Origin of the sequence: Paenibacillus sp. DP01 (assembly GCF_044784315.1) — a bacterium.
In the GTDB taxonomy this organism is placed as follows: Bacteria; Bacillota; Bacilli; order Paenibacillales; family Paenibacillaceae; genus Paenibacillus; species Paenibacillus polymyxa.
Genome location: NZ_CP173059.1, coordinates 5,473,872 through 5,704,557, shown reverse-complemented (window position 1 = coordinate 5,704,557; position 230,686 = coordinate 5,473,872). Strand labels below are relative to the sequence as shown.

Annotated in this window: 210 protein-coding genes, 2 pseudogenes and 2 riboswitches (2 of these 214 only partly in view); of the genes and pseudogenes, 123 read left to right on the top strand and 89 right to left on the bottom strand. The window is 45.2% G+C overall.

Going from position 1 to position 230,686, the window contains the following annotated elements; translation table 11 throughout:
• The 4 genes from ACH59B_RS25205 to ACH59B_RS25190 all read left to right on the top strand — a co-directional run.
• Window positions 1–1,802, top strand: the 3' portion of a protein-coding gene (locus tag ACH59B_RS25205) for a translation factor GTPase family protein (RefSeq protein ID WP_123797851.1). Its footprint begins 163 nt before the window's first position; 1,802 of the gene's 1,965 nt are visible here — the last part of the coding sequence; its start codon lies beyond the left edge, outside the window; its stop codon occupies window positions 1,800–1,802.
• A 105-nt stretch (window positions 1,803–1,907) separates the two neighbouring features.
• The gene (locus tag ACH59B_RS25200) at window positions 1,908–2,468 is read left to right on the top strand and encodes a DUF4303 domain-containing protein (RefSeq protein ID WP_025366240.1); all 561 of its coding nucleotides are present in this window, start codon (window positions 1,908–1,910) and stop codon (window positions 2,466–2,468) included.
• Between the two features lie 33 nt (window positions 2,469–2,501).
• Window positions 2,502–3,143, top strand: coding sequence for a hypothetical protein (locus tag ACH59B_RS25195; protein WP_123797850.1), 642 nt, complete (start codon window positions 2,502–2,504; stop codon window positions 3,141–3,143).
• Between the two features lie 121 nt (window positions 3,144–3,264).
• Complete coding sequence (locus tag ACH59B_RS25190) at window positions 3,265–3,792, top strand: hypothetical protein (RefSeq protein ID WP_318300802.1); 528 nt, start codon at window positions 3,265–3,267, stop codon at window positions 3,790–3,792.
• Window positions 3,793–3,865: 73 nt separating this feature from the next.
• Here ACH59B_RS25190 and ACH59B_RS25185 read toward each other — a convergent pair whose 3' ends face one another.
• Window positions 3,866–4,246 (bottom strand): hypothetical protein, encoded by a 381-nt coding sequence (locus ACH59B_RS25185; protein WP_318300801.1) that lies wholly within the window; start codon window positions 4,244–4,246, stop codon window positions 3,866–3,868.
• 275 nt (window positions 4,247–4,521) lie between these two features.
• On the opposite strand from ACH59B_RS25185, the gene ACH59B_RS25180 reads away from it, so the two are divergent.
• The 3 genes and pseudogenes from ACH59B_RS25180 (at window position 4,522) to ACH59B_RS25170 (ending at window position 7,526) form a co-directional block, all read left to right on the top strand.
• Window positions 4,522–5,856 (top strand): SMI1/KNR4 family protein, encoded by a 1,335-nt coding sequence (locus tag ACH59B_RS25180; RefSeq protein ID WP_404302999.1) that lies wholly within the window; start codon window positions 4,522–4,524, stop codon window positions 5,854–5,856.
• A 156-nt stretch (window positions 5,857–6,012) separates the two neighbouring features.
• Window positions 6,013–6,567, top strand: a pseudogene (locus ACH59B_RS25175) (GNAT family N-acetyltransferase).
• 425 nt (window positions 6,568–6,992) lie between these two features.
• Window positions 6,993–7,526 carry a YceI family protein gene (locus ACH59B_RS25170; protein ID WP_257126508.1) on the top strand — a complete coding sequence of 178 codons (534 nt, stop codon included), beginning with the start codon at window positions 6,993–6,995 and terminating at the stop codon, window positions 7,524–7,526.
• Window positions 7,527–7,564: 38 nt separating this feature from the next.
• On the opposite strand, the gene ACH59B_RS25165 is transcribed toward ACH59B_RS25170, so the two are convergent.
• The 3 genes from ACH59B_RS25165 to ACH59B_RS25155 all read right to left on the bottom strand — a co-directional run bounded on the left by ACH59B_RS25165 (window position 7,565) and on the right by ACH59B_RS25155 (window position 10,845).
• On the bottom strand, window positions 7,565–8,986 hold the full coding sequence (locus ACH59B_RS25165; RefSeq protein ID WP_257126507.1) for an MDR family MFS transporter: 1,422 nt from the start codon (window positions 8,984–8,986) through the stop codon (window positions 7,565–7,567).
• Between the two features lie 315 nt (window positions 8,987–9,301).
• Entirely contained in the window at window positions 9,302–9,541 is a 240-nt protein-coding gene (locus tag ACH59B_RS25160) for a hypothetical protein (RefSeq protein WP_016822494.1), read from the bottom strand.
• 215 nt (window positions 9,542–9,756) lie between these two features.
• Window positions 9,757–10,845, bottom strand: coding sequence for a GntR family transcriptional regulator (locus tag ACH59B_RS25155; RefSeq protein ID WP_016822495.1), 1,089 nt, complete (start codon window positions 10,843–10,845; stop codon window positions 9,757–9,759).
• A gap of 290 nt (window positions 10,846–11,135) precedes the next feature.
• Between ACH59B_RS25155 and ACH59B_RS25150 the strand changes: the two genes are divergently transcribed.
• The 5 genes from ACH59B_RS25150 (at window position 11,136) to ACH59B_RS25130 (ending at window position 17,526) form a co-directional block, all read left to right on the top strand.
• Window positions 11,136–12,749 (top strand): xylulokinase, encoded by a 1,614-nt coding sequence (locus tag ACH59B_RS25150; RefSeq protein ID WP_404302996.1) that lies wholly within the window; start codon window positions 11,136–11,138, stop codon window positions 12,747–12,749.
• A 1-nt stretch (window position 12,750) separates the two neighbouring features.
• Window positions 12,751–13,446, top strand: coding sequence for an L-ribulose-5-phosphate 4-epimerase (locus ACH59B_RS25145; protein ID WP_017426027.1), 696 nt, complete (start codon window positions 12,751–12,753; stop codon window positions 13,444–13,446).
• Between the two features lie 40 nt (window positions 13,447–13,486).
• A complete protein-coding gene (gene araA / locus ACH59B_RS25140; RefSeq protein WP_016822498.1) occupies window positions 13,487–14,911 on the top strand; it encodes an L-arabinose isomerase in 1,425 nt (474 codons plus the stop codon).
• 95 nt (window positions 14,912–15,006) lie between these two features.
• A complete protein-coding gene (locus ACH59B_RS25135; RefSeq protein WP_126666308.1) occupies window positions 15,007–15,870 on the top strand; it encodes a hypothetical protein in 864 nt (287 codons plus the stop codon).
• A 93-nt stretch (window positions 15,871–15,963) separates the two neighbouring features.
• Window positions 15,964–17,526, top strand: coding sequence for a sigma-70 family RNA polymerase sigma factor (locus ACH59B_RS25130; protein WP_404302993.1), 1,563 nt, complete (start codon window positions 15,964–15,966; stop codon window positions 17,524–17,526).
• 137 nt (window positions 17,527–17,663) lie between these two features.
• On the opposite strand, the gene ACH59B_RS25125 is transcribed toward ACH59B_RS25130, so the two are convergent.
• Window positions 17,664–18,020 (bottom strand): hypothetical protein, encoded by a 357-nt coding sequence (locus tag ACH59B_RS25125; protein ID WP_016822501.1) that lies wholly within the window; start codon window positions 18,018–18,020, stop codon window positions 17,664–17,666.
• A 543-nt stretch (window positions 18,021–18,563) separates the two neighbouring features.
• Between ACH59B_RS25125 and ACH59B_RS25120 the strand changes: the two genes are divergently transcribed.
• The 4 genes from ACH59B_RS25120 (at window position 18,564) to ACH59B_RS25105 (ending at window position 22,546) form a co-directional block, all read left to right on the top strand.
• Window positions 18,564–20,063: a malate:quinone oxidoreductase gene (locus ACH59B_RS25120; RefSeq protein WP_016822503.1), complete on the top strand. Its 1,500-nt coding sequence runs from the start codon at window positions 18,564–18,566 to the stop codon at window positions 20,061–20,063.
• Window positions 20,064–20,428: 365 nt separating this feature from the next.
• Window positions 20,429–21,007, top strand: a complete 579-nt coding sequence (locus tag ACH59B_RS25115; RefSeq protein WP_016822504.1) for a TetR/AcrR family transcriptional regulator — start codon at window positions 20,429–20,431, stop codon at window positions 21,005–21,007.
• A gap of 79 nt (window positions 21,008–21,086) precedes the next feature.
• Entirely contained in the window at window positions 21,087–21,797 is a 711-nt protein-coding gene (locus ACH59B_RS25110) for an SDR family oxidoreductase (protein WP_113050663.1), read from the top strand.
• Window positions 21,798–21,970: 173 nt separating this feature from the next.
• A complete protein-coding gene (locus tag ACH59B_RS25105) occupies window positions 21,971–22,546 on the top strand; it encodes a histidine phosphatase family protein (protein ID WP_107733658.1) in 576 nt (191 codons plus the stop codon).
• An 89-nt stretch (window positions 22,547–22,635) separates the two neighbouring features.
• Here ACH59B_RS25105 and ACH59B_RS25100 read toward each other — a convergent pair whose 3' ends face one another.
• Both ACH59B_RS25100 and ACH59B_RS25095 read right to left on the bottom strand, forming a co-directional pair.
• The gene (locus ACH59B_RS25100) at window positions 22,636–23,703 is read right to left on the bottom strand and encodes a DUF4367 domain-containing protein (RefSeq protein ID WP_113050662.1); all 1,068 of its coding nucleotides are present in this window, start codon (window positions 23,701–23,703) and stop codon (window positions 22,636–22,638) included.
• On the bottom strand, window positions 23,664–24,254 hold the full coding sequence (locus ACH59B_RS25095; protein ID WP_113050661.1) for an RNA polymerase sigma factor: 591 nt from the start codon (window positions 24,252–24,254) through the stop codon (window positions 23,664–23,666). Before ACH59B_RS25095 ends, ACH59B_RS25100 begins: the two co-directional genes overlap by 40 nt.
• A 240-nt stretch (window positions 24,255–24,494) precedes the next feature.
• Here ACH59B_RS25095 and ACH59B_RS25090 point away from each other — a divergent pair, with 240 nt between their 5' ends.
• Complete coding sequence (locus ACH59B_RS25090; protein ID WP_235332593.1) at window positions 24,495–25,574, top strand: elongation factor G; 1,080 nt, start codon at window positions 24,495–24,497, stop codon at window positions 25,572–25,574.
• A gap of 62 nt (window positions 25,575–25,636) precedes the next feature.
• On the opposite strand, the gene ACH59B_RS25085 is transcribed toward ACH59B_RS25090, so the two are convergent.
• Window positions 25,637–27,082, bottom strand: a complete 1,446-nt coding sequence (locus tag ACH59B_RS25085; protein WP_126666310.1) for a DEAD/DEAH box helicase — start codon at window positions 27,080–27,082, stop codon at window positions 25,637–25,639.
• Between the two features lie 285 nt (window positions 27,083–27,367).
• On the opposite strand from ACH59B_RS25085, the gene ACH59B_RS25080 reads away from it, so the two are divergent.
• Complete coding sequence (locus ACH59B_RS25080) at window positions 27,368–27,778, top strand: YjdF family protein (protein WP_016822512.1); 411 nt, start codon at window positions 27,368–27,370, stop codon at window positions 27,776–27,778.
• Between the two features lie 146 nt (window positions 27,779–27,924).
• Here the strand turns inward: ACH59B_RS25080 and ACH59B_RS25075 are convergent, their stop codons facing one another.
• Complete coding sequence (locus ACH59B_RS25075; protein ID WP_016822513.1) at window positions 27,925–28,506, bottom strand: TetR/AcrR family transcriptional regulator; 582 nt, start codon at window positions 28,504–28,506, stop codon at window positions 27,925–27,927.
• A gap of 321 nt (window positions 28,507–28,827) precedes the next feature.
• Here ACH59B_RS25075 and ACH59B_RS25070 point away from each other — a divergent pair, with 321 nt between their 5' ends.
• The 5 genes from ACH59B_RS25070 to ACH59B_RS25050 all read left to right on the top strand — a co-directional run bounded on the left by ACH59B_RS25070 (window position 28,828) and on the right by ACH59B_RS25050 (window position 33,216).
• Complete coding sequence (locus ACH59B_RS25070) at window positions 28,828–29,889, top strand: LLM class flavin-dependent oxidoreductase (protein ID WP_016822515.1); 1,062 nt, start codon at window positions 28,828–28,830, stop codon at window positions 29,887–29,889.
• Between the two features lie 26 nt (window positions 29,890–29,915).
• Window positions 29,916–30,854 (top strand): alpha/beta hydrolase, encoded by a 939-nt coding sequence (locus ACH59B_RS25065; RefSeq protein ID WP_126666311.1) that lies wholly within the window; start codon window positions 29,916–29,918, stop codon window positions 30,852–30,854.
• 294 nt (window positions 30,855–31,148) lie between these two features.
• Complete coding sequence (locus tag ACH59B_RS25060; RefSeq protein ID WP_126666312.1) at window positions 31,149–32,105, top strand: endo-1,4-beta-xylanase; 957 nt, start codon at window positions 31,149–31,151, stop codon at window positions 32,103–32,105.
• Between the two features lie 188 nt (window positions 32,106–32,293).
• On the top strand, window positions 32,294–32,845 hold the full coding sequence (locus tag ACH59B_RS25055) for a TetR/AcrR family transcriptional regulator (RefSeq protein ID WP_090889164.1): 552 nt from the start codon (window positions 32,294–32,296) through the stop codon (window positions 32,843–32,845).
• The gene (locus tag ACH59B_RS25050) at window positions 32,845–33,216 is read left to right on the top strand and encodes a multidrug efflux SMR transporter (protein WP_016822518.1); all 372 of its coding nucleotides are present in this window, start codon (window positions 32,845–32,847) and stop codon (window positions 33,214–33,216) included. Before ACH59B_RS25055 ends, ACH59B_RS25050 begins: the two co-directional genes overlap by 1 nt.
• Before the next feature lie 108 nt (window positions 33,217–33,324).
• Here the strand turns inward: ACH59B_RS25050 and ACH59B_RS25045 are convergent, their stop codons facing one another.
• The 3 genes from ACH59B_RS25045 to ACH59B_RS25035 are packed head-to-tail and all read right to left on the bottom strand — an operon-like array spanning window position 33,325 to window position 36,960.
• The gene (locus ACH59B_RS25045; RefSeq protein ID WP_031462501.1) at window positions 33,325–34,671 is read right to left on the bottom strand and encodes a GntP family permease; all 1,347 of its coding nucleotides are present in this window, start codon (window positions 34,669–34,671) and stop codon (window positions 33,325–33,327) included.
• Between the two features lie 26 nt (window positions 34,672–34,697).
• Window positions 34,698–36,236 (bottom strand): gluconokinase, encoded by a 1,539-nt coding sequence (gene gntK / locus ACH59B_RS25040; RefSeq protein WP_113050658.1) that lies wholly within the window; start codon window positions 36,234–36,236, stop codon window positions 34,698–34,700.
• Window positions 36,229–36,960 carry a GntR family transcriptional regulator gene (locus tag ACH59B_RS25035; protein ID WP_404302986.1) on the bottom strand — a complete coding sequence of 244 codons (732 nt, stop codon included), beginning with the start codon at window positions 36,958–36,960 and terminating at the stop codon, window positions 36,229–36,231. Before ACH59B_RS25035 ends, gntK begins: the two co-directional genes overlap by 8 nt.
• 214 nt (window positions 36,961–37,174) lie before the next feature.
• Here ACH59B_RS25035 and ACH59B_RS25030 point away from each other — a divergent pair, with 214 nt between their 5' ends.
• Together ACH59B_RS25030 and ACH59B_RS25025 are read left to right on the top strand one after the other, a co-directional pair.
• Window positions 37,175–38,470, top strand: a complete 1,296-nt coding sequence (locus ACH59B_RS25030) for a GntP family permease (protein ID WP_013373826.1) — start codon at window positions 37,175–37,177, stop codon at window positions 38,468–38,470.
• A gap of 21 nt (window positions 38,471–38,491) precedes the next feature.
• On the top strand, window positions 38,492–39,637 hold the full coding sequence (locus ACH59B_RS25025; protein WP_019689034.1) for a glycerate kinase: 1,146 nt from the start codon (window positions 38,492–38,494) through the stop codon (window positions 39,635–39,637).
• 172 nt (window positions 39,638–39,809) lie between these two features.
• Here the strand turns inward: ACH59B_RS25025 and ACH59B_RS25020 are convergent, their stop codons facing one another.
• Together ACH59B_RS25020 and ACH59B_RS25015 are read right to left on the bottom strand one after the other, a co-directional pair.
• On the bottom strand, window positions 39,810–40,805 hold the full coding sequence (locus tag ACH59B_RS25020) for a sugar diacid recognition domain-containing protein (RefSeq protein ID WP_019689033.1): 996 nt from the start codon (window positions 40,803–40,805) through the stop codon (window positions 39,810–39,812).
• Window positions 40,806–41,082: 277 nt separating this feature from the next.
• Complete coding sequence (locus ACH59B_RS25015; RefSeq protein ID WP_404302983.1) at window positions 41,083–42,201, bottom strand: RDD family protein; 1,119 nt, start codon at window positions 42,199–42,201, stop codon at window positions 41,083–41,085.
• A gap of 247 nt (window positions 42,202–42,448) precedes the next feature.
• Between ACH59B_RS25015 and ACH59B_RS25010 the strand changes: the two genes are divergently transcribed.
• Entirely contained in the window at window positions 42,449–43,006 is a 558-nt protein-coding gene (locus ACH59B_RS25010) for a GNAT family N-acetyltransferase (protein ID WP_090889300.1), read from the top strand.
• Here the strand turns inward: ACH59B_RS25010 and ACH59B_RS25005 are convergent.
• Complete coding sequence (locus ACH59B_RS25005; protein WP_404302981.1) at window positions 42,987–43,871, bottom strand: GNAT family N-acetyltransferase; 885 nt, start codon at window positions 43,869–43,871, stop codon at window positions 42,987–42,989. The genes ACH59B_RS25010 and ACH59B_RS25005 overlap by 20 nt on opposite strands.
• Window positions 43,872–44,033: 162 nt before the next feature.
• Between ACH59B_RS25005 and ACH59B_RS25000 the strand changes: the two genes are divergently transcribed.
• Together ACH59B_RS25000 and ACH59B_RS24995 are read left to right on the top strand one after the other, a co-directional pair.
• Complete coding sequence (locus ACH59B_RS25000) at window positions 44,034–45,986, top strand: BglG family transcription antiterminator (protein WP_045244766.1); 1,953 nt, start codon at window positions 44,034–44,036, stop codon at window positions 45,984–45,986.
• A 169-nt stretch (window positions 45,987–46,155) separates the two neighbouring features.
• Entirely contained in the window at window positions 46,156–48,153 is a 1,998-nt protein-coding gene (locus ACH59B_RS24995) for a fructose-specific PTS transporter subunit EIIC (protein ID WP_404302978.1), read from the top strand.
• A 139-nt stretch (window positions 48,154–48,292) separates the two neighbouring features.
• On the opposite strand, the gene ACH59B_RS24990 is transcribed toward ACH59B_RS24995, so the two are convergent.
• Together ACH59B_RS24990 and ACH59B_RS24985 are read right to left on the bottom strand one after the other, a co-directional pair.
• Complete coding sequence (locus tag ACH59B_RS24990) at window positions 48,293–48,634, bottom strand: DUF3243 domain-containing protein (RefSeq protein ID WP_013373818.1); 342 nt, start codon at window positions 48,632–48,634, stop codon at window positions 48,293–48,295.
• A gap of 115 nt (window positions 48,635–48,749) precedes the next feature.
• Window positions 48,750–49,664 carry a phosphatidate cytidylyltransferase gene (locus tag ACH59B_RS24985; RefSeq protein WP_242211444.1) on the bottom strand — a complete coding sequence of 305 codons (915 nt, stop codon included), beginning with the start codon at window positions 49,662–49,664 and terminating at the stop codon, window positions 48,750–48,752.
• Window positions 49,665–49,761: 97 nt separating this feature from the next.
• Here ACH59B_RS24985 and ACH59B_RS24980 point away from each other — a divergent pair, with 97 nt between their 5' ends.
• Window positions 49,762–50,304, top strand: coding sequence for a hypothetical protein (locus ACH59B_RS24980; protein ID WP_016822532.1), 543 nt, complete (start codon window positions 49,762–49,764; stop codon window positions 50,302–50,304).
• Window positions 50,305–50,318: 14 nt separating this feature from the next.
• Here the strand turns inward: ACH59B_RS24980 and ACH59B_RS24975 are convergent, their stop codons facing one another.
• On the bottom strand, window positions 50,319–51,212 hold the full coding sequence (locus ACH59B_RS24975; protein ID WP_404302975.1) for a diacylglycerol/lipid kinase family protein: 894 nt from the start codon (window positions 51,210–51,212) through the stop codon (window positions 50,319–50,321).
• A gap of 148 nt (window positions 51,213–51,360) precedes the next feature.
• Here ACH59B_RS24975 and ACH59B_RS24970 point away from each other — a divergent pair, with 148 nt between their 5' ends.
• The gene (locus ACH59B_RS24970; protein ID WP_404302973.1) at window positions 51,361–52,227 is read left to right on the top strand and encodes an SDR family oxidoreductase; all 867 of its coding nucleotides are present in this window, start codon (window positions 51,361–51,363) and stop codon (window positions 52,225–52,227) included.
• Between the two features lie 155 nt (window positions 52,228–52,382).
• Window positions 52,383–52,724 carry a zinc ribbon domain-containing protein YjdM gene (locus tag ACH59B_RS24965; RefSeq protein WP_019689024.1) on the top strand — a complete coding sequence of 114 codons (342 nt, stop codon included), beginning with the start codon at window positions 52,383–52,385 and terminating at the stop codon, window positions 52,722–52,724.
• A 120-nt stretch (window positions 52,725–52,844) separates the two neighbouring features.
• On the opposite strand, the gene ACH59B_RS24960 is transcribed toward ACH59B_RS24965, so the two are convergent.
• The gene (locus tag ACH59B_RS24960) at window positions 52,845–53,600 is read right to left on the bottom strand and encodes an AIM24 family protein (protein WP_016822536.1); all 756 of its coding nucleotides are present in this window, start codon (window positions 53,598–53,600) and stop codon (window positions 52,845–52,847) included.
• 250 nt (window positions 53,601–53,850) lie between these two features.
• Between ACH59B_RS24960 and ACH59B_RS24955 the strand changes: the two genes are divergently transcribed.
• Entirely contained in the window at window positions 53,851–54,903 is a 1,053-nt protein-coding gene (locus tag ACH59B_RS24955; RefSeq protein WP_404302970.1) for an LLM class flavin-dependent oxidoreductase, read from the top strand.
• 171 nt (window positions 54,904–55,074) lie between these two features.
• Here ACH59B_RS24955 and ACH59B_RS24950 read toward each other — a convergent pair whose 3' ends face one another.
• The 3 genes from ACH59B_RS24950 to ACH59B_RS24940 form a co-directional block, all read right to left on the bottom strand.
• Window positions 55,075–55,521, bottom strand: a complete 447-nt coding sequence (locus ACH59B_RS24950) for a DUF1036 domain-containing protein (RefSeq protein ID WP_404302968.1) — start codon at window positions 55,519–55,521, stop codon at window positions 55,075–55,077.
• A gap of 81 nt (window positions 55,522–55,602) precedes the next feature.
• Window positions 55,603–57,111, bottom strand: coding sequence for an aminotransferase class V-fold PLP-dependent enzyme (locus tag ACH59B_RS24945; protein ID WP_153794189.1), 1,509 nt, complete (start codon window positions 57,109–57,111; stop codon window positions 55,603–55,605).
• A gap of 135 nt (window positions 57,112–57,246) precedes the next feature.
• Window positions 57,247–57,723, bottom strand: coding sequence for a DsrE/DsrF/DrsH-like family protein (locus tag ACH59B_RS24940; protein ID WP_016822540.1), 477 nt, complete (start codon window positions 57,721–57,723; stop codon window positions 57,247–57,249).
• 199 nt (window positions 57,724–57,922) lie between these two features.
• Between ACH59B_RS24940 and ACH59B_RS24935 the strand changes: the two genes are divergently transcribed.
• The 3 genes from ACH59B_RS24935 (at window position 57,923) to ACH59B_RS24925 (ending at window position 60,860) form a co-directional block, all read left to right on the top strand.
• Window positions 57,923–58,660, top strand: coding sequence for a hypothetical protein (locus tag ACH59B_RS24935; RefSeq protein WP_123797832.1), 738 nt, complete (start codon window positions 57,923–57,925; stop codon window positions 58,658–58,660).
• 99 nt (window positions 58,661–58,759) lie between these two features.
• Complete coding sequence (locus ACH59B_RS24930; RefSeq protein ID WP_123797831.1) at window positions 58,760–59,722, top strand: radical SAM protein; 963 nt, start codon at window positions 58,760–58,762, stop codon at window positions 59,720–59,722.
• 163 nt (window positions 59,723–59,885) lie between these two features.
• A complete protein-coding gene (locus tag ACH59B_RS24925; protein ID WP_123797830.1) occupies window positions 59,886–60,860 on the top strand; it encodes an aldo/keto reductase family protein in 975 nt (324 codons plus the stop codon).
• 84 nt (window positions 60,861–60,944) lie between these two features.
• On the opposite strand, the gene ACH59B_RS24920 is transcribed toward ACH59B_RS24925, so the two are convergent.
• The 5 genes from ACH59B_RS24920 to ACH59B_RS24900 form a co-directional block, all read right to left on the bottom strand.
• A complete protein-coding gene (locus ACH59B_RS24920; protein WP_243537486.1) occupies window positions 60,945–61,328 on the bottom strand; it encodes a hypothetical protein in 384 nt (127 codons plus the stop codon).
• Between the two features lie 203 nt (window positions 61,329–61,531).
• A complete protein-coding gene (locus ACH59B_RS24915; RefSeq protein ID WP_045244758.1) occupies window positions 61,532–63,472 on the bottom strand; it encodes an ABC transporter permease in 1,941 nt (646 codons plus the stop codon).
• Window positions 63,462–64,223, bottom strand: a complete 762-nt coding sequence (locus ACH59B_RS24910; RefSeq protein WP_025366200.1) for an ABC transporter ATP-binding protein — start codon at window positions 64,221–64,223, stop codon at window positions 63,462–63,464. Before ACH59B_RS24910 ends, ACH59B_RS24915 begins: the two co-directional genes overlap by 11 nt.
• Window positions 64,224–64,325: 102 nt before the next feature.
• Entirely contained in the window at window positions 64,326–65,330 is a 1,005-nt protein-coding gene (locus tag ACH59B_RS24905) for a sensor histidine kinase (protein ID WP_102997398.1), read from the bottom strand.
• On the bottom strand, window positions 65,323–66,018 hold the full coding sequence (locus tag ACH59B_RS24900; RefSeq protein WP_044786679.1) for a response regulator transcription factor: 696 nt from the start codon (window positions 66,016–66,018) through the stop codon (window positions 65,323–65,325). The genes ACH59B_RS24905 and ACH59B_RS24900 overlap by 8 nt, the downstream gene beginning before the upstream one ends.
• A gap of 164 nt (window positions 66,019–66,182) precedes the next feature.
• On the opposite strand from ACH59B_RS24900, the gene ACH59B_RS24895 reads away from it, so the two are divergent.
• From ACH59B_RS24895 to ACH59B_RS24885, 3 genes are all read left to right on the top strand, one after another.
• On the top strand, window positions 66,183–66,812 hold the full coding sequence (locus ACH59B_RS24895) for a YfbR-like 5'-deoxynucleotidase (protein ID WP_019689016.1): 630 nt from the start codon (window positions 66,183–66,185) through the stop codon (window positions 66,810–66,812).
• Between the two features lie 183 nt (window positions 66,813–66,995).
• Window positions 66,996–67,505, top strand: a complete 510-nt coding sequence (locus ACH59B_RS24890) for a hypothetical protein (RefSeq protein WP_404302963.1) — start codon at window positions 66,996–66,998, stop codon at window positions 67,503–67,505.
• 914 nt (window positions 67,506–68,419) lie between these two features.
• Window positions 68,420–69,406 carry an aldo/keto reductase gene (locus tag ACH59B_RS24885; protein ID WP_117288889.1) on the top strand — a complete coding sequence of 329 codons (987 nt, stop codon included), beginning with the start codon at window positions 68,420–68,422 and terminating at the stop codon, window positions 69,404–69,406.
• Between the two features lie 115 nt (window positions 69,407–69,521).
• Here ACH59B_RS24885 and ACH59B_RS24880 read toward each other — a convergent pair whose 3' ends face one another.
• The 6 genes from ACH59B_RS24880 to ACH59B_RS24855 form a co-directional block, all read right to left on the bottom strand.
• Window positions 69,522–69,821: a spore coat protein gene (locus ACH59B_RS24880; RefSeq protein WP_404302961.1), complete on the bottom strand. Its 300-nt coding sequence runs from the start codon at window positions 69,819–69,821 to the stop codon at window positions 69,522–69,524.
• Window positions 69,818–70,030, bottom strand: coding sequence for a hypothetical protein (locus ACH59B_RS24875; protein WP_013373789.1), 213 nt, complete (start codon window positions 70,028–70,030; stop codon window positions 69,818–69,820). The genes ACH59B_RS24880 and ACH59B_RS24875 overlap by 4 nt, the downstream gene beginning before the upstream one ends.
• 29 nt (window positions 70,031–70,059) lie before the next feature.
• Window positions 70,060–71,196: a zinc-dependent alcohol dehydrogenase gene (locus ACH59B_RS24870; RefSeq protein WP_250248000.1), complete on the bottom strand. Its 1,137-nt coding sequence runs from the start codon at window positions 71,194–71,196 to the stop codon at window positions 70,060–70,062.
• Window positions 71,193–71,573, bottom strand: coding sequence for a spore coat protein (locus ACH59B_RS24865; protein ID WP_117288937.1), 381 nt, complete (start codon window positions 71,571–71,573; stop codon window positions 71,193–71,195). Before ACH59B_RS24865 ends, ACH59B_RS24870 begins: the two co-directional genes overlap by 4 nt.
• Before the next feature lie 40 nt (window positions 71,574–71,613).
• Complete coding sequence (locus ACH59B_RS24860; RefSeq protein ID WP_016324904.1) at window positions 71,614–71,865, bottom strand: hypothetical protein; 252 nt, start codon at window positions 71,863–71,865, stop codon at window positions 71,614–71,616.
• A gap of 73 nt (window positions 71,866–71,938) precedes the next feature.
• Window positions 71,939–73,477 (bottom strand): FAD-dependent oxidoreductase, encoded by a 1,539-nt coding sequence (locus tag ACH59B_RS24855; RefSeq protein ID WP_404302958.1) that lies wholly within the window; start codon window positions 73,475–73,477, stop codon window positions 71,939–71,941.
• A gap of 157 nt (window positions 73,478–73,634) precedes the next feature.
• Between ACH59B_RS24855 and ACH59B_RS24850 the strand changes: the two genes are divergently transcribed.
• A complete protein-coding gene (locus ACH59B_RS24850; protein ID WP_123797821.1) occupies window positions 73,635–74,303 on the top strand; it encodes a hypothetical protein in 669 nt (222 codons plus the stop codon).
• A gap of 209 nt (window positions 74,304–74,512) precedes the next feature.
• On the opposite strand, the gene ACH59B_RS24845 is transcribed toward ACH59B_RS24850, so the two are convergent.
• From ACH59B_RS24845 to ACH59B_RS24835, 3 genes are all read right to left on the bottom strand, one after another.
• Entirely contained in the window at window positions 74,513–74,806 is a 294-nt protein-coding gene (locus tag ACH59B_RS24845) for a DUF1330 domain-containing protein (protein WP_016822569.1), read from the bottom strand.
• Window positions 74,807–74,951: 145 nt separating this feature from the next.
• Window positions 74,952–75,326: a helix-turn-helix domain-containing protein gene (locus ACH59B_RS24840; RefSeq protein WP_085980133.1), complete on the bottom strand. Its 375-nt coding sequence runs from the start codon at window positions 75,324–75,326 to the stop codon at window positions 74,952–74,954.
• 198 nt (window positions 75,327–75,524) lie between these two features.
• A complete protein-coding gene (locus ACH59B_RS24835; protein WP_016822572.1) occupies window positions 75,525–76,148 on the bottom strand; it encodes an acetate uptake transporter in 624 nt (207 codons plus the stop codon).
• 216 nt (window positions 76,149–76,364) lie between these two features.
• Here ACH59B_RS24835 and ACH59B_RS24830 point away from each other — a divergent pair, with 216 nt between their 5' ends.
• The 3 genes from ACH59B_RS24830 to ACH59B_RS24820 all read left to right on the top strand — a co-directional run bounded on the left by ACH59B_RS24830 (window position 76,365) and on the right by ACH59B_RS24820 (window position 78,361).
• Window positions 76,365–76,721: a nucleotide excision repair endonuclease gene (locus ACH59B_RS24830; RefSeq protein WP_016822573.1), complete on the top strand. Its 357-nt coding sequence runs from the start codon at window positions 76,365–76,367 to the stop codon at window positions 76,719–76,721.
• 109 nt (window positions 76,722–76,830) lie between these two features.
• Window positions 76,831–77,775 (top strand): YafY family protein, encoded by a 945-nt coding sequence (locus ACH59B_RS24825; protein WP_017426071.1) that lies wholly within the window; start codon window positions 76,831–76,833, stop codon window positions 77,773–77,775.
• A gap of 64 nt (window positions 77,776–77,839) precedes the next feature.
• Complete coding sequence (locus tag ACH59B_RS24820; RefSeq protein WP_016822575.1) at window positions 77,840–78,361, top strand: DinB family protein; 522 nt, start codon at window positions 77,840–77,842, stop codon at window positions 78,359–78,361.
• On the opposite strand, the gene ACH59B_RS24815 is transcribed toward ACH59B_RS24820, so the two are convergent.
• The 4 genes from ACH59B_RS24815 to ACH59B_RS24800 form a co-directional block, all read right to left on the bottom strand.
• A complete protein-coding gene (locus tag ACH59B_RS24815; RefSeq protein WP_045244754.1) occupies window positions 78,294–78,830 on the bottom strand; it encodes a Crp/Fnr family transcriptional regulator in 537 nt (178 codons plus the stop codon). The genes ACH59B_RS24820 and ACH59B_RS24815 overlap by 68 nt on opposite strands.
• 36 nt (window positions 78,831–78,866) lie before the next feature.
• Complete coding sequence (locus ACH59B_RS24810) at window positions 78,867–79,607, bottom strand: SDR family oxidoreductase (RefSeq protein ID WP_016822577.1); 741 nt, start codon at window positions 79,605–79,607, stop codon at window positions 78,867–78,869.
• Between the two features lie 27 nt (window positions 79,608–79,634).
• Window positions 79,635–80,213 (bottom strand): TetR/AcrR family transcriptional regulator, encoded by a 579-nt coding sequence (locus ACH59B_RS24805; protein ID WP_016822578.1) that lies wholly within the window; start codon window positions 80,211–80,213, stop codon window positions 79,635–79,637.
• A 132-nt stretch (window positions 80,214–80,345) separates the two neighbouring features.
• A complete protein-coding gene (locus ACH59B_RS24800) occupies window positions 80,346–80,891 on the bottom strand; it encodes a glutathione peroxidase (protein WP_016822579.1) in 546 nt (181 codons plus the stop codon).
• Between the two features lie 283 nt (window positions 80,892–81,174).
• On the opposite strand from ACH59B_RS24800, the gene ACH59B_RS24795 reads away from it, so the two are divergent.
• Entirely contained in the window at window positions 81,175–81,906 is a 732-nt protein-coding gene (locus ACH59B_RS24795) for a YheC/YheD family protein (protein ID WP_025366187.1), read from the top strand.
• A gap of 148 nt (window positions 81,907–82,054) precedes the next feature.
• Here ACH59B_RS24795 and ACH59B_RS24790 read toward each other — a convergent pair whose 3' ends face one another.
• Window positions 82,055–82,795, bottom strand: a complete 741-nt coding sequence (locus tag ACH59B_RS24790) for an SDR family NAD(P)-dependent oxidoreductase (protein WP_016822581.1) — start codon at window positions 82,793–82,795, stop codon at window positions 82,055–82,057.
• 157 nt (window positions 82,796–82,952) lie between these two features.
• Here ACH59B_RS24790 and ACH59B_RS24785 point away from each other — a divergent pair, with 157 nt between their 5' ends.
• A complete protein-coding gene (locus ACH59B_RS24785; RefSeq protein WP_039276479.1) occupies window positions 82,953–83,840 on the top strand; it encodes a LysR family transcriptional regulator in 888 nt (295 codons plus the stop codon).
• A gap of 45 nt (window positions 83,841–83,885) precedes the next feature.
• On the opposite strand, the gene ACH59B_RS24780 is transcribed toward ACH59B_RS24785, so the two are convergent.
• Window positions 83,886–84,755 (bottom strand): AraC family transcriptional regulator, encoded by an 870-nt coding sequence (locus tag ACH59B_RS24780; RefSeq protein WP_016822583.1) that lies wholly within the window; start codon window positions 84,753–84,755, stop codon window positions 83,886–83,888.
• The gene (locus tag ACH59B_RS24775) at window positions 84,700–84,834 is read right to left on the bottom strand and encodes a hypothetical protein (protein WP_256620833.1); all 135 of its coding nucleotides are present in this window, start codon (window positions 84,832–84,834) and stop codon (window positions 84,700–84,702) included. Before ACH59B_RS24775 ends, ACH59B_RS24780 begins: the two co-directional genes overlap by 56 nt.
• Window positions 84,835–85,004: 170 nt before the next feature.
• On the opposite strand from ACH59B_RS24775, the gene rlmN reads away from it, so the two are divergent.
• From rlmN to ACH59B_RS24760, 3 genes are all read left to right on the top strand, one after another.
• Window positions 85,005–86,102, top strand: coding sequence for a 23S rRNA (adenine(2503)-C(2))-methyltransferase RlmN (gene rlmN, locus ACH59B_RS24770; protein WP_016822584.1), 1,098 nt, complete (start codon window positions 85,005–85,007; stop codon window positions 86,100–86,102).
• A gap of 140 nt (window positions 86,103–86,242) precedes the next feature.
• Window positions 86,243–86,944, top strand: coding sequence for a dihydroorotate dehydrogenase electron transfer subunit (locus ACH59B_RS24765; protein ID WP_290404947.1), 702 nt, complete (start codon window positions 86,243–86,245; stop codon window positions 86,942–86,944).
• Complete coding sequence (locus tag ACH59B_RS24760) at window positions 86,925–87,857, top strand: dihydroorotate dehydrogenase (protein WP_017426080.1); 933 nt, start codon at window positions 86,925–86,927, stop codon at window positions 87,855–87,857. Before ACH59B_RS24765 ends, ACH59B_RS24760 begins: the two co-directional genes overlap by 20 nt.
• 101 nt (window positions 87,858–87,958) lie before the next feature.
• Here ACH59B_RS24760 and ACH59B_RS24755 read toward each other — a convergent pair whose 3' ends face one another.
• A complete protein-coding gene (locus ACH59B_RS24755) occupies window positions 87,959–88,141 on the bottom strand; it encodes a hypothetical protein (protein ID WP_016822587.1) in 183 nt (60 codons plus the stop codon).
• 249 nt (window positions 88,142–88,390) lie between these two features.
• Between ACH59B_RS24755 and ACH59B_RS24750 the strand changes: the two genes are divergently transcribed.
• Both ACH59B_RS24750 and ACH59B_RS24745 read left to right on the top strand, forming a co-directional pair.
• Window positions 88,391–90,016 (top strand): ATP-binding protein, encoded by a 1,626-nt coding sequence (locus ACH59B_RS24750; RefSeq protein ID WP_404302949.1) that lies wholly within the window; start codon window positions 88,391–88,393, stop codon window positions 90,014–90,016.
• Complete coding sequence (locus ACH59B_RS24745; RefSeq protein WP_404302947.1) at window positions 90,013–90,750, top strand: response regulator; 738 nt, start codon at window positions 90,013–90,015, stop codon at window positions 90,748–90,750. The genes ACH59B_RS24750 and ACH59B_RS24745 overlap by 4 nt, the downstream gene beginning before the upstream one ends.
• Window positions 90,751–90,801: 51 nt before the next feature.
• Here the strand turns inward: ACH59B_RS24745 and ACH59B_RS24740 are convergent, their stop codons facing one another.
• Together ACH59B_RS24740 and ACH59B_RS24735 are read right to left on the bottom strand one after the other, a co-directional pair.
• Window positions 90,802–91,821, bottom strand: coding sequence for a 2-hydroxyacid dehydrogenase (locus ACH59B_RS24740; RefSeq protein WP_404302945.1), 1,020 nt, complete (start codon window positions 91,819–91,821; stop codon window positions 90,802–90,804).
• Between the two features lie 17 nt (window positions 91,822–91,838).
• Window positions 91,839–92,894, bottom strand: coding sequence for an AEC family transporter (locus ACH59B_RS24735; protein WP_017426083.1), 1,056 nt, complete (start codon window positions 92,892–92,894; stop codon window positions 91,839–91,841).
• Window positions 92,895–93,185: 291 nt separating this feature from the next.
• On the opposite strand from ACH59B_RS24735, the gene mmuM reads away from it, so the two are divergent.
• Window positions 93,186–94,133 carry a homocysteine S-methyltransferase gene (gene mmuM, locus ACH59B_RS24730; RefSeq protein ID WP_016822592.1) on the top strand — a complete coding sequence of 316 codons (948 nt, stop codon included), beginning with the start codon at window positions 93,186–93,188 and terminating at the stop codon, window positions 94,131–94,133.
• A 191-nt stretch (window positions 94,134–94,324) separates the two neighbouring features.
• On the opposite strand, the gene ACH59B_RS24725 is transcribed toward mmuM, so the two are convergent.
• From ACH59B_RS24725 to rhaB, 5 genes are all read right to left on the bottom strand, one after another.
• Entirely contained in the window at window positions 94,325–96,613 is a 2,289-nt protein-coding gene (locus tag ACH59B_RS24725) for a GDYXXLXY domain-containing protein (RefSeq protein ID WP_404304019.1), read from the bottom strand.
• Between the two features lie 143 nt (window positions 96,614–96,756).
• Window positions 96,757–97,653 (bottom strand): AraC family transcriptional regulator, encoded by an 897-nt coding sequence (locus ACH59B_RS24720; RefSeq protein WP_017426086.1) that lies wholly within the window; start codon window positions 97,651–97,653, stop codon window positions 96,757–96,759.
• A 182-nt stretch (window positions 97,654–97,835) separates the two neighbouring features.
• A complete protein-coding gene (rhaD, locus tag ACH59B_RS24715) occupies window positions 97,836–98,681 on the bottom strand; it encodes a rhamnulose-1-phosphate aldolase (RefSeq protein WP_019689000.1) in 846 nt (281 codons plus the stop codon).
• A gap of 51 nt (window positions 98,682–98,732) precedes the next feature.
• Window positions 98,733–99,989 (bottom strand): L-rhamnose isomerase, encoded by a 1,257-nt coding sequence (gene rhaA, locus ACH59B_RS24710; protein ID WP_123797806.1) that lies wholly within the window; start codon window positions 99,987–99,989, stop codon window positions 98,733–98,735.
• A gap of 12 nt (window positions 99,990–100,001) precedes the next feature.
• Window positions 100,002–101,483, bottom strand: coding sequence for a rhamnulokinase (gene rhaB, locus ACH59B_RS24705; protein WP_404302942.1), 1,482 nt, complete (start codon window positions 101,481–101,483; stop codon window positions 100,002–100,004).
• 328 nt (window positions 101,484–101,811) lie between these two features.
• A riboswitch (purine riboswitch) is annotated at window positions 101,812–101,915 on the top strand.
• 156 nt (window positions 101,916–102,071) lie between these two features.
• Between rhaB and ACH59B_RS24700 the strand changes: the two genes are divergently transcribed.
• The 16 genes from ACH59B_RS24700 (at window position 102,072) to ACH59B_RS24625 (ending at window position 117,972) form a co-directional block, all read left to right on the top strand.
• Window positions 102,072–102,689 (top strand): xanthine phosphoribosyltransferase, encoded by a 618-nt coding sequence (locus ACH59B_RS24700; protein WP_016822598.1) that lies wholly within the window; start codon window positions 102,072–102,074, stop codon window positions 102,687–102,689.
• Window positions 102,683–103,990 carry a nucleobase:cation symporter-2 family protein gene (locus ACH59B_RS24695; protein WP_016822599.1) on the top strand — a complete coding sequence of 436 codons (1,308 nt, stop codon included), beginning with the start codon at window positions 102,683–102,685 and terminating at the stop codon, window positions 103,988–103,990. The genes ACH59B_RS24700 and ACH59B_RS24695 overlap by 7 nt, the downstream gene beginning before the upstream one ends.
• Window positions 103,991–104,242: 252 nt before the next feature.
• Entirely contained in the window at window positions 104,243–104,374 is a 132-nt protein-coding gene (locus tag ACH59B_RS24690; RefSeq protein ID WP_016822600.1) for a hypothetical protein, read from the top strand.
• A gap of 382 nt (window positions 104,375–104,756) precedes the next feature.
• Window positions 104,757–104,962: riboswitch (cobalamin riboswitch) on the top strand.
• Between the two features lie 215 nt (window positions 104,963–105,177).
• On the top strand, window positions 105,178–106,761 hold the full coding sequence (locus ACH59B_RS24685) for an ABC transporter substrate-binding protein (protein ID WP_126666325.1): 1,584 nt from the start codon (window positions 105,178–105,180) through the stop codon (window positions 106,759–106,761).
• A 15-nt stretch (window positions 106,762–106,776) separates the two neighbouring features.
• The gene (nikB, locus tag ACH59B_RS24680) at window positions 106,777–107,706 is read left to right on the top strand and encodes a nickel ABC transporter permease (protein ID WP_031462490.1); all 930 of its coding nucleotides are present in this window, start codon (window positions 106,777–106,779) and stop codon (window positions 107,704–107,706) included.
• A gap of 14 nt (window positions 107,707–107,720) precedes the next feature.
• A complete protein-coding gene (nikC, locus tag ACH59B_RS24675) occupies window positions 107,721–108,536 on the top strand; it encodes a nickel transporter permease (protein WP_016822603.1) in 816 nt (271 codons plus the stop codon).
• Window positions 108,536–109,459 carry an ATP-binding cassette domain-containing protein gene (locus ACH59B_RS24670; RefSeq protein WP_404302937.1) on the top strand — a complete coding sequence of 308 codons (924 nt, stop codon included), beginning with the start codon at window positions 108,536–108,538 and terminating at the stop codon, window positions 109,457–109,459. The genes nikC (ACH59B_RS24675) and ACH59B_RS24670 overlap by 1 nt, the downstream gene beginning before the upstream one ends.
• Complete coding sequence (locus tag ACH59B_RS24665) at window positions 109,456–110,232, top strand: ABC transporter ATP-binding protein (protein ID WP_045244751.1); 777 nt, start codon at window positions 109,456–109,458, stop codon at window positions 110,230–110,232. Before ACH59B_RS24670 ends, ACH59B_RS24665 begins: the two co-directional genes overlap by 4 nt.
• A gap of 142 nt (window positions 110,233–110,374) precedes the next feature.
• A complete protein-coding gene (gene nikA / locus ACH59B_RS24660; protein ID WP_045244750.1) occupies window positions 110,375–112,000 on the top strand; it encodes a nickel ABC transporter substrate-binding protein in 1,626 nt (541 codons plus the stop codon).
• 45 nt (window positions 112,001–112,045) lie between these two features.
• Entirely contained in the window at window positions 112,046–112,990 is a 945-nt protein-coding gene (gene nikB / locus ACH59B_RS24655; protein ID WP_017426097.1) for a nickel ABC transporter permease subunit NikB, read from the top strand.
• Window positions 112,990–113,820 carry a nickel ABC transporter permease subunit NikC gene (nikC, locus tag ACH59B_RS24650; protein ID WP_404304017.1) on the top strand — a complete coding sequence of 277 codons (831 nt, stop codon included), beginning with the start codon at window positions 112,990–112,992 and terminating at the stop codon, window positions 113,818–113,820. Before nikB (ACH59B_RS24655) ends, nikC (ACH59B_RS24650) begins: the two co-directional genes overlap by 1 nt.
• A gap of 19 nt (window positions 113,821–113,839) precedes the next feature.
• Window positions 113,840–114,661 (top strand): nickel import ATP-binding protein NikD, encoded by an 822-nt coding sequence (gene nikD, locus ACH59B_RS24645; protein ID WP_126666366.1) that lies wholly within the window; start codon window positions 113,840–113,842, stop codon window positions 114,659–114,661.
• A gap of 41 nt (window positions 114,662–114,702) precedes the next feature.
• The gene (gene nikE / locus ACH59B_RS24640) at window positions 114,703–115,512 is read left to right on the top strand and encodes a nickel import ATP-binding protein NikE (protein WP_126666330.1); all 810 of its coding nucleotides are present in this window, start codon (window positions 114,703–114,705) and stop codon (window positions 115,510–115,512) included.
• Window positions 115,513–115,652: 140 nt separating this feature from the next.
• Window positions 115,653–116,462: a transporter substrate-binding domain-containing protein gene (locus ACH59B_RS24635; protein ID WP_016822611.1), complete on the top strand. Its 810-nt coding sequence runs from the start codon at window positions 115,653–115,655 to the stop codon at window positions 116,460–116,462.
• Window positions 116,463–116,492: 30 nt separating this feature from the next.
• Window positions 116,493–117,209, top strand: a complete 717-nt coding sequence (locus ACH59B_RS24630) for an amino acid ABC transporter permease (protein WP_016822612.1) — start codon at window positions 116,493–116,495, stop codon at window positions 117,207–117,209.
• A 4-nt stretch (window positions 117,210–117,213) separates the two neighbouring features.
• Window positions 117,214–117,972, top strand: coding sequence for an amino acid ABC transporter ATP-binding protein (locus ACH59B_RS24625; protein WP_404302933.1), 759 nt, complete (start codon window positions 117,214–117,216; stop codon window positions 117,970–117,972).
• Between the two features lie 193 nt (window positions 117,973–118,165).
• On the opposite strand, the gene ACH59B_RS24620 is transcribed toward ACH59B_RS24625, so the two are convergent.
• From ACH59B_RS24620 to ACH59B_RS24605, 4 genes are all read right to left on the bottom strand, one after another.
• Window positions 118,166–119,149 carry an iron ABC transporter permease gene (locus tag ACH59B_RS24620; RefSeq protein WP_045244745.1) on the bottom strand — a complete coding sequence of 328 codons (984 nt, stop codon included), beginning with the start codon at window positions 119,147–119,149 and terminating at the stop codon, window positions 118,166–118,168.
• Window positions 119,146–120,168 carry a FecCD family ABC transporter permease gene (locus ACH59B_RS24615; RefSeq protein ID WP_404302930.1) on the bottom strand — a complete coding sequence of 341 codons (1,023 nt, stop codon included), beginning with the start codon at window positions 120,166–120,168 and terminating at the stop codon, window positions 119,146–119,148. The genes ACH59B_RS24620 and ACH59B_RS24615 overlap by 4 nt, the downstream gene beginning before the upstream one ends.
• Window position 120,169: 1 nt before the next feature.
• On the bottom strand, window positions 120,170–121,147 hold the full coding sequence (locus ACH59B_RS24610) for an ABC transporter substrate-binding protein (RefSeq protein ID WP_404302928.1): 978 nt from the start codon (window positions 121,145–121,147) through the stop codon (window positions 120,170–120,172).
• Between the two features lie 99 nt (window positions 121,148–121,246).
• Window positions 121,247–122,044: a helix-turn-helix domain-containing protein gene (locus ACH59B_RS24605; RefSeq protein WP_404302926.1), complete on the bottom strand. Its 798-nt coding sequence runs from the start codon at window positions 122,042–122,044 to the stop codon at window positions 121,247–121,249.
• A 114-nt stretch (window positions 122,045–122,158) separates the two neighbouring features.
• Between ACH59B_RS24605 and ACH59B_RS24600 the strand changes: the two genes are divergently transcribed.
• Window positions 122,159–123,172, top strand: a complete 1,014-nt coding sequence (locus tag ACH59B_RS24600; RefSeq protein WP_404302924.1) for an asparaginase — start codon at window positions 122,159–122,161, stop codon at window positions 123,170–123,172.
• A gap of 38 nt (window positions 123,173–123,210) precedes the next feature.
• Here the strand turns inward: ACH59B_RS24600 and ACH59B_RS24595 are convergent, their stop codons facing one another.
• On the bottom strand, window positions 123,211–124,158 hold the full coding sequence (locus tag ACH59B_RS24595) for a Gfo/Idh/MocA family protein (RefSeq protein ID WP_404302922.1): 948 nt from the start codon (window positions 124,156–124,158) through the stop codon (window positions 123,211–123,213).
• A gap of 112 nt (window positions 124,159–124,270) precedes the next feature.
• Between ACH59B_RS24595 and ACH59B_RS24590 the strand changes: the two genes are divergently transcribed.
• A complete protein-coding gene (locus ACH59B_RS24590) occupies window positions 124,271–125,230 on the top strand; it encodes a YafY family protein (protein ID WP_029514460.1) in 960 nt (319 codons plus the stop codon).
• Between the two features lie 42 nt (window positions 125,231–125,272).
• On the opposite strand, the gene ACH59B_RS24585 is transcribed toward ACH59B_RS24590, so the two are convergent.
• Entirely contained in the window at window positions 125,273–125,518 is a 246-nt protein-coding gene (locus ACH59B_RS24585; RefSeq protein ID WP_013373729.1) for a DUF6953 family protein, read from the bottom strand.
• 211 nt (window positions 125,519–125,729) lie between these two features.
• Between ACH59B_RS24585 and ACH59B_RS24580 the strand changes: the two genes are divergently transcribed.
• The gene (locus ACH59B_RS24580) at window positions 125,730–127,130 is read left to right on the top strand and encodes a helix-turn-helix transcriptional regulator (RefSeq protein WP_016822621.1); all 1,401 of its coding nucleotides are present in this window, start codon (window positions 125,730–125,732) and stop codon (window positions 127,128–127,130) included.
• Between the two features lie 210 nt (window positions 127,131–127,340).
• Here the strand turns inward: ACH59B_RS24580 and ACH59B_RS24575 are convergent, their stop codons facing one another.
• Window positions 127,341–129,083, bottom strand: coding sequence for an ABC transporter substrate-binding protein (locus tag ACH59B_RS24575; protein ID WP_126666334.1), 1,743 nt, complete (start codon window positions 129,081–129,083; stop codon window positions 127,341–127,343).
• Between the two features lie 147 nt (window positions 129,084–129,230).
• Here ACH59B_RS24575 and ACH59B_RS24570 point away from each other — a divergent pair, with 147 nt between their 5' ends.
• The 4 genes from ACH59B_RS24570 to ACH59B_RS24555 all read left to right on the top strand — a co-directional run bounded on the left by ACH59B_RS24570 (window position 129,231) and on the right by ACH59B_RS24555 (window position 132,167).
• A complete protein-coding gene (locus tag ACH59B_RS24570; protein ID WP_090889061.1) occupies window positions 129,231–130,745 on the top strand; it encodes a DUF4153 domain-containing protein in 1,515 nt (504 codons plus the stop codon).
• Between the two features lie 13 nt (window positions 130,746–130,758).
• A complete protein-coding gene (locus ACH59B_RS24565) occupies window positions 130,759–131,325 on the top strand; it encodes a hypothetical protein (RefSeq protein WP_019688980.1) in 567 nt (188 codons plus the stop codon).
• 9 nt (window positions 131,326–131,334) lie between these two features.
• On the top strand, window positions 131,335–131,493 hold the full coding sequence (locus ACH59B_RS24560; RefSeq protein ID WP_180361564.1) for a hypothetical protein: 159 nt from the start codon (window positions 131,335–131,337) through the stop codon (window positions 131,491–131,493).
• Window positions 131,494–131,729: 236 nt separating this feature from the next.
• Window positions 131,730–132,167, top strand: coding sequence for a hypothetical protein (locus tag ACH59B_RS24555; protein WP_016822626.1), 438 nt, complete (start codon window positions 131,730–131,732; stop codon window positions 132,165–132,167).
• A gap of 73 nt (window positions 132,168–132,240) precedes the next feature.
• Here ACH59B_RS24555 and ACH59B_RS24550 read toward each other — a convergent pair whose 3' ends face one another.
• Window positions 132,241–133,356: a WG repeat-containing protein gene (locus ACH59B_RS24550; RefSeq protein WP_107733711.1), complete on the bottom strand. Its 1,116-nt coding sequence runs from the start codon at window positions 133,354–133,356 to the stop codon at window positions 132,241–132,243.
• A 501-nt stretch (window positions 133,357–133,857) separates the two neighbouring features.
• Between ACH59B_RS24550 and ACH59B_RS24545 the strand changes: the two genes are divergently transcribed.
• The 5 genes from ACH59B_RS24545 to ACH59B_RS24525 all read left to right on the top strand — a co-directional run bounded on the left by ACH59B_RS24545 (window position 133,858) and on the right by ACH59B_RS24525 (window position 138,321).
• Window positions 133,858–134,175, top strand: coding sequence for a PTS sugar transporter subunit IIB (locus ACH59B_RS24545; RefSeq protein WP_013312603.1), 318 nt, complete (start codon window positions 133,858–133,860; stop codon window positions 134,173–134,175).
• A complete protein-coding gene (locus tag ACH59B_RS24540; RefSeq protein WP_016822628.1) occupies window positions 134,168–134,500 on the top strand; it encodes a PTS lactose/cellobiose transporter subunit IIA in 333 nt (110 codons plus the stop codon). The genes ACH59B_RS24545 and ACH59B_RS24540 overlap by 8 nt, the downstream gene beginning before the upstream one ends.
• Before the next feature lie 84 nt (window positions 134,501–134,584).
• Complete coding sequence (gene celB / locus ACH59B_RS24535) at window positions 134,585–135,913, top strand: PTS cellobiose transporter subunit IIC (protein ID WP_016822629.1); 1,329 nt, start codon at window positions 134,585–134,587, stop codon at window positions 135,911–135,913.
• Window positions 135,914–135,987: 74 nt separating this feature from the next.
• Window positions 135,988–137,397, top strand: a complete 1,410-nt coding sequence (locus ACH59B_RS24530; RefSeq protein ID WP_031462474.1) for a glycoside hydrolase family 1 protein — start codon at window positions 135,988–135,990, stop codon at window positions 137,395–137,397.
• Between the two features lie 213 nt (window positions 137,398–137,610).
• Complete coding sequence (locus ACH59B_RS24525; protein WP_016822631.1) at window positions 137,611–138,321, top strand: GntR family transcriptional regulator; 711 nt, start codon at window positions 137,611–137,613, stop codon at window positions 138,319–138,321.
• A gap of 98 nt (window positions 138,322–138,419) precedes the next feature.
• On the opposite strand, the gene ACH59B_RS24520 is transcribed toward ACH59B_RS24525, so the two are convergent.
• The gene (locus ACH59B_RS24520) at window positions 138,420–139,961 is read right to left on the bottom strand and encodes a family 43 glycosylhydrolase (RefSeq protein WP_404302916.1); all 1,542 of its coding nucleotides are present in this window, start codon (window positions 139,959–139,961) and stop codon (window positions 138,420–138,422) included.
• Window positions 139,962–140,366: 405 nt separating this feature from the next.
• Here ACH59B_RS24520 and hmpA point away from each other — a divergent pair, with 405 nt between their 5' ends.
• Window positions 140,367–141,596, top strand: a complete 1,230-nt coding sequence (gene hmpA / locus ACH59B_RS24515; protein WP_404302914.1) for an NO-inducible flavohemoprotein — start codon at window positions 140,367–140,369, stop codon at window positions 141,594–141,596.
• Between the two features lie 108 nt (window positions 141,597–141,704).
• Here the strand turns inward: hmpA and serS are convergent, their stop codons facing one another.
• Entirely contained in the window at window positions 141,705–142,994 is a 1,290-nt protein-coding gene (gene serS, locus ACH59B_RS24510; protein ID WP_019688976.1) for a serine--tRNA ligase, read from the bottom strand.
• Window positions 142,995–143,711: 717 nt separating this feature from the next.
• On the opposite strand from serS, the gene ACH59B_RS24505 reads away from it, so the two are divergent.
• The 4 genes from ACH59B_RS24505 (at window position 143,712) to ACH59B_RS24490 (ending at window position 151,155) form a co-directional block, all read left to right on the top strand.
• Window positions 143,712–146,264, top strand: coding sequence for a DUF2339 domain-containing protein (locus tag ACH59B_RS24505; RefSeq protein ID WP_019688975.1), 2,553 nt, complete (start codon window positions 143,712–143,714; stop codon window positions 146,262–146,264).
• A gap of 162 nt (window positions 146,265–146,426) precedes the next feature.
• Window positions 146,427–147,776 (top strand): sodium-dependent transporter, encoded by a 1,350-nt coding sequence (locus ACH59B_RS24500; protein ID WP_016822637.1) that lies wholly within the window; start codon window positions 146,427–146,429, stop codon window positions 147,774–147,776.
• Window positions 147,777–147,942: 166 nt separating this feature from the next.
• Window positions 147,943–149,997 carry an acyltransferase family protein gene (locus tag ACH59B_RS24495; RefSeq protein WP_263560938.1) on the top strand — a complete coding sequence of 685 codons (2,055 nt, stop codon included), beginning with the start codon at window positions 147,943–147,945 and terminating at the stop codon, window positions 149,995–149,997.
• A gap of 201 nt (window positions 149,998–150,198) precedes the next feature.
• On the top strand, window positions 150,199–151,155 hold the full coding sequence (locus ACH59B_RS24490; protein ID WP_016822639.1) for a polysaccharide deacetylase family protein: 957 nt from the start codon (window positions 150,199–150,201) through the stop codon (window positions 151,153–151,155).
• A 74-nt stretch (window positions 151,156–151,229) separates the two neighbouring features.
• Here the strand turns inward: ACH59B_RS24490 and ACH59B_RS24485 are convergent, their stop codons facing one another.
• The 3 genes from ACH59B_RS24485 to ACH59B_RS24475 form a co-directional block, all read right to left on the bottom strand.
• Entirely contained in the window at window positions 151,230–152,357 is a 1,128-nt protein-coding gene (locus ACH59B_RS24485; RefSeq protein WP_107733716.1) for a glycoside hydrolase family 105 protein, read from the bottom strand.
• A 46-nt stretch (window positions 152,358–152,403) separates the two neighbouring features.
• Window positions 152,404–153,936, bottom strand: coding sequence for an MFS transporter (locus ACH59B_RS24480; RefSeq protein ID WP_123797797.1), 1,533 nt, complete (start codon window positions 153,934–153,936; stop codon window positions 152,404–152,406).
• A gap of 111 nt (window positions 153,937–154,047) precedes the next feature.
• Window positions 154,048–155,397, bottom strand: a complete 1,350-nt coding sequence (locus tag ACH59B_RS24475; protein WP_123797796.1) for a right-handed parallel beta-helix repeat-containing protein — start codon at window positions 155,395–155,397, stop codon at window positions 154,048–154,050.
• Between the two features lie 332 nt (window positions 155,398–155,729).
• On the opposite strand from ACH59B_RS24475, the gene lepB reads away from it, so the two are divergent.
• On the top strand, window positions 155,730–156,350 hold the full coding sequence (lepB, locus tag ACH59B_RS24470) for a signal peptidase I (RefSeq protein ID WP_016822643.1): 621 nt from the start codon (window positions 155,730–155,732) through the stop codon (window positions 156,348–156,350).
• Between the two features lie 57 nt (window positions 156,351–156,407).
• Here the strand turns inward: lepB and ACH59B_RS24465 are convergent, their stop codons facing one another.
• From ACH59B_RS24465 to ACH59B_RS24455, 3 genes are all read right to left on the bottom strand, one after another.
• Window positions 156,408–157,598: a GTP-binding protein gene (locus ACH59B_RS24465; protein WP_167440905.1), complete on the bottom strand. Its 1,191-nt coding sequence runs from the start codon at window positions 157,596–157,598 to the stop codon at window positions 156,408–156,410.
• Window positions 157,599–157,851: 253 nt separating this feature from the next.
• Complete coding sequence (locus ACH59B_RS24460) at window positions 157,852–158,682, bottom strand: carbohydrate ABC transporter permease (protein ID WP_013373701.1); 831 nt, start codon at window positions 158,680–158,682, stop codon at window positions 157,852–157,854.
• On the bottom strand, window positions 158,682–159,578 hold the full coding sequence (locus ACH59B_RS24455) for a carbohydrate ABC transporter permease (protein ID WP_016822645.1): 897 nt from the start codon (window positions 159,576–159,578) through the stop codon (window positions 158,682–158,684). The genes ACH59B_RS24460 and ACH59B_RS24455 overlap by 1 nt, the downstream gene beginning before the upstream one ends.
• 122 nt (window positions 159,579–159,700) lie before the next feature.
• Between ACH59B_RS24455 and ACH59B_RS24450 the strand changes: the two genes are divergently transcribed.
• From ACH59B_RS24450 to ACH59B_RS24415, 8 genes are all read left to right on the top strand, one after another.
• On the top strand, window positions 159,701–161,560 hold the full coding sequence (locus ACH59B_RS24450) for a sensor histidine kinase (protein WP_045244737.1): 1,860 nt from the start codon (window positions 159,701–159,703) through the stop codon (window positions 161,558–161,560).
• Window positions 161,553–163,199: a response regulator gene (locus ACH59B_RS24445; protein ID WP_045244736.1), complete on the top strand. Its 1,647-nt coding sequence runs from the start codon at window positions 161,553–161,555 to the stop codon at window positions 163,197–163,199. The genes ACH59B_RS24450 and ACH59B_RS24445 overlap by 8 nt, the downstream gene beginning before the upstream one ends.
• Window positions 163,200–163,305: 106 nt before the next feature.
• On the top strand, window positions 163,306–164,610 hold the full coding sequence (locus ACH59B_RS24440; RefSeq protein ID WP_404302909.1) for an extracellular solute-binding protein: 1,305 nt from the start codon (window positions 163,306–163,308) through the stop codon (window positions 164,608–164,610).
• 320 nt (window positions 164,611–164,930) lie between these two features.
• Complete coding sequence (locus ACH59B_RS24435) at window positions 164,931–165,959, top strand: NADH:flavin oxidoreductase/NADH oxidase (RefSeq protein WP_016822649.1); 1,029 nt, start codon at window positions 164,931–164,933, stop codon at window positions 165,957–165,959.
• Between the two features lie 188 nt (window positions 165,960–166,147).
• On the top strand, window positions 166,148–167,074 hold the full coding sequence (locus ACH59B_RS24430) for an ABC transporter ATP-binding protein (protein WP_404302906.1): 927 nt from the start codon (window positions 166,148–166,150) through the stop codon (window positions 167,072–167,074).
• Entirely contained in the window at window positions 167,067–167,777 is a 711-nt protein-coding gene (locus ACH59B_RS24425; protein ID WP_123797791.1) for an ABC transporter permease, read from the top strand. The genes ACH59B_RS24430 and ACH59B_RS24425 overlap by 8 nt, the downstream gene beginning before the upstream one ends.
• A 28-nt stretch (window positions 167,778–167,805) precedes the next feature.
• Window positions 167,806–168,372, top strand: a complete 567-nt coding sequence (locus ACH59B_RS24420; protein ID WP_318300785.1) for an ABC transporter permease — start codon at window positions 167,806–167,808, stop codon at window positions 168,370–168,372.
• Between the two features lie 334 nt (window positions 168,373–168,706).
• Window positions 168,707–168,820, top strand: a complete 114-nt coding sequence (locus tag ACH59B_RS24415; RefSeq protein ID WP_221191701.1) for a putative holin-like toxin — start codon at window positions 168,707–168,709, stop codon at window positions 168,818–168,820.
• A gap of 179 nt (window positions 168,821–168,999) precedes the next feature.
• Here the strand turns inward: ACH59B_RS24415 and ACH59B_RS24410 are convergent, their stop codons facing one another.
• The 3 genes from ACH59B_RS24410 to ACH59B_RS24400 all read right to left on the bottom strand — a co-directional run bounded on the left by ACH59B_RS24410 (window position 169,000) and on the right by ACH59B_RS24400 (window position 177,371).
• On the bottom strand, window positions 169,000–172,590 hold the full coding sequence (locus ACH59B_RS24410) for a family 14 glycosylhydrolase (RefSeq protein WP_404302904.1): 3,591 nt from the start codon (window positions 172,588–172,590) through the stop codon (window positions 169,000–169,002).
• 282 nt (window positions 172,591–172,872) lie between these two features.
• Window positions 172,873–175,131: an alpha-glucuronidase family glycosyl hydrolase gene (locus ACH59B_RS24405; protein ID WP_404302902.1), complete on the bottom strand. Its 2,259-nt coding sequence runs from the start codon at window positions 175,129–175,131 to the stop codon at window positions 172,873–172,875.
• 41 nt (window positions 175,132–175,172) lie between these two features.
• The gene (locus ACH59B_RS24400; RefSeq protein ID WP_263560933.1) at window positions 175,173–177,371 is read right to left on the bottom strand and encodes a glycoside hydrolase family 52 protein; all 2,199 of its coding nucleotides are present in this window, start codon (window positions 177,369–177,371) and stop codon (window positions 175,173–175,175) included.
• 166 nt (window positions 177,372–177,537) lie between these two features.
• Here ACH59B_RS24400 and ACH59B_RS24395 point away from each other — a divergent pair, with 166 nt between their 5' ends.
• From ACH59B_RS24395 to ACH59B_RS24360, 8 genes and pseudogenes are all read left to right on the top strand, one after another.
• Entirely contained in the window at window positions 177,538–178,482 is a 945-nt protein-coding gene (locus ACH59B_RS24395) for an AraC family transcriptional regulator (RefSeq protein WP_016822655.1), read from the top strand.
• An 85-nt stretch (window positions 178,483–178,567) separates the two neighbouring features.
• Window positions 178,568–179,101 (top strand): annotated as a pseudogene (locus tag ACH59B_RS24390) (SDR family oxidoreductase); the annotation flags it as partial.
• Between the two features lie 1,102 nt (window positions 179,102–180,203).
• Window positions 180,204–180,377 (top strand): sublancin family glycopeptide, encoded by a 174-nt coding sequence (locus tag ACH59B_RS24385; protein ID WP_113050120.1) that lies wholly within the window; start codon window positions 180,204–180,206, stop codon window positions 180,375–180,377.
• Between the two features lie 409 nt (window positions 180,378–180,786).
• Window positions 180,787–182,910, top strand: a complete 2,124-nt coding sequence (locus ACH59B_RS24380; RefSeq protein ID WP_164964383.1) for a peptidase domain-containing ABC transporter — start codon at window positions 180,787–180,789, stop codon at window positions 182,908–182,910.
• A complete protein-coding gene (locus ACH59B_RS24375; RefSeq protein ID WP_404302898.1) occupies window positions 182,907–183,329 on the top strand; it encodes a thioredoxin family protein in 423 nt (140 codons plus the stop codon). Before ACH59B_RS24380 ends, ACH59B_RS24375 begins: the two co-directional genes overlap by 4 nt.
• The gene (locus ACH59B_RS24370) at window positions 183,329–184,606 is read left to right on the top strand and encodes a SunS family peptide S-glycosyltransferase (protein ID WP_164964385.1); all 1,278 of its coding nucleotides are present in this window, start codon (window positions 183,329–183,331) and stop codon (window positions 184,604–184,606) included. The genes ACH59B_RS24375 and ACH59B_RS24370 overlap by 1 nt, the downstream gene beginning before the upstream one ends.
• A gap of 249 nt (window positions 184,607–184,855) precedes the next feature.
• On the top strand, window positions 184,856–185,263 hold the full coding sequence (locus ACH59B_RS24365; protein WP_113050073.1) for a disulfide bond formation protein B: 408 nt from the start codon (window positions 184,856–184,858) through the stop codon (window positions 185,261–185,263).
• Between the two features lie 381 nt (window positions 185,264–185,644).
• Window positions 185,645–185,902, top strand: coding sequence for a hypothetical protein (locus ACH59B_RS24360; protein ID WP_025715709.1), 258 nt, complete (start codon window positions 185,645–185,647; stop codon window positions 185,900–185,902).
• Between the two features lie 471 nt (window positions 185,903–186,373).
• On the opposite strand, the gene ACH59B_RS24355 is transcribed toward ACH59B_RS24360, so the two are convergent.
• The 4 genes from ACH59B_RS24355 to ACH59B_RS24340 all read right to left on the bottom strand — a co-directional run bounded on the left by ACH59B_RS24355 (window position 186,374) and on the right by ACH59B_RS24340 (window position 189,819).
• Window positions 186,374–187,276, bottom strand: coding sequence for an AraC family transcriptional regulator (locus ACH59B_RS24355; protein WP_113050071.1), 903 nt, complete (start codon window positions 187,274–187,276; stop codon window positions 186,374–186,376).
• A gap of 561 nt (window positions 187,277–187,837) precedes the next feature.
• The gene (locus tag ACH59B_RS24350) at window positions 187,838–188,185 is read right to left on the bottom strand and encodes a KGG domain-containing protein (RefSeq protein ID WP_164964386.1); all 348 of its coding nucleotides are present in this window, start codon (window positions 188,183–188,185) and stop codon (window positions 187,838–187,840) included.
• 135 nt (window positions 188,186–188,320) lie between these two features.
• Complete coding sequence (locus ACH59B_RS24345; RefSeq protein WP_058711032.1) at window positions 188,321–189,082, bottom strand: ABC transporter permease; 762 nt, start codon at window positions 189,080–189,082, stop codon at window positions 188,321–188,323.
• A complete protein-coding gene (locus ACH59B_RS24340) occupies window positions 189,079–189,819 on the bottom strand; it encodes an ATP-binding cassette domain-containing protein (RefSeq protein ID WP_164964387.1) in 741 nt (246 codons plus the stop codon). Before ACH59B_RS24340 ends, ACH59B_RS24345 begins: the two co-directional genes overlap by 4 nt.
• A gap of 241 nt (window positions 189,820–190,060) precedes the next feature.
• Here ACH59B_RS24340 and ACH59B_RS24335 point away from each other — a divergent pair, with 241 nt between their 5' ends.
• The 4 genes from ACH59B_RS24335 (at window position 190,061) to ACH59B_RS24320 (ending at window position 194,334) form a co-directional block, all read left to right on the top strand.
• The gene (locus ACH59B_RS24335) at window positions 190,061–190,663 is read left to right on the top strand and encodes a TetR/AcrR family transcriptional regulator (RefSeq protein WP_044786969.1); all 603 of its coding nucleotides are present in this window, start codon (window positions 190,061–190,063) and stop codon (window positions 190,661–190,663) included.
• A gap of 100 nt (window positions 190,664–190,763) precedes the next feature.
• Window positions 190,764–191,402, top strand: coding sequence for an SDR family oxidoreductase (locus ACH59B_RS24330; protein WP_044786968.1), 639 nt, complete (start codon window positions 190,764–190,766; stop codon window positions 191,400–191,402).
• A 225-nt stretch (window positions 191,403–191,627) separates the two neighbouring features.
• A complete protein-coding gene (locus ACH59B_RS24325) occupies window positions 191,628–192,338 on the top strand; it encodes an MBL fold metallo-hydrolase (RefSeq protein ID WP_113050069.1) in 711 nt (236 codons plus the stop codon).
• Between the two features lie 271 nt (window positions 192,339–192,609).
• Entirely contained in the window at window positions 192,610–194,334 is a 1,725-nt protein-coding gene (locus tag ACH59B_RS24320; RefSeq protein WP_113050068.1) for a glycosyltransferase 87 family protein, read from the top strand.
• Between the two features lie 98 nt (window positions 194,335–194,432).
• Here the strand turns inward: ACH59B_RS24320 and ACH59B_RS24315 are convergent, their stop codons facing one another.
• The 4 genes from ACH59B_RS24315 to ACH59B_RS24300 all read right to left on the bottom strand — a co-directional run bounded on the left by ACH59B_RS24315 (window position 194,433) and on the right by ACH59B_RS24300 (window position 197,834).
• On the bottom strand, window positions 194,433–195,137 hold the full coding sequence (locus ACH59B_RS24315; RefSeq protein ID WP_044786998.1) for a Crp/Fnr family transcriptional regulator: 705 nt from the start codon (window positions 195,135–195,137) through the stop codon (window positions 194,433–194,435).
• A 61-nt stretch (window positions 195,138–195,198) separates the two neighbouring features.
• Window positions 195,199–195,369 (bottom strand): rubredoxin, encoded by a 171-nt coding sequence (gene rd, locus ACH59B_RS24310; RefSeq protein WP_016822672.1) that lies wholly within the window; start codon window positions 195,367–195,369, stop codon window positions 195,199–195,201.
• A 2-nt stretch (window positions 195,370–195,371) separates the two neighbouring features.
• On the bottom strand, window positions 195,372–196,565 hold the full coding sequence (locus tag ACH59B_RS24305; protein ID WP_017426136.1) for an NAD(P)/FAD-dependent oxidoreductase: 1,194 nt from the start codon (window positions 196,563–196,565) through the stop codon (window positions 195,372–195,374).
• A gap of 33 nt (window positions 196,566–196,598) precedes the next feature.
• Entirely contained in the window at window positions 196,599–197,834 is a 1,236-nt protein-coding gene (locus ACH59B_RS24300) for an FprA family A-type flavoprotein (protein ID WP_016822674.1), read from the bottom strand.
• Between the two features lie 215 nt (window positions 197,835–198,049).
• Here ACH59B_RS24300 and ACH59B_RS24295 point away from each other — a divergent pair, with 215 nt between their 5' ends.
• The 8 genes from ACH59B_RS24295 to ACH59B_RS24260 all read left to right on the top strand — a co-directional run bounded on the left by ACH59B_RS24295 (window position 198,050) and on the right by ACH59B_RS24260 (window position 208,566).
• Window positions 198,050–198,391: a cupin domain-containing protein gene (locus tag ACH59B_RS24295; protein ID WP_016822675.1), complete on the top strand. Its 342-nt coding sequence runs from the start codon at window positions 198,050–198,052 to the stop codon at window positions 198,389–198,391.
• Window positions 198,392–198,571: 180 nt separating this feature from the next.
• Window positions 198,572–198,727: a hypothetical protein gene (locus tag ACH59B_RS24290; RefSeq protein ID WP_013373670.1), complete on the top strand. Its 156-nt coding sequence runs from the start codon at window positions 198,572–198,574 to the stop codon at window positions 198,725–198,727.
• A gap of 45 nt (window positions 198,728–198,772) precedes the next feature.
• Window positions 198,773–200,404, top strand: coding sequence for a response regulator (locus tag ACH59B_RS24285; protein ID WP_404302891.1), 1,632 nt, complete (start codon window positions 198,773–198,775; stop codon window positions 200,402–200,404).
• Window positions 200,401–202,167, top strand: coding sequence for a sensor histidine kinase (locus ACH59B_RS24280; RefSeq protein ID WP_250247984.1), 1,767 nt, complete (start codon window positions 200,401–200,403; stop codon window positions 202,165–202,167). Before ACH59B_RS24285 ends, ACH59B_RS24280 begins: the two co-directional genes overlap by 4 nt.
• 124 nt (window positions 202,168–202,291) lie before the next feature.
• Window positions 202,292–203,959 (top strand): ABC transporter substrate-binding protein, encoded by a 1,668-nt coding sequence (locus tag ACH59B_RS24275; RefSeq protein ID WP_404302889.1) that lies wholly within the window; start codon window positions 202,292–202,294, stop codon window positions 203,957–203,959.
• A 14-nt stretch (window positions 203,960–203,973) separates the two neighbouring features.
• Window positions 203,974–204,954, top strand: a complete 981-nt coding sequence (locus ACH59B_RS24270) for a sugar ABC transporter permease (RefSeq protein WP_016822679.1) — start codon at window positions 203,974–203,976, stop codon at window positions 204,952–204,954.
• A gap of 460 nt (window positions 204,955–205,414) precedes the next feature.
• Window positions 205,415–206,338: a carbohydrate ABC transporter permease gene (locus tag ACH59B_RS24265; RefSeq protein ID WP_102997450.1), complete on the top strand. Its 924-nt coding sequence runs from the start codon at window positions 205,415–205,417 to the stop codon at window positions 206,336–206,338.
• A gap of 104 nt (window positions 206,339–206,442) precedes the next feature.
• Window positions 206,443–208,566, top strand: a complete 2,124-nt coding sequence (locus tag ACH59B_RS24260) for an endo-1,4-beta-xylanase (RefSeq protein WP_404302886.1) — start codon at window positions 206,443–206,445, stop codon at window positions 208,564–208,566.
• Window positions 208,567–208,690: 124 nt separating this feature from the next.
• On the opposite strand, the gene hxlB is transcribed toward ACH59B_RS24260, so the two are convergent.
• Both hxlB and hxlA read right to left on the bottom strand, forming a co-directional pair.
• Window positions 208,691–209,248 carry a 6-phospho-3-hexuloisomerase gene (gene hxlB, locus ACH59B_RS24255; protein WP_016822682.1) on the bottom strand — a complete coding sequence of 186 codons (558 nt, stop codon included), beginning with the start codon at window positions 209,246–209,248 and terminating at the stop codon, window positions 208,691–208,693.
• 5 nt (window positions 209,249–209,253) lie between these two features.
• Window positions 209,254–209,889 (bottom strand): 3-hexulose-6-phosphate synthase, encoded by a 636-nt coding sequence (hxlA, locus tag ACH59B_RS24250; RefSeq protein WP_013312540.1) that lies wholly within the window; start codon window positions 209,887–209,889, stop codon window positions 209,254–209,256.
• A gap of 441 nt (window positions 209,890–210,330) precedes the next feature.
• On the opposite strand from hxlA, the gene ACH59B_RS24245 reads away from it, so the two are divergent.
• Window positions 210,331–211,206 (top strand): hypothetical protein, encoded by an 876-nt coding sequence (locus ACH59B_RS24245; RefSeq protein ID WP_017426141.1) that lies wholly within the window; start codon window positions 210,331–210,333, stop codon window positions 211,204–211,206.
• Between the two features lie 198 nt (window positions 211,207–211,404).
• On the opposite strand, the gene ACH59B_RS24240 is transcribed toward ACH59B_RS24245, so the two are convergent.
• A complete protein-coding gene (locus ACH59B_RS24240; protein WP_016822685.1) occupies window positions 211,405–212,241 on the bottom strand; it encodes a methyl-accepting chemotaxis protein in 837 nt (278 codons plus the stop codon).
• 199 nt (window positions 212,242–212,440) lie between these two features.
• A complete protein-coding gene (gene pepT / locus ACH59B_RS24235) occupies window positions 212,441–213,676 on the bottom strand; it encodes a peptidase T (protein ID WP_016822686.1) in 1,236 nt (411 codons plus the stop codon).
• Between the two features lie 266 nt (window positions 213,677–213,942).
• On the opposite strand from pepT, the gene ACH59B_RS24230 reads away from it, so the two are divergent.
• The 3 genes from ACH59B_RS24230 to gpmA all read left to right on the top strand — a co-directional run bounded on the left by ACH59B_RS24230 (window position 213,943) and on the right by gpmA (window position 216,031).
• Window positions 213,943–214,230 carry a hypothetical protein gene (locus ACH59B_RS24230; protein ID WP_013312533.1) on the top strand — a complete coding sequence of 96 codons (288 nt, stop codon included), beginning with the start codon at window positions 213,943–213,945 and terminating at the stop codon, window positions 214,228–214,230.
• Window positions 214,231–214,379: 149 nt separating this feature from the next.
• Window positions 214,380–215,120 carry a Bax inhibitor-1/YccA family protein gene (locus tag ACH59B_RS24225; protein ID WP_019688938.1) on the top strand — a complete coding sequence of 247 codons (741 nt, stop codon included), beginning with the start codon at window positions 214,380–214,382 and terminating at the stop codon, window positions 215,118–215,120.
• Window positions 215,121–215,281: 161 nt separating this feature from the next.
• On the top strand, window positions 215,282–216,031 hold the full coding sequence (gene gpmA / locus ACH59B_RS24220) for a 2,3-diphosphoglycerate-dependent phosphoglycerate mutase (RefSeq protein WP_016822688.1): 750 nt from the start codon (window positions 215,282–215,284) through the stop codon (window positions 216,029–216,031).
• A 63-nt stretch (window positions 216,032–216,094) separates the two neighbouring features.
• On the opposite strand, the gene ACH59B_RS24215 is transcribed toward gpmA, so the two are convergent.
• On the bottom strand, window positions 216,095–217,588 hold the full coding sequence (locus ACH59B_RS24215) for an alpha-amylase (RefSeq protein WP_017426143.1): 1,494 nt from the start codon (window positions 217,586–217,588) through the stop codon (window positions 216,095–216,097).
• A gap of 261 nt (window positions 217,589–217,849) precedes the next feature.
• Between ACH59B_RS24215 and ACH59B_RS24210 the strand changes: the two genes are divergently transcribed.
• On the top strand, window positions 217,850–218,683 hold the full coding sequence (locus ACH59B_RS24210) for an HNH endonuclease (RefSeq protein ID WP_263560930.1): 834 nt from the start codon (window positions 217,850–217,852) through the stop codon (window positions 218,681–218,683).
• Between the two features lie 31 nt (window positions 218,684–218,714).
• On the opposite strand, the gene ACH59B_RS24205 is transcribed toward ACH59B_RS24210, so the two are convergent.
• A complete protein-coding gene (locus ACH59B_RS24205; protein WP_017426145.1) occupies window positions 218,715–219,110 on the bottom strand; it encodes a rhodanese-like domain-containing protein in 396 nt (131 codons plus the stop codon).
• A gap of 500 nt (window positions 219,111–219,610) precedes the next feature.
• Between ACH59B_RS24205 and ACH59B_RS24200 the strand changes: the two genes are divergently transcribed.
• Entirely contained in the window at window positions 219,611–220,042 is a 432-nt protein-coding gene (locus tag ACH59B_RS24200; RefSeq protein ID WP_017426146.1) for a DUF1641 domain-containing protein, read from the top strand.
• Window positions 220,043–220,069: 27 nt separating this feature from the next.
• Window positions 220,070–221,251, top strand: a complete 1,182-nt coding sequence (locus tag ACH59B_RS24195; protein ID WP_013373647.1) for an NAD(P)/FAD-dependent oxidoreductase — start codon at window positions 220,070–220,072, stop codon at window positions 221,249–221,251.
• Between the two features lie 98 nt (window positions 221,252–221,349).
• On the opposite strand, the gene ACH59B_RS24190 is transcribed toward ACH59B_RS24195, so the two are convergent.
• A complete protein-coding gene (locus tag ACH59B_RS24190; RefSeq protein ID WP_404302880.1) occupies window positions 221,350–223,896 on the bottom strand; it encodes a LamG-like jellyroll fold domain-containing protein in 2,547 nt (848 codons plus the stop codon).
• Between the two features lie 350 nt (window positions 223,897–224,246).
• Between ACH59B_RS24190 and ACH59B_RS24185 the strand changes: the two genes are divergently transcribed.
• Both ACH59B_RS24185 and ACH59B_RS24180 read left to right on the top strand, forming a co-directional pair.
• Window positions 224,247–225,359 (top strand): hypothetical protein, encoded by a 1,113-nt coding sequence (locus ACH59B_RS24185; protein WP_031462446.1) that lies wholly within the window; start codon window positions 224,247–224,249, stop codon window positions 225,357–225,359.
• Window positions 225,360–225,541: 182 nt separating this feature from the next.
• Entirely contained in the window at window positions 225,542–226,339 is a 798-nt protein-coding gene (locus ACH59B_RS24180) for a copper amine oxidase N-terminal domain-containing protein (RefSeq protein WP_031462445.1), read from the top strand.
• Between the two features lie 73 nt (window positions 226,340–226,412).
• Here ACH59B_RS24180 and ACH59B_RS24175 read toward each other — a convergent pair whose 3' ends face one another.
• Together ACH59B_RS24175 and ACH59B_RS24170 are read right to left on the bottom strand one after the other, a co-directional pair.
• Window positions 226,413–227,459, bottom strand: coding sequence for a stalk domain-containing protein (locus ACH59B_RS24175; protein WP_031462444.1), 1,047 nt, complete (start codon window positions 227,457–227,459; stop codon window positions 226,413–226,415).
• Between the two features lie 256 nt (window positions 227,460–227,715).
• On the bottom strand, window positions 227,716–227,892 hold the full coding sequence (locus ACH59B_RS24170; protein WP_013373642.1) for a CsbD family protein: 177 nt from the start codon (window positions 227,890–227,892) through the stop codon (window positions 227,716–227,718).
• A gap of 156 nt (window positions 227,893–228,048) precedes the next feature.
• Between ACH59B_RS24170 and ACH59B_RS24165 the strand changes: the two genes are divergently transcribed.
• Window positions 228,049–228,564 (top strand): DUF2179 domain-containing protein, encoded by a 516-nt coding sequence (locus tag ACH59B_RS24165; protein ID WP_013373641.1) that lies wholly within the window; start codon window positions 228,049–228,051, stop codon window positions 228,562–228,564.
• 120 nt (window positions 228,565–228,684) lie between these two features.
• The gene (locus tag ACH59B_RS24160; protein ID WP_016822696.1) at window positions 228,685–228,897 is read left to right on the top strand and encodes a cold-shock protein; all 213 of its coding nucleotides are present in this window, start codon (window positions 228,685–228,687) and stop codon (window positions 228,895–228,897) included.
• 98 nt (window positions 228,898–228,995) lie between these two features.
• Here ACH59B_RS24160 and ACH59B_RS24155 read toward each other — a convergent pair whose 3' ends face one another.
• Together ACH59B_RS24155 and ACH59B_RS24150 are read right to left on the bottom strand one after the other, a co-directional pair.
• Entirely contained in the window at window positions 228,996–230,042 is a 1,047-nt protein-coding gene (locus ACH59B_RS24155) for a substrate-binding domain-containing protein (protein ID WP_404302876.1), read from the bottom strand.
• A 212-nt stretch (window positions 230,043–230,254) separates the two neighbouring features.
• Window positions 230,255–230,686 carry the final stretch of a glycosidase gene (locus tag ACH59B_RS24150; protein WP_017426153.1) on the bottom strand. It continues 768 nt past the right edge of the window, so 432 of the gene's 1,200 nt are visible here — the last part of the coding sequence; its start codon lies beyond the right edge, outside the window; the stop codon is at window positions 230,255–230,257.

Here is a 230,686-nt window from a genome sequence, read left to right as displayed (position 1 = left end):
CGGTGTTCGCAGATCAGGCGGTAATGGAATATAAAGGAGACAGTTATTATTTAATAGACACGCCCGGACACGTCGATTTCTCTCCAGAGATGGAGCGGGCGATTCAGGTCATTGACTATGCCATCCTGATTGTAAGCGCAGTTGAAGGTGTCCAGGGCCATACGGAGACGGTCTGGCAGCTGCTACGCAAACATCGGATTCCGACGTTCTTCTTTATCAACAAAACGGATCGGATCGGCGCGGATGTAGGCAGAACCGAGGCAGATATCCGACAGCAGTTAACGGGGGAAGTATGTTGCATTACACAGAGCTTGGCTGACGGCATAGTCGGCGAGCCGCTGCGGGAGGCCATGGCGGAGCGAGACGAAGCATTGCTGGAAGCATTCCTGGAGGGGAGAGAGGATTCCGGCTTCTGGCTGGAGGCCTTGCAGAGGATGATAGCGGCGGGTCTTCTCTTCCCCTGTGCTTACGGCTCTGCGCTTCAGGATACAGGCGTCGTTGAATTTCTGGATCAGCTGCATCTGCTGACGACAACCACTTATGAGGAGAATGCTTCGTTCCAGGGGCGGGTTTATAAAATTCGGCACGATGCAGGCGGAGCGAGACTCACGTTCATTAAGGCGCTGGGTGGTCGGCTGAAGGTGAGGGAACAGCTTAGTTACGAGAGCGGCGGCGTTCAATATGACGAAAAAGTTACGCGGATCTCCTTGTTTAACGGACTTAAATCGCAGCCAGTGGAACAAGTGGAGGCCGGCGATTTGTTTGCGGTTGCCGGATTGTCCGCCGCCGAGGCCGGACAAGGTCTGGGGTCGATATCGGACAAGTTAGCTTACGATTCGGAGCCGACATTACAATCGAAGGTATTATTCGACAATTCGATACATGTACAGAAGGTGCTCGGTGCTTTTCGCACACTGGAGGCGGAGGAGCCGTCTCTAAACGTCGTTTGGGATGAAAAATTGCAGGAGATTTCTATCCGCGTCATGGGATTGATTCAACTGGAAGTGCTGGTGCAGCTTGTTAGAGAGCGGTTTGGCTTTGCTATCTCTTTTGGACAACCGGAAATCTTGTATAAGGAAACGATTCAATCGGCTGTGAAAGGGTACGGCCACTTCGAACCGCTCAGGCATTATGCGGAAGTGCATCTGCTGATTGAACCGGGAGAAAGGGGCAGCGGCATTATGTTCGATAGCAGATGTCATGCCGATGATCTGAATGTCAGCTATCAGAATCTGATTCGGAATCATCTCTATGAACGGGAGCATCACGGACTGCTGACCGGCATGCCGGTTACCGACGTGAACATTACGCTGCTGAGGGGGCGCGCGCATAAAGAACATACCCATGGTGGCGATTTTCGTGAGGCTGCTTTTCGAGCACTACGGCAGGGGCTGGAGAAGGCGGACAATCTGCTGCTGGAGCCCTATTACGATTTCAAAATCAAGGTCGCTATCGATGAAATGGGCAGGGTGCTGTCCGATATTCAGCGTGCTTCGGGTATTTTTAATCCACCGCAGACAACCGGAACGCAAGCGGTGGTCACGGGCAGGGTGCCCGTGTCGACTTTCATGAACTACAGTACCGAATTTGCATCCTTTACGCATGGACGAGGCAGTATCCGTTGCGTGTTCAGCGGCTACGATCGCTGTCATAATACGGAGGAAGTCATAGAACGGATGGGCTACCGCAAAGGGGCAGACCCACTGTATACATCCTCCTCTATCTTTTGCGCCAAAGGGGCGGGTTACTCAGTGCCATGGGATGAGGCGGAAGCCAAGATGCACCTCGAATTAGAACCTTAATCGTACACATTTCCAGGATTCAGGCGAAAAGTAGGTAGATTTAGGACGAACAATTTTTATAATGGAAATAAGATATATATTTTATAGGGCTAAGGGGCGATTGTCATGGAACCGACGCATGAAATACAGGCGCTGGCGGCAGAAATTGCTGATGTGGCTAGGACGTCCTTTCGCACTCTTTTTGAAAATGGTGAACGTTACTATTACTGCACGCTATTTACTACTGGAGAGGGACATGCGCCAAGCATCTCCGCCTGGTCATGGGAGGCCTTGGAGAGGGAAGCGGCCAGGCAAGGAGAAGAAAGTGACACGCCGGGGTCAACGATTGCGGAACTCATCAAATGGTCTTATGCCGATTCACCCTATTGTTGCTACGAGGATGAGGACTTCGATGATGTTAAACAATTATTTATGGAACGTCCTTCCATTGCGGAGCTTGAAGCTGATGAATGGAATCGTGAATTTGATTCGAGGCTGAAGGCCATGGAGCTGGCGATGAAAATGCTCGATGATGAAGGCGTGTTTGCCTTGAATCAACCGCGAGAGTCTGTATGTGTCCTCGTCGAGAACATGCCGCCAGATGAGATCAATACCGAAATCGCCCTGCGTTTGAATCGGGCAGAGTCTCCAGCTATGCAAGCATGGCTGGCGGAAGCGGCGGAGTAAGGGGTTTCTCATTTCTTGAGGGAGAGTTGTAAAATGCCTAATGAATATCAAATGAATATTTTAGCTGAGAGAACGGAATGTATTCTTTATTATGCGGGGTCAATCCTATCGAACGAGCATAGTGCGGGCTGGATCGGCGGGAATGCGCCCGAATTTTTTGATAATCAATCGGACCTCATCCACGAAGATAACCAAAAATATGTTTTTTACTTGAGCCTCGTCCATCCCTTTAAACCGGAGAGCATGATTTCGATCTTCATCCCTGAAGACTATGAGGAGTATTTAGAAAACAACATTTATCCTAATTGCTCGGTCAAGGTGATTGAGCATCCCACTTCAACTGAAAGTGTCAAAGATATGTTTACTAACCCAGGGCTTGTAAAGCATGCAATTTCAGATGGGGAATTAAGCCATGACAAAAAATCGATGGATCAGCCTTTTTTGATCAAAGTAGGCGGAAACCCGAGACTTATTCAAAATGAAGACTATTATTTTACGAAGCTGAAAGAGGAGTCCTTTTCCTTTTTATTGCAGGTAGATGAAGATGGTTACCCCGAAACGTTACTTCAGGAGGATTACAATTATCCTTTTGGTTTTGGATCACTATATATTTTCGCCAACGTGGGAGCGACTGAGATACACCATCCAGTAGCAGGTTTTTGGCAATTCTCTTGATTTGGCGTGGGGCTAACGAGCACGTCAGGCGATTTTTGGCGTGCGTATGCCCCATTCGCACAAGCAGGAAGCCCGCCCCTGGCGTAAACTGAATTATAATCAGTGAGCGAGGTGAACTTCCATGGCACAATCGAAGGAGATGCGTGCACGGGCTAAGAAGTTTCAAGGCCGTCCGGTCTGTGTCACCCTGCACAGCGGAGAGACTTATGTCGGCTACATCACCGACGTTAATCGCGGCGGGTTGGTACTTTCCAGTGCTGGGGCTCCCCTGCGTGCTCCTTCCAGGAAACAAGACTCCCGACCTCTCAAACGCAGAGCCAGTTCGCATGCCCCGGGCGTCCGTCTCGGCAACCGGAAAAGCGGTGCACGTAAACCGTCTAGCCGTTCGCGCTCTCGCAAGCCGGACGCCAAGGTGTCGGCATTCCTGCCGATGATGGGCTCGCTGTTAGGCGGCCTTGGCGGCTCCACTGCAGGCGCAGGAGGGCTTGGCGGTATGCTCGGCGGCGGCTTGCGACTGTTCGGCATGATCCAGAAATTTGTCCCGGTTGTGAAGATGGGCTACGGCATGATCAAGTCTATTCGCCCGTTTCTCGGCGCTGTTAAAGGCTTGATGCCCTCGGCTAGTCCGACTACGCCGAATAACGAATAATCGTACCCCTGTGGACTTTAAGCCCCCTTTGAGTGGTCAGGTCAAAGGGGGCTAGCCCACAAGCCATTTAGGACTACCACTGTCTAATCCAAATTGGATTTAGTTCGGAATAGCCCATCTCCTTTAATAAATCCCAGGCATTATCCAGAACCAGAGGTTTCCCCTGGGTCCAAAGCTCTTGTCGTTTTGCCATCAAGTAAGAGATAATTTCAGCGATATGCTTGGGTTTACCCAGATGGAGGACAGTTTCCATGTTATTATTTTGTGCTGAAATATCATAAAAGGCCCAATAAGTACGAGGCTCTTCATCGGGAGGATCTGCCTGGAAGATGAGCGTGACTTTGATGTTTTTATTCTCTTTGGGAGATAGGTTTAAGACGAAGCGGGACCCGCCTGAATACCAATAAACGAATGCATAACCGTCGACCGTAATATTTCTTAATTGGCTTTTCATTATTTTCTCCCTCACTCTATGTTGTTTAAAATGAACTGCGTTTAATGAGTTTAATTAAATAATTATGTCGTTAATTTCCGAGAAATGAGGAGTGGCTTACATGAATAACAAGGTGATTATAGTCTAATCCACATATAGATTCCATTCATATGGATTTTTCCTGTGGTACTCTAGATACATATCATTTTAAAGAGGTACGACCCATAGAAAAAACAATAAAATTGCTGGATAAGCAAACAAGGAAACCTGGCTATGGTCAACAGGAGAGTTCAAATATGTGGTTTAGGAAGAAAGAAACGCAACTGGATCGAATAAAAAACAAACTGAGTCAAGCCATGCGCAAAGACGCGGACTTCTCGGTGTTTGGAGCATCCTCACATCAATATAGGGTTAAAGAGAAGCTTACAGCAAAAGAGCTAGAGGACTGGCAAACCCTCAATCAGGTCACACTTCCTGAGCCTTACGCGCTGTTTTTAATGAAAATCGGCAACGGAGGCGCCGGACCCTACTATGGAATTTATTCACTTGGAAAGGCAACTTCCTACACCGAGCGCCAGGTGCTCCTTGCAAAATCCGTTCTGCATCCCGGGATGACCAAAGAGGAATGGAACCATCTGATTGAGCCCCTGACCAGGGACGAGGACATTCCCGATGAGGAATATGACGACACCTGTAATAAGGTGTTGGGCGGCATGTTGTGCATAGGTACCCAAGGCTGCGAATACGACATGTATCTCGTACTTGAAGGGAAATATAGGGGGAGAATTGTGTACACCTCCGATTTTCATCTCGATCATCCTTTTTTCTTTGTCTATGAAGGCAGCTTTCTGGATTGGTATGAGCGCTGGCTGGATGAAATTATTCTGGATTATGATATCGGGTGGTTTGGCAGTCGAATGCCGGGTGATGAGAATGCACTGATCCAGATTTATCAGAGCGCTCCAAACGAAGAAATCCAAGCCAAAGCGCTTGATGGATTGTTCAAGTTTAAGAATGTCTCTCAGCTAACCCTTTCTTTTTTGAAAAATATTGCGGAACAAAGCCCCAAAAATCGGACCACAGCCATTAGGCTCATCTGCAAAACTTCCTTTGACACGGGTAGAAAATATCTTCTGGAGCTGTTGCAATCGGATGAACATGAGGATTTTCTTCAAGCTTTACAGATTCTGCACGCTTCCAGTAAAACTGAGGATTTAACGGAGTTTATTCCAGTGATCTTGCAAAGGCTTGACAGGGTTCACGACCCGGAAACGTTGCGTTATGCAGGGTATATTTTGGAGAATTACGGTGCGATTACGCTTCAGAACTTTGTGCCTTTCTTGTGTCATGCCGACCTGAAAATGCAAACCACTGCCATCTATGCCGCACGCAGTTGCGAAAACAAGCTGCAAAGCTGGCAGATCATTGAACAGATGCTGATGGGGGGCGGCCCACAGGTTCTGAATAACTTGATTTTATACTGGGGCATTATTCCACATGAGAAGTTGCTACCTTACTATAAGGCGGTATGGCCGGAATATAAAAGCAATCCGAATTTCAAAGGAGAATTTATCAGCTGTTTGCGAGAACTGCATTTGCCAAATGATTATTTCGACAAAGACGAATCGTGAGGAAGGCGTGTATAAATTATCCATAAAATGTTGACGGATAAGTTTAGAGTATCAGCCTTCAATTGATTGGCACCTGCAAGCTCACCTTCGTGATGTTTCATTAATGTCTCGTACACAACTTTATTGGCCGTTTAAATAACAACTGGAGGTATATCCATGCAAATACTTGAAACCAACCGATTGATCCTGCGGAATTTTGCCGCAACCGACGCTGCCGGATTGTTAGAGTATACAGCTAATCCAAGAGTTAACTGCTTTATGGATCACCAGATTTCGACGTTGGAGGAAGCTACAGAGGAGGTCGAAAAAAGAAGCAGTGACGACTCCCATATCGCGGTATGCCTGAAAGACAGCAACGAACTGATCGGGGAACTATTTGGTATGAAGGAAGAACGAGATTCGGATACGTATGGTATTGGATGGAATTTTAATGCCAGATTTGAAGGGAAAGGGTACGCAAGTGAGAGCGCCAACGCCTTCATAGAATATCTCTTTACGCAACAAGAAGTAAGGAGACTGTACGCCTATGTTGAGGACGATAACTTCCGTTCCCAGAAGCTGTGTGATAAACTGGGCTTTCGCTAGGAAGGCTGCTTCATGGAATTCGTTTCATTTGTTAAATACGAAGACGGCACGCCGAAATACGAGAATACGTATCAATATGCATTACTGAAAAAAGAATGGCTCTCTCAACGTGCTAATCAGAAATAAAAAACAAGAGATTAAACTCATTTTTAAAACTAAGAAACGTTACATAACAAATACGGCGACTTCTCTTTAGTGGATTGCAGAGAAAAGTCCGTTTGCTTTTAAGTTTCGATATAGGGTCTGGTTTAGCTACCCCAAAACGGCTTTGCAATCTGCTGACCTTGATCGATCTTCGTCCTTATTCAGTTTCACAGGTTGTTTCCGCAAGCTTCCAGTCACTCACAAGTTACTATAAGTTAGAACACAACTTTATTGTTTAGTACATAACTTTATTGACTATAGACAACGAGGAAGCCAAAAAAATGCTAAAACGCTACTGACATCCCGTTGTCAGTAGCGTTTTTGTATATTAGGAGTATGCGAATATCGCAGTGCCTTGAGAGGGAGCGACCCTTCTCAAAATCTTATTATAGAGGTGGGACTTATTCATGGAAAATATCAAGTGGGAAGTTGATCCGGACCACAGCTCCGTTGAGTTTTCGGTAACGCATTTAATGATTAATAGAATCAAAGGAGTATTCGAGCATTTCCAAGCGATCTTGAGTTTTGATCCTAATGATTTAGCAACCATGGGTATTCAGGCCTCCATAGATGCAAATAGTATCACAACTCGCCAATCGCAACGAGATGAGCACCTGAAGAGCGACGACTTCCTTCATGCAGCCAAGTATCCAACCATTACGTTTGAAAGCACCAGCTGCGTCCTTGCTGGCGAAAGGCAATATGAACTTACGGGCAATCTAACTCTGCATGGAGTAACAAAACCCATCACTTTTCATACCGTTTTTGAAGGACTTAACAAAGACCCTCGCGGCCGGGAACGTGTAGGATTTCATTCTACAGCCAGTATTGAACGCAATGAATTTGGCTTGATATTTAACTCGTATCTGGAAAAAGGCGGGATTGTTGTCGCGAATGAAGTGAGAATTGAACTTTATATCGAGGCAATTAAAATAGAGTAGTGATCCTATACATGATTTAATCTGTGCCTAGTAATGAATTAATTATGTTCAGGTAGCTTTTTTATAAACCAACCCAGCACTATAATAAGTATTGCAAGAATAAATTCAATCCAAAAAACTGTTTGTAGACCGGAAACCATGCTTTGTGTCTTCTCATGCATTGCAGTGGGATTGAGCGAATGATGAAGATAACGATTGGCTCCAGACGACATGATGCCGACGAACAATGCGATGCCAATTCCACCTGTAATCTGTTGGAGCGTATTGTATATGGCTGTGCCATGAGGAACCAGGTGACGTGGAAGTTGATTCAATCCTGTTGTCTGAGCCGGCATGACGACGAATGACATGCCTAAGAATAAGAGGATATGATTGAACAGAACGGAACCTTGTGTTGTATCACTGTCGATGCCGGTAAACAGCCACAACGATATGGCGATCAGGAATAGTCCGGGCACAATGACGGGTCTCGGCCCAAATTTATCGAGTAACTTACCCGATACCGGCATCAGCATCCCGTTCAAAATGCTACCTGGCATTAGAAGTAAGCCTGTCGCAAATGCTGTCAACTTCATCACATCCTGCATATAGAACGGCAGCAATGTTGTTGTGGCGAATAGAACCATCATCAGAATTACAATCAATACCGCAACCAGAGAAAAAGTGTAATGCCGGAATACGGAAAGATCGATCAACGGCTCTTTGATCTTAAGCTGGCGCCATACAAGCAAGAGCAAGAAAAGGCTGCCTATTGCAATCGATCCGTAACCTTCAGGCTCAAGTGAGGCACTTGTTTGGCTGAAGCCATAGGTGACGCAGCCGAAACCGACGGTTGACATCACAATGGATACAAGATCGACCCTTGGCTTGGTCAGTTCTGTCACATTCTTTAAGTACACGAATGCATAAATCATCGAAAACAGTGCGATAGGAAGCACCATGTAGAACAGCCATCGCCATTGAAAGGTATCGATAATCAAGCCAGACAAAGCTGGCCCGATGACAGGGGCGACCATGATGACCAGCCCCATGAGACCCATGGCGGCACCCCGGCGTTCTGGAGGATAGAGGGCGAGAATCGTATTCATCATCAACGGAATCAATAATCCTGTTCCGCAAGCCTGAACAACCCTGCCCATCAGCAAGATTCCGAATCCCGGGGATACTGCACACAAGCAGGTACCGGCCAAAAATAACGCCATCGCAGACATAAACATCTGGCGAGTCGTGAACCATTGCTGTAGTAATGCGGTCACCGGCACCAGTACGCCGATCACGAGCATATAACCGGTCGATAACCATTGTATGGTCGAAGCAGCAACGTTAAATTCTCTCATCAATGCAGGAAACGCATTGGTAAGTAAATTTTCGTTAAGAAATGCGACAAATGTACCGATGAGTAGAGCGGTTAATATTGCCCCTCTCTTCATTTCTCTTGCATCTTGAGCCTGATTGGCCATCTTCTACCTCCCGATTGTTCATGACGTTCCGTCTATTGTTTGTATATCGCTTATCCCGCAACGCCTGAAAATCATTTTACGTGGAGTGGGATGAATTGGAAAAAGCGAAATTGCTCATCATACTCGGAAATTCATTCATATTTCGAAAGCAAAAGGGGGGTCCGCCACGGTGTCGCTCATTCGCACATTATTTCTTGACAAGATGAGGTTAGGGGATTATGATAACGTGCCGGTCAACTCTATAAGGCAAATAAAATCAAAAAGGCTGATTTTTCGTAGTGCCTTGGCACCGGAATCGTCAGCCTATCGTGCAGATTATCCTACACCATCACTTTCTAACAAAGAATAAAAATTATCACGGTCTTGGTCATCAAATTTGCCAAGTGTCCTTACCCTAACAAATTCATGTCCGCCATACATGTCTATTTCCTCACCGTACCTATTGTAGAGCGCGATCATATTGCCATCCTGATTCAACTCCAAGTACCCGTAATATTTTGCTTCAGGCACTTCACCGTAAAAAAGCGTAAATCTGATCTTGATCACTCTGTGCACGCAGATCCTCCTCTATTGCCTTTCATATTGGCTTTGAATATATACAGTATTCCCCACAAAATGTCAACAGATTTAGTTTTCGGGTGATAATGGTGGATAAGTTATTTCGCTTCGCATCTGGCAAGGAATCCAAAAAAGGCCATAACGCTACTGACATTCCGTTGTCAGTAGCGTTTTGTATATTACGAGTATGTGAATATCACAAATTTCCCCCTTCACTTCAATTTCTTCTTTACCGTCTCTCCTTCAATTAACACGGGCTGATAATAGGTTTGGTTGCTTAGATCCTTCTTCCCTTGTAGTTTCTTAATAACCCAGTCGGCGGCATCACGGCCCATTTGTTCCTGTGGGTGTGTCAATGTTGTTAGTTTGATGTTTGCATTTTTGGAAATATAGGAATTGTCTTGGCCAATAATGGACAAATCTTCGGGAACGGATATACCAAGTTGTCTGCATACATGTACAACTTCTAGTCCGACCTCGTCGTTATAGCAGACAATTGCGGTTAAATCGTCTCTTTGTTCGGTCAAGAATTTCTTCAAATTGGTGGACAGATCCTGCTTCGTTTCTGTATAGAATGAGAGCACTTGCTCGGGGTGAAAGCGTAATTTGGCTTCTCCAAGCGCTTTGATATAACCCTTCATTCGATACTTCCCTTGTAAATCGTCCATTTTGGCAATGATGCCAATCTGTGTGTGTCCGTTAGCGATCAATTCTTTGGTTGCCAGATAGCTGGATTGTACGTCATCGAGACAGAAGTAGGGAACCTCCAACTCTTCATAATAGGCATTAATCATGATGAATGGAACATCCTGTTCCTTGAACGTCAGATAGTAAGCGATATTGGGATTATATAGATTGCTCTTCGTAGGCTCAATGATCAAACCATCGACACCAAAGGACAGCATCATCTCCAAAGCTTTCTTTTCCTGTGCGACATCATTATTGGTACTGGCTAATAGTAATGAATAATTATCTTCGTTCAATCTGGCTTCAATCCCGCGAATAATAGAGGGAAAGATGTAATCAGAGATGTAGGTTGTGATGACTCCTATGGTTTTATTGCTGGAATTGCCACCGGTTTTTGACCGAAATTGGTTGCTGACATAGGTGCCAGATCCTTTTTCACTTCTTAAAAAACCTTCGTTAGATAGTTCCAAAATAGCCTTTCGAACCGTCTGGCGACTAACTTTATACTTATCCTGCAAAGCGAATTCCGTTGGAATTTGTTCTCCTACGCTGTATGCCCCTGAAAGAATGTTGCTTTTTATATCCTCAAGGATGACCTGATACTTTGGTTTCACTTTATTCCTTCTTTCCAAGTTGTTCTAATACTAATTAATGTATCTATAATATTTGTATGTACATATTTTAGCATAATTATGAGTTTATTATAATCTATTGTCCTATCTGTATAAATACTAAAGTTAAAGTAGAAAAACACTCGGTTCGTCAAAGTATTTGTAAGTATAACTATGGTTTTGTGTTGACAAATGTACGCACAAAAAATATACTAAGGCTGTAAACAAAAGAAAGCGCCTTCTTTCAATTATTGCGATTATAACAGTTGTTCAGAGAGAGGAGTAACGTGAGCATGGATCAAGACATTAAACAAGCGATTACTAAGGGAGAAACTTCACTTGGTATCGAATTTGGATCCACACGTATCAAGGCAGTGCTGATTGATCATCGTTTTGAAACAATCGCATCTGGAAGCTATGAGTGGGAAAACCTCTTGGTAGATGGATATTGGACGTACAACTTAGAGAGCATTATTACAGGTCTACAAGAGGCTTATCGTGAAATGAAACAAGAGGTTGAACAAAAATACGGAATCACCCTTCATACGGTTGGTTCTATAGGATTCTCTGCAATGATGCACGGCTATATGGCTTTTGACAGCAAGGGCGAGTTGCTTGTTCCGTTCCGTACTTGGCGGAATGCGACAACCGGTGCTGCAGCAAAAGCTTTAACTGATAAATTCCAATTCAACATTCCTGAGCGATGGAGTATTGCTCACTTGTATCAAGCGATATTGAACGAAGAACAACATGTTCCTCATATTGATTTTATTACGACGTTGGCTGGATACATTCACTGGCTGCTGACTGGCAACAAAGCCATTGGCATCGGGGACGCTTCGGGGATCTTCCCAATTGATGAGACTACACATGATTATAACGAGCCGATGGTTAAGCAGTTTGATGAACTCATTGCAGCCAAAGGCTACGATTGGAAGTTACAAGACATTATTCCTAAAGTTCATATCTCAGGCGAGCAGGCAGGTGTACTAACCGCAGCGGGAGCCAAAATCTTAGATAAATCCGGAGATTTGCAATCAGGTATTCCGCTTTGTCCTCCAGAAGGTGATGCGGGAACAGGAATGGTCGCTACGAATAGTGTGAGAAAACGTACTGGCAACGTGTCTGTGGGAACCTCAGTTTTTGCCATGATCGTATTAGAGAAGGATCTTTCGGCGGTATATCCGGAAATTGATCTGGTGACCACACCGAATGGTAATCCGGTCGGAATGGTTCATGCCAACAACTGCTCAAGTGATCTCAATGCTTGGCTGGGCTTGTTCCGTGAGTTCTATGAGGCCATGGGGCAAAAGGCGGACCCGAATCAATTATTCAGCGTGTTGCTGAATAAGGCCCTGGAAGCAGATCCAGATGGCGGCGGCTTACTTAGCTACGGCTATTTGTCAGGAGAAAACATCACCGGAATAGAGAAAGGCCGGCCATTGTTTGTCCGCTCCCCTGAGAGCCGTTTCAATTTGGCCAATTTCATGCGCACTCATCTGTTCACTGCATTTGCTGCTTTGAAAATCGGGATGGATATTTTGACGAAGAGAGAAAATGTCGCAATTGACAGCATTCTGGCTCACGGCGGTTTATTCAAAACTCCTATTGTCGGACAAAAAATTGTCGCGGCAGCTATGGATGTTCCGGTGTCCGTGATGGCAACAGCTGGAGAAGGCGGAGCGTGGGGTATGGCTATTCTGGCTTCTTACATGATGAACAAGGATCAGCAAGAAAGTCTGGAAGACTTCCTCGACCAAAAAGTATTCAGAGATGTTGAGGGACAAGAAATTCATCCCGACGGTTCCGATGTTAAGGGATTCGAAACATTCTTGGAACGCTACACACAAGGCCTGGCGATTGAGCAGGCTGCTGTAGATAATCTAGTGGAAAACTGGAGGAATTGACGTGTTAGAGCAGCTGAAAGAAGAAGTATTTCAAGCCAATCTGGATTTGCCTAAACATGGACTCGTGAAATACACCTGGGGTAACGTAAGTGCTGTTGATCGTGAGCGCAGCTTATTCGTTATCAAACCGAGTGGTGTTAGCTATGACACGATGAAACCTAGCGATATGGTAGTTGTTGATTTTGACGGCAATGTTGTTGAAGGAGAGATGAGACCTTCATCGGATACACCGACTCATGCCGTACTTTACAAGCACTATGCAGAAATCGGCGGTATTGTGCACACGCATTCGACCTGGGCGACCGTTTGGGCTCAAGCCGGCCTGGACGTACCTGTAATGGGGACTACTCATGCAGACACCTTCTATGGTTCTGTTCCTTGTGCCCGTTTCTTGACACAAGACGAGATTGATCGTGGTTACGAAGCCGAAACAGGCCGTGTCATCATCGAAACTTTTGAGCAGCGTGGGCTGGATATTTTAGCAATGCCAGGTGTCCTGCTTAAAGGTCATGCTCCCTTCACTTGGGGAAAAGATGCGAAATCCGCAGTTATGAATAGCGTCGTGTTGGAAGAAGTTTCGAAAATGAACCTATTCGCACGGGAATTGAATCATTTTGCTGAAGAATTGCCGCAGCGTATTCTAGATAAACACTATTTGCGCAAACATGGGAAAGACGCTTACTACGGGCAAAAATAAGACAACTATACTAACAAACGAAGAAAAGAGGATGAATGTTATGTCAACAGTAGGTACAAAACAGTTCTGGTTTGTCGTAGGTTCACAACATCTGTATGGGGAAGAAGCATTAGCAGAAGTGAAAGCACACGCACAAGAAATGACCGATGCCTTAAATAAAAGCGGTGTGTTGCCTTATCCGCTCGTATTGCAGGATCTGGCAGTTAGTGCAGACAAAATCACCAGCCTCATGAAAGAAGTCAACTATCGTGACGAGGTTGCTGGTGTCATCACTTGGATGCATACTTTCTCACCTGCAAAAATGTGGATTCGCGGTACTAAATTGTTGCAAAAACCGCTGCTTCATTTGGCTACTCAGTATAATGAAAGCATTCCTTGGGCTACAATTGACATGGACTTTATGAACCTCAACCAGGCAGCTCATGGTGACCGTGAATATGGATTTATCAATGCCCGTCTGAAGAAACAGAATAAAGTGGTTGTAGGATATTGGGAACGTGCGGAAGTGCAAAAGCAAATCGCAGAATGGATGGATGTAGCGGTTGCTTATAACGAAAGCTTCAATATCAAAGTTGCCCGTTTTGGCGACAACATGCGTAACGTTGGTGTTACGGAAGGGGATAAAGTCGAGGCCCAAATCCAATTTGGATGGACCGTTGACTACTTCGGAATTGGCGACCTTGTTCAGTACGTCAATGCTGTGAAGGAAGAAGAAATTGATGCTTTGTTCGCAGAATACTCCGAACTCTATGAATTTGATTATGGTACTTACAGCAAGGAAGCTTGGGAATCCAGCGTAAGAGTGCAAGCAAGCTATGAAATTGCTATTAAACGATTCCTGGATGATGGTGGTTATACTGCCTTCACTACAAACTTTGAAGATCTCTACGGTATGAAACAGCTTCCTGGTCTTGCCGTTCAACGTTTGATGGCACAAGGATATGGCTTCGCTGGTGAAGGAGATTGGAAGACTGCAGCGCTGGACCGTCTGCTTAAAGTCATGAGCCATAACCAATCCACTGGCTTTATGGAAGACTACACCTATGAATTAGCAGCTGGTCAGGAATCGATCCTTCAATCGCATATGCTTGAAGTTGATCCAACGTTGGCAAGCAACAAGCCTAAAATTATCGTTTCTCCGTTAGGTATCGGCGATCGTGAAGACCCAGCCCGTCTGGTGTTTGACGGTAAGGCAGGAGACGGTGTGGTTGTTTCCATGGCTGACTTTGGCACACATTATAAACTGCTGATCAATGAGGTTACTGCATTTGAACCAACAGTTCCTGCTCCCAAACTTCCAGTGGCCCGTGTACTGTGGAACGTGAAGCCAAACTTCCAAGATGGAGTTAAAGCATGGATTGAGAACGGCGGCGGTCACCATACTGTAGTTTCCTTGAATCTAACTACAGACCAAATTGTTGCTTATGCAAAACTGGTTAACCTGGAATACGTAATTATTAAATAATTATAGATCATCTATAACAGCATTGGGTCAGTCCTCAGGACCCAATGCTTTTTATCGTTTCTCAGAGGATTTTTAATTCATGAGGATGTGATACTATGGCGAATTTACCATCTGCGGCAACAAAATTGGTTATGGTTGAAGGGATACCTGGCTCTGGAAAATCTACATTATCCCAATATATACAGGACACCTTAAACACGCATCGAATAGAATCGGAGCTATTTTTAGAAGGGAACTTACGACATCCCGCTGATTATGAATCGGTTGCATGTGTGCCGAATGAGGAACTTGATAGGCTCCGGTCTAGCTATGCCGATGTATTTCATGATATTGATCCATTTGTATCGCTAAGCGGTAACGACTCATTAATCGCATACGCGCTTGCGCAGCAATCAGCTCAAAATGAAATTCCTTCTAGTTTGTATGAGGAAATCCGGCGCTATGAAATCTACGATGGAATACCTGTAGAAAAATATTGCGAGTTGATGGTTCAACGTTGGAGTTCTTTTGCTAAGAATCAGCGAGAAAAGGATAAGCTGGTCATACTCGAATGCTGTTTTTTACAGAATCCAGGGTGTGCATTACTCGCTCGACATGATGCTGGAAATGATCGATTTGTTCAGCACGTATTACAGATTGCGGAGCAAATTCAGGACCTTAATCCAATTTTGTTTTATTTGAAGCAACCTAGTGTCCGTGAGACGATTGAGCGAGTGAAAACGATGAGGCCTCAAGAGTGGCTAGATTTTGTGATTTGGTACCATACGGAGCAGGATTATGGAAAGAATAAGGGGTTGCACGGGTACGATGGATATATACAGTTCCTTGAACATCGACGAGAGCTAGAATTGCACATTATTGAGCAGCTTCCTTTTCAAACTTTTATAATGGATAACTCCGATTATGATTGGGAAAATCAACAGCGGACTGTTTCGCACATCATGATGAAGTATTTATAATCTCGGGAAACGATAGTTTAATTAGACAAAGTAACCATTTGCAGCCTTACCGGCACTTATATATAGAATTTACATACAGAGGAGGTGCAAGAGGTGCAGCGATGGATTGAGGAAGCTCGGCTAGGCGACCAAATCGCATGGGAGCAGATCGTGCAGCATTTTAGTGGGATGGCCTTTTCAGTAGCATTTACCAAGCTGGGTGACTGGAGCATAGTTGAGGATGCAGTTCAGGAAGCGTTCACTGAGGCTTTTGCCAATCTCCATAAGTTACAGGAAGCAGAGGCGTTCCCTGGATGGTTCAAGATCATTGTCGAACGCCAATGTCATCGCCTTCTGCGCCGGAAGAAGCACACGATGATGCCGTTGGACGAAACTATAGTCATGGATGTAGAGAAATATGATGTGGAGCTTATCGCAGAGAGAAGGGAATGGCATCAGAAGCTTCATCAATCCGTCGAGGGTTTATCTGACAAGTTAAAACTGGCAGTTCAGCTGTACTATTTTCAAGGGTATTCAATCGGTGAAATATCAAGCTATCTATGTGTATCTCCATCCGTGCTGAAAAAACGATTGTTCGATGCCCGCAATAATCTGAGAGCTTCGCTGCTTGTCAGCGACTTTGTATCCATGTTTAACGATATTTACGAAGGAGGAGAATCGGTGCTACATATAGTCAACGGTGACCATGTTGGTGACAAGCTGAGGAAAGGGAACATTCGCGGAGATATCCTGGTCTGGAGAGAAGTGTATCCGGTAGGTCCGGTGTTCCTTGAAATGGGCGAGCCCTCATCTAGAGCAGCTAGAGTGGAATATTTGGAGAGAACTCTCGGGATTCCGGCAGAAGACTATGTATCCAATTGCAAGGCTCAGGAGCAGACTCTGCATAACTTTCATAAGTACGACGAAGTCGTGCTATGGTTTGAGCACGATTTGTTCGACCAGCTGATGCTAAGTTACTTGTTGTACTGGTTTTCAATGCAAACCCTAGGCCAAACCAAACTGAGCTTGCTGTGTATCGGCAACTACCCAGGTATTGAACCGTTTAGGGGCTTGGGACAGCTTACAACGAAGCAGTTAGAAAAATTGTCAGGCACGTGGCAGCAGATTGGCCAGCAGGAGCTTGAGATGGGCAAAAGAATCTGGGAAGCATATGCCTCCCCGGATATAACGCGGTATATTGATATTTTGCACGAAGACACATCTGCCCTGCCTTTTGCTCATGCGGCACTTGAACTGCACCTATCTCGTCTACCTTCTACCGCCAATGGGTTGGGCATCGTAGAGCAGACAACTTTGGAACTCATCCAGCAAGGAGTAAATACTCCACATGAATTGTTTAAGCAGATCGGGAACCGAATAAGTGGTTTGGGCCTGGGTGATTTGGAATTTTGGTACCGTTTGAGGAATATGTCGGAGCAACCACATGCACTATTGGAGATTCAAGGTCGCCACTCATTTCCTGATCATCAAAAGAAAACAACTCCATTCTTTGACCAATGCGTTGTTGCATTAACGGAAGTAGGGAGGAATACAGTGGCGGGAGTACATGACTGGGTGAAGATAAAGGGAATAGACGAGTGCTATGGTGGTTTATGGCTACAAGGTGATTTGGCATGGCGTTGGGATTCAGAGGGAAAGCAGTTGGTGTATACGTAACTTATCCTAAATAACAGCAAGTTCTCTATAAAGTGACTAAGAGTGAGGCATGAAAAATGAGGTGTCTTTCCATAACAAATAGGCCATTCCTTCGGGGAAGGCCTTTTGCTTGATTTAGAATGTGGAACAGGCTTAGTTCATATCAAAAGTCCAGTCACATCCTGATACCCCATACTAACCAACAATTCATTACCATTTAGCTCATGCACTTTCTTCACTGTCACATCTAACTCCATATCAAGTATATACTGCAACACTTCAGCAACATACTTAGGTTGGTTCAGATTAATAGAATATTGTTTACCCTCTTTCATCACACGTAATCCCTCATTCAAAGGGCTACCAGTGACAATTGTATCTTTAGTAGTAAACTGAATTATAAATTTTATATCTTTATTTTCAGAAATAATAGTCAACTTGGATCTACAGTAAATATCTCTGACTGTTTTATAACTCCACAAGTACGTATTCCCACTAACTACTATTTTCCTCATAGCACTCTAGTCCCCATTCCTACAAGGTTTACAGAATCATTACAGATTCTGCTTCTTCAGCATTTCAGTCCGAAAACCGTTCTTCCCTGACAAAAGAAAATATTCCAACAATAGCCCAGGTCATGGGGGATCTTCGCCTTATGTCCCTTATTTTACTTGATTTCTATGCATTGTACAGTTTGCGTACAGTCCCAAGATGGATCGCGCATTAATTCTTGAAATCCTACATAACAATTCCTGGTTATTCATATACATAAACTGTTGATTTAATTATTGGGAAGCTGTATTCCACGAGAGTAACAAAATCAGCTATGTTTCTTATAAAAAGCTGAATTCAATTTTTATTTTCGCAAGAAAATTCTCACTTTTTAGCAGAAATGATTTATAATTATCAGATAAAAGTAGATATAATTTTTAAATGATTATATTTAAGTTATAATGGAGATAGAAAAGGTATGTTCCTGAGTGGAGCCTTGCTTCTTGAGTCAGTTAAGCAGGAGGGCCTGCTCTTTTTTGCAAATATAAGAGATAAGGAAGGTTTTTATGAATAGTATTCAGAAAAATACAGACGTTATCTTAATTGGTGCCGGAGTCATGAGCGCGACTCTGGGATCATTGCTGAAAGAGTTAGCACCGGAATGGGAAATTAAAGTGTTTGAGAAACTGGCAAGTGCAGGAGAAGAAAGCTCTAACGAATGGAATAATGCAGGCACGGGTCATGCTGCACTGTGCGAGCTGAACTACACATCCGAAAAAGCGGACGGATCTGTAGATATTCGTAAAGCGGTTAATATCAACGAACAGTTTCAGCTCTCAAGACAGTTTTGGTCTTTTCTTGTCAACAGTAATTTGATTCGTAATCCACAGGACTTTATCAGGCCCATACCCCATATGAGTTTGGTAATGGGTGAAAAAAACGTATCTTTTTTAAAAAAGCGCTTTAAAGCGCTTTCAAGTGTTTCGCTATTTCAAGGCATGGAATTTTCCGATGACCCTGAAAAGCTGAAGGAATGGATTCCGCTAATTATGGAAGGTCGTACATTGAATGAACCGATTGCGGCAACCAAAATCGACTCTGGAACAGATGTCAACTTTGGTGCTTTAACACGCATGTTGTTTGACCATTTAAAAAGCAAAAACGTCGAGATTAAATACAAGCATAGTGTAAAGGATATTAAACGTGCGAGCGATGGCTCGTGGAAAGTCAAAGTGCATAATCTGGATAACGGAAAAATCGAATATCATACTGCCAAATTCGTTTTTATCGGTGGTGGGGGCGGAAGTCTACCTTTACTCCAAAGAACTGGCATTCCTGAGTCCAAATATATCGGGGGATTCCCGGTAAGTGGACTATTTATGGTATGTAACAATTCTAAAGTGGTCGCCCAGCATCATGCAAAAGTATACGGTAAAGCGAAGGTCGGTGCTCCTCCTATGTCTGTCCCGCATCTGGATACTAGATACATCGGTAACCAAAAAGCGCTGCTGTTTGGACCGTTTGCCGGCTTCTCACCAAAGTTCCTGAAAACGGGTTCAAATCTGGACCTGATTGGTTCCGTAAAACCCAATAACCTCATCACGATGTTGGCGGCAGGGGCAAAAGAGATGGCATTGACCAAATACCTGATCCAGCAAGTGATGTTATCGAATGAAAAGCGCCTGGAGGAATTACGCGAGTTTATTCCCAACGCCAAAATTGAGGACTGGGATATCGTGGTAGCAGGTCAGCGTGTGCAGGTGATCAAAGATACAGAGGGCGGTAAAGGAACCCTTCAATTTGGTACGGAAGTGGTTAGTTCCGCTGACGGCTCGGTGGCTGCATTGCTCGGTGCTTCTCCGGGGGCTTCTACTGCTGTTCACGTTATGCTGGAGGTATTAGAGAAATGCTTCCCACAACATATGGAAAAATGGGAACCAAAAATAAAAGAGATGATTCCTTCTTATGGATTGTCGTTAGCGGAAAACTCAGAGCTTTACCAACAGATCCACAATACCACTACAGAGGTGCTGGGTCTGGGCGAAAAAGAACCGCTGCATCGTTAATTTTACATGGCTAGTAACTCGATCATCCAAATATTTTAATAAAATACAAAGTAATCTTACAATACGTATTCAGTCGCATAAGCAACAACGTGAAGCGGTGGGGAGTTCCCACCGCTAAAATGCTTGCTTACGAGTGCGAAACTTTGTAATCCTTCTGTGTTTATTGGTGTTTGCTATAGTGATTACAGTAATCATGGAGCGGGCTATAAAGGAGGAAAAGTAATTCTTTACCGATCGTTCCCGATATGTTAGGATAAAGCCAGACAGAGAAGAAAGACATATCAGCGACCAATGTAGAACGATCGTTTCCAAAAGGTCATGCAAATTAATCCAAACCTATTCTAAGTGGTCAGGGGGTAGCTACGATGGCCAGGAGCAAAGAATTTGAGGAAAACGTTGTTCTGGAAAAAGCTATGAAGCTGTTCTGGGAGCAGGGGTATGAGAAAACCTCGATGAATGATCTTGTCGAGCACATGGGGATCCATCGAAGAAGTATCTATGATACTTTTACCGACAAGCACACCCTGTTTCTTAAAGTGATGGACCGATTCGGAGAGCGAGTTAGTGGTAGATGGTCGGCAGGGATCAAGCAATCCCAGACGGCTAAGCAGGCACTTCAGTTCATTTTCGACTTTATCATTAATGGTGAAGAGGACGTACCGCCCGGTTGCATGTTCGTGAATTCGGCTGTCGAATTAGCAGCTCGGGATGAGGAGATTGATGCGATAGCGACGAAGGCCTTTGCAAAATCGGAGGAGCTGCTTGCAGAAATCGTAACGTGGGGACAGCAAAACGGCGAATTCACACAGCAGTACGAAGCGAAGGAATTGGCTGAGTATCTGCAAAATGCCTTAGCGGGACTGAGGGTGATGGTGCGGACTTCCGTTCCGAAAGAAAAGCTGCAACGGATAGCCGAGTTAAATCTACGTATTTTAGAGACATAGACGATACACGAAAACAAATTTTTTTCATGTTATTAGAACGATCATTCTCAATTTTATAAAAATGAGGAGGAAATAAATCATGACAAACAAAATCGCGTTAATTACCGGAGCAAGCAAAGGAATCGGACTGGAGATTGCCAGACAATTGGGGCGGCAAGGCATAACGGTATTGGTTGCTGCGCGCACGAAAACAGCAGCAGATGAAGCAGCGGCCGGGCTATTGCAAGATGGCATTCAGGCAGTCGGCGTGAAGCTGGAGGTTACGAATTCTGCACATATCGCGGAATTGGCGCAATTCATTGAGAAGACTTACGGTCGGCTGGACATTTTGGTCAACAATGCAGGCATTTTGGCAGAAAAAGCGGGTTATGACGGGGATGCTTTCAGAGATACTTTTGAGGTGAACACGTTCGCACCCTATTTGATTACAGAAGCACTGTTGCCATTACTGTTAAAGAGCGAAGCAGGCAGAATCGTCAACCAAAGCAGCGCTATAGGCTCGATTCAGTTCCAACTTTCCAATAAACGGGTGCAGCGGCTTGCTACCCCGGCTTATGCAGCTTCCAAAGCAGCTTTGAATATGCTGACGGCCTACTGGGCACAAAAAAACAGTGGGACGCATCTGAAGGTTAACTCCGTACACCCCGGCTTGGTCAAAACGCAGATGGGTGGGGAAAAGGCGGAACTGTCGGTGGAGGATGGAGCAAAAACGGCGGTCCGACTGGCGACCCTGCCAGAGGATGGTCCAACAGGCGGATTCTATTACATGGATGATCAGCTTCCGTGGTAAAGCGTTATGCATGAAAGAAAAAGATAATATATGACATTGTAACAGCAATTATCAGTTCGTGTATGGTGAGTGCAGACTGGATTGGTCATACCGAAGGATTTGCTCTAAAATTATAACCAATGGGCGGTTTCAGGAATCACGAGAGCAAAACGATATCCTTTAAGGAGGCTATTTTGGAAACTTTCATTTACATGGTGAGACATGGCGAATCACCGAAGACGGAAGGAAATGAAAGAACTAGAGGGTTGACGGATAAAGGGAAGTCAGATGCCTATCGAATAACGGAATTACTGAAAGGAGAGGGGATCGGGGTCTTCGTTTCAAGTCCATATCAACGAGCAATCCTAACCATCCAAGAATTAGCCCGATGTTCAGGACAAGAAGTTTTGGTATTCGAGGATCTTAAAGAAAGGATCTTTTTGAATGAAGACCACCGAATGCCCGATGAGGAATTATTCCCTTTATTAGATAAGTCATTTTCTGATCCAAACTTTGCCTTACAGGGAGGAGAGTCTAATACGATTTGTCAGAACCGAAGTATAGCAGTTCTAAAAGAATTGTTAAAAACCTATCGAGGACAGAAAGTTGCATTAGGCACTCATGGGGCAGTTATGACTTTAATGATGGGGTATTATGACAAGCAGTACGACTTGGATTTTCTACTACACACATCCAAACCAGATGTATACAGAATGAAGTTCAACGATCAGGAGTTAGTCGAGGTAAAAAGATTATGGTGTATGCGGTAGTGGTTTGTGAGGAAAGGTATAGGGACTATTCTTTAAAAAGAGACTACCCTTGGCGAAGGGCAGTCTCTTTTTAAATCTTACCGTTGCAGCTATTGTGGTGAACCATTAAGCAAATCTTCGGCTATTTTAACCAAATCTTCTTTGGTCAGCGGGCTGTCTTGGTTATCGGATATGTTGTAGTGTAAATGTCTTTTTTCATCGAGCCATCCCAGTCGGTTTTTTCCTGCTTCCAAGGGCTTGCTTGCTTCACTTGCCCTGATGTAATAGACCTTGGTTCCTTTGATTGTCACTTGCTCAGCCGAATCCTGTTCATTTTGCATGATGGTCGTCTTCGTGACTTCAGGAGTGTATTTGGTGACGGTAATGTTTACATAGTCGTTTCCTTTCGCATACCGGGCAAAGGAGGAGTCTGACTTGTCCCAGCTTAGCTTTTGAATAAACAGATTTTCACCCTCCGGTGCAGCTTTGGCCTGTTGCATCAGTTGATCGGTTAAAGCGCGATATTCCTTTTTATCCATCATTCCAGGATATGCAGCGACTGGATAGACGTATCCAAATTCAAACTTGTAGCCATCCGGTAGATGAGTGGGATTGCTGAGTAATGGAGCCTCAGTCCGCTTGATTTCATCTTGTAAGCTGTTGAAACTTGAGAGTTCAGCCGGTTTGTACGCAAACAGGGCCGGATTAGATAGGTTTTTTTGATTCATAGAATCGTCCTTGACGTAATAGGCAGCATACTCTCCTGGCTGCAAACGGCCTTTCACCTCTTTGTCCCACTGTGCGTAGGTCGAGGTATATGCTTTGGAGGCGTCCGTTTCGGTAGGGGGTTTGGCGGTATTTAATACAACGGCGCCCTTACTGTTGCGGAACTCAAGATATTGTGAAGCTGCGTATCCGGTCACAGAGGCCCCTACTACAAAAAGCAAAATCATGATGGGGACAGTCAAGCGAGGCTGAAAATGGATTTTTCCGATATTTCCTTTTTTGGGCATCGCCTTTTGGTAGACCTGTTCCATCACTTTGTCAGAGACGTCAAAAGCCTGAATTTTCAAAGCGTTCTCTGGCTCGGTTAGCTTGTCCATGTTTTTTAATCCCCTGTCTTGCAGATCGGTGTATTTCAGGCTTTGTTTTTGAATTCTGTCTTGTAACTCACGCATTTTTGGTCCTCCTTTAGGGGCTCCATTATTTTTTTGAGCTTTGTTTTTGTCCTGCCGTATTTTTTCTTGATAGCATCCTCGCTTTTGTTCATGATTTCCCCGATTTCTCCAAACGTTTTTTCTTCAAAAATGCGCAGCACCAGCAGGTTACGCTCCTCCGCGTTCAGTTGGTCCAACGCTCGGCTCAGCGGTTCACTGAAAAGCTGACGTTCCATAACCTGCGCTGCACTGTCTGAAGTCATGTCAGCTGAGGTGAACAGGGTAAGTTTAAATTTGCGTTGTAGATTCTTCCTGCGAATCAGGTTCAGGCAGTGATGATAGGCCATTTTATACAGCCAGGAGGAGAAGCCCACTGTCGGCTTGTACTTGCTGATTTTCTCAAAAGCATTGACGAAAATATCCTGCACAGCCTCTTCCGCCTCCTGCTCACTTCCTAATAGCCTCCAGCAGTACACAAAAATCTGACGCTGGTACTCTTTTACAATGTAGGCGTAGTCCTGGATCTCGCCAGCTTGAACTCGTTTGATTCTGTATTCGATGTCCTCATTCAAAGATTTAGGCACCCCCTCTGATCAAAAAGAAAACTATATCTGTATAACAATTGAAGATGACCGAAAGGGACACCTTGTCTAAAATTTTTTAAGTGTGCTATCAACTCTTTAAGAGAATACGATAAAGCAGATCAATTATCACCCACGTAATTAGTTTTATAGAGTTAGAGGTATATTGTGGAAGTGAGGGAATGGTAAAATGAAATTAGATATTGATAAGAAGGAGGTCTACAGTTTCTAATGAATGAAAGTGCTAGGAAATATAATTTTGATCATGTGTTGCTTTACCTTCATAATCAAATGAAGCTGCTGCCTAACCTAGAATCAAAATACATTGGATTAACCATGCCATTTCCTTCACAAGCTGCACTACGGAATAGGATGATTGAGAGTATTGAGACATTGATAGCACATGATGAGGACGTTTGTATTGCTGTTCATTTTAATCAATCTGATGCTGGGGCTATTGAATATGAGAAAATAATTTTTTTAGGAACGGATTACTTGCACCTCAAGAGAATCGCTGATTTTATGAAAAGACAAGATATTAACCTGAATATCAAAGACACCTGTATACTTTATAGAGAATGTACTGCTGACTTAAACATAAATTTAAAAGGCAATCATTCCAGAATAACAAGTTTGAATGACTTATTTGCAGGAGTCGAAATTCATATTGATCGTTTAGAGGCTGGAATGGGATATCGATATGAAAATACACAAGTGAATGAAGATATTATTCATTATTGCTGTCATAAAGATGATGAGGAAGGTAAGGAGCTTGGATACCAATTATTCGTAAAATCGTTAGATTACTTTTCCAAGAAATTGTTAGCTGAAGGATTTGTATTAGGGTATCCTGCTGTAGATTCTAAAATTAAAATAATGAAGGCCTCTTGTTCAATGTGTTTTTATCGAGATTATTATTACATTAGTGGAGCACATATATCACTCAAAACCGCCATGCAGCAAGCAGATTGGCAAATATGCGAACCATTGATGCAGGCCCATATGATCTGTAACAAGCTATATTTTGAAGAGAACTCCTTTTTTAGAGGGGTAGAAAATCTATGTATACTCGAGGGCGAAGATGATTATAAGTTATCGTTTAAATCTAGACTTTCCACAATCATTGATATTCTAGAAGAGATGTATAACCATAAAAAAGATATTTCGGACTTCCATCTACAATTGGACAGCTATGTGCCAGTTGAAGGTGTTACTCAGTTAAAAGAGAAATTCAAAGTCATTTATAATATCGCTAAATGGAAAGATGAATTAGAGGAGCAAGAGATGAACTCGGCCATCCCGCCTGTATAGCTTACAAAAACTTTCGGCTGTTCTGGACGGGATGGCCTCACTCTTTTTATGCAGCGTACCTTCTACTTATGCCCTTTGCGTACCTTTAACAGCTTGCCCTTTACGGTCGTATTCTTCATAATTTCAAGCACTAGTGGGCCCTTGCCATTCAGAATCTCAACATCTGTCACATTATCCAGAATCGTAATGATGCCGATATCATCTGCTGTTACCCCGTCAAGCTTAGCGATGGTACCCACAAAGTCGACAGCTCTAAGTTTTTTCTTCTTACCGCCGTTAAAATTGAGCTTCATAATCTGTTGGTTTAATTGCTCGCGCTTGTCGTTTTTGAGCACAGTTTTTACATGTAGGTTCCGCTCGAAATCTTCTCTGCGGAGATCTACAGCCTCTTCTGAGGGGGCTTTTACTTGCGGAATTGCAAATCCAATATATGCTTCAATATCAGCTAATCGGTTGCTGTCTTTAGGAGTGATTAGAGTAATGGCTTTCCCCGTTTTGCCAGCACGTCCTGTACGGCCTGTACGATGAACATAGCTTTCCTTTTCAAGGGGAATATCGTAGTTGATGACATGGGTGATATTTGTGATATCAATCCCTCTGGCGGCTACATCCGTTGCGATCAAGTAACGGAATTGTCCCCTTCTGAATGCGTTCATTACCTCAAATCGCTCATCCTGCTCCATGCCGCCATGAATGCGATCACATGGATATTCGAGGTCAGCCAATGCTCTGAATAGTGTATCTACACGCTCTTGCGTACGGCAGAAAATGATGCAGCTGTCAGGGTTCTCAACAATGAGCAGATCCTGGAGCAGAGCCAGTTTGTCCGCCTCTCGCACCTGAATAAGAGAGTGATCAATTGTAGCAGTCGTTACACCTGTTGCCTTAATCTCAATTTCCACAGGATCTTTCATATATTTACGTGATAATTTGGCTACATCTTCGGGATAAGTAGCGGAAAACAACATCGTAACCCGGTCACTAGGCAACGCCTGAATAATCGACTGAACCTGCTCGATAAAGCCCATATTCAGCATCTCATCAGCTTCATCAATCACGAGATAGGCAATTCGATTTAAGGATAGCGTGCCTCGTTCAATGTGATCCAGTACACGTCCAGGCGTACCTACAGCCACATGTGTTCTTTGTTTTAGCTCGGCCTTTTGTATATGAAAAGGATGTTTCCCATAAAGGGGCGTTGCTTTTATCCGCTTAAAGCGTCCAATATTCGTGATGTCTTCAGTAACTTGTAATGAGAGTTCACGAGTTGGTGTCAGGATTAAAGCTTGGGGCTTATTCTCATTCCAATCTACTAGCTCACAAAGTGGAATACCATATGCTGCTGTTTTGCCGCTGCCTGTTTGCGATTTGGCCACAAGATCCTTCTTCGCAAGCGCAACGGGAATAACCTCCGTTTGAATCTCTGTTGGCGTCTCATAGCCCAAGCTATTCAGAGCCCTCACAATTTCTTCACTTAATGGATAATCTGCAAAATGCTTCTGACTCATTCTCAACCTCTTCTGCGCTGTATTTAAGTACCATTACATATATCATGTCATCGTGTACCGAACTTATACTCATCTAGTATACTCTATATCTAGGTTCACTCTAATACATATCAGCGATTAACTTGCTGTTTTCCAGTAGGGCAACTATACTTTTTCTGAGACGAAAAAACACAGTCTGGTTGGTAGTCCAGACGCATGGACGACTCTATATTAGCAAGAGTGCCATGTCAGTAACCTTCCCCCTCGGGATGTCCATCGTTTCGATTTAAAATGAGGGGGATTCAAATGAAGCTTACGATTTATCATGATGGACAGTATTGGGTTGGAGTCGTGGAGGAGCAGGACCAAGGGAAATTGAAGGCAGCCAGGTACATTTTTGGTACAGAGCCTAAAGACGAAGAAATTCTCCATTTTATCCGAGAGGAAATGTGTGAACTTGTTAGTCGGCTGTCACAAGAGGTGGCTGTAAAGGGGTCTGAAACGAAGAAGATCAATCCAAAGCGGCTAGCAAGGCAGGCAGCGTATGAATTAAGGCGAAAGGGAGTCTCCTCCAACGCACAAGAGGCCTTAAAGTTAGAGTATGAGAAGCGTAAGTTGGAGAAACGTACTTACTCCAAACAACAAAAGGAATCTATGAAGGCACGGATAAGGGAATTAAAGGAGAAAAAAGCGAAAGAAAAACATCGTGGACATTAATAAAACCTCCATCCTTATACGCAATTGTAACGCATTGTTTTATATCAACATATGTGAAAATATGTGTTACGCACAAAGGGCACCCGACTGGGTGCCCTTTAAACTGTCTTATAGAGATTGTTATCCGCTAAAAGAATCCATTCAACTTACTTAAGCAGTGTCAGTGTTACCTCTATTGTATTATCAATAAATGATCGTTCTGGACGAGACTTTATCATGACGGTCAGACCAATTAACGATACAACTAGTGCCTGTGATACAGCCTTCGCATCTAGTTCGATCTCAAGCTCACCTAATTGTATACCTCGTTCAATGGTTTCTTGAAAAATGACCGCTAGGTACATTTGATGCTCCCTTGTAAGAATTTCAAACTTCTCATCATGGGGCGCAAGTTCAACCATTGTATTAATGCAAAAGCATCCTTTTCTAGGATTTTCCGCATACTCCTCTTCAACTACACCCTCAAAAAAAGTACGAAATGCTTCTTTTACAGATGGAATACTTTGAAGTTTGGTTCGGATCAGAGAAGCACGGGACATCGTGTATTTGCGTAGCGCGGCTTCGAACAATTCTTTTTTGCCCCCAAAAGTGGAATATATACTGGGGCGTTGAATTTCCATTCTTGAAGTTAAATCACTTAATGAGGTGGCTTCATATCCCTTTTCCCAAAATATTTGCATAGCTGCATCTAAAACTTTCTCTTCGTCAAATTCGCGGGTTCGTCCCATAACAATACCTCTCGTTACTCATGATTTTATTCTTAATGGCTCCATGTATCTGATTATAATGTTCAGTGACATTCATTTTATTACCAATTGGTACGTTATTATCTTATAATTAGTCCTTAAAATTGTCAAATGAAGGTTGGTCTTTCCCGAAAAGAGGAGGTGAATATGAAAGAATAATCAAAGTGGATTTACTATGATTGTTGACAGTATTCTTTTTTGTGAGTTATATTTACTGGGAAAAATAACTTACCGATTGGTACGATATTTTATTGTTATTCAATTGGCACACAAAGAAAGCTATTAGAACGGGAGAGATGGACCATGGAGATAGGTATTACCTCGTTTGTAGAGACAAAGCCTGATGTTCAGACAGGCGAAGTGATAAGTCACGCACAGCGGTTGCGTGAAGTTGTCGAGGAAATTATCCTTGCTGATCAAGTGGGACTTGATGTGTTTGGTATAGGTGAGCATCATCGAAAGGATTATTCGGCATCTTCACCAGCAATGGTGCTGTCCGCGGCTGCAGCGCAGACGCAACGGATTCGGCTAACCAGTGCAGTGACGGTGCTTTCTTCAGCTGATCCGGTGCGCGTTTTTCAAGACTTTGCTACGCTGGATGGTATTTCAAATGGACGTGCCGAGATTATGGCGGGTCGGGGTTCTTTTATTGAATCTTTTCCTCTGTTCGGCTATGACTTGGATGACTATGATGAGCTGTTTGAACAACATTTGGAACTTCTCCTTAAAATACGGGAGTCCGAAAAGGTAATCTGGAAGGGCGGTCATCGGCCAGCCATTAACAATTTGGGCGTGTATCCACGGCCAGTTCAGAACCCTTTACCAATATGGGTAGGCAGCGGGGGAAGGCAGGATTCTGCTATTCGTGCAGGTCTGTTAGGACTGCCCTTGATGCTGGCGATCATTGGAGGAAACCCGATAAATTTTGCACCGCTTGTCCAGCTTTATAAGAAAGCAGCAGCGCACGCTGGTCATGATGAATCGCAGCTTAGGGTTGGGTCGCACTCGATAGGATTTGTCGGAGAGAATAATGAGCAAGCGGCAGATACATATTTCCCTTCTACGATGGCAGGTATGAATAGATTGGGTAGGGAGCGAGGCTGGGCGCATTATGATCGTTCCAGCTACGATGCCGCGCGCAGCTTTGAAGGTGCGCTGTATGTTGGCGATCCCGAGACGGTTGCCCAGAAGATCATTCATCTTCGCAAGCATGTAGGTGTTACACGCTTTATGCTGTATGTTCCGTTAAGCACGATGCCGCATGCCGAGGTGATGAGAGCCATTGAGCTACTTGGAACAGAGGTAGCACCCCGAGTGCGGAAGGAAATAGCCAAGTGGGAAGCGGAGACGGAAAAAAGACTATAAAATAACCTAACATAGGAGTGATTCGCATGGATTTTGAAAATCGTTTATTACCAGAACTAAGGTCAGTAATTGCACAATTTCCCGGTTTTCAACTGGAGGAGAATTTAGAACTGAGCAGAAGTTATTTGTCGAGTCCGCCTATTGAGCAGTCGGAACACGTACGCACGACAAGCCGGATGATTCCGAGCGTTGCAGGCGAGATATTAGTCAAAATCTACGAACCTGCCCAGCGAACTGATGTTAAGCTTCCGGCCATGCTGTGGATTCACGGGGGAGGCTATGTAATGGGGCATCCTGATATGGACGATGCTTTGTGCGAACGCTTCGTGCAGGCGGCTAATTGCGTCGTCGTATCGGTCGATTATCGACTTGCTCCCGAGCACCCCTACCCAGCTGCCATCGATGACTGTTATGCCGCTTTGACGTGGATGACCGATGAAGCTGAGCTGCTGGGCATCGACTTGGACCGGGTCGCAATTGCTGGTGCAAGCGGGGGTGGCGGTCTAACCGCAGCACTTGCTTTAATGGCTCGTGACAAAGGCGGACCAGCCCTTATCTTCCAAATGCCGCTATATCCGATGATCGACGACCGCAATGTTACGGCATCAAGTCATGAAATTACGGCCGATAATGCACCATGGAGCCGGAAGAACAACTTGACGGCCTGGAACATGTACTTGAGTAATCGTACCGAAGATAGCGAGGTTTCCCCATATGCGGTGCCGTCGAGAGCAGAAAGCTTGGCTGGTCTGCCGCCGACCTACACGTGCGTAGGGCAGCTCGATCTATTCCGAGATGAGACGATCGAATATGTGGCACGCCTTGCCCAAGCGGGCGTTGACGTCGAATTTCATCTGTATCCCGGCACATTCCACAATTTTGAAGGGATGGTTCCTCAAGCAGAAGTAAGTCAACGCGCCAGCCAAAGTTATGTAGACGCGATTGCAAGAGCGCTTAATCCTTAAATAATTAAGGAGCGGTCTTCAGGTGATATGCTCCCAAGAAGATAGACAGGTTGAATAATAAAACCTACTACTGTGAAGGGAGTATATCACTTTTCGCAGCAGCCTTTTGTTATCGTTTCAGAGTTGTTTGGGATTCGTGTTGTGGCTGTTCTGCAATGATGTAAGATTTTTCGGGTTAATTCTATACTTTCACATGTAGCAGAAAACGACTATTCATTCTTATAATTGGAAATGTAAGCGCTTAAATATTAAGGGATGAGTATTATCAAACTATATGTGTGAGGAGGAGATTTTATGTTAAGAACTAAAGTGGGCAAGCTGGTGAGCAGTTTGGCGTTGGCGGGTGTGTTGTTATCATCTGTTCTGGTCAACCAGGCTGATGCTGGCCTGGCAAATGGAAGCAACTTTCTGGGGAATATCATTGCGGGCAGTGTCCCTCCTAGTTACGGGACATACTGGAATCAAGTGACGCCGGAGAACTCGACTAAGTGGGAATCGGTTGAAGGCAGTCGTAACAACATGAACTGGTCGCAGGCGGATACCGCCTACAATTATGCCCGTAGCAATGGTTTCCCGTTCAAGTTCCATACGTTGGTATGGGGTGCCCAGGAGCCAGGATGGGTTAAAGGACTGTCGGCTGCTGATCAGAAAGCGGAAGTGACTCAGTGGATTAAAGCAGCAGGTCAGCGCTATCCGAATGCGGCGTTTGTAGATGTGGTGAATGAGCCGTTGCATCAGAAGCCGTCCTACCGCAATGCCATTGGTGGTGACGGGTCGACCGGATGGGATTGGGTCATATGGTCGTTTCAACAGGCTAGACAAGCTTTCCCGAATGCCAAACTGCATATAAATGATTATGGTATTATCAACGACCCTTCTTTAGCCGACCAATATGTCAATATTATTAATCAGCTCAAGAGTAGAGGCCTGATTGACGGTATTGGCATTCAATGCCACCATTTCAGTATGGACAACGTCTCAGTCAACACGATGAATACTGTACTAAATAAGCTGTCGGCGACCGGGTTACCGATCTATGTGTCGGAACTGGATATAACTGGGGATGATAACACCCAACTTGCCAGATACAAAGAGAAGTTTCCAGTCCTTTGGCAAAACCCCTCAGTGAAGGGAGTTACGCTTTGGGGGTATATCCAAGGACAAACTTGGAAAGATGGTACACATCTGCTGAACTCGAACGGCACGGAACGCCCTGCGCTCCAATGGCTGAGACAGTATCTGAAGAGATAAGCTATAGGTGGCACTTAAAACCCAACAGATGCGGACTTTTGCTAAATACCCGGGCTGGGTAGTTGTTTGTTTGAAGAAGTCTTGGCTGAAATGTTACACGCCCAAGGCTTCTTTTTATTTAGCTTAAACGTATCTTTTACTTGAAATAAAACCGTCCGGACGGTATAGTTAAATGGGCGGTGATCAGAATGAACACAACTAAAAAAACATTAAAAATAGAATTAATACTTAAAGCGGCTTCTATGATTGTGCAAGAAGAAGGAGTAGAAAAATTAACGTTAGAAGCGGTGGCTAAGAAAGCGGGAGTAAGTAAGGGAGGATTGCTTTACCATTTTCCGAATAAAGATGAATTGATTCTGGGAATGGTTGAACAGCTATCGACTAGCTTTATCGCCGAATTTAATGAAAGGGCAGAAAACGATACACATTCCCAAGGTAGATGGACTCGCGCTTATATGAATACGTCATTTTCCGGGGATCAGGATGCAAGTGACCTGTATACCGCTCTCTCGGCAGCACAATTTACGAACCCTCACATGCTCAAGCTGCTTCAGGATGAGTATGCGAATATCCAAAATAAAATCGAAAACGACGAATTGGACCCAGTCCGTTCTACGATCGTCCGATTAGCTATAGACGGTTTGTGGTTTGCCGAAATGTTCGGACTCGCTCTTCCCAATGAAGAATTGAAGCAAAAAATTATAGAAGAATTAAAGACATATATAAAGGAGAATGAATGATGGCTTATTTTTTCTTGGCAATCTCTATTGCTAGTGAGCTTATTGGTACTTCAATGCTAAAAGCTTCAGAAGGTTTTACGAGACTGTATCCGACTCTATTCACGATTGTCGCGTTTGTAATCTCTTTCTTCTTTATTTCACTAACCCTCAAGACACTTCCTCTTAATATGACCTATGCCATCTGGTCAGGGGTGGGGGCTGTTGCTACAACGGTGATTTCAGTATTGATCTGGAAGGAGAAAATCAACACAGGAAGTATCGTAGGGATTGCTTTAATTGTTATTGGCGTGGTGGTATTGAACCTATTTGGTGCAGGACATGGTGAGGCAAAAGGAACAACAGAAGCAACCAGTTCAATCGTTCAAAAGTGAAATAAGGTGATATCACTCCAGTTCGTAAATAGGCGGTAGTTCCTCACTTATCGACTTAGAAGATTCTAAGAATGATAAGTGGGAAATCTACCGCCCGGAAATCATGGTTTATACGAATAAACTTAGTATTAAGATGAATCCTAATCCGGCTACAGAAATGATGGTTTCAAGCAATGTCCATGTGGCAAAGGTTTCTTTCATGCTTAAACCAAAATACTCTTTAAACATCCAGAACCCGGCATCGTTAACATGGGAAGCTATTAAGCTACCCGCTCCCGTGGCAAGCACGACTAAAGCAAGATTAACGTCGGATTGTCCTAACATCGGAATCACTAAACCAGCGGTTGTTAAAGCTGCAACAGTTGCAGAACCCAGGGAAATACGTAAGATTGCAGCGATGATCCAGGCTAGCAGAATTGGTGATAATGTAGTTCCATTGAATAAATCGGCTACATAGTCACCTACGCCGCCATTAATCAGTACTTGTTTGAAGGCACCGCCTCCCCCAATGATCAAGAGCATCATTCCAATATGAGTAATAGCCGTTGTACAAGATGCCATTACATCTTTGATTGGAATTTTTCTTGCGATTCCCATGGTGTAGACGGCAACCAGTAAGGAAATCAACATGGAAGTGGATGCATCACCAATAAATCGGATCGCGGCCAGTAAACTATTATCTTCAAACCCCATTGTTTTTTGAAGCAAAGTAATAATCGTAGCAATCGACATTAAGATGACAGGAAGCATTGCCGTAAATACACTGATTCCGAATCCAGGAGTTTCCTCAGACTTAAATACTTTTTGTTCTCCTAAAGAGGCAATATTACCGGTTTTCGTAAATGAGGCAGGTACGAGTTTTTTGGCAAGCTTCGTAAATACAGGGCCAGCCAAAATAACAGTTGGAACAGCAATAATGAAGCCATAGAGTAAAACCTCACCCAGATTCGCGCCATATTCACCAGCAATAACAGTCGGTCCCGGATGTGGAGGTAAGAAACCGTGTGTTACGGATAAAGCAGCGACCATCGGAATACCGAGATATAAGATAGAAACCTTTAATTCTTTTGAAATGGCAAATACAATTGGGATTAATAATACTAACCCTACTTCAAAAAATAACGCAATTCCGATAATGAATGAAGCAGCTACGACCGCCCATTGAATATTTTTTTCACCAAATTTGTCAACGAGGGTCATGGCAATTCTTTGGGCACCACCAGAATCCGCGATCAACTTCCCTAACATCGCTCCGAGTCCAAAGATTAACGCTAAGTGACCCAATGTTCCGCCCAATCCAGCTTCAATGGTTTTAACAATTTCCTCTAATGGCATTCCAAGGGCTAAGGCTACACCGAACGATACAATGATTAAGGAAATGAAGGTGTTTAATTTGAAGCCCATGATTAAAACGAGTAATGCTAAAATTCCAATCCCTACAACGACTAATGGCATTGTAATTACCCCCTGTATTTATCCTTTTAGTGTTTAATTAAGCCTCTTTGGTAATGAGCAATCCGTGTATAATCTTCTTCCAATACTCTGGATAGGTTAATGAAAATCGGTAGCAACTTCCTATATTCCTTGGTTGCTTCTTCTTTGGGTGCATGTTTGTTGGTACTGCCAATCATTTCAGAAACCACTTCAAATGATTGGATTTTTCCAGTGGCATACAAGCCTAAAATACAAGCTCCTAGACAAGAACTTTCGTAGCTTTCTGGAACGACGACTTCAGATGCGAATATATCAGACATCATTTGCCGCCAAACATCTGACCTTGCAAAGCCTCCTGTAGCTTGGATTCGGGTCACGGGACCATCCATGCATTCGGTTAAGGCCAAAAATACGGTGTATAAATTGTAAATGACTCCTTCTAAGGCTGCGCGAATCATATGTTCTTTCTTATGCGACATCGTTAAACCGAAGAATGAGCCACGTACGTCTGGATTCCATAAGGGAGCACGTTCACCAGCTAGGTAGGGATGGAATAACAATCCATCAGACCCTGGCCTTACGCGTTCAGCAATTTTGGTTAACACATCATATGGATCAATTCCTAGTCGTTTCGCTGTTTCTACTTCTGATGAGGCAAGCTCGTCACGAATCCAGCGAAGAACCATCCCGCCATTGTTTACCGGTCCGCCAATGACCCAGTGCTTTTCCGTTAAGGCATAACAAAATATTCTTCCCTTTTCATCTGTTTGCGGCTTGTCTATGATGGTTCGAATGGCACCGCTTGTCCCAATAGTGACGGCAACTTCGCCTTTTCGTATCGCATTGACACCTAGATTAGAGAGAACTCCATCGCTGGCCCCAATGACAAATGGTGTTTGTGGATCGATCCCCATCTTTTTTGCTAAATCTGAATTACAGTCGGTAAATATTTTGGTTGTGGACACGAGCTCAGATAGCTGAGAAGGGGTTATACCCGCAATTTTTAATGCTTCTTCATCCCAATCCAGCTTTTCAAGATTCATCATGCCCATGGCTGAAGCCAGAGAATAATCAACAACATATAAATCAAAGAGTTTTTTGAAAATATATTCTTTAATTCCGATATATTTTTTAACTTTGATAGCGATTTCAGGAAGGTCATTCACAATCCAAGCTATTTTAGTTAAGGGTGACATGGGATGGATGGGTGTTCCTGTTCGTCTGTAGACCTCTTGGCCGTTCAACTCCTCTTTTATTTGATGTGCCCACGCTTCACTGCGATTATCTGCCCAAGTGATACAAGGCGTAAGTGGTTGATCATGTTCATCCATGGCAATGACACTATGCATGGCACTGCTAAATGAAACAAACGATAGTTTTTTTTGTGAGTGATGCTTCATGATATTCGAAGTCGCTTGTAGGACTGCTTGAAAAATCTCCTCAGGATTTTGTTCAGCTGTCGCTATATCTGGTGTATAAAGCGGGTACCCGATATTTTCTTGTTGGATAACTTCGCCTTTTTCACTGAATAAAACGGCTTTCGTACTGGTGGTTCCGATATCTATACCTAACATGTAGTTAGTCATTTTGTGGCACGACTCCTTTGGACAGCAGTTGTTGGGACATCCATAAGTCTTCTACTTTACCTTGAACATCATCAAAGTTTTCATGTAAAGACTTAATCATAAGTTCTCTATCTTTTGCCTGGATTGCTTCAATATAAAGTTCATGATTTGATACAATCCGTGTAAAGTCTTCATACTTTTCATTGAAACGCATACGCATCGACAACAGAATGAGGCTTTCCATCACGGGCTTTAGGTTATTCCAGATCATCAGAATGTATGAATGATTAACTGCACGAATAATCGTTTCATGGAACAAGACATCTTGATATGAAAACTCATCGGCATCACTATATTTGACTGCGACTTTCATCATTTCGAGTATTTTACTAAGTTCCCTTGCTAAATCATGAGTGTCCATCTTTATAAGACGTTCAAATACGAAGGATTCTATAAGTAGACGAACATCATAAATTTCTTCTATTTCTTTCTCTGATAGACCAATAACGACCGCACCCATTCTTTCGAGTCGGATGATATTTTCAGAAGCCAATATTTTTAACGCTTCACGAATGGGTGAGCGACTTACAGCAAAATCAGCAGCTAATTTATTTTCAGATAGTATGGTACCGCTTTCAATTGAGCCGGAAATAATACGCATTCTAAGCTCGGATGTTACACGGTCTCCAGCAGAGGCTTTGAGAAGCCATTTGGAGGGATATAGGAATTCACTGGACAGAACCATAAATTCACCTTCTCATTAATCAAGTATACTTGTATACAAGTATTATAATCTAAAATTTTAAATTTGCAAGCGTATTCATTAAATTGATTTTGTAAGCCTGTTCGAGTCTTTTTGTGCAAATGCACAATCAATTTCGTCTGTTCTTCAATATAATTCACACGCTGCAATCGATATAATGAAAGCGTAATCAAAAATTGCCCGGGGGGTTAGGCAGATGGAAGGGTTAACGATCAGTTGGATAGGAGCTCTAGCAGGGCTGGCTATTGCAATTATTTTGATATTAAGAAAGCTGAATCCGGTTTACGCTTTATTTTTGGGAGCTATTGTAGGCGCTTTATTGGGCGGAGCCAATCTGGAGCAGACGATCAGCGTGCTAATTAGTGGTACGCAGAGCGTGATGGGGACGGTCATTCGTGTGCTCGCGGCAGGTGTATTGGCAGGCGTGATGATGGAGTCTGGGGCAGCGGAGACAATTGCACAGGCTATTGTAAAGAAGTTTGGCGGCAGTAAAGCGATCCTTGCACTAGCGTTAGCGACGATGATTATTACAGCTGTAGGCGTATTTATTCCCGTAGCCGTGCTCATTGTGGCACCTATTGCCTTGTCGGTTGGGAACAAAATGGGGATTTCCAAGCTGGCTCTTCTGCTGGCCTTGTCTGGAGGCGGAAAGGCGGGGAACATTATTTCTCCGAATCCCAATACGATTGCGGCGGCGCGTGGGTTTAATCTGGATTTAAGCCACGTTATGTTGGCGGGTGTGGTGCCTGCGATATGCGGATTAATTATGACTGTTCTGGTGGCGTCTATGTTGAAAAACAAGGGCGTGAAGGTATCCGAACAGGATATTATGGATAGTGATGTCGATACGTCGAAGTACCCAGCATTGGGACGGGCAATTGTAGCCCCGGTGGTAGCCGTTATTTTGCTGATGATTAACCCGATTGGTTCCATCTCTGGCATTGAAGCACTGTCGAACTTCAAGGTCGACGCGATGTACATTTTGCCGATCGCCGGGATTGTAGGTATGCTGGCCATGGGACAAGGGCGCAATATACTGAAATATTCGGCTTCCGGTTTGAATAAAATGACGGCAACCGTGCTCATCTTGATCGGTGCAGGTGGGATTGCGGGTCTGATTTCTGCGTCTAATTTATCTGCTCAGGTAGTTGGCTTGATTGAAGCTTCGGGAGTTTCTGGCACATTTTTGGCACCGCTTGCAGGGATTCTGATGGCGGCCGCCACAGCATCGACTTCAACTGGCGTTATTTTGGCGACTGGCTCGTTTGGGGAAGCCATTCTGAACATGGGGACAGCCCCGTTAGCTGCTGCTGTGATGGTGCATACAGGAGCTACCGTCATTGATTCCTTACCACAGGGAAACTATTTCCACGTTACGGCAGACAGCATGAAAATGAGCATTAAGCAACGGATGGGATTAATCCCTTATGAAGCTATTGTGGGCGGAACTATGGCGATTGTAGCAACAATCATATATGGATTTATACTTTAATATTCACGATGGGGTGACAAAATGAGAGAGAAAACATTTGTACTGGCACCGGACTCTTTTAAAGAAAGCATGACGGCAAAGGAAGTGTGCATCGCAATGGAGAAAGGGCTGCGCAAGGTCTATCCGACAGCCCATTATGTCCACGTTCCGATGGCAGACGGTGGTGAAGGAACAGTGCAGTCACTGGTGGATGCGACAGGCGGGCAGCTTCGTTACATGGAGGTGACAGGACCGCTTGGAGAACCTGTAAAAGCGGCATATGGCTTGCTGGGAGACGGCACCACTGCGGCAATCGAAATGGCATCTGCCAGTGGAATCCATCTGGTTAATAAGGACAATAAAAACCCGTTAAAGACAACAACCTATGGTACGGGTGAGTTAATACGTGAGTGTCTGAACCAGGGAATTCGAAAAATTATCATCGGCATTGGCGGAAGTGCGACGAATGATGGCGGTACAGGTATGGCGGAAGCGCTGGGGGCTAGATTTCTGGATGCGGCAGGCAATACTCTTCCACGCGGCGGCGGCAGTTTGGGCGAGCTGGACAGTATTGATATTTCATCACTGGATGACCGCTTGCAGCAGGTGCAATTGATTGTAGCCTGTGATGTGACAAATCCGTTATGTGGGGAGCATGGGGCATCTCGTGTATTCGGCCCACAAAAAGGGGCAACCCCGGAAATGGTGCAGCAATTGGATGCTAATCTTGCCCATTATGCGGATGTGGTGAAGCAGCAGCTGGGCAAGGATGTGCGCGATCTTCCAGGCGCGGGTGCAGCAGGCGGATTGGGTGCTGGTTTATTGATTTTTACTCAGGCGGCGCTACAAAAGGGCATTGAAATCGTGATTGAATACACTGGCTTAAAGCAGAAGCTAGCCACGGCCGATATCGTATTGACGGGAGAAGGCGGCATTGATTTTCAGACCAAATTCGGTAAAACTCCGTATGGAGTAGCTCAGGCAGCCAAACAATCCGGCAAAAAGGTCATTGCGGTCGCAGGTTATATCGGGGAAGGGATCGACACGCTATACAAGGAAGGAATAGATGCGGTGTTTGGCATCGTGCCGGGAGCCTCGGAGCTGGGTAAGCTGCTGGCCGAAGGGCCACAAAACGTAGAGCGTACGTGCGAGAATATCGCGAGAGTACTTCAAATCAGTGAGAAATGATCGGATTGATAGGCGAGGAACATAAAACGGCATAATATAATTACAATGGAATACGAGCGCTCGCCTGTAATCCCGGTTTTCATTAGCCAATGGAGATTGGCAGAAAAATTCGGGAGTGACGGCGAGCGAAAATAGGATATAATCGCAGCATGATCTGGCGTGATACAGCAGTTCATTGATGCAGCGCCAATAAGCCGTGCGTAAGTTCAATAAGCTGAAGGAGATTCCGGGGATCTTTGCCAGTTAAGGTATGGATGCGCTTCAAGCGGTATTGCAGTGTATTTCGGTGAATGTTTAATTCATCTGCGGTAAAGGAGACACTGCCGTTATGATTAATAAAGCTTCGCAGCGTATCCAGCAAATCCACGGTATCTTCCAGCTTGCTGACCAGGTGGATTGTGTTAGTCAGGTTGGTTTGGCTTAATTTGACCAAGAATTCGACTTCTGCAAAAGAGACAATCTGCACAGGTGGACGCAGAGCTAGTACAACATTCATAGCGGACTTGGCTTGCATATAAACATCGGCAATGCTGTGCTCTTGTCTGCTGATGGCAATCAGCACATCAGGATGGCTGCGTACAAGTGGTTCCAGTAGCTTGGTCGTTGGTTCCTGATTTTGCATCAGGATGAGATAACTGTCTTCCTCCATCCGAAAGGATGGATGCTGCATGAATATATTGGATAATTCGGCGAAATGAGCAGGATCGGAAGGAAGATGCTTTACATATACGGCCGAAGTTTTGAGAAGCAAATCAATGTGATATTGAGCAGCTTCTTTTTTTATTTTTTGGGTATAGGCTCCCTGATGATTTAACAGCATTTCCAGTACAGATTTTTTGCGGTTGGCCTCATGGGCCAAGTGCTCCAAGGAAATACGCTGTTCAATCAGGAGAGACACCGTAGTTTTAACAATGTTGCAAAAAGGACGAACTTCGTCAGGATTGCCTGAAATACCAATGACACCAACTAGCTCATGATGAATGACAATCGGTTCATTGGTTCCTTTTTTCTCGTAATGTCCGTCCTGCCACACTTCAATCATTTTCCCGGTTTCGAGCGCCTGAACAGCCCCTTGGTGAATGGTTCCGATTCGTTCACTCTCGCCGCTGCCAATGATGATGCCTCGTTCATTCATAATATTGATATTGTATGGGATATCCTTCATCATTTTGTCTACGATGTCTTGGGCTTGTCTTTCGGAGAGCGGAAACAGATCAGGATTCCTCCTTTATCTAGTGATGTAAGGTGTTTTACTGTATCACATTAATTGAAAGGGCTTTCAATTTGTTGTGCATCTGAACAATATAATAAAACAGGGCGCCGAACATGTCAGCCTATTTTATCATAGATATCAAGAATAGTTGTATGCGAAAAAACAGGGCTCCAAGGAGCACCTGTCTTTTGCGTCTTATTCTTTCATTATTCGTCCTGGTCCGTCACGATGTCTAAGGTCGAACCTCACGAAAGCTATAGGTAATATCATGAATTTCTTTCTTTAAACGGCTATATTTTGATGCAGGCGTATACCCGATGATCTGGTAGAAATTATTTTCAGTCTCAATAATGGCTACATGGGTGACATAATGGTTTATATCTTTCTGTCCTTTAATCGTGAACTGAGTGGCTGGATATCCTTGAATCGTGGTGTTGGATGAAGGTCCTACTGTAGAGAGATTAAACTCTTTGGTCATGTTGTTTTGAATTTTCTTTGTGTAGTACTGGCGCGTTACATTACCCAATTTCTCTTTCGAATTGGATCGTACGATAACAGACTTTTCAATGTAGGGATTGAATATTGCAATATCTGCTTTTCCTTCCCGGTCCGGGTCTGTCGACCAGTCTAGTGGGGCAGAAATCTGAAAATGTCCATCTCTACTTACAAAGCTCTGCTCCTGCTTGCTTACCGGAGCTTCATTGGACTTGTAACTGTTTGCCAGTACAAAAATAGCATTTACAAACGAGGCTCCCAAGATCACCATTGCGGTAAAAAATATGAAGAGCGACCGTCTCATTGTCTTTTTGCTAATCGGCTCCAAGTCCCGCACCTTTACCACATATGTACCTGCAGCTAAATCACCAATTCGTTGTCTAGAGGCAGTTACTAACACGCTGATACCAGCAGGTAGTGAACCCATTAGCAATGGATTGGTGTCTATTAACCTGAGCAGCGTACGAATGAGTGATTTAAGAAAACCAGGAGGTCTTCCTTCTCCGTTAACCACCTTAATACGAAAAACGAATTTGCCAAGCGTATAGCCTGTGTAACCCTCCAAGAGCAAATAATAGCAGAAGAAAGCTATAATCAGAATGCAACGGGAAGCAATCGCTAAGGGCAACAACCATCTGTCTGTTATCTGAATGACCGAGATAAAGAAACAAATATACCCGATTATAAAAAATATAAAATCAAAAAGGGTTGCTCCCCAACGTCTAAACAAAATAGACGAACCGTAGGTTTTTGATATTTCGGCCATTCTGTTTGTTTCCCCATAGTTTTGCCCATGCCGAATGTACTTCTCTCTTACTGCTACTTGTGAATTCTGTGGTATGTGCTGGTCTTCCAAATCGTACACCTCATTTTAATAATCCATAATTTAAAAACACACTCCTTATATAACGGTCTTTTTATCATCCATGATTAGGAAAACATTCTATAAACAAAGAACTAATTATAAATATTCCTTTAGAGGTATTCTTTCATTTACTTTATAATTGGAAGAAGCAAGTAATGATCATCGAATATTGAACTTAGCGGCATAGGTATGCAAGGAAAAGCTTGCGAAAGTGAACAACGGAGAAGGCGGTGAGAATATGAAACGTGAGTTTCCGGTTATAACAACCGAACGTCTTGTATTACGAAAAATGGTAGCGACGGACAGCAAGGATATGTTGGAATACTTTTCAGATGAGCAGGTGATGAAGTTTTACGGGCTGAGCCCATTTGAGTCTGAACAGGAGGCACTGGATGAGATCCGTTGGTATGATCGGATTTTGGAGACAGATCAGGGAATCCGCTGGGCTCTTCAAACGAAGGAAGGTAAAATCATCGGTTCTTGCGGATTTCATAACTGGGATCAACGTCATCACCGAGCAGAAATGGGTTATGAATTGTCCAGAGCCTATTGGGGCAAAGGGTTAATGTCAGAGGTACTTGCAGCTGTAATCGACTATGGATTTCATACCCTACCGTTGAACCGCATTCAGGCGCTAGTAGAGCCGGAGAATACACAATCCTTGCGTTTGCTTGAAAAAGCAGGCTTTCGGCAGGAAGGAATCCTGTCCCAGTATGAATTTACGTCCGGGAAATATGATGATCTTTGCATGTGCGCACTCGTTAAATCAGAATATATCAATCGTTCTCAGAAATGAGAGAAGTAGTTGGATCAAGGGGTATACACATTTCATATTGCTCAATAGGGTCCTTCGAGAAGCCTGTTTTTTGGATAAAGCCTTCAAGAGAGTGATTGTCGGACAGGCAGATATATACCTTCTCGATCTTTTGGGTTTCTGCCGCTTTATGAAGTAGGGTACGTCCAAGGCCTTGGTTTCGATGTTTGGGATCGACCCAAAGAAAGTTGATTTTACCTTGAGCACTCATAGCAATCATACCGACTCGGGTTTGATTCACCGCATAGATGCCGAGAAAAACTTCCTGTGTGCTGTTAGCGTAATAAGGTGTGTCACTTTGCCAATGGATGTGACAGTCGGTGAGGATTTTACGAAAAGCTGCAATATCATCAAGTGTTAGTTTCTTAAACATGTACGGTGATGAGGGAGCGGGAGAGATTGATGGGACAGTACCGTTGTAGTATTTTAGCGTATAGCGTACCTCATAGCCGTGCTTTTTATAGAACTGGACAGCCCGATCATTATCCGTAATGACTTCGAGCCATAGCTGCTGACAGTTCTCGGAGATGGCCGTTTGTTTATGCAATTCGAGCAACCTGTTGCTAATACCCTGGCCACGGTAAGCTGGACCGATGCATAGCGTGCCGCAACGCATGGTCTTATACCCGTCAAACTGCCGGATACCGCCTAGAATCAAGCCAATTGGCTGATCTTCATCCATGGCAAGGAAAGAGTGGCTCCGTGAATTACCCTCCGGACCGAAAAAACGTGCCGCGAAATCGTCTTGTTCCATGGTCAGGCGAATGGAATAGTCTGAGAATCCGAGCGAAAATGCCTGGAAAATGTGCTCCATGCTGACTTCATTGCATCTCAAATAGGTGATCACTGTTCTTCCTCCTGAAAATCCAGTATATTGGGATTGTCTTATTATACACTCCGTATGTTGCTGTAGGGTTACAATGAGTATATCGATAAGCTAATATAAGGCTAACAAAATATAACCCGGTATGCCTGGACATTCTTTATTGTTGGAAGATAGGAGATTGGAATGAACAAAAGGCAAGTAGAAATTTTCCGCAAGTTGTTAACTGAATCGAACCGACTGTGGTTAGTGCAGGATCTGGCCGATCAAACGGATTGCTCAGAAAAGACGATTCGAAACGATCTAAAAGTAATTGAAGAATATCTAGTCAAGCACTCCAATGCCAATCTGGTGAGAAGACCGGGACGTGGCATTTATTTGGAGATCAGTGAAGCGGAGCAGGCTGATTTATTTCACCGGCTGTATGCAGGCGATAGTACAGCCCAGCATGAATCGGATGAGGAGAGGGTGCTGCATCTCGCCTATCGGCTCTTGATGGATGCCAAGCCTGTAACGATACAAGATCTGGCCTCTCAGTATTATGTGAACAAGACGGTGATCCGTAGAGATATGGAAAAGATTGATGACTGGCTGCACAGCTTTGATCTTGCCTTGATTACCAAGCAGCGCGTAGGCTTGACCATTCAAGGCACTGAGAAAAACAAGCGGATCGCTTTGGCGCGGATGAATCAGCTGATTGATAGTCCTGAGTTGACGGGACAGATGATGCGCAAGCAGTTTGAGCCACACGAGATTGCCACCATCCATCATGAATTAAAAGTATTTCAAAAGCATCATGAACTCAGCTTTACGGATGAAGCCTTTGAGGGTCTCATGCTCCATATTCTCTTAATGGTCAAACGAACCAAGCTGGGACAGCCCATTTCTCTCTCCGAACAAGACATTGCCTTTTTGCAGGAGAAGGTTGAGTTTACATGGGCTACTGCGTTTTTACGGCAGCTGCAAAAGCTGTTCTCCGTACCTTTTTCCAAGGAAGAAACGGCCTATCTAACCCTGCATTTGTTGGGTGGAAAGTTTCGTTATCAGCAGGAGGATAGCAAGGGGAAACACAGCGATCTGGCAGACAGCCATCCGCTTTTGCCTAAACTGATTGAGCAGTTAGTCCGGCGGATGTCGGAGCTGAATATGATTGACTTTTCCAAGGATAAGATGTTGCTGAAAGGGTTGAAAGTCCATTTATATACGACCCTGAATCGGCTTCAATATGGGTTGACGGTGTCTAATCCTATGCTGACTGAGATCAAGAAGATGTACCCTTACATGTTCGACCGGGTTATTATTACGCTGGAAGAGGTAGGGAATTTGGTTCGGTTATCGTTCCCCGAGGAGGAAGCGGCGTATTTAACGCTACATTTTCAGGCTTCTGTGGAGCGACTTCACCAGAAAGAAAGTCATCCTCAGAGGGCCATTATCGTGTGTCACATGGGCATTGGTATGTCCCAGCTATTGCGCACAAAGGTGGAACGTAAGTTTCCGGCTGTACATGTGGAGACAACTCTTTCGAAGGCAGAAGTCCAGGACTATCTGGCAACCCGGGAGTTGGATCTGATCATTACAACCGTGGATCTTCCAGAGCTTAGTGTTCCGCATATTCTCGTCTCTCCATTGCTAGATGCCAAGGATGAGCGTCAACTGGAGCAAGTGATCAGACGAATGGATGAGCCGGAACCTAGAGTCGCAGATGAATCTGTATTTTTTAAGTACACAACACCTTTTTTAGTCTTTCCCCAGCAAGAAGTGCAGCGTCCCGAACAATTGATTTCCAAGCTGGCGCAAATACTGGAGGACAAAGGATATGTGGAAACAGGTTATGTGGACAGTGTATTGGCGCGAGAGAAAATGTCGGCTACGACGATCGGGGGAGGCATAGCCATCCCGCATGGCGGCTCAGAGTGGATAAGGCAGTCAGCCATTGTAGTCGCTACTTTAAAGAAGCCACTTACTTGGGGAACCGAGAAAGTGGAGCTTGTGTTCTTGCTTGCGGTAAAACAGGATGGGCGGGAAGAAATGCGGCAGTTATTTAAGGAGTTGTCCCTAATCAGTGAGCAGCCAGCTCTAGTTCATGCTTTATCCAAGGAGACCGATGCGATGAGACTATTAGGGAAGCTAAAGGGATAAACTAAATTAAAAGCCATGCTTTGGAACAGGACTTATAGATAAGTCCTGTTTTTTTGTCCGTATTATTCTATTTTTCCGAAAGTTCCGGTAAAAAGTTCGCCCGATAACAGCAAAAAAGGCGGTTATACTATCAATGTAAGCGGAAACATCAGAGAGAAGGGGAATGACTATGAAGATATTAGCGATTACCTCATGTCCTAACGGAATTGCACATACGTATATGGCAGCTGAGAATCTGCAAAAGGCAGCAGCCAAGCTGGGTATCGAGATGAAGGTCGAGACACAAGGCTCCATTGGAGTAGAAAATCAACTAACGGAGCAGGAGATCCGTGAAGCGGATGGCATTATTATTGCAGCGGATAAGACGGTGGTCAAAGACCGCTTCGTCGGCAAGAAATTGCTGGTCGTTGGAGTACAAGATGGGATTCGCCGTCCGGAAGAATTGATCCAGCGGGTGATGAAGGGGAATGTGCCTGTGTACCAGGCAGAGTCACGTGCCTCCGAAGCTAGCTCACAGGAGAATAAACCGAAGCAAAATCCTATCTACCGCCACTTGATGAATGGTGTATCCTATATGGTGCCCTTTATCGTCATTGGGGGATTGCTCATTGCCATTGCATTGACGATTGGTGGTGAGAAGACACCAGGCGGTCTGGTTATACCGGACGGTTCATTTTGGAAGACGGTTCAGGATATCGGTTCGGCTTCGTTTACCTTTATGATACCCATCCTCGCTGGATTCATCGCGATGAGTATTGCGGATAGACCGGGGCTTGCACCGGGTATGGTTGGCGGATTCATTGCTGCGAACGGCAGTTTTTATGGAAGTGAGGCGGGAGCCGGATTTATCGGCGGAATTATCGCTGGTTTCCTGGCGGGTTATGTTGCACTGGGTATTCGGAAAATGAAGGTTGGGCGAGCGTTACAGCCGATCATGCCTATTATTATTATCCCTGTGTTGTCATCTTTAATTGTAGGATTAATCTTTGTCTTTATCATCGGTTCTCCAGTCGCACAATTGTTTGAAGCTTTAACGGGTTGGCTTGCAGGTATGCAAGGTACAAGTTCAATTTTATTGGCACTGATTTTAGGTGCTATGATCTCCTTCGATATGGGTGGTCCAGTCAATAAAGTAGCATTTTTATTCGGCTCGGCCATGATTGGTGAAGGAAATTACGAAATTATGGGACCGATCGCCGTTGCGATTTGTATTCCACCGATTGGAATGGGACTTGCAGCAATGATCAACAAGCGTAAATTTGCACCAGCAGAACGCGAAGCTGGGAAAGCGACATTCACGATGGGATTATTCGGTATTACTGAAGGAGCGATTCCCTTCGCTGCACAAGATCCATTGCGTGTTATTCCTAGTATCATGGCAGGATCTATGGTCGGTTCAGTCATTGCGATGTTGGGAAATGTAGGAGATAAGGTAGCTCATGGTGGACCGATTGTAGCCATTCTTGGTGCAGTGGACAATGTATTGATGTTCTTCATTGCCGTTATTGTCGGCGCAGCTGTGTCGGTCATCCTGGTGAGTCTGCTGAAAAGGGATATTGCAACTGCAAATCCGGCTGTTGCTGGAGAAGAGACATCTGGAAATTCTGCCGCAGTAACGGAACAATCTACGATGACTACGACTGCCGCCGAGTCATCAGCTTCAGCGATTGCATATAACGAGCCCGAGGTATCTTCGCAAGCCATTCACATTGAGAAGTTGACAGATATTGTAACGATGGATCTGATTGATCTGGATCTGGAAGGAACGACACAGGATGCCGTGATTGATGAAATGATCGGAACACTTGAGAGAAATGGAGCCGTAAGTTCTGCCAGTGGTTTTAAACAGGCCATATTGGACCGAGAGAAGGAAAGCTCCACAGGCATTGGAATGAATATTGCCATCCCTCACGGTAAATCGGAAGCTGTACTGAAGCCAAGCGTGGTCTTTGGATTGAAGCGGAGCGGAGTGGACTGGAAAAGCTTGGACGGCAGTGAAGCGAAACTAATCTTCATGATTGCTGTTCCGCGTAATAGCAAGGACAATGCACATCTGAAGGTGCTGCAAATGCTGTCTCGTAAGCTGATGGACGATCATTTCAGAGAAGCACTTCTGGCGGTTACTACCAAGGAAGATGCATATGAATTGTTGTCCCAGGTACATTAATTCCATACGCTAAGCAGAACATATTGTAATCCCTAACGGAACGCGCTGCAACGATAGTAAACGCAAAAGCAGTCTATCCTCATTTAAGGATAGACTGCTCTTTTATAGTAAAATATTATTCTTCATCAATTAAATATTTCTACGAGGATTGAGCCACGCGTACGAGCATATGAGCAAGCGCGTGCTGCTGCTCTTTGTCCCCTACCTTCCACAATTCCTGAAGAAGCTTCTCCTCGCTATTGCGCGGTTCTTCCTTGGCTGCCAGATAGCCTGCGATCTTCTCAGCTGCTTTTGCCATCACTTCTTCATTCAAGCCGATTTTTTGAGCCATTTCAATTTTGTCGCTCAAATAACTTTTGAATGAATCAAAGCTGCCCAAAATGTCATCCTTTTTGCTGTCGTCTATCCGATTTAACGCGTCATCTACTTTGTTCAGTGCCACTTCGCCTTCCTTATTTACAACATGATTGTGCTCTGCCATTTCTAACGCCTCCTCAAGATTGTTTTCTAGGATAAGGACTGCTTGCGGTACAGTAGTACTTACCCCGGCTCACTAAAATGAAAACGGTGAGAAGCGGAGTGCAGGGAGACAATTGCTACATAAAGTCGAAAAAATAACGAATTACGTGAAAAAAGACGGGCGAGGTGTAGGTCAAGCTATCCACCCGGCTTAAGTAGCTTTTTTTCAAAGCATCGAACTTATCATCATCACCGATTAATAAATCTCGCTTCAGCACGGAAACCGTTAAGCTCCCGAAGAAACCGCTCAAGCTAATCAACATGCCGAAAATAATCCCAAATTTCAGATCAAACGGCGTCAGGTACGGATGGATTAGATAGGAAGCCGCTATGGTTACGGGAAAAGCGAATGCAAAGCCTTCCCAAGTGATATTGGGATTGGATGTCGGGACGATTTTCCGCTTGCCGAAATAGAGCGATGCCAGATAATGTGCGACATCATTGAGTTGTGTCAGTACCACTAGAAAAAGTACAAGTTTCGCTCCGTATTGCGGCGTAGCAAACTGAAAATATGCCAGGTGACTCAGTCCAAAAACCATCAGCATGAGTCCCCATTGAGTCGAGCTGACACTGCGCAAGAAACCAACGGTTCCTTTATTGATCAATCGAGGGAGCGGCAGCAGCAAGAATACATAGATAGGGATAAAGACAATAAACATTCCATACCACCCGATATAAATCCAATAAAACTGTACAGGAATCGCCAAGTATGCCCATAAAAATAACCTGCGGTCAGCTTTTCTAGATCTAATCATGGAGAAGTATTCTTTTAACGCAAAGAAAGTAAGCACCATCAAGGAAAGCAGTGAAACGATCGGATTGAAAAGTGTTGCCAGGCAAAAGATAAAGAACATGCCCCACCAGGTCTTAATGCGAAGCCCAATAGCTGCATAGTCTTTGTTTGGCTGTGTTTTGGCTACCACTATATAAATCAGATGGATGATTAATAAGGCTATACAAATGAGGGTTAACGTGAATAACGAGCTGTCCATTGCGACTCACCAACTTATAGCAAAATAGGATTCCATGAAGGGGGTCCTATGTTATTATGAAGGAATAATTCAAACTTGATAAGGGGAAATTTCGTAAATGGTAGCTGATCAGTCCGTTTTTATCTTGCTTACGAATACGGGAACGTTTCTTACGAGAGTTATTAAAAGCTATACAAGAGCGCCATACAATCACGCCTCCATTTCCTTCGACCGAGAACTTTCGGAGTTATACAGCTTCGGGAGAAAGACCCCCAGTAACCCTCTGGATGGTGGTTTCGTGAAAGAGGATATTAAAACAGGTACATACAGCAGATTTCCGAATACAACATGTGTTATCTACGAGCTTCAAGTAACCAATCGCGAAGTCGAAAAAATGAAGAGAGTTCTACACGTTTTTATCCGAAGCCGACAAAAATATATGTATAACTTACTGGGCTTGATTGGCGTTGCACTCAAAGAACCAGTCGAGTTCAGTAATTCTTATTTTTGTTCGCAATTCGTCGCGGAAATTTTACAGCGATCCGGCATAAAAATATGGAACAAGTTGCCTGCCCTTATCACACCAGACGATTTTCGGCAAAGTGACCGATTCCATTTGATCTACGAAGGAAAATTGAGCGAGTATGAGCCTCAAGCCTGAGGATAAGCACCGTATTACTCAGACTCCTCAGGCACAATCACCTCGATATGACGCGGTAGAATACGAACCTCAATAGGCAAAGACGGTCCTTCCTCACCATCTACATTCGTACTGACCGATTCTGCGGAGCTGACACTTACATGCTTTGCGGTAAAGTAAACGACGTCTTTATGATCCTTCAAGTTGCCTAAAAATAAGGATATACTGGCTGTCACCGTATTCAATATATTGAGGTTTTTGAAAATAAAGCAGTGAAGCAGGCCATCATCAACTGCTGCCCCGGGCACCAGTTTCTCAAATCCGCCAACTGAGTTGGTTAAAGCAGCAAGAAAGAGTGGGGATTCGCCTTCCCAAGTCTTGTCATCATAGCGAACGATTAGCGGATGGGCAGGATGGTTGATCAGTTCTTTCATACCTTCTTTAATGTAGGCAAATGTGCCAAACATGGATTTATCGTCTGACGACACAGCGGATAGCGATTCGGCAAGCGAGCCAGTGGCAACAACATTTGCAAACACTCGACCGTTTAAGAGGCCCATATCTACGGCTTTCACGCGAGCAGAAGTGAGTGTACGGATCGCCAGTTCGGGACTTAGCGGAATTTGTAAGGCACGGGCAAAATCATTGACCGTCCCAAGAGGGATGACCCCCAGTTTTGGACGATGGTCTTGATCCATGAAACCATTAATGGTTTCGTGGAGCGTGCCATCTCCACCGAGGGAAACGACTAGATCATAAGTTTCCTGACAAGCAGTGACGCAAAAACGGGTGGCATCAAGTTCTCGTGCCGTCTCTTCGACTGTAACAGCGTATCCTTGCTCACGTAGAATTTCTTCTACGTTTCTGACATGTTGGAGGGACTCCTCTTTGCCGGAAGAGGGATTTACAATGACCATAGCTTTCTTCATACACATATTCCTCTCTTTGTGGAAGGTCTGGGTTACCAGGGTTACCAACCCTTACCCGTAAAGCATACCTTTAGACTCTAAATTAGACATGTATAATATTTTTAGTTACTATATAAAAGTAAATAAAAATATGAATGGAGGATTTCGTATGAAAATCGCATTAACAGGAGCAACGGGGCAGCTGGGGGCCATTGTGGTAGATACATTGCTTGCATCCGTCCCGGCAAAAGACCTTATTGTTAGCGTAAGAAATCCGGAAAAAGCAGAGGGGTTACGTAATCGTGGCGTTGACGTTCGTCATGGCGATTTTGACAAGCCAGAAACGCTGGATCAGGCATTTGCTGGTGTAGATCGATTGTTGATTATATCCGCAGACGGGGATAATGACACTAGAATTCGTCAGCATAAAGCGGCTGTTGATGCTGCTGTGCGTGCGGGAGTAGGCTTCATCGCGTATACCAGTGCGGCCAATGCCGCTGACAGCACTCTATTCCTTGCACCTGTACATCGTATTACGGAGGAGTTCATACGTGAGTCGGGTATTCCTTATTCCTTCTTGCGTAATAATTGGTATCTTGAGAATGAAGCAGGCACGATCCAATCCGTACTCGCGGGAGCTCCATGGTTAACCTCGGCAGGGTCCGGTAAAGTAGGTTGGGCAACCCGTGCTGATTACGCGGAAGCGGCTGCAGCCGTGTTGTCTGGCGAAGGGCATGAGAATACCATATACGAGCTCTCCGGTAAGCCGATAACCCAAGAAGAGTTTGCGACTATACTTGCTGAGGTCCTGGGTAAGGACGTTCCTGTACAGCAGGTGGACGATGCTGCGTATGCCGAGATTATGCTCGGTGCGGGAGTACCGGAAGGTGCCATCCCTATTGTGGTAGGCATTCAACAGGCGATTCGCGAAGGAGCCTTGGATGTCGCAAGCAACGACTTAGAGAAGCTGTTGAATCGTTCCCTTACACCGCTTAACCAAGGGATTAGTGAACTAGTCAAGCAAATTCAAGCATAATAACCGTACTGTCAAAAACGGATGCTACCTAGGAAGGTTAGCATCTGTTTAGTTACATTCATAAGTGGAACCGCGACTGATTATCCAATATACTTGTAGGGAACTCCAAGGTAGGCTTGGAATAGAAATAATATATGAATGGAGTACATAATACCATGTCTAATTTGCCAAACTGTCCTGAGTGTAATTCAGAGTACACCTATGAGGACCGCAGTCTGTTCATTTGCCCGGAATGCGCTCATGAGTGGTCTGCCGAGTCAGAATCCGTAAGCAGTGAAGATGTAAAAGTCGTCAAAGATGCGAATGGTAACATTCTAAAGGATGGTGACTCTGTAACGGTCATTAAAGACCTTAAAGTGAAGGGAAGCTCTTCCGTCTTGAAAATCGGCACCAAAGTAAAAAACATCCGTTTGGTGGAAGGCGATCACGATATTGATTGCAAAATCGATGGTTTTGGAGCAATGAAGCTAAAATCGGAGTTTGTCAAAAAGAATTAAAGTGTACAGCAGAGGAACTATTCAGTTCCATGAGGATTAAAAAAAGGAGAAGCCGAGGCTTCTCCTTTTTTACTAGCATTTGGCATGATTGGGCTTCCAATGCTCATGCCCACATAGATGTCATAGTGGTGCTAGCCATACAGTTCCGGTTCCCCTGTATACATTAACCAGCCCTTCGCCGGAAGCGGCCGAGCCCATTTTGGTTTTTCCCGATTTTTCGACGGTGAACTGTAGGGTGTTGGACCACATAAGGGCAAAGTTGCCATCCACCTTGAGCACATCATTTTGCAATTCTATAACGACCGCTTCATCAGAAGGGATCGGCGCTTGAAGTGCCAGCACTCCTTTTCCACGGGCGCTTAAATTAAATAACCCTTCTCCGCCCAGTGCAGCAGAAGAAAGATTACTGCGTGCAACGACGGATATGTCCAGCGTGGTGTCGCAAGCTAAAAACAATCCGTCTTCGATGGCAATGTCATCATTATCCACATCAATGAGCCAAATATATTGGTAGGTAGGCTCCAGCATAATGGTCCCCGTGCCTTTATAATGCGGTTTAATAGCACCTGTCCCCGTTACAGCACCGGATACCAAGTTTCGCATTAAGCCTCCGACGCCTTTTACACCGGTAGTCATTTCCATGCTGCCTACAGTATATTGCATGGCACCTGCCCTCATCATAATCTCACTATTATTGATTTCGATCATGAGCTGCTTGCGGCGCATGTTACTTTTGCTCATATAGTAATTGTCTTTTGCAGCTGCAACCGAGGTGCAACTCAAATCTGTTATGTATTCCAGTACCGTAAATCCACCTAATTGGTCAGTGATGGCAACATTGCTGTTATCCTTTAAATTATTAATGACAAAAGCCATAATGTATGTGCCTCCTTGTTGTTTTCATGGTGTGGGGATGGAAATCTTATTTATTCCATACCATAAATTCGACAAAGAGACTGCTTTTCCTGCGTAGATCTCGGCACTTCTCTCGCCTGATTTTCAGACTTAGAAAAGGAGAGCTTGAAAAAGATGTGAAAAAGGTTCAATATAAAGATATCGGTTTTTAAAATGATTTACTTTGGAAGCAGCCGAATAAAAGTGAAACATACAATAGGGGGTAGCATAAGTGGAGATAGGTATAAGCACGTTTGTAGAAACAACACCGGATCCCCAAACCGGTGAGGTCATCAGTCACGCACAACGGATACGTGAAGTGGTCGAGGAAATTGTACTTGCTGATCAGGTAGGACTGGATGTGTACGGCGTGGGAGAGCATCATCGTAAAGATTATGCAGCATCTGCTCCGGCTGTTATACTGGCTGCTGCTGCGGCACAAACCCAACGAATTCGCCTAACCAGTGCGGTTACGGTGCTTTCATCGGATGATCCGGTGCGTGTGTTTCAGGACTTTGCTACGCTGGACGGTATTTCGAATGGACGAGCTGAGATTATGGCAGGCCGAGGTTCTTTTATCGAATCGTTCCCATTGTTTGGATATGACCTGGATAACTACGATGAGTTGTTTGATGAAAAGCTGGAGCTGTTATTGAAAATACGTGAATCCGAAAAAGTGACCTGGAAAGGTGGACATCGGCCCGCAATCAACAATTTGGGTGTGTACCCGCGTCCGGTGCAAAATCCTTTGCCTGTATGGATTGGGAGTGGAGGCAATCAGGAATCAGTGGTTCGTGCGGGCTTGCTTGGATTGCCGTTGGTGCTTGCCATTATTGGAGGCAGCCCTATGCAGTTTGCACCATTGGTGGAGTTGTACAAAAAGGCAGCTAAACATGCAGGTCATGATGCATCGCTGCTTCCAGTTGCATCCCACTCGCATGGTTTTATCGCGGAGACTACCGAGCTTGCAGCGGATAAGTTTTTCCCTTCCACTCAGCAGAGCATGAATGTGCTTGGGCGTGAACGTGGTTGGGGTCCTTATACTCGTTCCAGCTTCGATGCCGCGCGCAGCTTTGAAGGAGCATTATATGTGGGCGATCCTGATACGGTAGCCAAGAAAATCATTCACCTCCGTAAACAGGTAGGCATTACACGGTTTCTATTGCATGTGCCCGTCGGCACGATGCCGCATGATGATGTCATGAGAGCTATTGAATTATTGGGAACAGAGGTAGCGCCACGGGTGCGTGAAGAGATATCCAAGTGGGAATCCGAGAACAAATAGGCGGATTGACCTCAGTATCGAGAAAGATAAAGGAGCAGACCATGTGAGGAGGTCGCTCCTTTTTGGTTCTAAATAATCTGTACAGGTGGGGCCGATCAGATCATTGTTTATTTGGTCCGTTTTTTATGCGTGATGCGTCTTTGCAGGAGAGGCTTTCCTTGTTTTAGTCTCTTAGGTTTTGCAGGAACTCTGCGCAAGATAGGTTTCTCTTGAGTTGCTTTGGAAGGCAGCGTCATGCGGAGTGTGGTTGATGCAGGTTTTCTTTGACTGCTGCTTGTTATAAAGTCGATAGTTATAGTTCAAGACGAACGGGCTAACCGCAATTCTCCGCAGTCCCACGTTTCTACAAGTGGTACAGCCTGTATCCCAGCACCAATCGAAGGCATTTTCAGGAACTTGAGTGAAGTATGAACCTCGCCATGTACGTCCAAAGTCATCCTCGGCATAATAGAAAAACGTATTACCTCCGGCGAAGCCGCTCCATACTTGAATCGTTTGACCGGGGTTCACACGAAACCAGCCTGCTTTAGAGTAGTTAACAGGAGTACAGCTGAAGTCCGGATAGGAAAAAACTAGAAAGATAGCCGCATTGGTGCTGTTGCGAAAATTGACACCCATTGTCGCCCCTTCTTTCCTCATATAGTAATCTTACAGTGTAGCTTATGAGTATTTTGAAAGAAGGAAACGGACAAGAGTCTTTTAATTGCTAAAGTTGAACCATTTGCTGATGTCTATTTTGTGATGTTCATTCATAGATCGCCATTCGTTTGATTCCGGTTGATAGGTATAATCTTTTTGCCAGGTTATGATGTTTTCCACGATAGCCCGTATGGAAGAGACAATATAGGAGACTTCCTGATTGGTCATCATGGGATGAAGCGACAGACGCACCCAGCCCGGCTTTCGAGATAAGTCTCCCTCATGAATCAGGTCTGTCATTTGCTTAGATGCTTGCTGGTCGATGCCCAGCAAATAATGTCCATAGGGGCCTGCACATGAACAGCCGCCTCGGACCTGAATGCCAAATCGATCATTTAGTAGTTTTACAATCAGGTTATAGTGAATATGACCGACAACGAAAGAAACGATTCCCAGCCGATCTTGGCTGCTTCCTCCCAAAATATGCAGACCTGGTATGGTGCCCAAGCCTTTTAGCAATAATGAGGTCAGCTCCTTTTTACGCTCCAACATGCGGCTGTATCCCATTTGTTCCTTCAGCTGAATACAGTGCGCGGTTCGAACAGCCTGTAGAAAAGGAGGGGTCCCTCCATCCTCGCGTGCTTCAATACTATCCTTATACTCGTATCCACCCCAAGGATTGGTCCAACTCACCGTACCGCCCCCGGGTTGATCGGGAGCACAATGGAGGCACAGCCGCGAATCCATAATGAGAACGCCGCTTGTACCGGGGCCACCAAGGAATTTGTGAGGGGAAAATACAATTCCGTCCAGTTTCTCAAGGGGATCTGTAGGGTGCATGTCGATCTCCGCATAAGGTGCGCTTGCCGAAAAATCAACGAAACATACGCCGCCATGTTCATGCATTTTGCGGGATAACTGGTGAATCGGCACTTCAAACCCTGTAACATTGGAGCAGGCGGTGAAAGCGCCAATCTTGATCGGGCGATGCTGAAATTGAAGCAGCAGTCGTTCGAGATGAGCTGGATCGACCATTCCTCCAGGACCTGGAGGAAGACACACAACGTCTCCAATGGTTTCTGCCCAGGAAATATGGTTGGAATGATGCTCCATGTGTGTAACAAAAATAACGGGACGGTCTTTTTCAGCGATGGGGTAGAGGTGCTTTAATTTTTCATGTATTTTCAATCCTAATAGTCGCTGAAGTTTATTCACCGCACCTGTCATCCCGGACCCGGCGAATAGAATGATATCATGTTCATTGGCATGAACGTGGTTCTTAATGATTTGTTTTGCTTTTTCATAGGCTTGGGTCATTAGAGTACCTGTCAAATTAGACTCCGTATGCGTGTTCGCCACAAATGGACCTAATTCATGAACTATTTTCGACTCGATGGGGCCATACAAACGACCGCTGGCTGCCCAATCCGCATAAATCAGCTTTTTAAGCCCATATGGAGATTCAAAGGTCTGGTGATAACCGATTGTATTTTCGCGATACTTTTGGAAATAAGCCTCGTTAGAAGGCTGATACCTACAGTTACTACTTCCGATTCGAGCCATGAGCATACGGCGCCTCCCAAGTCGTTCTATCTTCTTAGGGTACGTAGGGAGGCTGGAATAGGTTAAAAAAAATAGGCGAATGTCATCATTTAGTCAAAATAAAAAGCCTCATCCAATAGCAGGATAAGGCATGAGGATATATTAGATAAAAAGCTGCATATCCGACTCAAGCGCATCTTTTAGATACGTTTTTGCCTCGATAATTTCCAGTTCAGGGATGAATTCTTCCGGTTTAAAACCCATAATATCCACCGATAGCTTGCAGGCATAAAATTTGACGTTTTTCTTCCGGGCTCCTTTCAGGAAATGGATCAGCTTCGGTGCCTCATTGTCTTCCAGCATTTCCGTCAGCATCAGCTTGCCCAGACCGCTAAAATTCATATGGGATAGCGGTAAAGCTTCAGGCCCCTTGGGAGTCACCAGATCCATAAGTTTCTCGTAAATGGTCTTGTCCTCAAGCGTCATTTTATCGGGATCACGAACCAATGATAATCCCCAGAATGCAAAAAACATCGTAACCTCGACATCCAGCTCCCGAGCTGTATTGGCCAAAATCAGTCCAGCCATAGCTTTATCATAATCGCCGCTGAACATAAGCAGATTCATCCTTTTGTCCACGATCTTCCGCCTCCATTACCAACAGATATATTCAGTATGGATTTGGAAAGGAGAACTATGCCCAGTTCACATATTGATCACAATTGTAGGAGATGTGTCGGATTCAAGAGCACTATTCAATATATGTTATTATTATCTATGGAAATTACATAGCACCATTGTTTATGGAATATAAGAACAAATGAGGAAGGAACGGGTTTTGAAATTTATGAGAAAAACATCGTCTATAATGTTTTTGTTTTTATTGCTGATTGTGACAGCATGTGGAACCCATCAAGAGAAGAATACGGATTCATTTTCAAAAGCCTCAATCTCCAAAAATATGTCCTCCGAGCAACCGATAAATTCTGAAGAGAAGAAGGAAGATGCAACTGATGCAGGCCAATCTATGAAAGTGGTCGTATCTAAAGAAAAAGCTATAATACGTTCAGAAGAGGGAAATTCGTTAGTTCATGCAGATTGGACGTCAGGCCAACCTGATGTGGAGTTACCCCTTCAAATGGGGGCAACTAAGGCTGAACTCGTATTAGGGATGGATCATCCTAACGGAGTGAAAACATTGGTGGTATTCCCTTCCGAGTCTACAGGTTGGCCACTCGACTTGTCTTCAACTGGAGAATCGGAAGCCTTTGACGAGTTTGGTGAATTGAAAGCAGGCTATAGGTTTCAAGCGAGCGTTTACGATTTTGATCATGATGGAACCAACGAATTAGTCATTGCAGCGGGTGACTTAGCTACGAATGCTGAGATATGGGTTTTTTCATTTACAAATGTAGAAAACATTAAAAAGATAGATCCCTTTCATCAGGAGTTAGCTGTAACAGGGCAATCCTATATTACTTTAAATGGACATGAATTAGATGTGCCTTATGGCTCTCAAGGTTTATTTGAGACTTATAAGTATATAGATAAAGAATTTCTTACTCCGGTAAAGTAAGCTCACCGTTACCAATGTCATATCTACAAACCGCTCCCATTCTGTATAATCTCAAGGGAATTCAAGACACAAGCCTGAGATCGGGAGGACAATAAGAAAGTGAGTATAGAGAATAAATATAAAGCACTTGAGCTGGAGAAGCCGGGCATTTATGAGCTAGAGGGACTGGAAGTCGGGGTCACCTCTAATTGCAACTTCAAGTGTGATTACTGCTGCGCATATCAGCGGAACGACGGACAATGCATTAGCAGTAAAGAGGTCAAAAGTATCATTGATGATATTCCAACGTTAAAACGTGTGCGACTGTCCGGGGGAGAAGTGACCTTGAAGTATGAGGACTGTCTGGATATTGTGGCTCACTGTTCGAGCAAAGGAATCGCTACCCAGCTCAATACCAATGCCAGCTTGCTCAGCCCTGAACGAATTGAGAAGCTGCGTGACGCGGGGCTTTCCAACATTCATATCTCCTTCAACTTTACGGATGCCGATAAATATGCACAGTATTATCATGTTCACCCTCGCATGTATGAGAAAATCGTTCAAAATATTCGGTTGTGTACCGAAGCCAAGTTGGAAACGGTGCTGGAAACTTTGCTATTTGCAGAGACACAGAACAATATGCCAGCAATCAGTGAAAAAGTATACGAACTCGGTGTGCGCATCCACGAAATCCAAAACAGCATTGTGATGGATCATACGAATTGGAACGCGATCTCCACCAAGGAAGCACTTGTCCGTTCCGTTCATGACCTGATCGCTCATAAAAAAGACGATACCGTGCTGTATTTCACCTGTATGGACCGTTTTGCTCAGGAGCTGGGCTTCAAGGAAGAGCCAGGTGTATATTTTTCCAACTGTGTTGATGGTAAGAAGCAGCTTCATCTTCACGGGAACGGGGATATTCTAATCTGTGAACTTTGTCATCCTGTGGTCATCGGTAATATTTATAACGGAACGTCCCTAAAGGATATTTACAAAAATAAACCGAAGCAGCTTCAGGAGTTTCTCGACAAACTGCCTTGTCCTGCATATGATGCGCTTTTTCCTGTAGGAAGCAAGTAGACATGATTTGAGATTATGAGACTACGGTATCTACCACCCTAGCAGTCAGGGTGGTAGATGTCCTTCATGTAACTCCATGAGTCCTTTATTATTTGTTTTAATGAAAGGGTTTACATGCTAAAATATATAAAAATGCGAGCTTCTTAGGAAAGAAGGAGTAGATATGAGATATAGAAATGTAGGTAATAGCGGTCTTAAAATTAGCGAAATTGGACTGGGAAGCTGGTTAACGTACGGTACAGCCGCCGAACAGGAAGCAGCTCATACCTGTATTGCCAAAGCCTTTGAACTTGGAATCAATTTCTTTGATACCGCGAACGCGTATAACCATGGAGAAGGCGAGAAGGCTATGGGAGCCGCTTTGAAGCCTTATCGAAGAGAGAGCTATGTGCTTTCGACCAAGGTATTCTTTCCTATGGATTCTGGTCCCAATGACAGAGGACTGTCACGCAAGCACATTATGGAGCAATGTGAGGCGAGTTTGAAGCGCCTCGGCACAGATTATATCGACATGTACTTCTGCCATCGTTATGATCCAGACACTCCGTTGGAAGAGACACTGCGGGCGCTTGATGATCTTCAAGCTCAAGGCAAGATCCTGTATGCTGCGGTTAGTGAATGGAGTGCTGCCCAGCTCACGGATGCCTATGGTATTGGAAAACGGCTGAATCTGCGCCCGCTGATTGCCAATCAGCCGATCTATAATATGTTCGAGCGTTATATCGAGCATGAGGTACTTCCCGTATCCGGTCAGGTAGGCATCGGCCAAATTGTATTTTCACCTCTGGCCCAAGGCGTCCTCACAGGTAAATACAAGCCGGGACAGCCTATACCGACGGGTAGCCGCGGGGCTGATGCCTCTGTCAATAATGTCATCAGCAGTTATATGAACGATACTGTTCTCAACTGCGTTCAGGAGCTGGATCAGCTGGCGAAGGACTTGGGTATCACCTTGTCACAACTCGCGCTTGCCTGGATTCTGAGAGAACCGGGGATCAGCGCTGCACTGATTGGGGCTACTAAACCGGCACAGATCGAGGAAAATGTGAAGGCAGTCGAGGTGACTTTGCAACCGGAGACCTGCGCGGAAATTGAGCAGATTCTGAAGCAAGCAGAGGGTTTTGAGCCTTTGCGCTAAGCATTCACACGAGCCTCTATTGAGGGAAGCCATCAATAACAAAGTCTCGCTCTTCCTGTCCGTAACAGAGAAGGGCGAGACTTTTTAACTGGCATCAAGCATGGCATAGATGCCTGAAACCACACTAAATGCAATTCCGCTCACTAAAACAAGGATTTGCTTCTTGCTGAGATCCAGGGGATCAAAAAAGATGGGCAACAGCCATTTTAGGGTGATAACAGCCCATAAGCCCTCCAGTAACCCTAGTATCAACACCTTTTGCCCCCACTGAAGCTTCATTTGCGGTGTTAGCGGACCTTCAAGAAACAGGTCACCTGAAGTATGAATATTCCAAGAAACAATAACTACGAATATAAGAAGAGTTAATAGTGTTGACATAATATAGGCGACATCTTTTTTGGCCTTTTTCGTAAGTTTTGGCGATTTTTTAAACTCAGGCAAGCCAATCAGAAAAAAAACGATTCCCATAAAAATAGCCACGCCTATAAAGGAACCCAGTATAATATTCGCTATGATGCCGATGCCATTGATGATTAATAATAAAATAAGCTCCCCCCCCCCTTGGGGTTACGATGATAGTTATTTTATTGTACACGCAGGAACAAAAATGCTCAAATATTTGGAAAAGTCCCCGGCACCTGTGCTGAGGGCATTTTTTGATTTTTTGCCAGTTATAATGCTGATTTAATGACCTTTTTATAATACAGAATGGATAGCACTCCAAAGATGGAATATAAGGCTGTGTACAGTACCATCACGATGATCATAGGCATCCAAACTTCGGTCCCAAACAAGAACCAGCCGGATTGGACGGCGAAATAGCTGTGTGATAGGCCGATCACTAACGGAATGCCGAAGTTAAAGAGTTGTTTTATTTTAATGCCTCGCAGCAGGTCACTTTGGGTGAAGCCTAACTTTCTCAATACAGTATAATTGGCCTTTTCGTCTTCGCTCTCATCCATTTGCTTAAAATAAAGGATGCAGCCTGATGTAATGAGAAAGGTGAGTCCCAAAAAGCCAACGACAAACATGATCACTCCCATATTTCTCTTCTGATTACTGCTCATTTCAAGCTGTGATGTTTGTTGATCATTAAAATTGGCAGCTGCAAAGAGGCGATCGGCTTCTTCAATCTGCGCTGAGTTTAGCATATCAATTCCAATATATAAGGATGACTTCTTTTGGATCTCTGGATTTACATCTTTCTTTAACCGCTCAAAAATGGTTTCGTCTACAATGACAGTGGGTACTCCCCCAGCTGCAAAATAGTAGGGAATCACATAATCCTTTTTTAGACCCACATATTGTTGAGGTATGACTTCTGTTTTCCCCTTCAAATCCAAGGGTCCAAAGTCTTTCAAGGACATGAATTTCTGTAACATATCATTATAGCCCGTTAAAACCGTTTGGCCTGGAGATACATCCGTATCCTCCACAGATCGGTCGCTTACGACAGGCAGTGTCGTGAAATCCGCACCCTTATTTAATTGTTCCATAGGAGTCTCCATAATTTGCGCTGTCTTCACACTGACTTGAATCACTTCAATTTTCTTTTCTCGATACTGTATATCATGCTCATGAAGTAACGCTTTGAATTTCTCCGCATCCGGCACATTCGTCATGGCAAAATGGGAAGGTACATTATCCTCAGCTGCTTGATCCGCAGAATAATAGGCGATATAGCTTAAGGATAGTAAACCGATAGCAAGTGCCGATACTGTCGTAATAATGGTTAACAACAAAGCATTGGATTTCATGCGGAACATAATGGATGAGAGGGACAGCACCTCATGAATGTTTAAGTAGCCGCCTTTACTTTTTCTGATGATATTGGAAATAAAGCGGATGGACCCTTTATAAAAGAGAAATGTTCCGATGATGACAGAGCCCAAAATAAACACCATTGCCATAAATAGCTCATTTAGGGATGTAAAGTCTCCACCAAATAATCTGGAGGAAACATAGTAACCTAACGCGATGAGTGAGACGCCAATGATCCCGATAATCATCTCAAAGGTCGTTATTTTCTTGATTTTCCCTTCGGTGGTTGAGGTCACTCGGAACAAAGACAAAATACTTTGTCTTTTGATAAAAGAGTAATTCATGACCATAATCAGCAAGTAGATGACAACAAAAACGATGAGTGTTTGAGTCAGTGCTTGGTTCGAGAAATATAGAGTGGCAATAGCCTCGACGCCCGTCGTCTTAAATAAAATCATGATCACTAATTTGGAAAAAGAAAATCCAACCCCAATTCCAACGAAAAGAGAACCGAAGTATAAAATTAAGTTTTCAGCACTTAGAATGCGAAAAATTTTACTTTTTGTCATTCCGATCAGTTGAAATAGGCCAATTTCTTTACTGCGTCTTTTTATAAAAATATTATTAGCATACAAAAGGAAAATGCATACAATAGCGACCAGTAAGACGGATGCTGCCCGTATAGAAGCTGCGCCTTTAACAGAGCCCTTCACTTCGTCCATGGAGGGATCGTATTGTAATGTGACAAAGGCGAAATAGAGCGCAACACTGAAAATGAGAGCAAAAACATAGAGGTAATAATTTTTCAGGTTTTTTTTCAAATTCTTTAGAATGAGCAGATTAATGTTCATATTGGACCCCGCCTAAGACTGCTTGGGTTTTCATGATATCCTGGAAGAAGCTTTGCCTTTCCTGCACGCCTTTATGAAGCTGCGTATACATTTGCCCATCCTTCATAAAAATGACTCGGCTGCAATGGCTGGCTGCAACAGGATCATGCGTGACCATAATAATAGTTGCTTTGCGCTTTTGGTTCAGCTGACCCAGCTTGTTTAATAGATCAGAAGCCGACTTCGAATCAAGCGCACCCGTAGGTTCATCGGCAAAAATAATCGTAGGCTCATGAATAAACGCTCTAGCCGCAGATGTACGCTGTTTCTGTCCACCCGAAATTTCATTGGGATACTTGTCCTTGAGCTCATAAATCCCCAGTTCTGTAGCCACCTCCTGAAATCTTCGGTTGGCCTCTTTTTTAGGCGTTTTGGTGATAGATAGGGGCAAAAGGATATTCTCCTTCACGGTGAGCGTATCCAGCAGATTATACTCTTGAAAAATAAAGCCTAAATGCTGTTTGCGGAATTCAGCCAGTTGCTTTTCTTTCATTTTCGTCATTTCGATATCATTGATCTTAATGGAACCGTGGCTTACTTTATCAATGGAGGAAAGGACATTTAGCAGAGTGGTTTTACCTGAACCGGAGGCTCCCATAATACTGACAAATTCACCTTCCTCAATAACGATATCTATTCCCTTCAAAACCTCCTGCATATTTAGCTTATTACCATAGCTTTTGTGAATCTTATGGGCTTCTAAAATATTCACTTCGATGCACTCCTTATTGTTCTTGTAGCCTTATTATAAAAATCGTGCCGATGCTTTTCCCTTGATTGGGCGAACAATACATAAAAGCATGTGACATCTCTGTCACATGCTCATCATACTTACGAAATCATTTCGTTTGGGGAAAATTAAAGTGAAGGTAGTACCCGTGTTCGGTTTGGAGTGCACATCTATATGTATGAGCAAGGACTGCGCTGCCTTTTTCGTTAAATATAACCCCATGCCTGTTGAAGTATGATCGGAATGTTGGGTCGTGGATGTAAAACCTTTCTCGAAAATACGAGGTATATCCCTCGGATCAATCCCACGCCCAAAGTCTTGAACCTCAAGCTGTATTCGATCCTTATGTTCATAGCTGTGAATGATAATATCACTGGCATCGCTATATTTGATGGCATTGGTTAAGAGCTGTCTGATGATAAAAGCTAGCCATTTGGCATCACTTAGCACTTCCATTTGCTCAAGTCGGATGTCAAAACCGATCCCTTTTTGGATGCACCATGACTGTAATGCTTTGATCTCTTTAAAAACCAGAGATTTTAAATCTACTTGCTCGACGTACAAATCGTTTTCAATAAAAGATATGCGCTTCTGATGCAACCGTTGGTCCAGCAGTAAATGAATTCGCAGCCATTCATAAGTTAGCTGAGCCTTAAGAGATTTGTCATCCAGTCGCTCAATCATCAAATGCATGGCGGTTAAAGGTGTTTTCACCTCATGAATCCATGATAACAGCTCATCCTTTTCGTGTTCCAGAGTCAATTGATTTTGCGAGATCATCTGTTGTAGTCGTTCGGTCTGATGGACAATTTTGTGTTCAATGATTCGCTCAAATGGACTTTCAGGTTCGCCCATTCCGGTTAATTGGAGAGGCCCCTCCCATTCTTCCAAGACCCTATAGAACTTGGTTTCCTTGGGATAGCGAACGATTAAAAAAACCAGGAAAACCAACATAGATAAGAAAACGACATACAGGATCGGTATCAACGGGATGGCCGTATCCACATAAGCAATGAGAAGGATCAGCATTTGTTGGCATACAAAAAGTAGAATCCAGCTCCGCCTCTCTGTAAGGTATTTTTTAATCATAGGCAGGTGCCTCTTCTGTAGCCATGTAGCCTTGCCCCACTTTTGTTTCAATGAAACAGCCCAAATCCAGCTCGTCCAATTTTTTACGCAGGCGGTTCAAGTTGACGGTTAGGGTATTGTCACTGACAAAACGTTCATCATCCCAGAGGCTTTTAATTAATTCCTCTCGTGCGACAATTTTATTTTTTTGTTCAATCAGCAGCTTCAAAATAAAAATCTCGTTCTTGGTTAATTCGATGGAGCCAGCCTCATTGGCTACTACATTTTTTTCATAATCGACCGTCGCTCCACGCCATGTTTTCAGGGAAACAGGTTCTGTATTGTAATTATATACACGGCGAAGTGTCGCTTGTAATTTTGCAATCAGTACATCAAAATGGAAGGGTTTTTGGATAAAATCATCTGCTCCAAGCTGCATTGACATTACTATATCCGTAGGGTGATCCCGCGATGATAAGAAGATAATCGGGACGTTAGAGTGGGATCGAATCATTCGACACCAATGAAAACCATCAAATTTCGGCAATTGAATATCAATCACGACCAGATCGGGCTTTATCGTTGTGAATTCTTGAATGACTTTACTAAAATCCCGGATGCCGTACACATCATAGGCCCATTGAGTTAACCTGTCCTTTATTTCATGGAACAAAGTTTCATCATCTTCAATCAGCAAGATTTTAAACAACGATTTCACCACTTTTACTTTTTTATATAAAGTGTATAGCAAAATTTGTTTATGTGCTATATGTGAAAGAGTCAACTTGATATTGCGATAATCTGCTGTTAATAGTTGAGGTTTATAGTTGGTTTATATCTACTATTTCATACCGTTAAAGGATGGATGTATTGATGGGAATTCACACCTATTTTCGATCCCTAAATGAGTTGGAAAGAATTATTCGTTGTCCAGGCAAGTTTAAATTCGAGGAACATAGTGTATCGGCTCATTCCTGGAAAGTCGTGCAATATGCCAAAACCCTGGCTGATATCGAAGAGAGGAACGGCCTCAATATTGATTGGAAAAAGCTATACGAGATTACCAGCAGTCACGATTACGGCGAGATTTTTATTGGAGACATTAAAACGCCTGTTAAGCATTCCTCCAAGGAACTACGGTTATTAATCCAGCAAGTTGAAGAGGGTATGATTGAGTATTTTATAGAAGAGAATATTCCCGAGGATTTTAAAGCAATTTTCCGCAAGCAGCTAAGAGAAGGTAAAGATGATTCTGTTGAAGGCTTAATTTTAGAAGTAGCGGATAAAATGGATCAGGTGTATGAAGCGTTTGCCGAGCTTCAGCGGGGGAATACCGAAAAGGAATTTATTGTGATGTATCGCAATGCGCTTGTAAAAATCAAAAATATTAATTTGAAATGCGTTGAGTATTTTTTGGAAAATATCCTGCCGGATATGGTTAAGGAAGAAACGCCTTCATCCATTGATATTAAAAAGATCACGGAAGAGGCTTTAGCTCTGTAAATGAATTTTCTCGCCGTCTTTCAGAAGCCGCGAAGCGCTTCTGTTCATACATAACAATAGTTTTTTATAATAAAGCAGGTCGTTTTTTACATAATTTAAAAAATAGAGTAAATTATTATAAAAGTATTTTAACTTTCTTCATTTGTATTCGTCAAAGAACGAGAAAGGATGTGTACATTTAACATGAATAAACCTGCTCGAATTATTTCTATTCTTATACTTGTTGCAAGTGTAGGTGTGTTTGCTGGTTGTGGAAAACAGGAAGCAACAAGTCCATCCACCAATGAAACGATACTGCCAGCAACCTCAGAATCGGCAGTAAAAGAAGAACCCGGTCAATCAGCTGTCCAGCATAGCTTGGACGAGATCAAATGGAATGAAGTTAAAGATCCTCTGATTGAGGATGGCATGATAACCAAACTCAAAGCGGCTATAGCCGCCTTTGTATCAAACGATTTGAATCAATTTCATGCTGCGCTTGCTCCAGACATTGGAACAGGTCACGATTATCTCTTAGAGCATCCAGTGAAGTTTACAGGGATTGCCGAAGCTATAAAAGAAAAGGATCGGGTATTGGTACCCGTAGTAGGCAAACGGCTTACTAAAGAAGAAGGTTCTTCACCTAATGTACAGTATACCTTTTATTTTGAAAAAGATAAGGGTGGATCATGGCAAATTGTTTCGATAGACTGATTCATATCTCATTCCAACCCAAGAGAAGACGTTAGAAGACGTTCTGATAAAATCAGAACGTCTTCTTTTCTTTCTCTACATATTATTTGAGCAATACTGACCAATTAGGATCTTTGTATCGTTTATCCACCACTTCCCTTACCAGGATAAGATCATCTGGAATCTGATCTAGCTTTGTAATCCGGAATCATAAGTCTGCTTTGCCCTACGATCGCTCTATAGCAAGTACGTTATACTGCTTACCTACTGCATCATATGCTCTCCACTCCTCATGCATTATTTCATTATCCATCTTCCCGTAGAATGAGATGACAGTTTCATATGCCCCTTTGTCGGCTTGCGATTCCTTAAGTGAAGCCCTAACCAACTCCAGGCTATCATCCATCATTTTAAAAAATTTGGGCTCAGTCAGCTCAGATGGTCTAAAAGGAAATCTTGCTTCCGTCCATTTCTGTATACTTTCATCTTTAGCGAGTATATTAACCCTTAGCAGCCCCTGCCACGAACTATTTGATCCGATTTGAACAGTCTGTTCAATTTGCCAACGGAATACCTGAAAATGTTGATCCTACGGAAAAACCTATCCAATCGGTCTATATATCTATTTCAATCTCTTTCAGCTCCTTGAGCCATACTTCTTCCTTATTCTTCAGTGACAGACTACCGCCGCTAATAATGGAATTGTACTTAATTGCCGTTCCCATTTGTTTTTTGAGATCCGTTACACTTAAAGTACGGGTAATGGCAATTTACAGCTGCCCCTTACAACCTATCATCAAATTTTATTGAAAAAAATGAAATACTGCGTACGAAACAATGCTTGACTTCAAGTTAACTTTAAGTAGTAACATACGGAATGTAACGTATGGATTAGGACAGGCGATGGCTATTCTGACAAATTGGGAGTGATAAAATTGAAAAAGAAACAACTGGGTAACAGTGACCTTCAAGTATCTGCTCTGGGTCTGGGCTGCATGGGAATGTCCGAGTATTATGGTGAGTTGGATGATCAGGAATCGATCAAAACGCTTCATCGTGCGTTGGAGTTGGGGATCAACTTCTGGGATACAGCCGATGTGTACGGTGTGGGGAAAAATGAAAAACTGATCAGTCAAGTCCTGCGCAGCCACCGGGATGAGGTAGTGTTGGCTACCAAATTCTCCATTATGCGCGGAGAGGATGGGGGATTCCTGGGTGTCAGCGGCCGTCCTGAATATGTAAAACAGGCATGTGATCGTAGCCTGCAAAGATTGGGTGTAGATGTGATTGATTTGTACTATCAGCACCGTGTTGACCCGAATGTGCCTATTGAAGAAACAGTAGGGGCGATGAGTGATCTGGTTCAAGCGGGAAAAGTCCGCTATCTGGGGCTATCCGAAGCGTCTCCTGCACTGATCAGACGTGCTCACAAGGTACACCCGATTACAGCGTTGCAAACAGAATACTCCTTATGGAGCCGGGAAGCGGAAGATGAGGTTATACCCACATGTAAGGAGCTGGGCATCGAATTTGTGGCCTACAGTCCACTGGGCCGCGGCTTTTTGAGTGGGCAAATTCAGAAGTTTGATGATTTCGCAGAAGATGATTTCCGTCGCACGGTGCCGCGTTTTCAGCCTGAGAATTTCCAAAAGAATCTGGATCTCGTGCAGCATGTTAAGGATCTTGCGGCTCAAAAAGGAGTCAAGCCTTCTCAGCTTGCTTTGGCCTGGCTACTTGCACAAGAGGGAATTGTACCAATCCCCGGCACCAAACGGGTCACGTATTTAGAGGAAAATGCAGGAGCAGTTGATGTGGGCTTGTCCGCAGAAGAAATGGAGACGATTAACGCCATCATCCCTAAAGGAATGGCAGCCGGCCTTCGTTACCCGGCAGAGCGGATGCCAAATTGGCAAGCGGAATAATAAGAATCACGAGATAACCCCTTAAGCCGTCTTTAACACGAATCGGCGTGAAAGACGGCTTAAGGACTTTATATATAAGCAGGAACGTGCTTCGTATAATGCCGAAGGCATCCTTTTACAAAACAGGAGCTTGCAATGCAGTATTGATATTTTGCAGATCCACCAACAGCTGCTCGTTTACGTTCCATGGGTGATACCAGCCGCGTTCGATCATGTACGTTGAGATTTGCTCATGCATATCAATAGCTTCATCCAGTTGTTTTGTAAGCATAGCTTTAATTTCTGGAGTTCCCGCTTCCGTTACAGCCATGGCGTAATTTCTCACACCGCTTTTGGCGGTGTTTAAGAAATCGGCAGCAATCACTTGGTCGGTTAAAATATTTAGTCCGGTCAAATGCTCCAAGAGTATGTTCATTGTTTTACCTCCTGTGATGACGAGGCTTGATTTAAAATGTTACCCAACTCTTGCAATTGCCGTGTTGTTAGGTCAACATCCTTTTGCAATATAGCTTTGAGGACCGGATCTGAGATCAATGCTTGCATTGTTTTAGATTTGGTAAGGCACACTGTTTTGAATGCTGACAATTCATGGACTTCAAGTGTTTCGTGCAGGCCATACACCATACGACATTTGCCTCCAGTCCAATAGATAGTTAAGGTTTAAGTACAACTTTGATGCAATTGTCTTGTCTGGTATCGAAAATTTCATACCCCCGTTTGGCATCGCTTAGCGGAATAACGTGTGTGACAACGTCCCCAGGGTCAACCTTCCCCGTATCAATCAGCTCATACATATAAGGCATATAGTGAATCACAGGAGCCTGTCCAGTACGCAAATTAACATTTCGCTGAAAAATGTCTCCCAGAGGAAAACTGTTATATCGACCGCCGTATACCCCGGTAACTTGAATGGTGCCGCCTTTGCGGACAGCCTGTGTAGCTATGATCAGCCCTCCTAAAGCTCCACCGTGAAGCTTAAGCCCGGAAGCCAAGGACTCCAGCGGAGACATTTTGCCGCTCATGCCGGAGCAGTCAATAACTACGTCCGCGCCTCCTTTGGTTATTTCCTTGAGGTAGTTGCCGACGTTTTCTTGCGATTCCACATTCACGATCTCCACATGATTGGTGCGCTTCGCGTGTTGCAGACGATAATCGAGATAGTCTGCCGCAATGACTCGTTTAGCCCCTTTGAACCAGGCGAACTTTTGGGCTAACAGACCTACCGGTCCACAGCCGATAATAACGACGGTATCCCCATCCTTCACTCCGGCATTATCGACGCTCCAGAATGCAGTAGTCATGGCATCAGCAATCAGGCAGAGCTTCTCGTCAGGATGTTCACAACTCTCCGGAATTTTGAAGTGAGTAAAGTTGGCAAAAGGCACACGCAAATATTCAGCTTGTCCACCTGGATATCCACCAGTTGTCCCGGAGTAGCCGAAGAAACCGCCCATTTCTCCATGCTCATTAGAATGATCACATTGACTTTCCAATTGGTTTTTACAATAAAAGCATTCACCGCACGCGATGTTGAACGGAATGATCACGCGGTCTCCCTTTTTCAAGTTAGTCACGCCGCTGCCGACTTCTTCTACAACCCCCATTGGCTCATGCCCAATTACATAATCCTCTTGTAGATTCGGAATCATTCCATGAATGAGATGCAGATCTGAACCACAAATAGCGGTTGTTGTCAGTCTGATAATCGCATCATCGGCTTTTTGAATACTCGGGTCCGGAACATCTTTAACCACAACATTTTTGATACCTTGGTAGGTCACTGCTTTCATGCCTGGTTTCCTCCCATATGTTCGTCCGGCGTGCGATCAAACATCCCTTTGCGGGAGGTATCGTCTGGGAACAGTTTCATCTTGCTAATGTCCACTGTTTTATTAGCTGACAGTTGATCCAATTGATATTGCTTTTGCAGCTCATAGGGATGAAACCATTTTTTCCGTACCATCAGTTCAGTAATTTCCTGATGAAGCGCGATACCTTGATGCAGTTGATGGCGCAATAGGGTTCTGGCATCGGTAGAGACGGTTTCTGTTAAAGCTACTGCTGTATTCCGAACCCCTTCCTTGACGCGAACCAGAAAATCCATTGCAAGTGTCGTGTCTGCCATTTCGGGCATATTTAATGAGTTTTTTGGGTCCACATAATCCATTTTGGCGGACTGGGTCTGGTTAGGTGTCACATCATTCACCTCAATTTAAAATTGGTGTTGGGCGGAAGTCAGGAACAGGCGCTTGAAACGGTGCTTTAGCATAGATTGCTTGCAAATCGGCAATAGCCTGAATAGATTGCTGAACATCTTTTTCCATTAAATCCTTTAGCTCTTGATCGAATACTAAGCCCTGCATTAATTTGGACTTCGCTAAACATAAGGTTTTGAAGTTAAGGACTTCATGGATCTCTAGGGACTCATGCGCCGCTAATGTAGGCTGTTGGCTTATCATAGGCTCACCTTTCTTTTATGATTCTAGAAGGTATGTTGTCCAGCATAACTAGGTTTATTCCGAAAGGATCGTGCTATTCGGCTTCAACCTTGCCAAGTGCTTTTTTAGCGGGTCCTTCAATTACTTCGCCTTGATATGAAAAGCGTGAGCCATGACATGGGCAATCCCATGTTCTTTCGGCCTCGTTCCAGTCAACTTCACAGCCCATATGGGTGCACGTTGTGTCCACCAGGTGCAGTGCTCCTTGTGGGTCTCGATATGCGCCCGCCCTTTTGCCGTTTACCCGGACGACTGCCCCTTCGTCTTGCTGGAGTTCTTCGGCTTTTTTATAGCTGATTTCCAGCTTACCGGCAATCAAGTGCTTCGCCACATTCGCATTTTGAGTTACAAATGTTTTAATGTCAGGGTCTGCATGAAATCTTGAAGGGGAGAAAAGATCCTGATACGGGCTTTCCTTTCTGGTTATCAGATTCGTATTTAATAAAGCTGCCGCGACACTTGTCGTCATCCCCCATTTTCTATACCCTGTAGCAACGAGGATGTTAGGAACATCGGATAATTCCTGCCCGATATAAGGGAGTTTGTCTAACGAATACAGGTCCTGGGCCGACCAGCGATAGACGATTTCCTTTAATCCAAATGTTTGCTCTGCGAACTTTTCTAAGGCTTCATAGTATTGAAATGTGCAGATTCCTTGACCCGTTTTGTGGCCTTCGCCACCGACGATGACCATCGGTTCACCGTTTATTAGTACAGATCGAAGCGAACGTTTGGGGGTTTCTGCACTTAGGTACATACCACCCGGATAGGTTTTGTCCGTCTTGACCGCTAGTACATAAGAACGTTCGGCATGCAATCGCGCAAAATAAAGACTGTTTGGATCATTAAACGGAAAATGAGAGGAGGATACGACATGGTTGCAGGTAATTTTATGCCCGTCGCTTGTTTTAATGATGGCAGGGTTTCCTTTATCCACACCCACAACGGTAGTCTGTTCATAGATTTTCCCGCCTTGCCGAATGACTTGATTTGCCAAATACCTTAAGAAAGGAACCGGATTAAACTGAGCCTGGTTTTCCATCATAATAGCTGCTTTAGTTGAGAAAGGCAGAGGTGTTTGTTCGACATAACTTCCCGGGATGCCAAGTTCCTTGTAAGCTTTATATTCATCGGATATTTTTTCCACATGTGTATCTGAACTTGTATAAACATAGGCATCTTCTTCTGTAAATTGACAATCAATATGATACTCTTCTACCGTTTGTCTGATGAATTCAAGAGCATCACGGTTGGCTTCGTAATAGAGCCGAGTTTTCTCCTTGCCAAAATGTGAAAGAAACTCGCTGTAGATCAAATCATGCTGTGCGGTAATTTTGGCGGTCGTATGGCCTGTTGTTCCATGAAGTATCCGCCCTGCGTCGACGACTGCGACATTTAGCCCTTTTTTGGACAGTAAATAAGCAGTGGTAATACCCGTGATCCCCGCACCTACAATAGCAACATCCACCTGAATATCTTCACTGAGCTTGGGAAAACTGGGGATGTCAGTTGAAGCTAACCAATACGATTCTGGAAATTGCGGAAAGGCGACATGATTTTCATCTTGTTTCATTTTCACAAGCACCCCTTTGACTACAATTATTGTATACATTGTTATCATTGTATGATTTTATATACCCTAAAAAGGGATACTTTCAGCCAGCCTTCATCTTGTTTTCAGCCTGACTGGGTACAATCAAGGCAATTTTCCCGGGGAGGATGCATAACTAATGAAAACAAAGACGAAAAAGACGGTTTGGATTCCGGCAATCATTGCAGTTACGGTAGCGGCTCTACTCGTAATCTACTATTACTACATGTCCTCGGTTTCCGGTGGCAAGCCTGGCATGCGACCTCCGGGAGGCGGCAAAGTACCAGGGCACATGGGCGGAAGTCCCGGAGGAAAAGGTGGTGGGGGAAACGGAGAAATATTTAACACCTTGGGAACGATCTCCGTTTTTCTTGGGGCGGCCTCTTTCTGTTGGTTCTGGTTTAAGAAGAAACTGAGATCACCGTCAATGTTGGTTCAAAAGGCCGGAAAGTTGTTTCACTCCTTGCATAAACTGCTGGGTTGGGCGACCTTGATTCTTATTGCCGTTCATGGTGTCTATTTCCTGATTACCAAATTTCAAGATCACAAAACCTACTCCGGCCTAGCAGCCTTTGCTATTATACTGGCTATCTCCGGGTACGGTTTCTATATTAATAAAGTACGTAACAAGTGGATGCGAACCATCCATCGTATACTTGGACTGCTGTGGGTTCCCGTGCTGCTACTGCATGTCGGCGGAACAGCAATTATGGCGGTCATCGCCACTCTTGCCGTGGGGGGACTAGTCTGGACAATCGACAGAATGGCGGAGAAAACGATGAAGCCTGTCGCAGGGGACACTCTATAATTTTATGGAATGGTGTTACCTTCATTCCGGGGGAGAACAAGATGCTGGCGGAGGTGTACGGTTACATTTTTTACGTTGTACTAGAAAAACTGCTGCGTCCTTAATAGGACGTAGCAGTTTGTTTTATTTAATGACTATGAAATTAAATAAGCTAGTTACCTAATTTGAATGCGATTGTCCTAATATATGCAAAGTAGCAGAACAGGAGTTTATGCTCTTCCGTTAACCAGAATAACATTAGCTTGAGTTCCTGATTGGCGCAGCTTAATTAAGGGCGCGTAGTCATCGGAATAATAGAACTGCTTGGCAGCCTCGTAAGTCGGGAATTCGTGAACTACGACTATTGACGGCTTCCATGTGCCTTCCAGTGTCTCGGGCTGTGGATCTAGCGTAAGGTTGCGGAATCCCGGAACTTTCTGCAGCAGCGCATCTGCTAGCTCTGCGTATTGTTTGAAAACAGCTTCTTCCTCTACTTTTATATCTACGATAACATATGCGCTCATATTCATTCTCCTCTGTATGTCGGACGGTGATCATACGTCCTAGGATTTCGCCGGCGAGCATCTTTAGCTTAATCCGACACGCGGAGATTTGTAAATTAGGCACTTTTTTTATCCTCAGTTTCATTTATTACACCGGTTCGTTATTTCAGGTTTGAAAGTCGGAGAGATGATGTTCGGCCTGAAATCGTTCTCCCCAAGCCTTCATTTGGGTGAGTATTGACTCAAGCGAAGCCCCGAGCGGGGTTAGCGAGTATTCCACTTTTGGCGGAACAAGGTGATGAACTTCGCGGTGAATGAGACCGTCTGCTTCTAACTCTCGCAGTTGGAGGGTCAGCATTTTTTGGGTGGCCGTGGGAAGTGCTCGCCGCAGTTCTTGAAACCGCTTAGTTCCACCCAGCAATTCGTACAGAATGATTCCTTTCCACTTTCCGCCGATAATGCTTAAGGTTACTTCCACCGGACAGCCTTTAGTCGGCGTGCAATTAACTCCATTGTTCAGCCGTTTTCTCAACGATATCATCTCCTTTCACTTTGTTATTATACCAATACTGCACTTGCAGTTTAGTTCAGATACAGCGATACAAGGCAACACTTGATCTCAAGTTAACTTTAATAAGCAGCATCTAGTAGCAAGCCGAGTAATTCCAGCCTTATATCCCCAAAGCCATCCTTAACGCGGATCGGCGCGAAAGGCGGCTTTGGAGATATACGTATGCAACTAAGGACGTGGTTTGAAAATGCCGAAAGGTCGTCCTACGGGCAGGAATGTACGGCCAAAATGTGCATTCAGGACAGCAGCTCCTGTACCGTACAGCGAGAGTAGACCGATGCCCATTTCAGCATAAGCAGCGATGGTATGGAACACCTCTGGGGCGATGCCAAATGCATCGAAGCTAAGGCCGAGGAACAGAAAATCAATCAACACAAAAATAAAAAATAGAACCTTATGCGTCTCCATGGCTCCAATGGTCATGAAGAGCGTAAAGATGAGATAGCCGGCAAAGGCAAAGCCGAGCTGTCTGCCATCCACCGCTGATGCCAGCTCTGAGCCGAATACGCCCATTTTAATCATCCAGCTACTAGCTACGGCTAACCAGAAGAAGGCGTAAGCACCAAATGCCGTCATGCCAAAGGTGTTGTTATGCTTTGCATCCTGAATGCAGGCAAACAGCTGTGCAAAGGCACCAAGGAAAATAGCCCAAGGAATAATAAAGCTCAAGCCATCAGTGAGACCAAGCTTTTGGGATGAAGCTACAAGCGTTACAATGGCCAAGCCAAACAGGCCGATCGCGCTCGGATCGGCCGTTATGATTTTTACGTTAGAATGAGATTCATTTTGCATGAAAAAATAGAAGCCTCCAATAATATTCAAGTACGCGTCAATCTGCCGATGCCAGAATCACACTGACATATTGTAACGGAAACCAACCTACTCGCATAGTAGGTAATTCATAAAATTCCTACCGATCTGTTTAGTGACGGGCAAGGATTTATTAAATGGTGTTAGCGCAGGATTTATGATAGTATTTACACCTATATAGAATGAGGAAGTGACATAGTGATTAATATAACGATTCCAACTCCAGATATCACGATTACCAAACAGGTTAACCCTGAGCTCAGCCATATTTACGGATTTACAGATTTCCACCTGATTCCTAGAGATAAGGCTGGTATCTTTATGTTTTACAACGCACAGGAGGAATTGCTGTTCGTTGGTAAAGCAAGAAAGCTAAGACCAAGAATCAAAAAGCATTTTGAAGATAACGTATCGCCGATCAAGGCCAATCGGAACGAAGTGGCGATTATTGAGGTCTGTATTGTGGAAGATGCGGTAGATCGTGAAATTTATGAAACCTACATCATCAATTCGCAAAAGGCTAAATATAACGTTGAAAAAGTGTTTTTTAAATAAAGAAGCAACTGCTTTATGACAAAAGAGCAATAAGCCGCAGTCGTGCACTGCTCTTATTGCTCTTTTAAATTCGTGCATTTAGATCCTTTCAAGGACGGGGCGATGTAGTATGAACAAAACCGACCGGTTGCTGGCCATTTTGCTAGAGTTACAACGTAACGATATTTTACGGGCCGAGGATTTAGCGGCGATTTTCGAAACAAGTGTGAGAACGATTTATCGGGATATTCAGGCTTTAAGCGAATCGGGCGTGCCGATTGTAGGGGCACCGGGCATTGGATACTCCTTGATGGAGGGATACTTCCTGCCCCCTGTAAGCTTTACTGTAGAAGAGGCTGTGGCACTGCTAATCGGAGCAGATTTTGTCGAACAAAAATTTGATACAGACTATGGCATGAAGGCACAAGCTTCACGTAGAAAAATTGAAGCCATTTTGCCAGAGAGCGTTCGCAGGGAAGTTTCTCAGGTGCGAACGACCATCAGACTGCTGGCGGTGGGTAAAGGGGCAGACCAGAGAGAGAAAACGTATTTGGAAACGCTACGCATCGCTGTATTGAACAAACGGAAGGTTCGGTTTAGCTACTCCAAAAAATTGCCAGAGGCTGACGGGAATCGCCAAAGTGTGCGTGTGGTCGCCCCTTATGGTCTTGTACTGCTGCATGGTTCGTGGGTTTTGATTGGACAATGCGAATTGCGGCAGCAGCTGCGCCATTTCCGTTTGTCGCGTATGGACGAGCTGATCATGCTGGAGGATAGCTATCAGTTGCCTAGTGATTTTAATTTGCAGGATTATAAACAACCCGATGACCGCCATGTAAATGTCCGCATACAAGCCAATTCGAATATTGTAGATAAAGTGAAGGAAGCGAACCATTTTTACATGGAGTCCATGGAGGAGCATGCAGATGGACTGCATGTACTCTATCGCGTCAGACAGCCAGAGGAGTTACTATCATGGATACTTGGATGGGGTGCAGACGTGGTGGTGCTGGAGCCTGAATCGCTTCGCGAGCGTGTCCGTACGGAAGTGGAAAAAATGTTGAAATGCTACTGACATAATGCTGTCAGTAGCATTCTTGTATAGTAAAGCTACTTTGATAGAGAGGGGCATTTACTATATGAATACAAGCGAAACATTACAGCGTTTTGAAGAAACGGTACAACACTATCTTCTTGAATTGGACAGCTTCAGCTTGGAGCAATTGCAGTACACACCGCAGGAGGGACAATGGTCGCTTGGACAAATGTATCTTCATTTGGTGAACTCTGCTCTTTATATGCATCTTAGGAACATAGACCTTTGTCTACAGTCTAATGGGGAGAAGGGGGATAAAACGGAGGCGGGCACAGCCGCATTTAACTTGGGAAGCTTTCCACCCATACGTATCCAAGTTCCACCATCTCCGCAGTATACTCCCCCCCAACCGACGAGCAAAGAAGAGATTGTAGAAGGATTAAACGTGGTGATCCGTAAAATGAGAGAGATTGAGCCGACCGTTGACAAATCAACAGGGTCGTCTACCGTCTCTCATCCCGGATTTGGCGCGTTGAATGCGGGAGAGTGGTTTAGACTCATCGAGATGCATTATCGTCATCATCTTTTGCAGATGGAGCGCTTGAAGCACGCAATAGCCGGTTAATCGTCTCCCGGCGCAGCCCGATGAACTGCCCAATTTCCTCCTGCGTCAGCACGTCTGTTAACGTAGCGGGTGCGATGTAGGAGTGGAACCAGCGTTGAAGCTTCCGAAGCTTCTCGGCAGGCGATACCTCCGTGAGCTGGTCAATTCGTTGCTGCATCATGCGCAGCTTATCCTGTAGCTGCAAAGCAATGGCTCGACATTGAGCCGGGTCTTGCTCTAGCTTCAGGTACCATTCTTTTTGCGACAGAACCTCAACCTCAGAGGTGACCAGCGCCATCGCGGTACCATAATAGGGATTGGGACTGATGAGGGAGTGGTGCGGGATGGTTTCATCGGGCACAATTACATTAACTAAAATTTGCGAGCCGTCTTCATGGACTCGGACAATTTTTAACAAGCCGCTCTTTAAGTGATATAAAGGGCCTGATTCCCCTTGTCGAAATAAGGTCTCGCCTTTGTGTAATATCATGAACGTGTATAGCCTCCATTTCATGTATTCCAGCTTTTAGATGAATCCGCCATTCACGCGGATGGTCTGTCCGGTAACCCACTGCGATTTAGCGCTGACCAGAAACTCAATCACATCAGCGATATCTTCCGGTTCACCGAGACGACCCATAGCATTCATTTTCTTCATGCCTTCGATCTGTTGCTCTGTTTTTCCTGCCTGAAAAAGCTCTGTGTTGACAGGGCCGGGAGCCACGGCATTGATCGTAATTTGCCTGCTTCCGAACTCTTTGGCTAGCTGACGGGTAAATTGCTCCACCGCGCCTTTCGTTCCCGCATACACGCTGTAAGCCGGGAACATTTGTCCGATCACGGACGTGGACAGGTTCACGATTCTCCCGTAGTTCTCCATGTATTTCATCGCTTGCTGGCAGGCAAAGAAAGTACCTTTTACATTCAATGCGAATTGTTGGTCAAAATCAGCTTCGGTCACCTCAGCCAGAGGTTTGGTAATCATCAGCCCGGCGTTGTTAACCAGAATATCCACTTTGCCGAATTCAGCAATCGTATTTGTAAATAAGGCTTCAATATCGCCCATCTTGCTCAGATCAGCGTGGAGAGCGATGGCCTTTCCACCTTTTTGAAGAATGCCTGCTACCACTTCTTTAGCTCTGTCCGGACTACTGGCATAATTGACGACTACACTAGCACCTAGATTAGCCAGCTGCTCGGCAATGGCACGTCCAATTCCCCTGGAGGAGCCAGTGATAATCGCTATTTTCCCTTCCAAATGCTTCATATGTGTTTGGCCTTCTTTCTATATATTTTAAGATATCCCTTTTTCTAAAAGCATCCACACTTCTGCAAACTCCTGATCAATCGTCGGATTCTTCCATTCATAAGCATGTGCGGGATGATGAAAACGGGCTGTGGCATAGAAAAGCGTACGCGCCAGTTGGGGCGGCTGATCCGCTGTGATACCCCCGCGCACAATAATATCAGCGAGCTGATCCACAATGTGGGCGATATGTTGGTCGATTAAATCCGCGGCTTGCTCGGTGACCCGGGTATACATCTCGAACATTTCCTCGTCATCGCGGGCATAATACTGCTTAAGTTCGACCAAGGTCTGTATATATCGTTTTAAGTGCGATATTCCTAGCACAGATGAATCCTGGCATATCTCCGTTAACGGATCGATAATCTTTTCATTTAGCCATTTTTCGGTCACGCCTTCAAGAAGCTCGGCTTTACTTTTAAAGTGTCGGTAAATAGTGCCGTGACTTACTCCTAACACTTTGGCAACATCCGTCACGGAGCTTTTGGTTACACCAAAACGTCTAAGGGTGTCTTCTGTAGCGATAAGAATCTGTTCCTTGGTCAGTATATCTGAGGACTTTTCCATAGAGACACGGTTGACTTACCGTGTGAGTCACCTCCTTGAAGTCAGGATAACACAAAGAGTATCAAATGACAAATATACGTTTTTGTCATTTGATACTCTTTGTTTAAGAATCTAAAGAAGTGACCAGGAAAACTACAATAGCGATTCGATGACAGGGTCAATAGCACAGGTTGCCGTTGTTACTTCAAATCTGGCTTTTACATAGCCGCCGCGATCAATCAGGAATTTGGAAAAATTCCACTTGATACCGTCGCCAACGTATATTTCTGGATATTTATCCTGCAAGAAATCGTCCATCCATTGGCCGTCTTTGGCCTGGGTATCGAAGCCTTGAAACGGTGCCTGTTGGGTCAGATATTGAAATAAAGGATGAAGGGAAGATCCTCTTACCTCCGTCTTCTCAAATAATGGGAAGGTTACTCCATGCTTAATTTGACAAATTCCCTGAACCTCCGAATTGCTACCCGGCTCTTTTCCATTGAATTGGTTACAAGGAAAAGCAAGGATTTCAAAACCTTGTTCTCTCCGTCTTTCATAGAGCTTTTGCAGATCAGCGAATTGGCTGGAGAAGCTACACATGCTGGCAGTGTTTACAATAAGGAGAACCTTACCTCTATAGTCTGACAATTCAATCGGTTTCCCGTTAATTGAGGTTGCTTGAAAATCATAAACAGACATGTTATCGTTCCTCCTCGCGTTATTTTTTAATACATCATATATCTAGAGTTGTTATTGGTCCAATATATTATTGGGATTAACTTTATAGGTATTTACAATAATTGCGTCATGTAAAGACCTATAGTACCCCTCTCTCTCTTTGAAATCAAAGAAGACTTGGCTTAGAGAGAGTAGGAGATTTGCCTCTTACATAGCAAACTGTGGCATTCGCCGTTACCAAGATAGAATATAGATGCATATTCATGTAGTGTGTGCAAAAACCCAACAGAATCGAGGGATATTCGTGCCCATTGGAAAGATGATTCAATACAAGGAAATGCAACAACATCCCATTTTACGCTCGCACTTGCCCGAAACCCGCTGGATTACGAATGCAAGGACTTTACGGATGCTGGATACCTACCGCACTGTCTTTATCAAGCCTAATTATGGCAGTGGAGGAACCGGCATCATACGCGCGAAAAAGGTAGGGAGGAGATATGAGGTTCGTTGCGGCTCCAGTCGCAGAGTCGTTAGATCCCACGCTGTAAGAAGAGCAATTAGAAGCTATCGGAGACCTCATCGTCGTTATTTGGTACAGCAAGGACTTAAGTTAGCCAAGTACAAAGGTTCGATTTTTGATGCCAGAGTGTATATGCAGAAGCCGGAATCGGAATGGGTCATTTCAGGGATAACCGGCCGTGTCGCTGCACCTCGAAAGGTCGTTACCAACTATCGGAAGGGAGGACATGCGGCGCCGTTGTCCAAAGTGCTTTTAAGGGTTTTTAAAAATGACAGAGCGAAAATGAAAGAGATTTTGGACCAGGTCATTGAGCTTTCTAGAATCATTGCCGACACGATTGACCAAAATCATCCGGTTCGCGAGCTGGGCATCGATCTTGCTATTGAAAAGAGCGGTCAAATCTGGATTATTGAGGCCAATCCGCATCCAGGACATATGTTATTCAGGCAGCTCCCTAATCATAAGATGATTCGCAACATTTTGAGAAATAAACGTCGTATTCATCATCATTAGAATAAAGTGTTTTAAATCATTTATGAATAAGATAAGGAGGAGAACGCCCCGGCAAACTTGCGGGAGCATTCTCCTTTTTAGGTTCTAGCTTAACAGCCACCTTCTGTCTAAGAAGGCGGCTTGTTTTTTACCTAGAAGCCCAGTAACTTTATAGCGTTTGTCCGCTGTCTATCGTAATGATCTGGCCTGTCATGGCTTCCTGTTCCAAAGCAGAGCAGACCATGCTAGCAATATCCTCAGGTGTGGAAATGCGCTGTAGCAGCAAGTGGGGAGCCAATTGTTTCATTTGTTCTTCCCTACCTGCCCACCATCTTGTGGCCACCGCGCCTGGTACGATGCAATTGACTCGAATATCAGGTGCCAGCGATCGTGCTAACGACTTGGTCAGCCCGTGAACGGCTGCTTTGGATACTGCATAGGGTAGCGAGGAACCTAGCCCTGTTTGTCCAGCTATACTTCCCAGATTGACGATAGCTCCTTGTTGACGATGCTTCATATAAGGAGCCACGGCTCTGGCACAGTGAAACATGCCTTTCACATTGACATCCAAGAGATCATTCCACACCGCTTCCGTAACGGCCTCTAGATCATCCATCGGAATATGATGTGTAATGCTGGCGTTATTCACCAGTACATCAACCGTGCCGTATTGCAGAACGATCTGCTCGACCATCGCTCGAACTTCCCGATCTTGGGAAACATCTGCCTGTAATGCAATTGCACTTCCTCCCTGTTCAAGTATCCTACCTACGGTTTCCTCTGCATCGTCTTTAGAACGGGAATAGTTTACGACTACCGTAGCCTTACGATCCGCCAGCTCCATACATATGGCTCTCCCAATTCCTGTACCGCCTCCTGTAACCAGTGCTACTTTTTGATGTAAATCCATGTATGTCCGCCCCTTATCCAACTCGTTAGTTTTGTGTGAAAAATAATATGATCTAATATGGATCATTGTAGAGGATGTATTATATTATGTATAATTGAATTAACTGAACTTGAAATTCAATAAAACTGAATTAAACGAGCGACTTAGGAGTAGGAGAATGGATATTAAAGCACTTAAAACATTTCAGATGATTGTGAATTGCGGAAGTTTTATGCGTGCAGCGGAAGCGTTGAATTATGCACAATCCACCGTGACGATGCAAATACAGAGACTGGAATCCGATCTAGGAGTTCAGCTGATTGAACGGGGCAAGAAAATAAAGTTAACTGAAGCGGGCAGGATGTTTTACGAGCAAAGTCTGCATATTGTAAAAGATATGGAGCAATTGCAGGAAAATATGGAGAACCTGCAAAAGGGAACCGCAGGCGACATTCGTATAGGGGTGACTGAACCGACCGCCAGTTACCGACTACCTGAAATTTTAAAGCGATTCTTAAACCATTATCCTTACATTCGGATTTCTGTTGAGTTTGGGAATACCCCTACATTAAGCGAGCGTATTCTCAAAGGGGATGTGGACATCGCATTATGCTCCGCTCCGGATTTGGGTACAGAACTATATTTTGAACCTTTATTTAAGGAGAATTTTGTAGTTTTGATGCCTGAACATCACCCTCTTGCACAAAAGGAGTGCATTGGACCCGCAGATTTGCAAGGGCATCGCCTACTTATTACGTCGTCCATCTGTCCCTATCGGCGCAAACTTGAAATGGTCATGAAGGAACATGGAATAACCACGTTAGACACGATGGAAATTGGTAGCATGACGGCTCTGAAATCTTATGTGGAATGTGAATTGGGGATTGCCCTTGTGCCCCAAATTCTAGTCCATCCTGTCCCGGCAGGAACAGCGGTGAGGCAATTAAGCGGCAGCCTGATCGATATGTCCTTTGGTCTTCTTTGTAAAGCAACCGAGGTACCGCTGAAGCTAGCAAGCGCAAGGCTATATTCTGTGTTAAAGAAAGAACTGGGGCAATTGTCCTGAGCATACGATAACAAACCGACTGCAATAGGCAGCCGGTTCGTTTGTTTATTTTTTCGTAATCGGAATCCATACTTCACTTCGGTAGTCCTCAGCATGAGCATCCCCCATGGTATACACTTCCAGCTCGGGACCGCCCGAATGCTCATAATTGCTGGCAGGGAACCATTCTTGGTAAATTCTTTGCCATACCTTCTGGATCGAGTGAGGCATAGGGCCGGTGGATGTAAACACGGCCCAGGTGGCAGCCGGGATGGTTCTGGCTTCTAATCCGTTCGAGGCTGCTACGTCTTCGTTACCCTCTGCGGCGATAAGGTAGCTAAACGTCTCCTCACCATGCTTCATGTCCAGACATATACCGAGTATATCGTCGCCTGTCCCCAAGGCATGAATGCGATCTGATGTGCCATCTCCGTTAAGCCGATCCCAGAATTTTGGGATTTCCCGAAGATTTTCACCGTTCTTAGTAGTAACTTGAATGGACTTCCCAATGACCGTAAACGCCGCCTTCTCTACAATTTTATAATCCATTTCCTGATCTCCCTTCAGCGATAGGTGGAAGGTGATGCGCGGAAAGGCTTTCAGGTTCACTCCCGGGTTTCTGGCCTCAGAGGGAGAAATACCGTGTACCTTTCGGAACGCTTTAGAAAAAGATTCGGGGGAATCATATCCGTATTTGAACGCAACATCCAGTACTTTGGTGGTAGAAAGACTCAACTCCTGAGCAGCCAGGGTCAATCGACGTTTGCGCACATATTCTGCTACCGTAACGCCAGTCAGCATATAAAACATCCGTTGAAAATGAAAGGGAGACGAGTAGGCCGCCTTTGCAATTTCATCGATATTGAGGGGTTGCTGCATTCTATCTTCCATTAGATCGAGTGCGTTCTTGATCCGAACCAACCATTCCAACCACATCACCTTCCTTGGTTGTAATCATATCATTCACGGTGTCCGTCATCCTGTCTTTGCGTGCTGTTGTTGAACAGGGTTTCATCAGCCTGCCCCCTTGTGTTCATAATTAAAATTTGGGACAATAAAAGAAGTGTTTGAATAGCGCAGAGCGCTCAAACATGCTATGATGCAATGATAGTTGAGACGAGTCGTGATGGCTAGGGTTTATATATAGAAATACGAATTTTAACGTTTGTGAAAAGAGGATCGAACATGAAAAAGGAATCCATTTATGGATTAACGTTAGACCAATTGACAGCATGGCTCATGGAGCATGGACATAAAAAATCTCGGGCATTACAGGTATGGGACGCATTGTACCGGAAACGAATTACTGATTTTGCGGCGATGACAGAGGTTCACGAGAGTTGTACTCGCTTGTTGGCAGAGCACTTCTCTATTGAAATCCTGGAAGAACACGTGAAGCAACAATCAGCAGACGGGACGGTCAAGTTTTTGTTCCGCTTGCAGGATGGGAATTTGATTGAGACGGTATTAATGCGGCATAAGTTTGGACTATCCGTATGTGTGACGACCCAGGTGGGATGTAACATTGGATGCAGCTTCTGTGCGAGCGGATTGTTGAAGAAGAGCCGTGACCTTTCCAGTGGTGAAATTGTAGGACAAATCATGAAGGTGCAGCTGTATCTGGACCAGGAACGTCCGGGCGACCGGGTCAGTCACGTTGTGGTAATGGGGATTGGCGAACCGTTTGATAACTTTGTGAACCTGTCCGATTTCATTCGGGTCATTAAGGATCACAAAGGGCTGGCGATTGGGCCGCGGCATATTACTGTGTCCACAAGTGGCCTTGCCGATAAAATTATTGAATTTGCAGATTCCGATCTGCACGTCAACCTTGCGATCTCCCTCCACGCTCCGAATAATGAGATTCGTACCCGCATTATGAAGATCAATCGGGCGATCCCGATTGAGAAGCTCATGCAGGCGATTGATTATTATTTGGACAAAACCAATCGTCGGATTACGCTAGAGTACATCCTCCTGAAGGATGTTAATGACGGTAAGGAGCATGCGCTCGAACTGGCTGAGCTGGTGGGCCATCGTCGCAATCTGGCGAATGTGAACCTGATTCCGTACAATCCGGTGGATGAGCATAGTCAATACCAGCGGAGTGAGTCGGAGTCGATTACTGGCTTCTATGATGTGCTGAAAAAGCAAGGCATTAGCTGTAGTGTTCGGCTGGAGCACGGAGTCGACATTGATGCGGCCTGTGGACAGCTACGCAGCAAGCAAATTCGCAAGGATGCGAGCGGCAGCCGCAATGCGGAGCGCGAAGCGATTAGTTAAAATGCACGAGCGTACTCTCTAACAGGAGTACGCTTTTTTTATATACGAGCCATCGAGCAAAACATCATCTGTAAATGTGAAAATAGTCACGTAATAGTTGCTGCTTTTACGTTATAGTGAGTGGTTAGTGGAGGGGTTATATGGCTAACGTAATTTCAAATGTGGCGCTCGTTCCGGGCATTTATGTAATGAAGATAGAGGGCAAATATAAAGGGAAAATGGGTCAGTTCTACATGCTGCGCAGCGGAAATGGTTACCCACTGCTGCCAAGACCCATCAGCATTTATGATATCGGGGAAGAGAGTATTTCCTTTTTATACCGGGTTGTTGGAGAGGGGACCAATCTATTTTCCCAATTACAGCCTGGTCAGGAGATTCAGTTGGAAGGACCTTTCGGAAACGGGTTTCCGCAGGTCGAGGGCAGTCTAGCTTTAATCGGCGGTGGCATGGGTACAGCACCTTTGTTGTTGGCTGCAAAATATTACCCACATGCAGACGTTTATCTGGGTTTTGCACAGCAAGCCTTTGGGGTTGAAGCGTTCGAGGCAGCGGCAGCATCTGTACAGGTCAAAGTGGGGGGGAGCATCATCGAACAGGTCGATCCTGCTCGCTATGCGAATATGTTTTCCTGTGGGCCCACTCCGATGTTGCAAGCACTTGCGTTGAAAACGGCGGGTACAGCGTCCCGTTTATATATTTCAACAGAAAGACACATGGCCTGTGGTATTGGCGCATGTTTGGGCTGCACCATGCGTACCCGTGAAGGCAATCGGAGGGTATGTAAGGAAGGGCCGGTATTCCCGGTGGAGGAGGTGGAGTTCGATGATCTCCATGGCATGTAATATAGCAGGTGTACCGTTCAAAAATCCAATTATCATGGCATCCGGTACGTTTGGGTTCGGGCGTGAGTATGCAGAATTCTATTCTCCTGAGCTACTCGGCGGCATCGTCGGCAAGGGACTAACCCTTCATCCAAAGGCGGGGAATACGGGGCAACGAATACATGAGACAGCATCCGGTATGCTGAATAGTGTAGGATTGGAAAATCCAGGCGTGGCGGCTTTTTTGAAGGATGAACTGGATGACATGACTCGCTGGAATACGGCTGTTATTGCCAATGTGGGCGGCTCCAATCTGGAGGAATACGTTCAGGCCGTAGCCATGATTACGGAAAACGCGCAAAAACGCCGTACAATGAACCGCAGAGGCGTTGACATGCTGGAATTGAACATTTCATGTCCCAATGTGAAGCAGGGTGGAATGCAATTTGGTATCCAGACGGAGGTAGCGCGGGAGGTTGTGCGTCAGGTGCGCAATGTGACGGCACTTCCGCTGATCGTCAAGCTATCTCCTAATGCAGAGAACATCACGCAGATGGCAGTGATGTGCGAGGAAGAAGGCGCGGACGGGGTTTCGCTGATCAATACATTTTCTGCAATGAAAATAGATATACGTCGGCGTCGCAGTGTCTTTGCCAACACGTATGCAGGCCTTTCCGGCCCGGCAATCAAGCCGATTGCCTTGCGCATGGTTCACCAGGTGGCGCAGGCGGTATCGATTCCCGTGATCGGGATGGGCGGGATCAGCTCGGTGGAGGACATTATTGAATTTACCATGGCAGGGGCCGCCGCTATTCAGGTGGGAACGTATAATTTTGTCCATTTACATGCAGGGGCTGAGCTGGTATATGGACTAGAACAATGGATGCAGCAGGAAAAGGTGCAGTCGTTGGATGAGATACGAGGAATTTTGTGAAGTTTGTACTCGTTTGTGCATAAACTTAAGCATACAAAACCGGCTTGTCTTTTTAGGCAAGCCGGTTTTGTATTTTATTTTACCGAACCAGCCAGACTCGACTAATGGTTAATATCGCATTTGTTCAAGATGAACGAAATTTGATTTTCCAGCCGATGAATGGCTTCCTTGGATGCCTGGTCGTTGGCACCTTGTGCCTGAAGCGTAGCGAGCTCCTGCTTGAGCTGGTGAAGGTCTTGTCCTGCATGGGAGCAGTCGTAATTGCTTTCGAGATTGTCAATCATCCGTTATCCTCCCTTTCGTTAGGTATACGTCCTTATTATGGAGGATTGATCTTTCCTTATTCAGCATATTGTTCTATTTCAGGTACAGACTACGTTAATTCCCGATGAGACGCGTAAAGCTTGCAGAATAAGAAGGGAATTTGTCAAACAATGTCGAATAAAAAGGGATTATAGGGGCAAGATAGGCTCTTCTTCTCATGGAGAGCTTGATAAAGAAGCTGGGTGATAGGGTTGCGGTTAAAAGGCAAGTTGAAACCGAGAAGACAATTCAAAGTTTCGCTACAATTCATGATTATTATTTTGGTTGTTTTAGTTATTATTATTTCCTTGATTATATCCTTGCTTCTCATTCGTAATTTCGTGATTAACAAGCATTTTGATAATACGAAGGAAAAACTTTCGGGTATTGCCAAGGTGGTTGCCAGTGACAACGATGTGATTCGTAATGTTGAGCGGGGAGTTCCTGTGAGACAGATCCAGGATTACTCGCTTGGAGTCATGCATAACGTTAATGTAGATTTTGTAGTCATACTGAACCACGATTTAATTCGGCTATCACATCCGAATGAAACCATGATTGGCAAGCCGTTCTCTGATCTGAATGATGCTAGAAAGGCGCTATCCGGTCAGGGACATTTCTCTGAGAATATCGGTGTTTTGGGTCAAGGCTACCGTTATTTTACGCCGATATTCAATCAACAGAATGAGGTCATTGGCATTGTATGTGTAGGACTGACCATGAGAACGCTAAATCATGATTTGATGCAGGCGCAGTATACCATTTTTGGAGGACTGATGCTGGGGCTCTTTAGTGGAGTTCTGGGAGCGATCATTCTGGCGCAAAAAATCAAAACGATTTTATTTGGGCTGGAGCCACAAGAGATAGCAACACGATTACGTGAAAAAGTAATTATTGAAAATGAAGTCTCTGAAGGCGTTATAGCCATTTCCGCTGATAAGAAAATTATGCTTATGAACAAGGAAGCTAAGGCCAAGTACCAATTGGCGAATCAAGACAAGAAAGCTCCGATTGGCGAGCAGATCGATACCAACTTTTATAACGCGCTCTTCAAGAAAGTGTTTGATGATAAGAAGAAGATCAAGGACCGCTCATTTTATGTGAATGGTATAGAAGTCATTGCGACAGTAACCCCTATACATGTAGAAAATGAGTTTTTTGGGGCAGTGGCTACGCTGCGCGATCAATCCGAAATGATTCATCTTAGTAATCAGTTAAGTGGCACCAAATATTATATTAACTCTCTTCGCGGACAGACGCATGAGTTTATGAACAAAATGCACGTGATCTCCGGACTGATTGAGATGAGGAAATATGAAGAGGTCAGTCAGTATATTCAGCAGCTAAATCACCGGTATCAAAATGAAGTAGGCTTTCTAACAGAGAGAATTAAGGTTCCGGCGTTAGCAGGTTTTATTATGGGAAAAATCAACGAAGCACGCGAGCAAAATATTTCGGTGTTACTGGAAGAGAGCTCGAATGTCTCTAATGTGGAGATGCAGGACATTGTTCATGATGTTATACACATATTGGGCAATTTTTTTGACAACGCGATAGACTCCATTTTACAAAAAAAACAACCCGGCAAAATTGAATTGAAATTGAATTATGAGTGCGAGGGAAATGTGTTCATTTTGAAAGTGAAGGATAATGGTATGGGGATTGATTCCGAAATGCAACAAAGAATATTCGAGCATGGCTTCTCAACCAAAGGAGAGGACAGGGGTTACGGCTTGAATCTGGTTAAAACCATGGTGGATAATCACCAGGGCATCATTGAAATTGACAGCCAACCTGGCCTGGGAACAAGTATCTATGTAGAGTTGCCCTGTACATTGGAGGTGACGAGTGAATGAAGGTACTCATTGTTGAGGATGATCCCATGGTTGCTGAGCTCAACCAACAGTTTATTGAGCGTATGGACAACTTGGATGTGGTAGGTAAAGCAGATACCGTCCAGAAAGCGCGGGATTATCTTCAGAAACACACACCGGATTTGGTATTGCTGGACGTGTATTTACCCGGAAAAAGCGGATTAACCTTGCTATCCCATATGCAGGAGCATCAGTACCATGCTTCGGTTATTTTAATTACGGCTGCAAAGGATATCCAAACGGTGAAGGAAGCTGTTTTTTATGGAGTGGCGGACTATCTAATCAAGCCTTTTACATTTGAACGTTTTAAGCTGGCTGTGGAGAAAATCCAGCGTCTGGCCACGGTAATGGAGGAAGGGAACGGAATTAATCAGGCTGTCATTGATCAATATTTTAATAAAGAAGAGCCTATGGGTGTGGAAAAGAAAAAAACTGTTGAACATCTACCTCCAAATCTATCAAAAAATCTGTCAAAAAACTTGTCCAAACTGACCATGACTACCATACTGAAGAGTATCCAAGAGCTGGACGGACCCTTTTCGGTTGAAACCTTAGCCAGAGAAGTGGATTTGTCCCGGATTACAGTCAAAAAATATATTCAGTTCCTAGTAGACGATGGCTTCCTAATTGAATCGATAGAATACCACAAGGTTGGAAGACCACTAATGCTCTATCAGATCAATCCTGATATAAAAGAACCGCCATTTCCAGTATGATCTGGAGATAGCGGTTCTTTACTTTCCAATGAGTGTACCAGACTTTCTGCATTATTTCATAGCGAGAACAGGAAGTGGAACCAGATTGTCCGAAGAATGAGTTGTAATGAAATCATGGAAGTTTTCGTAGCTGGTTTCAATCATGTTGGATAACGCAGTAACCGTATTCGAGCCCGCATGAGGGGTTACCAAAACTCTTGGATACAGCTCCACAAGCTTCTGGATTGTTGGGTCCGGGAGCATTTGCCATGGGTCAAATGCTTTGAAAAATAGTTCTTCCTCTTTAGGAAAGACATCTGTTCCGAACCCTTCCAAATGATTGCTGAGCAATGCATCCAGAATGGCTTGGTTATCTTGTAATTCCCCACGTGAGGTGTTGATGAGAATAGCTCCCTTTTTCATTTTTGCTAAAAAGCTGGCATTAATCATTTGGTCGTTCTGTCCCGGCAGGTAAGGAACATGCACACTGACGATGTCACTCTCTGCCAGTAACTCATCCAAGGTTGTGAATGGAACGACGGCCTTGGCCGCGTCCGATTGGTACACATCATAGCCGATAACAGAAGCACCTAATCCTTTAAACAATCTGGCTTCCGTCAGACCAATGCGACCGACCCCGATAATCCCGACTTTACAATTGTGAATCTCTTTGCTGAACGTATGCTCGTCCACAATAAAATTTTTGAAAGAGCTTTTGGTAGTCATATAAGCGGTGTGACGGAGCAGCATCATAGCCAGCGTTAGGGATAACTCTGCAATAGCATTCGGAGAGTAGGATGGGACGCGTGCGACCTTCATTCCAAATTCGCTGCAAGCATCCAAATCAATGTGGTTGATTCCGACCGTTCTGGTGAAAACATATTGAATGCCGTACTTATTGAATTTTGTAAGATTTTCTCGATTGGCAGCACAGTTTCCTCTTAACAAAACAGCATCGTGATGCTGCGCCAGTTCTGCATTGCTGGAGGTCAGTAGCTCTTCTACCAGCGTCAGTTGAAAGTTATATTTATTAAGCTCATGGAAATAGGGCTTCTCATATGAACGGGCACCATAGCAGATGATTTTTAACATGTTGTTTTCCCCCTGATTTAGAAAATTCCAATTTTATCGATGACATTGAGCGTAATGATCCACACTGGAATCATGACGACGGAAGTAATAGTTGATAGAAGCGAAGCGTTGGAAGTCAGTACAGCTTCCTTATCAAAACTGATAGCATAGGCTGCAGCTACGGTAGCTGTAGGAGTAGCCATCATAATGACAATAGTAGATAAAGCGACAGTATCGACCGACAGAATATGAGATACAGTCAACAAAGCCAGCAAAACGATGTTCACAATAGGTACTAGCCAAACTTTAACAAGGCTGTAATACCATGATGTCTTGTCTGTAGCTGCCGATTTGAAGCTGATCTCACCCAAAGTCGAGCCAATCGATAGCCAGGCCAATGGAGAAGCTAGTCCGGCAAGGTAAGTCATGGGCTTGAACAGCCAGACAGCGGTTTGGTCAATTCTTAGAAAAGCAAACTGCTGAATGGTTCCATCCTCTGTAGCCACACTCATTTGTGGTAAATAACCCTGGAACAACCAAACAAACAAGCCTATAAAAGTCGCGATAACGATCGGATTCAAAAACATAGTTTTGAGATTTTTAAGCTCCATTTTTAAGCCGCTCATTTTGATATAGCCATAAGAATATAAGAAAATGCGGTAGCCTATATTAAAAATGGAACTGTACATGACTCCGGTAGGACCGTAAATGGCACCAACAATGGGAATTCCAAAAAAAGTAGTAGAACCGAAAATAGTGAGTACCCGTAAAACATCCTGCTTATCCTTGTTGTAGCTCAGGAAGAACGGCTTGGAAATAAAGATGAGAATGATATAAATGAGAATCCCCCATATTAAGACATTCATGCCTTGTTTTAATATGGTAGGATTGATATCCTGCATGAAAGAATTAAAGGCTAGTGCCGGTAGAGCCACGGTGAGAACAACCTTAGATAGCATCTTTCCTACGGCTGCGGTAAAAATCCCCTTCTTGCGGCAAAAGAAGCCGAGCAGGATAATAAAAACGGTAGAAGCGATAGAACTGACAATGCTGTTATCTGTTAAGGTCGCTGTAATCATTTCTAGTAAAGACATAGATAAAACCCTCTCTTGTACCTTTTTTCACATAAATGATGATGCAAAATGTGACAATGCAATTCCCTGATCTTTTGGCCAAAGTGTTTGGTTTGCACCTTTATAGTAAAAAAACTTTGTGAAAAAAAGAACAATATCTAATTAATTTAACTTATGAAACTAATTTAAAAAATTTATACGTTACATCAGGATGTAAATGTGAGGTGCTCATCGGCATACATGCTATAATATAAAAAATTAATTCCAACCTTGTTAGTGGGTTAAATGGATAAGACAAGCAGGAGGGTCCGCATGAATCCGATACAACGTATACTGAACAAATTTCAGCTGATCGTGCTGGACGGCGCAATGGCGACTGAACTAGAACGTCACGGGCATGATCTAAACGATAGCTTATGGTCAGCCAAAATCCTCTATGAACATCCAGATTCGATCAAGCGTGTACATCGAGATTATTTTGAGGCTGGGGCAGACTGTGCGATTACGGCGAGCTATCAGGCCACTGTGGAGGGCTATGTTCAACGCGGGCTGAGCAAAAATGAGGCAATGAAGCTTATTCAGTCATCGGTGCAGATTGCTGTACAGGCACGAGATGAGTTTTGGGCCGATGTGACGGCTACTGCGAGTCAGCAGACTCGTCCCAAGCCGCTGGTTGCGGCCTCTGTCGGACCCTATGGGGCGTTTCTCGCTGATGGATCAGAGTATCGCGGTGATTACAAGCTGAGCGAGGAGCAGCTTATGGAGTTTCACAGGCCGCGCATGAAAGCTTTGATTGAGGCGGGAGCAGACATTTTAGCTTGTGAAACGATACCCTGCATGGTTGAAGCCAGGGCCATCGCCTGGCTGCTGAAGGAATTCCCCGGCACGTATGCCTGGATCAGCTTTAGTGCAAAGGATGAGCAGCATATCAGTAACGGTGAGTCTATCGCCGCATGTGCAAAGTGGCTGAATGATCACGAGCAGGTGGCTGCAGTAGGGATCAATTGCACGTTGCCCAAATTCATTCCATCCCTTATTCACGAAATACACAGTCATACGGATAAGCCGGTGGTGGTATATCCCAATCTGGGGGAGGAATATGACCCGGTCACCAAAACATGGCAAGGCCATACTTGTACAGAGACGTTCGGACAGAGTGCCCGTCAGTGGTATGAAGCAGGAGCGCGTATGATTGGTGGCTGTTGTCGGACTCAGCCACAGGATATTAGAGAAATCGTGGCATGGTCGAGAGAGGTATAAACGAGGATAAACTTTCAGGGAAGGTTATCATGGAGTTTTCCTCCATTGCCGCAAAAGAACAAGCAGGCTGAACCGAGTTATACTCCAGTAATGGAGCAACCTGGTTCAGCCTGCTTTTTGTAAAGAATGAATTTCTAAAGCCTCGCTTCGTTCGCTATTTCTCTACCTCTCTATCTCTTTGCCAATCCAGATCAGCCTTCCACCAAACGTTCCAGCAACGCATCTCCATTGCGGCTGACTCGAATATAGGCGTAACGAGCGTTCTGTTCAACAGTACGCCCGGTTCCTTCAGGGATGAAATAATTCTCAATACCGTACAGAATACGAGAACCATTCCATTGTCCGTTAAGAATGATTTCATGATTGGCAAGCACTTCACCATCTTGATATAGACGATCAGAGATGTATACTCCTTGGCTATCTGGTGTGAGAACGACTTTAACTTTGCCTCGGTTCCAATCCTTCTCCTGAAGAGGGTCCTTGGAAGGAGGGGTAGAAATATCGTAATTCAGTGCCACATAGTCGCCCTGCAACAGGGAACGCGGATCTATAGGAGCCAGCTTGAGCTTAACGGAGGCACCTGTGGCGAGCAGGGTTTCACTTCTCGCCGTCTGATAGCCGATAATCCCCAGCTGTAGTACGATGACGATGGCAATGAGTAACGGGCTTAAGCGCATAAAGCTAAAGCTGCGGTGATCGGCATCGAATGCTGCTTTGCCGCTATGAGCCATTCGTCGATCGAACCACCAGGTAATTCCGAGTGTAATGATCCCCAGCAGCACCAGTGTAAAAGATTTATACAGCAGCGTCCACAATAAATCATAGTATTTGAAGCCGATAAAAATGAACCAGAATACGACGCTCGTAATGGCCTGCGATTTGTGTTTGTGACGAATAAAGGCAAAGACCATCCATGTAACGATAACAAAATAAAAAATATTAATGAACATATAAGAGTGTGGAATGGCATCCTCGAAAAACGTCGTCCAAAACAGGAACAATAAGCTAAAGAATAATGAACTATCCCGAAGATGTTCTTTTAACTCTGTCTTGAGCACAAAGTAGCTTACCCCATATAACACGGCATTGAGCACGAATAAGGCGAAGATGATGAATTCATAGGTCCAGTTCCAACCATACCATTCTTGATACTGCTTTAATAAAACAGTCGCCATATTCAGGTTTACAAAAGTATAGGCAAAAAATTGCTGCCTTTTCCCCTTGGAGCGAAACCATCCGGCGATGGAAACGATCAGAAATAATACTGAAAGTAACGTCTGGTCTGACCATAGAATGGCCGCCAGACCGGTAATATAGCTGATGGTCAGCAGTGTATAACGGACTACAGAATCCAGCTTGGACTCCGGTATGACAATCATCGTAATCATCAGCAGCAAAGACACACTCAGCAGTACATATTCGGTGTGATTTACGTTTGTGCTAATCACAATCAGTCCAATGAGGGATATACTGCCAATCAATACTCCAACCACTTTGATTACACGGGATACGGTTTTGCTGATCCATTCACTACTGCGGTCTTCGGAATCAGTTGTCTGCGCATCGGATTTTGCGATATCTTCTTTGTTCTCATTGGGTATTTCTCCAGCCTCTGGGGACGGTTTTCCCAAACGATTTAAATAACGAAAAAACCATACGTTACCCGTCAGTAGCAGTGCCACAAAAATCAAACCGAAAACAAAGAATAGAGATGAAGAGTACGCCTCTGCCAGCTCTATAAATTTAAAGACAGCAAAAGCCGAGAGCGCCAATGCATTTAAGGTCAGTAACGTTTTATTTAGCCGAACCTTGATAAATATATAAAATCCTAAAGCAATCACAGCGATATGCGGTATATTCATGATCAGGCCATACCCATCGAATGCAAAGGAGTTGGTCATCGCCAACATAGCTATATGGAGAACAGTAAAGCTCATATATTGTAGTGGAGCAGAATGTATACGATGAAGGAACGTCAATAGAAATAGAACCAGATTGAATATTGCGAACACTCCAGCAATGGACAACGATTCCAGTTGGCTATAAGCCGCGCTTTGCATCGTTGGATAAAAATAAAGCCATACCCCCAAATGAATCAATACATAAGACAGCATATAAAAAGGATTATAGCGGGTGATCCAGCTAAGCAGTAAAGCCGGCACTGACCAAATGAGAAACAATCCATAGCTGTCTGCATGGGAGTTGTAAGTTTGACCGAGCAACGCCACGGAAACGCCGAAGGCTACACAGCCAGCCAGCAGAAATATATTGGACAGAAAAGCTTGTTGCCCGGGAACAGCACGAACACGTGCAAATACAAAAGACAAGCCATAGAACAAAACAATAAGCGCAACAGCTAGCACAATTTTGGCTGTCCGATCCAGTCCGCCCCAATTGGAGGCGAAAAAATAAATAATCGCAGCCAGTATCAGTGAGATGCCCAGCAGATAACCTGTACGTATAGCATTAAATCGCAGCATGGAATTCACGTACCTTTCCTGTTGGTTTGATGCCTATTATAGCGTTGATAGCGCTCAGAACCAAGTACAAATTAGGATCAGGTCATAAAAAAGGGAGAGCCGCCGTATGATGGTGGTTCTCCTGTATCGTTGCTGGATTCCGACTAAGCGTTGGCAGTGCGGATCTCTTGCCGGGACTGATGCCGGAAGCGATATTCTCGGGGTGGGATTCCTGCTGTTTTCTTAAATGCCTTGGAAAAGGTGGACATGTCGGTATAACCGATAGATTGGGCGATGATCGACAGATTGTAAGTGGTCTGTTCCAGCAATCTTTTCGCTTCGTTAATCTTGAGGGTTTGCAAATATTTGGCGGGGGAGATAAGGAAGGTAGAATGGAATTTACGTGAAAAATGCGCACGATCCACACCTACATGCTCAGCAATTTGCTCAATTGTAACACGGTCACAATAATGCATTTCGATGTAATCCTTCCCCTGCTGGAGCCAATAATCAGAGCATACAGAGTTGCGCAGAGCACCAGATGTGTTGCGGGACAACTCCTCGAAGATCTGATGTAGTGTAATTAAGCGGGCCAGATCGCTGCCCTGTCTGTTGTGGTCGTTGACGATGGAAAATAGGTTGGAGATCAGTTCGAGGATTTCCTCGCTCACTGCGTTAGCTATAAATGGCTTAGAGGGGTTGATCCCGATCCGCTCCAGCAACGCCAGAGATTTCGGTCCCTCAAAGGCAATCCATACCTTTTGTAACGGGTGCTCTTGGTCGGTGTAAAATTCATGGGCAAGATGCGGAAAAAAACAGAATACATCAGACTTCTGCACACGATACTTCTTTTCCTTATAAATGAACTCAGCTTGACCTTCAAGTACAAAAATAAAATAAAAATAAGGGACAGCCTTGGGGCCGACATGACAGCTTGCCTTCGAAATATCCATACCCAGTCTGACTGGCCAAATGGCACTGGATTTTTCCAGTTCGGTTGTTGTGAAATAATGGTCTTCCACGATGTCGAAGTGATCTTCATTCTTTGTTCTTCTCATCATTGTCACCTCTCCTTTGGTGGAGATAAGGGAATTTTGATTTTATTGTATATAAAGGAAAGTATAATTACAAGTTAATTCATTGGAATTTAGGGTTATAAAATTAAAACGGTAAAGGCTCCATGGCTGGTTTGAGACGAGCCGTGGAGCCTTATAGAGTCCTGCGCTATACGATTAGCCTGTGTTTATACGTTCAGGATTCCTTCTTTTGGAGTAACATTAAAGGCTTTAGCCAGATCTGATAGCTCCTGATCTGTAATCCGTTGCTGGATATCATGCTTAGCAATCAGCATATAAATTTGCGCTGCCTTTTCAATCGTTTCAATCAGGCCAAACGCTTCATCAATGGAGCTACCTGTTCCGAAAATGCCGTGATGAGGCCATAATACAGCGTGATGATCCTTCATTTTTTTCGCTGTTTCACGGCCGATTTCGCTGGAGCCTGGCACCATCCAAGGGATTACACCGATACCGTCTGGAAAGACTACGATACATTCGGTACACATTTCCCACAGCGTTTTGGTGAATTGGTTTTCGTCCAGACTATGAATGAAGGTCATGGCAATGACATGGGTGGCATGATTATGGATTACAACCCGGTGGTTGGGATCGACCTTCAAGCGCTCAATATGGCTCATAAAATGAGACGGCAATTCGCTGGTAGGAACCGCGTCATGCTTGAGGCCCCACAAAATTTCTAGCTGCTCACCATCTTGGGATACACGCAGGACTCCTAAATTGGCTTCCGGATCGGCAATAACGTTTTTGAAGTACTTGCCTGATCCAGTGACGATAAAATATTTGCCTGCCAGTTCATTCACGGGGAAAGCAGGTTTAATCGTTCGAATAACTTTATGAATATCAATATATTTGGCAACCTCGGCTTCATCTAGAATATAACTTACATTTCCTCCGTTGCGTTCATCCCAGCCGAATTTCCACATATTTTGCGTAATTTCCGCCATCTCGCGAACAAATGGGATATCCAGTCCTGATTTTCGTTCTTTTTGATTCTCCAGCACAGTAGTCATGGATGATCTCTCCCTTTGGATGATATGAATATTAAATGATCAGTGCAGTAGTTACCGTTTCAGCAGGACTCGTTGTTCATAGTTTTTAGCCTCGGTTAGCCATTCCTCACGAACGGGAACGCCGTTTTGAGCGCAATAGTAATCCCATACAGCCCCAAACGGATAGGATTTAAACTCTTCGACCAGGGCAAGTCGCGTAGTGAAGTCTCTTTCCTCTTCGGCTTTTTTCAGTTCCTCAATCGGCTCCAGCATGGCGCGAAGCAACGCTTTGATGGTGTTGCGTGTTCCGATGACCCATGCAGCCACGTGGTTGATACTGCCATCAAAGAAATCAAGGCCGATATGAGTGCGGGAAAGCAGCTCACCGCGAACGAGCTCACGGGCAATGTCCAGCAATTCGTCGTCCATCGTCACGACATGATCGCTATCCCAACGAACAGGTCTGCTGACGTGTAGCAATAGTTGATCGGTGAACATCAGCACAGAGGACAGTTTGTTCGAAATGACTTCTGTCGGGTGGAAGTGACCAGAATCGAGACAGATAGATTTCCCCCGTGTCAGGGCGTAACCCATATAGAACTCATGAGAGCCGACGACATAGCTTTCCGAACCGATGCCGAACAGTTTACTTTCAACTGCATCGATGTTGTAATCTTCACTAATTTCCTCGCTGAAAATCTCGTCCAGAGCATCCCGCAGACGTTCTCTTGGAGCCAAGCGATCCACCGGGGTATCCTTGTAACCATCCGGCATCCAGTGATTTGTGACACAAGGCTGACCGAGTTCCTTTCCAAAATATTCTGCAATTCTGCGTGATTTCTTACAGTGTGTGATCCAGAAATCGCGAATTTCCGGGTCCTTGTGGCTTAGGGTGAAGCCGTCCTCCGCTTTGGGGTGGGAGAACAGGGTCGGATTAAAATCAAGTCCAAGCCCTTGCTGTTTGGCCCAGTCTACCCAGTTCTGAAAATGGCGTGGCTCCAGTTGATCCAAATCTACTTGTTCTGTAGTATCTGCATAGATCGCATGCAGATTAACCTTGTGTTTACCAGGGATGAGCGATAGGGCTTTTTCCAAGTCCTGACGTAGTTCATCTGGCGTACCTGCTCTGCCCGGGTAGCTACCTGTTACGGCAATTCCCCCGCTAAGCTGTTTATCTTTGAACAGGAATCCTTGCACATCGTCTCCCTGCCAGCAGTGCAGTGATATTTTGATTTGTGAGAGCTTCCGTAAAACGTCATCCACCTGAATACCGTGGCGGGCATACAGCTTTTTCGCTTCGTTATAACTCGCTTCAATGGCTTCGTTCATGGCTTTACTCCTTTATTGAGATATGTGAATAGGGGGTGTTGCTTGTATCTTGAGGCGTTCCCAGCGATCCAGAAGCTCTCCCATGCCTTCCACCGGTTGCGGCTCATATAGCCGAGTCGGGAAGGAATTGGCTATGGTTCGGCCAGCAGCTTTCAGATCTCCAAGAGCACCAGAGCTGATTAATTGCACGACAATATTGCCGATGGCCGTCGATTCGGAAGGTCCTGCCTGCACCTCAATTTCTAAAAGGTCGGCTGTTAGCTGACATAGTAATTCGTTGTTAGCGCCTCCGCCGACAATGTGCAATCTGGTAATCGTTTCGTCTGTTAAATGTTGTAGCTCATGTAAAGCATCCCGGTAGCTTAAGGCCAGACTGTCAAAAATACAGCGGGCGAGCGCGCCAGGTGTGCGTGGGACAGGCTGCCCGGTTTTTTCACAGAACCTCTGAATCTCAATGGTCATACTATCCGGATTTAAGAAAGAGGACTGGTTACAGAGGACGAGACTGACAAACGGTGTCTCTGCTGAAGCCAATTGGGCCAATTCGGCAAAGCTATATGCAGAACCACCTTCTCTTCTAACCTCCTGAATCATCCATAAGCCCATGATATTTTTCAAAAAACGGTACGTGCCGTAAGCGCCCCATTCATTGGTGTAGTTCGCCTGCATAGCTGTCTTGGTATTCAAGGGTTGGGATCGTTCCATACCCAATAGCGACCATGTTCCGCTGCTGATATAAGCCCAAGACTCCTCTCGCGATGATGGAACACCTGCAACCGCTGAGGCGGTATCGTGTGTAGGCACAAGGATGAGCTGACAGTCGGGAAGATCGTATTTCCGAACAAGCTCCGGCAAGATGGAGCCCAGAACACGTCCAGGCTCAGCCAGCTCCGAAAATTGATTACGCCGAAGCTGGAGCAGGGAGAGCAGGTCCTCATCAAACTCTCGGGTGTTCACGTTGAGAAGCTGCATCGTGGATGCATTGGTCATTTCATTGACCATAATGCCTGTCAGGCGATAGTACAGATAATCGGGTACCATCAATATTTTATCTGCTTGGGCGAGTTGTTCCCGATCATGGGCGAACAGTTGATATAGGGTATTAAAGTTTAGTTCCTGGATGCCCGTTTTCTCATATACCTCTTCTCGGCTGATGAGCTGGTGCAGCTTATCGGGGGCATGTAGAGTGCGTGCATCGCGGTATGCGTACACCTCATGGATGCGATGACCTTCCTTATTAAGTAACACGTAATCTACAGCCCATGTGTCAATGCCGAGCGTACAGGAGTCAATCCCGTTTTGTTTGGCTTTTTGTAGTCCCTGGATGATCTCATCAAATAAATTGTCTATATTCCAGTAATCGTGCCCGTTCCTCTCAGTAAAGGAGTTGTTGAAACGATGAAGTTCTTGCAAGTGAATTTGTTCACCTTGTAGAGTTGCACTCACGAGTCTTCCGCTTGAAGCTCCAATATCAACAGCAAGATAGTTGTTCATATCTAATCTCCTTGCATGGATGAAATCCCGGCAGCCTGAAAGACTGCCTTTTGTTTCTTAACTAATTCCATACTAATTCCGTTTGTCTGTGCAGTCAACATAAACGGAAGTATAATTTTTGGTTTTTCTTTTGAATTTAAAAATAAAATTAATTTTAAATGTTGTTTTGTATTGTTTTTCGTTTTTTAATATCTGCTTTCTACTATATATATACCTCAAACAGGGATCGGTGTGTTGTTGCGATATTCAAATTGTGGAAGGTTCTCCAAATGCCGCTGTTTGTATGAAAAATAGTCTTGAAACCGCCCGCCAGAGGGTGTAGTATACAAGATATCAATTTCATATGACTCGTATAATATTGGGGATATGGCCCAAAAGTTTCTACCGGATGACCACTGTAATCGTCCGACTATGAGTGATAGCGCATCAGCTTCGGATGAATGCGGGCATTTTATTTGTGCGCCAATCCGTCAGGGATTACGACCCCAAGGACAGGCTTCACTTGAGAAACGACTCAAGGGAGCTTGTCCTTTTTTGGTTTTTGCAGGTTTTATTCTATTTTAAGTACAGAGGAGCGATATTCGCATAATGAAAGCTTTGGAAGAACGTATTCGTCAAGAGGGACAAATTTTATCCGATACGGTGTTAAAGGTAGATTCATTTTTGAACCATCAGGTGGATACAGCATTAGCATTGGAGATTGGTAAGGAGTTCGCACGTCTGTTCGGCAGTGCTCCAATTACCAAGGTGCTTACTATTGAAGCTAGTGGTATTCAATTTGCTATGGCTACTGCTATTGCTTTGGGGGTACCGTTCATTTATGCGAAGAAAAAGAAGGCGATCACGCTGAATGAACAGGTATACTTCGCAGAGGTTCATTCGTTCACTCGGCAGGAAACCTATCAGGTGAGCATTTCCCAAAAATATCTCGATGCCAGCGACCATGTGCTGATCGTGGATGATTTTTTGGCAACTGGTGCAGCTTTGGTCGGACTTACCGATATTGTGAAGGAAGCAGGAGCAGAGCTGGCCGGAGTTGGCTGCGTAATTGAAAAGAGCTTTCAGGAAGGCCGTGGACTGTTGGAGCAAAGAGGTATTGCCGTACGTTCTCTAGCGCGTATCGCTTCCATGGCACCGGGCGAAGTCCATTTTATAGAGGAAGCTGGCACGGTAATTCCTCCCGTTAAGGAGAATGTGGGATGTTAAGTAAACAAAAATTATTTGCGCTGGGTTTCCAGCATGTCATGGCGATGTACGCCGGAGCCATTGCCGTCCCTCTGATTGTAGGGGGAGCGCTGCACCTGACGCCAGCCCAGATGGCTTATCTAGTGGCTGCTGATCTATTCACTTGCGGGATTGCTACATTATTACAGATTATGGGCACACGTTTTTTCGGAAGTAGACTGCCTGTCATTTTGGGCTGTACGTTTACGGCAGTAGGACCCATTATCGCAATTGCTTCGACATCAAATCTGGCGACAGCGTACGGTGCCATCATTTTGTCCGGTATATTTGTGGTGCTTGCGGCACCGTTGTATGGCAAACTGTTACGCTTTTTCCCAACAGTGGTTACCGGCTCGGTCGTTACGATTATCGGTCTATCCCTTATTCCGGTGGCGATGAACAATGTAGCGGGTGGTCAGGGCAGCGCGGATTTTGGACAGCCGCGTAATTTGCTGCTGGCGCTGGTTACACTACTGGTTATTCTGCTTGTCAATCGAGTAGCCAAGGGCTTTTTACGCTCGATTTCCGTTCTTATTGGTCTGTTCGCAGGTACTGTAGTCGCCTATGCGATGGGAATGGTGCATTTTGCTCCCGTAGCGGATGCTTCGTGGGTGAGTATTGCGCAGCCGTTTTATTTTGGTAAGCCGGAGTTTAGCATTATGGCAGTATGTACGATGATTATCGTCAATATTGTGAGCATGGTCGAGTCTACAGGGGTTTATCTGGCAGTAGGTAAAGCGATTGATCAGAAAGTGGAGCAAAAGCAAATCGTCAATGGACTTCGTTCGGAAGGACTTGCAATTATGTTGGGCGGTATTTTTAATGCGTTCCCTTACACGGCCTTCTCCCAAAATGTAGGTCTGATCTCGCTGACTCGCGTCAAATCCCGTAACGTTATTTTTGCTGCTGGCGGCATTATGGTCGTCCTCGGTTTGCTGCCTAAGCTGGCTGCCTTGACGACAGTGATTCCTAACGCTGTGCTGGGCGGGGCGATGATCGTCATGTTTGGCTCGGTTGCTGCATCAGGCATGTCTATTTTGTCAGAAGTGGATCTGCGGAAAGAAAGCAATCTGCTGATTGCAGCATGCAGTATTGCCGTGGGCCTAGGCTCAGCTGTTCTGCCGCAAATGTTCGACCAACTGCCGAGCTTTGCCAAAATGCTGCTGCAAAACGGCATCGTATCTGGCTCGATTACGGCAATTGTCTTGAACATTGTTTTGGCAAGAAAACAGGGTGAATCGGTCAAAGGCGTTAATGTCTCAGAAGTTCCACAGAAGGTTTGATGAATAGGAAATAAACAAAAACAGCCGGAGAGAGGGCGTAGCCTCTTTTCCGGCTGTTTGGGATGGGGTTATCCAGAACTAGTTATTTATTAAGCAGCATGAAATTATTGATAAAACCCTCTTTCTGTATGAAGATCGGGGTTTGGATTTTCGAGTGGTAGGAAGAGGCATGGTATAATCTACCTTAAGGACTTTGGATAGTGGTGGATGTTTTCGGACCACGGCGCAGCTTCCCGAAAGGGGGTGAAGCCGATGGTCAACCTTGTGTCGTGCTATGATGTGCTGCGTTGGATGGTTACGTTACTAAGCCTGGTGTTTAGTATTCGTAAGCTTTATCGCTGGCTGCGTCGGAAATTTCGGAACAAGCGAAAACCCACCGCGTAATTAGGTTGGCCCCTAACGGTGGGTTTCGTTCGCAATAACATTCAGTTATGCAGCGCGCCGTGGTGGTGATCCACAGCCTTTCAAGTCCTAAGAGTCTTTGCCGTTGGAGCGGCGAAGGCTCTTTTTAGTATACGGATACGGTGGTTATCTCTATACCTAATTTTAACACGTGAATTGTGTGCACGCAACGTTAAGACATACCTTCAATTGCGCGCAAGCAATGAATAGCCTTGGCCTTGATTCACACTATATCATTCAAATTTAAATTATTACGCAACATTTGTTGACAAGCCAGTAGCAACAAAATAAGATAATCCTAAATCGTAATAAAAAGGAATAAAGGAAGAAAACAGGTGTGAGCCGGACAACTCTATATACGAAGTTTCGTAGAGACGATGTAGATAGTTGTTGAGCGTGTTCACTTAAAAGGGAAGTTCGGTAGATTCCGACACGGACCCGCCACTGTATACAGGCATCAGCAGGGTACTGCTGGAGCTTTCAGAACAAGCCACTGGAACTGTGAGGAACCGGGAAGGCCTGAAAGATACGCTTGGAGTCAGGAGACCTGCCTGTTTTGACATCACTGTCAGACCCACGGGATGCTGGGGAGGTGGTTAGGCGTGCTGCATACGGAATGTCTGAAACCGATCTGATCCCTTCTATGTTCTTGGAGCTGGCTTTGAGGTGAGTTTTGACATTTTATAATGAAAGCATTTCTGACTGCTGATCAAGTGGTCGGGAATGCTTTTTCGCGTTTTGCGTTAGGTTTATACGATTTTACAAGATAGAGGGGGAAATGTGGGATGATAGGCAATCGTAATAGGCGTTCATGGTTCATATGTACAGGATTGCTGCTGCTGATGGCAGTTATGACTCTTTCGGGATGTGGCGCAGCCACGAAGACGGAGGATAGCTCGGGCAAGGGTGAGAACACGTCTGCACAACAGACTCGAGCAGATAAAAAGCTGGTGATGGCGTATACGTGGAAACCGTCCGGCGTCGATCCGCATGGAGATAATAGCTGGGACGTGATGCGTTCCGGTGCCGGTGAGACACTCATTCGTTTGAATGAAAAACTGGAACCTGTAGCTTGGCTAGCCAAGGAATGGAAGCATGATAGTCCTAATGTGTGGTCGTTCAGCGTGCAGGATAAGGTCACGTTTCATAATGGAAAGAGCATGGATGCAGTAAGTGTAAAAGCATCTTTGCTGCGCTCAATCGAAAAAAGCCATCTGGCGAAGGATTTACTGGATGTGAAGTCCATTGATGTAACTGGTCCGCTGACGCTGAAAATTACGACAAACCAGTCGAATGCAGCGCTGGTATCCAATTTGGCTGATCCGTCAACGATTGTACTGGATGTGGCATCCATGAAAGATGAGCAAAGCTACCCTGCGATGACAGGTGCCTTTAAAATCAAAGCCTTCAACAAGGATCAATCCTTGGTCGTCGAGCGTTATGACGGATACTGGGGCGAAAAGGCGCGATTGGCCGAAGCGACGATGAAATTCATTACGGACGGTAATTCGCGCCTGATGGCGTTGCAATCTGGTGAGGTGGATGTAGCGACGGATATTCCGGTAGATAACGCAGAGGTATTAAAAAAGAACGACAAGCTACAAGTGCTGTCGGCTCCATCCTTGCGCACCCATATGATTGTGTACAACATGGAATCACCTGTGTTCAAGGATGCAACCAACCGTAAGGTGGTGGACAGTCTGATTCCGCGCGCATCCATTGTGAGCGCCGTCATGAGAGGCTTCGGTACGGAAGCAAGCAGCCCGTTTCCGAGCATTCTTCCCTTCGGTAAGATTGAGCGCAAAGCATTGGACGGAACGGCGGAGCAGTTGTTGACGAAGGATGGCTGGCAGAAGGATGCCCAAGGTACGTGGACCAAGCAGGGCAAGCCATTCGAGGTTACGCTGCTGACCTTCCCACAGCGTCCGGAGCTATCCGTCATGGCTGAGGTGATTCAGAGCCAATTGCTGAATGAGGGAATCCAGGTCAAGATTCGCAAGGTGGAAAATATCGACGAGGCATTGACCAAAAATGATTGGGATTTTGCTATGTACAGCATGCTCACGGCCCATACAGGGGAGCCGCAGTATTTTATGGACATGTTCTACTCTTCTACAAGTGAAGCGAATGTAAGCCGTTATGCTTCCAAACCGCTGGAGAATATTCTTCACAGCCTGAAGTTGGCGAAGGATACCGCACAGCGTAATACGGTAACACTGCAAGCGCTGGATATCATCAATACAGATTTACCGCAGTCGTTCATTGTGCACCCTGACAATGTGTTTGGTGTGAAAAAAGGAGTAAAGGGCTTTACACCTCATCCGATCGAGTATTACTACATTACAGCGCAATCTGATATTGCGGAATAACGAGCAACGTATCCTATGATTCGTTTTATATTGGAACGTGTGGCGCAGCTGCCCATCATTGTATTCGTTGTATCTACGCTGACTTTTGTACTGATGAGGCTGGCTCCTGGTGACCCTGCTCTCATTTTGCTCACCGCGCATAATGTTCCTGCTTCTGGGGAGGCGCTAACCGCGCTGCGAAACGAACTGGGCTTGAATGAGCCGCTTCATATTCAATATGTGAACTGGCTGAGGGATGTGTTCACAGGACATTGGGGAACCTCGTATGTGTCCAAGGAGCCGGTGCTAAACGAACTATGGAGCAGACTGCCCGCTACGGTGGAGCTAGCTTTGGCGGGCTTTGCCGTCATGACGGTGCTTACGCTTGGGATGGGACTGGCTGCCTCGCTAAAAGTCAGCGGTCCACTAGATCGTCTGGGCAGGCTGTTCGCTTTGCTGGGATCGTCAATCCCTTCTTTTTGGCTTGGTTTTCTGCTGATCTATCTATTTTCCGTTCGCTTGGGCTGGCTACCATCCATGGGAAGGGAGGACTGGACACATTTAGTACTCCCAGCGCTGACGCTTGGTGCAGGATTGGGAACGGTGCAAGCCCGTGTATTGCGTGCTCAAATGCTGGAGCTGAGTGACCGGAATTTTGTGAAGGCAGCGAGGGCTCGCGGTTTTTCACGTATGCATATTCTCTTTTTTGAGATATTTAAACATGCCGTTCTGCCTATGATCACGCTGTTAGGTACGAATCTATCATTTATGCTGGCAGGTAACGTCATCGTAGAAACCATTTTTTCATGGCCAGGGTTAGGAAAGTATTTTATAGATGCAATTACGCAGCGTGATTACCCGGTGATTCAGGGATATGTTATGTTTGCCGCGTTTTTAATTGTAGGTGTTCAGTGTTTGGTGGATGTGGTCCAGACGGTGATAGATCCAAGGCTGCGTTTGCGTTAAGGGGGGAGCTGAAAATGAAAAAGATACGACTTTCCTTTAGAGGAAGCTTGCTGGCAGGGGGCGCACTGTTTGGCCTGATCGTGCTGCTTGGGTTGCTGGCTCCATGGGCAGCTCCTCATGATCCTCTGCATGTGGACCTTCTGAACCGTTTGGCACCACCCAGCCGAAAATATCCTTTCGGTACGGATCATCTGGGTCGGGATGTGCTGTCACGGCTCATTTATGGAATTCGGACAAGCGTGTTAATCGCTTGTGCGATTACGGTAGCTACGCTGTGTATTAGTCTGCCCACAGGCTTGCTCATTGGTTATGTGCGAGGACGTGTGGATCAGCTGATTATGCGGGGAATCGATGGCGTACTGGCTTTTCCCGATATTATTTTAACGGTGGCGATTGTGGGTATTTTGGGGCCGGGTTTCGTTAACATGACCTTAGCGATTATTGCGGTACGGTGGGCGGGCTATGTCCGCTATATCCGTAGTTTGGTTCAAAAAGCCTGCCAGGAGGACTATGTACGGTATGCCCGTTTGTCCGGCAATTCGCACATGCGCATACTAAGGCGTTATGTATTGCCACAAGTATGGCCGCAATTATTGGTATATGCGGTATGGGATATTGGACACGTGGTGTTAATGATCGCTGGACTCTCCTTTCTTGGACTGGGTGTACAGCCGCCCAAGCCAGAGTGGGGCGTGATGCTGCATGATGCAACCTCGTATTTTCAGGTGGCTCCGCATGTTATGATCTTTCCAGGTTTGGCGATTATGCTGTTTGTGCTTGCCTGCCAGCTTCTGGGTGATCATTTTTCAGAAAAGGGGGCGGCGAAATAGTGGGAAAACGACCAGTCATAGGGTGGAGGGATACGATAGAACGAGCTTACGTACAAAAACCGTTGTTACACGTGGAACATTTGGAGATTAGTCGTACAGGTGCAGGAGCAAGCGGAAGCGGGAACGGGAGCAATCCGCTACTGCGAGATGTGAACTTTTCCGTCTACCCAGGGGAAATTGTGGCTCTGACTGGACCAAGTGGATGTGGCAAGAGCCTGACCGCACACGCAATCGCGGGTATGCTGGACCCAGGTGTTGGTGTTACGCAAGGGTGCATCTACTATAACGGGGAAGACATTATCCCGTTCCATGAACAGCGCTGGCAAAGACTGCGCCGTGAGGATATTGCCCTGCTCATTCAACAATCGCTGAGCGGGCTGAACCCGATCCGTACCGTCCGCGCCCAGCTGACGGATACGCTTAGACTGCATAGGCGGCGCCAAATGCACGTCCAGAAGGAGCAGGGCCAGGCTGATCTTGCCCCGTCCCACACTGCATCACAGCAGACCCATCGACGACAGGGCGTAATGTCACGGATGCGACAGATGCTGAACCGTGCCACGGAGCTGGCTGGAGGCCGCACTACTCCAGGGCAGGAAGCTTATTTGTGTTCTCTGCTCCGCAAGGTCGGTTTTGCCGATCCTGAGTATATTCTGTCATCATATCCTTTTGAACTAAGCGGAGGTATGTGCCAAAGGGTGCTGCTGGCTGCAATGTTAAGCTCCGGCCCGCGCCTCTTTATTGCCGACGAGCCCACTACAGCGCTGGATGTGATCAACCGCGACAAGGTTCTGTCATTGCTTTTACAGTTGAGAGAGGATTTCGAGCTCACTATTTTGTTAATTTCACATGATCGTCAGGGTATGAGTCGCGTAGCAGATCGAGTATTGGAGATGACCCCGGAAGGGAGGATGCAACCGTGATATTGGAATTGAAGAACGTCACCAAAGCTTATCCTGTCCGCAGACGGAGAAAAGGCTGGTTCAATACGAAACACAGTGAGCAGGCTATAAAGAAAGTGAGCTTGGAATTACGACAGGGAGAATGCCTTGGACTGGTTGGAGAAAGCGGAAGTGGCAAAAGTACGCTGGCACAGTGTATCCTGGGGCTAGAGTCGTTGACCTCGGGGGAAATCTGGCTGAATCAGCAGCCCATACATACCGGAAGGATGAAAGATATTCATCTGTACAAACGAATCCAGTTAGTCGCGCAGGACTCGGCCTCCTCACTGCATCCCCGTATGACCATTCGAGATATTCTGATGGAGCCGATCTGCAACTATTTTCCTGAGCGAAAAGTAAGGGCACTGGATATCTGCCTTTCCTTACTGGAATCGGTAGGGTTAGAGGCTGACAGTCTGAAAAAATACCCTGCGCAGCTAAGCGGTGGACAAAAACAGCGGGTGTGCATTGCTCGGGCGTTGGCCGTTGAACCAGAAATCATCCTGTTCGATGAATCCGTCGCCAATCTGGATACGACAACCCAGTCCTCCGTGCTGAACATGCTCAAAAGAATGCAGCTCGAACGTCAGTTGTCCTATCTTTTCATCACCCATGATCTTCAATCCACCCGTACGTTCTGTGATCGTGTTGCCGTCATGGTTCAGGGAGAGATCGTGGAAATATTTGAGGATTGGGATGAAGAGCTAGTGAAGCATGAATACACGCGTACTCTATTTCAAACGTTGGCGGATTAATCCATAAATTTAATATTATACAAATTCAAAATAAATAAGAGCTTTGCTTGTCGAATATTGTTGACAAAATATAATGTGGTACCTATTCTAAATATGATTATGATAATCATTATCACATATATAGAAAAGGGGAAATACATTGATGTCCGTTCGACACCGCAAGACTGCCACCTTTATGTTGGTGACGCTCCTCTTATTATCCGTTATTCTGGGCTGCGCGAAGCAGGAGAACACACCTGCATCCACCTCTACTAACGGAGCTGCCAATGAAAAGTCGATCACGCTATCGTGGCCACGGGACATTGGTACAATGAATCCTCACGTATACAACCCTTCCCAGCTATTTGCACAATCCATGATTTATGAGCCGTTAGTCAGCTACAAGCAAGGAGGCAAGCTAGAGCCTGCTTTGGCTGAATCCTGGACCATATCCAAGGACGGCAAGACATATACGTTTAAGCTGCGTAAAGGTGTGAAATTTTCCGATGGAACGCTATTTAATGCGGCGATTGTGAAAAAGAACTTTGACGCTATTATGAAAAATGAGAAAACGCATAGCTGGCTTGGTATAGTAGGCGTTCTCGATAAAACTGAAGCTGTAGATGACAGTACGTTCCGAATGACGCTCAAAGAGCCATACTACCCAGTTATTCAGGATCTGTCTGTCGTTCGCCCGTTCCGTTTTTTGGGTGAAGCCGGGTTCCCGGATGATGGAGATACGTCCAAAGGAATTAAGAAACCTGTAGGTACAGGACCTTGGATGCTGGATGAATACAAGCAGGATGAGTATGCAACCTTTAAGCGTAACCCGAATTATTGGGGTACTGCACCGAAGGTGGACAAAATTACGGTCAAAATTATTCCCGATGGTGAAACACGTGTAATGGCCTTTGAAAAAGGCGACCTGGATCTGATTTATGGAGAAGGTGTTATTAGCCTGGATGCTTTCAAACAGCTTCGCGACGCGAATCAGTATGTTACCACGCTGTCCGAGCCTGTCGGCACAAGAAGCCTGTTGCTCAATTCGTCCAATCCCAAGCTGGCAGATCTTCGGGTACGTCTGGCACTCCAGCATGGATTTAACAAGCAGGCGATGGTGGAAGGCGTAACCTCGGGGCTCGAGGAAACAGCGGATACGGTTTTATCCAAAAACTACCCGTATACGAATGTCGACTTACAGCCAATAGGCTATGATGTGGAAAAATCCAAAGCATTGTTGGATGAGGCTGGCTGGAAGCTGCCCGCAGGCGGCACAGTACGGGAGAAAGACGGACAACAGCTGGATTTTGAGCTGATTTTCGATAAGACCGATCCGATCCAAAAGGCGATGGCTGAAACCATTCAGGCTGAATGGGGAGAGCTGGGTGTCAAAGTGAATCTGACCGGACTGGAGCTGACGGTTCAAATCAAGCGGCTTAGATCCAACCAGTTTGATCTGTATTTCTGGTACAACTATGGTGCGCCTTATGATCCGCATTCCTTTATTAATGTTATTGCCAAGAAGAGCTTCGGAATTTCTGAGGTGCTGAGCGCCCTTCCGATGAAGAAGGATCTGGATCAGCAAGTACACGAAGCACTTTCATCGACAGACGAAACCAAGCGTCAGGAGCTGTACGCCTCAATCTTGAAGACACTTCAGGAGCAATCTGCAATTGTACCTATTTCGTATATTAAGAAGACGGCAGTGTATCAGAAAAAGATTACTAATTTTGTATTCCCAGCTAATCGGGATGAAAATCCATTTGAGGGAATTGAAATTGGAAAGTAACTGAAACGGGAAGGTAACGTTAATTTACAGGATAGGAGGACAACTATGATTAGCTATATCGGGAAGCGAATGGTAGCGGTCATTCCTATTGTTCTCTTTGCCACCCTTGTTACCTTTGCACTCATTCACATTTCACCGGTTGATCCGGCTGAAGCTTATTTGACGGCTGCTCATATTTATCCTACCCCGGAAATTCTGGAGCAGAAGAGGCATGAGTTCGGGCTGGATCAGCCATTGCTGACACAGTATATGCATACACTTCAAAGAATCAGTCGGTTGGACTTTGGTACTTCGTATCTGACCAACAAGCCAGTGTGGGATGAGGTGAAGGCTCGATTGCCTGCCACTGTTGAGCTGGCCTTAAGCAGCATGGCATTATCCATCGTGGTGAGCATCCCGCTGGGTGTGTTGGCGGCGATGCGTAAAAATGGCTGGATCGACATACTGAGTCGAGGGATTTCGTATTTCGGGGCATCTATTCCCCAGTTCTGGCTGGGATATTTGTTAATCTTCTTTTTCTCTGTACGATTGGACTGGCTACCTGTAGAGGGTCGGGGAACGTGGCAGCATCTGGTGTTGCCGACGTTGACTCTGTCGCTGGTTCTGATTGCTTTATATACGCGTCTGTTGCGCTCCAGTGTGCTGGAACAGCTTCAGGAAACGTATGTCCAGTATGCCAGAACCAGAGGAATACGCGAGCGTGTGATTATGCTCAGGCACATACTCAAAATGGCCATTACTCCGCTAATAACAAGTATGGGCATGAATCTGGGCAAGTTGCTGACTGGAACGATTATTGTGGAGCAGGTGTTTTCATGGCCTGGGTTTGGCCGTTATTTCGTGGAAGCCATTTTTAACCGGGATATTCCCGTCATACAATGCTATGTGTTTTTGGCGGCATGCCTGTTCATCGTATGCAATTTGCTCGTTGATCTGGTGCACTTGTATATGGACCCCCGAATTTCTTCGAAGGGACGAGCAGAGCAGTGATGATAAGGTTGCGTAAAATGTTCAAAGGTCAAAAGATAATCGTGGTTTGCTCTGTCGTGCTGGCAGCTCTTTTTATCATAATGGCGCTGGCTCCGTGGCTGGCTCCCCATGATCCGGTTAAAGTCAATTTACTGCATAAGCTGGAAGGCCCCTCAAAAGAGTATTGGCTGGGAACGGACCATCTGGGTCGGTGTAATCTATCCCGGCTGCTGTATGGAGCGCGAATTTCGCTCGGCTTTGCGACATTAATTTTCTTGTCCTCGCTTAGTATCGGTGTTGTGATCGGATCAGTTGCAGGTTATTTGGGCGGTTGGGTCGATAGTGTACTGATGCGGTTTTGCGAAGGCATTATGGCGTTTCCCAACTTGGTGCTTGTGCTCGGCATTGTTGGTATTTTTGGGCCAGGTCTCATGCAGGTGCTGTTTGCCTTGATGCTGGTGCAGTGGGTGTACTATGCCCGAATGTGCCGCAATATGGTCGTCAGTCTGAAAGAGCAGAATTTTATAGCGGCCGCAAGGATTAGCGGCTCCTCCTCAGGGGCCATTATCCGGCGGCACATCATTCCGAATGTGCTGCGGCCGATTGTGGTCATTGGTACGCTGGAGATGGGCTGGGCGATCATGGATATCTCCGCGTTGTCATTCCTGGGTCTAGGCATCCAGCCGCCGACTCCTGAATGGGGAGCCATGATCCATGAGGGAACGGGATACATCCGCAGTCATCCAGAATTAATGATTTATCCGGGTATCATGATTCTGGTGGTGGTAATGGCCTTCAATATATTGGGAGAGGCGTTGTCCGACCGATATGGAATTGCCAAACGTCAGTAAAACAGGAGTGGGGACAACGATGGAGGACACAGCCAAGACGCAGGTGCTGGAGGTCAGTGGCTTGCAGGTAAAACTCAAAACTGATGCAGGGGCGGTATCTCTGCTGGAACCTATCCATTTTGAACTGAAAAAGGGGCGGGTTCTGGGTCTTGTCGGCGAGAGTGGTAGCGGTAAAACAGTAACCTGTAACGCGCTTCTCCAGCTACTGGATCGCCAGACGATGGATGTGGAAGGCAGTGTTCGTCTGAACGGACGTGAGTTGAATGGAATGCCAGCCGAGGAGATGCGCCGCATTCGGGGCAAGGAAATTGCTTTTATTATGCAAAATCCGATGAGGGCTTTTACGCCAGTATATACGATTGGGGCTCAATTTATGGAAACGATCCGCACGCATACCGGATTAACCAAACAACAGGCCCGTGATCTTGCTATAACGGCTTTGGAAAATATGAATCTGCCCAATCCAGCCAAGCTAATGAAGCGTTATTCGTTTCAGTTGAGTGGCGGGATGTTGCAACGGGTCATGATCGCCATTTCCATGTGCCTGCGGCCAGCAGTGGTTATTGCGGATGAACCGACGACGGCACTCGATGTGGTTAATCAGCTACAGGTGCTGAGAGAGTTGGATCGCTTGCGTACGGAATATGACACGTCTATTTTGCTGATCTCGCATGATCTGGGTGTCATCTCCCAAATGGCGGATGAAGTGGCAGTGATGCAGCGGGGGCGTATTGTTGAGCAGGCAGAGGTGTTTCAGTTGTTCGACCAGCCACAGCATGAATATACGAAAATGCTGTTGCAGGCCAGACCTAAGTTGTCCCTTCAGAGCATAAATCAGTAGGGCGATGAGTTGCCTGTTGGATACTTTCAAAAGGGGAGGGAATGCATGTGCTGCAAGTGAAGGAAGTAACTCATAGCTATAGAAAGCGCAAATGGCTGGGCCGCTCCGAATCACGTCTCCCTGTGCTCACTGATGTGTCGCTTACCATAGAGAGCGGATTTTGCCTAGGACTGCTTGGAACCAGTGGAGCGGGGAAGAGCACGCTGGGCAAGGTTATTCTGGGGCTGGAGAAGCCGCAGGAGGGTCAGGTGCTGTTTCAGGGGCAGGACATCTATAATGGAAGTCCTCAAGTACGCAGGGGATTGCGACGGGATATGCAGGTTGTATTCCAGGACTGCTATTCTGCTGTAAACCCTCGCATGACCGCCGGACAGATTATCGGAGAGCCCTTGGACAATTACGAGCGGTTATCAGTGCAGGAACAAAAAAGAACGGTAGAAAATCTGCTGGAGCGGGTGGGTCTTAAGCCGGAGGATCGGAATAAATATCCGCATCAATTCAGCGGCGGACAATTACAGCGGATTAACATTGCACGGGCGATTGCGCTCAGACCCAAGCTGATCGTGCTGGATGAGTCCGTCAGCAGTCTGGATATGGTTCATCAGATGCGCATTTTATCCCTGTTGGAAGAGCTGAAAACTTCATTTGGATTGTCATATCTGTTTATCACACATGATATTCGAGCGGCTTACGCCGTCTGTGATGGCATTGCTGTGATGGAACAAGGGAAATTAGTCGAGCACTGTGCTGAGAAAGATCAGATTTTTGAATCTGCTCAACCGGCTGTGCAACGTTTAATTTCGTCCATTTTGCCGGAGCATCCAGCAGACCGTCTTCCACTTCATAGATAACAACTGACCCGCAAGGGTCTTTTTTTGTGCAGCATCTGGTTAGATAATCAAAATGAAATTTGCTAGTTGTATTATTTGAATAACTCGTTATAATATAAAATCATAGTAAATTACTTGGATTTTAAAAGGGGATGTCATTTATGAAGAAATCTGCTTGGGTAGCAGCGATTGGGCTATCTCTTGTGTTAATAACGGGTGCCTTGAGTGGTTGTTCCTCGAAGGAAGCGGCATCAGGGGATAAGGTACTCTATGTGGGGACACAAAATGACTACCCGCCGTTTGCCTTTACGAATGATAAAAATGAGCTGACCGGATACGATGTGGAAGTAGTCAAGGAGATCGATAAGAAGCTGGACGGCTATAAGATTGAATTTGTACCTTCGGGCTGGGATGCGATATTCCTTGCGCTGGATGCGAATAAAGTGCAGATCATCGCAGATGAAGTTGCCAAAAATCCTGAGCGTGAGAAGAAGTATTTGTTTTCGGATGAGTCCTATTTCTCGGCTCAGTCGGTTATTATTGTGAAAAAGGGTAGAACGGATATCCATTCTCTCAAGGATTTGGAGGGCAAGAAGGTAGCCGCCTCGGTAGGCGATTCCTATACGCAGTTGCTGGAGCAGTATAATGCGAAGAACGGTAACAAAATTATTTTAAAATATAATGATACAGGCACTTCGTCCGACAACCTTCAAGATGTGCAAAATGGCCGAGTGGACGCTTATGTGAATGATCCAGTGATGGCGGCAGCAACGATCAAGAAGGAAGGCTTACAGGTGGAAGCTGTGGGCGAGCCTGTGCAAAGCGATAACATCAATCTAGTGTTCAAGAAGGATAAGCAGGGTGAAGAACTGAAAGCTAAAATCGACCCGATTATTAAAGAGCTTAAAGCGGACGGAACACTGAAAAAATTGTCTGAACAGTGGACAGGTGGAGAATTTATTCCTCAGTAATCACAATGTAAAGAATAGAGTGGGGTTCCTATGGAAAAGCTGTTTGATTTAGATTATATGCTGAAAAGCCTTCCCCAGATCGTGGAGTATCTCCCCGTTACCTTATGGATTGCGTTTGTCTCCATGCTGCTGGGTGCGATCATCGGGTTAGCTACGGCCTTAATCCGGATATACAAGGTGCCTGTCTTGGCACCCTTGTCTACATTGTATGTCTCGTACATCCGGGGAACACCGCTCATTGTGCAGCTGTTTCTCGTATATTACGGAATACCCAAGTTTTTGTATTATTTTCAGAGCGAATATGGCTTCTTGCAGCAATTCAATGTCTACGTCATTCCACCCGAGCTGTTTGCGTTGCTCTCATTTTCATTGAACCTGGGGGGGTATTTGTCGGAGACGTTCCGGGCAGCGATTCATTCGGTCGATCGGGGACAGTTTGAGGCGGCCAATTCCATCGGAATGAGCCAAACACAGATTATGCTTAAAATTGTATTGCCGCAGGCGCTAACGGTGGCTTTGCCCAATCTGGGAAATACGCTGATCAGTACAGTGAAGGATACGTCTTTTATCTTTATGATTGGTGTCGTCGATATGATGGGACAGGCCAAAATTATGGGCGCGCGGGCGTTGGCTTTTTTTGAGGTCTATGTTGCGGTGTCTTTGATCTACTGGCTGGTGTGCATCATTATTGAGCGCGGGCTTGTTGTGCTGGAGAAGCGTATCCGAATATACGAAAGAAGTGAGTAAGGGCATGATTCAACTTCATCAAATTGATAAGCATTTTGGGCAGCATCATGTGTTAAAGAGCATAGACCTGACAGTAGGTAAGGGAGAAGTGGTGGTCATTCTGGGCCCAAGCGGATCGGGGAAGTCCACACTGCTGCGCAGCATTAATTTTTTGGAACAGCCGACCAGCGGTACCATTGAAATTGATGGCCTGAAGGTAGATGCAGCCAAGGCCGGAAAAAAGGACGTTCTCGGACTGCGGATGGCAACGGCAATGGTATTTCAGCAATATCAGCTGTTTAAAAATTTGAATGCACTCCACAACGTGATGGTTGGTCTGACCAGTGTGAAAAAGATGGATCGCAAGCAGGCAAGGGAGATCAGTGAAGGCATTTTGGAAAAGGTCGGGTTAAAGGATCGTATGACCTATTATCCTGCCCAGCTTTCGGGTGGACAGCAGCAGCGTGTTGCGATTGCCCGCGCTTTGGCGCTGAATCCGCAGGTGCTGTTGTTCGATGAGCCGACATCCTCGCTTGATCCTGAACTGGTGGATGAAGTGCTGTCCGTGATTCAAAAGGTGGCGAGTGAAGGCAATACGATGATTATTGTCACGCATGAGCTTGGTTTTGCGAGGGATGTAGCGGATCGGGTCGTGCTGATGGAGCATGGTGCGATCGTAGAACAGGGACCGGTGGAGCAGTTTTTCAATCATCCGAAGGAAGAACGGACACGGCAATTTTTGGGCAAAGCTTTGGGGCAAAGAACGTTACAGGAGCAACCGTAATCCGTAAAGTGACGCGGAAAGGGGTAGAACTTAGAGTAAAAAGCACGTTAGACTTATCGCAGGAGAAGGGAAACCTGTCGTATGTCTGACGTGCTTTTTGGCGTGCTATATATAGATGCATCAGGCTACTAGTGGATGTACCCGGAGAATCCTCAGGTAGGATGAAAGGTCTTTTCCTGTGGGTATCGGGGAATCAGAATGATCTTCTGCTGCGTTCCTTCCGCAGTAAATACACAAAATAAGGAGCGCCCACAAGTGCTGTCATGATCCCGACGGGTATTTCACGTGGAACAATGAGCATTCTGCCCAAGATGTCGCCCAGCAGCATCAGATTCGCTCCCAGCAGGGCAGCCAGCGGAATCAGCCACTGATTGTGGCTGCCAACAAATCTTCGAGCCATATGGGGTGCCATCAGTCCGATGAAGCCGATGGCGCCGACCGCCGAGACTGAAATTCCGGCCAGTGTAACGGCAAGCAATAGAAGCAGCAGGCGCTGGCGAGTCATATGTACCCCGAGGGAAGTAATGGTCTCATCGCCAAGCTGGTAAACATTCAGCTTTCGGTAGCTGCCCCAGACCAAGGGCAGCAAGACAATGATCCAGGGCAGCAGTGAGATGACCTCCCGCCAGCTCCGGCCCCATAGGCTGCCTGACATCCAGAGCAAAGCCGTGTTCACATTGGTCGGATGGGTTACGATGAGATACTGCGTGGCTGCCATGAGGATGGCCCCCATAGCGACCCCGACCAGAGCTAGAGCTGCTGGCGCCAGCGTAAGTCTACGGCTGAGCAGCAGCAGAATCAGGAATGTTCCCACGGCTCCGCCAAACGCCGCCAAGGGCAGGATATAGGCTGGAGACTGGGGGAACAGGAAAATCACAGCCGCCGCTGCAAATCCGGCTCCTTTGGAAATGCCGATCACGTCAGGACTGGCTAGCGGATTGCGAAACAGACTTTGCAGAATAGCTCCTGCCACGGCTAGTCCCATGCCTGCCAGCAGTCCAACCAACGTCCGGGGCAAGCGAACCTCGTATACGATAAAATGAAAACGGCTGTGCGTATCCAGCAGAGCCGAGCTGACATCACGCAAGGGAATAGGAAGTGCTCCCACACTGACCGAAACGATGCCGAGCAGGAGCAGCAAAAGCAAGGCGGCCACAAGATAGAAAGTTCTGGTCATCGTGTCCCCCTCCTTTTTTTACGGGCCAGATAGATAAAAAACGGCCCCCCGATAGCAGAGGTTACAATTCCCACGGGCGATTCGAACGGAAAAGAAATGATGCGGCTGAGGAGATCCGCATACACCAGCAGCAGTCCTCCGCCAAGCGCTGTCATCGGAACGAGCAACGAGAGACGTGTTCCAACCAGCGCCCGGGCGATGTGGGGTACGATCAGACAGACAAAGCCGATCGGTCCGCATACCGCCACGGCTGAGCCTGCCATTACGATAACCAGCAGCAGAGCCAGCGCTCGAACAAGAGGGACGCGCTGCCCTAGTCCGGCTGCGATCTCATCCTCCAATAGCAGCAGTCGCAGGGCTGGCAACAGCATAACGAGCAGCACAAGGCTCGCAATGAAAAAAGGAAGTATCATTCGTACCTCTGTCCAGCCCGCCTGACTGACAGAGCCAGCCAGCCAGAAAATCATGGACTCCGTAGAGTACTGATTTAATATAATGAAGCCCTCTGTTAGTGACGACAGCATGAAATGAATGGTGATGCCCGCCAGCGCCAAGCGAACAGGCTGCTTGTCTGCGAATCCAGCCAGCGACCAGACCAGCCATGCACCTGCCGCTGCCCCAGCAAAGGCCATCAGCATCGTGGATGTTGCCGATAGCTGTGCGGATAAGACGAGTCCCAGCACCACGGCGAGAGAAGCCCCAGCGTTAATGCCAAATACATGTGGTGAAGCCAGCGGATTTCGTGTGGTGAGCTGGGTCAATAGCCCCGCCAGCGCCAGCAGGATACCGACCATGCAGGCGGTCAGGGTGCGCGGCAGGCGCAGCGTCTGAATGTACAGATGTACCTTGTCGCTGCGCTGATAGGTCAATGCCTGATACAGTTCAGCCCACGATATAGAGGCGGGGCCCCATTTGAGGCTGAATAACAAGCCCAGGATTAATAAAATCAAAGACACTAAAAACAGGAAGAGCAGAAACCGCGAACGGCTCTGCTTCTTGGTGGATATGGAATGGATCATTTTACTTCTCTCCCAGGCTGTTTACGATGTCCTCGGCTATTTTTTCACTTCCCAGCATCCCGCGGGACAAGGACCAATTACGTCGTTCTACCGTAAATACACGGTTGTTTTTAACTGCGTCTATTTTTTGCCACAAGGGATTGCCTTCCCACTGGTTCACGATCGTTGCAGGGTCTGTCGGCATCAGGAACAGTACCTGTGGGTTGGCTTCAACCAACTGCTCCAGTGTCAGCTCGGGATATGCCTTGTCGCTGTGCACCGGATCGGTAAAGCCTAACAGCTTTACAATGGAGCCAGTATATGCATGGTCCGAATGGGCGAAGAAGCCTTTAGGATTGACGACAGCAGGCAGTACGGTCAGAGAGGTGCTCTTCAGCTTCTTTTTGGCTGCATCCATTTTGACCTGATGTTCTTTCAGACGTTTTTGGGCCTCTTCACTTTTACCTACGGCCGTAGCGAGGATCGTGTAGTTTTTTAGCATATGCTCATAGTCTGCCTGAAAATCGTCCAGTGCCAGCACTGGGGCAATGCCTTTCAATTGAGTCAAAGCATTTTTGTGCTTATTAATATCCACAATAATCAGATCAGGCTGCAATGAGCTGATCAGTTCAATATTGGGTTCATAACGGGAGCCTACGGAAGTGTAGTCCTTCAGCTTGCTTTTCACGGAATCCATGAACAGTTCAGGCGTACCGTCATCAGCAATTCCGATAGGCTGCACACCCAGAGTCACCAGCATGTCCGTAAAGCTGAAATCCATTGAAATAATACGTGCAGGCTTGCCTGGTAAAGTGACAGTTCCGAGTGCGTCCTGAACGGTGATACGGTCTCCGTCAGATGAGCTGTTCGCTGGTTGGGAACCCGTCGAATTGTCGTTTGCCGCAGTCTGATTCGTGGAGGATGAACTACAAGCTGCCAAGCTAATAGCGAGCAGTAAGGTGAAGGCGAGGCCCAATATACGTGTAAACCAATGATGCATCCTGTTTCCCCCTGATAATAATAATTATTCTCATTTGAATTTTAGCGGTAACCTCTCTTTTATACCATGTCTGATTTGTAGACGTCACATGTTATATTATTAGATTCTTTGAAACTGGGTGGGGGAGCAGCCGACTTCTTTTTTGAAAATACGACTAAAATGAAAATAATCCGTAAATCCGACCCGTTGGGCGACTTCCTTGGCTGGAAGTCGGGTCTGCTGGAACATTTGCTTCGCTTTTTGGATACGGAGATGACGTAAATACTGGGTCATGGTCATGCCAGTGGCTTTTTTGAACAACACCGTGTAATGTCCTTCACTCATGCCCGCCCGATCAGCCAGAAGCGGCAAGGTCAGCTTGAGCATATAATGCTCATGGATATAAGACAGGGATTGTTCAATAGATACCGATGAGTTGTGGTTGTCCTGCAACATATGCGTCTCATAGATATAAATGAATAGCAAGCGCTCCAGAAGCAGTCTTTTTCGAAATTGCCGGGCCGCCTTTTCCACGCCAGCTTCATCCTGAATGCTTGGGGCTGTTGTTCGTAGCAGCTCGTCCAGCATATATTTGATTTTGTATTCACTCAAGGTACGCAACGGACCATGCAGCGTCCAATCCGTGGATTCGCTTCGCAGCACACGATACGTAAGCACGATATATTCGGCTTCCCGGGTTTTGGGGACCTGAATGCTGCAAGTGCCATATTGATTATGAAAGGCAAAGCCCTGCGTGAAAATAACCGGCTCTTGGTCTTTAGCTGAGAGAGTGACATGTCCGTGCAGCGCAACAATCAGGAGATGGCTGTCGGAGCCAGGATGCAGGGTCTGAGAGGTGTTGCCGTATTCGATATGCTCCAGCAACGGGATGACGGTTGCTAGCTGCTCCAGATTCATGAATGCACCATCCTTCATTATTTCTTTTCTTTAGCAAAGTAGCTAATCACCCTTATTCATGATAAATTCTAAGAACAATAAAGTGAAGTTGTAATCGGGAAGGAACATTGGCAAATGAAAAAGGTTCTGTTCATTAATACCGGAGGAACAATTTCTTCCTCCTATCAGGAAAACGGCCTGACTCCAACTCAATCGGCTGAAAATATTTTGGCTGAAATTCCAGAGCTCCAGGAAATTTGCGAGATTGATGCCTACAATCTGATGAGCATTGATAGCACCAATACACAACCAGAGGATTGGGCTTCCATCGCCCGGATGGTACATCGTTCGCTCGATCAATACGACGGTATTGTTATTGCCCATGGCACGGATACGATGGCTTATACGGCTTCAGCCCTGAGCTTTATGTTGGGGACTGTGGACAAACCCGTCGTTGTGACAGGGTCGCAAGTATCCATATTGGCGGAGCACAGCGATTCCAAAAAAAATGTAATTGACTCATTCCTGACCGCATGTGGCGAGGTAGCAGGGGTTTTTGTCGTGTTTAATGGCAAGATCATCAACGGCAGCCGCAGCTCGAAGATCAGAACACGCAGCTATAATGCTTTTGAGAGTATTAACTATCCGTACATAGGTCTCGTGGAGAACGGCAAGGTGGTCTATACGGAGGGCGTATTTGCAAATCGTAATACCGTTCGTCACCCATACAATGACAGGTATGCTTCTGAAGTATTTCTGCTCAGGCTGATTCCGGGTACAAACCCGGCGATCTTTGATGCTATTCAGAGCTTGGGCTATAAAGGTATCGTCATTGAGGGCTTTGGCATGGGCGGCGTGCCTTTTAAAGAAAGGAGCCTCATCAGTAAAATTGAGGATCTGATGAAGGACGGTATGAGTATTGTTGTTACTACTCAATGTCCTTATGAGGGCGGGGACCTGACGATTTATGAGGTAGGGCAGAAGGTGCTGGAAAAGGGCGTTATTCCGGGGTATGACATGACAACAGAAGCGCTGGTAACGAAAATGATGTGGGCGTTGGGCCAGACGACTGACCCGGCTGAGGTAGCCAAGATTATGGCAACGAACTATGCGGACGAAGTGTCCCTGCCTGCGGATACAGCTTCCTGATAGGAAGCTGATTTCCGAAGGTACGGGCTAACTACCGGCTAACGCCGAGCTTGCTCCAGTCTGTTTTTAATCTCAATGGCCATTTCCAGTGCTTGTACGGCCGACTCCAATGGAATCAGACATTCCGCATGTCCGCCAAAGCAATCAAGTGCATGATCCCAACTTTTTTCGTATGGATTGGCGGATTCGAGGTTGATTTTTTGCTGTTCTGATGCGGTATACTCAAATAATGCGGTGGGTATGGGATCGTTTTCGTCACTCTCATGAAATACCAGCTTGGCTTTTTCAAAATAAGCTTCATAGGCCACCGTGAAAGGATAGCTTTTCGGCATATGGGAAGAAGCGATGACTTCTGTGAATGTATCCCGATGCTGAAAATAAGCCCGAACTTGTGCCTGTTCGGGATGGACTACCTCTGTACCCCACACTGTATATGGATCACATGGACCCCATAGCCAGGTGAATAAATCCAGTTCATGAAGCATGAACTGCGTAGGGAGGGAACTTAGTCCAAGGTCTCCCCACAGGGGAGGGGTTTCTCTTTTCAAGGACAAGGAAATGAGTTTTCCGTATTTTTGTTGGCGATAAGCCTCGTACAGATAGGTATAGGCAGGATCAAACTTAATGAACTGGTTGACCAGAATTTTTTTGCCATATTGCTTCTCAGCTTGTTGCATAAGAAGAGCGTCTTCGAGATGAAAGCAAACCGGTGTTTCACAAAATACATGCTTCCCGTGCTTTAGCGCATCAATGGCATGTGACCTATGCAGGTGGGAGGGCAGGCATAGATCGACGATATCCACGTCCGGATCCAGCAGAATATCCTCTATATTTTGTGTGACTTCTACGTTTAGCTCCTCTTTCAATTTTTGCAGCTTGGTTTCGTTCCTTCCAAATACAATGAGTCTGTTTACATTGGGATGGTTGTTTAACAGCGAGGCATGATACGCGCCGAATCCCGTCCCCAAAATTCCAATATTCATCATCCATTACACCCCTTTACTTCTATGATACACACCTATTGCTGCCAACAGGGTGTCAACAATCTTTGCATCATCTTTTCATTTCGGGTTAACCATCTATTGTGGAGGTATGATTGTGAGACTGCATCGTTTAATCGCGATTTTATTATGTATCGAATCTAGAGGGAGAATGAAGGCCAGGGAATTGGCGTTGGCACTGGAAACCTCTGTACGCTCCATTTACAGGGATATCGACCTTCTGGCTGAAGCCGGAGTTCCGATTGTTACCGCATCCGGTCCGAAGGGCGGAATTTATTTAATGGAGGGTTATACGGCAAACCTGAAGCAGTTGAATGGCGGGGATGTCATTCAGTTGTATTTAACGGGGATGGGCATTTATACGGGCGGGTCCACGGAATCGGGTTTGAAGTTAAAGAATACTTTGCTCAAACTGGAACAGACGATGCCGGCCCCCTATCAATCCGATATTCAAAAAGCCAAAGCTCGGTTTTATTTTGATGATACACCGTGGTGGACGGAACGTATAGCGATTCCTTGCCTGGAAGCCGTGAGAGCGGCAGTATGGGGGTCCTATAAAGTAATGATCCAATATGAGAAAGCTGACGGCTCTTGCACTTCTCGCCATGTACATCCCTATGGACTTGTGGTGAAAAAAGGAGATTGGTATCTGATTGCCTTTTGTGAAGTCGGGCAGGAGATTCGGACTTTTAAGTGTGAGCGAATTATGGAGGTTCAGCCGTCTGTTGAAGTCTTTAAGGTTCCTGAGGATTTTTCACTGGAATATTATTGGACAAGTAAAGAAAGCGCTTTTAAGCAGCTTTGTAGAGAGAAAGAATACTATCCTGTTCTGGTCCGAGCGACTAAGAAGCAAGCTGGAATACTAGCGAAAAGGATGGAAATCATCCAGTCTGTACAGGAAGGCAATCACTTCATTCTAACCGTCAACATGTATAGCTATGAAGCGGCCTGCCGCGATGCGATGGATTGGATCGGCCGTGTTGAAATCGTGGAGCCTGCAATACTCCGACAGTTTGTGAAGGAGGAAATTAGCCGACTCCAGAGGATATACGGTTAAATCATCAAAAAAACATCTGCCTATAGCAGATGCTTTTGCTTGTTAAGTCCAGGCCCAGAGGAATGCATCACGATCCCAGGCGATTCGGCCACCATGTAGCTTGCGAAATGCCTTTTTGATTTCTTTTTCCAAAGATACATGACCATGCTCGCTTATAAACACATACTGCTCTCCGTATTCAGAGCGTACATATGCAATGGCATCTTCTTGTTTCAGAGTGCCCACTTCACGGATTTGCGCGACCATCCATTGTGCAATTTGTTGTTCTATAGTTGGGGTGTTGTCCATTTGTCGTATCCTTTCCTGCGACCGATTGGTTGTAGCTGTTCAGCTCGCCTCCTGTAGTATACGGCAATTCGGAGAATTATTGAATTTTTTGATATAAATGTACTTATGCAGTTGGCTAAGTGGGCTTTCTTTTGTATAATTAAGGGAATATTCACGGGAATTTTCTTTTTTTGTATTGAAATCATGCAAGTTATCCCTGGGGGTGCCTGATTTGAAGGAAACAACCACTATTCGCGCAGAGCTGGAGCAGTACATCAGACGAGAAGGAATTACGATTAGTAAGTTTGGGGAGAACACAGGTATTAATGCAGGAACAATCAGTGCCATTATCAACGGTAACCGGCCAATTGCGATGCTGCTGCTGGATCGGATTGCTGCAGGTATGGGGCTTGAAGAAGGAAGCCTCTATGAGCTATACATTGATGAATTTATACGGAATACGGCACCGAATTGGCGACGGGTTCGGCCCTTTTTGCATCGCTGTGCAGAGCTGAACAAACTCGATTGTATTAAGCAAGTCGTGGAGTTTATCATGGACTATCTCATATACGCCCCGGCTTTGTTTGAGACAGCGGAAGAATTATTCAGCGAAGGTAGGTTGGAGGCTGCGGCCATTATTTATAAAAATGTCGCGGAAAGTGAGAAGTATCAACATTCGGAGCGGCTGGCGCTCTGCCAATACCGTTTATTTACGATTACCGTTGGCGATGATCAGGATGAAAATTTATGGGCAGCCACACATTTTGAAAGCTTTGTAGAGCGATTGGGTGAGGCAGACCAACTCGATGCCTTAAGAGATTTGGCTAATACGTATGCCTCCTTGCGGCGTTGGGATAAAGTAGAATGGTTTGCTGAAAAAATGGCTCAAAAAGCCAAAGTACAATACGAGCAAAAATACGGAAATACCAGAAAATCAGAGCGTGGCAAGGAACCTAAGGGCCCTTTGTTTATGTATATTGTATACTCTTACGTACTCCGTGCCGGGGTCTGGGATGAGCGCGGGGATTATCAGAAGGCACTGGAATATGTATCCCTATACTCTGATTTGAGCTGGGTGCAAGAGGATACGGAGGAAGCTCGGCATTTGAAGGCCCTTTGTAGCAACTGGGCTGAGGCCAACAGGTATTTGTATCAGTTGATGTCCGGTAGCCTGGATGTGATTCCACAGTATGTGAATTATTTGGAAAAAAATGAGGGCGAAATTCTGGTGGGGTTACATAAGATAATGGTAGCGGCCAACCGTTATGATTTTAATGTAGATCATGTACTGCAGCACTTTGAAAAACAAATTGAGGCATTTGCAGATCAGCATGCCAAGGTAGGCACCTATACCGAGCAAATGTCAGCAGATCTCTATGCACGATTTTTGGCAGAGATGGCTTGTTACGATCTCAACAAACATCGTTATTCCAAAGGTATGAAATTCCTGCTTGAGAGCCTTTCCTATTCTGTCGTGCTGAATGGTAATCCTGTCACCATCAAGTGTGTAGGACTATTTGAAAAGTATCGGCATACTGCCACTTCTGAGGACAAAGAGGAATATAAAAACTTACTTGGAGAGGTAGAGTACATCTATGATAAAAAAGATCGTTTTTTCTCTGCTCGCATTTAATGTTTTTATCCTATTGAATTTTCCACCCGTCACCCCTCCTATAGAAGACCCTAGCGATGTCCACAGTCATGGGCTGGGGGGATGGGCATTGTCATCTCCTGAACCATCGGCTTAGAGGGTCTAGATAACATTAAAAAAGGTATTCTCTTATGAAGAGGATACCTTTTTTATTTGCAAGTGCATTTGAAGGTTGAAGGAGCGTCCTTGCCGTCAAGTGTGAGGAGTTGGAGGTTGGGCAGGCGGAAACCAGACATGACGAAGATCCACCCAACCTTGGCTGTTAAAGGATACGCCGCGAACAGTAGGAAGATAGGCCGTCTGAACGGGCTTTTCATATAAAATATGCAGCTGGTGCTCATCCATGAGCCGAGTTTCGATATGTTCAAATTGCTGTGCTCTAACGGTATGATCGGCTTCCCGTGCAATTTCGCGCAGCAGTCTTTCGATATCTACACGGCTATGCGGCTCCACATGCCCGGATACATTGAGATACAGATCAAACAGACGCAATTGCTCATCACGGTCACGAAACAGAGAAAAGATGATTAAGTCTGACTCCATACGAATAGATGAACTTTTGAATTCATTCATGGATGCGGCCACAATGTTACACGTATATCCACAGGATTCGAGCTGAGCTGCGACCCGTTCTGCATCCGCTCTATACTCGGGAATGGTGGCAATTTGTAACGCCGCCAGTGGTTCGCATGAATCATTAGCGTTAGATGAATCCACTGCTGAAGGAAGGGGGCGATGATCCAGACATGCTACAATCCGAGCACGTATTTCCGGGTTGCGCAGCGGTCCATCCTTGTGTGTGTTACATGTGATAAATTTGCGTACCGAAGCCGCCGAGTGAATCTGGCTCCATGCGGTATCCGTGTCTCTTGCCAGTATAGGATTATGGATAATGTGAAAAGAAGAAGCGGTATCTTCCATATCCGGCGATTCCAGCTTAGTCGCCCACGGGAGTTGAACGATTTCCACCCGATCTAGATGAGCACGACCCTGAAAATAAGGCGCAAAAGCCTCAAGTAAGCACAAGCTTTCGTTCATTTCCGTGACCTTGAAAGCCCCCGTACCGATAGGACGAATGCCAAAGGCGGCTTCACCCACCTGATTAAGCTCACGCGGTACAATGGCAGCCCGGCTGGTACACAGGAAGGATAAAAATAGCTCGTTCGGCTCCTTTAGTACAAAGCGTACCATCGTCGGACTCAACGCTTGAACGTGCTGAATTTGCCGGACGATAAAATGGTAAAGTCTCCTTCCCGGCGCCCGACTCAGTCGCTCAAAGGTATAGACGACGTCTTCCGCGGTCAGTATTTTGCCGTTATGAAACAGCACTTCTTTACGCAGGAAAAAGGTCCACTGCGTACGAGAAGTGTCCACCTCCCAAGCGTGCGCCAGTCCCGGCAAAATCTCACCGCTCTCGTTCGCCCGGCGGGCCAGCCCGTCAAAGACATGGCTGGATACGAAGGACTCGGCGAGCCAGTTCAAGTACAACGGGTCCAGCGTATAGAGCTGCTGGCGAATGGGCAGACGCAGCGTGTCGATCTGCTGCTGATCACTGCGCACCTCCGCGTGATGCCCGAAATAATTCAGCAGCCAGCCCTGCAAATGTTCCTGCATGGTGGAGGAGCGTGAATGAACTCGGATTTCATCCAGTGCGCGTTTGATATCATGGCGGTCTATGGCTTGCATCATGGATTGCACAGCAATGTCTTCCGGCTGAATAAGGAAGCGCAGACTGGAGCGGCGGCCTCTGCCTCGGCGAGGAGTCCATTGTATCCAATCGTGCTGTTCCATTTTCTGAATGATCATCAAGGCATTGCGGTGGGTGCAGTCAAAAATAGCCGCCAGCTCATCCAGCGTAGTCTCTATGGTATGGTTCTCGTCCCTGTCGTCAGCTGCGTGGGAGTGAAGCCGTAAAAATTGGGCGTGAAGTTTCATTCAGGAATGCTCCGTTTCCCCTATGCTTGAGTAAAAGCGCAACTGCTTTTATAAAATAGGAAATTTTATTTTGATTAATTTCTCTTTATCTTCTTATTTTATCATCTACAATAAGGGTTATAAAGCATAGTTGTGGAGGTATTTACCATGCATGACAAGGTGAATGGATCGTCTTTGCCGAAAGCGTCGTTGTTGTCTGCCTTTGCCGGCGCCATTGTGTTGGCGCTGGTCCATCAATATCTGTTCTTCGAACATGGGCTGGGCGTGTCTATGCCTATTTTCGTTATTGTATTTTACGTGTATATGTATTCCTTTAATCGAGATCGTTGCCAGCCCATTACATGGATAGGACGTCTGCTGTTTGTGGTCATTATGATGCTGGCACTGACATATGTGCTGTTCGATAACCCGATCTTTTATGTGTTAAATGCCCTGGCTATATCTGCTCTGATTAGCGTACATATGGTGTTGCTGTTCGGGGAAAAAAGGCATAGCTGGTCAGAAATCGGTATTATCGGTCAGGCGCTAAGCCATTGGTTTTATCAAAATTTCCGCCATATCGTGACTCCGTTTCGAATGTTTAAGACGGCAGCCTTTCGGAATGTAAAGGATGAGCGTAAGCGTGTATTGGGTAAAGTGATAATCGGTCTACTTATTGCCTTGCCGTTGCTACTCATTATTATATCTCTGCTGGCTTCCGCAGATGGGGTGTTCGAAGAGTTGTTATCTGGCATACCCGCATGGATTGGCACATTGACCTTTGGGAGTGGTTTGCCGCGGCTGATCTGGGCCTGCTTTTTTACCTTCTGTTTTTTCTGTTACTTGTGGGGATTCGTACAGCCTGCTCCGCGGAATACGGAAAGAGAGGCTCAGTCAGCAGCAGCAGTACCTTACCACGAGCCGGTCGCAATCAAGTTTGATCCTGTCATTACCGCTACAGTGCTGATTGTCATGAACCTGGTGTATGTTGTGTTCGTCGTGCTGCAGTTCGGATATCTGTTTGGTGCATGGGAAGGTGCTTTGCCAGAAGGAACCTCGTATGCTGAATATGCGAGAAGAGGATTCGGGGAGCTGGTTATGGTAACAGGTATCAATTTTGTGCTGATGATCAGTGTATTGAAATGGACTGAATTCGGCTCAGGTATAGTGCAAACATTGAACAGCGGCCTGCTGTACATACTCGTCGGTTGTTCGGGTGTGATGCTGTACTCGGGATATACCCGGCTGGTTATGTACGAAGAAGCATACGGATATACGTATATCCGTTATCTGGTACACGCATTTATGATTTTTCTGGGCTTGCTGCTGCTCGTTGCGGCCGTGCGTATTCATGTCCGCCAGCTTCCGCTGGCGAAATATTATATTGTACTCGCTCTAATCGCCTATGTCGTCGTGAATTATGTGGGTATTGATGTACGGATAGCTGAAAATAATCTCGAACGGTATCGTACAACATCGGTGATAGACAAGGAATATTTGAGTGAGCTATCAGCGGACGCGATTCCACTACTGATTGATTTTAGCCGTAAGGAACACGGAGCGCTGGATGAGTTTTTACAAGCCCGCTTGATGAGCATGACGAGAGAAGAATCGAGTTGGCCCGAATTCAATTGGGCTAAGTATCGAGCGCAACAGGAATTGCACGCCTATATTTTGGAATGAGAGGTGTTTGGGAATGATCGGAACAGATACGTTACAAGGTATGGTACTAGAGCTACGGGATGAAATGTCACACTACCAGCATCAGTTTGGTGTAAGACGGAACGATTTCCTCGTGGAGGCTATGTCCTATGGAATGAGTAAGGAGGAAGCCCGTGCTTATGCTATCCAGCGTATTGGCCCGGTCGTTCCCGTCACCTGTATGCCTACGTTGGCTCTAGGGAAAGTGAGACCGCTCAGTCCAATGTTGGCAATGCGGTACCAATATGCAGGGGATTGGAAGGACATCCATGAGCATCTGCTCCTTCCTGATGAAGTGCTCCGGATCGCAGGTACACAGCATTTTCGCAGCTGGATCAGCGATATGCGAAATTACTGGGTGGAATCGGCCCCTTACCGATTCGGGGATGATCGTCTTTCGCTGCTGTCGGTCGCAAGCGAGAAAGAAGGTCACTTTTCCATGCTCGTCTGGAAGGAACCTGGTGAAGAGCCGGAGGTATGGACGTATGCTTCCCAGCATGAATACCGATTCAGTCATTTGCTCCACTGGTTCAAGTGGTTGAATGGGCGCAGTGAAGAATGAGAGGTATAGATGATGCAAAAGAATCGTAATTGGATCGTGCTATTTATTGGCATTGTTATAATGGTGGGGGTTGCAGACTATTTTACACCAGCTAAGCCTGCGACTACTCCTGAGCTTATCGTTCCAACTGTAATCAGTGAAGAAAGCCTTCAGCTAAGTGATGACTAAACAATAAGGGTCACATTATGGCTGCTGTTAAGTTGATTTTGAGCAAAGTCTCTGGTTTCGATTGAAATTAAAAAAATATAGTTCATTTTCTGTGGTATTGCGTTGTTAAAGTAAGCCGGAAATCACCCTAATAGTTGAGAGGGAAATGAAGCTAATATCAATCGAATGTGGAGCCATTCAGATGTTCAAGCGACTCCGTCATTTCCTCTACAACTTATATTCAGGGGGAATTTTCAATGGCTAGAAGTGCAAGCACATACGCATCTGTAATCGACGGTTTTAAGGTAGAAACGAACAAAAAGTATTCGCCAGTAGGTGGAACAAAATGTAATATTTTTGCACAAGACGTGATGGCTGCGATGTCGGCTTCCTTGCCAAGTGGCTTAGCCAATCAAATGGCTGATGCTTTACTGGGTAACAACACGCCGGGCTGGTACTCCGTAACTTTTCAGGATGCTCAAAAAAGAGCAAACCTCGGGTACCCAACCATCGGGATCAAAAAAGCGGACGGACATGGTCATGTCGTCGTCGTCAGACCAAAGGGTTCATCGATCACGATCTTGAAGGAAGTACAGATCGCTCAGGCGGGAACCAAAAATTACAACAGTAATACTATTAATTACTCTTGGGTGGCAGCTGATCTGCCTGGCGTAAAATTCTATACACACGACTAAGTGGTTTTGAGATATTAGCAGTCAAAATAACCCTGGAAGCAGATCCATTCGATCTGCCTCCAGGGTTATTTTTTTATTTTGAAGCAGAATGTTTAGATACAATGAAGGCTTTGCCTGGCTTGACAAAAGCAACAGCATAACCATTAGAGAAGGAAGAAGACTCCGATCTGTATTCAAGCTTGGTCAGCAGTTGCCCTTGGCGATTGATGTAACCGAATTTTCCGTTCGAGACAGATGAGTTTGCTTGTTTACCAACTAAAGCAATGCCTTCCTTGAATGGAGATGTAACGTCATATTTTTGTTGATATTTAATGACCAATGTTCCGGTTTTATCAATAAACCCAACCTCATTTTTCGCATTTTTCACACTGGCCAAGCCCTCGCTAAAATCCTGTGCATCCGTAAACTTAAAGGGAATCACGACTTTTCCCTGTTTATTGATGAATCCCCATTTACCCTTGGCATTTTGTACTGGAGCCAATCCTTCCGAGAAGTCTCCGCCGGATTTGTATTGAGGTGGAATGACTTCTTTTCCTGCCGTATTGATATAACCGTATAGTCCCTTGCTATTTTGAACAATAGCCAAGCCATCCGAGAAACTACGACTGTATTTGTATTGATAAGGAATCGCTAGCTTACCGGAAGCATTCACAAAACCAATCTTCCCAGTGTTAGGGGCATAGGCAAGGGCCAGACCTTCTGTAAATACATATTCTGAATCCACATGTTCTTTAAAATGAGAAAGGGTTTTTCCCGTTCGATCTATAATTGCATTTTCTTTGGTGTCTGCTATGGTGACCTTGGCCTTGCCTTCGGAAAAGACATTGGCTTCGGTGTATTGGCAAGGAATGACCAGTGTCCCTTTCGTATTAATGTACCCAAAGAGATTGGTTTTTGTATTTTTGACTACAGCCCGCTGCTCTTGAAAATCACCAACAGGTTTAAGCTCGGCGGGAAGAGAGAAAGCCTTTTGTCCCTTGGTATTGTAATACACAAGGTTTCCGGCAGATGTTTCAGCAGCCAATAAGCCATCATGAAAAGCACCATCGCTTGAAGGACGAGCAATGTTGTAATCTACAGCAGTTTTAGAGACTTCAATGGTTGTTATGCTGGGTGCGGCCCAGCCTGTTCCAATAACAGAGATGCCAGTAATCAAAATTAATGCAGCTAATCCTAACTTTTTCAACATGCATAAGCTCCTTTGTGAGTTGATTTTTAACTTCGGGCTTCAAAGAATTCTGCCCTCATACGTAAGGCCTTCCATAATATAGACGATAAAAATGTAGGAATGTTTCTTTATATTCAAAATTTTTCTAATTTTCAGTGCGTGAAAGCTCTACTTTCATGTAGGATGCTTGTTCATCTCGTCTCTACTCATCTCTTCTGACCTCAGCTATTCTTTGGCTACGGAGGGGCTATCAAGCCTATTCCGTAGCTCATGTTAACAATTTACAGAATCGAATAACATATCATTGGGAGAATCTCTAATAGTGAAAATCGATTATTATTGAGAGATTAAAGATGAGGGATCAGTTCACTTTCAAAAAAAAGAAGAAAATGTGTCATTTTAAAAAAAGTCTATACATATATGTTAAATGTATAGACAAATTCAAAAAGCGGATTTATAATTACGCTGTAAACGTTTTCTAGTAGTTATCATCCAATCAGACCTTGAAGGGAAGGAACAATCATGAAGAAAATTTTACTGGCGTGCAGCTCAGGTATGTCTACAAGTTTGCTGGTTACTAAGATGCAGGATTATGCTAAGTCCATTGGAGACGAGGCTGAAATTTGGGCAGTAGGTCAAGATCAAGCCGCAGAGGACATGGCTAAGGCTGACGCTGTATTGATCGGCCCGCAAATGAGTTTTCTTAAAGGACAGCTGGAAAAGGAAGCAGCCCAATATGGTATTCATGTAGAAGTGATTGACATGATGGCCTACGGAATGGTTGACGGTAAGAAAGCCTACGAACAGGCTGTGAAACTGGTGGAACGTAAAAATGGATAAAGTTAATATAGCTGATCTGACGGAAGAACAAATTAGTTTCCAACTTATTTTGCATAGTGGAAGCGCTCGCAGCAAAGTGATTCAGGCGCTGACTGAATACAGAAATGAAAATGTAGAAGGTGCGGACGATTTGCTCAAACAAGCCAAGCAGGATTTACGTGCCGCGCATGATATCCATTTTCAAATGGTTAAGAAGGAAGCGGGAGGAACCCAAACTCCCTTCTCGCTTCTCTTGATGCATGCCGAGGATCATCTGATGTCTACGGCTACCATGAAGGATTTGGTCCAAGAACTGCTGGAGCTGTTCAAATCCAGAAGTTTATAGCTGGACCTGTAAATTTGTGAATTTTGGGACATGAAATGCTTGCAACCCTATTGATGCAAGTCACTTCGCGGGGAGGAATAGGCTTTGTTTGAAAAATTAAGCCGGATACTGATACCTATTGCCGGTAAACTGAACAACAACCGCTATCTTACTGTACTGCGTGATGCATTCATGCTGTCATTTCCATTAACAGTTTTTGGCTCCATTATTGTAGTTATTATTAATCTGCCGTTTCTAAAAGGGTGGATGGGCGACGGCAATTATGCGACTTTTAGCAGTCTGCTGAACATTGCGCCTAATGCCACACTGAATATTATGACCTTATTTGTCATCGTCGGGATTGGTTATTATCTATCTCGAAGTTATAAGGTCGAGCCCATATTCGGCGGTATGATCGCGTTGGCCAGTTTCTTAATGCTCACCCCTTTTGTACTGACACAAGAAAGCGGTGCCACGATTGCTGGTGTCATTCCGGTGGACCGGATCGGTGCCAAAGGCATGTTCCTTGGTATGATCGTCGCCTTTATCGCGGCTGAGATATACCGGAGGGTGACACAGCGAAATTTTGTCATTAAAATGCCTCCAGGTGTTCCGCCAGCCGTTGCCAAATCGTTTGCCGCTTTGCTTCCGGCATGTATCACATTGGGTATATTTTTGATCATTAATGTTGTAGTTACACTGACCCTTCACAATAACCTGCATGATCTGATTTATCATGCCGTACAGGCACCGCTGGTGCATTTGGGCAGTGGTATTATACCTACATTAATTGCTATTTTCTTTGTTCAGCTTTTATGGTTCTTTGGGCTTCATGGTCAGATTATTATCAACTCGGTTATGGACCCAATCTGGAATACACTTGCACTTGAAAACTATGAAGCGTACTCCAAAGGAGCGGAACTGCCGCATATTATCACCAAGCAGTTTGTGGATATTTATACAGTAGGTATCGGTGGTACAGGTATGACATTGGCTGTCGTGCTTTCGATTCTGATCTTCCTGAAGAGTAAGCAATTGAAGCAGGTCAGTAAGCTGGCCCTTGGACCAGGTCTGTTTAATGTCAACGAACCCGTCATATTCGGTCTGCCGATTGTGATGAATCCGCTTATTTTTGTTCCGTGGGTCATTTCTCCAATGATCGTTACGCTGATTACTTACTTTGCCATGACTACGGGGATTGTACCGCCGCCCAACGGGATACAGGTTCCTTGGACGATGCCGTTGTTCTTTAGTGGAATGATGGCTACGGGTTCTCTAATGGGAGGCATACTGCAGTTGTTTAATATGGCTGTCGTCTTTGTCATCTGGTTCCCGTTCCTGAAAATTATTGATCGGATGAACGTTCGTAAGGAGCAGGAAGAGGAGCTTAAACAAGCAGCCGTTGCAGGTAAGGATCAAACTGTTGGAATGTAACATGAATGAGCTGCTAGTGTAGTGGACTTGTTCTTTGCAAAAGAGAGAGGAGTAGAGCTGTGAATCATACCGAAATGAAAGATATAGAGCAGCAAGCCATTCAATACCGTTTTCCGACTGACTTCTGGTGGGGTTCCTCAGCTTCGGCTACCCAGACAGAAGGAACTGTGGAGGGAGACGGCAAAGGACCGAACATTTGGGATTATTGGTTTGAGCAGGAGCCGAACCGTTTCTATGACGGGGTCGGTCCTGCTGATACATCCCGTTTCTATACCCGTTATAAAGAAGATATTGCACTCATGAAAGAGCTTGGCCACAACTCTTTCCGGTTCTCTATCTCCTGGTCACGCCTGTTTCCGGCAGGGAAAGGTGAAATAAACCAGCAGGCGGTTCAATTTTATAACTCCGTCATTGAAGAGTTGCACCAGGTGGGCATTGAGCCGTTTGTGAATCTGTATCATTTTGATTTGCCGATGGCTTTACAGGAAAAAGGAGGCTGGGTAAACCGCGAGACGGTCGAAGCTTACGTGGATTACGCGAACACTTGCTTTGAGTTGTTCGGGGATCGTGTAGCCAAATGGTTTACGCATAACGAGCCAATTGTCCCGGTGGAAGGCGGCTATCTATACGATTTCCACTATCCCAATGAAGTGGATTTCGGTAAAGCTGTACAGGTGGGATATCATACCCTGTTATCGAGCGCCAGTGCCATTAAGGCTTACAGAGAAGGCGGCTATAAAGGCAAAATCGGTATTATTTTGAACCTGACGCCGAGCTATCCGCGTAGTCAGCATCCGGCAGACGTGCAGGCTGCTGAAATATGCGACGCGTTCTTTAACCGTTCCTTTTTAGACCCATCTGTGACGGGAGAATTTAACCCTTTGCTTGTGGAGCTGTTACGCCAAGAGGGATTTGTACCGAGCATGGAAGATGGAGATCGGGAAATTATACGCCAGGGTACTGTAGACCTGCTGGGGATTAACTATTATCAGCCGCGCAGAGTCAAGGCTCGCGAAAGTCTCCCAAATCCAGACGCACCTTTTGTGCCGGAACGATTCTTCGATTATTATGCCATGCCTGGTCGTAAGATGAATGAGATGCGAGGCTGGGAGATTTATGAGAAGGGCATTTACGACATTCTGACCAATGTCAGAGAAAATTACGGCAACATTGAATGCTTCATTTCAGAAAACGGAATGGGCGTTCAAGGTGAAGAAAAATTCAGAGATGAGCAGGGTATGATCCGCGATGATTATCGTATTGATTTTATCCGTGAGCATCTCAAATGGGTCCAACGAGCTATCTCAGAAGGGTCCAATGTGAAAGGCTATCACTTATGGACGTTTATGGACAACTGGTCCTGGACGAACGCATATAAGAATCGCTACGGCTTTGTATCCGTGGATCTTCAGAACGAGGGTAAAAGATCCGTTAAGCAGAGTGGGTACTGGTTCAAACAAGTGATCGAAAATAACGGATTCTAAGGTAAGGTGGGGGGGTGGTCCTTTGGACCGCCTTTTTTTCTTCATTGCTGAAAAGAAGCTGTGCTGTATACCGCTGGTGAGAAAGTATAATGTTCGGTATACTTACTATACCGTCATACCTTAACGTCCCGCCTGCAGAACAGAAAAACCAGCGCTACCGATATTTTGGTAAAATGCTGACATAAAACAATTTTTAGTACAGGTGGTAGACAGATGAACAAATACGAGCGGATTGCACAAGAGGTCAAAGAGCGTATTATGAATAAGACCTACTGCAGTGATGATCCCATCCCTGATGAGATCTCATTGGCAAAAGAGTTTCGTGTAAGTCGAATGACGATTAAGAGGGCATTGGACACATTGGTGATGGACGGACTGCTGAATCGTAAAAGAGGACACGGAACCTTTATCGTCAAATCGGTCTACAATGGCCCGGTTAATGTCGTTGTAAATGAAATGCTGGGGCTGACCAACGTACTGCGCGGGAAAGAAATCAAAAGTAAAATCATAGCCTTTGACGTTCAATTTCCATCCGAGGAAGTAGCGACTCATCTGTTTATTGACGTCAATTCTCCTGTATATCATGTGATCCGTCTGCGTGTTGTGGAGGGCGAACCCTATGTTATCGAGCGCACGTACATGCCAACGAAGCTGATTAGCGGTATTACCGAGGAAGTGTTGTATGGCTCGGTGTACAAACATATTAAGGAGGAACTGGGCCTTAATATTGTCGGTTCACATCGTACCATCCGGGCATCCAAGTCGACGGAACTGGATCGGGAGCATCTGGATTGTGCAGCAGATGACCCAATCTTGGAAATTGAGCAAGTGGGTTATCTGGATACGGGGATACCATTTGAATACTCATTCTCGCGCCATCGGTATGATAAATTTGTGTTCACCACAGTGAATCGGATGCGTTGAGCCAGTGAGTAAGAAACGGATGGTAAAGCACAAGCATGGCAGAAGAAGGCCTAACTGATGTGGGCACTCTCCTGCCATGTTCTTTTTAATGAAGCAAATTAATTGCCAAGCAATCTCACTTCATGCACCGTCGGAGTATACCAGTTGTTCGGATTATTGAATAGCACTGCATTTACAAGATTGATTCGCACGTAACGGGCTTGAAAATTAACTTTGTCACTGGTAAAGCCGTATGCAGTATTGCTCGTACGGTCAATGGTGGAATAATGAACGCCATCCGTACTATATTCGATCTTATACTTGTAATATGCCTCAGATCCTTTGTACATAAACCATGAAATATCCACTTCGTTAATCGTCTTGGTACTGCCCAAATCCACCTGCCACCAAGCAGGCCAGGATGCAGATGTAGCCTTCCATGAGGTTTGGGGATTGCCATCGTTCGCCAGTGAAGCCGGGGAAGCAGATGCGGCTGAACTGGCAGTAGCTGTTTTGCCTTGCGCGTGATTCACAAGGGATGGCAGGATGACTGTGCCTGTAGCAGCATCCATATCCCAGCTACTGTACCAGTTTAGAGTAGCCGTTTTATTGGAGTCATTCAGGGTCAGTGGCAACCAGATGAATTTGTGATCGCTCAGATTGAGCGGATTCCAGCGGTCGCCCATATAGATATAACTGGTTCCTGCGCTGCCTGTAATTGTGGCGATGGAGTGGATTTGCGAGCCGTAAGCTGCCGGATCACCGAAAGGCGACAAAGCAGACCAGCTTCCAGTCATGGAGCTGGCGGTTGCATAAGCACCCTGATTCGGATACCAGCCGGATGCCTGCGAGGTGAACAGGTAGTAGGTGTTGTTCTTTTTCACAACAGCAGGCGCTTCACGATAACCATTTTCAAAAATCCAGCCAACAAATGACTGCACGCCTGTATAATCGGCTGTCAGCTTGAAGATTGCCATCGTATCATTGGCGCCACCATTTTTACGGGAAGCTGTAATGAGGTAGCCGCTACCGTCGGTATCCGTGAACACCGTCATATCACGGGACTCATAATTCAGCGGGCGGAAGCTGCCTTGGTAGGTGAAATTCCCGTCTGGTGTATCGCTGGTAGCAACAGCTACGCGACCGAGTGAGTAGTCCGTGCCATTTTCATAGTGTGCCCATAGTACATATTTTCCGGTGGATTTGTTGTAAATGACTTTAGGCCGCTCGATTTTGCTCGAATTCAGCTCAGGGGCGGAATCTTTGGTGAGGATACTACTGCGGAAGGACCAATTCTTCAAATCAGTCGAGGTATATACGTTCACTTTTTCAAATTTCCAGTTCTCAGCGTGCTCGCCGTACCAATAATAAGTGGAACCTACTTTTAGGATATTGCCGCTGTTCGCCTGAATCGGGTTTCCTGCAGTGTCCTTCCAATCCGTTCCATTCGTAATGGCTGTGCTTGCTGTTGCACTCAAGGACAGTTCTGCATTAGCGGCGTCCAAACCATTCATCGATGGGTTCATCTCGCTCCCATAGGTTGCTTGCGTAACGCCTGTTGTATTGGCATGTACTGCATCGGGTTGAAGACCTGCACCGACCACTGCGATTATAATACAAATCCATGGGGCTAACCATTTGCTGTTGTTGATCCACTTCACGATATCATCTGCCTCCCTAATATAGATAGGATGGCCCCGAACAGCTTGTCCGGTACCTCATCTACGATTCTATCTTAATTGGAAGCGTTTACAAGTGGAATAAATTGAAGTCTTTCGAATCATAAATTGGAATCGGTACTGAATGAAAATGGGAATGGTGGTTGGCTGAGTTAAAAGGAGCTTCTCTTTGCCTACTTGTGGATGTGCTATTATCTACACCGGGAATGTATATAATTGTGCGTTTTGTCATTGACACGTTCACATTATTTCAAATTTAAAGTGACTGGAATCACATAAACGGTTACTTTATGTGGGTATACTTGCTTTAATTGAAGGTTAACAAAAGGGAGCTATGTTGTAACGCCTTTTGTTCATCATTATTTTGGAGAAAAGAGGGATACAACAATGCTAAGTGAGCAAACCATTGCAACGATCAAATCGACTGTACCTGTTTTGGAGGTACACGGAACTACAATCACCAAGCGTTTTTATCAGATGATGTTCGAGGCCCATCCCGAGCTTCTCAATATATTTAATCACGCGAATCAGAAGCAAGGACGTCAACAGGGGGCGCTGGCCAATGCTGTATATGCGGCCGCACAGCACATTGACCGTCTGGAGGAAATTCTTCCGGTGGTACGCCAGATTGCACATAAGCATCGTAGTTTGGGGATTAAGCCAGAGCATTATCCTATCGTCGGGAAATATCTACTCGCTGCGATCAAGGACGTGCTAGGGGATGCAGCAACAGATGAGATCATCAACGCATGGGATGAAGCCTATGGTGTGATTGCGAATGTATTTATAGATGTGGAAGCTGAAATGTACAAGGAGGCTGAACAGCAGCAGGGAGGTTGGTCAGACTTTAAGAACTTTGTTGTACAGAAAAAGGTTAAGGAAAGCGAGCGAATTACGTCCTTTTACCTGGTGCCGCAGGATGGACAGGTGCTGCCTGCATTCGAGCCTGGGCAATATATCAGCTTGAAGATGGAGATTCCGGGTGAACATAATACTCATATCCGTCAATATAGCCTTTCTAGTGCACCAGGAAAACCTTACTACCGGATATCCGTAAAACGAGAGGATGCTGTAGGGTCTCGTCCAGCGGGCAAGGTATCTGTGTATCTGCATGAGCACGTGCAGGAGGGCGATGTACTATTGGTATCTGCACCGGCGGGTGACTTTACCCTGGATCGGACAGATCGCAGACCTGTTGTATTAATCAGTGGTGGAGTCGGGCTCACCCCGATGGTCAGCATGCTGGCTTCCCTGGTGGAAACTGCTCCGAATCGGCCCGTCACTTTTGTCCACGCAGCAGTCAGCGGAGATAACCATGCTCTGCGTAATGAGGTGGAAGAACTAGTCGCCACACATGCACAGGCGGCTGTTCGGTGGTGCTACAGCAGACCAACCGAGCAGGATCGTCTAGCTCAGGCCTTTCATAAGGAAGGACATCTGGATCTGGCCTGGCTGCAATCCGTGATACCGGAACGTAACGCTCAGTATTATTTTTGTGGCCCTGTGGGATTCATGCAATCGGTATACGGCCAGTTGAAAGAGTGGAATATCCCTGCATCGGATATCCACTATGAATTTTTTGGCCCTGCTAGTGCATGGGAAGCAGAAGCGCAGTGAGACATTAAAAAAAGGCGAAGGATGGTTGTCCTTCGTCTTTTTTGTGTTTATGACTATGAGGAAATCCTACTCATTGGCTCTACGCTTCTTCAAAGTGTGCCCATATTTTCATGACATGGGAGGACGCAAAAATTCTATATGCTGCGGCATATACTGGCGTAAAGCTTCTGGAATGCGGATCGAACCGTCCTCCTGTTGGTGATGCTCTAGCAACGGGATCAAGATCCGAGGCGAAGCGACCGCTGTATTGTTAAGTGTGTAACAATATTGTAGCTTGCCGTCCGCATTACGGTACCGGATGTTGGAACGACGCGCCTGAAAATCAAGCAACTGGGACGACGAGTGTGTTTCGCCGTAAGCCTGTCTGCTAGGCATCCATGTCTCAATGTCCACCTGCTTGTAGGTTTTTTGCGACATGTCGCCTGTACAGACAGCCATCTTACGGTAGGGGAGCTCCAGCAGTTGAAGCAGATCTTCCGCATTGCGCGTAATCTCCTGAAACATCTGCTCTGAAGCTTCCAGACTCGCTTCGCAGATGATGACCTGCTCCACCTTGGCAAACTGGTGCACACGATACAGTCCGTGCACGTCCCTTCCGGCCGAGCCAACCTCGTTGCGGAAGCATACGGATACCGCCGCCAGCCGAATCGGGTCTGTAACGTCCATAATCTCACCGCTGTAATACGAGACCAGCGGAACTTCCGAGGTGCCTACAAGCCATTGATCTTCTCCAGCGATACGGTACGTCTGATCCAGTCCAAGCGGGAAAAAGCCAGTGCTGCGCATTGCCTCAGAGCGTACCATTAATGGTACGTCCAGCAGCTGAAATCCTCGTTCGCTCAGCAGATCAACAGCAAGCTGCTGTACAGCCCGGTGCAACGCGACCCCAGCTCCCGTCAGATAATAGTTACGGGTACCGGCTGTTTTGACACCGCGAGGCACATCGATCAGGTTGTGAAGCTGGCCGAGCATCATATGATCCTTGGGTTCAAATCCAAAGTCAGGTATCGTTCCGACCCGTTCCAGTTCTATATTATCTTGATCCGACTGGCCTCGCGGCGTATCCGGGGATACGATATTAGGCATTAGAAGCAAGAGCTGTTGAAACTGTTGCTCTAGTTCCTGTTGCGGGGCTTCCAGAAGATCTAGCCGTCCGTTAATTTCTTTGACCTGCCGCTTAGCCTCATCCGCCTGTTCATTTTTCCCGGCCTGAATTAGCGCCCCAATATCCTGACTACACTGATTACGCATCTGGCGAAGCTGCTCCACTTCCCGAAGCAGCTGCTTTCTCCGATCATCCAGGGTTAACAGCTCTGCGACCGATACTTGTATTCTTTTGTCGTCTGCCGCTCTCTGAACCTGCTCTTGATGCTCTCTAATCCACTTGATATCTAACATGACACCGCACTCCTTTTCGGATAAAAATACAAAAAGCGCCCTCATCCACATGGGACGAGGAGCGCTTTGATCTCGCGGTGCCACCCAAATTGACCGGACAGCATGACAGAAGTCATACTCTCCAATCCACTTTGCTCCGCTTTAACGGGCGGGTCCGGTCTACTTAGGAACATATCGCCATATCGTACACTAACGTATAATCCTTGGCGTAAACGCCTCCGAGTTGGATGCTCTTCACAGGCACAATGTCGTTTGCTTTTTTGTAAGTATACGAATTTTTGGCAGGTTAATCAAGGGCATGAGTCAGTACACTGGATTACTTCCTTTTTTCAACATGATCTTTCCAATAAAAATAAATACACAATGCGATTAAGATAAGTGGAAACAAGTGAAAAGCATCATTGTAACCTACAGAATGGCTGACTCTTAGAACGTATAAAATCCAAAACATGGACATGCTTGCGATCAAAGCTATAGTACCACTTACTGAATACATGTATATTTCTCCTTTCAATTTCGATTTCATGTTTGCGAAGGGGAAAGGTAGGCTTTATTTCTTATGTATTTCCATTCTACTTCATCTGTGATAATGAAACTGGAAGAATATTTAAGTAATAGCCTTAATTCAGCGTTCAAAATGGGCTATAGTCTCTATAATGCTATTTTAATTTCATGTAAAATGTAATGATTACCAAAACGACAGCGATGGAGGGGAACATGGAGGATTTTAAAGATCGTTTACATACGATCCGCCAAGAACAGAACAAGCTGCTCAAGGAGTATCAAACATTAATCGCAGATTACGAAGCTTCAGATATCATTTTGGAAAACGAGGTTCTGCGAAAAAAGTTCGAGGATTATCAGGCTCGCTGCATTCACTTGGAAGAGCGGGTACGACATATTGAGCAGGAAAATGGAAAGCTGCGTACTGCACTGACGGAGCAGATGTTGAGCGAAAAGGCGAATATGATTCGCATTTCGCGGGAAAAGCTGGAGACCTATTTTGCTTCCAGAACCGCAGAAGGGGAAAACCGGCTGACATCCATTGAATATGGGGCTAAAAACCGGGTGGACCAGCTTATTCAGCAAACCACTCATGAGCTTAAAGAGGATCAGGACGAGATCGTCGCTAGACTGAGACTGTTCTCGGAGGAGATTCGTGACCGGATCATGGAGCAACGCAGGCGGTTTCAGGAGGCAGAGCGCAAATTGCTTCATCAGACGGGAAATGAGCTTCATCAGCTCGGGGAAGAAGAGATCAGCGAAGAAACGATGCAGAAGCGCATGAAGCAGAATCAGTTTGAAATGATGCTGGGATTGAACTGGATTAACAAGCTGGGGATTTTGCTCATTATCTTGGGTGTGGGAGCCGCTTTTAAATACTCATACTCAAACTGGTTTACAGGGAATATGAAGGGCGTTGCGTTCTTTTTGCTAGGAGCGCTGATGCTGGGCGGCGGCGAGTGGTTGTATCGCAAGCAGAAGCAGACCTTTGCGCTCGGTATCTTGGGCGGCGGTATTTCTGTACTGTACGGGTCCATTTTTTATAGCTACTTTTTGCTAGAAATCATAGGAATGTATACAGGTATAGGCTTGTCCGTTCTAGTTACGGTGACCGCTGTGCTGTTGTCCTTAAGATATGAATCTCGAACGATATGTTCCTTCGGTTTAGTAGGGGGATATCTTCCGTTGTTCTCCTATATGGCAGCAAACGGGCTGGAAGGAAACGCCGTGTATATCGCGATGGGCTATCTATTCTTGCTGAACCTGCTGATCCTGCTTGTATCCTTCCGCAAACGGTGGGTCATCGTGCAATATATCAGCTTTCTGCTCAATACCCCATTAATGGTTGTACTCGCGTGGTTATCAGAAAGCAATATAGCCAGCATGCTATATGCAATCATTACATTTGCGATGTATCTCGGGATGACACTGTGGGTGCCGTTCCGACTCAAAACAAAACTATCATGGCTGGATTTCTCCTTGTTGGCTCTGAATACAGTTGTGAGCTGTTCCGTTCTGTATTCTCTGTTCGGCGATGCAGGTCTGGATGATTACAAAGGATTACTGGCACTCGTCTTTTGCTTGGTGTATGGGGGCTTGGGCCAATGGGTTCGGCGATATATTCCAGAGGAGAAACAAACCAAAATACTGTTTTATACGACATCATTGACCTTTGCCATTCTCATGATTCCGTTCCAGTTTGGAGTCAGATGGTTGTCCATGGGCTGGTTAATCGAGGCTGTGCTTCTTACATTGTATGGACATCGCTATCGCTTGAAAGAATTGGAGCGTGCAGGATGGGGCATTCTAGGATTGTGTCTGGGCGCATTCTTTTTCATTGATTTCCCTATATATCTGTTGTCAGGCTTTGAGACAGATTATTTTGGGCTCAAATATACGCTCATTACACTGGGAATGTTGATCGTTACTGTCTTCTATGCGATTGAATATAGTCGTCCGAATGCTTTCAAAAACAATCGTTTGTACGAAATGCATATCATGCAAGGATTTAAGTATGTAGCTTTGGTGAACGTGTACCTCTATCTTTTGTACGAAGCTGGGCATTGGTATAACATCGTCGTATCCGATGAGTTTGCACATTACACCTTGTACAAGGTATTGTTGTTCACCTGCGTATCCCTGGTGTTAGCTTATTTCCTGCCTAAAGTGAAGCTGTTGTACGATCGGGTGATTAAATATTATAGCTTGGCATTGTACGTCATAGGCTACGCGCTGGCATTGGTGGTAACCGTAGCGATTCCAACCTTGCATGAGGATTATGCGCAGAATACGGCTGCTGATTATGTGGCGTTAATTGTACTGGCAGCCTTTAATGTACTGGTATTCTTCAGCAGCAAGGACTTCCTAAACGCACTGATGACGCGACATTATAGAAGTAATGAGCTATATCCGGTCATTATGGGTGTATATTTGTTGGGCATCATTACCGCCTTTCTCGGAGTTCAGTTCCACCTGGGAGACGCAGGTCTTGTGTTCAGTCTGGTGTATCTCCTGTTGGCTATTTTGTATATTGTATACGGCTTCCTCAAGCGAGTGGTCTACATCCGCCGATTTGGGTTGGGCTTGACTCTGCTAGCTACAGGTAAGCTGCTATTGTACGATCTACACCTATTAACGTCGGGAAGTACGATTGTAGCCTATTTCTCCTTTGGGGTTGTATTGCTGGCCATTTCGTATATTTATCAAAAAGTATCCAATCGTATGGGAGAGACCTTTATAAAGAAGGATACTGAAGAAAAAATGTAGTTTTTTGTTGTATTGTGTAGATCCCGAACATTATGAAAATAAATCCGGAAATAGTGAAAAATTATGCATGACCTCGCATCCTACTTACGCTATAATGAGAAAAAATTATTTATGTACGCATGCTCAAGTTTATGCGTAAGTAGAGAGAATGAGGGGGATACCATGAATTTGGGCAAGGGGCAGAATAACCTGTCTGATAAGAATGAACGCTTCTCGTCGGCTGGATTCATTTTGGCAGCGATCGGGAGTGCGGCAGGACTAGGCAACATCTGGAAATTTCCGTATATTACCGGACAATATGGCGGAGCTGCATTTTTCTTGTTGTTTATTGTCTGCTTGTTGCTTGTTGGTTTGCCTGTGCTTTTAGCAGAGCTTGCGCTTGGTCGTGCAGGTCGAGGAAGTGCTGCCTCTGCAATGGTGAAAGTAGGCGGACATCCAATTTGGGGCAAGATGAGCATTATGTTTGTTATCGTGCCGTTTGTTATTTTGTCGTTCTATGCCATTGTAGGAGGATGGACACTGCATTATGCCGTAGAGGCATTTAGCGGAAGTCTGTTTTCGAATAATGATTTTGCTGGTCAGTTTGCTTCATTTTCCTCCGGCTATGCACCGTTGGTATGGTTGTTAATTGTTTTTGCATTTACAGCAGTCGTGGTTACCCTTGGGGTATCGAACGGAATTGAAAAGTTCAATAAAATTTTGATTCCTGCTAAGGTCATCCTGTTGCTCGTGCTGATGATTAACGCTCTCATGCTGCCAGGTTCTGGTGCGGGTGTATCCTTCTTTTTGAATCCTGACTTTTCTAAGTTAAGTATAGAATCTGCATTGGTTGCTTTGGGACATGCCTTCTTCTCCCTCTCACTGGGGATGGGGATCATGGTCACATATGGTGCTTATGTAGATCGTCGACAATCGCTGGGGGGAGCTATGCTGGCAGTGGGTGGCGGGGATTTAATCTATGCGTTTATCGCAGGTATGATCATTTTCCCTACAACCTTCTCCTTTGGTATTAACCCTGCCCAAGGACCGTCTTTGGTCTTTATTGCTTTACCGGCTGCATTCTCTGCCATGCCTTTCGGAGCTTTCTTCGGCGGTTTGTTCTTCGTATTGCTGGCGGTTGCAGCATTAGGCTCTATGGTATCCCTGCTGGAGGTACCCGTAGCTTATGTTATGGAGCGGTTCCGTTGGGGCCGGGTACGCTCGGTTGTCATCGTATCGATCCTGTGTCTGTTGCTGGGTGTCCCTTCTGCATTGTCGATGGGGTTGGTTCCAGAGTTAAAGGTGGGCGACAAATCTTTCTTTGACTTTGTTGACTTCACAGCGTCCAACATCTTCTTGCCATTGGGCGGCTTACTGATAGTTATATTCACAGGGTACTACTGGAAAACTGCTGGCGAGCATGCCAATCTCAAGCCTTTCTGGTTCCGTGTATGGTTGTTCGGCCTTCGGTATGTTGCACCGATCCTGATGTTGTTGGTCTTCCTTCATACTTCAGGGATCATCAAATTTTAATAGACACGAATTAAAAAAAAGGTATTTTCTTCCTAAGGGAAGAGATACCTTTTTTTGTATATCTATCAGTGGTTACCTAACTGTGGAAAGGAATGATATAATAAAAACATTGTCATTAATTTTAACTTCAATGAAATCATTACGATTATGAAGTTTTATATAATGAATGAAAAGGCTACAGGGCATCGCACAGACGATGTGCAGGAGAGGGAAAGGGCAGAAGAGCATTGAAACAGACAGAGAGTTCGAATTTGCAAGAAGGACGGCGGCTGAAATGAAGTCTAATCGGTTGTCGCCACAACGTCGTTATATGCCAGGTTTGGATGGATTAAGAGCACTGGCGGTCATCGCAGTCATTGTGTATCATTTGAATCCGGATTGGTTACCGGGTGGTTTGTTGGGTGTAGGCGTTTTTTTTACTTTGTCGGGGTATTTGATTACAGATATTCTAGTCAGTCAGTGGGATACATATCATAGTTTTAAAATGAAAGATTTCTGGGTGCGTCGTGCCAGAAGATTGCTGCCTGCCATGCTGACGGTGGTGGCTGTCATTGTCCTGTGCTCGTTGCTCTTCGATCCGTCACGGCTTACGGCCTTGCGCGGAGATGTACCTGCCGCATTGGTGTATATGAGCAATTGGTGGTTTATTTTCCATCAGGTTTCGTATTTTGAAAGTTTCGGTCCTCCTTCTCCGCTTGGGCATCTGTGGTCGCTGGCGGTGGAGGAACAGTTTTATATCCTGTGGCCTTTACTACTGGCGCTTGGGCTGAAGTACATGCCCAAGCGTATTGTACTGGCCGGATGGGTGATTTGTCTGGCGTTAATATCCGCGCTCCTGATGGCCGTGATTTACGTACCGGGAAGCGATCCGAGCCGGGTATATTATGGCACGGACACACGCGGCTTCGCTCTACTGATTGGTGCGGCGCTGGCCTTGGTATGGCCAAGCGGCAAGCTGAAAGAGCATGCTTCGGCGAAGGCGCGCTTGCTTCTAGATGGCGTCGGTGCAATCAGCTTGCTGCTGCTATGCCACTGGGCGTGGGCCTCGAATGAATATGACCCAGCTCTGTACCGCGGCGGCTTGCTGGGGATTGCGGTGGTCACTGCTATTGTGGTTGCAGCATTGGCACACCCGGTGAGCCATCTCGGTCGCCTGCTTGGACGCAAGCCGCTGCGCTGGATCGGCGCCCGTTCCTACGGACTGTATCTATGGCATTTTCCAGTTATCACGCTAACGACACCTCAGGTGGATACCGATGGTGTGCATGTGATGCGTATCGTTATACAATTGCTGGCTACCATACTGCTGGCGTCTCTCTCGTTTAAATATATCGAGGAACCGATTCGGCATGATGGATTCCGGCACTGGATTGCAGGAATTCGTTCAGCGGTTCGTCGGCAGATGCGGTGGAGATGGATCTCTACAACCGCAACAGCAATGCTTTGTATAGGTATTGGTGTGGGTACCGTTCACCTGTACGTGGTATCTCCTGACGCAACGTTGCAGGCAGCATCTAGTGATGAGCAGCCAATTGCCAAGGCAAAGGCGATGCCGCCGCTTCATGGAACGGTGTCCGTAGCTTCCAAGGAGCCTACAGCCACCAAGCCGCAAGGAGTCAAGGACAGCAAGGCTTCGTCCCAAGCCCAGACGCCTAAAAATACGGCAGTCAAGGCTGGTACTACGGATGGCGTTACGACACAGATGGAACCTTCGACCACATCCCAAGAAGCTAAGCCTATGACAGGCGATGGCTCTAGTGTGACTGCCATTGGAGACTCTGTCATGCTCGATGTACAGTCGTACATTCAGGAATCCTTCCCAGGGGCTGTTGTGGATGGACGGATCGGCCGCCAAATGGCGGAAGCGCCTGCCGTACTGGAGCAACTGAGACAGAACGGACAGCTGGGCAAGACGGTTATTATTGAGCTGGGTACGAACGGCGCTTTTACCAAGGACCAGCTATCCAATCTGCTCGCCAGTCTGAAGGATACAAAGCATATTATACTTGTGAATACCCGTGTACCTCGGCCTTGGGAGAGCATTGTGAACAAGCATCTTGCTGAAGCTGCATCCCAAGACCCACGAATTACAATGATTGACTGGTATGCAGCAAGCTCCGGTAAAAACTCATATTTTGAGCATGATGGAGTACATTTAAAACCTAAAGGCGCTAAAGCCTATGCGTCTTTACTGGCTCAGGCCCTAACGAAGCAATCTTAATGAACAGAACCGCAATGATATTCATAAATTATGCAAATGCAAGATAAGAAACCACCGGGAGTAGGTTGTCCGTCCCCTGGTTGAAGTGCAACCTTAAACTTTCATCGGCCAAACCTCCCGGTTTTCCAATGTTCGTTGTAAGGTGCGCTTTCACCCTGCTCCGGTGGTTTTTCTTATTTTAGGGTGGAGGTACATAATCTAATGGAAAAGGGTTATTCACATAGTAGAACAAGAGAGCACCGCTTGAAGAGGAACAAAAGAAGGCTGATGCTGATTGCTATTGTATTATTTGTGGCAGGCTGCATTACTTTTATTGCGATAAAGGTCTCAGATAGCAAACCACATGCGCCGACTCAGGAGCTTGCTAAAAAAACAGATTCTGTATCCAAGGACTCATCCAAAGTTAAAGCCAGCGCAGGGGCAAACAATAAAGCAGCCTCTCCAAAAAATGATCCCGGTGTAGAAGACGGTGCCTTTGTTGAAAAATATTTAAATCAGCAAATGCTAGGAAAGATGCCTGATGGAGCCGATGGTAAAAAGGTGGCCTACTTATCCTTTGATGACGGTCCATCTGTGACGGTCACCCCCCAAATATTAGACATTCTGAAAAAGCAAAAGGTCAAGGCAACCTTTTTTATTGTAGGAAAAGAAGCCAATGAGAATGAGCATACCCGGAACCTTATCAAAAGAATTGTCAAAGAGGGTCACGCGATAGGAAACCATACGTACTCACATAACTATAAGTATTTATATCCGAACAGACGAGTAAATACGGATCATGTTATGCAGGAGATCGAGAAGAACAATCAGGTTCTAAAAAGCATTCTGGGACCAGAATTCTCCACCAGAATGATCCGATTCCCCGGGGGGCACATGACATGGAACAGAAGAGATCCACAAGGAATGGCCGCTCTGGATAAGGTTTTACTTCAAAAGGATTACCATCAGGTGGACTGGAATGTATTAACGAAGGATGCAGAGGGAAGATCCAAGAAAGCACCCGCACTAATTAATCAGTTTATGAGGTCAGTCAAAGGCCGAGAAAAAGCGATCATACTCATGCATGACACTTATGGTAAAGAAGAAACAGCCAAAGCATTGCCGCAAATTATAGAATATCTGAAGAAACAGGGATATGAATTTAAGGTTATGAAGTAAGATATATATGAGAAAAGGACGGGGCTCATCGCCACCGTCCTTTGTGCTATTTAAAAGTACATAGTCCGCATCATTTAGATGCGCTCTGCTTCACCCATCGCCTGAATGAAAGCTCCGATACCTTTGGGATCGTTAGTTATAATCGGCTCGCTGATATAGTAAGCGAAGGTACCATCCCGGCGATCTTTACCACCTAGACCGCTTACTTGTACTGTTTTGTTCAGATTCACAAGTCCTTCTTCAGTAATCGTAATAAATTCATCAATAATACCTTTACGGGTGATTTCTGCTTCTTGGCGATAATGCTCTGGCAGATAACCTTTGCGAACACCTTTGGCCATAGCGTATAGAATCATGCAGGAAGCAGATGCTTCCAGATAGTTGCCTTTCACATGGCCCAGGTTGAGCACCTGATAAAAGACGCCGCTTTCTTTATCACGCACTTTCAGCAAGGCTTCCAGTGTTTCTCTCAGCATATCAATCAAGACGGGACGATCTGCATGATCTTCTGGAATGTAGTCCAGCACGTCGACGAGTGCCATGACAAACCAGCCCATTGAGCGGCCCCAGAAATTTTTGGAACAGCCGGTTTCCGGGTTGCACCAATGCTGTTCCCGCTTCTCATCCCAAGCGTGATAGAGCAGACCCGTTTCAGGATCACGCGTATGCTTGTAGCATAGCTTGAATTGCAGGGTCACATCGTCAAACTCTGACGGATCTCCGAATTCGCGAATAAACTCAGCATAGAATGGGGCACCCATGTACAAGCCGTCAAGCCAAATTTGATACGGATAAATTTGCTTATGCCAGAATGCGCCCTCGCTTGTGCGTGGATGTTTTTCCAGCTGACTGCGTAATTGGAAGGCTGCCTTTTTATAGCGTTCATCGCCTGTGGCACGATACAGAGTGAAGAGCAGCTTGCCGTTATTCACATGGTCAATATTATACTCATCTACTTTATAGCGCTGAATCACACCATTTTCATCAACAAAGTGATCCATATGTTTTTTTATATATTCCATATACTTGGGATCGCCTGTCAGTTCGCCAACCCATTCCAAACCTCTGTAAATCACGCCATGGTCATATTCCCATTTTTCATAAAATTCCGGACTCCGTTTAATCACGGAATCGCTCATACGTACAGCCCAGGAATCTGTTTTTGTAGGATTTGTTGTTGGTTGCGATGTTGAATTTGCCATGATACAGTCACCTCTTCAGTAAAGTTCAATCTGTATGTTATTGTTGTTACATAGACGGAGTGTGTGTCTTAGGATCAACGGGTTTGTTCTTAAAGCCCACATTATTGTTGCCCCAGCACCGATCGTAGCTGAAGCCTGTTAGTTGTTCGAACACTTTTCGAGCTTCTGGCTTGGCTGATTTCATGGAGCCACCGTTTTTGAGGCGGTCAATCTCGGCGATTAGCTTCTTGTGGCTGTCAATATCCAGCTTCATTACGACAGAAGCAATCATCCCGATGATCGCGAGAACAATAGTACCCACCACGAGTACATAGAAGATAGCGTGCTGAGCAGAGACTGGCTGACTTTCAGCTCCGGATAGAAAGCCAAAGTGCTGTAACACCCAGCCGAGAATGAAAACGACAACAGCCCGCACCATTTTTCCGGCAAAAGTCATCATACCCGCATAAATACCTTCCCGGCGGCGACCAGTCAGCGCTTCATCCACATCGGCAAGGAATGTGTATTGATTCCAAGGGATGTAGTAGACGCCACCTGTACCAAGCCCCATGAGCAGTGTGATGACATATAGCCACATCATCGTATTAGAGGCTCCTGTGAGATAGAGCAGACCATAACCTGCTACGCTAAAGCAAACGACGACGAGTGCGGCGATGAAAGGCATACGAAACCCTTTACGCACACAGAATTGGATGAAGAAATAGGTAGAAATCAATTGAATGACAGAGTTAAAGCTGTTCAGATTGGATACCATCTCCGAGCTTTGGAACAAGGAGAAAACAATGAAGTACGTAAAAGCTGAAGTAAACAGCCACTCAGCTGAAAATCCGCCCAGGTACATCCCGAGATGATGACGGAACGTCTTTACTCGGAAGGTAGAGGAAATGTCGATAAACAACTTTTTCATGGAATCTATAAAGGAAAGTGGAGCTTCACCTTCCAGTTCCTTTTGCAGTTCTTCACTTGGACGTTCCCAGGAGTTTTTGTACAAGAATGCCATGGCAATCAGCAAGATTGCTGCAAAAACGAGACCGGTATACAAGAAAGGCAATGGAGAGTCTTTGCCATAAGCAGCAATAAAGCGACCAGGGATAAAAGCGGCGGCAAAATTGGCAATTTTACCAAACATGGCCTTCCATCCGGTCAGTCTGGAGCGTGCACCGAAATCCCGGGTCATCTCGGATGCTAGTGCTTCATATGGCACCATGACAGAGGTGTACACCAGTTCAAACAGCACGTACGTACTCAGGTAATACCAGAAGCCCAACCCATCTATCCAAAGCATCGGATACACGAGCATCAGCGGAATACCCATCATGATGAAAAAACGGCGTCTGCCGAATTTACGACCTAAGCGGGTTCGGTGAAAGTTGTCGCTGATAAAGCCCATGATCGGATTGCTGACCGCATCTATGATGCTGGCAACAGAGAAAATGGCTGCGGCCTGAACAGGAGACAGTCCGCAAAAGGTTGTATAAAAGTACATTAACCATGCACCGCTAATAGCAAGTGCACCACTTCCCAGCATGTTACCGCTTCCATAGGCAAGTGTATGTTTCAGTGTGATTTTTCGTTCCATGATCTGTTCACCTCATATTTTGTCTGGTTATGAGGACAATCACCGGTCGCTATATTATGCAGAATGGTCTAGGTTGGTAGATGGGCCAGGCGTCCTGATTAGGTGGGGCTTTTACCGTGCCCCTATATTTCCGCTCGGAGTACCCGAGCCAATCAGATCGCTTCCTTTGGCCAGCTTAAGGAAATCACCCAGCTGGATGGAACCGTCTGTACTTCGAGTGATGGAAGGCACGAGACTAACAAAGTCGTCTGCACTGGCTGTGAGACCTTTGGCATTCGTCGTTTTTTTGTTTTTCCACCAGACGTTAGAGTTATCTTGATCCGTACCACTTGTTTTATCACTTGCTGTTCCCTCGAAAGAAAGATTGTTAATGAACACGTGTTCACCCTTATCAAAGGCGAAATTGCTTTGTCCATTGTCCCATGAGGTATTGTTGGTCAAAGTAATGGAGCCAGGGTTGCTATTGTAGGTGAAACCGTGTTTTTTGTTTTGGAAAGCGATACTGTTTTTTACAATATGGTTGACCTTGATTTTGTCTCCACCCAGCTTAAAGCCGTTGCCGTCACTGTTCGCAGTAGACGTTCCATCAGAGGTTTGCCCGTTGTGATGGGCCACACTGTTCAAAATGGTTACGGCACCGATAGGGCCTGTTTCCGTTTTACTGTACAGATCCCAGCCATCGTCTACGTTGTACGCTGCCAAGCAGTTATCGAACACATTGCCTGATCCTACAGTCAGTTTAGCCGCGAAGCCATCGGCATCCTCGCCATTATCGGGATCGGCGTTATCGTGAGAGTAGGAATTCAAAATCAAATTGTTCGCAGGCCACTCACTGGTGGAAGCGTTAGGGGAGTAGCGTCCGAGTTGGAGCCCGGTATCCCGATTGTGGTGGGTCTCGACGTTTTCAATTCGGTTATTGCTGCCGCCAATATAGATACCGTTATCTCCGGCACCTTTGACTTCAAGACCTTTCACCAGCCAGAAGTCCCCGTTAAGCTGAAGTCCCCGATTAGCTGAACCAAAGGCCTGAGCAGAGAAATCAAGTACAGGTTTTTCACTACCGTAAGCGACTAATCCTTTGAGTGAGCCGTTATTGCCGTTATTTCCACGCTGAATTGTAATCGTTGAGGAGTAGGCGTATTTACCACCGCGCAGGTAGATGGTTTTGCCAGGAGCAATTTGTGTCAGTGCTGCTTCGAGGGTGGTAGGACTAGATATGGTACCCGGATTGGACACGTTACCATTTGGAGCCACATACAAATCGCCTGCCGCTAACGTGGTGGAAACAGTTGTTGAATCGGTTGCACTAACTGCCTCCTCTGTGAGTGTGGTAGAGGGGAGGTTGTTGGATGGAATATCCGCGTAAGCGGTTCCAATAAGACAAGAAGAAGCAAAAACAAAAGAAACACCGAGTCTTAGAGCGTTAAAGCCATTTTTTGAACGATCATTCCGTTTAAACATGTAAATTCCTCCTTATCTGAGCTCATATTTTAAAAGAAGATAGCACATATAAAAGTCGCTCATGCTGTCTTTCCATTAAAAAAACAGGACACCTCCTGGGGGGACAGATTGATCTATCATAAGTCCAAAACGCTCTAAGAAGTATATGCACAGTGTAATATATGTTAACGTTTGCATCAACAGTTTTTTATTGTTTTTTTAATATTGTGAAAAAAAGTTCACACTTTTGTTTCAACTAAAAATACAGTTTTGCTAGACTGGGAAAATTTGATTATACTTAAACATTATACATATAATAGGAATAAAACTGTGAGAAAAGGTGGGTTTAGCGCATGGAGAGCGGGAAGCATTTGACAAGTTCAACTTCCGAACCATTGCAGGAAAAGCGACCGCGAATGAACAAGGAGATGATCGATTGGCTTAAGGCAATTATTGTTGCCATTGTGCTCGTGTTCATTATACGTTGGCTGTTATTTGCGCCATTTATTGTTGAGGGAGCATCCATGGAACCGAATTTCAAAACAGATGAACGAGTGGTCGTGAATAAGGTGATTTACGATTTTCGTGACCCCAAGGCAAGTGAGGTTGTTGTATTTCATGTAAAAAAGGAACAAAAGGACTTTATTAAGCGTGTGATTGGAGTGGCTGGAGATACGATTCAGTATCAAGGTGATCATCTTTATGTGAATGGTAAGAAAGTAGAGGAGCCATACATTCAAGAGGCTATCCAAGATGCTCACGCCAAGGGAGAATTATATAACAATGTGGACTTTCCAAACGGAACCATAACCGATTCCAAGGTTCCTGATGGGTATATTTTTGTAATGGGTGACCACCGCAATAATAGTAGGGATAGTCGTGCAATTGGTTTTGTTGCCATCAAGGATATTGTCGGACGTGCGGATGTGATCTTTTGGCCGATCGATAACGCGCAATGGGTTAAGCATAAATAAGGCCAGAGCGCCTAAGATGGGAGGTAGTTGCTCACTTTAGGCGCTTTTTCAAACTCATTATATGTTTTTCGTAAACGGGTCAGGTAACTTGCGCCAGTCCTGTTCCATTTCTTCAGGGGTTAGCAGTGTCTTATCCAAGCTACGCTCGATTTCTTCCCGGTTCATATCGATACCAATAAATACGAGTTTGGTAACCCGGTCGCCATATTTCTCATCCCAATCGGGTGTTTTTTCAAAATTTTCACCGAGATAGTATTGTCGTTCTTCTTCAGTCAAAGCAGACACCCATAGTCCTGCGCGTGCGAATTGTTTGGAGCTACCCGCCTGACTGAATGTAAAGGCAGTACGGTTTTGCGTGGCGAGCCACACTAATCCCTTGGAACGTACAACCTCAGTAGGCCATTGAGCCAGCCATTTCAATAAACGTTCGGGATGAAATGGGATTTTGCGCTTGTACACAAACGAAGCAATGCCATATTTCTCTGTCTCCGGTACATGTTCATCCTTGTTCATTTCCTGTATCCAACCCGCCGCCTGACTAGCAGTTTCAAAATCAAAGCGATGCGTGTTTAAAATCTCCTTTGGGTCCACTCTGCCGTATTCGGAACGGATGATTTTGGCGTTCGGTTGAATGCCGCGTAGTGCCTTTTCCAGTCGTTCGAGTTCCTCTGGCGATACCAGATCGCACTTATTAATGATTAGCACGTCACAAAATTCCACCTGCTCTATGAGCAGATCAACGATGCCGCGTACATCCTCTGCCGCCATTTCCTGTCCACGATCCTTAAGAGAGTCCCTAGAATAGAAGTCTTCCCAAAACTCTGGTGCGTTCACGACGGTGACCATCGTGTCCAATCGGGTCAGTTTGGTCAAATCAATTCCATTTTGCTCATCTACATAACTAAAGGTTTGGGCCACTGGAATGGGCTCACCTATACCTGTGGATTCAATAAGAATATAGTCAAACTTTTTTTCGAGCGCCAGTCGCTCTACCTCTTTTAATAAATCTTCACGCAAGGTACAACAGATGCAACCGTTGGACATTTCCACTAGCTTCTCATCCACACGGGATAATCCTCCACCGTCGCGAACGAGATCAGCATCCACATTAACCTCACTCATATCATTGACGATGACAGCTACCCGTAAGCCTTCCCGGTTGTTCAGTACATGGTTCAGCAGTGTGGTTTTGCCGGAACCGAGGTACCCACTTAGAACCGTGACCGGTATTTTCTCATCTCTTTCCATAGCGTTTGCCAACGTAATCACTCATCCCTTCGAAAGTTTCATAAAATGTTGACTGTGCAGTAGTAACTGTAATGCGAGATAGGAAAGCAGCAGCACTTTCTGTTTGATAATTTAATCGTAATAATTACGAATAATGAAATTAGTAAATCATTTATGTGGAAAAATGTCAAGAAAGGTGGAGCCAATCAGTCAAAAGGACTTGCGTAAACTTTACGCAAGTCCTCTGGGGGTCATCTGTCATGATGTAATTGCCTCAGCCTTTGACGGCCCCGGCCACTACACCTTTAACAATGTATTTTTGCAGAAAGATAAATACGATAATGGAGGGCAGTACAGCCATTACCATTGCGGTCATAGCATATTGCCAGTCTGATGTATATTGCCCAACGAAGGTATAGGCAGCCAGCGTAAGCGTTTTGGTGCTGGGTGAGCCGTTAACCATGAGCAGCGGAAGCAGAAAATCGTTCCATATCCACATCACGTCGATAATAACAATAGTAGCGGTGACCGATTTCAGCAAGGGAAAGATGACGGAAAAGAAAAGCCGAAAGCCTGAGGCTCCGTCGATCTTGGCGCTTTCGTCAATCTCGACCGGAATGCCTTTCACAAAGCCGTGATAGATAAACACTGCCAATGGGGCTCCAAAACCCCAGTACAGCAGGCCAAGTCCCCAAGTGCTATCTGCCAAATTCAAGTCTTTCGCCAGGCGCAAGACGGTCAGCATAATAGACTGAAATGGAATCAGCATCGGCATAATGCACAGCATGTAAATGGCGGAGCTCCACTTGCTTTTCGTCCGTGCCAGCTTATAGGCAGCGATGGAGGATATTAGCACAATGCCTGCCAGCCCGAGCACAGTAATAATCGTGTTATTCAGAAATAAGCGTGGATAGTCAATGAACTTCCATACGTATACGTAGTTATCCAGCGAAAGCTGCTTGGGCAGCGCAATGACGTCGGTCATGACCTCAGCGAAGCTTTTGAACGAATTGTTAATGGCGAGAAACAGCGGATACAAAAATAACAGCGACAATACAATCATGCCCGCTTCCAGCAAAATACGTCCCGTACGGCTGCGTTGCATCAGGCTTCAACCTCCCTGCGTTTGAAAATAGACAATTGAATAATCGTAATGACCAGCACTGCAACGAATAAAATCAAGGCTTTGGCTGTTCCGTAGCCATACAGATTGTTTTGGAACGTATCTCGGTAAATATCATACGCAATGCTGTATGTCGTACCTCCTGGCCCACCGCCAGTCAGCGATAAAATGACGTCGAACACCTTGATCGAGTTGGTGAGTGCCATGAAGACCGAGATCGTAATCGAGGGTGCGAGCATCGGTAAAATAATACTGAAAAATCTCCGAATCGGCCCTGCCCCATCCACGATGGCAGCCTCTTTTAGATCCTCAGGTACAGATTGCAAGCCTGCAATATAAATGACCATGTAAAAGCCAATGGATTGCCAGATGGATACCGCCAAAATGGAAATAAACGCGAGCCCTTCCTCGCCTAGCCAACTGAGCTGGAAGATGCCCCAGCCTGTACTGTGCCCCAGTGATTCAAAACCTTGCATAAAGATGAATTTCCATATAAAGCCGACAATGACGAGGCTGAGGATATAAGGAATAAAGAAAGCCGCGCGCAGCCAGGCCGAGCTTTTGAGCTTCATGTCGAGGACGAGCGCCAGCAAAATGGCCAGCACGTTTACCAATACAATGTACAGAATGGCATATTTGATCGTAAACCAGGCTGCATGTGCAAAGTTAGCGTCTCCGAGCAGGATTTGCTTGAAGTTATCTAGACCTACGAATTTCGGATGTTTGGATATGCCGTTCCACTTGGTCAGGGAATAGCGTATCGTCATCAAAAACGGAATATAAAATGCAATTGTAATGCACAAAATTACGGGCAGTGTGAATAAACCAAATTCCAGCTTACTGCCCTTGTCGCCCCATGTTCCCCTTTTTTTCAGCATAACGCACCTCTTTTTCTCAGCATTTTCCGGTCTTTCGCTCCAAGCTGTTTAAGATATAATGAAAGTATAGGATAGCCCCTAGGGCCGGACCAATGGATTTAAGAAAACAGTTGAGGGTAAAAATGTGTACGCTTTCAAAAGGGGCGGTTATCATGATGTCAGGGCATGTAGGAACAATCCTTCGATCCATGTGGAGGCGGATTACGCAAAAATTAGTGAACAAGCTCATTCTGCTTTTTACCTCGGTGATTATTCTGGTGGTGGGCTCACTCACGATTATTTCCTATCAGATGATTGAAAAGGAGTCGGTCAATCATAGCATCGCCAGCACGACGAATAATCTGCTGCTGGTCAATCAGAATTTGGAGGATTACTTGGAGGGAATGCAGCAGTTGGCCCTTCCACAGCTTCGCTATAACGATATCATGAACGCGATTGCCAATGAGAACCGGGACTACGCTGCACGAATGGTCATTGAAAATTACTTGCGCAACATGTTCTATTCCCGCAATGATCTGGAAGCGATTTATCTGTATGTGGCGGACCGGCATCAATACTACGTGGTGACTAGGGAAACGTACAATATTACAGTACGCAAAGGAATAAACACGGATATTCCCAAGCTTCCCTGGTATAAAGAGGCGATGGCTAGCACTGCTAACGAATCTTTTCAATCCTTTGTGGAGTCCCGCTCTGATATGGGCTATGTGGCGCCACAAGCCAGCTTTATGGCTTACCATCGAGTGCTGAGATCGATTGCATCCCGTCACCCGCAGGCAGTGTTGTCCTTTTATTACAACACGAGCGCCGTAGATGAAATCATGCGGAATATTCCACTGGGTAAAGGGGATCAACTGATGCTAATCAGCCCCAAGCGGGTTCCCTTTTATGTGAACAGCCTTCCGCTGTATGAACGAATGCGTGATTCTGGCGTATTGGCCCAGATCGGAGAGGGAGGAAGCGGACAAGTAACGTGGTCAGACAGCAACAGCAACCAGGAGTATTTAGTCGTGTATGATGCAGGTGAAAAGGACGGGTGGCAGCTCATCAAGCCGATTCCATATCGCCAAATTTATGAGGCAGCTACGACCACACGGAATTGGAGTTATGTCATCGGGGCTTTATTTTTAGGTGTGTCTATTATTTTGGTGACCCTGACCTCGAACGCAATTACCCGACCTTTACATAAGCTATCTACCCAGATGAAACGGTTCAGCACCGGAGATTTTGAGGCAAGGGCTCCTGTGAAGGGACATGACGAGATTGCATATTTGTCGCTGCACTTTAACGAAATGGTCCAAAGAACCGAAGAACTTATTAATGAGCGCTATCGCATGAAGCTGGTTGAAAAGAATGCCATACTCAAGGCGCTGGAGGCTGAGATTAATCCTCATTTTCTGTACAATGCCTTACAAGCCATATCTACACAGGCATTAAAGCGGAAGATGTTCGATATGGCGGATATGGTGGATGCATTGGCCCAAACTTTGCGGTATTCCATCAACGGCAAGGATATCGTAGCTGCCCGCGAGGAGCTCAAGCATATTGAACGATATATAGGTCTGCAAAAGGCAAGATTCGGGGCGAGACTTCAGGTCGAAGTGGTATGGGAGGACACGCTGATGGAGCTGCCAATTCCGAGATTATCCGTGCAAACGTTGGTAGAAAACTCTATCAAGCATGCACTAGAAAAAGTATCAAGTGACATTCTGATCGTCATTTCAGCCGAATCGGGTGCTACAGACGCTACAATTGCAGTCAGGGACAACGGACCTGGAATTTCAGAGGACAAGCTGAAAATAGTGTTGGATTCGTTCCACGAAAAATGGGAAGAGCGGGAGAGCGAGCATATTGGCTTGAAGAATTTGAACACACGGTTGAAGCTTTTGTATGGAGATCAGGCAGGATTATTCATACTTACGGATGAAACGGGAACGGAAATGAGAATGCAAATTCCCCGGGGAGGAGTCGACCATGTATAACGTATTGATTATTGACGATGAAGAACCGTTACGAGAGGCCATTCGTATTGTTGGAGACTGGGATCGTCTGGGCATCGAACATATTTATGAGGCGACGAATGGAAGGTTGGGGATGGAACTGCTCGGTCAGCACCCTATCGATGTGGTGATGGTGGATATGAAAATGCCGGAGATGAACGGCATTGAATTTCTTCGTGTGATCGAAAAGGCATATCCTCATCTGCTGACCATTGTCATTAGTGGCTACAACGACTTTGAGTTCACGCGACAAGCGATTCAATCACGGGTGGTAGATTATCTGCTCAAACCTATCAATCGCCAGGATCTGAATCAGGCACTGCGCAAGGCGGTGGACATTCTGGAAACCCGCAAGCAAAGCCAAGACGAGTTCATTAACCAAAACATTACGCTAAATATGTCTTTGCCGAAGCTGAAAGAGAAGCTGTATGTATCCATTTTGGATGGCAGCTTTAAAAGGCAGGCCAATACGGCGTTGCTTCCACTAATCGGAGCGGATCAGCTAGGGAACCGCTTTGGGGTGATTGTGCTGCGGCTGCTGAACAGGGATGAGATTCGTAGGACTCGTTTTCATGGCGATGTCGATCTGATGGATTTTGCCGTAACTAATGTATTAGCGCAGACATCAGATGAACGGTTGCGTTGTTTTAGCTTCCCCCATCCGCGAAGAGAGCGTGAGGTCGTTTCGATCTGTACCCTGGCCCCAGGACAAGAAGAACATATGTCCCTCCTACTGGCACAAGTGGCACAGAAGGCGGTTGCGAACCTGCATGGGCTGTTCAGTATGGTGGTAGCAGCCGGAGTGGGCAAGCTCTGTTCAGACGTAGTGGAGCTGGCTTCTGCGTATAGGGATGCCAAGAGGTTCATTCACAATACAGATGTGTTGAAGCTGGAAGGGGAATCTATTCTCCATACGGTACCGCGGCAAATGGGGACGTCAGAGGAAATGCCATGGACGGATCGGCTGTTGTCGATCCAAAAGGATGCTCAGACCGGTCAGGCCAACCGAGCAAAGGTACTCCTGGGCGATCTACTGAAACAATTGGCAACAGGTCCTATTTTCCGTTTACAGGATGCGGATCGATTGCTGCGGGAGTTTCATTTTTTACTGAGAGAAGCAGCGATTGAGTTGGGTACGCCTATGTCTGCGTCTAATCAGGAGGGAACTTTGGGGGAATTGGGTCGTGTGATTGAAGGCGAGCTATCTGCTGATTTTGTGAGCTTTGCCGACTACAGCCAGAGACTATACCAGATACTGGAGCTCTACATTGCCGGGGTCCAACATGCACAGGCGGGTAACCAACCCTTTGATATTACAGAGATCAAAAAATACATCGAGCGATACTATTTTGAAGATATCAAAATCTCGTTTTTTGCCGAAACCTATTTTTTGAGCCGGGAATATCTGATGAAGTTGTTCAAGCAGCAATTTGGTTACGGCATTCACGAATATGTACAGAAGGTCAGAATGGACAAGGCGAAGGAGCTACTGGGTGATTCCAGCCTGAAAATTCAGGAAATTTCCGATATGCTCGGTTACAAGGATAAAAACTATTTCAGCAAGGCTTTTCGCAATTATTATCAGGTGTCACCTTCAGAGTATCGCGTGAGCCTGCAATAAACCACTTTTTTACCCTTAACGCTTCACTAATCTGCCTTTTTAAATGAGGCAATATTTTTTAGAATGAGCGCATGAACGTTGATCACAAACAGATGGGGGAGTATCCATGTTAAAGAAGATGATGGCGTTATCCGGCAGTTTTCTTTTGACGGTCGGTTTGTTGAGCGGATGTGGAAGTAGTGGTGGCACAGATGCGGCTAAAGAAAGCACTGGCGGCAAAGATGATTTGAAAACGGTTACAATAAACATGTTTACAGCCTCACCGGAGTATACCGATGCCTTTAACGCGTATATTGAGGAGTATAAAAAGGTCAAGCCTAATGTAAAGATCAATCTGGAGATCATGCAGGCAGACTACAACACCATTCTCAAGTCAAAAATAGCTTCAGGCAGTACACCGGATGTGTTCCAGACCACGGCCGGAGGTGACATCGACACCTATGCTGATTATAGCGCTGATCTGACCAATGAACCGCTGGCAGCAGCCATGACGGATGCCGTCCGGGCCAATATGAGTTCCAGTGACGGCAAAGTGCTGGGATTACCAGTCAAGGGGAACCTGTTTGCTTTGATTTACAATAAAGATTTGCTTACCAAGGCTGGAATAACCTCTCCGCCGAAGACGATTGCCGAGATGCAGGATGCTGTTACCAAGCTAGAGGCGAAGGGCATTACTCCATTTGCTAATGCATATAAAGAGTGGTGGGTATGGAAGCATATCTTCCAACACTATGTAGATGCTGCTGCGCAGGATGCCGGGGTAGAGCCAAAGCAGCTCGTTGATGATTTTATTGCAGGTAAAGCAAAAATCAAGGACTATCCAGTGCTCTACAACAACTTCTTTAGCTTCATTGATCTGACAGTAAAACATGGCACAGATAAGCCGCTGGAACGGGACAGCAATGCGGGAGTAAGTGATTTTGCATCTGGAAAAGCTGCATTTATGACGGGTAAAGGTGCGTGGGATGAGGAAGCGATCAAGAAAATTAACCCTGATCTCAAGATTGGCATCATGGGATATCCGGTGAGTGACAAAGCGGACCAATCGGTCATCATTACCGGTGCGGATCAGGCGCTACGTATCAACAAGGACTCCGAAGTATCCAAAGAAACGATTGAATTCTTCAACTGGCTGTACACTTCGGAGTACGGTAAGAACTGGTTCTCCCAGGTAGCGAAGGTGATTCCTCCAATTAAGGATGCACCGCTTCCTGATCTGGAAATGCCTAAGGAAATGGATAGCATTTTGAAAACATCCAAGTCCGGTGATCTGTCTGTCAACTACTCGCTGGATACATTTCACCAAAAATTTGGTGAGCTGATGCAGGCTTATATCAGTGGTAACATGAACAAGGATCAGGCGGTTGCAGAGATTGAGAAGGCATGGGTCCAATTAGGCTCAGCGCAATAAAATTGGTTTTGCAGAGGCGCCCGTAAGGGCGTCTTTTTGTGTTATGGCTAAGAGCCGGGAAAAATGTAGACAAAAAAATATTTAATAATATTTAAATATTTACTTGCAAAAAGTTATTAAGTTGTGGATAATAGATTGTGTGCAATATATCTACAATCTTACGATATACATAATGACTGCAAGGTGCAAATACGAAGGGATACCCCGGTTGGGGGAATCTCTTTGTTTCGTTTGGACTGTGCCGATTATGCTTATAATAGACCGTGTAATTTGGAACGCATTTTTAGTTATGTGGTAGAGATAAAAAGGAGATGAGCGTTTTGAAGACTTCGTTGTTTACACCGTACACACTCAAAGATTTGGAGTTAAAAAATCGTGTGGTCATGGCCCCAATGTGCCAATACTCGGTGACAGCCAAGGACGGAATTCCGAATGATTGGCATCATGTCCACTACCTAAGCCGGGCAATTGGAGGCACGGGTCTGATTATTATAGAAATGACGGACGTGGAAGCGGATGGGCGGATTACGGATTACGATCTGGGGCTTTGGTCAGATGAACATATTCCGGCGTATAAAAAGCTGGTTGACGGTATTCATGCGCACGGGGCCAAGGTTGGCATTCAGATTGCTCATGCAGGCCGTAAAGCTGAGGATGCAGCAGAGCCGGTGGCTCCTTCGGCCATTGCATACCCGGATGCAAATTATAAACAGCCGCGCGCACTGACCACAGAGGAAGTCCGTGGTATGGTACAAAAATTCGGAGACGCTGCCCGCCGGGCGGTTCAAGCAGGCGTGGATACAATCGAGCTTCACGGTGCACACGGGTACCTGATTCACCAATTCCACTCGCCAGTTACGAACAAACGGGATGACGAGTATGGTAAGGATTTATCCCGTTTCGGCGTAGAAGTCGTTCAGGCTGTGCGTAAGCAAATGCCTGCGGGTATGCCGTTAATCTTCCGCATCAGCGCGGTGGAATACGTAGATGGTGGATACGATGTGGATCATGCTATTGAACTGAGCCGCGCATATCAGGCTGCAGGCGTAGATATGATCCATGTCAGCTCGGGCGGAGAAGGCCCGGCTGGAGCCAGAAAACCAGGCAACTACCCGGGCTATCAAGTGCCGTTTGCTCGCCAAATCCGCGAGGCGCTGAACATCCCAGTAATCGCCGTCGGCATACTGGATGACCCAGCCTTAGCGCAGTCTGTAATCGGCAATAAGGATGCCGATCTGGTCGCTGTAGGACGCGGATTGCTGCGCGACCCTTATTGGGCGATTCATGCAGCGGTGGCGCTGCGCGGCGAAAAGCCCTCCGTACCTGAACAATATCAACGTGGCTACTGAGGCCTAAGTATTCCCACGTTGTTTATATATAAACAGGCACCTGCAACGAAGTGTACGCTTCGTCGGGTGCCTGTTTTGTATTTATGGGGATAATGATCGCAAATGAATAATAGTGATTAGTTTTACATTTTGTGGATAGATAAATCTGTATAATAGTTGTATTTGGTGTGTATAGGAGGATGAAAGAAATGCAGTATGTTATTGAAACGAAGGAACTCCGCAAACAGTTTGGGATGTCGATAGCTGTAGACGATATTTCCTTACATGTAGAACGGGGCAGCATCTACGGTTTTCTAGGTGAAAATGGAGCTGGCAAAACAACGACCATCCGCATGCTGATGAGGCTGATTGAGCCTACAAGTGGGGAGGTTTTTTTATTTGGCGAGCGGTTGGAGAAAAACTACCCGTCCATCTTTTCCAAGATTGGCACAATTATTGAAACACCCGGTCTATATGAAAACTTGAGTGCACGCGATAATCTGAGAATCTGCTGTACGTACATGGGAGTGCAGGATGATAGGAGAATTGAACAAACCTTAACCACGGTAGGATTAGAACATACAGGCAAAAAAAAGTTTAAGGATTTTTCCCTAGGAATGAAGCAAAGATTAGGGATTGCAAGGGCGCTTGTTCATGACCCTGAGTTGCTTATATTAGATGAGCCGACGAACGGACTGGACCCATCTGGAATTAGGGAAATTCGTCAGCTATTAAAGAAGTTGTGCGAGGAACAAGGGAAAACAATTCTTATTTCTAGCCATATTCTAAGCGAAATTCAACAATTAGCTACACACATCGGGATTATACATAATGGAAAACTGTTAGCGGAGGATCGTTTGAGTCGGTTAGAGGAAGGTTTTGAGCAATATACAGATGTAAAGGTAGACGATGCAAAAGCAGTACAAGCGTTTCTGTATGAGAACATGAAGCAACTTAAATCTGATTTGATATCCCCACAACAACTAAGAATTTTTAGTCCAATTGAAAATACAGCTATGTTAAATAGACAGTTAATAGATCGTCAGTTTTCAGTTTATGAGATACACACCACAAAGCAGACGCTAGAGGAGTACTTTTTGACTCTCATTTCAGGAGAGGGTGGGCGGCATGATTAGAGCAGAACTCATTAAGCTTAAAGGCTCTAAAGCCTTCTTGTTGAGCTATATTATATTGCTGGCTATTGTGCTGTTGGAATTCGCTCTAAGCGCTATTTTTTATAGATATTCAATTGATAGGCTCGGTTGGGTCTACTATTTTACAAATATTGATTTCTTAGTTAATATTGCAGCTGGATTTATTAGCTATTACATATTAACCGGTCATATTTTTGCGAGAGAGTACCAGGAAAATACGCATCTGTTTATGTTTACTACGCCTGTCACCAGGGTTAAATTTTATTTTAGTAAATTGATCATTATTTATGGGTTTATTATTGTGTCGCTATTTATCGTTCTGTTTCTGTCTGCAGTATTAGGCATGTTCATTACAAATCGGCCTTTAACGATGGCTATCTGGGTATATCAAATCCAGGTATTTGCCAAAATGTGCGTGATGCATGCGATGCTCATCCCGGTCGCCTCTTTTTTTGCTATACGCTGGAAAAGCATTATGGTGGTTGTACTCGTAGTTTGTACTGTTATATTTTTGAATTTTATGTACAAAAGTGAATGGTATCCGTGGATTGTACCCTATCTTTTGTCTCCCAATGAAGGAAGTGCGATCATATACGTCAATACTCTCATAGCGTGGTTGAGTTTATCCATAACTTTTCTTCTTGGATTGTTTTTATCCTTATGGGCATATCAAAGAAGAGACTAAATGGAGAGTTTTTGAGAGGAGGGTTACTATGCTTGACCTGTTTAAAGCAGAGTGCTTGAAGATGAAAGGAACTAAAATTCTTTGGTTAAGCATTATTATTTTAGCATTAACCATTGCTTTGGAATTCTATAGTTATACGGGAAGTACCAAATATTCCATTGACCGTGATGGTTGGAATGACTACTTTATGAGTGTTGTTATTCTTATTAACTTTTTGACTGGGTATATGAGCTACTATATTTTGACTTGCTATATCTATGCGAGGGAGTATCAAGAGAGGACCCATATGGCCTTGTTCACAAGCCCGGTTCGTCGGAGTCGTCTTTACTTCAGCAAGCTGCTTGTTATTTATATGTACATCGCTGTCAGTCTTCTGTTGGCATTTGGGCTATCTGCGCTGTTGGGTATGTTAATTACGACCAGACCGCTAACCTTTGAAATCGTTATATATCAGCTGGGGATCTTCGCCAAAAATGATTCTTATGCACGCTATGCTCATCCCGGTCATCACGTTCTTCGCCATTCGCTGGAGAAAATTTGTGCCCGCCATTATGGGGATGTGTACGGTTATGTGTTTAAATTTTGTTTTGGTTAATACACCTGGAAATACCTTTTATCCATGGACCGTGCCGCTATTGTTTTCTCCGCACGGCACACTGGGCAGAACATTTACGAATGTCCCTGGAGGAGTCATCAGTATTTGTTTCATTTTTGTGTTGGGGCTCTTATTGGCGTTAAGAAGCTATATCCGTATAGAGACAAAGTAGAATGTGTAAGCAACAAAGGACGATGAGTGTTCACATGAGATTAGTTTGATAAAGCTGTAAAACGTTGTCGCAAAAGGATGGATTTACGTGCTATAATTCCAGTAACAACAGAATGGCTTAGGTGGGCGGTCGGCTAAGTCTCCCGGAAGGGAGGTGATGCCTGTGGAGGTTAAGGATGCTCTGACATTAATGATGATGTTCGGCACGCTATTAATAGCGTTGATTGGATTAATCGTTACGATTGTTATTGCAATGAACCAAAACAAAAAGAAATAGACCGCCCTGGAGAGGGAAACACGGTCTATTTCTAATAGCTAGCCCTTTTCAGCCGACCGCTCTTCAAAGCGGCTGTTGCCAAGAGTAGGGATGTTACCAGCATCCTTGCTCTTTTTTAGTATATCCTTCTATAACTTATTTTAGCACATCTGAATAATCAATGTAACTGAATGTGACTGTTACTTGGTGAAAACTTTAACTTCCTTTGGAGCGAGAGTTACGGTGATCGAGCCGTTGTTAATCTGAACGGAGTCGTTGCTCAGCTGGTTAGTCAGGCGGGTTCCGTTGGACAGATTATCGAAGTTGCCAATTGTGCGGGTTTGGCTATTCCAGGAGTTGTTGATAAATACAATGGCCTCGTCGCCATTTTTAGAGCGCTGGAAACTGTAAAAGGAGTCGTCCACCCATTTTTCCCTTTGGCTACCGTTTTGCAGAGCAGGGTGGTTGTTGCGCACATAGTTCAGCTTAGCGATGTACTGATACAGGTCATGGTTGGCGTTGAAATTCATATTCTCCCGATTGGCGGGATCATCTCCGCCACTATAGCCTTGCTCTGTGCCTTGGTAGATAATTGGAATCCCGCGAGATGTCAGAGTAAAGCCCAAAGCGGCCTTGAGCTGTGGCCATTTGTCATAGTTAGCACCCGGCTTGCCGGAGGCGTCATTCAGGAAACGTTTTACATCATGATTGTCGATAAATACACCGTTGGTCTGGGCATCGCGATAGTAACGATCATCGGAGTAGCGCTCCTTGATTTTTCTCATGGATTGATCGTGTCCGAATACGTCCTTGATTGTATAATACATCGGAAAATCTAATGCGGCATCGAGATACCGGGTGTAATCCCCCACATAAGCAGGGTCGCCATGGAAAATTTCACCCATGGTGAAGGTATTGGCGGCTTGGTCAAAATCCTTTAGAAAACCCTTCGGTACATGCTTGACAGTATCCAACCGCAGTCCATCGATGCCTGTCTCATTAAGCAGCCATTTGATCCAGTTTTTAAGCTCGTTTGCGGTAGCGGGGTTTTCATGATTTAGGTCATCCAGTCCAGCTACATCACCATTTTCGATTTTCCATTGATTGTTGGAGTTGTAGTCCCCGTCTGTAATGTCACCATTGTGATGATACCAGTCTGCTTTGTCAAAAGGAGCCTTGGCAAACCCGTTCCCCGGTTGGAAATCACCTGTGTGATTCACAACTACGTCCAGCATCACAGCAATATTTTTGTCATGTGCCTTGCGAACCAGCTCTTGGAGCTTGTCCATTGTTCCGAGATGCCCATCTACTGCATAAAAATCATACGTATGATAGCCGTGGTAAGCGTATTCACTCTTTTGCATCGTTACTGGAGTAATCCAGATCGCGGTAAACCCCATATTTTTAATGTAGTCGAGTTTGTTAATAATACCTTGAAAATCGCCACCATGCCACTTGCGCTGATCACTGTTGTTGGAATTGAAGCCACCGTAGTTATCATTGGATGGATCACCGTTGCTGAAACGATCTGTCATGATAAAATAAATGCTCTGTTTGCTCCAGTCTGTGCTGAGGGAGGTGGGCTTGGAGAGGGTACCCAGATCCATAGGGGTGAAGACGCCCGAAGGCGCCTCCGTTTGAGCTGTTACTTCAACTCCGTTAGAGTTGGGTGCGTAGGTAGAAGTGCTTACGTTTAAGGATACACCTGAAAGTTTTTCTGTTTGGATAGGTCCTGTAACTTCGTTGAGGTCGGTTGCGTAGGTGGAAGTCACTACGCTGAGGACACTCCCTGAAGGTGCCCCTGTTCGGATAGTTCCTGCGGCTCCGTTAGAGCCGGGTGTGTAGGTAGAAGTGCCAGTGCTGAAAAGGTAGTTCTTCGTGTTATTGCTGTCCCAACTGTTATTGCCGTCAGTAAAAGCAGCTTCCAATTGGGAGGCAGTGCCGATATCGACGGTAATTTTAGCATAGCCGCTAATCTCGGCGTCCTGCATTTTCACGCCAGGCACAGCAGTCCAGTTACCGCCAGCCGGACGGTAGTGAATGTAAGGTGAGTTGAAGCCTTTTTTGTAGTATACCGTTACTTTGTTAGCTGTACCGCCGCCATCCCCGGGATTTGTGCCCGCTGGAGCGCCTGATGTAATCGTTCCTGCATTGCCGCTGTTACCAGGCGTGTAGGTAGAAGTGCCTGTACTGAACGAGTAGTTTTTGGTGTTGTTGCTGTCCCAGTTGTTATTGCCGTCGTTAAAGGCGGCTTCCAATTGCGAGGCAGAACCGATATCGACGGTAATTTTAGCATAGCCGCTAATTTCGGCATCCTGCATTTTCACACCAGGTGCAGCAGTCCAGCTACCACCAGCCGGACGGTAGTGAATGTAAGGCGAGTTGAAGCCTTTTTTATAGTATATCGTTACTTTGTTGCCTGTACCGCCATTGTTGTCAGGCTTGGCTTTGCTGATGATATATTGTTTGAATCCACTCAACTCACCGGTTGGTGAGCCGTCATTGTTGACGAGATTGCTGATGCGCAATAACGTAAACCCATGATAACCGAACTTCGTGATTTTCTCCTCGATTTTTTGGAAGCCGCTGCCGCCTGTCGGGAGTGCATTTTCACCATTCAGGCGAACACCCTTGGCATTCGCGATGGAGGAGACGGTATCAACCAAGGTGGACGGCAACGAATAATTCGGTGCTGTGCCACTGTCACTCATCTCCAGGCAAGTAAATGTCAAGTCTAGATCGGCATCCTTGAACTTCTGAATGAGACGGTTGTAATCATAATATCCACCTGCTTGTTCTGTGCTGTGCGGCATGGCAGGATTGTTCATCTGCCAGTGCAGACCGGAAATTTTGGCCCCAATCCGGACACCAAACACAGAATCGAAGTTCTTGTGGGCAGCTGCTCCGATGACACCTAGATGCTTCTCAAGCACACTTTGGTACCACGACAGAAAATCCTTTCCATACGCGGAATTATACCCGCCGTTCGTGTAAAATCCATCCCCGTCGGTCGGTGGATTGATTTGGCTAAGGCTGGTAAGCTTGGTGCCCCAAGCAGTATTAATCTTGTCCAATGATCCGTACTTGTCATTCATAGCTGTACGGAATGCATTTTTGGCTGTTTCAGTATAGGCTTGGAACTTGCCCCGTCCCGGGTAACTCCAGCCCGCTGCCGGGTAGTAGGACGGATAGCGCAATTCCCCGGAAGGACCGCCGCTTAAATAAATTTTGGGAATGATACTTTTATACCCGGCAAAGTTTTGAGCGAATGAGGCATACAACTCGTCATATTGTTTGCCAGTCCCGCTCCACAATGGGGAAAGGGCTTCGTTATTGGCATAGCCGCTTTCGTCCTTGAACTGCATTTCATCTGCACTGCCCTTGCTTGACAGCCAGCTTGGCAGTGGGATGTTGCAATCATCTCCCACATTTCCTCCACACTTATGCGTAGAGATAATAGGAACCCACTTCAGTCCCGCTTCTTTCACGGCATTTGCATAGGTTTTGTAGTAACTCCAATCGAACTGGTTATCTCCTGCACTTTCTACATAGCCCCACCAGACGTCGGTAGTGATGGCATATACGCCATTGTTTTTCAACGTTTGTAGCTGCTTTTTAAAGGAACCCCAGTCATTGATTTTCGCCAGCGGTCCCATAACGGAAGCTTGAAAATCATCTGCAACCGCAGCGCTCGCCGTATTAGAGGGTGAGCCAATGAAGGCGGTCAGAGACAGCACAAGGCTTAGTAGAAGCATACACCCTTTTTTCCATAGACTTCGATACAAGGTCAAACCGATCATCCTCCCCAAAAGCATAGTCTAATTCGACAACATTTTGTAAACGTCTACAAAAATAGTATAGAGCAAGCGGTTGCATAAAAAGAAGAATTTATTGCACACTCAAGGTGGACAAATATGACATTTTGCGTTAGCAACCGTGTGCTTAAATTAGACCAGGCAAAAAAAGACACAGGTCTGAATAAGACGCGTGTCTTTTATAGATAGTAAATTCCCGTAATAAAATAAGGAAAGAAAATCTCAGTGTGTATGCAACTATTGCATGAGACAACCTTCTTAATAGATAGGACGATTTTTTTCGTCGGGAATACCACTTTTACGATAAAAATACGTATTGATTCGATCCCGCCATTCCTTGGCGTGCTCAGCCTGATGCTCTAGTCGCGCCAGCACCTGTTCATACACCCTTTCATTTATTTGCTCACGCAGACTAACCCATGTATCTCGGAGATGGGCCGCACGTTCTGCACCTTCAAAATGAGTATCATAAATATGCTGTATGACCGTTTGGCCAGAGTGAAGCATGTGCGTATAAGGGACGTGGTGAAAGAATAAGAGCAGTTCATCCGGACAGGTGTCTGTAGACTCGTAGATCCCGGCAACAGGAGGAAAATATTGTCCTGCATAGCCCGTTCCAGTTGCAGTCGTCCGATCTACCCCGATCCCCCAGCAATCGGCAAAATGGTAGGTGCCCCACATCGAATATTCATATCCATCAACATCCGGCCCATAGTGGTGATTGGGACTGACCATCCAGCCGACCCCCAGAGGGGCGGTATAGGACTCATAGATATTCCAAGAATCGAGCAGCATCTGCTTAATGGTAGGAATCAACTCTGTATCATCGTCATCCTTACCTTTATTGCTAAATGTTAGCCGAACCCATTCATCCGCGATTTCATCTGCGGATAGATCCGGGTTCCATGCCAACCGGCCGTAGCCGTAAAGATTGGACTGGGCGAGCAAATGCCCGGTCCAATTGGTGTCTGCACCAATATTGGAAACAGCGGCTATTCCAAAGTTGTTGTGCTTGGGAACATGATGTGTTGGCTCCTTCTGGAAACTACCGCTGTTTGCATGGACCATAGCTTTCCCACGACGAGAATCAGAACGGCTGTTGCTATGCAAAACACCACTTACGATACGCTTGATGGTGGAGCCTTTTCCCTGTGCGTAGGTGTCAAAATCGAGCACTTCCTTCCATTGCGGAACCAGATAACATAGATGCTTTTGTTGTCCGGTATACTCCTGCGCAATTTGAAATTCCAGCAGTACCTGAGTGGCTTCCAGCGCGCCGAATAGGGGGGATACAGGCTCTCGCACTTGAAAATCCATCGGGCCATTTTTAATCTGTAAAATGACATTTTCCCGGAACAGTCCATCCAGTGGTTTAAAATGGTCAAAGGCCGCGCGAGCCCGATCCGTCTTGCGGTCACGCCAGTCCTGTTTGCAGTCGTAGACAAAGCAGCGCCAAATCACACGCCCGCCATAGGGCCGTAGCGCATCCGCCAGCATGTTGGCTCCATCGGCGTGATGGCGCCCATAGCTGAAGGGCCCGGGCCGATTTTCAGAATCGGCCTTGACCACAAAACCACCCAGATCGGGAACTGCTGCGTAAACCTCCTGTGCTTTGGTCTGCCACCATTCAGCTACACCGGGATCCAGAGGATCGGCTGTGGTTAATCCACCGAGCTGAATCGGGCTGGCATAGTTAATGCTCAAGTAGATTTGGATACCATAGGCGCGAAATACGGCTGCTACTTTGGCTACATCAGGTAAAAACCGATCTGTGATCAGCTCAGTTTCTACCTGATGGACATTCACATTGTTAATGGATAACGCCTGAATGCCTACAGAAGCGAGTAGACGGGCATAGTCTCGAAGGCGCTCCATATTTGTAGTAAAGGTATTATGGTTGTAGAAAATAGATGCCCCGGCATATCCACGTTCAACACTACCATCCATGTTATCCCAGTGGTTGATCATGCGAATGGAGTTACCCGGATTAGACAGCAGGTCTAGAGTGGGAGCGTGCAATGATTCCCCGGCAGTGGGCTTCAGATTGCCGTCTAGTCCTCCTTGCAGGTAGCGCAGCAAATGAAAGACTCCGTACAATACTCCTTTGGAGGTCTGACCCGCGACTGTAACGCACTGTCCTTTGATATCATCGTGATCTTGCCCAGTTGAATCTGCAAGTTTCGGCACTTCTACTCCACGAATTCGGTAGCCTTCTGCGCTCACTTCTGCCTGTTCTTCTGCACTAAACCGTTCTGCGACACATGGATGGTCCTGGAACGTACCCAGCGCAACGAATGGTACATGGACAGGAGCGGTACTTATCTTCGGCTGCTGTCCGAACATGGCAGCCAATCCTTGCCGAAGCTCACTCGCAGCCGTCTGAAGCACTTCATCATCTGTTTCATGAACTACGATGACTCTGCACCAAGCAGGCATCTTTTCTACAAATTGGTCGCGATGGTAGTGCAACCAAGCGTCATAGCCGCTCTCGCTTGGCATATTCATCCGCTTGCTCATATTATTTGGGCCTCCTTTGGACGAGTGAGGGTTCGTTCGTCTCAGGCATGCTGCTTCTCATCTTGACTCATATGCTGAGGGAGGGTAAACCGATTCCCTTTGCCTTCATACAGCCACAAAATAGCGGTAACCCCGCGTGGGTAATATTTGCTGCCGTGGGCAATACCGGAGAGCATTTGGTCGCTCCAGCACCAATAGGATTCTTCAGGATGGAGGAGCCATGAGACATGGGCTGCGTCAGCCGCCTGCCCCGTTTCCTGCCAAGGCAGCTCCAGTAGCTCACGAGCAATAAACTGTGCCAGATAGATTTTGCTTAACCAGGAGTTGTTACTGGTCGAGGATAGCTTCCAGCCTCCGTCTTCAAATAGACAAACTCCTGGTACCAGTACGGTTTGCAAATGGCGTCGAAGTGCCTGGATATATTCACCGAACCGCCCATCACTCTTAAGCGCATCTTCACATCCTGTAAAATAGGGGAAGATCAGCCCCTCAATGGCAGGAATGATTTGCGAGTCGTTGCCTTCCTTAATGACTGCAGGAATATAGCCCTTGTCAGTCATGTGAGTGGTGATTGAAGCTGCGCATTTGTCTGCCTGTAAGCCAGCTTCCTGTGAAAGGGAGTTAAGCCCCTTTGAGGCAAATATCTTTTCAAGCGCAACATATACCGCCCAGCATTTGCTGCCTAAATAAATGTTATTGCGGGACTGACCCAAGGATACATCTAGACTATCGTAAGTCGTAATTTCTGCGCCTCCCTGGGTTCTTGAGCTATCCAGGCCCATTAAGCCGTTTCGCTGTGCCGGATCTGGATGATCCCGCCGCAGCATGCTTTCGAAGCAGTCGCACAAGACAGGCAGCATACGTGTCGTAAATGACTGATCCTGTGTCTGCTCGATATATACCGTGGCGCAGCAAAGCCAGTTCATCAGTTCCTCGTGGCTCATGTAAGAGAAGCAGTCGTCAATCCCTGCCAGCTCATAACAGGAATACCCTTGCCGGGAGAACACATTGGCCACGCCCATATCATGTGTAAACGTGATCCCACCGGGATAGGCCTGTTCCTCCCCCGGGAAGCGTACTTCATCCCGATAGCTGTACCGTTGGACAAACCACTCCAGCTCGTTGCGCACCGTCCATGGATTCAAAATCAATTCATAATAAAGCTGGTCTGCCGTCAGATCGAGTGTATTCATCATTCGGTACTCGCCTTCATTCACAATCCAGATTGGTTCGCCATCCTCTTGCTGACTGAGCAATTGGGTGCTGCCGTAATAGCTGTGAATGGCCTGAGCGAGCATAAATTTCTGATCCAGACTCAAGCTCGCCGATTCGATCCAGTCGTTCGCCTGAACACAGGCTGCGGTTAGGTTGGTAAAATGCTTCAACGCATAGCTTCCCACGTCTTCAATATCCTTGAACAGCCGGGTATAGTAATATGATGCTTCAATGCCTGTTGTCACAATGCCGCCGCGATAAAAGCATATAGCGAAGGCGTACGTGCGCTTCTCCCCTGCGGGAACGTCCATCAGGAGCGCACCCGTTGCACCTAAGCCAAAGGATAAGTTATCAGCCATGGCCTCCCCAAGTAGCTTCTCCATCGCAAATCCGCTGGCAGGTACCGCTTCGCTGCTGTTGGTCACAATAGCAGTGCTTCGTCCTTGGCCGATGCCTGTGAGTCTTTCCTTCAATCGGGTAGAATCCATAACGTCCCTGCGTGGATCTTCTCCTATAATGCGTATGCCGCTATACGGGTCACTGCCCTGGTAGCCGAAAAAGGCTCTCCGTGCAGCGGCACCCTGTGTATTATCGATCGTCAGCTCGGCAAATACAGCCGGAACCAACGCTGCCCGCAGCTCATCTATGCCCGCAATTCCCGGCTCGGGCACCGGGCGAACGGGGGAGTACAGCCGGAATGTCAAATCGCCTGCCTGCCATGTATCGGTTCCTGCTTTTAGCTCACGGGTGATGTCCTGATCGGCAAAGACAACGAGCAGAGGCTCCGTTTTTTTATCCTTTTTCTCCACATCATAGCGGGTACTTTCATCCTGTATGGATGCAAAAAAGGGAAGCGCCTCATACGATCCTCCATCCCTGGATTGCAGCCCGATGTATACATTTTCATCAGCAGGCTTGCCCAGTTCCAGGCCGAGTCCGCCGCGATTACCCTTAAACCCAAGTGTAAAGCTGGAGAATGAACCGATAGGTGCATGCTGCGTGTTATAAAATATATTTTTCGACATATAATGAAACCCCTTTCATAATAAAATTTAACATTGACTAGCTTCAATTAGAGCCTAGCATGACATGTGCCGAGGAACCATTGTCAAATCGCTCAACTATTTATCCAAATCGCGCTGGAAACGATATACTGAAGTATATCGATGTAAGTAAGCTAGGAGGGAAAACATGTCGTCACCACGTTTGCCAAAGCGACCCCATGATCCAAACCTTACGGTCGCCGGAGAGGAATTCTTTTTTCCCGATGTGCGGACTACGGTCAATCTGTTTGCCATTCATACGCGAAGTGTCGGAAGAGACTGGAGCTATCCGCCACATGAACATCCGCAATATGAAATTAACATCGTGCTTGCGGGAGAACAGATCATGGTTGTGGATGGTCGCAGCTTCATCCAGCGACAAGGTGATCTGATACTTTTGCGCCCAGGAATTGTCCACTCCAGCCGTAGTAACGGAGAGGGGTTTACGTATTTTTGCATGCATTTCGACATTGATGATAAATTGTTTCTTTCGCTCCTGAGTCGTTTGGAGCAAGTACTTTTTCCAGCGGATGGCACAGTAGCGAAGCAGATGGGACCAGCGCTAGGCAAGCTGCTCGGTCTTTCTGCGCTTGAGGACAAAGGTATAGATGGTGATTCAGTGGCAAAGCGTATGCGGATTCAATCTGCTGTGTTCGAACTGTTCGCAACGTTGTGGGAGGCTGTATCCAGTGAAGCCGCTCATCTGCCAGGGCGTGGATATGTGCAGGCAGAGCTTGCCCATCAGATTGCAAGTCGTCTTCAGGGCAGGGTCAATCAGCCTTATAGACAGGCCGGCTCGTTGGAAAAACAGGATGGGATCGAGGGTATTTCATCCGAACTGGGTATTAGCGTATCTCATTGTAATCGTGTATTCCGTAGCGTTTTTGGCGTATCTCCGCGGGTGTATCTATCCGAGCTTGTCTTGCATGAGGCGAAGCTGCTGCTGGCTGATCCGCAATGGTCAGTGCAGCAAATTGCTGATTTGCTCGGCTATGGGGATATTGCACATTTTAGCAGGCAATTCAAACGCTGGGCCGGTCAGTCGCCGACATCCTACCGCAAGAATATAGCCCTTGAAAGTTCACCCGAATAAAAATATATATGCTTATAAAATAGTTGTAATACAATCCCCCATAGAGGAGATGATAATGATATGAATTTACATAAAGACTTTTTAATTGAACAATCAAAAAGAAGAGGAAGTACAGGCGTTTTTTGAAAGGGTCAGCGCTTTCGATCATTTGTTTACTCCAGGTGCGAGCTATACACGTGGTCCGATCACCATAGATACGGAAAAGGCGAAGACTCCATTCGAGGGGAAATTCTGGCCGCAGTATTTTGCTGCCAAGCATGCGGTACCGCATATCTCCAAGGATGGCTCAATCGTTCTTATGTCTGGAGCCTTCAGTCAACGGCCGATGGGATTTGGTGCTACATATGGAGCGGCTAACGGCGCGATTGAAAGTTTGGGCAAGGCGTTGGCGGTGGAGTTGGCTCCAGTACGGGTCAATGTGGTGTCTCCCGGCACGATCTGGCGGGACGGCCCCGAGGGGGAGCAGTGGGCGCAGGCTTTTGAAGAATACAAGGAAGTAACCTTGCTACGGCGAGTGGGGTATAATGAGGAAATCGCACATACGGTGTTGTACCTGATGACTAACAAGTTCACCACCGGAAGCGTGCTATTCCCGGATGGCGGTTATACGCTGATCTAATTTGTCTGGAAGCCAACGTGTACACGTCCACCAGCCCAATACACGCTTACAATGTGTTGGACTGGTTTTCTTTTTACAGGAGATGTAGCGGGATGGATCAGGTGGATTAAACTCTACAGATACTTCAAAAGCAGGCGCGCACGTCCATGACTGAGCTGGGCAAGGAGGTTGGACTTTTGGAAAAAAACAATCAACGTGGTAGAACGGTCATATTTGCCGCACTTCGTCCATAAATCCTCCAATCGGGGCATAGTTTATGCCATGATGGGCTTTCCCATTTTCCAGGTGAAACCACGGCATTATATCATGCAATCGTACCTTTATCCTCCATGCGCCGCACTCTTTCCGTTACAGTCAGCTGAGAAAACTAATACCGTACAAAATGCCAGAGAACAGCTTCAAGTGCTGGTCTTTTTTTTTTCAAATTGCTGTTTTTTGATGAAAAAACGATAATTCATATTTACACATGCCATCCTAGAATGAGTTTCATTAGGGGAATTTAAATGAAATGTAAGAAATGTTACATCAACAACTAGAGGCTGTAAAACAACAGTTTTATTATTTGTATAATTTTTCAAAAAAAGGTACTTCATTTAATGTATTTACAGTAGTGATTAGCTTCACAAAGACACCTTTTAGCTCAGAAGCTAACCAGTCTATCTAATCGGAAGGTAGCAATAATTGCCTTAGTCGATTCATCCAGAATTGTTTCTTATGGAACATAAATTATCAGATATAGAAATTGACTTCAAAGCGTGAGTACTATTGTCCTACTGGATTGATGGGGGGACAAAACTACAACTTATTGATTTTGTATCTTTAACCATTTTAAGTACTATGAAAACTCACGAAAGCAGCGAAGTACATAGTTACTTTATATTGCAGACCAGATTTATGATGTGCTCCCAAAAAGGCAGTCTATTTCCCTCTCTAATTTGATTAGTTTAGAAGTTTTTATTGTGTTGGAATAAAGGTCTACTACGAAACTTTTAGTTGTTAACCAAATTGTATGTTGCAGAAAAGAAAATTATGGTTTATAGTTTTACATATACTTCTAATATATTGATTAATTTTGAAGTATAACCAAAAGGAGGATGTTAAAATGGAGAGTTTAATGAAAGAACTAAATCTCGAAGAATTGGAAAAGTTAGAAGGAGGGGATGGATACACTAAGGCACAATGTGCCGCCTTCTTGGTTCAGTGTCTATCAGGGGGTACTATTGGATGCGGAGGTAATGGTGCATTTTGGTGCCAATTGTACCATGATTATTGCTAATAATTTAGTATAATCCAAATTTTCCAGGATGGGGGATAGAGATATTCCCCTCTTAAATGATCTTTTTAACGCTTTCACCTTACTTCGATCGGTTGAATTACTAGGATGGATTGTAAAACGAAGTGCGATATGTGCCGAAGAGTATGGAGTTTATTTCCTTACTTGTCAGAAGAGATTTGCAGAGTGGCTTAACCCAAAGACTGTGGACCGTTAAGGCAAACAGCAAAAGTGGTAAAAAACCGAAAATCGTTTCTAGTGGGTGCGTCTATTAGCTAAGGTTTAAAGAGGTCCGCTCCAGTATCACTCACAGATTTCCTTCGCGCTTGGTTTGACAATCCGTCATTTAAAGAAATAAAGCCTTAGAGTTTATCAACAAAAGAGGAAAGAATTAAGAGGGGGCTTGCGGTTAATGAAAGGGAAACTTCCACATATAAGGCAGAATAGCTATAACGATTGTGGGATAGCTTGCTTGAATTCTTTGTTAAAATTCTATGGATATAATTATCAGACTGATTATTTGCGTGATTTTTTAGTACAAAAAGATAGATACAGCTTACAAGACCTGATTTTTGTACTTAACAAATTAGGTATAAAAAAGGCTAAAGCATTTAAAATTAACAAAGTTAAATTCGAGAATGTCTTAAGTGAATTAAACAGACCAGTAATTGCGTTAATAGAGCAGGAAGAGAGAAATCATTTTGTTGTAGTTTACAATTCGAAGAAAAAGTACTTAATTATAAGCGATCCGATGAAAGAAAGCATAATTAAACAAAGAATAAGTTCATTTAATGAAAGTTTTTCAGGAGTTATTCTTACTATTGATTCTGAATATACCAATCTCAATTTATTAAGAAAAGAAAAAGCTCAAACTAAAAAAAGTATATTTTTCGATATGATAATTGGTAACAAATGGAAAATATTAAGTGTGATATTTCTTTCCTTACTTGTTGTGATTTCCACAATCATTGGTTCACTTTATCTTAAATTTATAATTGATGCTGTTGTTCCAATGAATCTTGATGGGGTATTAAGCTTTATTACATTAATTTTTTTAGCAATAGGTATGTTTAGAGTTACTGCTGAGTATCTTAGAAACCATATTATCATTAGACTAAATTTAAAAGTAGAAAATAAATTAGTAAGTTTATTTTTTTTGAAAATTTTAAGATTACCAATACTTTTTTTCAAAAACCGAGAAAACGGCGAAGTTTTCTCCAGATATATTGATGGGTTAAATATCAAAGAAGCAATAGGAAACAATCTGATAGGTGCAATAGTTGACTTATTTATTTTAGTAGCAATAAGTAGTACATTGTTTTTTATAAATATGTCTATTTTTTTAATTATTTTAGTTACTTACTTATTGATAATTGGGCTTATATTTGTTTCATCAGAATTAATAGATAAAAGAAATAATGAATCAATTATATCTAATTCTAAGGCTTTCTCATTTCTGGTGGAACAATTTGGAAATATGCAAATTAACATTGCGTTAGGTTTAACTGAAAAAACAAAGGAAAAATTTGAAACAGTTTATAATAAGAAATTGGAAAGCGGCTATAGAGAATCTATTGTTTTTAATAATGCGAATTTTGTGAAAAATTTATTTTCGAATATTTTTTTTATCTCAATAATTTGGGTGAGTACAAAGCAAATATTTAACGATAACATAAGCTTAGGGTCGCTAGTGATGATAAGCACCCTTTCTAGTTTTTTATTACCTTCTTTAGATAGGTTAATAAGTAGTTACCTAATTATACGTAAATCGTTAATTTCCCTCCAAAGATATTCTGATATTATTAATTATCCAGAGGAAAATTACGGACAAGAGAGATTGGAACTTTTTAACTTTTTGACAATAAATGAATTTTCCTATGAATTAAATAGCAAAGACTATTTATTTGAGGATATCAATCTCTCCTTCAAGAAGGGGGATAAATTATTAATTATAGGAGATAGTGGAAGTGGGAAAAGCACTTTTGCCCAGTGTTTCGTTAGATTCAGAGACATTAAAGATTCTTCTATTTATATAAATGGACTTGATATAAATAAATATGATTTAAATAGTTTAAGAGAAAAGATTATTTATATCGACGAGTCGCCATATTTATTCAAGGGAACTCTAATGGAAAATCTCCAAGTGAGAGAAAATATTGATATGTCTCTAGTAATATCAATTTGCAAAATGTGTAAAATATATGAAACTATAAAAAAACTCCCTGGAGGATTTAATTATTATATCAATGAGAATGCAACAAATTTATCCACGGGACAGAAACAAAAGATTGCACTAGCTCGTGCCCTTTTGAAGGAACCAGACGTATTAATATTAGACGAGGCGCTATGTAATGTGGATTATAACAGTTTGCAAGTAATTGAAGAATTTCTTATAAAATCAACTCTAGGTATCATTTTTATAACCCATAATTATCAGCATTTAATGGATTTGGATAAAGTATATATCTTTAAAGAGAAGAAGTTAATGCCTCTGAAAAATGAGGAAACCGAAAAAACAAGAGGTGTACTGGCATGAAAGTAAAAAAAATCATCGTATTTGTTGGAATAATGATATTATCAATTGGTATTTTAATTTCAGTTTTAGGGGGAAACAATCTAGATAAACCTCCTTATCATAAAATAAATCTCAAGCAATACGAGGAATTTATCGATTCAAAAACCTCCTTTATTATGTATATCCATAAAACTAATTGTCCTGCATGTCAACAAATGAAACCTGTGGTTAAAAAGGTGATTGAAACGGGGAAAACTAATATGTATGCAATTAATTTAGATGAAAAAGATAATTACAATGTCTCTTTTCTAAAAGCAAATAGAATCGATAAAACTCCAACCCTAATAGTTTATGAGAAAGGAAAAGAAAAGAATCGCCTTGAAGGAATACAACCCCTAGGTAACATATATAAGCTTTTGAATTTGAAAGGAGCAAATTGATGAAGCTTTATGAACTTTATGATCTTTTGGTAAAAAACTATGAAACTTCCTCTATTAAAAAGGATATGGATTTAATCTTAAATATAGAGAAACAAAAATATAACCTTGATTTGACTAAATTCAAAGCAGAATATATCCAGAAATATGATACCTTACCAACTCCAAACATCACTTGTGGAATTTTAACTTTTAATGAAGAAAGATGCGTGGATAGATGTTTGAAAAGCGTGTATAACATTTTTGATGAGATTATCGTTTTAGACTCCTATTCAACTGATAGAACTGTCGAATTGATCAATGAAAGTTATCCTAAGGTTAAAGTTTATCAAGAGAAATGGAGAGACGATTTTTCATTTCATAGGAATAGGATAATGCAATTAGCAACAAAAGATTGGATATTTTTTATTGATGCTGATAATTGGTTGGAGAATAAAGAAACAAATTCTATTCCCCGTATAGCAAAGCTGATAGAATTTCTTAATATTGAATGTGTTGTAAGTCCTATAATAAAAGAATCAAATAACCATATTCATTACGATAATAGAAAAATGATAAAAATCTCAAGTGGCATAAAATATTATGGTTTAGTACATGAGGAGCCACTTCTTGAGAATAAACAAACTATTCCATATAATCTAACCTTAAAAGTTTTGTTGAATCATGATGGTTACGAGTCGAAAGCTGTAAATCAACAAGATAAAAACTTAAGAAACCTTACCCTTACACGAAAAATGATAGAGATTGATTCCCAAAATCCTAAGTGGTTTTATTTTCTGGCGAATGAGTTAAAGAATTACGACGAAATCCAAAATAAGTCTAAAGTTATAGAATTATTAGAGAATTCTATAAAAATGTATGAGGCTCATCCTAAACTGTATAGGCATCGATACCTGTTAGAATCAATTTTACTTCTAATTGAAGTATTATTTAACAACAAACAGTACTCTAAGATTGCAAAATATTTAGATAGATTAACAAGCATTGCTCCGAATAATGTAGATTCGAGTTACTATAAATCTTTGCTAATTATCGAAGATATGGATAAAAAAGTGGGAATTCTAATAGATCAACTTGAATTATTATTAGAGGGGGACAGAATAAGTTTTTTTAATTCAAGTAAAGATCAGATTAGATTTATAATTATATTAATGGCAATCCGTATTTTTGATTTAAAAAAATTAAGTATTCATTATAATAGTTTAACATCAGAAAAGATAAAAAAGCTAGTTGCTGATAATATTATGGGATTATCTAACTCTATAAATCCTAAAGTATAAGAAATGATTTTTCATTAAGATGAAATCCTTTTTTAGATTTATAAACAAAAAAAATCAGCATTTGATCATTATGAGGGAGGAAAAACTTTTTGCAACAATCAATTTATAGCATCGGTTGATCGTTTGTAGGTTTAGATATAAAAACCTCATTTCGTCATATGTATCAAAATAGGTAAGACTAAAAGTCATAACATATCAGTTGACTGAAATCTTAACTAAAGGAAAAGACCAGTAAGGGAAGTGCTATTAATGTTTAAAATATCCTATAAAGATTTTCTTTTAATTTGTATTTTTTTATCCCTACTAGCGGTAGTAGGAAGTTTATATTTTAGCATTATTCAAGGATACATTCCTTGTGATCTCTGTTGGTATCAGCGGATATTCATGTTCCCACTACCTGTAATTTGTATACATTCATTATTTCAAAATAATACAAAAAATGCTTCAGTGATTAGAACTTTAAGTTTCTGCGGCGTAATAATATCAAGTTACCAATATGTGATACAGTTACTAGGTGTTAAAAGTAATTTTTGCTCAATTCAAAGTGATTGTACCACAATTGTATTTTCGCTTTTTAATTTCATAACATTACCGCTACTTTCTTTTATTTCATTCATGCTAATAGTTATTCTGTCCTTTCTTATAAAGAAAACATAATATTTCAATTTAGAATTAAAGATTGTATCACTTGCTATTTTTTTCTATTATGATTAGTATTAAGCACTTTATGTCCTAAAACGAAAGGGACTATAACGAATTGTTAAGCGAAGTGCGATAGAACCTCTTTGGATGATGTAAAGAGAACTCTTTAAAGTACTATTATTGGTCTACTCTACGGGAAACTAACACTAATTTCTATGGCTTGTATAGCACAGCTTTTGGGTGAACTTCTTGTGAATTCCTGTAAGTAATTAATGATTCTCCTCGTAGAGGTGACCTGGGAGCTTCATTTTACACAAATCAGGCAATTAGCATTCCAGCAAGACATCGCATTTCGCTTTGCAATTTGTATAGAAAAAAATTTTAGGAGGAAACAGCATGTTGGGAATCGGTATAAAAAAGGAAAGTAATAATTTGGTTATTACTTGGCAGTTATCAAGGATAGAAGTATCTCTTGAGGATATTGAAGATGTTTCGTTTGATAACACTTATGCTGGACAGGAGAAAGATGCAATAAGAATAGGTACCCCTTATGCAACAACGGACAGGGTTGTAATTAAAACCAATTCAAAGACATATATTTTGTTTACTACAAATGGTCAAAATATTCTTAAAAAAATACAATCCTATCTTTAATTAGTTATTCATAAAAATACAGCATGATGTGGGCGGAGAATGATATTGCATTACTTCATGGGACATTATGATTTGCGTTGTACCCCCGTTACTCAAAATGAGAAATGGGGTATGTACCGTGTTTGTACATCTTATTTATTTTTAGCGAGTTTCAATTTTTCTAATCAAATGATCGATACTGTATCCAATGAGATACCAGAAACCTACCGTAGTAAAGTATACAACGGCTATAGGGATATGTGCTTTTCGCACAAATTGAAAGGATTCATACATCCAAACCAACGGGCTAATCATAGCCAATAGTATATTATAGTCGTCGTACCCCGTAAGATTTACAACAATAACTATACAAGAGACTAGGACCAGCCAAAAGCGAAAGGACTTCATTGACTATACTCCATTCCTTTAAAAAAGAAGCCGCGAGACGATTATCAGCAGCCTGAGATCGTGGCGGCTTCTAAGGATTTTTTACTACACTTCTTTTACAGGACGTAACACTGCGTAGCCGTATCCCTCAGGGAAATGCCGTTGATAATCCTGCTTCGTTTCCTCATCCCATGTATATCCCATACTGCGTGGGTCAAAGCTCCAAGCTTTTTCCTCCACCACTCTCATAACATCTCCATTGTTTTTTAAATAATGGAAGGGCGGGTGGAAAAACACCAGGTAATCTGATTCGGGGATGTTTCGGCACTCCATACCTGCTGGGATCTCTCCATTGTAGTCAGCAGCAACCGGTATTCCATACAGATAGCCCTTCTGACCATTCTGATAGAACCAGCCTGCAGTTTGACCTAATTGTCCGGGAAGCTTGAGGTGAGACATACTTTCCAGGGTTCCGCAAATTTCATCACAATTATGGCCGTTTCTCCAGAAATCGCCGTAGTTTCGAGAAGAGATATCCCAGATTCCAATAAATTTGTGTGCTGGTATATGCTCAATTTTGACTTCGGCTTCTTGTAAATGCTCCTTAACCATCTTATCCCGCTCCTTCAAATGGTAATGATAAGGAGAGAATACCTCGGCGCGAATGGCTAATGGAATAGGACGGGGCTCCTTCCGGTATACAGCCGGAGTTACCTCGAACGCTTTTACAAATGCTCGTGTAAAAGCTTCCTGTGAAGAAAACCCATACTTTATGGCAACATCGAGGATGCGGACATTGCTGTCCCGGAGTTCAAGGGCTGCTCGGCTAATCCTGCGCATCCACACGTAATCCCTTAACGTCATTCCTGTCAGAGAATGAAACTGTTTTGTACAGTAGTAAGGGGAGTAGCCTAACTGATTGGACATTCTCAACAATGATGGTGCTGAAGTAAGATTATTATCAATCCAATCAATCATAAGCTGGACCATTTCGTTCCATTCGTACACGGGGGTTCCCTCCTTTCGACTCCATCTTAGCAGCCAGGATGCACGAATATTTGACCTGAGTTGCATGCACACTTTTGTCTCGTTCTAGTTTACTCCTCTACATAACGGATATATGGGTGTTGAAAGTACCTTTGATCAGACACGAAATAATATTGTTCTCCTACAACCAGCGGAGGGACTATAGACTTTGAGGAAATATATAATTCTTTATATTCACCTCCGTTAGAAGCCTCACTCTGTATGACTAAGTAATCAACATTCGCGCACCACCCCATAATCCACGTAATAAGTAAGACGACAAGAGAAAAGAATCTGACTATTCCATTCTTTCATTTGTAATAATATATGTAGGATGGTTATTTAACCTGAATATGTATATTGTATGACGTATGATCGGATGTTGAAAGTGGTCTTTTGATAAAAGTAACTATTCACACAAAAAGCCTACCTACCGGAACACCGGCAGGTAGGCTTTTATAACATAAACATTCACTTACTTCGCATTCTATGCAGTCTGTGCCTTTGCGTTGCAACTGCACCGACAACGTATCCTAATCAATCTTAGTTATTTTTGCGTTGACGGGCGCGAGCTTCGCCGCCTTTGCGGCCTGCTTCTTCCCTGCTCATTTTCCCGTCGCTATCACTTTGGTCTGAATTGCCACGGGCTTCACCGCCCTTGCGACCGATTTCCTGATAGAACTCCTTGTCATGGTTTTTGGAAGTGGCTTCGCCGCCTTTTTCACCAATCTCCTGATAGAAGTCCTTGCCATGACTTTTGGAAGTGGCCTCGCCACCTTTTTCGCCGATCTCTTGGTAAAATTCTTTGTCGTGATTTTTAGCAGTAGCTTCTCCACCTAAACGTCCTGCCTCTTCGCGACTCATTTTGCCATTTTGGTTGTTGTTAGCCATGTTCAATCACTCCTCATCGAATTTTAGTAAAGCGTCTACGTGTATCTATTAACCCTCGTGTCAGGAATTAAACATGTCTATTTAATTTTGATAAATGGAAAATTATTGGTAAATAACTGGGTATACCCGTCTCTATTAGACTTCCCAGGACTCTGTGCGCAGTTGTTGCTGGCGGGTAAATAATGTCGGGTAAATGAACAGGCTGAGCAGCACGCTGGTCAAAATGGCAGAGGTCATGGTAGTGAATACGATGAGCAATTGCAAACGCACGGCGACAATTGGATTGGCGCCTGCAATGATTTGTCCGGTCATCATGCCGGGAAGCTGGACAAGCCCAAGTGTTTTCTGCCCCTCAATGGTTGGAATCATACTGGAACGTATACAATTCTTCAGTATAGGGAAGATGGCTTGTCTCGGTGTTCCTCCCAACGCGAGAATAAGCATGATTTCAGGCTTGCGCAGCAGGACTTCCGACTTGAGCCGCGATACCAGCAGACTGGACAAAATCATGGAGCTGCCAATGATCATGCCGCTAATCGGAATCATGTACCGGGCTGTCGCCGGAATGATATGCAGGCCAATTAGAAATGCCTGTGTAACGATTTCCACACACAGCAACGTCAGGAATGACTTCCACATGAGCCGGGGAATAAAACGTCCTTTGCGCGCAACATTTTGAGAAGCTACAGTGATCATGAGCAGAATGAATAACACGATAAATCCGTAGCTTTGCATCCCAAAAATCAAATGCAATACATATCCAATCACCAGTAGCTGAACGGATGCTCTGATCGTAGCAATAATAATATCTCGGTCCAGACCGAGTTTGAAGGACTTGGACATGACGATGGCGATAAATACAAAACCAAGAGAGAGAATCAAGGCAACAATCGTCATACCCATTCTCCTGCTACAAACCTGCGAGTTTCACTATGTTGTGGAGCGTTAAAAAACGTTTCCGTATCCGCTTGTTCTACCAGTCTTCCGTCGATCATCAGCCATGTTTCGTGGCCTACTCTGCGGGCTTGTTCCATATGGTGCGTAATCCAGATCATTGTTGTTCCCTCTTCTTTGTTCATTTGAAGCAGCAGTTCCTCAACCTCTTTGACTGAGGCGGGGTCCAGTGCAGAAGTAATCTCATCCAGTAGTAAAATATCCGGACGGTTCGCAAGCGTCCGTGCCAAGGCCAAGCGCTGTCTTTGTCCACCGGACAACTCCTGCGCCTTCTGTTCCAGCAGGTCACGGGTAAGCCCTACGCGCTCTAACAGGCCAACCGGATCTTCCAGTACCGTACCATGCAGCCGCTCTACAGTCTGGAGATTGTAGAGGACCGTCCCCTGAAGCATGGGAGCATCTTGAAAAACCAATGCTACCTTTCGTCTCAAATCAGGGATCTCCCACTCGGTTATAAGCTTGCCGAGGACGCTGACTTCTCCTTCATCCGATGTTAGCAAGAGATTGCACAATGAAAGCAGTGTGCTTTTACCAGAGCCTGACGGACCGACCAGTGTCGTGATTTTTCCGCGAGGGACCTTTGCTGTAATCCCGTTCAGGACAGCGCGTTGCTGCCCCGATCCAGTGAAATATTTGGTGACGTGATTGAATTCAATAGCTGATAGTGGCTGGGGTTTCATAGATATAGCTAGCTCTCCTTTGCAGGGAATCGGAAAAGATATCAGATCCGCTCTATAATCTCTTTGTATTATATCAGTAATATCCTATAGGCTCTTCTCTTAAAAAATCCGGAGGTTGGAACTGTTGCAAACGGTACTTTCTTTGTATAAACTAACAGGATTAGTTAAGATGAAATAAGAATTTAGTCTGTATAGTACGAAAATCACCTTACATAGGAATTCAACGAAAGGGGACAGGATGATGTCACCTAGACATGGAGTAAAGCTACAAGATATCCTGAAGGCTGCTGAGGATATTGCCAATGAACGAGGGATGGGAGATGTCACGCTCACTACGCTGGCGCAAAAGCTGCATATTCGTCCTCCATCTTTGTACAACCATGTGGACGGGTTGAACGGATTGCGTCAAGTGCTGGCATTACACAGCCTCGAAAAGTTAGAGGAGGCATTGATGAGCGCAGCCGTAGGCAGAGCAGGCGAAGATGCGCTGACTGCGATGGGGAGAGCGTATATGCAGTATGCGCGCGAGCGACCTGGTTTGTATGAAGCGATGCTGTATACAACCGACCGAAATGATACCGAGCTGAGACATGCAGCGGATCGCGTAGCGGAACTTGTCATTACCGTGCTATCCAGTGGCTACGGTTTCAACGAAGCAGATTGCATTCATGCAGCGAGGGGATTCCGTAGTCTTCTGCATGGTTTTGCCTCGCTTGAACAAAAGGGTGGTTTTGGTTTACCTGTGGATGTGGATCGGAGTATCGAAGTGATGATGGACACCTTTTGGGCAGGTCTTCGCGTGTTACAGCATAAGCGAGATGTGGAGCATTCAGAAAAAAACTGAGTTCAATCTGATATAGCCCATATGATTGCGTCCTAGACTCAAAGGGTAAAATATATCAGTATAAAGTAGATGACAGACCGTGAATACAGGAGGGATAAGAGTGAACGTATTGGTGATTGGTGCCAATGGAAAAGTAGGCAGACATCTCGTTCGCCTACTGGGGCAACATGAATTGCATCGCGTAAAGGCGTTGATTCGCAAACCGGATCAGGCCGAAGCGCTTGAACGTTTGGGAGCAGAAACGGTAGTAGCTGACCTTGAAGGGACAGTTGATGAAATTGCTGCAGCTATAAAAGGCAGCGATGCTGTCGTGTTCACGGCAGGCTCCGGCGGCAAAACAGGAGCGGATAAAACACTGCTCATCGACCTTGATGGAGCAGTCAAGGCGATGGAGGCCGCTGAGCAAGCGGGTATCCGGCGCTTTATTATGGTCAGCGCTCTACATGCGGAGAACCGGGAGCAGTGGCCCGAATCGATTAAGCCGTATTATGTGGCAAAGCATTATGCAGATCGCTTGCTGGAAGCGAGCAATCTGGATTACACGATTCTTCGTCCCGGCGGGCTAACAGATGATGAGGGTACTGGCAAGGTTGCTACTGGTGAAAATCTTACCAGCCATACCATCTCACGTGAAGATGTAGCGGCAACGGTGGTAGCAGCACTGGAGGAAAAACAGACGTATCATCGTGCGATTGATTTGGTGTCCGGCAGTACGCCTATTGCTGAGGCCATCCGGTAGAGCTAATGAATTGAAAGACATGTGCATAATATGAATAAAGGCAGACCCAGAGGTAGGATTCCGGGTCTGCTTTTTGCTTTGTATAATCCTTTCCTTTAACGCTACGTATGACCAAAAAACCAACGTTCCGATGGGCATATTACGAAAAAATTTGCCTAAAACTAATTACGTTAATTATAATACTAATATAATTAGTTTAAGATCAAGAAAAGGAGATGAGATAAAATGCGTATCGTTCAGGTGCAGCATGTGTATCAATTGACGTTTATGCCCCGGCTGTTCCCGGTGAACTGTTATTTGGTGGAGGAGAAAGAGGGGCTTACCCTGATCGATGCCGGAATGCCATACAGTGCTCAGGGTATTGAACAAGCTGCGGCGCGCATTGGACAGCCGATTGTACGAATTGTACTTACCCATGCGCATGGGGATCATGTAGGTGCGTTGGATAAGCTGAAGGCAAAGTATCCTGAGGCACAAGTATTCATTTCAAGACGGGATGCTCGGCTGCTGAAGGGTGATGTATCGTTGGAGGCAGGCGAACCGGACACTCCTATTCGGGGCAGCGTGCCGAAGAATATCCTTACCCAGCCTGACGTTTTACTGGAGGATGGGGATCATGTGGGTTCGCTGCTGGCAATCAGCGCACCGGGACATACGCCGGGCTCGATGGGATTTTTGGATACCCGTACACGTGCGTTGATTGCAGGTGATGCCTTTCAGACTCGGGGTGGTGTTGCGGTGGCGGGAAGGCTCAAGCCGCTGTTTCCTTTTCCGGCACTAGCTACCTGGAACAAGGAAATTTCGCTGGCAAGTGCCAAAAAGCTGGCGTCTTGCAATCCGTCTCTATTAGCAGCCGGTCATGGCAACATGCTGAAGCATCCACAATCTCAGCTGGAAAGAGCGATCATGGAGATGGAACAGCAATGTTCAGTGTGATGATTCCGTATTCAGCCAACATTCAGCCAGAACTCACAAAGTCCTAAGCTAAGGCAGATACAATATGAGGAAAATAGAAACAGAGAGAGGTGCATCGGATTTGAACGTTTGGAAAGCGAACGGTCTGAAATATATACTTCTATTTAGTCTCATATTGTGTGCTGCCGTTAGTATCGTGTCGTTATGGAGTTACTCAGGTAGTTCCGCGTCTCAGTCTGCGGCAGTGAGGCAAGGTCCATCCGGCGGGTTTGGAGGAGGACCAGGCGGAGGTATGGGAGGGCCGGGGCAACGTTCCTCTGACGGTCAGACTGCGGGGAACCGTGGAACAGGAAATGTAGGACAGGACCAGCAGAATTCGTCCTCAGCATCTACGGATGCGACGAACAGCTCTGACGGCAAGAATCGGGGAACGACAGGTCAGGCGACCAATTCTTCCACTGAGAATCCATCGATATCAAGTGACAAAGGCACAACGGCCGGGAATGATACGTCTGCATCGGGCGGCAGTGGTGTTGCTAGAGACGGACAGCATAGAGGTTCCGGTAGTATGTCCGGTAAAGGATCTGGAATGGGCATGGGAGGTCCTGGCGGTGGTATGGGTGGTGGAAGAAATGGAAATTCTTCATCTGCCTATGCTACTCCGATGACGATTTTCGCCGCTTTATTCTTCGGCGCGTTCGTGTTTATTGCTTACCGTTTTCGGGCTCAAGAATGGAAGCTCGGGGAACGTAACCGGGGACTGATGCTATGGACAGTGCTTGGTGCGGGGTTCTTTTTAAGAATGGCGATCGCCCCATGGATCTCGGGTCACATGGACTTAATGCTATTCCGAAACTGGGCTACGACAGCAGCGAATAGCTTGTCAGGCTTTTACACGAATGGTTCCAGTGACTATCCACCGTTCTATATTTATATTTTATATGTGATCGGTAAAATCGGCTCTACGGATGCTTTTAGTCCTTATATGTCTGTATTGCTGCGTCTTCCGAATATATTAGCCGATATCGTGACAGCGTACATGCTGTACCGGTTGGCAAGCAAACGGGTCGGCTATGGAGTGAGCCTCGGATTGGCCATATTCTACGTGTTTAACCCGGCTGTATTTATCAATTCGACCTTCTGGGGGCAGGTAGATTCATTCTTTACCATGCTGATTGTAGGCATGATTGTGCTGCTGGTGGAAAACCGAATTGGCTGGTCCGCTGTACTGTTTACGATAGCGGTATTAATGAAGCCACAGGGGATTATTTATGGGCCGGTTCTGTTCTTCGAGCTGCTGAGACAGCGCAAAATACAGCCTTGGCTGTTGTCCATTGGTGGGACCGTTGTGACAACCATTCTGGTCATATTGCCATTTTCATGGGGGCAGGAGCCATTATGGTTGCTTGATTTATACAAGGGGACAGTTGGCGAATATCCATATGCTTCGGTGAACGCGTATAACTTCTTCGCACTCATTGGTGGCAATTATACGCAGGATACTACAACGCTGTTCCTGTTCAGTTACCATACATGGGGTATGATCTGCATTGTGCTGGTGACTTTGTTTACATGGTGGATGTATATCCGCAGTCGGAAACCACAATTTGCAGCAGCAGCTGCACTGGTACTCATTGCAGGTGTATTTACCTTCGCTTCCAGCATGCATGAACGGTACCTGTTCCCTGCGGCCGCGTTAGCTGTAATGGCGTACCTGTATTTGCGAGATCGCAGATTTTTGTGGCTTGCGGGTGGATTCAGTCTTACGATTTTCCTGAACACCTTTGATATTTTCTATAGCTCCAATTCTCAGGATCATTACGGTATTATTTTGTGTGTGACATCATTGCTAAACGTGTTGTTGTTTGTGTATTTGGTCAAGGTAGTGTGGGATTGCTCCAGGCCGGCTACAGTTCAGGCTGCGCCTGCCAAGGACATGGTTCTCCCGGAGCTTCCATCGGAGCAATTAACATGGGGAGCGTCATCCCAAGGTGTGAACACAACGATGGAGAAATAGCTGATAGCAAAATGTAAAGAACAAAAGAAACCGCTCTTTGGCAAATGGGAAGTGGCCAAGTCGCCACAAGCCATAAGCTCAAAGAAGCGGTTTTTTATTTAATCCATATATTCGTTCAGTTTCTGTACATCGCAGATGGTAATCTCTCGTGTACCTTTGATATGAATAATCCCCAGTTGTTCAAATTTTCCGAACTTGCGGCTGATGGTTTCACGTGTCACACCCACATAATTAGCCATTTCCTCGCGTGAGAGGGGGAGATTTATTTTAATATTGGAGCCGTCTGGCTTGCCGTATTTATGTCCGAGTTCGAGAATCATGTAGGCAATACGGATTTCCGGGTCTTTGGTAGCCAGACTTTGAGCCAGGTTTTCAGTATGTGCCAAGCGTTTGGTAATCGTTTTAAGCAGCCTCAAAGAGATATCGGGATTGTTGCGGATCAACTCCTCCATATCATCCTTGGTGAGCATACAAATATCAGTATCCTTTAAGGCGTACGCACTAAAATTACTCAGCTCGTCGTTATTAAATATGTTCAACTCACCAAAAAAATCGCCAGTAGTCAGAATGTGTAGAATTTGCTCTTTCCCCTGAGGTGTCATCTTCAGCAGCTTGACATGCCCGCTTTTAATAATGTATAGCGTATCCGATGCCTGTTCCTCGACAATCAAGGCCTCGCCTTTCTGATATTTTCGGTGCCGGATCATGGAGCTAACCTTGCACAAATCTTCGCAGGACAAAGAGGAAAAGATAGGCACTTTGCGGGCACAGGGCTCCTGTTCGCACTGGCAGGGGCAGGACATTTCATTCACATTCATTCACTCCATTCATCAACCGGAAACTAAAAAGTATAGTGTGTTCTTGTTATTTTGTATCATCTATAGGGGCAAAATGGCTTTGATCCTCACCGCAGACTGGACAAACCCAGTCCTCTGGAAGGTCTTCGAACGCTGTACCTGGCATCACGTCTTCATCAGGGTCACCTATAGCAGGATCATAAACGTATCCACAGGGCTGACATACATATTTTTTCATTGTTAATTCTCCTTGTCATCTAAAATTTTTGTAAGCTCTGGTGCGTCCGGACTGAGTCCTTGGGTAATGGCTGCTTTATATGGAAGTGAAGCAAGAGCATCTCCGAAGCCAATCGCGCCACAGATAGAGCCGTTTTGTATGAACATACGTGTATAAGAAACTTGATTTTCACGGGTCAGGCTGTTGTCGCAGGCCTGTTCATCTACCAGACCGATGGAAAACAAGGGGCATTCATAGCTGTTGGACAGGGTGGCAGGAATGGGACGCTGGTAAGCTGCGGAGGCGCCCGCCATATTAGTGCCTGCTATTTTCCCTTGTTCCATAGCACTTTCCCATAATCCATCTACTCTATTGTGGAACTCGGCTACATCACCTGCTGCGTATATATTGGGGAAGCTGGTCTCCATCTGCGCATTCACCTGAATGCCTTGTCTGATATCAAGACCGATTTGGCGAGCAAGCTCCGTATTAGGTACAATGCCGATAGAATACACGACATGTTCACAGGGAATAACAGTGCCGTCCTGCAGTTCTACGCCCTCTACATGCTCCGTGCCTGTAATACGCTTTACGCCTTGTCCAAGGCATACCTGGGTGCCCTGTTCGATTACTCGGCGGGTCAAAATAGCGGATGCCTTTTCATCTAGCTGACGGGGCATCAGCCGTTGCGAAGCTTCCAGAATGGTGACGGCATATCCGGCTTGCTGGAAGGACCAGGCGGTTTCTACACCCTGAATACCGCCCCCGACGATACATATCCGGTCTCCCTCTCGCAATTCCGCTTTAAGTCTGTCTGCATCTTGTCGAAACCGAATGTTGTGAACGTTCCTTAGTGAAGCCCCGTCCAGCACCAGCTTACGGTTATGGGCTCCTGTACACAGCAACAGCTTGTCATAAGCAACGGTTTGTCCATTTATTGTTTCGATGGTGCAGTCCTCTGCGTGTATCGCGGTGATCTTTATGCCGGAATAAACGTTAATCCGCTGATTGGCAAACCATTTTTCCTTTTTGATCAGGATTTTGTCGCTATGCAAGTCAGTAAATAGCGCCTTGGAAAGCTTGACTCTGTTATACGGAAGGGAGGATTCTTCCCCGTAAATCGAAATTTCGGCTAACTCATCATGATCTCTAATTGCTTTTGCCGCGTTGATAGCGGCCACGCCGCCTCCGATTATAACGTAATGTTGGTTACCCATTCGGCATCTCTCCTATTCCTCTAGCTTTCTGCGCTAAATAACACTAAGCAGCAGATCTGAGACAAATTCAGCAGCATTTTTTATTTTTTTCACTTTTTCATCTTCTGTAGGAGAGAAGCGAACACGTACCGGAAATTCCACATGCGTCATACCCGTTGACTTGATTACATCTGAAGTACTTTGGACTTTCATATTAGTACCGTTCAAGTAATCCTGTACGACCTCAATGGCTTCACCGCTCCAGCCATAGGAGCCAAAGGCGGCAGCAAGCTTGCCTTCCAAATTCATCTTTTGCATTTGTTGCAGCAGGTCTTCCAATTTGCCTGTCATGTCGGCATATTTGGTAGAGCTACCGACGAAAACAGCATCCGCTGAGGCAATACTATTTAATATCTCGGTTTCATCCGCCTTATCTACATCCCATAGCTCCACCTTGATTTGGTTCTCCAAAAAGCAATCTCTCAGGATGTTTGCCATTTTTTTAGTATTATTTTTTAAGGTGGCATAAACAATCGCTACTTTTTTATCATCCTTGGTTTCGGTGCTCATCGATGCGTACAAATCAATAAATTTGGCAATATCATGTCGGATCGCGAAGCCGTGGGAAGGAGCAATCATCTCAATATCCAAGTCAGATACAGCTTCGATTAATGTACGCACATATCTGCGATGTGGATGAATAATAGCCTGGTAGTATCCGATAAAATCCTCGGTAATATCAAAACCGGCCTCATCGGCAAATAGATGCTCTACAGCTACGTGTGTGCTGAAAATATCGCAAGGGAACAAGATTTTATCTTCCACGCAATACGTAATCATGGTTTCCTCCGTATGGAGGTAAGGTGTTTCCTTAAATAGCAGTGTCTTGCCTCCAATATCGAGTTGATCCCCATCCTTGATTACGAGGAAGTTCCGATGCTGGAGCTTGTACATCTGCTGAATTTCCGGAACGGCAATCTCAGTGCAGACAATGGTGGCGTTTGCTGCCTTGGAAGCAAGGGCCGCCAACCCGCCGGAGTGGTCCGGTTCCGTGTGATTGACGATTATATATTGAATATCCAACGGGTCGATCAATTCCGCTACAGCTTCGGCAAATTCTCTACCGAACGCCATATCTACGGTATCTATAATGGTTGGTTTTCCGGTTTTTAGTAAGTATGCATTATAGGTTGTACCCTTAGATAGGGTAAGCCGATGAAAGGGTACCTCACGATTATCGATTTTTCCTACCCAATATATATTCTTTGCCAGCTTGAATCCTGGTTTCATAGGAATAACCTCCTGTTGTTTTGGTTTGTCTAACACAATTTGATTCTAGCTAGATGTGATGATGAAAAAGATGATTGAAATCAAATTTTTGAATATTTCAAAGTATTTATGACTTAAATTTATGTTTGTGATCGCAATCACAAGACGAGCGTAATAATCAAATACAATAAGACTATATAGGCCCAATCCAATTACAAACAGGAGAGTGAATCTACATGAAAAAATCAAACCTCATTCAATTTCAGGAATATAAAGAAGCTGCATTTACAAAACGAATTGTGCATAAGGAAGCTGACAATGTTATTTTTATTCTCAACTTCACCCCTAATGCTGAGTTGCCAACACATAACCATCCAGGAGCGAATGTATATTTGCTCGTTCTTGAAGGAAGCGGTACTGTAACTGTAAATGGTGAACAAACGGAAGTTGTCCAAGGGGATATGATCCATATTACTGGAGATGAGCACTTTTCCTATCGTGGTGGTGCGGGAGCGAACTCCAGCCTGCATGTGGTGTTGACCAAAACGCCAAGTGAAAGCTACGCACAAAATGTATAAAGTATAGAAATCGCAAGAAGAGGAACTGCAGTCCAAACATATAAAAGCCGCTTGGTCATTTAGACCAGGCGGCTTTTGTATTGGAGAGACACACCCCGGAATACGCTATAAACCGGCTGTCTAGCGGGATTACTGTACCTGTGACAGCGCTGAATGTCTAAGCCACAGTAGGTCACGGTTGTGTTCAGTGAGGAAGAAGCTGGGGGCAATAGTTTTCACGCTTTGGAGCGACCTTATGATGAAATCCCGTCTGTACAAATGGCTTCCGAAGTGCCACAATACGTTTTAAAGGCCATTTTTCTCCAGCTGGAATATCGTGCAAGGCTCGTGAAGTAGTTAACCCCAATAAAATGACGTTTCATCGAAAGGAGGAAGCAGGTTATGAAGCTGCATCGAGCCATTGTAGTGGATGATGAAATTTTCACCCGCAAAGGGCTGATTCAACTTGTCGATTGGGAAATCTGTGGCTTTGAAATCGTGGGTGAAGCTGATAACGGTGAGGATGCGCTGGAGCTAATCAGTCGTCTTCACCCAGACCTGATCATTACCGATATTCGTATGCCTGTGCTGGATGGATTAGAGCTGATTCGATCTGTACTCGAACGGAGTACCCAACATCCTGCTTTTATTATCATGAGCGGCTACAGTGATTTTGCTTATGCGCAGCAGGCACTCCGCTATGGAGTGCATGATTTTATACTTAAGCCGGTTGATGATGAGGACTTTTCGGCTACACTGCGCAAGCTGAGTGAAAGATTGCACCGTGAACAACAGAACGCGCAGCGATATCAGAACCACCTTACAGGCGGGCTGTTAGAGACGATGATGATGAACCCAGTGGATGATGCAGTGGTGACACATTGGGAGCAGCAGCTGCGACTTGGAGAAGCCACGTGTATGTACTATGTACTTGTTGAGCTGAATGATCAGCATCCTTGGCGCTCTGGTGACGATGGTGTCATGCTATCGCTTTTCCAGTTCAGGGAGCTTATAGAGCAAGCGCTTCATCGTTTAATGGACGGCAAGTACCCTCTCTATGTCCATGAGCATCGTAACCGGGTTGGTCTTATCGTACCGGACTTCTTTTTAGAGGGTTTTGGAGCCAAAGTAGAATTGTTTATGAAAGCGCTACAACAGGAGATAGAGGGGATGGAGTCAGTAAAAAACCAGTTGGGAATTCGGGTATTCGTTTATGCGGGAAGTCCTGTGAATCGGTTGCGGGATATCCAGCAGTCCTATGCCAGTGCAAAGGAAGCAGTGCTTCATAAATACATTCATGACCCTAGCGGTATTGTTATCTTTTTGCAGGATGAAATGCCATCCCTCCACTTTAGGACCATTCGTCAGGACGTACTGGATAGCTTGACAGAGCAGATCGAGGAACTCCAATTGGAAGAGCTACGCGCGACCGTAGGTTATTTATTTAGCAGCTTTCGGGAAGAGTATTATGCTCCTGAGGCTATGAAAATGAGTCTGCATCAATGCGTTCTTAGTATCGTGCGGGTCATTCAAAACATGCAGGGAAATGAGCGCTCACTTCAGTCACTGGAACCGATGATAAACTGGCAGGATATGAATCTGTCGTTGGGTGAACTCCAACGATTGTTTACAGCCTTTGCCGAAGAAAGTGGAAAATATATTGGGACGCTGCGCAAGGAATGTCAGCAGGGAGGAATCCAGCACATCCGTGCTTATATTGAGCAGCATGCTGCCGAGAATATAAGCCTGAAAAGTATTGCGGCTCACTTTTACATGAATCCGGTATACCTCGGTCAATTGTTCAGAAAAACATACGGGGTGTACTTTAACGAATTCCTGCTGAAGTTGCGCGTTCAGGAGGCGAAACGCCTGCTGCGGCAGACGGACCTGCGTATTTATGAAATTGCGGAGCGAGTGGGCTTCGGCAGTTCAGACTATTTTGTGACTCAGTTTGAAAAGCTGGCGCACGTCACGCCAAGTGAATACCGCAATAGCCTAAGTGCTGGGTACGAGCCAGAGAGGTCCGGCGAATGAAGAGGCTGAGAACTATCCTGGATCATATACGGCTGCGAGATAAAATGCTGCTGCTTTATTTCCTCTGTGTTTTTACACCTATCGTGCTGACCAATCTGATCTTTTACCATGTTACCTCGCAAAATGTGAAAGAACAGCGTATTCAGGATATTACGCGCGCCCTGGAACAAATTAAAATTGAATTTTACCGGGAATTTGAAGATGCGATGGAAATCTCGTCTATCTTTTATACCGATTATCGACTCAATGAGGTGTTGGAAGAAACATATCCCCACCCTGCTGATTATATTGCTGTCTATGACTCTTATTTACGTCGTATCTTAAACAATACTTACAGTCCTGTGTACCAATCCGTGGGTGGAATTACGATCTATACAGATAATCCAACGCTAATGGATTCCGGGGGAATCAGCTTTATAGATGAGAGGGTCAAAAGCTTCCCTTGGTATACCCAAATCCCGCCTGGACGCCAGTCCAAGCCTATATTTGTCCGTACTGACGACAGTACCGCTGAGCAGCTACACCCCTTCAGCCTGATTCGACGGATGAACTATTTTTATTCCCAAAATGGTCGTGAAAAAATACTGAAAATAGAGCTGCGAATGTCATCCATTCGGGAGATTTTCAATAACTTGAACTTGCAGGGGAGTCTCTTTCTGCTTAACGAACGGGGAGAAGTCGAATATACAAATGACCCGAAGGTTGATATAAACCATAAGAGCGTGGCCTATAGCACCCTCAATCTACCCAATGACACCATGGAATTCAAGACTCATTATGTGCTTACGAATAATCTGAACGGCTGGAGCATTGTGGCTGCGGTATCCAGAGATGAAGTGTTGTATGAAATGCAGGAACCTCGCAATTTTGCGCTCTTGTTAACCTGTGTAAATATGCTGCTGCCCACCTTGATCATTATCTGGATTACACGTTCGCTGAACGTGCGGCTTCATCGCATTCTGAAACATGTGAAGAAGGTGAAAAATCAGCATTTTGAACTCATTCCGGGTATGGAGTCGAGTGATGAAATCGGACAGCTCACAGGTGAATTTAACCGGATGACGCTGAGAATCAAACGACTGATTAACGATGTCTATATGGCCGATATTCAGCGAAAAAATCTGGAGATTCAGCGTAGGCACGCCCAGTTGAATGCACTTCACAGCCAGATCAACCCCCATTTTCTGTTCAATGCGCTGGAGACGATTCGTATGCGAAGCCTGATGAAGCATGAGGATGAGACAGCCCGCATTATTCATAATATGGCACGGATTTTCCGCAATTCGCTGGTGTGGAACAAGGATCGGGTTACTTTGCGGGACGAGCTGGAGTTGATCCGTTGTTTTCTGGAAATCCAACAATATCGCTTTGGTGAGCGAATACAGTACGATGTACAGGCACGCTCCGAAGACTTGGACAATTTGATTCCCAAAATGGTCGTACTGACGCTGGTTGAAAATGCAAGTATCCACGGCATTGAGCCGCTAAAGCATGGGGGACGCATTGAGATTCTTTTTGAGCATGAGGAAGAACGACTGATGCTAACGGTTCGGGATGATGGGGTGGGCATGTCTGCGGAACAGGTGCAGCGCTTATATGGTTACATGCAAAGGCAGGAAGAAATGGGTGAGCGTATAGGTCTGCAAAATGTCATCTATCGTCTAAAACTTTACTACGGCAACCGCTTTAAGCTGGTCATTCGCAGTGCCCCCGGCGAGGGTACGGAGATTCGTATAATGATTCCTGCGGATCGGGACCTATAGTTTCCTAAGTAACACCTATAGATTGACAGGTGAACAAAATGAAAGGCATTTTATAAAATGAAAGTGCTTACAATTTGCTATTCACACACAATCGACAAAAGAGGCCGAAAGGGGAAGGTCTGGCATGACAAGCAAAAGGTTCGGAATCATCAGTCTGGTAATGGTTATGATGGCATCTATGATCGCTGCTTGCTCAGGGAGCTCGGGTAAGGAGCCTGCGTCGGGAGATAGCAAGGAGAAGGTCACATTCACGTATTTTAATGCCACGGCGGGAAGAGACATTAATACCAATGAAACGCGGATCGGAAAAATACTGGAAGATCAGACCGGCGTGAACTGGAAGCTGGAGCATTTGGTAGGGGATTCGAATACGAAAATCGGCACGTTTATTGCCAGTAATGACTATCCAGACGTGATTGTACCTGATGGCACGATTGATAAACTGCTGGATGCCGGGGCTTTTATTCCCCTGAATGATTTGATCGATAAATATGGGCCAAATATCAAGCGTGTATATGGATCGTACTACAATCTGATGAAAGCGGAGGATGGGAATATCTATTTCCTGCCGTTCAGTGCGGTGGTCGGTGATTATTTGTCTGCTCCTAATATAGAGCAGGGAGCTTTTTGGATACAGCGTAGAGTGTTGAAGGAGGCGGGATACCCAAAAATAAAAACTTTAGATGAGTACTTGGCTCTGATTCGGAACTATGCGAAAAAGCATGCAGACGAGGGATTAACCGGGTACTTGGCGTTAACCACGCAGGATAGGTTTTATGCGCTTACGAATGCGCCGATGCATCTGGCAGGCTATCCCAATGATGGCGGCACGATTATTGATATGAAAACACACCAGGCGACGGATTATGGAGATGAGGAAATCACAAAGCGGTATCTCCAGGAACTGAATCAGCTTAACGCAGAGGGCCTATTCGATAAATCCTCCTTTGTAGACAATTACGATCAATATTTGGCGAAGCTAACCTCGGGTAAGGTGCTGGGCTTTTTCGATTATCGCTGGCAGGCAGGGCAGTCTCTAAATAACCTGCAGGAGGCTTCCAAGCGTTCGGGTAATGATGATCTGGAATATGTAGGGCTGCCTGTTGTATACGACCGGAATATAAAGGATCAGTATCTTGATCCGTCGTCATTTGTTAATAACCGAGGCATCGGAATTACAGTCAGTGCCAAGGACCCGGTACGTATCATCAAATTTTTCAACAATCTGCTGACCGACGAAAACCAGGTATTATCCAACTGGGGGATCAAAGGTGAAACCTATGATGTAGATAAAAATGGGCGCTTTTATCGGACCAAGGAGCAAATTAAGAAGACGGGTGAGGATGCGTTCCGTGACTCATTTGGGTTCAAATATTTTGAATACAGCTGGCCGCGGTACGGTAACGGTTCTTCCTTGCCCGACGGCAACTCGGCTAGCCCCGGACGGCAGGCTGAGGTTGCGCGGATGTCGTATACCGAAGGTGATAAAAAGCTGCTTAAAGCGAACGGTGTAGAGTCCTTCTCGCAGATGTTTTCCGCACCTGACGAGCGTCCATGGTTCCCAGCCTGGAGCATTCAGGTTGCTCAAGGCTCGCCTGCGCAGATTTTCCAGCAAAAGAAAGGAGACCTGCAGCGCAAATATTTCCCGCGCTTGGTACTGTCTGCACCGGAACAATTTGATGCCATTTGGAAGGAATACACCACCGAGTTTAACAAGCTGGATGTGAAGGCCTTTGAGGAGCTGATCACGAAGGAGGTTGCCAAAAAAATCAAGACGGTCGGGAAAAAATAAAGGAGGAAGCAGCTATGAGCTACACGTCACCGCCACCTGTTACGACCTCCTCGGGCCATTTGCCGCTCTCACGGCGAACCGGCTTTAGGGGATTTATACACAAGCTGAATCAGCAGCGTGCACTCGTATGGATGTCCGTCCCTTTTTTAATCTGGCTGCTTATTTTTAAATATTTGCCTCTTTGGGGCTGGACGATTGCCTTCCAGGATTTTAAGCCTGCCCGCAAGCTGCTTGATCAGCAATGGGTTGGATTGAAGCATTTCCGTTTTCTATTTCAGGATGAACACTTTCTGCGGGTGATGCGCAATACGCTGGCGATGAGCTTTATTAATCTGGTGCTGGGATTTGTTACCGCTATAACACTAGCAATTTTGCTGAATGAGCTTCGTCAGATTGTATTTAAGCGAGTGGTGCAGACGATCAGCTACTTGCCACATTTTATTTCGTGGGTAGTTGCGGCCAGCATTATTAGTACGGCGCTATCAGCAGACGGCGGCATTGTCAATGAGGTGCTGATGTGGCTTGGACTCATTAAGGAACCTATTCTGTGGTTGGGTGAGGGAAGCTACTTTTGGGGGATTCTCGGAGCGTCGGAGGTATGGAAAAATGTCGGCTGGAATACCATCATTTATTTGGCCGCGATGACCACGATTGACCCCTCGCAGTATGAAGCGGCCGAGATGGACGGAGCAGGGCGGTTTCAGCGGATTTGGCATGTGACCTTGCCGGGATTAAAGCCTGTATTTATCATCCTGCTCATTATGAACATTGGCAACCTGCTGGAATCAGGCTTTGAACCGCAATATTTACTGGGCAACGGCATGAACGTGGATTACTCGGAAAACTTAGATATTTTCGTCCTGAAATATGGTATCCAGATGGGGAACTTTTCGCTTTCCATTGCTGCTGGAATGTTCAAAACGGTGGTTAGCTTCATTCTGTTGTTTAGCGCCAATCATATTGCGAAGCGGTTAGGGGAGGAGCGGTTGTTCTAAAAAAGAGTGAGTTACGGGGGAGAAGGTCGCTTCGCGTGCGGATTGTTCTTCCGATCACTGTTATCCCCGGATTTTCTTATTGGAATAAAAATCATAGGTTAAAATCCGGGAATAAAGGTGAACGCTCCGCTTCTTTAGAACAATTCCGCCCGCTCCGCTGCTATCCTCCGTAAAGTCATTTTTTAAGAACTGAGGGTTGTAGCAGGGGAACTTGCTCATCCATTCTACAGGGAAGGTCAGTGGATTTTTAACAGGCCGCTTCGCGGACCTCATCAAGACCTTACCAACTAACTACAACACGACTTCTTATAGTCCCAAAAATAATCCACATAATTCACTCCAATTGCCACTGATATAAACACTCAAAATGACTGTTCCAAGCAACAGCACCAACAAGATAAGAATAATCAATCGGATTTAAGTGCAGGACTAGGCTATTTTTTAGAAAGGAGAGGAAGTCATGGGCAAAGGGAAGGCCGTACACGGGCGATTTCGGGCGCACTCGGATCGGATTTTTGATGCGTGCAATGTTGTGTTTATGCTATGCCTAATGGTGTTCACGCTGTATCCATTTTTAAATACGTTGGCGGTTTCATTAAATGAAGCGAATGACTCGATTCGGGGCGGGATTTATTTGTGGCCGCGTGAATTCACGTGGAGTAATTATGAATTTGTATTCAAGGAAGCGACGATTTTTCATGCTACGTTAATTTCTGTATTACGTACGGTCGCAGGTACAGTGACCTCGGTGTTTTGCTGCGCGATGGTGGCGTATACGATCAGCCGACCGGAATATGTGCTGCGTAAATTTGTTTCGATTGCTTTTATTTTAACGATGTATTTTAGCGGTGGATTGATCCCCAATTTTCTCTTGATTCGTGAGCTTGGGATGCTGGGAACCTTTTGGGTGTACATCGTGCCGGGCTTGATCGGGGTGTTTAATGTCATAGTCATTCGCTCCTTTATTGAGGGATTGCCAGAGGGAATTTTGGAGTCGGCACGTATTGATGGGGCTGGGGAGTTTGCTACTTTTATGCGCATTGTTTTGCCGCTGTGTGTGCCAGTGCTGGCAACGGTATCCCTGTTCACGGCGGTCTCGCAATGGAATTCCTGGTTCGATGTATTTTTGTACAATTCGTCGTATGAGCAATGGAGCACTCTCCAATATGAGCTGATGAAAATTCTACAAAATTCCAATACGTCCGTTAACGCTCAGGACTATGCCAGCCAATTTGCAGGGTCGGAAAATTTGGCGAAGGCGGTTACGCCTACCTCTATTCGTGCCACGATGACGATTGTTGCTTCAGTGCCTATTATTTTAGTCTATCCGTTTTTACAAAAATATTTTGTGAAGGGTATGACCTTGGGAGGCGTCAAAGGATAGTGAATATTTTACATTCATTCTAAGAGCCGTTTCCAATCCGCAGATAACTATAATCCAAGAGTGCCAAATATGAATTCAAAAATTTGAGTGCAGGAGGGATTGCTGTGCGGTCATGTTGGTATACGCCTTTTTGTCTGGTACTGGCTGGAGTGCTGTTGTTATCACCTATCGGATGGTGGGGAACGTCTGTAGCGAAGGCAGCTTCGTCTATGGAACATTCTCCGTCGGTTTCGGACAAGGTGCTATCGGCAGGGAAGATCATTAAAACGTATGGATTTGAGCAAGGAAACAGTGACGGCTGGAAGCCCCGGGGAGCTTATACCCAAATTGCATCCGTCACGGAAGCGGCCTATGGCGGCACGCACAGTCTGAAGGCAACCGCTCGTACGGCGGCTTGGAACGGAGCAGAGCTGGATGTGAAGCCGCTACTGCTGCCGGGTGTGGAGTATGAAATTAGCGGGTATGTGAAACTGGACGGCAATGCGGCAATTCCAAGCGTGATTAAGCTTACGGTGGAGCAGCAGCCGACAGGGGGGACTACAGCATGGAAGACTGTAGCACAGACGGAAACAGCAGATACTTCGTGGATCAAGCTTCAGGGGAGATATACGTTTACCGGGGAGATGAATGCATTGAAGCTGTATGTGGAGAACTCGAATCCCGCTCAGGCCTACTATGTGGATGAGGTGGAAATTAGGCAGGTATCAGTAACACCAACGAATCCTACAAGTGGGATTGTATCTGGGTTTGAAGATGGCACAGCCCAAGGTTGGGTATCCCGCTTGGGAGCCGAGACCGTGCAGGTCTCGAATGCCGATGCACGGACCGGTTCATACAGTCTGCTGACAACAGGCAGACAAAAGGCATATGCCGGTCCCAAGCTGGACGTGACGGCCACGATGCAAAAGGGCAACCGTTATACGGTCAGCGCCTGGGTGAAGCTGGTGCCAGGTGAGCAGCCTGCCAAGGTGAGGCTCAGCGTACAGCGTGATTACCAAGGTCAAAGTGCATATGAAACGATTGTAGGCGATACGGCGATTACGACAGGAGGATGGATGCATTTGTCTGGCACGTATACCTTCGCACATGATACAGATGCCGTTTCTATGTACCTGGAATCGCCAGAAGGGACGTCCTCCTTTTATATGGATGATTTCGAATTGTCCCTGGTGCCGCCGCTGGCGATTGAGAAGGACATACCTTCTTTGCATGGATTATATCAGGGACAGTTCAGCATCGGCACAGCGATTGAGGCTTTCCAGACCGAAGGGGCTTACGGAGAACTGGTACAGAAGCATTTTAACAGTGTCGTTGCAGGGAATGCGATGAAGCCTGTCTCCTTGCAACCATCCGAGGGGCAGTTCCGTTGGGAGGAAGCAGACCAAATTGTGCAATTTGCAAAACAGCACGGATTGGAAATTCGTTTCCATACCTTAGTGTGGCATAACCAAACCGGGGATTGGATGTTTAAGGACAAAAATGGACAGCCGATGACACCGACTGCTGAGAACAAAAAGCTTTTGCTGGATCGCCTGGAGACGCATATTCGTGCTGTTGCCGCTCGTTATAAAAATGTTATTACCGATTGGGATGTGGTGAATGAGGTCATTGATCCTGATCAGCCAGACGGCATGCGCCGTAGCGAGTGGTATCAGATTACAGGAACCGATTATATTGAAAAAGCGTTCCATGTCACGAGGGAAGTGGCGGGGCCAAACGCGCGGTTGTTCATTAACGATTACAATACCCATGAACCGAAGAAACGGGATTTTCTGTACAATCTGGTGCGTGATTTGCTTGCCAAAGGTGTACCGATTGATGGCGTAGGTCACCAATCGCATATCCGCCTGGAGTTCCCTACTATTGCCGAAATCGAGCAATCCATCGAAAAGTTTGCTTCACTCGGGCTGGATAATCAGATCACAGAGCTGGATATTGGCCTCTACTCTAATGATACGGATCGCTACGAAACGATTCCTGAAGCTCTACTGATCCGGCAGGCTCATCGTTATCAGGCGCTGTTCGATATGTTTACAAGACAGCAGGAACATCTCAGCAATGTGACGATTTGGGGGACAGATGATGGCAATACGTGGCTCAGTACATTCCCGATTGCCCGGCTGGATAAGCCGCTGCTGTTTGATGAACGGTTAAAGGCCAAATATGCATATTGGGCGCTGGTTGATCCATCCAAAGTGCCGTCGCTGCCAGTAGGGAGTAATGAATAAATGATTTGAGACAGAGGAGTAGAAGACTAAGATTTTACTTCATTTAAACACAATAGGCAGGCTGTCTTTACATGCTCGGACATGTAGGGACAGCCTGCTTTGTATCGTAAAGGAAAAAGCAGTTTTATTCCAAATTGGCGTGTTGACCATACATGGATTCGGAAGTCAGCTTGCGCAGCTTCATCGTTCTGAGTACCAACGCATCGCCATACAGCAGCAGGGTTTGTTCAAACAGTGAGCCCATGGGCTGAATGGTTTGGTAATTCTTGTTGGATGGGTCCTTGGGTGCGCCGGGCAGCTTAACGATGATATCGGCCAGTTTGCCGATGGTGGACTCGGGGGAGGTGGTAAGGAGCGCCAGTGAGGCCCCGAGTTTTTTCGCTTTGTCTGCCATGGAGGCTAGGCTTTTAGTTTCACCAGAGCCTGAACCGATAATCAGCAGATCTCCCTCGCTTAAACCAGGGGTTACGGTTTCCCCAACGACGTAAGCTTGAATTCCCATATGCATCAGCCGCATGGCCAGCGAGCGAATCATGAACCCTGAGCGCCCCGCTCCTGCTACGAATACCTTATTCGCAGCAGCGATGGAGTGGATCAGCTGTTCCGATTCGGTATCGCTGATTAGCTGTGGAACGAATTGCAGCTCCTTGATTACCTCGGATAAATATTGAGAGGTCTCCATTAGGATTAACCTTGTTTAATGAGCTGCTGCATTTGCGAGGCTACAGCCTTTTTGTCGTCTTCGCCAGTGATACCGCCGCCTACGATAACCAGATCCGGTTGAGCTTTTACCACTTCAGCCAATGTACTCAGCTTGATGCCGCCAGCTACGGCTGTTTTGGAGTTTTTTACGACTTTTTTGACGGTTTGCAATGCTTCGAACGGACTTTGTCCTTCCGCTTGCAGATCGTAGCCTGTGTGCACACAGATGTAGTCAACGCCTAAAGCATCAATTTCTTTCGCACGTTGCTCCAGGTTTTTAACACCGATCATGTCCACCAGGATTTTTTTGCCGCCTTGTTTCTTAGCTTCTTCTACAGCACCTTTGATCGTTGCATCTTCAGCTACAGCCAAAATCGTCACAATATCGGCACCAGCCTCGGAAGCTTTCAGCACTTCATATCCCCCTGCGTCCATAACTTTCAGGTCAGCCAGCACTTTTAGATTGGGAAATGCTTCTTTCATTGCTTTTACAGCGTGAAGTCCTTCATTGATGACAATCGGCGTACCGATTTCTACGATATCAATATACGATTCCACTTCTTTTACCAATGCAATACCTTGTGGGATATCTACCAAGTCTAAAGCCAATTGAAGTTCCATGTTATTAACTTCACTCCTTAAGTGAATTGTATTTGGATGAACAGGTACATGCTTTGTTGAGTCGTACTCTATACTTTGCTTTCGTGCACAGGTTTGATTGTAAGGCCCCGGTATTCGGTTGAAAAGTACGCACTAATTCGTAACGTAGTTACCCTGACGATACTATAGATCATAAAAACCACCCATAAGAGAGCCCACCTTTTGTCTTCTTTAGCATTATTTCAATAATGAAAATCCTCTATTCGTGACTCGTAAATATACATATCCATGTCAGATTGCAAAAATATGAATGTACCGATGATTAAATTGACTTCAAGTTAGGCTTTGACTATATTTGTAATATACTGGCATGTAAAAATGGGGCTAATAGCATAACTACCCTGAAGAATAGCCACAAGGCTAGGGGTGACCGTAATTTTCAGGATAGGGAGGCGGGGTTTAGTGGAAGAGGTCCTGAATCAAAGGGGAGCTATTTATTTGTTGTCGGACAGCCACGCGCTTGATAAAGCTTGCGAGTTATTTAGAATCAGCTACACGCATAATGATTGGGATGAAGCGAACAAGGTTGCGGATTATTTGCATTCGTTGGCTGAAAGCCTGTATCACACCCAACTGAGAAATGCTGCGGACGGCAAGTATGAGACATTGGACACCAAACACCCGCTGGTGTTTTATTATGCTTACAGTTATCTAGCGAAATCGATTTATTATCAGAATATAGGCCAGTATGAGGAAGCCAGAGATTATATTATGAAGTATAGCGAAATGGGCTGGTTTATGGGGCTGGATCAAAGCGGTCACGAAGAAGTAGAGAGATTCCGTTTTCTCGCCAAGGCCAATTTATATATGATTGATTTACTTTTGGGGAAGAAGGAACTTTTACCGGAATATGTTCAGTTTCTTCACAACAATGACGAGGAGCTACTACCAGGATTGGTTGGTATTACTGAAGCAGCTAACTTGAACGATTGGGAGATTGATGAACTGCTGAACGAGTTTGCCGATGATATTGAGATATTTGAAGGTTATGAAGATAGAGCCAACCGCGTATATTATTTGAAACTGGTCAACCAATTAGCTATTTACTATTTGAAAAAGAAGCAGTATATCGTTGCATTGAATTATATCCTTGTTTCTCTGCAATTCTCTATTGGGGTAGAAGCCGATGCCGATTTTAGAACACTGGTTGCACTATTCGAAACTTACCGAGATTTGGCAACACCGTCCCAGCAAGAGCAATACCAAACCATTTTATTAAGGGGGCTTCATAATGAAAAAGGCATTAAGCTCGATAACTATGGTCTTAGCGTTTCTTAGTGTTGCTCTTCCGATAGGAAATACATTGGGAGATTTAGACTCCGTGCATCCTTCGAATCATGGTGTTTTTTCTTTTACTGCTTGATTTTAGACTTCGATCGTCTTACCCAGTAGGGATTGTGTAAATAAGGGGAGCGCACTTTTTCGCCATTTGCGGATCAGTGCGCTCCCCTTTCTCATGCAAAGTAACGATGTTATTTATTTTACAATATAGGAAGTCAGGTTATCGGCCAGATGTTGCATCGTTTCGCTCGCCTTTTGCATACGCTCCATGACTTCGGTGAAAGAGCCTACCAGAGTCGCCTGCTCTTGAGAAGAAGAAACAATTTGCTCTATTTCCTGCTCCATCTGACGAATGGAGTTCTGTACATCCTTAAGGGCTCCCTCGATATCGACCGTCGCTTTTTTGGACTCTACGGACAGCTTGCGTACTTCTTGAGCAACGATACCGAAGCCTGCTCCTGCTTCTCCGACACGTGCGGCTTCGATCGCAGCATTCAATCCAAGCAGGTTGGTTTGATCGGAAATTTCCTTGATAAATACAGCAACCTGATTAATTTTACCCGAGTTTTGTACGGCAATTTGGGTGTTCTTCAAAATGTGTTCACTGGTAGCCTGTAACTCCTCCGAATGCGCTGTTACATGTTGCACCATCTCAATGAGCTGCTCGGTAATGGAGAGGTTTTCGGATACGATTTGATCCAGTTGATTTTTGTTGGTCAAATTATAGGAGGCGGCAAACGCTGCGATGACGTCCCCTTTATCGTCAAAGACAGGAATACTGATCATATCAAGAGGATATCCCAGGACTTCAGCCGGAATGTGGGTCAAGCTGGCCTCATGTCCATTTTTAAGCATGGCAAAATTTTTGTAGTCCTCCAGCAGCTCCGAGCCTGTTTCAAAGCCGAGGTCCATACCCTCTGATTGGGTGTAAGCAAGAACGTGAGTGCGGTCGAAGAGAGCAAGGGTTACTTTCTCACGCATAACCTGTTGTATGTAGGGAATGGCTACAATTAATGCATCTATTGTATTCAAGTGGACTGCCTACCTTTCTTTACTAAATATATTTTTTATAGTCTTATATAATTGTCGGTCTGAAGACGGATAAAAGTTATAAAGGTATCGAAAATTTAAAGGGGATATGAGAGCTTCAATAAAAAAGGCATATCGTTTCCATTACGAAACGATATGCCTTCATATTTAATCTAAACGTGTCAGTGTGTGTAAAAGTGGTTCACTTGCCGCGTTGCTCGAACAATTGTGCGATTTCCACAATAACCTTGGTGGCAAGCACCATGTTGTCCACTGACACATACTCATACTTACCGTGATAGTTCTCCCCACCTGTGAAAATATTCGGTGTAGGCAGTCCCATGTAAGACAGCTGTGAACCGTCTGTGCCTCCACGAATCGGCTTGATAATGGGCTCAATATTCAGCTTTGTCATTGCTTCATGTGCGATATCGACGATATGTTTGACAGGCTCGATTTTCTCTTTCATGTTGTAATACTGATCTCTCAGCTCCAGCGTGATGCGGTTATCTCCATAGGCAGCCTGGAGCTCTTTTACGATATTTGTCAAATAAGCTTTCCGGTTTTCGAAGCTCTCGCGATCAAAATCGCGGATAATATAGTACAGTTTGGCTTGTTCTGCTGTGCCTGTAGACTCCAACAGATGATAGAAGCCATCATACCCGTCTGTATATTCCGGGGCTTCATTCGCAGGTAATCTACTGTGCAGTTCCATAGCGATTTTGGCAGCGTGGATCATTTTGTTTTTAGCCGTACCAGGATGTACATTCACACCATGAATGGTAATATGAGCAGCTGCGGCATTGAAGCTCTCATACTCCAGTTCTCCGAGCGGTCCGCCGTCTACTGTATAAGCATATTCAGCACCAAAAGCGGCTACATCAAAGCGTTCAGGTCCTCTTCCAATCTCTTCGTCCGGTGTAAAAGCAACGCGAATTTTGCCATGTTGAATTTCTGGATGATCAATCAGATAGTGGATTGCTGTCATGATTTCTGCGATGCCAGCTTTGTTGTCTGCACCGAGCAGGGTGGTACCATCTGTTGTGATTAGGGTATGGCCTTTATATTGAGTCAATTCGGGAAACTCACGTGGAGAAAGTACTACACCCAGCGAGGCATTCAGCGTGATATCGCCTCCATCGTAATTCTCCGTCAACTGTGGCTTCACTCCTGCGCCGGTTAGCTCAGTAGCCGTATCAAGGTGTGCCAGAAAACCAATGACGGGCACTTCTTTATCCGTATTGGAGGGAAGGGTTGCCATTACATAACCATGACCATCAATGGTTACGTCTGTCATACCGATGGATTTCAGTTCGTCTACCAGGAGGTTGCCCAATGTGAGCTGTCCGGGTGTGGTGGGGCAAGTGTGGCTGCTTTCGTCGGATTGGGTATCCACCTGAACATATGTAGTCAGGCGGTCAATCAGTTCCTGTTTCATGTGGTTATCCTCCTCGGGTCTTTTTCATTATGGTACGTATTTTATCATGATTAGGCTTATAATATGAAAAAAATGGTTTAACCTTTCAAAATGACAGGTTGTCCGCAGATTCTGCAAAGGATCTGAGAGGGCAACTCCTTTTAATATATAGAGAGTACGTTAATCTATAAGTCTTTTAAATTGTGTCTTATTACTGAGACACTTAACGTTACGTTGATAGATTGGGAGCATAGAATACATTATCAAACGCAAGGGAGGTGAAGACTATGGCGATCCTTTTACCTTCGCAATTCTACAATCTTGCTGCTGGTGTGGGTAAGTCCTTCTTTGAAAATCTGAGAGGCGGTAATAATGCTACGATTACTGTGAATAATACAGGTGCCAATCCGGTTGATCTTGTGGTTACCCGTGTCAATGCTCCTGTGATCACTTATGTAATCCCTGCGGGCAACAGCCTTACGTTAGAAGTTGCTTTGCTGCTGGTAGCTGCTCTTCAGGCGACTCCAGTTGGAGCAGTAACAGGTACTATCCAAATTGCTACCGCTGATTTTTAATCTGTAACGACTTGACCCTCTAACTCTAGCTTTGCCGAAAGGCAAGGTTAGAGTTTTTTTATTGTTTGAAATTTTCTGAAACTTTTTTCAGGTTGTGCCGATATATACATATGACATCGTAAATAACACATCGAAAAGGAGTACCCTGTATGAGCTTTAGCAATCCGGTTTTACGTGATGACATCTTTTTACGTGAAGATGAAAGAGAAGCTAGCGAACAACGTATGACCATCGGAGGAACGGTGAACAAAACGTTACTTCTGCTGGTCCTACTTATCGTTTCTAGCAGTATTACCTGGTATATGACCTACCAAGGAACCGTAGAGGTGCTATCGTTGCTGACGGCAGGCTTTATTGGGATGGCAGGCGTAGCACTTGCGATATCCTTTTTTCCAAAAACGGCTCCATTGCTTTCTCCTGTATATGCGATTCTGAGTGGCTTTGCTTTGGGTGGCGTTTCCGCTTTTATGGAGTATGAGTACCCTGGAATTGTAGTTAATGCCATTTTGCTGACTGTGGGTATCTTGTTCTTGATGCTCTTTATGTATACACAACGAATCATCAAGGTGACACGTGGCTTTATCTCATTTGTTGTCCTATGTACGATGGCGATTTTTCTGGTGACGTTGGTTGATTTTATTTTGAATTTTTTCGGTATGAATGTTCCGTATATCCATGAAACGGGCTGGGTGGGTATTGGCATTAGTTTATTTATCGTCATCATTGCCGCTTTGAATCTGCTCGTAGATTTTAATTTCATTGAGGAACAAGCTGATCAAGGTGCACCCAAATATATGGAATGGTATGGCGCTTTTGCATTGCTGGTAACGTTAGTGTGGCTATATGTACGAATATTGGATCTGTTAGCCAAGCTTAGCAATAGGGACTAAGATCTGCGACTATTGCATATGGTTTAAGTAGGATGAGAAGAGAAGGGCGGCTGAATGTCGTCCTTTTTTGTATGAAAAAGGCGGTTTAAAAAATGCATTTTACGTTAAATACATAGAAGTTGGGTAAAACATAGAGGATAGATAGGTGAGGAGTGAGGTATATGTATCAAGTGGTGCTGGTGAGGCATGGAGAAAGCGTGTATAACCGACAAAACTTGTTCACAGGCTGGACGGATGTTGATCTGACTGAACAGGGAACTCATGAGGCCATCGAGGCAGGACGTATCCTCAAGGAGGCTGGGTATACGTTTGATTTGGCATTTGCTTCTGTGCTAAAACGTTCTATCCGCACGTTGTATCATATCTTGGATGAGCTGGATCATCTGTGGATACCTGTGCAGAAGTCATGGAAGCTGAATGAACGCCACTATGGTGCTCTTCAGGGGCTCAGCAAGCTGGATTCCGCCGTGCAATACGGCGAGGAGCAGGTTCATATTTGGCGACGTAGTTTGACGGTGCGACCACCCATGTTGGATGAGCAGGATGAACGGAGTCCACATCGGGAAGAGCGTTATCGCCATATTAAGCCGGAGGAGCTGCCGCTCGGGGAAAGCCTAGAAGACACTGTGCATCGGGTTGGTGAGTTTTGGAAGCAACGGATCGTGCCGTTGATTCTCAAAAAGGACCGGGTTATCATTTCCGCACACGGTAATACTTTACGAGCCTTGATCAAGTACATGGAGAATTTGGACGAAACTGCACTGCTGGATTTGAACATCCCGACAGGTATCCCACTGGTGTATGAGCTGGATGAGCATATCGATCCTATACGGCGCTTCTATCTTGGGGATCCGAGTCATGTTGAGGCAAAAAAACAGGCTGTGGCCAACCAAAGCAAGGTGACGGAGTGATTTTCCATATACAAAGAGGACAGGGCGCTTCCTTGCATCCTGTCCTCTTTGAGTTGATATACATCAAGCGTTCGCGGTATCCTCTGTTTCCAGGCTGTCTTCCTCGGTAGGAAGTGCCCATACAGATACACTGCCAGCACGAACGGGAAATACGCCGTAGCCATCCTGTTCGATCTTCACGGCATGATCGTGATGCCCAGTCAAATCGGTCCATTTTTCTCCTGCATGTTGTTTACCCACGAACATGCGCTTTTCCCCGTCATTTGCGTTGGTGATCACCACAGCACATCCAGAGCCGTGCAGCTCAGGAATGCCCTGACGAACCCATCCAATCGTATGGGGATCATCAAAATAATCTTTTTGCTCACCATAAGCTTTGTGGTACCGAGCATATAGGAGCGGGTCTAGCTCAGCTTGCTTGCCTTTCACAGGCGTTTGTCCCTGGATACCGTAGTAATCCCCGTAGAATACGCAGGGATAACCATCTTTGCGCAGTAGGATGAGTGCATAGGCACTGGGCTTAAACCAGTCCTCCACCCAGGATTCGAGCGCTTCATGCGGCTGGGAATCATGATTATCGACAAAAGTAACCGAGTTCAGGGGATGGGTATGAACCAGCGTATCCTCGAAAATGGTGCTTAAATCGAAATCCTTACCACCCAAGGAAGCGCTATGTAGTTTGTAGTGGAGGGATACGTCAAACAGGTCGATTTTATAATCGATGGTATCCAGAAACTTTTGACACGATTCCAGATCCGGTTTCCAAAACTCGCCTACCATATAAAAATCCTGCCCACGCTTTTTAATCATTTCTGTAGCAAACTCTCGTACAAATTCATGATTAATATGCTTGATTGCATCCAGACGGAATCCGTTGCATTGTAGAGTATCCACCAGCCACTTGCCCCAGCGGATCATTTCCTTGCGCACATCCTGATGATTATAGTCAATATTGGCGAACATTAAATAATCATAATTGCCGAATTCATCATCTACATTATCGCTCCAGTTTTTATTTTTACCTAAAATACGATAGATTCCTGTCCGGTCCTGACTTGCATCGTAATCCGTTCCGTTAAAATGTTCGAAGTTCCATTGAAATGTGGAATACTTCCCTTGCCGGCCGGGGAATGTAAATTTAGTCCAGCCTTCGATATCAAAGGGCTCGGAAATGACCTCATTACGATTATCCGGGTTGACCTCGACGACCTTGAATACTTCGGTTTCATCTGCACCTGCCTTATGGTTCATGACCAGATCGACATAGACGGCTACGCCGTGGCGAACGCAGGATGCGACAGCTTCCAGTAGATCTTCCCTGGTTCCGTATTTGGTGCGTACTGCACCCTTTTGGTCAAATTCGCCCAGATCGTAAAGGTCATAGACGCCGTAACCCGTATCCTCAGGAGATTGGCCTTTGGTGACAGGTGGAATCCATATCGCATCAATTCCTTTGGCTTTTAGTTCCGGTGCCAGGCGGGCAAGCTTTTTCCAGTGAGAACCGTCAGCTGCGACATTCCACTCGAAAAATTGCATCATCGTATGGTTCCTTTTCATGTGCGTCCCTCCTTCATATATAACAAGTTACCCACCAAGTGAGGGGGGCTAAACGTCTGATGGTCAATATGATGTTGATGAAGAACATGGATCGCTATATAACGTATGCTAAATCATTAAAATTTGTTATACCTTGAGTGATGACAACGACTCGATGGCTAGAAAAGGAAACGTGAAAACGGTAAAATGAATCTAACTTAGCTATAGTTCGGATTTCGGGCAAACCATAAGCTCGAACAAGAAAGGGAAGGAGGGATGAACGTGACAGATCCGCAGCAGAATAAGGATGAAGCGAGAGAACCGCTGATGAAAAAATGTACGTATTGTCAGGAGATAAAACCATTAACAGACTTTCAGCGCAGAACCGGTCGCCGGGCGGGGCCTTATTCCCGGCGTGGTCCTTGTCGTTCCTGTCGGGGGTTAGTCCCGCAAGAACGGGCGGTTGCGTCCGCTCCTTCCCATGAGGAAACGAAGCCCTTGGCTGCTCCTGTGGAACGGCATAGCTCCGAAGCAGATACGACTGCGTACGGTCTGGAAGCGTCCGCGCAGCCTTCTAATGATTCCCAACGCCCCCGTAGGAAGCCCGTCACGGACAAAGCGCGTGAGCGCCATCGGCAACGGGTTCGTCATTTGCTTAGCAGGCTGAAGCCTGCGGATACCCGTGCGTTGCGGCTTAATCGCAATGGCATGATTCGACTAAGAGGCAAAACCGACCAAGGGAGACGCTGGCATCAGGAGATTGAGCTTGATTTGGCGATGACTCTGGTCAGAGAACGCATGGCGGTGATTGTAAATCCGTACACGGTCCGCAGACTTTATAGCAACAAGGAATTCCGCCAATATGTGCTTAAACGTGACCGTTATACGTGCTTTTTTTGCGGTGGCTATGGCGACACGATTGATCATTTACTTCCTCGGGCTAAAGGTGGACACACCACGCCAGTAAATTGCGTATGCGCCTGCAACGAGTGCAATCAAGTTAAAGCAGCCCGTGATGTAGAGGAATTTATCGAGTCTGGCGTGCCACTGCCGATTCCGGATGATTTTGAACCTTCTGGTGCTTCCGATGCTTCTGAGGACACCTTACGCACCTAGGACGATTTGCTGGGGAATCGGCTACATTCCCTTAATACAGTTCTACTTCAAAGCCAGATTCCTTCCAGGCTGTTGTTCCGCCTTCAATAAAGGCCACATTGGTAAAGCCCATCTGTTGCAGTATATAAGCTGCCAATGCAGCTTGTCCGCCTGCCCCACAAGTGGTGATAATTGGGCGGTTGCGGTCACGTAAGCGTTCATCACGCAAATCTTGTGGAACGTCCAGGTCAGCGCGGATGGGTAGCATGCCCAGTGAAATATTGGCGCTACCGCGAATTAGGCCGCAAGCACCTGCATCATGAGAATCCTGTACGTCGATAACGAATGTATCTGGATTGGATTCAATTCGCTGACGTGCCTCCTGTGAAGTAATGCCCTGAACGTGCTGCCTCGCTTCTTGAACCATATCTGCAAATGTTTTAGCCATCGTTCAACCCTCCGTAGGAATATGTTTTGTATTGGTTTTCATATTAATAAACAGAAACTCACCCTCTCTATTACCCATCTCTAGTATAAAATGTCCCTTTTTTTAAGGTAAACTTAGACAAAAATCGTGCTTATTCTAATTTTTATCTAAAATAACAATAAAAAATTTGCAGAAATTTGTGCAAATTTAAAATTTCTTCGACGATTGGGTTGTGAAAGGTGTAATATAGAGGTATAGGGTTCCGTTTCGGCCTGTTGTAGTCACGAGGGAGCGCTTCGTGAGATATTCCGCAGCAGTAACAACAACAGAATAACGTCCAAGCAATATACAATTGGCATCTGCGATCATCAGTCTTGCCCTTTAGGGTATAGGCCGGTTTAAGCTGTGCTTCTTGCATGTTTAAGGGCGAATTCATTGAACGTTTTATTGCTAGAGTTTATGATGCAGGTTACGAGAAAGGAATGGACTTCTATTTTCACAGTAAAGGAGGACGTTCACGCATGTCTGAAAACCAACAAGAGGTGGCCGTAACACAAGAAGCTACCAAAGAGTCTCGGGATGTATTGGACCAATTGATGAAACCGGAGGTTCAGCAATCGCTGACCGTACTGGTAGAGAATCTGCCAAAGTTGACTGAGATGGTTACTTTGATGACCGATGCTTATGATGTAGCCCGCAGCTTGGCAACTGACCCTGTCTTTATCGGAGATATGAAAAACTCCATGGGAGAGTTTGTGAAGCCTGTTACAGATTCGGCTAAAGGATTGGCTTCTGCTGCAATTGAAGCAAATGACCGTGTACAAACTACGGACGGCAGTGTAGGTCTGTTTGGCCTGCTCAAAATGCTTAAAGATCCTAATGTACAAAAAACGCTGCGTTTCAGCCAGGCTTTCCTGGATATTCTGAATGAGCGCCAACGCGAAAGCAAATAATTACCTGATCGAGAACGGAGGATGGACATGTCGAAGCAAATTTTGATCTTGGGCGGCGGATACGGCGGATTGCTGGCCGCTCTCACAGCACGCCAGCATATGGACGCTAGCCAAGCAACCATTACAGTGGTAAACCGCTTTGCGTCGCACCAAATTATTACGGAACTGCACCGTTTGGCGGCAGGTACTATTGCCGAAAAAGCTGTGGCGCTTCCTTTGGAAAAACTGCTGCGCAACAAAGATATTATCCTGAAAGTGGATACAGTTTCCGAAATCAAACCGGACGATAAGAAAGTAACCTTGGCCAGTGGTGCTACGTTGAGCTATGACGCTCTCGTTATTTCCCTGGGCAGTGAAACGGCATACTTCGGTATTCCGGGGCTGCAAGAGCATAGCTTCACACTGAAATCAGTGGCAGAAGCTAATCGCATCCGTGCACATGTGGAAGCTCGTCTGGATGCTTACAAGCAATCCGGTAACAAAGCGGACGCTACCATTGTTATCGGTGGCGGCGGTCTGACTGGCGTTGAGCTGGTGGGCGAATATGCTGACAAACTGCCTGCAGTTTGCCGTGAAAAAGGCATCAACTACGAAGATATCAACTTGTATTGCGTAGAGGCTGGACCATCTATTTTGGCAGGCTTCCCTCAACCACTGGTTGATCGTGCAGTAACAAGCCTTGAAAAACGTGGCGTTCAAATCGTAGCAGGTGTTCCGATTACAGAAATGAAAGCTGACGAAGTTCTCTTGAAAGACGGACGTTCGATCAAAACGAACACACTGATCTGGACAGGCGGCGTACAAGGTAATGCACTGGTTGGCGCATCCGGTATCGAAGTAAACCGTGGTCGTGCAACTGTGAATGGCGCACTGCAATCGACTTCCCACGAAGACATCTTCCTCGCTGGCGACAGCGCAGTAGTGTTCCCAGGTGAAGGCGAGCGTCCATACCCTCCAACTGCACAGTTGGCTTGGCAAATGGGTGAATTAGTTGGTTACAACATCTTCGCTTATTTCAACGGAGCGAAAATGGAACGCTTTACGCCAGTGTTCTCCGGTACACTGGGCAGCTTGGGAAGAACAGACGCGATCGGTACTGTAGGCGCGAATGGCACCCAACTGAAAGGCGCTGTAGCTACTTTGATGAAAGAAGGCAGTAACATCCGTTACCTGTCCCATATCAAAGGACTTTTTGCACTGGCCTACTAATATTTATATGGTTTATTAAAAGAGAGCGCTGTTCAGCGCTCTCTTTTTTTCATTCTTCGACACTAGCAATGCTTACACATTTCACAAATAGTCTTAATTCACTTCATCATGGCTAACTCTTCCACCTGTGCAGGAGGGAGCGCGCCTTCAAATATACTCAGCTCATCTATAGATCCTTTGAACGCAGGGTCCCACCAATTGACCCCTAGGCTGAATGTTCCAGATTTAGAGGTAAAGACATCCGGGAACTTTGAGCCGGTAAATTGAATTTTGCCATTCACATACACCTCTAATACCCCACGATCTACAGTGAAGGCCAGATGTGTCCATTCATTGGCTTTGATCTTCAGGCCCGTACTGCCAGTATACCAAGTTGAGCTGCCGGACCAGACCATCGTATTATCCTTCTCGGGTCCTCTGGGCAGAAGGCTAACCCAGTGGTTGTTATCCATAGCTCCAAAAAAAGTTGGTGTATGGACAGTCAATTCGCTGGGCTTCACCCACAGTGACACAGAATAGGCTGAGCTGGATATGAGTCCTTCAGGCAGAGCAATACCTGACTTTCCATCAAGGACTACAGCTTGGCCTCTTACGCCTTCAGCGTAGGATACAGTTCCTCCTTGACGATCGATTCGGTCACCAATAACCTTACCATTGGCAAAAGCATCATTCTGATCCTTTAGATTATTTTCAAATGGGTATGAAGCAGTCAATGTTGCCTTCTCATAAGGAGCTACCGTAATGTTAAAAGCTTTGTCCCGACTGCTGTCCCCTTTGGTAATGGTAGCTGTCAAAGTGGCGGATACAGCCTTTTCTCCGATCCCGGGGCGCTTGATTTCACCAGTATCGGAAATGATGCCTGGGTCTGGAGTTTTCCAGGTAATGGATGATTGCCGACTGCCTTCCTTCGGAAGCGTCAGATTAGCCGTCACCCGGCTCGTATTGCCAAGATCTAATTCACGATATACACTGTCAACGACTGTCGTATCCGTCATATCAGGGAGCTTACTGCCCCAGGCCATTTCACCTTTATTCGATAGAACTGTAAACGCAAGGATGTATTGATTTGTAACCTGGTCCCATTGTCTCAGGAATACTCCATCATATACAGCACCATCCAGTGTTAGTTGGACATTCGCATCCCCCGACTTGCGCCATGTTCCTTGCACATCGCCTTTAATCGTATGGTCTGCTCTCAGCTGAATGAACTGTGTATTTTTGATCGTCGCCGAAGAATCACTGCCATGGTTAATATATTGATAATCACCAATGAATTGTTCCTCATCCAGCTTTGTAAGCGTCTCGCCGCCGTAACGGTAAGGAGCTACCACAGGCCAGTCATCCTGATTCATGAACATTTGGTGTACACGCAGCTCATGAGTCTCCCCTTGCTGAGGGAATCGGGTATGAAAGACAACAAACATCTGTCCGGTAGCAGGATCGGTGTATACCGAGTTATGCCCAGGAGATACATAGCCGTAGCCCACACCTGTACCTGGATCGCCTATTTTGCTATCGAACAAGAAGTTACCCATTAGTTTGTTGCCATAGGCTACATTTTTGGTGTTTGCTGGAAGCACGGCATTCTGTCCTTTGGCATCCTTATAAGGTCCTGCCGGACTCTTGGAACGGAATAACCTCATGTTATACCCACCGTCCGCTGCAAGTCCGCCATAGGTTACATACAGATAGTAGTAACCTGTCTTTGAGTTGTATTCAATATATGGACCTTCCCCGGACTCACCGTATCCACCTGCGATCTTGGTGCCAAAATAGCGATCAATCAGACGGCCATCCTCTGTCGTTCCATCTTGGCCTGGATAGATCGGTTTGCCAGTTGCTTTATCCAGCTCCAGTAGAAATATTCCTCCGGACCATGACCCGTACGTCATCCATAAGCGCCCGTCTTTATCATAAAAGACTGCTGCATCGATTGCATTCGGGAACACCCGATTCGCATAAGAACCATCGGCGTTAAACCATCCTGCTCTAGGCCCCTTCAGTTTGCCTTCATTAATGAGTTGAGAAATCGGCGTATTTGTCCACTTTTTATCCACTTTGCTATCTTTATCGAATGCAGTCTCCTTTGTAAAACCAGTGTTCACAATGGTATCCACATATTGATAGGGGCCTTCAATGTTGGGTGCAACGGCAATACCGATCGCGGAACGTATATAGGTGGAGGAGGCACTATAATAAATCATATAGGCCCCTTTTGAGCCATCCTTATTGACATAATGCTCATTCCAAAATACATCCGGCGCCCATACTGAGAATCCTCCCTTGCTATCCGCATCATTCTCGCCCGCCCAAGCGAAAGATCCGGCCAGATTCTTCGACAAATCTCCGTAAAGGGTATTCCCAGGCGTTGTGTAACCGTTTGCAAAAGGAGTCCAGTTTGTGAGATCTTTGGATTTCGCTGCGGAGATATGCGACCCAAACACATAATAAGTGTCACCGTCTTTGACAATCGAAGGATCGTGAACCGATACATTAGAGAAGGTCGGCACATCCTGCTTCTTGTTTTGGTTCGGCTCCGCTGCTGCGGCGTCCAGTGTACCTAATGGTACGGCTGCAATTGCCAATAATAAAGTCATTGTTAATGCAATGCTCGACCTGGCTCTACGTTTAAGCAATCTTCTCATCGTATACATTTACCCCTTTCTAAAGTGGAATACAGTGATATATTCTGCTTTCATTGCTAAAATACCTTTATATTTATAAATATAATTAATGTATTTATGAATTACATAGCTGTAGGGAAGGTTTCGACATCCAAGAATCGTTGTATACCTGTAAGGTGATAATTGTAAAAAGCTAAGAGGCTTTTTGACTGAGCTATTCCACACTCACTTTTTTTGTGTGTTTGACCCGTCTATACACTATGATATGTAAAATACCACGCTCTCTTTTTAGGTAAAAATTATAAATTATGGTTGACGTTATATATTTGTGGGAGTATGCTAGTTTCGAAAAATAACTAGGAGGTTTGTGTATGTTTAGGAAAAATAAGTTTTTTGGCATGGGGTTAGCAACTATCCTCATGTGTTCCGTTTTCTCGGGAAGCCTCGCCTATGCGGAGCCTAAGGCAACTAAGTACGATGCTGCATTTTTTGAAAATCTCAAACAACGAGCCATTGTCCATGAACTTCAAGAAAATCAGATTGATGTCAACCCGAAGGCATCTATTACTGAGCTCCTGAACACAGCCGATAGTACGTCAACATCACTAAAGAGTAAAAGTAATAGTGATCTACAACAAAAACTGGAGAAGCTTAACAAATCGGAATACATATATCTTACGCTCGATGGAGAAGTATACAGCTCAGAAAAAGGTTATGTAGGTATGGCGGATAAGGTTGAATCAAAAGAGGATAGTGTAACGGATGCTACTTATACAGAAACAAGTTCTTTGAGTGAATCAAGCAACAAACATGTTATTTCCTTATCAAGTAAAAATAATCCCACTCCATCGCAAGTGAGTGGAGGAACGACTGGAGCTTTTTCAAGAGTTCAATTGGATTATGATGGATTTGATGGGGTTAATGCACGTGTGATTTTGCCAACCGTTAGGGATCTAGGAGTAAACGAACAGCCATGGGTGTATTACGGTTTTGATGCGAAAAATGGGAAGAAAGTTGAGGGGGGATTTTCCTTCCAAACGGGCCAAAAAAGATACTTAGGATACATTAAAAATGGAGGTTATAAATATTCTACAGATTCGTGGGTAAATGGGGAGGGTTATAATTCAGTTAAATTTTATATTGATAATAGTACCTATAACGCTTATCTGTTAGCCTACTACAATCAAATTGTCGTTATGCAAACCTCTTTTAACTCCTCGGACCTCTCGTCTATGTCTGTTAAGAGAGTGACGGCAATAGCGAAAGATAACTTTGATGGTAGTAATATTTATGGAAGTGCTATCGGTGGAGAGTTTTCAGATTTGGTAGTCTCGAAATTCAATTCGGATTATTATTATCCATGGGATAACTATAGGGATTACTCTTTTTGGGATGGAAGTCAGTGGTTCGGTACGATTGATTGGCCCACCGATTATATTACTCATTTTGATACAAGTGTGTGGATCAGAAATCCAAACCGATAAGAACAATAGCTAAACGATGGCTCAAGCTAAAATATACTGAAAGCATCTGTCATTTCCTTTGTTGTTGGCTGGGACTTACAACATGTGGTTTGACAGGTGTTTTTCCACATTAAGCTTACTCAACTGGAATCCTTAGCCGTAATTTTGATTTTGAACCTAAACAAAATCACTAGGAGGGCATAATGAAAATCAGGTTATTATTCAGTATTATGATTGCACTAAGTTTTGCTACTGCACATTCGAGTTTGGCCTCAGCTCAATCTCAGACTCCCATACACCTGAAGGTCAATGATCATTATATCTTATACACCTACCCTACATCACCCTTTGTGGATAAGAAAGGTAGGCTGCTTATACCGCTCCAAGCAGCTGGGGATATACTGGGTGGTAAAGTAACTTACAATGCAGCGAGCAAAACCGCTTCTGTTGATATTTTGGGACGCAATGTAACGGCTACGATCGATTCACCTGAAATATTGGTTAACGGTGAACCGGTGATAATGGATACAGTTCCCATCATGAAAAGCAACGCGATGTTTTTGCCGGTATCCATGTTGTTGAAGGATACAGATGCAAAAATGGAATGGGATTCCAAACGTGGCTTATTGAAGCTAAGGCATGACAGCTTTACAGAAAGTCCAGTTCTTATGAGGTTCAAGGGACAAGACTTGGCCCAAGTTATTGATGCGAATGCATTTGATCTTACTTCCTTTGACTGGGATAAAAAGAAGGATGTATTAAATATTTATGCTGCGTATAAGAGTGGATTATCGCCCGTCTTCAAGAAAGTCGACTTCAATCCTATGATTGTGTATAGCAAAGGGACTTATACTGTAGATCCTTATTCTAAACCTGGTTCATTTCACAAAGTCAAAATAACCAGCCCCGGTCATTTGGTTTATACAATGAATATCGATACAATTGACGCTGATAATGATTATATAAAATATATCACTTCCGTAGGTAGGCTGATTCAATAATTGATGGTGGTTGTGTATCATAAAAAAGCGACAAAGGTTGTAAGGCCTCTGTCGCTTTTTTGAAAAGTATGTTTTAGAACGAAGTTATCGTGTTGCTGTTTTCGCTGGACTTAATTTTACCCACTACTCGAGATACCGAGTTTCTATTCTTGAGCTCATAAAGAACGTTCTCTATAAGAGAGTTTCTTTGCGCATTAGTAAGTGTGTTGTTCCAAGCATCAGTTTTTACATATACATCCACGCTGGCTTCACTACTGTCGCCTCTTACGGTGAAATCAAAGCCAACGCCAGCGTAATTTCCATATCTATTAACCAAATCGCGTTGAATCGTGCTTGCATCCAGAGAAGAAGCTACATCCTTCAAAGTAACATCGCCTCTACTGTTGGTTGTAAAGGTCGCCATTTTGTCCCTATTACTGGAATTTTTAACCGTACCCTCAACATCAGCATCTTTATACTCTTTTAAAATATCGTCTACGATGTCTTCCAGGAAGCTTTCCTTTCTGCTGTTGGATAGCTCAGTCCATCTAGATTTCGTCATTTCAATGGTCACCGTAATATCGTTTTTGTTACCATCCAGCGTGATATCCGAGTTGGTGTTGTAGTCATCTCTGTGATCATCGTTCAGCTTACGTTGGAGGTCTTTCAAGGTGCTTGAACTATTTTTGCTCGCTTCATCTTTCAGCGTCTGATTGTCTTTTTGCAACTGAGCAATGGTAGCGTCTTTCGTCGTGTTCGCTGCTTTGGCTGTGTTCAGTTCTTGAGTCAGCGTCGTAATCTGGTTGTTCAGTGCTGTAACCGTAGACTGATCAATAGGAACGCCGTTATCAGCAATGACTACGCGTTTGTTTGTGCCATCCCATGTTACTTTTTTATCCAAAGCTGTACCTGCAAGCTTCAGCGGGATATACGTCACGCCATCCAGCAGAAATGGTTCTGTTTTAGCATCCGAGGCAACCTCGGTTCCGTTATAGATAATTTTAATATTGTTATATACTGCTTGGATCGGCTTAGTTACTTGTGCAGCATATGTAGATTGGCTGAACAGAGCCCCGGAGATGGCCAAGGCCGACACGGCAGTGATGATGACAGGTTTCTTCATGGACTTCAATGATTTCATTCGTTGGTCTACCCCTTTATTTAAGAATTATAGCTTGATACATAGACTAGAGTAACATTAATACATACAAAATCCAACAGGTTGGAAGGGTTGTTATTGGTTGTGCTTATATTAGTTAGACGCAAAAGCGACTGTAAAAGTTGCCCTGTTTGCGTAAATATTTTTCCAAAAGTAACCGAACAAAATAAAACAAGTCCGCTGTACAAGACAGCAAGACTTGTTTGGAGTACAGTGCGTTAGAGTATCAAAAGTTGGACTATTTGTGATCCTTCAGTTTTCCTGCTGTTTCCTGAAGGTGACCTTTGGCTTTATCCAATTTACCTTCAGCTTGAAGGGACTTATTATCCGTGGCGTTCCCGATTTGGTCCTTGATTTCACCTTTAGCTTTATTTACATTACCTTTGATTTTATCGCTAATTCCGTTATCCTTCATGGTATAGCCCTCCTCATATAATCAAACTTTCATTCAGCATGCTGTAGTTAGTCATTACCCGAGCGAGGGTAATACGAAACGTGAGGCTGTAGTTCACAGACAGGGGCATAATGTTGGGGACGGGGTCAACTAGATCGTGAAATAAGGGGTGAGCGTATGCTCAAAATTTTATTGTTTATTCTCGTTATTCAACTTATTTATGTATCGGCCTACACACTGCGCATGATTTTGACGCTGAAAGGACAGAAGTACATTGCTGCACTCATCAGCACCGTGGAAGTTACAGTTTATGTGTTGGGCTTGAATGTCGTGCTTAAGTATCTGGATCAAGTGGCAAGTCTTGCGGTATACGCTATAGGCTACGCAGTGGGGATTCTTATTGGAGCGTGGATTGAGGAAAAAATAGCGCTCGGTTATGTCACCGTGAAGGTGATCAGCAATGAGATCAATGGAGGAATTGCCAATGCGCTGCGAGACAAGGGGTATGGCGTTACAGCCTGGCTGGGCAGTGGACGTGATGGAGAACGCCTCGTAATGGAGATTTTGGCCAAGCGTAAAAACCAGAATAAGCTGTATCAGTCTATCCTGGAGCTGGATCCCAAGGCTTTTGTCATTACGGTGGAGCCAAAGCAATTTCATGGTGGTTTCTGGACCAAGGCTATCCGCAAATAAGAATTTTGGTAAAATACGCATATTTTCCGTAGATTGGAGCATATTAATACCCGCACAGGACGGAATTAACAGTATGCCGACAGGGGGATGTTCCCCTATAACAACCAAGGGGGGATATAGATGTACAGACGCCAGGCCCCGGAAATCATTCCAGAGGAAAATACGGCTATTTGGTCGTGTACCAACGAGGGTTGCAACGGATGGATGAGAACGGATTTTACCTTTTTGAGCGAGCCGGCTTGTCCACTTTGCCAAGCCACGATGGGACAGGAAATGCGAATGCTGCCGATTCTCAATCGGACGGGCAATTCCTTTGTCGCCCAGCGCTCTTAATTGAGGGGTAAGCCCGTGATTACGCTGTAAAGTTTATAAACGTCAAAGGCCGCTTCAGCGACATGCTGAGCGGCTTTTGGTTGTAGGATATTCACGGATCACCTCTCAAGGGACTGCACGGAATCACGATATACAATGTGACCCTGTACGAGGACTCGGCCAAAACGACTGCCGGGATGGCTTATTTTTTTCATTATTGAATCCACCGCCGTACGTGCCATTTGCTCAATGTCTACTCCGACCGTGGTCAGTTGCGGAACAATAAGCGTGGCGTATACATCGTTATCAAAGCCGACCACAGAGCAGTCCTCGGGTACGCGGTATCCCAGACCAATCAGCTGGTGCACCAGATTGTGAGCGACCTGATCGCAGTTGCATACAAAGGCGGTCGGTAGTGGCTGAGGCAGATCCATTTCAACATAGGACCCTTCGTCGTCCCGGTCGCTGAGTACCCACTCGTTACGGAGGGGCAACCTGTGCTCCAGCAAGGATTTATAGTAGCCGAGGAAACGGTCCTGAATACTGCTGGTGGAATAGATATTTCCCACATAAGCAATATCCCGGTGTCCCTGGGCGATCAAATAATTAGTTAGCTCGTAGGCTCCGTAAAAATTATCCGTCACCACAGAATCGATATCGGCATGCTCATCATAAAAGTCGAGAAACATTTTAGGTTGGTCCATGGTTTGTACCAGCTCAATATATGGCTTGCTCACTTGGCCCAGAAGAATGAAGCCGTCCACCTTACGGTCGTAATAGATACGTGGCAGATTAAGCTGCTCCTCGTCCTCGCGATGAAGGATGTGAAGGATACCGTAGTAGCCGTATGGCTCCAGTGCCCGTGAAATTTGCTGGTAAATATGCAAATAAAACGATTGGCCAGGACCAGTAAAACGTTCAGGGATGACAACACCAATGTTATAGGTGAGCCCCTCTTTCATGGACTTGGCAACGGTATTGAAACGATAACCCATTTCGACCGCGAGCGTTTTAATACGTTCTTTTAGCTCCTCGCTAACCCCATCCTTGTCATTGAGCGCCTTCGACACGGTCACGCTGCTTATTCCCAGCTTATCTGCAATATCCCGCATCGTTACGTTGCTCTTCATTCCTGTTCCGCCTTCCAGTTTTAAAAAGATAAGCATTTTGCCTACATCCAGATAACGGTTGCAAAATGCTGGGGTGAATATGAATAGCTTATCCGCTTGTAGAAATTCAATTAGCTTAGCGGTGCAGCTGCTCTGTAAAGATACAAGGATTGGCAGCATAGCTGCCCATAGAACAACGATTAGCCTGCGGGTAACAATTGTTCTATGGATAGTATACATGGTTCCGCAAGCATGATAAAGCTTACGGCTTAGATCCGCTGGGAAGGACGGTTGCTTGCTTGCAATAGCGCTTCATTGCGATGGATCAGCTCACGGCGGACAGCGGCGCTGCCAAGAGAACGCAATGGGTCGGATGGTGTATTGAAAGTATAGTCCTCCAGACGGGCAATCGTGGTCGTCGCCACGTGGATACGGGTATCACTGGACGCATAGTATATGAAGACTTCATCCCGTTCATTAACGACTGCTCCATTGCAGAAAATAACATTCGAAACATCACCCACGCGTTCCTCATCATAAGGAGCCAGAAAATGCCCACCGGGCTTGGCGATGACGCGCGTAGGGTCTTCCAGACTGGTGGCAAAGGTATACAGCACATATCGCAGCCCGGCGGCTGTATTGCGTACCCCGTGAGCGATATGAATCCAGCCTCGACTCGTTTTGATCGGAGCAGGACCTTG

Bases quoted from the DNA above. Each gene is read 5' to 3' on its own strand.
- mmuM (WP_016822592.1), top strand. From the start codon at position 93,186: ATGAATCCGATACAACGTATACTGAACAAATTTCAGCTGATCGTGCTG.
- ACH59B_RS24285 (WP_404302891.1), top strand. From the start codon at position 198,773: ATGAAGCTGCATCGAGCCATTGTAGTGGATGATGAAATTTTCACCCGC.
- ACH59B_RS24225 (WP_019688938.1), top strand. From the start codon at position 214,380: ATGAGCTTTAGCAATCCGGTTTTACGTGATGACATCTTTTTACGTGAA.
- ACH59B_RS24870 (WP_250248000.1), bottom strand. From the start codon at position 71,196: ATGAAAGCAGTGACCTACCAAGGTATCAAAAATGTTGTGGTTAAAGAT.
- ACH59B_RS24300 (WP_016822674.1), bottom strand. From the start codon at position 197,834: ATGAAACCAGGATTCAAGCTGGCAAAGAATATATATTGGGTAGGAAAA.
- ACH59B_RS24420 (WP_318300785.1), top strand. From the start codon at position 167,806: ATGCTTGACCTGTTTAAAGCAGAGTGCTTGAAGATGAAAGGAACTAAA.
- ACH59B_RS25000 (WP_045244766.1), top strand. From the start codon at position 44,034: ATGAACAAAAGGCAAGTAGAAATTTTCCGCAAGTTGTTAACTGAATCG.
- ACH59B_RS24905 (WP_102997398.1), bottom strand. From the start codon at position 65,330: ATGATTAAAAAATACCTTACAGAGAGGCGGAGCTGGATTCTACTTTTT.
- ACH59B_RS24585 (WP_013373729.1), bottom strand. From the start codon at position 125,518: ATGGACAACACCCCAACTATAGAACAACAAATTGCACAATGGATGGTC.
- ACH59B_RS24380 (WP_164964383.1), top strand. From the start codon at position 180,787: ATGAAAGGGAAACTTCCACATATAAGGCAGAATAGCTATAACGATTGT.
- ACH59B_RS25065 (WP_126666311.1), top strand. From the start codon at position 29,916: ATGGATTTTGAAAATCGTTTATTACCAGAACTAAGGTCAGTAATTGCA.
- ACH59B_RS24480 (WP_123797797.1), bottom strand. From the start codon at position 153,936: ATGGAACGAAAAATCACACTGAAACATACACTTGCCTATGGAAGCGGT.
- ACH59B_RS24545 (WP_013312603.1), top strand. From the start codon at position 133,858: ATGAAGAAAATTTTACTGGCGTGCAGCTCAGGTATGTCTACAAGTTTG.
- ACH59B_RS24625 (WP_404302933.1), top strand. From the start codon at position 117,214: ATGATTCAACTTCATCAAATTGATAAGCATTTTGGGCAGCATCATGTG.
- ACH59B_RS24550 (WP_107733711.1), bottom strand. From the start codon at position 133,356: ATGTTGAAAAAGTTAGGATTAGCTGCATTAATTTTGATTACTGGCATC.
- ACH59B_RS24165 (WP_013373641.1), top strand. From the start codon at position 228,049: ATGCTCAAAATTTTATTGTTTATTCTCGTTATTCAACTTATTTATGTA.
- pepT (WP_016822686.1), bottom strand. From the start codon at position 213,676: ATGAAACAGGAACTGATTGACCGCCTGACTACATATGTTCAGGTGGAT.
- ACH59B_RS24775 (WP_256620833.1), bottom strand. From the start codon at position 84,834: ATGAAACCCTGTTCAACAACAGCACGCAAAGACAGGATGACGGACACC.
- nikB (WP_017426097.1), top strand. From the start codon at position 112,046: ATGATTAGCTATATCGGGAAGCGAATGGTAGCGGTCATTCCTATTGTT.
- ACH59B_RS24205 (WP_017426145.1), bottom strand. From the start codon at position 219,110: ATGGCTAAAACATTTGCAGATATGGTTCAAGAAGCGAGGCAGCACGTT.
- ACH59B_RS24635 (WP_016822611.1), top strand. From the start codon at position 115,653: ATGAAGAAATCTGCTTGGGTAGCAGCGATTGGGCTATCTCTTGTGTTA.
- ACH59B_RS24720 (WP_017426086.1), bottom strand. From the start codon at position 97,653: ATGATGAGAAGAACAAAGAATGAAGATCACTTCGACATCGTGGAAGAC.
- ACH59B_RS24495 (WP_263560938.1), top strand. From the start codon at position 147,943: ATGAAAAGGCTACAGGGCATCGCACAGACGATGTGCAGGAGAGGGAAA.
- ACH59B_RS24315 (WP_044786998.1), bottom strand. From the start codon at position 195,137: ATGTCCTGCCCCTGCCAGTGCGAACAGGAGCCCTGTGCCCGCAAAGTG.
- hxlB (WP_016822682.1), bottom strand. From the start codon at position 209,248: ATGGAGACCTCTCAATATTTATCCGAGGTAATCAAGGAGCTGCAATTC.
- ACH59B_RS24200 (WP_017426146.1), top strand. From the start codon at position 219,611: ATGTCTGAAAACCAACAAGAGGTGGCCGTAACACAAGAAGCTACCAAA.
- ACH59B_RS24735 (WP_017426083.1), bottom strand. From the start codon at position 92,894: ATGTCTTTACTAGAAATGATTACAGCGACCTTAACAGATAACAGCATT.
- ACH59B_RS25125 (WP_016822501.1), bottom strand. From the start codon at position 18,020: ATGAGGAAAATAGTAGTTAGTGGGAATACGTACTTGTGGAGTTATAAA.
- ACH59B_RS24835 (WP_016822572.1), bottom strand. From the start codon at position 76,148: ATGCAAAATGAATCTCATTCTAACGTAAAAATCATAACGGCCGATCCG.
- ACH59B_RS24990 (WP_013373818.1), bottom strand. From the start codon at position 48,634: ATGGCAGAGCACAATCATGTTGTAAATAAGGAAGGCGAAGTGGCACTG.
- ACH59B_RS25055 (WP_090889164.1), top strand. From the start codon at position 32,294: ATGAACACAACTAAAAAAACATTAAAAATAGAATTAATACTTAAAGCG.
- ACH59B_RS24620 (WP_045244745.1), bottom strand. From the start codon at position 119,149: ATGACCAGAACTTTCTATCTTGTGGCCGCCTTGCTTTTGCTGCTCCTG.
- ACH59B_RS24565 (WP_019688980.1), top strand. From the start codon at position 130,759: ATGATCGGAACAGATACGTTACAAGGTATGGTACTAGAGCTACGGGAT.
- ACH59B_RS25185 (WP_318300801.1), bottom strand. From the start codon at position 4,246: ATGAAAAGCCAATTAAGAAATATTACGGTCGACGGTTATGCATTCGTT.
- ACH59B_RS24155 (WP_404302876.1), bottom strand. From the start codon at position 230,042: ATGCTTATCTTTTTAAAACTGGAAGGCGGAACAGGAATGAAGAGCAAC.
- ACH59B_RS24975 (WP_404302975.1), bottom strand. From the start codon at position 51,212: ATGAAGAAAGCTATGGTCATTGTAAATCCCTCTTCCGGCAAAGAGGAG.
- ACH59B_RS24280 (WP_250247984.1), top strand. From the start codon at position 200,401: ATGAAGAGGCTGAGAACTATCCTGGATCATATACGGCTGCGAGATAAA.
- ACH59B_RS24850 (WP_123797821.1), top strand. From the start codon at position 73,635: ATGAAAACAAAGACGAAAAAGACGGTTTGGATTCCGGCAATCATTGCA.
- ACH59B_RS25135 (WP_126666308.1), top strand. From the start codon at position 15,007: ATGGCGAATTTACCATCTGCGGCAACAAAATTGGTTATGGTTGAAGGG.
- ACH59B_RS24175 (WP_031462444.1), bottom strand. From the start codon at position 227,459: ATGAAATCATTGAAGTCCATGAAGAAACCTGTCATCATCACTGCCGTG.
- ACH59B_RS24860 (WP_016324904.1), bottom strand. From the start codon at position 71,865: ATGATAAGCCAACAGCCTACATTAGCGGCGCATGAGTCCCTAGAGATC.
- ACH59B_RS24920 (WP_243537486.1), bottom strand. From the start codon at position 61,328: ATGGGAATCGTTTTTTTTCTGATTGGCTTGCCTGAGTTTAAAAAATCG.
- ACH59B_RS25195 (WP_123797850.1), top strand. From the start codon at position 2,502: ATGCCTAATGAATATCAAATGAATATTTTAGCTGAGAGAACGGAATGT.
- ACH59B_RS24840 (WP_085980133.1), bottom strand. From the start codon at position 75,326: ATGATATCGTTGAGAAAACGGCTGAACAATGGAGTTAATTGCACGCCG.
- ACH59B_RS24610 (WP_404302928.1), bottom strand. From the start codon at position 121,147: ATGCATCATTGGTTTACACGTATATTGGGCCTCGCCTTCACCTTACTG.
- ACH59B_RS24560 (WP_180361564.1), top strand. From the start codon at position 131,335: ATGATGCAAAAGAATCGTAATTGGATCGTGCTATTTATTGGCATTGTT.
- ACH59B_RS25060 (WP_126666312.1), top strand. From the start codon at position 31,149: ATGTTAAGAACTAAAGTGGGCAAGCTGGTGAGCAGTTTGGCGTTGGCG.
- rhaB (WP_404302942.1), bottom strand. From the start codon at position 101,483: ATGAACAACTATCTTGCTGTTGATATTGGAGCTTCAAGCGGAAGACTC.
- ACH59B_RS24805 (WP_016822578.1), bottom strand. From the start codon at position 80,213: ATGGAAAAGTCCTCAGATATACTGACCAAGGAACAGATTCTTATCGCT.
- ACH59B_RS24350 (WP_164964386.1), bottom strand. From the start codon at position 188,185: ATGGCTAACAACAACCAAAATGGCAAAATGAGTCGCGAAGAGGCAGGA.
- hxlA (WP_013312540.1), bottom strand. From the start codon at position 209,889: ATGGAACTTCAATTGGCTTTAGACTTGGTAGATATCCCACAAGGTATT.
- ACH59B_RS24880 (WP_404302961.1), bottom strand. From the start codon at position 69,821: ATGAACATACTCTTGGAGCATTTGACCGGACTAAATATTTTAACCGAC.
- ACH59B_RS24455 (WP_016822645.1), bottom strand. From the start codon at position 159,578: ATGCTGAAAAAAAGGGGAACATGGGGCGACAAGGGCAGTAAGCTGGAA.
- ACH59B_RS24365 (WP_113050073.1), top strand. From the start codon at position 184,856: ATGTTTAAAATATCCTATAAAGATTTTCTTTTAATTTGTATTTTTTTA.
- ACH59B_RS24790 (WP_016822581.1), bottom strand. From the start codon at position 82,795: ATGGATTTACATCAAAAAGTAGCACTGGTTACAGGAGGCGGTACAGGA.
- ACH59B_RS24500 (WP_016822637.1), top strand. From the start codon at position 146,427: ATGAATTTGGGCAAGGGGCAGAATAACCTGTCTGATAAGAATGAACGC.
- ACH59B_RS24685 (WP_126666325.1), top strand. From the start codon at position 105,178: ATGATAGGCAATCGTAATAGGCGTTCATGGTTCATATGTACAGGATTG.
- ACH59B_RS25090 (WP_235332593.1), top strand. From the start codon at position 24,495: ATGAATGAAAGTGCTAGGAAATATAATTTTGATCATGTGTTGCTTTAC.
- ACH59B_RS24605 (WP_404302926.1), bottom strand. From the start codon at position 122,044: ATGAATCTGGAGCAGCTAGCAACCGTCATCCCGTTGCTGGAGCATATC.
- nikC (WP_404304017.1), top strand. From the start codon at position 112,990: ATGATAAGGTTGCGTAAAATGTTCAAAGGTCAAAAGATAATCGTGGTT.
- ACH59B_RS24600 (WP_404302924.1), top strand. From the start codon at position 122,159: ATGAAAAAGGTTCTGTTCATTAATACCGGAGGAACAATTTCTTCCTCC.
- ACH59B_RS24895 (WP_019689016.1), top strand. From the start codon at position 66,183: ATGGGAATTCACACCTATTTTCGATCCCTAAATGAGTTGGAAAGAATT.
- ACH59B_RS25080 (WP_016822512.1), top strand. From the start codon at position 27,368: ATGAAGCTTACGATTTATCATGATGGACAGTATTGGGTTGGAGTCGTG.
- ACH59B_RS25115 (WP_016822504.1), top strand. From the start codon at position 20,429: ATGGCCAGGAGCAAAGAATTTGAGGAAAACGTTGTTCTGGAAAAAGCT.
- ACH59B_RS24785 (WP_039276479.1), top strand. From the start codon at position 82,953: ATGGATATTAAAGCACTTAAAACATTTCAGATGATTGTGAATTGCGGA.
- ACH59B_RS24875 (WP_013373789.1), bottom strand. From the start codon at position 70,030: ATGGTGTATGGCCTGCACGAAACACTTGAAGTCCATGAATTGTCAGCA.
- gntK (WP_113050658.1), bottom strand. From the start codon at position 36,236: ATGACTAACTACATGTTAGGTATAGATATCGGAACCACCAGTACGAAA.
- ACH59B_RS24320 (WP_113050068.1), top strand. From the start codon at position 192,610: ATGGGAGGGCCGGGGCAACGTTCCTCTGACGGTCAGACTGCGGGGAAC.
- hmpA (WP_404302914.1), top strand. From the start codon at position 140,367: ATGCTAAGTGAGCAAACCATTGCAACGATCAAATCGACTGTACCTGTT.
- ACH59B_RS24375 (WP_404302898.1), top strand. From the start codon at position 182,907: ATGAAAGTAAAAAAAATCATCGTATTTGTTGGAATAATGATATTATCA.
- ACH59B_RS24450 (WP_045244737.1), top strand. From the start codon at position 159,701: ATGTGTACGCTTTCAAAAGGGGCGGTTATCATGATGTCAGGGCATGTA.
- ACH59B_RS24195 (WP_013373647.1), top strand. From the start codon at position 220,070: ATGTCGAAGCAAATTTTGATCTTGGGCGGCGGATACGGCGGATTGCTG.
- ACH59B_RS24555 (WP_016822626.1), top strand. From the start codon at position 131,730: ATGGCTAGAAGTGCAAGCACATACGCATCTGTAATCGACGGTTTTAAG.
- ACH59B_RS25110 (WP_113050663.1), top strand. From the start codon at position 21,087: ATGACAAACAAAATCGCGTTAATTACCGGAGCAAGCAAAGGAATCGGA.
- ACH59B_RS24815 (WP_045244754.1), bottom strand. From the start codon at position 78,830: ATGATATTACACAAAGGCGAGACCTTATTTCGACAAGGGGAATCAGGC.
- ACH59B_RS24215 (WP_017426143.1), bottom strand. From the start codon at position 217,588: ATGAAAAGGAACCATACGATGATGCAATTTTTCGAGTGGAATGTCGCA.
- ACH59B_RS24180 (WP_031462445.1), top strand. From the start codon at position 225,542: ATGAAAATCAGGTTATTATTCAGTATTATGATTGCACTAAGTTTTGCT.
- ACH59B_RS25035 (WP_404302986.1), bottom strand. From the start codon at position 36,960: ATGGTTCTGTCCAGTGAATTCCTATATCCCTCCAAATGGCTTCTCAAA.
- ACH59B_RS24985 (WP_242211444.1), bottom strand. From the start codon at position 49,664: ATGGACAGCTCGTTATTCACGTTAACCCTCATTTGTATAGCCTTATTA.
- ACH59B_RS24695 (WP_016822599.1), top strand. From the start codon at position 102,683: ATGTTAAGTAAACAAAAATTATTTGCGCTGGGTTTCCAGCATGTCATG.
- ACH59B_RS24370 (WP_164964385.1), top strand. From the start codon at position 183,329: ATGAAGCTTTATGAACTTTATGATCTTTTGGTAAAAAACTATGAAACT.
- ACH59B_RS24185 (WP_031462446.1), top strand. From the start codon at position 224,247: ATGTTTAGGAAAAATAAGTTTTTTGGCATGGGGTTAGCAACTATCCTC.
- ACH59B_RS24970 (WP_404302973.1), top strand. From the start codon at position 51,361: ATGAAAATCGCATTAACAGGAGCAACGGGGCAGCTGGGGGCCATTGTG.
- ACH59B_RS24475 (WP_123797796.1), bottom strand. From the start codon at position 155,397: ATGTTTAAACGGAATGATCGTTCAAAAAATGGCTTTAACGCTCTAAGA.
- ACH59B_RS24765 (WP_290404947.1), top strand. From the start codon at position 86,243: ATGGCTAACGTAATTTCAAATGTGGCGCTCGTTCCGGGCATTTATGTA.
- ACH59B_RS24820 (WP_016822575.1), top strand. From the start codon at position 77,840: ATGAATACAAGCGAAACATTACAGCGTTTTGAAGAAACGGTACAACAC.
- ACH59B_RS24395 (WP_016822655.1), top strand. From the start codon at position 177,538: ATGTCGTCACCACGTTTGCCAAAGCGACCCCATGATCCAAACCTTACG.
- ACH59B_RS24845 (WP_016822569.1), bottom strand. From the start codon at position 74,806: ATGAGCGCATATGTTATCGTAGATATAAAAGTAGAGGAAGAAGCTGTT.
- ACH59B_RS24890 (WP_404302963.1), top strand. From the start codon at position 66,996: ATGAATAAACCTGCTCGAATTATTTCTATTCTTATACTTGTTGCAAGT.
- ACH59B_RS24980 (WP_016822532.1), top strand. From the start codon at position 49,762: ATGGTAGCTGATCAGTCCGTTTTTATCTTGCTTACGAATACGGGAACG.
- nikA (WP_045244750.1), top strand. From the start codon at position 110,375: ATGTCCGTTCGACACCGCAAGACTGCCACCTTTATGTTGGTGACGCTC.
- ACH59B_RS24445 (WP_045244736.1), top strand. From the start codon at position 161,553: ATGTATAACGTATTGATTATTGACGATGAAGAACCGTTACGAGAGGCC.
- ACH59B_RS25100 (WP_113050662.1), bottom strand. From the start codon at position 23,703: ATGCGTGAGTTACAAGACAGAATTCAAAAACAAAGCCTGAAATACACC.
- ACH59B_RS24340 (WP_164964387.1), bottom strand. From the start codon at position 189,819: ATGAAACCCCAGCCACTATCAGCTATTGAATTCAATCACGTCACCAAA.
- ACH59B_RS24690 (WP_016822600.1), top strand. From the start codon at position 104,243: ATGGTCAACCTTGTGTCGTGCTATGATGTGCTGCGTTGGATGGTTACG.
- ACH59B_RS24160 (WP_016822696.1), top strand. From the start codon at position 228,685: ATGTACAGACGCCAGGCCCCGGAAATCATTCCAGAGGAAAATACGGCT.
- ACH59B_RS24170 (WP_013373642.1), bottom strand. From the start codon at position 227,892: ATGAAGGATAACGGAATTAGCGATAAAATCAAAGGTAATGTAAATAAA.
- ACH59B_RS25020 (WP_019689033.1), bottom strand. From the start codon at position 40,805: ATGATGAAGGATATCCCATACAATATCAATATTATGAATGAACGAGGC.
- ACH59B_RS24360 (WP_025715709.1), top strand. From the start codon at position 185,645: ATGTTGGGAATCGGTATAAAAAAGGAAAGTAATAATTTGGTTATTACT.
- ACH59B_RS25170 (WP_257126508.1), top strand. From the start codon at position 6,993: ATGGAAAATATCAAGTGGGAAGTTGATCCGGACCACAGCTCCGTTGAG.
- ACH59B_RS24485 (WP_107733716.1), bottom strand. From the start codon at position 152,357: ATGGCAAATTCAACATCGCAACCAACAACAAATCCTACAAAAACAGAT.
- ACH59B_RS24950 (WP_404302968.1), bottom strand. From the start codon at position 55,521: ATGGGTGTCAATTTTCGCAACAGCACCAATGCGGCTATCTTTCTAGTT.
- ACH59B_RS24425 (WP_123797791.1), top strand. From the start codon at position 167,067: ATGATTAGAGCAGAACTCATTAAGCTTAAAGGCTCTAAAGCCTTCTTG.
- nikB (WP_031462490.1), top strand. From the start codon at position 106,777: ATGATTCGTTTTATATTGGAACGTGTGGCGCAGCTGCCCATCATTGTA.
- ACH59B_RS25200 (WP_025366240.1), top strand. From the start codon at position 1,908: ATGGAACCGACGCATGAAATACAGGCGCTGGCGGCAGAAATTGCTGAT.
- nikE (WP_126666330.1), top strand. From the start codon at position 114,703: ATGCATGTGCTGCAAGTGAAGGAAGTAACTCATAGCTATAGAAAGCGC.
- ACH59B_RS24465 (WP_167440905.1), bottom strand. From the start codon at position 157,598: ATGGAAAGAGATGAGAAAATACCGGTCACGGTTCTAAGTGGGTACCTC.
- ACH59B_RS24825 (WP_017426071.1), top strand. From the start codon at position 76,831: ATGAACAAAACCGACCGGTTGCTGGCCATTTTGCTAGAGTTACAACGT.
- serS (WP_019688976.1), bottom strand. From the start codon at position 142,994: ATGTTAGATATCAAGTGGATTAGAGAGCATCAAGAGCAGGTTCAGAGA.
- ACH59B_RS25030 (WP_013373826.1), top strand. From the start codon at position 37,175: ATGGAAGGGTTAACGATCAGTTGGATAGGAGCTCTAGCAGGGCTGGCT.
- ACH59B_RS24265 (WP_102997450.1), top strand. From the start codon at position 205,415: ATGGGCAAAGGGAAGGCCGTACACGGGCGATTTCGGGCGCACTCGGAT.
- ACH59B_RS24925 (WP_123797830.1), top strand. From the start codon at position 59,886: ATGAGATATAGAAATGTAGGTAATAGCGGTCTTAAAATTAGCGAAATT.
- nikD (WP_126666366.1), top strand. From the start codon at position 113,840: ATGGAGGACACAGCCAAGACGCAGGTGCTGGAGGTCAGTGGCTTGCAG.
- ACH59B_RS24700 (WP_016822598.1), top strand. From the start codon at position 102,072: ATGAAAGCTTTGGAAGAACGTATTCGTCAAGAGGGACAAATTTTATCC.
- ACH59B_RS25010 (WP_090889300.1), top strand. From the start codon at position 42,449: ATGAAACGTGAGTTTCCGGTTATAACAACCGAACGTCTTGTATTACGA.
- ACH59B_RS24740 (WP_404302945.1), bottom strand. From the start codon at position 91,821: ATGTTAAAAATCATCTGCTATGGTGCCCGTTCATATGAGAAGCCCTAT.
- ACH59B_RS24430 (WP_404302906.1), top strand. From the start codon at position 166,148: ATGCAGTATGTTATTGAAACGAAGGAACTCCGCAAACAGTTTGGGATG.
- ACH59B_RS24810 (WP_016822577.1), bottom strand. From the start codon at position 79,607: ATGAAGCATTTGGAAGGGAAAATAGCGATTATCACTGGCTCCTCCAGG.
- ACH59B_RS24960 (WP_016822536.1), bottom strand. From the start codon at position 53,600: ATGGCTTTTGTCATTAATAATTTAAAGGATAACAGCAATGTTGCCATC.
- ACH59B_RS24305 (WP_017426136.1), bottom strand. From the start codon at position 196,565: ATGGGTAACCAACATTACGTTATAATCGGAGGCGGCGTGGCCGCTATC.
- ACH59B_RS24570 (WP_090889061.1), top strand. From the start codon at position 129,231: ATGCATGACAAGGTGAATGGATCGTCTTTGCCGAAAGCGTCGTTGTTG.
- ACH59B_RS24595 (WP_404302922.1), bottom strand. From the start codon at position 124,158: ATGATGAATATTGGAATTTTGGGGACGGGATTCGGCGCGTATCATGCC.
- ACH59B_RS24530 (WP_031462474.1), top strand. From the start codon at position 135,988: ATGAAAGATATAGAGCAGCAAGCCATTCAATACCGTTTTCCGACTGAC.
- ACH59B_RS24615 (WP_404302930.1), bottom strand. From the start codon at position 120,168: ATGATCCATTCCATATCCACCAAGAAGCAGAGCCGTTCGCGGTTTCTG.
- ACH59B_RS24525 (WP_016822631.1), top strand. From the start codon at position 137,611: ATGAACAAATACGAGCGGATTGCACAAGAGGTCAAAGAGCGTATTATG.
- ACH59B_RS25120 (WP_016822503.1), top strand. From the start codon at position 18,564: ATGAATAGTATTCAGAAAAATACAGACGTTATCTTAATTGGTGCCGGA.
- ACH59B_RS24230 (WP_013312533.1), top strand. From the start codon at position 213,943: ATGGCGATCCTTTTACCTTCGCAATTCTACAATCTTGCTGCTGGTGTG.
- ACH59B_RS24760 (WP_017426080.1), top strand. From the start codon at position 86,925: ATGATCTCCATGGCATGTAATATAGCAGGTGTACCGTTCAAAAATCCA.
- gpmA (WP_016822688.1), top strand. From the start codon at position 215,282: ATGTATCAAGTGGTGCTGGTGAGGCATGGAGAAAGCGTGTATAACCGA.
- ACH59B_RS24630 (WP_016822612.1), top strand. From the start codon at position 116,493: ATGGAAAAGCTGTTTGATTTAGATTATATGCTGAAAAGCCTTCCCCAG.
- ACH59B_RS24190 (WP_404302880.1), bottom strand. From the start codon at position 223,896: ATGAGAAGATTGCTTAAACGTAGAGCCAGGTCGAGCATTGCATTAACA.
- nikC (WP_016822603.1), top strand. From the start codon at position 107,721: ATGAAAAAGATACGACTTTCCTTTAGAGGAAGCTTGCTGGCAGGGGGC.
- ACH59B_RS24270 (WP_016822679.1), top strand. From the start codon at position 203,974: ATGAGCTACACGTCACCGCCACCTGTTACGACCTCCTCGGGCCATTTG.
- ACH59B_RS25190 (WP_318300802.1), top strand. From the start codon at position 3,265: ATGGCACAATCGAAGGAGATGCGTGCACGGGCTAAGAAGTTTCAAGGC.
- ACH59B_RS25045 (WP_031462501.1), bottom strand. From the start codon at position 34,671: ATGCCATTAGTCGTTGTAGGGATTGGAATTTTAGCATTACTCGTTTTA.
- ACH59B_RS24575 (WP_126666334.1), bottom strand. From the start codon at position 129,083: ATGAAACTTCACGCCCAATTTTTACGGCTTCACTCCCACGCAGCTGAC.
- ACH59B_RS24945 (WP_153794189.1), bottom strand. From the start codon at position 57,111: ATGCTCATGGCTCGAATCGGAAGTAGTAACTGTAGGTATCAGCCTTCT.
- ACH59B_RS24490 (WP_016822639.1), top strand. From the start codon at position 150,199: ATGGAAAAGGGTTATTCACATAGTAGAACAAGAGAGCACCGCTTGAAG.
- ACH59B_RS24335 (WP_044786969.1), top strand. From the start codon at position 190,061: ATGTCACCTAGACATGGAGTAAAGCTACAAGATATCCTGAAGGCTGCT.
- ACH59B_RS25070 (WP_016822515.1), top strand. From the start codon at position 28,828: ATGGAGATAGGTATTACCTCGTTTGTAGAGACAAAGCCTGATGTTCAG.
- ACH59B_RS24275 (WP_404302889.1), top strand. From the start codon at position 202,292: ATGACAAGCAAAAGGTTCGGAATCATCAGTCTGGTAATGGTTATGATG.
- rhaA (WP_123797806.1), bottom strand. From the start codon at position 99,989: ATGAACGAAGCCATTGAAGCGAGTTATAACGAAGCGAAAAAGCTGTAT.
- ACH59B_RS24540 (WP_016822628.1), top strand. From the start codon at position 134,168: ATGGATAAAGTTAATATAGCTGATCTGACGGAAGAACAAATTAGTTTC.
- lepB (WP_016822643.1), top strand. From the start codon at position 155,730: ATGGAGAGCGGGAAGCATTTGACAAGTTCAACTTCCGAACCATTGCAG.
- ACH59B_RS24385 (WP_113050120.1), top strand. From the start codon at position 180,204: ATGGAGAGTTTAATGAAAGAACTAAATCTCGAAGAATTGGAAAAGTTA.
- rlmN (WP_016822584.1), top strand. From the start codon at position 85,005: ATGAAAAAGGAATCCATTTATGGATTAACGTTAGACCAATTGACAGCA.
- ACH59B_RS24405 (WP_404302902.1), bottom strand. From the start codon at position 175,131: ATGAGCAAGCGGATGAATATGCCAAGCGAGAGCGGCTATGACGCTTGG.
- ACH59B_RS24400 (WP_263560933.1), bottom strand. From the start codon at position 177,371: ATGTCGAAAAATATATTTTATAACACGCAGCATGCACCTATCGGTTCA.
- ACH59B_RS24725 (WP_404304019.1), bottom strand. From the start codon at position 96,613: ATGCTGCGATTTAATGCTATACGTACAGGTTATCTGCTGGGCATCTCA.
- ACH59B_RS25025 (WP_019689034.1), top strand. From the start codon at position 38,492: ATGAGAGAGAAAACATTTGTACTGGCACCGGACTCTTTTAAAGAAAGC.
- ACH59B_RS24780 (WP_016822583.1), bottom strand. From the start codon at position 84,755: ATGTGGTTGGAATGGTTGGTTCGGATCAAGAACGCACTCGATCTAATG.
- ACH59B_RS25075 (WP_016822513.1), bottom strand. From the start codon at position 28,506: ATGGGACGAACCCGCGAATTTGACGAAGAGAAAGTTTTAGATGCAGCT.
- ACH59B_RS24855 (WP_404302958.1), bottom strand. From the start codon at position 73,477: ATGAAACAAGATGAAAATCATGTCGCCTTTCCGCAATTTCCAGAATCG.
- rd (WP_016822672.1), bottom strand. From the start codon at position 195,369: ATGAAAAAATATGTATGTCAGCCCTGTGGATACGTTTATGATCCTGCT.
- ACH59B_RS24325 (WP_113050069.1), top strand. From the start codon at position 191,628: ATGCGTATCGTTCAGGTGCAGCATGTGTATCAATTGACGTTTATGCCC.
- ACH59B_RS24505 (WP_019688975.1), top strand. From the start codon at position 143,712: ATGGAGGATTTTAAAGATCGTTTACATACGATCCGCCAAGAACAGAAC.
- ACH59B_RS24295 (WP_016822675.1), top strand. From the start codon at position 198,050: ATGAAAAAATCAAACCTCATTCAATTTCAGGAATATAAAGAAGCTGCA.
- ACH59B_RS25165 (WP_257126507.1), bottom strand. From the start codon at position 8,986: ATGGCCAATCAGGCTCAAGATGCAAGAGAAATGAAGAGAGGGGCAATA.
- rhaD (WP_019689000.1), bottom strand. From the start codon at position 98,681: ATGACTACTGTGCTGGAGAATCAAAAAGAACGAAAATCAGGACTGGAT.
- araA (WP_016822498.1), top strand. From the start codon at position 13,487: ATGTCAACAGTAGGTACAAAACAGTTCTGGTTTGTCGTAGGTTCACAA.
- ACH59B_RS24800 (WP_016822579.1), bottom strand. From the start codon at position 80,891: ATGTCTGTTTATGATTTTCAAGCAACCTCAATTAACGGGAAACCGATT.
- ACH59B_RS24915 (WP_045244758.1), bottom strand. From the start codon at position 63,472: ATGAACATTAATCTGCTCATTCTAAAGAATTTGAAAAAAAACCTGAAA.
- ACH59B_RS25085 (WP_126666310.1), bottom strand. From the start codon at position 27,082: ATGAGTCAGAAGCATTTTGCAGATTATCCATTAAGTGAAGAAATTGTG.
- ACH59B_RS25050 (WP_016822518.1), top strand. From the start codon at position 32,845: ATGGCTTATTTTTTCTTGGCAATCTCTATTGCTAGTGAGCTTATTGGT.
- ACH59B_RS24460 (WP_013373701.1), bottom strand. From the start codon at position 158,682: ATGCAACGCAGCCGTACGGGACGTATTTTGCTGGAAGCGGGCATGATT.
- ACH59B_RS24745 (WP_404302947.1), top strand. From the start codon at position 90,013: ATGAAGGTACTCATTGTTGAGGATGATCCCATGGTTGCTGAGCTCAAC.
- ACH59B_RS24965 (WP_019689024.1), top strand. From the start codon at position 52,383: ATGTCTAATTTGCCAAACTGTCCTGAGTGTAATTCAGAGTACACCTAT.
- ACH59B_RS25150 (WP_404302996.1), top strand. From the start codon at position 11,136: ATGGATCAAGACATTAAACAAGCGATTACTAAGGGAGAAACTTCACTT.
- ACH59B_RS24755 (WP_016822587.1), bottom strand. From the start codon at position 88,141: ATGATTGACAATCTCGAAAGCAATTACGACTGCTCCCATGCAGGACAA.
- ACH59B_RS24440 (WP_404302909.1), top strand. From the start codon at position 163,306: ATGTTAAAGAAGATGATGGCGTTATCCGGCAGTTTTCTTTTGACGGTC.
- ACH59B_RS24345 (WP_058711032.1), bottom strand. From the start codon at position 189,082: ATGACGATTGTTGCCTTGATTCTCTCTCTTGGTTTTGTATTTATCGCC.
- ACH59B_RS24995 (WP_404302978.1), top strand. From the start codon at position 46,156: ATGAAGATATTAGCGATTACCTCATGTCCTAACGGAATTGCACATACG.
- ACH59B_RS24865 (WP_117288937.1), bottom strand. From the start codon at position 71,573: ATGGATTATGTGGACCCAAAAAACTCATTAAATATGCCCGAAATGGCA.
- ACH59B_RS25180 (WP_404302999.1), top strand. From the start codon at position 4,522: ATGTGGTTTAGGAAGAAAGAAACGCAACTGGATCGAATAAAAAACAAA.